At 71.3% G+C, this 179,841-nt stretch carries 170 protein-coding genes, 4 tRNA genes and 1 pseudogene (1 of these 175 only partly in view); 94 read left to right on the top strand and 81 right to left on the bottom strand.

Annotated features, from left to right (window positions below; translation table 11 throughout):
* Nucleotides 1-375: 375 nt before the first annotated feature.
* The 6 genes from ACYQ77_RS23870 to ACYQ77_RS23845 all read right to left on the bottom strand — a co-directional run bounded on the left by ACYQ77_RS23870 (nucleotide 376) and on the right by ACYQ77_RS23845 (nucleotide 7,586).
* Complete coding sequence (locus ACYQ77_RS23870) at nucleotides 376-1,380, bottom strand: LacI family DNA-binding transcriptional regulator (RefSeq protein WP_459714906.1); 1,005 nt, start codon at nucleotides 1,378-1,380, stop codon at nucleotides 376-378.
* Nucleotides 1,377-2,771 (bottom strand): GH1 family beta-glucosidase, encoded by a 1,395-nt coding sequence (locus ACYQ77_RS23865; protein WP_459714904.1) that lies wholly within the window; start codon nucleotides 2,769-2,771, stop codon nucleotides 1,377-1,379. The genes ACYQ77_RS23870 and ACYQ77_RS23865 overlap by 4 nt, the downstream gene beginning before the upstream one ends.
* Entirely contained in the window at nucleotides 2,768-3,604 is an 837-nt protein-coding gene (locus ACYQ77_RS23860) for a carbohydrate ABC transporter permease (protein WP_459714903.1), read from the bottom strand. Before ACYQ77_RS23860 ends, ACYQ77_RS23865 begins: the two co-directional genes overlap by 4 nt.
* Nucleotides 3,604-4,599 carry a carbohydrate ABC transporter permease gene (locus ACYQ77_RS23855; RefSeq protein WP_459714901.1) on the bottom strand — a complete coding sequence of 332 codons (996 nt, stop codon included), beginning with the start codon at nucleotides 4,597-4,599 and terminating at the stop codon, nucleotides 3,604-3,606. Before ACYQ77_RS23855 ends, ACYQ77_RS23860 begins: the two co-directional genes overlap by 1 nt.
* Entirely contained in the window at nucleotides 4,596-5,867 is a 1,272-nt protein-coding gene (locus tag ACYQ77_RS23850; RefSeq protein ID WP_459714899.1) for an ABC transporter substrate-binding protein, read from the bottom strand. Before ACYQ77_RS23850 ends, ACYQ77_RS23855 begins: the two co-directional genes overlap by 4 nt.
* A gap of 342 nt (nucleotides 5,868-6,209) precedes the next feature.
* Nucleotides 6,210-7,586 (bottom strand): carbohydrate-binding protein, encoded by a 1,377-nt coding sequence (locus tag ACYQ77_RS23845; RefSeq protein ID WP_459714897.1) that lies wholly within the window; start codon nucleotides 7,584-7,586, stop codon nucleotides 6,210-6,212.
* Nucleotides 7,587-7,958: 372 nt separating this feature from the next.
* Between ACYQ77_RS23845 and gltB the strand changes: the two genes are divergently transcribed.
* Together gltB and ACYQ77_RS23835 are read left to right on the top strand one after the other, a co-directional pair.
* Nucleotides 7,959-12,527, top strand: a complete 4,569-nt coding sequence (gene gltB, locus ACYQ77_RS23840; RefSeq protein ID WP_459714895.1) for a glutamate synthase large subunit — start codon at nucleotides 7,959-7,961, stop codon at nucleotides 12,525-12,527.
* Nucleotides 12,520-14,040, top strand: a complete 1,521-nt coding sequence (locus tag ACYQ77_RS23835) for a glutamate synthase subunit beta (RefSeq protein WP_459714893.1) — start codon at nucleotides 12,520-12,522, stop codon at nucleotides 14,038-14,040. The genes gltB and ACYQ77_RS23835 overlap by 8 nt, the downstream gene beginning before the upstream one ends.
* Nucleotides 14,041-14,106: 66 nt before the next feature.
* Here ACYQ77_RS23835 and ACYQ77_RS23830 read toward each other — a convergent pair whose 3' ends face one another.
* The gene (locus tag ACYQ77_RS23830; protein WP_459714892.1) at nucleotides 14,107-15,003 is read right to left on the bottom strand and encodes an LLM class flavin-dependent oxidoreductase; all 897 of its coding nucleotides are present in this window, start codon (nucleotides 15,001-15,003) and stop codon (nucleotides 14,107-14,109) included.
* A 72-nt stretch (nucleotides 15,004-15,075) separates the two neighbouring features.
* Between ACYQ77_RS23830 and ACYQ77_RS23825 the strand changes: the two genes are divergently transcribed.
* Nucleotides 15,076-15,498 carry a MarR family winged helix-turn-helix transcriptional regulator gene (locus tag ACYQ77_RS23825; protein ID WP_459714889.1) on the top strand — a complete coding sequence of 141 codons (423 nt, stop codon included), beginning with the start codon at nucleotides 15,076-15,078 and terminating at the stop codon, nucleotides 15,496-15,498.
* Between the two features lie 1,195 nt (nucleotides 15,499-16,693).
* On the opposite strand, the gene ACYQ77_RS23820 is transcribed toward ACYQ77_RS23825, so the two are convergent.
* From ACYQ77_RS23820 to ACYQ77_RS23810, 3 genes are read right to left on the bottom strand one after another with little or no spacing between them, the layout of a single operon-like run.
* A complete protein-coding gene (locus tag ACYQ77_RS23820) occupies nucleotides 16,694-17,089 on the bottom strand; it encodes a VOC family protein (protein ID WP_459714887.1) in 396 nt (131 codons plus the stop codon).
* A 48-nt stretch (nucleotides 17,090-17,137) separates the two neighbouring features.
* Entirely contained in the window at nucleotides 17,138-17,524 is a 387-nt protein-coding gene (locus tag ACYQ77_RS23815; protein ID WP_459714885.1) for a hypothetical protein, read from the bottom strand.
* Nucleotides 17,525-17,542: 18 nt separating this feature from the next.
* Nucleotides 17,543-18,979, bottom strand: coding sequence for an aromatic amino acid ammonia-lyase (locus tag ACYQ77_RS23810; protein WP_459714884.1), 1,437 nt, complete (start codon nucleotides 18,977-18,979; stop codon nucleotides 17,543-17,545).
* A 137-nt stretch (nucleotides 18,980-19,116) separates the two neighbouring features.
* Between ACYQ77_RS23810 and ACYQ77_RS23805 the strand changes: the two genes are divergently transcribed.
* The 6 genes from ACYQ77_RS23805 to dacB all read left to right on the top strand — a co-directional run bounded on the left by ACYQ77_RS23805 (nucleotide 19,117) and on the right by dacB (nucleotide 26,306).
* Nucleotides 19,117-20,097, top strand: a complete 981-nt coding sequence (locus tag ACYQ77_RS23805; RefSeq protein WP_459714882.1) for a trypsin-like serine peptidase — start codon at nucleotides 19,117-19,119, stop codon at nucleotides 20,095-20,097.
* A 56-nt stretch (nucleotides 20,098-20,153) separates the two neighbouring features.
* Complete coding sequence (locus tag ACYQ77_RS23800) at nucleotides 20,154-20,819, top strand: DUF2461 domain-containing protein (RefSeq protein ID WP_459714880.1); 666 nt, start codon at nucleotides 20,154-20,156, stop codon at nucleotides 20,817-20,819.
* Nucleotides 20,820-21,321: 502 nt separating this feature from the next.
* Nucleotides 21,322-22,746: a pyruvate kinase gene (gene pyk / locus ACYQ77_RS23795; RefSeq protein WP_459714877.1), complete on the top strand. Its 1,425-nt coding sequence runs from the start codon at nucleotides 21,322-21,324 to the stop codon at nucleotides 22,744-22,746.
* A gap of 24 nt (nucleotides 22,747-22,770) precedes the next feature.
* Complete coding sequence (gene tesB / locus ACYQ77_RS23790) at nucleotides 22,771-23,694, top strand: acyl-CoA thioesterase II (protein ID WP_459714875.1); 924 nt, start codon at nucleotides 22,771-22,773, stop codon at nucleotides 23,692-23,694.
* Entirely contained in the window at nucleotides 23,691-24,677 is a 987-nt protein-coding gene (locus ACYQ77_RS23785; protein ID WP_459714874.1) for a cytochrome D1 domain-containing protein, read from the top strand. Before tesB ends, ACYQ77_RS23785 begins: the two co-directional genes overlap by 4 nt.
* A gap of 84 nt (nucleotides 24,678-24,761) precedes the next feature.
* The gene (dacB, locus tag ACYQ77_RS23780; protein WP_459714871.1) at nucleotides 24,762-26,306 is read left to right on the top strand and encodes a D-alanyl-D-alanine carboxypeptidase/D-alanyl-D-alanine endopeptidase; all 1,545 of its coding nucleotides are present in this window, start codon (nucleotides 24,762-24,764) and stop codon (nucleotides 26,304-26,306) included.
* A 336-nt stretch (nucleotides 26,307-26,642) separates the two neighbouring features.
* Here the strand turns inward: dacB and ACYQ77_RS23775 are convergent, their stop codons facing one another.
* Nucleotides 26,643-26,975 carry a hypothetical protein gene (locus ACYQ77_RS23775; protein WP_459714869.1) on the bottom strand — a complete coding sequence of 111 codons (333 nt, stop codon included), beginning with the start codon at nucleotides 26,973-26,975 and terminating at the stop codon, nucleotides 26,643-26,645.
* Between the two features lie 325 nt (nucleotides 26,976-27,300).
* Between ACYQ77_RS23775 and ACYQ77_RS23770 the strand changes: the two genes are divergently transcribed.
* The 3 genes from ACYQ77_RS23770 to ACYQ77_RS23760 all read left to right on the top strand — a co-directional run bounded on the left by ACYQ77_RS23770 (nucleotide 27,301) and on the right by ACYQ77_RS23760 (nucleotide 31,648).
* Entirely contained in the window at nucleotides 27,301-28,152 is an 852-nt protein-coding gene (locus ACYQ77_RS23770) for a helix-turn-helix domain-containing protein (RefSeq protein WP_459714867.1), read from the top strand.
* Nucleotides 28,153-28,175: 23 nt separating this feature from the next.
* Complete coding sequence (locus tag ACYQ77_RS23765) at nucleotides 28,176-28,382, top strand: DUF397 domain-containing protein (RefSeq protein ID WP_396108564.1); 207 nt, start codon at nucleotides 28,176-28,178, stop codon at nucleotides 28,380-28,382.
* Nucleotides 28,383-28,618: 236 nt separating this feature from the next.
* Nucleotides 28,619-31,648, top strand: coding sequence for a helix-turn-helix transcriptional regulator (locus ACYQ77_RS23760; RefSeq protein WP_459714864.1), 3,030 nt, complete (start codon nucleotides 28,619-28,621; stop codon nucleotides 31,646-31,648).
* A 594-nt stretch (nucleotides 31,649-32,242) separates the two neighbouring features.
* Here ACYQ77_RS23760 and ACYQ77_RS23755 read toward each other — a convergent pair.
* The 4 genes from ACYQ77_RS23755 to ACYQ77_RS23740 form a co-directional block, all read right to left on the bottom strand.
* On the bottom strand, nucleotides 32,243-32,776 hold the full coding sequence (locus ACYQ77_RS23755) for a hypothetical protein (RefSeq protein WP_459714861.1): 534 nt from the start codon (nucleotides 32,774-32,776) through the stop codon (nucleotides 32,243-32,245).
* Nucleotides 32,773-33,369, bottom strand: a complete 597-nt coding sequence (locus ACYQ77_RS23750; RefSeq protein WP_459714859.1) for a peptidoglycan-binding domain-containing protein — start codon at nucleotides 33,367-33,369, stop codon at nucleotides 32,773-32,775. Before ACYQ77_RS23750 ends, ACYQ77_RS23755 begins: the two co-directional genes overlap by 4 nt.
* A 93-nt stretch (nucleotides 33,370-33,462) precedes the next feature.
* Nucleotides 33,463-33,855, bottom strand: coding sequence for a PAAR domain-containing protein (locus ACYQ77_RS23745; RefSeq protein ID WP_459714857.1), 393 nt, complete (start codon nucleotides 33,853-33,855; stop codon nucleotides 33,463-33,465).
* The gene (locus ACYQ77_RS23740; RefSeq protein ID WP_459714854.1) at nucleotides 33,852-34,457 is read right to left on the bottom strand and encodes a Pvc16 family protein; all 606 of its coding nucleotides are present in this window, start codon (nucleotides 34,455-34,457) and stop codon (nucleotides 33,852-33,854) included. Before ACYQ77_RS23740 ends, ACYQ77_RS23745 begins: the two co-directional genes overlap by 4 nt.
* Nucleotides 34,458-34,776: 319 nt before the next feature.
* On the opposite strand from ACYQ77_RS23740, the gene ACYQ77_RS23735 reads away from it, so the two are divergent.
* The 14 genes from ACYQ77_RS23735 (at nucleotide 34,777) to ACYQ77_RS23670 (ending at nucleotide 49,141) form a co-directional block, all read left to right on the top strand.
* Nucleotides 34,777-36,309, top strand: coding sequence for a phage tail sheath family protein (locus tag ACYQ77_RS23735; protein ID WP_459714852.1), 1,533 nt, complete (start codon nucleotides 34,777-34,779; stop codon nucleotides 36,307-36,309).
* Nucleotides 36,310-36,347: 38 nt separating this feature from the next.
* Nucleotides 36,348-36,788, top strand: a complete 441-nt coding sequence (locus tag ACYQ77_RS23730; protein WP_184814290.1) for a phage tail protein — start codon at nucleotides 36,348-36,350, stop codon at nucleotides 36,786-36,788.
* Nucleotides 36,785-37,189, top strand: a complete 405-nt coding sequence (locus ACYQ77_RS23725; RefSeq protein WP_459714849.1) for a phage tail assembly protein — start codon at nucleotides 36,785-36,787, stop codon at nucleotides 37,187-37,189. The genes ACYQ77_RS23730 and ACYQ77_RS23725 overlap by 4 nt, the downstream gene beginning before the upstream one ends.
* Nucleotides 37,186-37,344 carry a DUF6760 family protein gene (locus ACYQ77_RS23720; protein ID WP_396112497.1) on the top strand — a complete coding sequence of 53 codons (159 nt, stop codon included), beginning with the start codon at nucleotides 37,186-37,188 and terminating at the stop codon, nucleotides 37,342-37,344. Before ACYQ77_RS23725 ends, ACYQ77_RS23720 begins: the two co-directional genes overlap by 4 nt.
* Before the next feature lie 29 nt (nucleotides 37,345-37,373).
* On the top strand, nucleotides 37,374-39,773 hold the full coding sequence (locus tag ACYQ77_RS23715) for an eCIS core domain-containing protein (RefSeq protein ID WP_459714847.1): 2,400 nt from the start codon (nucleotides 37,374-37,376) through the stop codon (nucleotides 39,771-39,773).
* Between the two features lie 12 nt (nucleotides 39,774-39,785).
* A complete protein-coding gene (locus ACYQ77_RS23710; RefSeq protein WP_459714845.1) occupies nucleotides 39,786-40,244 on the top strand; it encodes a phage tail protein in 459 nt (152 codons plus the stop codon).
* An 18-nt stretch (nucleotides 40,245-40,262) separates the two neighbouring features.
* Entirely contained in the window at nucleotides 40,263-40,715 is a 453-nt protein-coding gene (locus ACYQ77_RS23705; RefSeq protein ID WP_459714844.1) for a phage tail protein, read from the top strand.
* A gap of 72 nt (nucleotides 40,716-40,787) precedes the next feature.
* The gene (locus ACYQ77_RS23700) at nucleotides 40,788-41,561 is read left to right on the top strand and encodes a CIS tube protein (RefSeq protein ID WP_459714842.1); all 774 of its coding nucleotides are present in this window, start codon (nucleotides 40,788-40,790) and stop codon (nucleotides 41,559-41,561) included.
* Complete coding sequence (locus ACYQ77_RS23695; RefSeq protein ID WP_459714840.1) at nucleotides 41,558-43,513, top strand: phage baseplate assembly protein V; 1,956 nt, start codon at nucleotides 41,558-41,560, stop codon at nucleotides 43,511-43,513. Before ACYQ77_RS23700 ends, ACYQ77_RS23695 begins: the two co-directional genes overlap by 4 nt.
* A gap of 8 nt (nucleotides 43,514-43,521) precedes the next feature.
* The gene (locus tag ACYQ77_RS23690; RefSeq protein ID WP_459714837.1) at nucleotides 43,522-43,935 is read left to right on the top strand and encodes a GPW/gp25 family protein; all 414 of its coding nucleotides are present in this window, start codon (nucleotides 43,522-43,524) and stop codon (nucleotides 43,933-43,935) included.
* Nucleotides 43,935-45,887 (top strand): putative baseplate assembly protein, encoded by a 1,953-nt coding sequence (locus ACYQ77_RS23685; protein WP_459714835.1) that lies wholly within the window; start codon nucleotides 43,935-43,937, stop codon nucleotides 45,885-45,887. The genes ACYQ77_RS23690 and ACYQ77_RS23685 overlap by 1 nt, the downstream gene beginning before the upstream one ends.
* Nucleotides 45,887-46,426, top strand: a complete 540-nt coding sequence (locus tag ACYQ77_RS23680) for a phage tail protein (RefSeq protein WP_459714832.1) — start codon at nucleotides 45,887-45,889, stop codon at nucleotides 46,424-46,426. Before ACYQ77_RS23685 ends, ACYQ77_RS23680 begins: the two co-directional genes overlap by 1 nt.
* Before the next feature lie 998 nt (nucleotides 46,427-47,424).
* A complete protein-coding gene (locus ACYQ77_RS23675) occupies nucleotides 47,425-48,513 on the top strand; it encodes a zinc ribbon domain-containing protein (protein ID WP_459714830.1) in 1,089 nt (362 codons plus the stop codon).
* A gap of 16 nt (nucleotides 48,514-48,529) precedes the next feature.
* Complete coding sequence (locus ACYQ77_RS23670) at nucleotides 48,530-49,141, top strand: alpha/beta fold hydrolase (RefSeq protein ID WP_459714829.1); 612 nt, start codon at nucleotides 48,530-48,532, stop codon at nucleotides 49,139-49,141.
* A gap of 264 nt (nucleotides 49,142-49,405) precedes the next feature.
* Here ACYQ77_RS23670 and ACYQ77_RS23665 read toward each other — a convergent pair whose 3' ends face one another.
* Nucleotides 49,406-52,192 carry a choice-of-anchor D domain-containing protein gene (locus tag ACYQ77_RS23665; RefSeq protein ID WP_459714827.1) on the bottom strand — a complete coding sequence of 929 codons (2,787 nt, stop codon included), beginning with the start codon at nucleotides 52,190-52,192 and terminating at the stop codon, nucleotides 49,406-49,408.
* A gap of 176 nt (nucleotides 52,193-52,368) precedes the next feature.
* Here ACYQ77_RS23665 and ACYQ77_RS23660 point away from each other — a divergent pair, with 176 nt between their 5' ends.
* Both ACYQ77_RS23660 and ACYQ77_RS23655 read left to right on the top strand, forming a co-directional pair.
* On the top strand, nucleotides 52,369-53,715 hold the full coding sequence (locus ACYQ77_RS23660; protein WP_459714825.1) for a hypothetical protein: 1,347 nt from the start codon (nucleotides 52,369-52,371) through the stop codon (nucleotides 53,713-53,715).
* 196 nt (nucleotides 53,716-53,911) lie between these two features.
* Nucleotides 53,912-54,544 (top strand): response regulator transcription factor, encoded by a 633-nt coding sequence (locus ACYQ77_RS23655; protein ID WP_459714823.1) that lies wholly within the window; start codon nucleotides 53,912-53,914, stop codon nucleotides 54,542-54,544.
* Between the two features lie 177 nt (nucleotides 54,545-54,721).
* On the opposite strand, the gene ACYQ77_RS23650 is transcribed toward ACYQ77_RS23655, so the two are convergent.
* The 3 genes from ACYQ77_RS23650 to ACYQ77_RS23640 form a co-directional block, all read right to left on the bottom strand.
* Complete coding sequence (locus ACYQ77_RS23650; RefSeq protein WP_459714821.1) at nucleotides 54,722-55,399, bottom strand: response regulator; 678 nt, start codon at nucleotides 55,397-55,399, stop codon at nucleotides 54,722-54,724.
* Complete coding sequence (locus ACYQ77_RS23645) at nucleotides 55,399-57,681, bottom strand: sensor histidine kinase (RefSeq protein WP_459714819.1); 2,283 nt, start codon at nucleotides 57,679-57,681, stop codon at nucleotides 55,399-55,401. Before ACYQ77_RS23645 ends, ACYQ77_RS23650 begins: the two co-directional genes overlap by 1 nt.
* A 78-nt stretch (nucleotides 57,682-57,759) precedes the next feature.
* Nucleotides 57,760-58,938: a DUF308 domain-containing protein gene (locus ACYQ77_RS23640; protein ID WP_459714817.1), complete on the bottom strand. Its 1,179-nt coding sequence runs from the start codon at nucleotides 58,936-58,938 to the stop codon at nucleotides 57,760-57,762.
* A 99-nt stretch (nucleotides 58,939-59,037) separates the two neighbouring features.
* Between ACYQ77_RS23640 and ACYQ77_RS23635 the strand changes: the two genes are divergently transcribed.
* Nucleotides 59,038-59,502 (top strand): NUDIX hydrolase, encoded by a 465-nt coding sequence (locus tag ACYQ77_RS23635; protein WP_459714816.1) that lies wholly within the window; start codon nucleotides 59,038-59,040, stop codon nucleotides 59,500-59,502.
* 93 nt (nucleotides 59,503-59,595) lie between these two features.
* Here ACYQ77_RS23635 and ACYQ77_RS23630 read toward each other — a convergent pair whose 3' ends face one another.
* Nucleotides 59,596-60,672 (bottom strand): hypothetical protein, encoded by a 1,077-nt coding sequence (locus tag ACYQ77_RS23630; protein WP_459714814.1) that lies wholly within the window; start codon nucleotides 60,670-60,672, stop codon nucleotides 59,596-59,598.
* A gap of 49 nt (nucleotides 60,673-60,721) precedes the next feature.
* The gene (locus tag ACYQ77_RS23625; protein WP_459714812.1) at nucleotides 60,722-61,336 is read right to left on the bottom strand and encodes a TetR/AcrR family transcriptional regulator; all 615 of its coding nucleotides are present in this window, start codon (nucleotides 61,334-61,336) and stop codon (nucleotides 60,722-60,724) included.
* Nucleotides 61,337-61,423: 87 nt separating this feature from the next.
* On the opposite strand from ACYQ77_RS23625, the gene ACYQ77_RS23620 reads away from it, so the two are divergent.
* The 3 genes from ACYQ77_RS23620 to ACYQ77_RS23610 are packed head-to-tail and all read left to right on the top strand — an operon-like array spanning nucleotide 61,424 to nucleotide 64,079.
* The gene (locus tag ACYQ77_RS23620; protein ID WP_459714810.1) at nucleotides 61,424-62,575 is read left to right on the top strand and encodes an acyl-CoA dehydrogenase family protein; all 1,152 of its coding nucleotides are present in this window, start codon (nucleotides 61,424-61,426) and stop codon (nucleotides 62,573-62,575) included.
* 9 nt (nucleotides 62,576-62,584) lie between these two features.
* Complete coding sequence (locus tag ACYQ77_RS23615; RefSeq protein ID WP_459714808.1) at nucleotides 62,585-63,721, top strand: CaiB/BaiF CoA transferase family protein; 1,137 nt, start codon at nucleotides 62,585-62,587, stop codon at nucleotides 63,719-63,721.
* Between the two features lie 55 nt (nucleotides 63,722-63,776).
* Complete coding sequence (locus tag ACYQ77_RS23610; protein ID WP_459714806.1) at nucleotides 63,777-64,079, top strand: STAS domain-containing protein; 303 nt, start codon at nucleotides 63,777-63,779, stop codon at nucleotides 64,077-64,079.
* A 604-nt stretch (nucleotides 64,080-64,683) separates the two neighbouring features.
* Here the strand turns inward: ACYQ77_RS23610 and ACYQ77_RS23605 are convergent.
* The gene (locus ACYQ77_RS23605) at nucleotides 64,684-65,445 is read right to left on the bottom strand and encodes a crotonase/enoyl-CoA hydratase family protein (protein ID WP_459714804.1); all 762 of its coding nucleotides are present in this window, start codon (nucleotides 65,443-65,445) and stop codon (nucleotides 64,684-64,686) included.
* A 155-nt stretch (nucleotides 65,446-65,600) separates the two neighbouring features.
* Between ACYQ77_RS23605 and ACYQ77_RS23600 the strand changes: the two genes are divergently transcribed.
* The 5 genes from ACYQ77_RS23600 (at nucleotide 65,601) to ACYQ77_RS23580 (ending at nucleotide 68,457) form a co-directional block, all read left to right on the top strand.
* Nucleotides 65,601-65,762 carry a hypothetical protein gene (locus tag ACYQ77_RS23600; protein WP_459714802.1) on the top strand — a complete coding sequence of 54 codons (162 nt, stop codon included), beginning with the start codon at nucleotides 65,601-65,603 and terminating at the stop codon, nucleotides 65,760-65,762.
* 290 nt (nucleotides 65,763-66,052) lie between these two features.
* Nucleotides 66,053-66,541 (top strand): helix-turn-helix transcriptional regulator, encoded by a 489-nt coding sequence (locus ACYQ77_RS23595; RefSeq protein ID WP_459714800.1) that lies wholly within the window; start codon nucleotides 66,053-66,055, stop codon nucleotides 66,539-66,541.
* A 71-nt stretch (nucleotides 66,542-66,612) separates the two neighbouring features.
* Nucleotides 66,613-67,359: a lytic transglycosylase domain-containing protein gene (locus ACYQ77_RS23590; RefSeq protein ID WP_459714798.1), complete on the top strand. Its 747-nt coding sequence runs from the start codon at nucleotides 66,613-66,615 to the stop codon at nucleotides 67,357-67,359.
* 70 nt (nucleotides 67,360-67,429) lie between these two features.
* The gene (locus ACYQ77_RS23585) at nucleotides 67,430-68,245 is read left to right on the top strand and encodes a helix-turn-helix domain-containing protein (RefSeq protein WP_459714796.1); all 816 of its coding nucleotides are present in this window, start codon (nucleotides 67,430-67,432) and stop codon (nucleotides 68,243-68,245) included.
* Between the two features lie 26 nt (nucleotides 68,246-68,271).
* Nucleotides 68,272-68,457 carry a DUF397 domain-containing protein gene (locus ACYQ77_RS23580; protein ID WP_459714794.1) on the top strand — a complete coding sequence of 62 codons (186 nt, stop codon included), beginning with the start codon at nucleotides 68,272-68,274 and terminating at the stop codon, nucleotides 68,455-68,457.
* On the opposite strand, the gene ACYQ77_RS23575 is transcribed toward ACYQ77_RS23580, so the two are convergent.
* The 3 genes from ACYQ77_RS23575 to ACYQ77_RS23565 are packed head-to-tail and all read right to left on the bottom strand — an operon-like array spanning nucleotide 68,438 to nucleotide 71,664.
* The gene (locus ACYQ77_RS23575) at nucleotides 68,438-70,786 is read right to left on the bottom strand and encodes an ATP-binding protein (protein WP_459714792.1); all 2,349 of its coding nucleotides are present in this window, start codon (nucleotides 70,784-70,786) and stop codon (nucleotides 68,438-68,440) included. The genes ACYQ77_RS23580 and ACYQ77_RS23575 overlap by 20 nt on opposite strands.
* A gap of 7 nt (nucleotides 70,787-70,793) precedes the next feature.
* A complete protein-coding gene (locus ACYQ77_RS23570) occupies nucleotides 70,794-71,402 on the bottom strand; it encodes a DUF6879 family protein (RefSeq protein ID WP_459714790.1) in 609 nt (202 codons plus the stop codon).
* On the bottom strand, nucleotides 71,395-71,664 hold the full coding sequence (locus ACYQ77_RS23565; protein WP_459714788.1) for a hypothetical protein: 270 nt from the start codon (nucleotides 71,662-71,664) through the stop codon (nucleotides 71,395-71,397). The genes ACYQ77_RS23570 and ACYQ77_RS23565 overlap by 8 nt, the downstream gene beginning before the upstream one ends.
* Before the next feature lie 202 nt (nucleotides 71,665-71,866).
* Between ACYQ77_RS23565 and ACYQ77_RS23560 the strand changes: the two genes are divergently transcribed.
* The 4 genes from ACYQ77_RS23560 to ACYQ77_RS23545 all read left to right on the top strand — a co-directional run bounded on the left by ACYQ77_RS23560 (nucleotide 71,867) and on the right by ACYQ77_RS23545 (nucleotide 74,723).
* A complete protein-coding gene (locus ACYQ77_RS23560) occupies nucleotides 71,867-72,244 on the top strand; it encodes a hypothetical protein (protein ID WP_459714787.1) in 378 nt (125 codons plus the stop codon).
* Complete coding sequence (locus ACYQ77_RS23555; protein ID WP_459714784.1) at nucleotides 72,241-72,606, top strand: DUF3817 domain-containing protein; 366 nt, start codon at nucleotides 72,241-72,243, stop codon at nucleotides 72,604-72,606. The genes ACYQ77_RS23560 and ACYQ77_RS23555 overlap by 4 nt, the downstream gene beginning before the upstream one ends.
* A 138-nt stretch (nucleotides 72,607-72,744) precedes the next feature.
* Nucleotides 72,745-73,674 carry an endonuclease/exonuclease/phosphatase family protein gene (locus ACYQ77_RS23550; protein WP_459714782.1) on the top strand — a complete coding sequence of 310 codons (930 nt, stop codon included), beginning with the start codon at nucleotides 72,745-72,747 and terminating at the stop codon, nucleotides 73,672-73,674.
* Nucleotides 73,675-73,685: 11 nt separating this feature from the next.
* Nucleotides 73,686-74,723 (top strand): family 43 glycosylhydrolase, encoded by a 1,038-nt coding sequence (locus ACYQ77_RS23545; protein ID WP_459714780.1) that lies wholly within the window; start codon nucleotides 73,686-73,688, stop codon nucleotides 74,721-74,723.
* Here ACYQ77_RS23545 and ACYQ77_RS23540 read toward each other — a convergent pair.
* The 4 genes from ACYQ77_RS23540 to ACYQ77_RS23525 are packed head-to-tail and all read right to left on the bottom strand — an operon-like array spanning nucleotide 74,720 to nucleotide 77,651.
* Entirely contained in the window at nucleotides 74,720-75,427 is a 708-nt protein-coding gene (locus ACYQ77_RS23540; protein WP_459714777.1) for a hypothetical protein, read from the bottom strand. The genes ACYQ77_RS23545 and ACYQ77_RS23540 overlap by 4 nt on opposite strands.
* Before the next feature lie 10 nt (nucleotides 75,428-75,437).
* Nucleotides 75,438-75,596, bottom strand: coding sequence for a hypothetical protein (locus tag ACYQ77_RS23535; RefSeq protein ID WP_459714775.1), 159 nt, complete (start codon nucleotides 75,594-75,596; stop codon nucleotides 75,438-75,440).
* A 55-nt stretch (nucleotides 75,597-75,651) separates the two neighbouring features.
* On the bottom strand, nucleotides 75,652-77,238 hold the full coding sequence (locus ACYQ77_RS23530) for a solute symporter family protein (RefSeq protein WP_459714772.1): 1,587 nt from the start codon (nucleotides 77,236-77,238) through the stop codon (nucleotides 75,652-75,654).
* Nucleotides 77,235-77,651 (bottom strand): DUF485 domain-containing protein, encoded by a 417-nt coding sequence (locus ACYQ77_RS23525; protein ID WP_459714770.1) that lies wholly within the window; start codon nucleotides 77,649-77,651, stop codon nucleotides 77,235-77,237. The genes ACYQ77_RS23530 and ACYQ77_RS23525 overlap by 4 nt, the downstream gene beginning before the upstream one ends.
* Nucleotides 77,652-78,426: 775 nt before the next feature.
* Between ACYQ77_RS23525 and ACYQ77_RS23520 the strand changes: the two genes are divergently transcribed.
* Genes ACYQ77_RS23520 through ACYQ77_RS23505 form a run of 4 tightly spaced genes read left to right on the top strand, consistent with a single transcriptional unit; the run spans nucleotide 78,427 to nucleotide 83,255 of the window.
* Nucleotides 78,427-81,672, top strand: coding sequence for a nitrate- and nitrite sensing domain-containing protein (locus tag ACYQ77_RS23520; protein ID WP_459714768.1), 3,246 nt, complete (start codon nucleotides 78,427-78,429; stop codon nucleotides 81,670-81,672).
* Nucleotides 81,669-82,109, top strand: coding sequence for a roadblock/LC7 domain-containing protein (locus ACYQ77_RS23515; protein ID WP_459714766.1), 441 nt, complete (start codon nucleotides 81,669-81,671; stop codon nucleotides 82,107-82,109). Before ACYQ77_RS23520 ends, ACYQ77_RS23515 begins: the two co-directional genes overlap by 4 nt.
* Entirely contained in the window at nucleotides 82,106-82,681 is a 576-nt protein-coding gene (locus tag ACYQ77_RS23510; RefSeq protein ID WP_459714764.1) for a DUF742 domain-containing protein, read from the top strand. Before ACYQ77_RS23515 ends, ACYQ77_RS23510 begins: the two co-directional genes overlap by 4 nt.
* Nucleotides 82,662-83,255 (top strand): GTP-binding protein, encoded by a 594-nt coding sequence (locus tag ACYQ77_RS23505; RefSeq protein ID WP_459714763.1) that lies wholly within the window; start codon nucleotides 82,662-82,664, stop codon nucleotides 83,253-83,255. Before ACYQ77_RS23510 ends, ACYQ77_RS23505 begins: the two co-directional genes overlap by 20 nt.
* A gap of 113 nt (nucleotides 83,256-83,368) precedes the next feature.
* Here ACYQ77_RS23505 and ACYQ77_RS23500 read toward each other — a convergent pair whose 3' ends face one another.
* Nucleotides 83,369-83,770, bottom strand: a complete 402-nt coding sequence (locus ACYQ77_RS23500) for an AMIN-like domain-containing (lipo)protein (RefSeq protein ID WP_459714761.1) — start codon at nucleotides 83,768-83,770, stop codon at nucleotides 83,369-83,371.
* A gap of 317 nt (nucleotides 83,771-84,087) precedes the next feature.
* Here ACYQ77_RS23500 and ACYQ77_RS23495 point away from each other — a divergent pair, with 317 nt between their 5' ends.
* Nucleotides 84,088-85,239 carry an acyl-CoA dehydrogenase family protein gene (locus ACYQ77_RS23495; RefSeq protein ID WP_459714759.1) on the top strand — a complete coding sequence of 384 codons (1,152 nt, stop codon included), beginning with the start codon at nucleotides 84,088-84,090 and terminating at the stop codon, nucleotides 85,237-85,239.
* 362 nt (nucleotides 85,240-85,601) lie between these two features.
* On the opposite strand, the gene ACYQ77_RS23490 is transcribed toward ACYQ77_RS23495, so the two are convergent.
* Together ACYQ77_RS23490 and ACYQ77_RS23485 are read right to left on the bottom strand one after the other, a co-directional pair.
* Nucleotides 85,602-86,297 (bottom strand): Crp/Fnr family transcriptional regulator, encoded by a 696-nt coding sequence (locus tag ACYQ77_RS23490; protein WP_459714757.1) that lies wholly within the window; start codon nucleotides 86,295-86,297, stop codon nucleotides 85,602-85,604.
* Nucleotides 86,294-87,235 (bottom strand): hypothetical protein, encoded by a 942-nt coding sequence (locus ACYQ77_RS23485; RefSeq protein ID WP_459714755.1) that lies wholly within the window; start codon nucleotides 87,233-87,235, stop codon nucleotides 86,294-86,296. The genes ACYQ77_RS23490 and ACYQ77_RS23485 overlap by 4 nt, the downstream gene beginning before the upstream one ends.
* A 130-nt stretch (nucleotides 87,236-87,365) precedes the next feature.
* On the opposite strand from ACYQ77_RS23485, the gene ACYQ77_RS23480 reads away from it, so the two are divergent.
* Nucleotides 87,366-87,992: a hypothetical protein gene (locus tag ACYQ77_RS23480; protein WP_459714753.1), complete on the top strand. Its 627-nt coding sequence runs from the start codon at nucleotides 87,366-87,368 to the stop codon at nucleotides 87,990-87,992.
* Here the strand turns inward: ACYQ77_RS23480 and ACYQ77_RS23475 are convergent.
* Entirely contained in the window at nucleotides 87,980-88,375 is a 396-nt protein-coding gene (locus tag ACYQ77_RS23475) for a VOC family protein (protein WP_459714750.1), read from the bottom strand. The genes ACYQ77_RS23480 and ACYQ77_RS23475 overlap by 13 nt on opposite strands.
* A 10-nt stretch (nucleotides 88,376-88,385) precedes the next feature.
* Nucleotides 88,386-89,123 (bottom strand): AraC family transcriptional regulator, encoded by a 738-nt coding sequence (locus tag ACYQ77_RS23470; protein WP_459714748.1) that lies wholly within the window; start codon nucleotides 89,121-89,123, stop codon nucleotides 88,386-88,388.
* A 73-nt stretch (nucleotides 89,124-89,196) separates the two neighbouring features.
* Here ACYQ77_RS23470 and ACYQ77_RS23465 point away from each other — a divergent pair, with 73 nt between their 5' ends.
* From ACYQ77_RS23465 to ACYQ77_RS23440, 6 genes are all read left to right on the top strand, one after another.
* Entirely contained in the window at nucleotides 89,197-89,892 is a 696-nt protein-coding gene (locus tag ACYQ77_RS23465; protein WP_459714746.1) for an energy-coupling factor ABC transporter permease, read from the top strand.
* Nucleotides 89,889-90,260 (top strand): PDGLE domain-containing protein, encoded by a 372-nt coding sequence (locus ACYQ77_RS23460; protein WP_459714744.1) that lies wholly within the window; start codon nucleotides 89,889-89,891, stop codon nucleotides 90,258-90,260. Before ACYQ77_RS23465 ends, ACYQ77_RS23460 begins: the two co-directional genes overlap by 4 nt.
* Nucleotides 90,257-90,988, top strand: a complete 732-nt coding sequence (cbiQ, locus tag ACYQ77_RS23455; RefSeq protein ID WP_459714742.1) for a cobalt ECF transporter T component CbiQ — start codon at nucleotides 90,257-90,259, stop codon at nucleotides 90,986-90,988. The genes ACYQ77_RS23460 and cbiQ overlap by 4 nt, the downstream gene beginning before the upstream one ends.
* Entirely contained in the window at nucleotides 90,976-91,716 is a 741-nt protein-coding gene (locus ACYQ77_RS23450; protein ID WP_459714740.1) for an energy-coupling factor ABC transporter ATP-binding protein, read from the top strand. The genes cbiQ and ACYQ77_RS23450 overlap by 13 nt, the downstream gene beginning before the upstream one ends.
* Before the next feature lie 66 nt (nucleotides 91,717-91,782).
* On the top strand, nucleotides 91,783-92,271 hold the full coding sequence (locus ACYQ77_RS23445; RefSeq protein ID WP_459714737.1) for a SigE family RNA polymerase sigma factor: 489 nt from the start codon (nucleotides 91,783-91,785) through the stop codon (nucleotides 92,269-92,271).
* Nucleotides 92,272-92,285: 14 nt separating this feature from the next.
* Nucleotides 92,286-93,206, top strand: coding sequence for a hypothetical protein (locus ACYQ77_RS23440; RefSeq protein ID WP_459714734.1), 921 nt, complete (start codon nucleotides 92,286-92,288; stop codon nucleotides 93,204-93,206).
* Here the strand turns inward: ACYQ77_RS23440 and ACYQ77_RS23435 are convergent, their stop codons facing one another.
* Entirely contained in the window at nucleotides 93,207-93,377 is a 171-nt protein-coding gene (locus tag ACYQ77_RS23435; protein ID WP_459714731.1) for a DUF6186 family protein, read from the bottom strand. It lies immediately after the preceding gene.
* Entirely contained in the window at nucleotides 93,374-93,769 is a 396-nt protein-coding gene (locus ACYQ77_RS23430; protein WP_459714729.1) for a hypothetical protein, read from the bottom strand. Before ACYQ77_RS23430 ends, ACYQ77_RS23435 begins: the two co-directional genes overlap by 4 nt.
* Between ACYQ77_RS23430 and gcvT the strand changes: the two genes are divergently transcribed.
* Nucleotides 93,768-94,865, top strand: a complete 1,098-nt coding sequence (gene gcvT / locus ACYQ77_RS23425; RefSeq protein WP_459714726.1) for a glycine cleavage system aminomethyltransferase GcvT — start codon at nucleotides 93,768-93,770, stop codon at nucleotides 94,863-94,865. The genes ACYQ77_RS23430 and gcvT overlap by 2 nt on opposite strands.
* A 241-nt stretch (nucleotides 94,866-95,106) precedes the next feature.
* Here gcvT and ACYQ77_RS23420 read toward each other — a convergent pair whose 3' ends face one another.
* Together ACYQ77_RS23420 and ku are read right to left on the bottom strand one after the other, a co-directional pair.
* On the bottom strand, nucleotides 95,107-95,298 hold the full coding sequence (locus ACYQ77_RS23420) for a hypothetical protein (protein ID WP_459714724.1): 192 nt from the start codon (nucleotides 95,296-95,298) through the stop codon (nucleotides 95,107-95,109).
* Nucleotides 95,299-95,347: 49 nt separating this feature from the next.
* Nucleotides 95,348-96,295 (bottom strand): non-homologous end joining protein Ku, encoded by a 948-nt coding sequence (gene ku / locus ACYQ77_RS23415; RefSeq protein WP_459714721.1) that lies wholly within the window; start codon nucleotides 96,293-96,295, stop codon nucleotides 95,348-95,350.
* 160 nt (nucleotides 96,296-96,455) lie between these two features.
* Here ku and ACYQ77_RS23410 point away from each other — a divergent pair, with 160 nt between their 5' ends.
* Nucleotides 96,456-96,758 carry a WhiB family transcriptional regulator gene (locus tag ACYQ77_RS23410; protein ID WP_459714718.1) on the top strand — a complete coding sequence of 101 codons (303 nt, stop codon included), beginning with the start codon at nucleotides 96,456-96,458 and terminating at the stop codon, nucleotides 96,756-96,758.
* On the opposite strand, the gene ACYQ77_RS23405 is transcribed toward ACYQ77_RS23410, so the two are convergent.
* Nucleotides 96,742-97,560, bottom strand: coding sequence for an alpha/beta hydrolase (locus tag ACYQ77_RS23405; RefSeq protein WP_459714716.1), 819 nt, complete (start codon nucleotides 97,558-97,560; stop codon nucleotides 96,742-96,744). The two genes, ACYQ77_RS23410 and ACYQ77_RS23405, sit on opposite strands and share 17 nt — an antisense overlap.
* A 51-nt stretch (nucleotides 97,561-97,611) precedes the next feature.
* On the opposite strand from ACYQ77_RS23405, the gene ACYQ77_RS23400 reads away from it, so the two are divergent.
* Nucleotides 97,612-100,596, top strand: coding sequence for a glycine--tRNA ligase (locus tag ACYQ77_RS23400; RefSeq protein ID WP_459714914.1), 2,985 nt, complete (start codon nucleotides 97,612-97,614; stop codon nucleotides 100,594-100,596).
* A 374-nt stretch (nucleotides 100,597-100,970) separates the two neighbouring features.
* Here the strand turns inward: ACYQ77_RS23400 and ACYQ77_RS23395 are convergent, their stop codons facing one another.
* On the bottom strand, nucleotides 100,971-101,231 hold the full coding sequence (locus ACYQ77_RS23395) for a ribbon-helix-helix domain-containing protein (protein ID WP_459714713.1): 261 nt from the start codon (nucleotides 101,229-101,231) through the stop codon (nucleotides 100,971-100,973).
* Nucleotides 101,232-101,421: 190 nt separating this feature from the next.
* On the opposite strand from ACYQ77_RS23395, the gene ACYQ77_RS23390 reads away from it, so the two are divergent.
* Nucleotides 101,422-101,610 (top strand): hypothetical protein, encoded by a 189-nt coding sequence (locus tag ACYQ77_RS23390; protein ID WP_459714711.1) that lies wholly within the window; start codon nucleotides 101,422-101,424, stop codon nucleotides 101,608-101,610.
* Here ACYQ77_RS23390 and ACYQ77_RS23385 read toward each other — a convergent pair.
* Nucleotides 101,579-101,962, bottom strand: coding sequence for a hypothetical protein (locus ACYQ77_RS23385; RefSeq protein ID WP_459714709.1), 384 nt, complete (start codon nucleotides 101,960-101,962; stop codon nucleotides 101,579-101,581). The genes ACYQ77_RS23390 and ACYQ77_RS23385 overlap by 32 nt on opposite strands.
* Nucleotides 101,959-102,126 (bottom strand): hypothetical protein, encoded by a 168-nt coding sequence (locus tag ACYQ77_RS23380; protein WP_459714707.1) that lies wholly within the window; start codon nucleotides 102,124-102,126, stop codon nucleotides 101,959-101,961. Before ACYQ77_RS23380 ends, ACYQ77_RS23385 begins: the two co-directional genes overlap by 4 nt.
* A 181-nt stretch (nucleotides 102,127-102,307) precedes the next feature.
* On the opposite strand from ACYQ77_RS23380, the gene ACYQ77_RS23375 reads away from it, so the two are divergent.
* Entirely contained in the window at nucleotides 102,308-102,565 is a 258-nt protein-coding gene (locus ACYQ77_RS23375; RefSeq protein WP_459714705.1) for a hypothetical protein, read from the top strand.
* Here ACYQ77_RS23375 and ACYQ77_RS23370 read toward each other — a convergent pair.
* The 4 genes from ACYQ77_RS23370 to ACYQ77_RS23355 are packed head-to-tail and all read right to left on the bottom strand — an operon-like array spanning nucleotide 102,562 to nucleotide 106,843.
* Complete coding sequence (locus ACYQ77_RS23370; RefSeq protein ID WP_459714703.1) at nucleotides 102,562-104,907, bottom strand: glycoside hydrolase family 65 protein; 2,346 nt, start codon at nucleotides 104,905-104,907, stop codon at nucleotides 102,562-102,564. The genes ACYQ77_RS23375 and ACYQ77_RS23370 overlap by 4 nt on opposite strands.
* A gap of 4 nt (nucleotides 104,908-104,911) precedes the next feature.
* Nucleotides 104,912-105,631, bottom strand: a complete 720-nt coding sequence (locus ACYQ77_RS23365; protein ID WP_459714701.1) for an HAD family hydrolase — start codon at nucleotides 105,629-105,631, stop codon at nucleotides 104,912-104,914.
* 26 nt (nucleotides 105,632-105,657) lie between these two features.
* A complete protein-coding gene (locus tag ACYQ77_RS23360; RefSeq protein WP_459714699.1) occupies nucleotides 105,658-106,116 on the bottom strand; it encodes a GNAT family N-acetyltransferase in 459 nt (152 codons plus the stop codon).
* A gap of 13 nt (nucleotides 106,117-106,129) precedes the next feature.
* Nucleotides 106,130-106,843 carry a PaaX family transcriptional regulator C-terminal domain-containing protein gene (locus ACYQ77_RS23355; protein WP_459714697.1) on the bottom strand — a complete coding sequence of 238 codons (714 nt, stop codon included), beginning with the start codon at nucleotides 106,841-106,843 and terminating at the stop codon, nucleotides 106,130-106,132.
* Between the two features lie 43 nt (nucleotides 106,844-106,886).
* On the opposite strand from ACYQ77_RS23355, the gene ACYQ77_RS23350 reads away from it, so the two are divergent.
* Nucleotides 106,887-108,494, top strand: a complete 1,608-nt coding sequence (locus ACYQ77_RS23350) for an acyl-CoA dehydrogenase family protein (protein WP_459714696.1) — start codon at nucleotides 106,887-106,889, stop codon at nucleotides 108,492-108,494.
* Here ACYQ77_RS23350 and ACYQ77_RS23345 read toward each other — a convergent pair.
* Nucleotides 108,487-108,870 carry a VOC family protein gene (locus tag ACYQ77_RS23345; protein ID WP_459714694.1) on the bottom strand — a complete coding sequence of 128 codons (384 nt, stop codon included), beginning with the start codon at nucleotides 108,868-108,870 and terminating at the stop codon, nucleotides 108,487-108,489. The two genes, ACYQ77_RS23350 and ACYQ77_RS23345, sit on opposite strands and share 8 nt — an antisense overlap.
* Before the next feature lie 110 nt (nucleotides 108,871-108,980).
* Between ACYQ77_RS23345 and ACYQ77_RS23340 the strand changes: the two genes are divergently transcribed.
* Both ACYQ77_RS23340 and ACYQ77_RS23335 read left to right on the top strand, forming a co-directional pair.
* Entirely contained in the window at nucleotides 108,981-109,304 is a 324-nt protein-coding gene (locus tag ACYQ77_RS23340) for a YciI family protein (protein WP_459714692.1), read from the top strand.
* Nucleotides 109,301-110,533: an RNA polymerase sigma factor gene (locus tag ACYQ77_RS23335; RefSeq protein WP_459714690.1), complete on the top strand. Its 1,233-nt coding sequence runs from the start codon at nucleotides 109,301-109,303 to the stop codon at nucleotides 110,531-110,533. Before ACYQ77_RS23340 ends, ACYQ77_RS23335 begins: the two co-directional genes overlap by 4 nt.
* Nucleotides 110,534-110,863: 330 nt before the next feature.
* Here the strand turns inward: ACYQ77_RS23335 and ACYQ77_RS23330 are convergent, their stop codons facing one another.
* Entirely contained in the window at nucleotides 110,864-111,274 is a 411-nt protein-coding gene (locus ACYQ77_RS23330; RefSeq protein WP_459714688.1) for a heavy metal-responsive transcriptional regulator, read from the bottom strand.
* A 128-nt stretch (nucleotides 111,275-111,402) separates the two neighbouring features.
* Here ACYQ77_RS23330 and ACYQ77_RS23325 point away from each other — a divergent pair, with 128 nt between their 5' ends.
* Nucleotides 111,403-112,782, top strand: a complete 1,380-nt coding sequence (locus ACYQ77_RS23325) for a dihydrolipoyl dehydrogenase family protein (protein ID WP_459714686.1) — start codon at nucleotides 111,403-111,405, stop codon at nucleotides 112,780-112,782.
* A gap of 138 nt (nucleotides 112,783-112,920) precedes the next feature.
* On the opposite strand, the gene ACYQ77_RS23320 is transcribed toward ACYQ77_RS23325, so the two are convergent.
* Genes ACYQ77_RS23320 through ACYQ77_RS23310 form a run of 3 tightly spaced genes read right to left on the bottom strand, consistent with a single transcriptional unit; the run spans nucleotide 112,921 to nucleotide 115,398 of the window.
* On the bottom strand, nucleotides 112,921-113,976 hold the full coding sequence (locus tag ACYQ77_RS23320; RefSeq protein WP_459714684.1) for a Gfo/Idh/MocA family protein: 1,056 nt from the start codon (nucleotides 113,974-113,976) through the stop codon (nucleotides 112,921-112,923).
* Nucleotides 113,961-114,605 carry a ThuA domain-containing protein gene (locus ACYQ77_RS23315; protein ID WP_459714681.1) on the bottom strand — a complete coding sequence of 215 codons (645 nt, stop codon included), beginning with the start codon at nucleotides 114,603-114,605 and terminating at the stop codon, nucleotides 113,961-113,963. Before ACYQ77_RS23315 ends, ACYQ77_RS23320 begins: the two co-directional genes overlap by 16 nt.
* 10 nt (nucleotides 114,606-114,615) lie before the next feature.
* Nucleotides 114,616-115,398 (bottom strand): metal-dependent hydrolase, encoded by a 783-nt coding sequence (locus ACYQ77_RS23310; RefSeq protein WP_459714678.1) that lies wholly within the window; start codon nucleotides 115,396-115,398, stop codon nucleotides 114,616-114,618.
* A 98-nt stretch (nucleotides 115,399-115,496) separates the two neighbouring features.
* On the opposite strand from ACYQ77_RS23310, the gene ACYQ77_RS23305 reads away from it, so the two are divergent.
* Nucleotides 115,497-116,732: a pyroglutamyl-peptidase I gene (locus ACYQ77_RS23305; RefSeq protein WP_459714677.1), complete on the top strand. Its 1,236-nt coding sequence runs from the start codon at nucleotides 115,497-115,499 to the stop codon at nucleotides 116,730-116,732.
* Here ACYQ77_RS23305 and ACYQ77_RS23300 read toward each other — a convergent pair.
* The 6 genes from ACYQ77_RS23300 to ACYQ77_RS23275 form a co-directional block, all read right to left on the bottom strand.
* Entirely contained in the window at nucleotides 116,721-117,212 is a 492-nt protein-coding gene (locus tag ACYQ77_RS23300) for a hypothetical protein (RefSeq protein WP_459714675.1), read from the bottom strand. The two genes, ACYQ77_RS23305 and ACYQ77_RS23300, sit on opposite strands and share 12 nt — an antisense overlap.
* Entirely contained in the window at nucleotides 117,209-117,895 is a 687-nt protein-coding gene (locus tag ACYQ77_RS23295; protein WP_459714673.1) for a haloacid dehalogenase type II, read from the bottom strand. Before ACYQ77_RS23295 ends, ACYQ77_RS23300 begins: the two co-directional genes overlap by 4 nt.
* A gap of 80 nt (nucleotides 117,896-117,975) precedes the next feature.
* Nucleotides 117,976-118,881, bottom strand: a complete 906-nt coding sequence (locus ACYQ77_RS23290; protein ID WP_459714671.1) for an LLM class F420-dependent oxidoreductase — start codon at nucleotides 118,879-118,881, stop codon at nucleotides 117,976-117,978.
* Nucleotides 118,882-118,899: 18 nt separating this feature from the next.
* Nucleotides 118,900-119,160 (bottom strand): DUF3040 domain-containing protein, encoded by a 261-nt coding sequence (locus tag ACYQ77_RS23285; protein ID WP_459714668.1) that lies wholly within the window; start codon nucleotides 119,158-119,160, stop codon nucleotides 118,900-118,902.
* A gap of 89 nt (nucleotides 119,161-119,249) precedes the next feature.
* The gene (locus ACYQ77_RS23280) at nucleotides 119,250-119,588 is read right to left on the bottom strand and encodes an STAS domain-containing protein (protein WP_459714666.1); all 339 of its coding nucleotides are present in this window, start codon (nucleotides 119,586-119,588) and stop codon (nucleotides 119,250-119,252) included.
* Nucleotides 119,589-119,608: 20 nt separating this feature from the next.
* Nucleotides 119,609-121,594, bottom strand: a complete 1,986-nt coding sequence (locus ACYQ77_RS23275; protein ID WP_459714665.1) for a SpoIIE family protein phosphatase — start codon at nucleotides 121,592-121,594, stop codon at nucleotides 119,609-119,611.
* Between the two features lie 120 nt (nucleotides 121,595-121,714).
* Here ACYQ77_RS23275 and ACYQ77_RS23270 point away from each other — a divergent pair, with 120 nt between their 5' ends.
* The 4 genes and pseudogenes from ACYQ77_RS23270 to ACYQ77_RS23255 all read left to right on the top strand — a co-directional run bounded on the left by ACYQ77_RS23270 (nucleotide 121,715) and on the right by ACYQ77_RS23255 (nucleotide 127,337).
* Complete coding sequence (locus tag ACYQ77_RS23270) at nucleotides 121,715-126,004, top strand: HAMP domain-containing protein (protein WP_459714664.1); 4,290 nt, start codon at nucleotides 121,715-121,717, stop codon at nucleotides 126,002-126,004.
* A 115-nt stretch (nucleotides 126,005-126,119) separates the two neighbouring features.
* On the top strand, nucleotides 126,120-126,653 hold the full coding sequence (locus ACYQ77_RS23265; protein WP_459714662.1) for a response regulator: 534 nt from the start codon (nucleotides 126,120-126,122) through the stop codon (nucleotides 126,651-126,653).
* Nucleotides 126,654-126,693: 40 nt separating this feature from the next.
* Nucleotides 126,694-126,825 (top strand): annotated as a pseudogene (locus tag ACYQ77_RS23260) (DUF1707 domain-containing protein); the annotation flags it as partial.
* A 143-nt stretch (nucleotides 126,826-126,968) separates the two neighbouring features.
* Nucleotides 126,969-127,337, top strand: a complete 369-nt coding sequence (locus tag ACYQ77_RS23255; protein ID WP_459714659.1) for an STAS domain-containing protein — start codon at nucleotides 126,969-126,971, stop codon at nucleotides 127,335-127,337.
* Here the strand turns inward: ACYQ77_RS23255 and ACYQ77_RS23250 are convergent.
* Complete coding sequence (locus ACYQ77_RS23250; protein ID WP_459714656.1) at nucleotides 127,301-127,753, bottom strand: ATP-binding protein; 453 nt, start codon at nucleotides 127,751-127,753, stop codon at nucleotides 127,301-127,303. The two genes, ACYQ77_RS23255 and ACYQ77_RS23250, sit on opposite strands and share 37 nt — an antisense overlap.
* Before the next feature lie 41 nt (nucleotides 127,754-127,794).
* Between ACYQ77_RS23250 and ACYQ77_RS23245 the strand changes: the two genes are divergently transcribed.
* The 7 genes from ACYQ77_RS23245 to ACYQ77_RS23215 are packed head-to-tail and all read left to right on the top strand — an operon-like array spanning nucleotide 127,795 to nucleotide 134,541.
* The gene (locus ACYQ77_RS23245) at nucleotides 127,795-128,448 is read left to right on the top strand and encodes an HAD family hydrolase (protein WP_459714653.1); all 654 of its coding nucleotides are present in this window, start codon (nucleotides 127,795-127,797) and stop codon (nucleotides 128,446-128,448) included.
* A 26-nt stretch (nucleotides 128,449-128,474) separates the two neighbouring features.
* On the top strand, nucleotides 128,475-129,125 hold the full coding sequence (locus ACYQ77_RS23240; protein ID WP_459714651.1) for a Pr6Pr family membrane protein: 651 nt from the start codon (nucleotides 128,475-128,477) through the stop codon (nucleotides 129,123-129,125).
* Between the two features lie 47 nt (nucleotides 129,126-129,172).
* Nucleotides 129,173-129,745 carry a PadR family transcriptional regulator gene (locus ACYQ77_RS23235; protein ID WP_459714648.1) on the top strand — a complete coding sequence of 191 codons (573 nt, stop codon included), beginning with the start codon at nucleotides 129,173-129,175 and terminating at the stop codon, nucleotides 129,743-129,745.
* Nucleotides 129,742-130,458: an ABC transporter ATP-binding protein gene (locus ACYQ77_RS23230; RefSeq protein ID WP_459714645.1), complete on the top strand. Its 717-nt coding sequence runs from the start codon at nucleotides 129,742-129,744 to the stop codon at nucleotides 130,456-130,458. Before ACYQ77_RS23235 ends, ACYQ77_RS23230 begins: the two co-directional genes overlap by 4 nt.
* Nucleotides 130,455-132,950 (top strand): FtsX-like permease family protein, encoded by a 2,496-nt coding sequence (locus tag ACYQ77_RS23225; protein ID WP_459714642.1) that lies wholly within the window; start codon nucleotides 130,455-130,457, stop codon nucleotides 132,948-132,950. Before ACYQ77_RS23230 ends, ACYQ77_RS23225 begins: the two co-directional genes overlap by 4 nt.
* Nucleotides 132,947-134,083, top strand: a complete 1,137-nt coding sequence (locus ACYQ77_RS23220; RefSeq protein ID WP_459714639.1) for a glycosyltransferase 87 family protein — start codon at nucleotides 132,947-132,949, stop codon at nucleotides 134,081-134,083. Before ACYQ77_RS23225 ends, ACYQ77_RS23220 begins: the two co-directional genes overlap by 4 nt.
* Nucleotides 134,080-134,541 (top strand): DUF6194 family protein, encoded by a 462-nt coding sequence (locus ACYQ77_RS23215; protein WP_459714636.1) that lies wholly within the window; start codon nucleotides 134,080-134,082, stop codon nucleotides 134,539-134,541. Before ACYQ77_RS23220 ends, ACYQ77_RS23215 begins: the two co-directional genes overlap by 4 nt.
* Before the next feature lie 134 nt (nucleotides 134,542-134,675).
* Here the strand turns inward: ACYQ77_RS23215 and ligD are convergent, their stop codons facing one another.
* Both ligD and ACYQ77_RS23205 read right to left on the bottom strand, forming a co-directional pair.
* Complete coding sequence (gene ligD / locus ACYQ77_RS23210; protein ID WP_459714633.1) at nucleotides 134,676-135,641, bottom strand: non-homologous end-joining DNA ligase; 966 nt, start codon at nucleotides 135,639-135,641, stop codon at nucleotides 134,676-134,678.
* A gap of 20 nt (nucleotides 135,642-135,661) precedes the next feature.
* Nucleotides 135,662-136,360, bottom strand: coding sequence for an endonuclease/exonuclease/phosphatase family protein (locus tag ACYQ77_RS23205; protein ID WP_459714631.1), 699 nt, complete (start codon nucleotides 136,358-136,360; stop codon nucleotides 135,662-135,664).
* Between the two features lie 85 nt (nucleotides 136,361-136,445).
* Between ACYQ77_RS23205 and ACYQ77_RS23200 the strand changes: the two genes are divergently transcribed.
* Nucleotides 136,446-136,709, top strand: coding sequence for a GlsB/YeaQ/YmgE family stress response membrane protein (locus ACYQ77_RS23200; RefSeq protein WP_459714628.1), 264 nt, complete (start codon nucleotides 136,446-136,448; stop codon nucleotides 136,707-136,709).
* Between the two features lie 3 nt (nucleotides 136,710-136,712).
* Here the strand turns inward: ACYQ77_RS23200 and ACYQ77_RS23195 are convergent, their stop codons facing one another.
* From ACYQ77_RS23195 to ACYQ77_RS23170, 6 genes are all read right to left on the bottom strand, one after another.
* Complete coding sequence (locus ACYQ77_RS23195) at nucleotides 136,713-137,669, bottom strand: zinc-binding dehydrogenase (RefSeq protein ID WP_459714626.1); 957 nt, start codon at nucleotides 137,667-137,669, stop codon at nucleotides 136,713-136,715.
* Entirely contained in the window at nucleotides 137,666-138,028 is a 363-nt protein-coding gene (locus ACYQ77_RS23190) for a hypothetical protein (protein ID WP_459714624.1), read from the bottom strand. The genes ACYQ77_RS23195 and ACYQ77_RS23190 overlap by 4 nt, the downstream gene beginning before the upstream one ends.
* Before the next feature lie 73 nt (nucleotides 138,029-138,101).
* Nucleotides 138,102-138,965, bottom strand: coding sequence for a DODA-type extradiol aromatic ring-opening family dioxygenase (locus ACYQ77_RS23185; RefSeq protein ID WP_459714623.1), 864 nt, complete (start codon nucleotides 138,963-138,965; stop codon nucleotides 138,102-138,104).
* Entirely contained in the window at nucleotides 138,958-139,746 is a 789-nt protein-coding gene (locus ACYQ77_RS23180) for a citryl-CoA lyase (RefSeq protein ID WP_459714620.1), read from the bottom strand. The genes ACYQ77_RS23185 and ACYQ77_RS23180 overlap by 8 nt, the downstream gene beginning before the upstream one ends.
* A complete protein-coding gene (locus tag ACYQ77_RS23175) occupies nucleotides 139,739-140,884 on the bottom strand; it encodes a CaiB/BaiF CoA transferase family protein (protein ID WP_459714618.1) in 1,146 nt (381 codons plus the stop codon). The genes ACYQ77_RS23180 and ACYQ77_RS23175 overlap by 8 nt, the downstream gene beginning before the upstream one ends.
* A 704-nt stretch (nucleotides 140,885-141,588) precedes the next feature.
* Nucleotides 141,589-142,398 carry an IclR family transcriptional regulator domain-containing protein gene (locus ACYQ77_RS23170; RefSeq protein ID WP_459714615.1) on the bottom strand — a complete coding sequence of 270 codons (810 nt, stop codon included), beginning with the start codon at nucleotides 142,396-142,398 and terminating at the stop codon, nucleotides 141,589-141,591.
* Nucleotides 142,399-142,511: 113 nt separating this feature from the next.
* On the opposite strand from ACYQ77_RS23170, the gene ACYQ77_RS23165 reads away from it, so the two are divergent.
* Nucleotides 142,512-143,939, top strand: coding sequence for an amidohydrolase family protein (locus ACYQ77_RS23165; protein WP_459714613.1), 1,428 nt, complete (start codon nucleotides 142,512-142,514; stop codon nucleotides 143,937-143,939).
* On the opposite strand, the gene ACYQ77_RS23160 is transcribed toward ACYQ77_RS23165, so the two are convergent.
* A complete protein-coding gene (locus tag ACYQ77_RS23160; RefSeq protein WP_459714611.1) occupies nucleotides 143,936-144,862 on the bottom strand; it encodes an SDR family NAD(P)-dependent oxidoreductase in 927 nt (308 codons plus the stop codon). The genes ACYQ77_RS23165 and ACYQ77_RS23160 overlap by 4 nt on opposite strands.
* 1,086 nt (nucleotides 144,863-145,948) lie before the next feature.
* Here ACYQ77_RS23160 and ACYQ77_RS23155 point away from each other — a divergent pair.
* The 4 genes from ACYQ77_RS23155 to ACYQ77_RS23140 all read left to right on the top strand — a co-directional run bounded on the left by ACYQ77_RS23155 (nucleotide 145,949) and on the right by ACYQ77_RS23140 (nucleotide 153,496).
* Nucleotides 145,949-147,595: a glycoside hydrolase family 6 protein gene (locus ACYQ77_RS23155; protein WP_459714609.1), complete on the top strand. Its 1,647-nt coding sequence runs from the start codon at nucleotides 145,949-145,951 to the stop codon at nucleotides 147,593-147,595.
* Nucleotides 147,596-147,668: 73 nt separating this feature from the next.
* Complete coding sequence (locus ACYQ77_RS23150; RefSeq protein WP_459714607.1) at nucleotides 147,669-149,180, top strand: cellulase family glycosylhydrolase; 1,512 nt, start codon at nucleotides 147,669-147,671, stop codon at nucleotides 149,178-149,180.
* Between the two features lie 13 nt (nucleotides 149,181-149,193).
* Nucleotides 149,194-151,842 (top strand): cellulose binding domain-containing protein, encoded by a 2,649-nt coding sequence (locus ACYQ77_RS23145; RefSeq protein WP_459714606.1) that lies wholly within the window; start codon nucleotides 149,194-149,196, stop codon nucleotides 151,840-151,842.
* A 1-nt stretch (nucleotide 151,843) separates the two neighbouring features.
* A complete protein-coding gene (locus tag ACYQ77_RS23140; protein ID WP_459714604.1) occupies nucleotides 151,844-153,496 on the top strand; it encodes an endo-1,4-beta-xylanase in 1,653 nt (550 codons plus the stop codon).
* Between the two features lie 467 nt (nucleotides 153,497-153,963).
* Here ACYQ77_RS23140 and ACYQ77_RS23135 read toward each other — a convergent pair whose 3' ends face one another.
* The 4 genes from ACYQ77_RS23135 to ACYQ77_RS23120 all read right to left on the bottom strand — a co-directional run bounded on the left by ACYQ77_RS23135 (nucleotide 153,964) and on the right by ACYQ77_RS23120 (nucleotide 157,785).
* Nucleotides 153,964-155,265, bottom strand: coding sequence for a S8 family peptidase (locus ACYQ77_RS23135; protein ID WP_459714602.1), 1,302 nt, complete (start codon nucleotides 155,263-155,265; stop codon nucleotides 153,964-153,966).
* Nucleotides 155,258-155,827 (bottom strand): hypothetical protein, encoded by a 570-nt coding sequence (locus ACYQ77_RS23130; protein ID WP_459714600.1) that lies wholly within the window; start codon nucleotides 155,825-155,827, stop codon nucleotides 155,258-155,260. The genes ACYQ77_RS23135 and ACYQ77_RS23130 overlap by 8 nt, the downstream gene beginning before the upstream one ends.
* A gap of 222 nt (nucleotides 155,828-156,049) precedes the next feature.
* Nucleotides 156,050-156,628 carry a hypothetical protein gene (locus tag ACYQ77_RS23125; protein WP_459714598.1) on the bottom strand — a complete coding sequence of 193 codons (579 nt, stop codon included), beginning with the start codon at nucleotides 156,626-156,628 and terminating at the stop codon, nucleotides 156,050-156,052.
* On the bottom strand, nucleotides 156,625-157,785 hold the full coding sequence (locus tag ACYQ77_RS23120; RefSeq protein ID WP_459714595.1) for an L-histidine N(alpha)-methyltransferase: 1,161 nt from the start codon (nucleotides 157,783-157,785) through the stop codon (nucleotides 156,625-156,627). Before ACYQ77_RS23120 ends, ACYQ77_RS23125 begins: the two co-directional genes overlap by 4 nt.
* 158 nt (nucleotides 157,786-157,943) lie before the next feature.
* On the opposite strand from ACYQ77_RS23120, the gene ACYQ77_RS23115 reads away from it, so the two are divergent.
* Nucleotides 157,944-158,813 carry a universal stress protein gene (locus tag ACYQ77_RS23115; protein ID WP_459714593.1) on the top strand — a complete coding sequence of 290 codons (870 nt, stop codon included), beginning with the start codon at nucleotides 157,944-157,946 and terminating at the stop codon, nucleotides 158,811-158,813.
* A 1-nt stretch (nucleotide 158,814) separates the two neighbouring features.
* On the opposite strand, the gene ACYQ77_RS23110 is transcribed toward ACYQ77_RS23115, so the two are convergent.
* On the bottom strand, nucleotides 158,815-159,894 hold the full coding sequence (locus tag ACYQ77_RS23110; protein WP_459714591.1) for a carboxylate-amine ligase: 1,080 nt from the start codon (nucleotides 159,892-159,894) through the stop codon (nucleotides 158,815-158,817).
* Between the two features lie 391 nt (nucleotides 159,895-160,285).
* Between ACYQ77_RS23110 and ACYQ77_RS23105 the strand changes: the two genes are divergently transcribed.
* The 5 genes from ACYQ77_RS23105 to ACYQ77_RS23085 all read left to right on the top strand — a co-directional run bounded on the left by ACYQ77_RS23105 (nucleotide 160,286) and on the right by ACYQ77_RS23085 (nucleotide 162,969).
* Nucleotides 160,286-160,367, top strand: a tRNA-Tyr gene (locus ACYQ77_RS23105).
* A gap of 1 nt (nucleotide 160,368) precedes the next feature.
* Nucleotides 160,369-160,441: transfer RNA gene (locus ACYQ77_RS23100), tRNA-Arg, on the top strand.
* Between the two features lie 14 nt (nucleotides 160,442-160,455).
* A tRNA-OTHER gene (locus ACYQ77_RS23095) sits at nucleotides 160,456-160,585 on the top strand.
* 5 nt (nucleotides 160,586-160,590) lie between these two features.
* Nucleotides 160,591-160,680 (top strand) — tRNA-Ser (locus tag ACYQ77_RS23090).
* A 135-nt stretch (nucleotides 160,681-160,815) separates the two neighbouring features.
* Complete coding sequence (locus tag ACYQ77_RS23085) at nucleotides 160,816-162,969, top strand: TerD family protein (RefSeq protein WP_459714589.1); 2,154 nt, start codon at nucleotides 160,816-160,818, stop codon at nucleotides 162,967-162,969.
* A gap of 105 nt (nucleotides 162,970-163,074) precedes the next feature.
* Here the strand turns inward: ACYQ77_RS23085 and ACYQ77_RS23080 are convergent, their stop codons facing one another.
* Nucleotides 163,075-164,259 carry an MFS transporter gene (locus ACYQ77_RS23080; protein WP_459714587.1) on the bottom strand — a complete coding sequence of 395 codons (1,185 nt, stop codon included), beginning with the start codon at nucleotides 164,257-164,259 and terminating at the stop codon, nucleotides 163,075-163,077.
* A gap of 49 nt (nucleotides 164,260-164,308) precedes the next feature.
* On the opposite strand from ACYQ77_RS23080, the gene ACYQ77_RS23075 reads away from it, so the two are divergent.
* A complete protein-coding gene (locus ACYQ77_RS23075; RefSeq protein ID WP_459714585.1) occupies nucleotides 164,309-164,983 on the top strand; it encodes a FadR/GntR family transcriptional regulator in 675 nt (224 codons plus the stop codon).
* Nucleotides 164,984-165,027: 44 nt separating this feature from the next.
* Here the strand turns inward: ACYQ77_RS23075 and ACYQ77_RS23070 are convergent, their stop codons facing one another.
* Nucleotides 165,028-166,218, bottom strand: coding sequence for a glycoside hydrolase family 3 N-terminal domain-containing protein (locus tag ACYQ77_RS23070; RefSeq protein WP_459714583.1), 1,191 nt, complete (start codon nucleotides 166,216-166,218; stop codon nucleotides 165,028-165,030).
* 690 nt (nucleotides 166,219-166,908) lie between these two features.
* Here ACYQ77_RS23070 and ACYQ77_RS23065 point away from each other — a divergent pair.
* Nucleotides 166,909-167,364, top strand: coding sequence for a helix-turn-helix domain-containing protein (locus tag ACYQ77_RS23065; protein WP_459714582.1), 456 nt, complete (start codon nucleotides 166,909-166,911; stop codon nucleotides 167,362-167,364).
* Between the two features lie 161 nt (nucleotides 167,365-167,525).
* Complete coding sequence (locus tag ACYQ77_RS23060) at nucleotides 167,526-168,533, top strand: ArsR/SmtB family transcription factor (RefSeq protein ID WP_459714579.1); 1,008 nt, start codon at nucleotides 167,526-167,528, stop codon at nucleotides 168,531-168,533.
* Nucleotides 168,534-168,576: 43 nt separating this feature from the next.
* Here ACYQ77_RS23060 and ACYQ77_RS23055 read toward each other — a convergent pair whose 3' ends face one another.
* Together ACYQ77_RS23055 and ACYQ77_RS23050 are read right to left on the bottom strand one after the other, a co-directional pair.
* Nucleotides 168,577-169,143 carry a hypothetical protein gene (locus ACYQ77_RS23055; RefSeq protein ID WP_459714577.1) on the bottom strand — a complete coding sequence of 189 codons (567 nt, stop codon included), beginning with the start codon at nucleotides 169,141-169,143 and terminating at the stop codon, nucleotides 168,577-168,579.
* Between the two features lie 387 nt (nucleotides 169,144-169,530).
* Complete coding sequence (locus tag ACYQ77_RS23050; protein ID WP_459714575.1) at nucleotides 169,531-169,680, bottom strand: hypothetical protein; 150 nt, start codon at nucleotides 169,678-169,680, stop codon at nucleotides 169,531-169,533.
* Nucleotides 169,681-169,880: 200 nt separating this feature from the next.
* Here ACYQ77_RS23050 and ACYQ77_RS23045 point away from each other — a divergent pair, with 200 nt between their 5' ends.
* Nucleotides 169,881-170,351, top strand: coding sequence for a hypothetical protein (locus tag ACYQ77_RS23045; protein WP_459714573.1), 471 nt, complete (start codon nucleotides 169,881-169,883; stop codon nucleotides 170,349-170,351).
* Between the two features lie 169 nt (nucleotides 170,352-170,520).
* Here ACYQ77_RS23045 and ACYQ77_RS23040 read toward each other — a convergent pair whose 3' ends face one another.
* Complete coding sequence (locus tag ACYQ77_RS23040) at nucleotides 170,521-171,105, bottom strand: Swt1 family HEPN domain-containing protein (RefSeq protein WP_459714571.1); 585 nt, start codon at nucleotides 171,103-171,105, stop codon at nucleotides 170,521-170,523.
* Between the two features lie 14 nt (nucleotides 171,106-171,119).
* Nucleotides 171,120-171,758, bottom strand: coding sequence for a DUF5343 domain-containing protein (locus ACYQ77_RS23035; RefSeq protein ID WP_459714569.1), 639 nt, complete (start codon nucleotides 171,756-171,758; stop codon nucleotides 171,120-171,122).
* Nucleotides 171,759-172,596: 838 nt separating this feature from the next.
* Here ACYQ77_RS23035 and ACYQ77_RS23030 point away from each other — a divergent pair.
* Nucleotides 172,597-173,367 (top strand): hypothetical protein, encoded by a 771-nt coding sequence (locus ACYQ77_RS23030; protein WP_459714566.1) that lies wholly within the window; start codon nucleotides 172,597-172,599, stop codon nucleotides 173,365-173,367.
* 16 nt (nucleotides 173,368-173,383) lie between these two features.
* On the opposite strand, the gene ACYQ77_RS23025 is transcribed toward ACYQ77_RS23030, so the two are convergent.
* Together ACYQ77_RS23025 and ACYQ77_RS23020 are read right to left on the bottom strand one after the other, a co-directional pair.
* Nucleotides 173,384-175,123 (bottom strand): UvrD-helicase domain-containing protein, encoded by a 1,740-nt coding sequence (locus ACYQ77_RS23025; RefSeq protein ID WP_459714564.1) that lies wholly within the window; start codon nucleotides 175,121-175,123, stop codon nucleotides 173,384-173,386.
* Nucleotides 175,120-176,988, bottom strand: a complete 1,869-nt coding sequence (locus tag ACYQ77_RS23020) for an ATP-dependent nuclease (RefSeq protein ID WP_459714562.1) — start codon at nucleotides 176,986-176,988, stop codon at nucleotides 175,120-175,122. The genes ACYQ77_RS23025 and ACYQ77_RS23020 overlap by 4 nt, the downstream gene beginning before the upstream one ends.
* A gap of 758 nt (nucleotides 176,989-177,746) precedes the next feature.
* Between ACYQ77_RS23020 and ACYQ77_RS23015 the strand changes: the two genes are divergently transcribed.
* Both ACYQ77_RS23015 and ACYQ77_RS23010 read left to right on the top strand, forming a co-directional pair.
* Entirely contained in the window at nucleotides 177,747-178,154 is a 408-nt protein-coding gene (locus ACYQ77_RS23015) for a hypothetical protein (protein ID WP_459714560.1), read from the top strand.
* A gap of 28 nt (nucleotides 178,155-178,182) precedes the next feature.
* Entirely contained in the window at nucleotides 178,183-178,515 is a 333-nt protein-coding gene (locus tag ACYQ77_RS23010) for a hypothetical protein (protein ID WP_459714558.1), read from the top strand.
* 189 nt (nucleotides 178,516-178,704) lie between these two features.
* Here ACYQ77_RS23010 and ACYQ77_RS23005 read toward each other — a convergent pair whose 3' ends face one another.
* On the bottom strand, nucleotides 178,705-178,932 hold the full coding sequence (locus ACYQ77_RS23005) for a hypothetical protein (RefSeq protein ID WP_459714556.1): 228 nt from the start codon (nucleotides 178,930-178,932) through the stop codon (nucleotides 178,705-178,707).
* Nucleotides 178,933-178,978: 46 nt separating this feature from the next.
* Between ACYQ77_RS23005 and ACYQ77_RS23000 the strand changes: the two genes are divergently transcribed.
* On the top strand, nucleotides 178,979-179,841 hold the 5' portion of the coding sequence (locus ACYQ77_RS23000) for an abortive infection family protein (RefSeq protein WP_459714554.1). Its footprint extends 34 nt past the window's final position; 863 of the gene's 897 nt are visible here — the first part of the coding sequence; it begins with the start codon at nucleotides 178,979-178,981; its stop codon lies beyond the right edge, outside the window.

Here is a 179,841-nt window from a genome sequence, read left to right as displayed (position 1 = left end):
CGCTATCCGCGCCCTCAAACGCCACCTCTCCGACGTCATCTACCGGGCATTGAAAGCCGACCACCAGCACCAACACCACCATGCTGCCGCGGCTTGACATAGAAGCTTCTTCGGCGTCCGGCTCCGCCGGATTGCTGCGCAACCCTTGACCCGCGAGCCTCCGCCACCCTAAGACAGGCCCTGACGGGCAGGCTGGCGCCTGCCCGCCCCATTGCCCGCCACCACCACCGAACCATTTCCGGGGTAGCCCGCAGGTTCGGCTTCTCGACGGAGGTGGACCTGGCGCCTGTGGCGCGGGGTGCTTCCGCATGTGCGGAAGGGCCCTTCACCACCGCCACCGTGAGGATGGGGTCCTTTCATCGCGGTGCCGGTGGGTCAGGCCGACTCGCGTTCCACCAGTTCTGTGGGCAGGACCACGGGGTCGGCGACCGGGTCGCCGCCGATCTGGGTCAGCAGCAGTTCCGTCATGGTGCGGGCCTGGTCGACGATGGGCTGGTGGATGGTCGTCAGCGGGGGCTCGGTGTGGCGGGCCATCTCGATGTCGTCGTAGCCGACCACCGCCACGTCGTCGGGGACGCGGCGGCCCGCGTCCCGCAGGGCGCGGAGGGCGCCGATGGCCATCAGGTCGTTCGCGGCGAAGACGCCGTCCAGGTCCGGGTGGCGGTCGAGCAGTTCGGCCATGGCCTGCTGGCCCGACTCGCGGGTGAAGTCGCCGTACGCGACGCGGTCGGCCTTGCGGCCGGCGGCGGACAGGGCCTGGCGATAACCCGACAGGCGGTCGATGCCCGCCGTCATGTCCTGGGGGCCCGCGATGGTGGCGACGCGGCGCCGGCCCGACGACAGCAGGCGCTCGGCCGCCAGCTGGGCGCCGCCCACGTTGTCGACGTCTACATAGGACAGGCCGGGTACCGGGTGGGCGGGGCGGCCGTGGACCACCGTGGGGATGCCCGCCTCGACCAGCAGCCGGGGGAGGGGGTCGTCGTCGTGCATCGAGGCCAGCAGGACGCCGTCGACGTGTCCACTTCGGACGTAGTCCGCCAGCTGGGCGTGCTCGGCGGTGTTCTGGGCGTTGACCAGCACCAGCTGGACGCCGGTGCCGATCAGGGTCTGGCTCGTCGCGATGATGATGTTGCCGAGGTAGGGGTCGTTCAGCACCGTCGCGTCCGGCTCGCGCATCACCAGCGCGATGGAGTCCGTCCTGCGCATCGCCAGGCTGCGGGCCGCGCGGTTGGGCACGTAGCCGAGCGCGGCGATGGCGGACTCGACCGCCACCTTCACCTCGGGGGACACCCTCGGCGACCCGTTGATCACCCTGGACACGGTCGCCCGCGACACCCCCGCCTCGGCGGCGACGGTGTCGAGCGTGGGCTTCGAATTCATTCCTCGTCTATGCCGTTCGTCCGAATCACCTGCCGGTACCAGTGTGCACTGTCCTTCCACACCCGCGCCTGCGTCTCGTAGTCCACGTGCACGATGCCGAACCGCTTCGCGTAGCCGTAGGCCCACTCGAAGTTGTCCAGCAACGACCACACGAAGTATCCCCGAAGGTCCACCCCGTGCGTGATCGCCTCGTGCACGACCTCCAGATGGTCCCGCAGGTAGGCGATCCGGTCGTCGTCCCGCACCCCGTCGACGCCCGGCTCGTCGTCGAACGCGGCGCCGTTCTCCGTGATCATCAACGGTATCGGGCGGTACTGGTCGTGCAGCCGGTGCACCACGTTGCGCAGGCCCTGCGCGTCGATCGCCCAGCCCATGGCCGTCTGCGGGCCGGGTGGCTGGACGAACCGGACGTCGCGGCAGCCCGGCCACGGCGACGGCCCGTCGTGCGGCATGCCCACGTCCACCAGCGTCGGCGTGTAGTAGTTGATGCCCAGCAGGTCGATCGGCGCCGCGATCACCGCCAGGTCGGCGGGCAGCACGAACGACCAGTCGGTGAGCCGGGCCGTGTCGCGCAGGACGTCGACGGGGTAGTGGCCGCGGAACAGCGGGTCCAGGAACAGGCGGTTCGCCAGCCCGTCGATCCGGCGCACGGCGTTCGTCGCGGCCGTCGACGTCTGCACGGGCAGCACCGACGACAGGTTCAGCGCGATCGACACCCGCGCGGACTCCGGCAGCACCCCGCGCAGCGCCTGCGTGCCCAGCCCGTGCGCCAGCAGCAGGTGGTGGGCGGCCCGCAGCGCGAGCGCCGGGTCGGTCCGCCCCGGCGCGTGCTCACCGGAGGCGTACCCGAGGAAGGCGGAACACCACGGCTCGTTCAGCGTGGTCCAGACGGGGACCCGGTCGCCGAGCCGTGCCCCTACGAGCTCGGCGTACTCCGCGAACCGGGCCGCGGTGTCCCGCGCCCCCCAGCCGCCGGAGTCCTCCAGCTCCTGCGGCAGGTCCCAGTGGTAGAGCGTCAGCATCGGCTCGATGCCGTGCGCGACCAGCTCGTCCACCAGGCGCTCGTAGTGGTCCAGCCCCGGCGCGTTCGCCGGGCCCTTGCCCGTCGGCTGGATCCTCGGCCACGACACCGAGAACCGGTACGCGGCCAGGCCCAGCTCGGCCATCAGCCGCACGTCGTCGCGGAACCGCCGGTAGTGGTCGGCCGCCACGTCCCCGGTGTCGCCGTTCGCGACCCGGCCCGGCGTGTGGCTGAACGTGTCCCAGATGGAGGGGCCACGCCCGTCCACGGCCGCCGCGCCCTCGATCTGGTACGCCGCCGTCGCCGCGCCCCACACGAACCCCTCGGGAAACCTCAGTGGCTGGTGGTTCACTCCGCGAGCTCCGTTCATCCCTTCACCGCCCCCTGCATGATCCCTCCGATGATCTGCCTGCCGAGCAACAAGAACACGATCAGCATCGGGAACGTCGCGATGACCGTCCCCGCGAGCACGAGCGAGTAGTCCACCTCGATGCCGCTGCGCGTGTTGGCGATCGCCACCTGCACGGTCGGGTTCTGCGTGTTCAGCAGGATCAGCGGCCAGAACAGGTCGTTCCAGTAGGTGATGAACGTGAGCAGCCCCAGCACCGCCGCGCCCGGCCGCGCGATGGGCAGCACCACGTTCCAGTAGATCCGCAGCGTCGACGCGCCGTCCACGCGCCCCGCCTCCAGCAGCTCGGTCGGCATCGCCGAGTACAGGTACTGGCGCATGAAGAACACGCCGAACGCGCTCACCAGCGCGGGCACGATCACGCCACGCAGGTCGTTGGCCCAGCCGAACCACTTGGTGACCATGATGTACAGCGGGATGATCGCGAGCTGGGTCGGCACCAGCATCGTGGCGACCACCGCGGTGAACAGCCCGCCGCGGCCGCGGAAGGTCAGCTTGGCGAACGCGAAACCGGCGAGCGTGGACGTGAACACGACCGCGACCGTGATGGTGCCGGCGACGATCACCGAGTTCGTCAGCGCCAGCCCGAAGTTGCCCTGCTCGAACGCCGTGGCCAGGTTGTCCCACAGCGAGCCGCCCGGCACGAGCGGCGGGGGATAGCGGCCGATCGCCGACTGGTCGCGGGAGGACACCACGATCGACCAGTACAGCGGGAAGATCGAGACGATGATGATCGCGAACAGGATCGCGTACGTGCCCCAGCGGGCCTGGTCCGGTGACCGTCGTCGTGCCATCAGTCGTCCGCCGATCGGATCCGGCGCACCAGCAGGAAGTTGACCAGTGCGATCACGACGGTGACGAGGAACAGGGTCCACGCGATCGCGGCCGCGTACCCGTACCGCCCGTTCGTCCAGAACTGCTGGTACAGGTAGAGGACCACGGTCTGGAACTCGCGTTCCGGGCCGCCGTTGTTGTTGCGGGTGGTGTCGAACAGGAACGGTTCGGCGAACAGCTGCAGCGCGCCGATGGTCGACACGATCACCGTGAAGATGATGGTCGGCCGCAGGCTGGGGATCGTGATGTGCCAGAACTGCTGCCGGCGGCTCGCCCCGTCGATCGACGCCGACTCGTACAGCTCGTACGGGATGGTCTGCATCGCCGCCAGGTAGATCAGCGCGTTGTAGCCGGTCCAGTGCCAGATCACCATCGACGACACCGCGAGCCACGACGACCACTTCTCGGCACGCCAGTCGACCGGGTTCTCCATGAACGGCTGCAGGAACCAGTTCAGCAACCCGAAGTCGCGGGCGAAGATCTGGTTGAAGATCAGTGCGACCGCCGCCACCGACGTGATGTAGGGGACCAGCACGCCCATGCGCAGGAACAGCCGCCCGCGCAGCCGGTAGTTCAGCAGGTGCGCGATGCCCAGCGCCAGCAACAGCTGCGGCACCGTCGACACGATGCCGATGCCGAACGTGTTGAGCAGCGCGTTGTGGAAGTTCTCGTCGGCGAACAGCCTGGTGTAGTTGTCCAGGCCGACCGAGACGTCCTCGCTGCCGGGCTTGCGCGGGCTCCACGCGGTGGTCGAGATGACCGCCGTGTAGATCAGCGGGAACAGCCCGAAGACCGCGAACAGCCCGAAGAACGGGAGGATGTAGAGGTACGGCGAGCCCTTGACGTCGAGGCGGTACCAGAAGCGGTACCACCAGGTCCGCCTGCGCGAGTACGACCCCGAGGGGCGCCCCGGTGACTTCGGTGGCGCCCCACGGTCCGTGAGCTGAGTGCTCATCCCTCGCCCGCGGCGGCTTCGATGTCGGACATCGCCGACTGCCACGCCTTCTCGGGATCGGTGCCCTGTTCGACGCTGTTCAGCGCACCGGCGAAGGTGTTGCCGATGACGCCGCTCTGCGGGCCGACCACCTGCACCGGCGCGTTCTCCAGCGACTCGGGGTAGATCTTCCCGGCGGGCGCGTTCGAGAAGAACTCGGACGTGAAGTCCGCGACCTCCGGCTGCGACCAGGTCGACTCCTGGCTCGGGAAGTTGCCGATCGTCTTGAACAGCTTGATGTTCTGCTCCGGCGCGGTCAGCCACTTCGCCAGCTCGACGGCCTTGTCGACGTTCTTGCCCTGCGCGGGCACCGTCACGTACGAGCCGCCCCAGTTGCCGGAGCCGCCGGGGATCTTCGCGATGTCCCACTTGCCCTTGGTGTCCGGCGCGTTGCCCTGGATGTAGCCCATCATCCACGCGGGGCAGGTGATCGTGGCGAACTGGCCCTGCTGGAAACCGGTGTTCCACTCGGGCGAGAACTCCGGCAGCGCGGCCGACTGGCCTGCCTTGATCGCGTCGACCGTGAGGTCCCACGCGTCCTTCACGGCCGGGTTCTTCTCGACGATCAGCTCACCGTCGGCGTTGTAGAACGTCTCCTCCTCGTTGCCGAGGATGCCGGTGAACACGTGCCCGCCCGCGTCGAACCACTTGGTCTTCGGCATCTTCTGCTGGAACCGCTTGCCGACGTCGACGTAGTCCTCCCACGTCTCCCACAACGCGGAGACCTGGTCGCGGTCGGTCGGCAGGCCCGCCTGGGAGAACAGGTCCGTCCGGTAGCACATGGCGAGGCCGCCGATGTCGGTCGGCAGGCCGATCAACGCGCCACCGTCCGGGTTGGTCGCGCGCTGGATCGTCGACTCGGTCCACTGGCTCGTGTCGACGCCCTTGTCCTTGAAGTCGACGAACAGGTCCGACTGCCCGATGAAGCCGGACACCTGGCCGACCTCGATCACCTCGAGGTCCGCCGTGCCCGAGCCCGCGGTCAGCCGGGCCTGCAGGTTCTGGTGGTGCGTGCCGAAGTCGCTGCGGTTCTCGACGATCTTGACGCCGTGCGCCTTCTCGTACTCCTCGTACAGCTCGCGGTTGTCCGGCAGCGAGAAGCTGTCGCCGAAGACGTTGATCGTGATCGTGTCGCTGCCGCCGCTCTCGCCGGAGTCACCGCCCGAACCACAGGCCGTGAGGACGAGGGCGGTCGCGGCAACGCACGCGACGATCCCTGAGTTACGCATGGTTGGCCTCCTGAGGCCACGACAGTGTGGTCATTGGTCGCTTCGCTCCTCCGCTCAACCGCCGTCTTCCCTCGTCGCGTGCTCGGCGCTGGCGCGCCTGCGCGCGCTCCTCGGTCCAGACGGCGACCGCTCCGTCTCTCAGCTCCCGCGTGGAGCGTGAGAGCGCTCTCATGGGTGCACGAAGGATCTCGGGCGACCGCGCTCAAGTCAAGACCCCGTAACCGGGACGTTGCGGACAAAAGTGCCGGTCCCCGCACCTGGGACGGGGTACGGGGACCGGCGAGAAGCGATCCGAGCCTCCGCATGGCCTGTTCGGGTCGCGCGGATCGCCGTCTACCGGGCTCAGCGAGCGAAGGTGAACCAGTCCACGTTCACGTAGTCCGCGGGCTGGCCGCTGGTGAACGTCAGGTACACGTCGTGCACGCCCGTGACCCCGGAGATGTTGGCCGGGATGTTCCGCCAGCTCTCCCAGCCGCCCGTGTTGGCGACCGCGAAACTGCCGATCGGCGGGTTCGACCTGGCGTCGAGGCGCACCTCGACCAGCCCGCTCACGCCGCCGGCGGCACCGGACGCCACCCTGGCCGTGAACTGCCGCGCCGCGGTGGAACCGAAGTCGACACCCCGGTACAGCGCCCAGTCGCCGTTCGCGATCCAGCCCATGTACTGGCCGCCGCCGGTGTTCGCCGCGCCCGCGACCTGCACGCCCGCCTGCTGCTGGAAGCTCTCCGCCTCGATCTGCCGGTAGGCGGTGCTGGGCGGCGGGTCGGTCGGGTTGCCGCCACCGCCGCCGCGCGACCACACGGCGACGTAGTCCACCAGCATCGGACGGCCGGGCACGGTCTCGGCCGTCGGGGTCCGGAAGCCGGCCACGCCGTCCGGGAAGGCTCCGCCGATCGCGAGGTTCAGCAGGATGAAGTACCCCGCGTGGGAGGTCATCTGGTTCCACGTGTCGGTGCCGATCTGGCTCTGCGACACCGAGTGGAACTGCTGGCCGTCGACGTACCAGCGGAGCTGCTTCGCGCCGTCGTCCCACTCGAACCGGTAGGTGTGGAAGGCCGACTGGCAGGAACTGCCGGGGCACGCCCGGTTCGCGCCGATGCCCTGGGTCTCGTTGCACGGCCCGCCCGGGTTCACGCCACAGTGGAGCACGCCCCACACGGCGTTGATCCCGTTGACGTTCTCCATGATGTCGAACTCGCCGATGCCCGGCCAGTTCCAGTAGTTGCCCCGGTAGGGCGAACCGAGCGCCCAGAACGCGGGCCAGTAGCCGAGTGCCGCGTTGCCGGTGACGTTCGGCATCTGGATGCGGCCCTCGATGCGCAGCGTGCCGCCCGACGGGGGCTTGAAGTCGCCCCGCTGGGTCTCGATGCGGGCCGAGGTCCAGTTGCCCGCGCTGTCCCGCAGGGGAGTGATGCGCAGGTTGCCGCCGCCGTCGAGGCTGACGTTCGCGGGGTTGTTGGTGTGGTAGGCGATCTCGCCGGTGCCCCAGTTGCCTGGGCCGCCGGGATAGCCGTGCCCGATGTCGAAGATCCAGTTCGACGACGACGGCAGCGTGCCGGCCGAGCCGTTGAAGTCGTCCGCCCAGACCTGCGTCCAGCCGGAGTCGGGCGGCGGCACGGAGGCCTCCGCCGTGTAGGTGAGTGGTGCGATCACGAGTGCCGCTGCGGCGGCCGCGCCGAGTGCGAACCTTCTCCGCGATGGCGCGCGTGTACTGGGCATGGGCGGTGACCTCCTCGTCACGCTCGGGCAGGGGTTCCGAGTGCCCGCAAATGGGCCGCAGATGTTGCCGCTGCCCATGGAAGCGCTCTCACGACTCCTTGTCAACAGGCAGGCACGGTTCGCTGTTCTTCCATTCCAGGCGTCGTCGGTTACGCTCACGTAGGCGAGGCAGCCGGCTCCCGAGGAGCCCCACCAGGGCGAAGGGCGCTTTATCGCGGGGATCACCCAGATCGTTACATCCGACGGCGAAAATCCGCTGTCGACTCATGGCTCCTGGGTTTCGGGACTGTTAAGCTCACGTCAACACGCGGGCCACCGCCGTCCCGCGCCCAGCTAACAGTTGAGCGCGAGGACGACGAGGGAGGTCGACGCGTGATCTATTCCGCCGTACCCACCGCACGAGGTCTTTACGACCCCACCACCGAACGTGACGCGTGTGGCGTGGCGATGGTCGCCGACATCCAGGGGCGCAGGTCACACGGCATCGTGACCGACGCCCTCGTGGCGCTGGCCAACCTGGAGCACCGCGGTGCCGCGGGCGCCGAGCCCACCAGCGGCGACGGCGCGGGCATCCTGCTCCAGCTCCCCGACGGCCTGCTGCGCGCGGTCGTCGACTTCGAACTCCCCGCCCCGGCGCGGGACGGTGCCGCCACCTACGCGGCGGGCATCGCCTTCCTGCCCCAGGACCTCGACCAGCGGGCCAGAGCCGTCTCGCTGGTCGAGCGCATCGCCAAGGAAGAGGGCCTCGAGGTCCTCGGCTGGCGGGACGTGCCGATCGCGCCGGACGCCGCCGACGTCGGCCCGACCGCGCGTTCGGTCATGCCGCACTTCGCGATGCCCTTCGTGGCCGCGCCCACCGACGGCGCCGGCAACCGGATCGGCGGTCTCGAGCTGGACCGGCTGGCGTTCTGCCTGCGCAAGCGCGCCGAGCACGAGAGCGTGGCGGCCGGCTGCGGCGTCTACTTCCCGTCGCTGTCCGCGCGCACGGTCGTCTACAAGGGAATGCTGACGACCGCGCAGCTGCCGGTGTTCTTCACCGACCTCACCGACCCGCGGCTCGAGAGCGCGATCGCGCTGGTGCACAGCCGGTTCTCCACCAACACGTTCCCGTCGTGGCCGCTCGCGCACCCGTTCCGGTTCGTCGCGCACAACGGTGAGATCAACACGATCCGCGGCAACCGCAACCGCATGCGGGCCCGCGAGGCGCTGCTGGCGAGCGACCTCATCCCCGGCGACCTCACGCGGCTGTACCCCATCTGCGACCCCGAGGGCTCGGACTCCGCGTCCTTCGACGAGGTCCTCGAACTGCTGCACCTCGGCGGGCGCAGCCTGCCGCACGCGGTGCTGATGATGATCCCGGAGGCGTGGGAGAACAACGCCACCATGGATCCGAAGCGGCGCGCGTTCTACAAGTTCCACGCGAGCCTGATGGAGCCGTGGGACGGCCCGGCGTCGGTCACCTTCTCCGACGGCACGCTCGTCGGCGCGGTGCTCGACCGCAACGGCCTGCGTCCGGCGCGGTGGTGGCGCACCACCGACGACCGCGTCATCTTCGCGAGCGAGACCGGTGTGCTCGACGTCCCACCGGACCAGGTCGTCGCGAAGGGACGGTTGCAGCCCGGCCGCATGTTCCTCGTGGACACCGAGGCAGGCACGATCGTCGACGACGACCAGATCAAGTCGGAGCTCGCCGCGGAGCGCCCGTACGAGGAGTGGCTGCACGCCGGACTGCTCAAGCTCGCGAACCTGCCCGACCGCGAGCACGTCGTGCAGACCAACGAGTCCGTGCTGCGCCGCCAGCTCTCCTTCGGCTACACCGAGGAGGAGCTGAAGATCCTGCTCGCGCCGATGTCGGTCACCGGCGCGGAGCCGATCGGGTCGATGGGCACCGACACACCGCCCGCGGCGCTGTCGAAGCGGTCCCGGCTGCTCTACGACTACTTCAAGCAGAACTTCGCCCAGGTGACGAACCCGCCGCTGGACGCGATCCGCGAGGAGATCGTCACCTCGGTGCAGCGCATCATGGGCCCCGAGCAGAACCTGCTCGAGCCCGGTCCCGCGTCGTGCCGCCACATCCAGCTGCCGTACCCGGTGATCGACAACGACGAGCTGGCGAAGCTGATCCACGTCAACGACGACGGCGACATGCCCGGCTACGCCTGCACGGTCATCGCCGGGCTGTACGAAGTGGACGGTGGGGGCGACGCGCTCGCCGCCGCCATCGAGCGGGTGCGCCGCGAGGCGTCGGAGGCCATCGCCGCCGGTGCCCGCACGCTCGTGCTGTCCGACCGGGACGCCGACCACCGCATGGCGCCGATCCCGTCGCTGCTGCTGGTGTCCGCGGTGCACCACCACCTGGTGCGCACCAAGGAACGCCTCCGCGTCGCGCTGGTCGTCGAGACCGGGGACGCGCGTGAGGTCCACCACGTGGCGCTGCTGCTGGGTTACGGCGCCGCGGCGGTCAACCCGTACCTGGCGTTCGAGACCATCGAGAACATGGTGCGCCGCGGCGCCATCACCGGCATCGAGCCGCAGCGGGCCGTGCGCAACTACGTGGGCGCGCTGGTCAAGGGCGTGCTCAAGATCATGTCGAAGATGGGCATCTCGACCGTCGGCGCCTACACCGCGGCGCAGGTGTTCGAGGCGTTCGGGCTCGCGAACGAGGTGCTGGACGAGTACTTCACCGGCACCAGTTCGAAGCTGGGCGGCGTCGGCCTCGACGTGATCGCCGCCGAGGTCGCCGTGCGGCACCACCAGGCGTACCCGGAGAACCCGACCGACCGCGTCCACCGGCGCCTCGAGGTCGGCGGCGAGTACGCCTACCGCCGCGAGGGCGAGCTGCACCTGTTCACGCCGGAGACCGTCTTCCTGTTGCAGCACGCGACGAGGACGCGGCGCGAGGAGGTGTACCGCAAGTACACCGAAGAGGTGGAGCGGCTCAACCGCGAGGGCGGCGCGCTGCGCGGGCTGTTCAGGTTCCGGACCGAGGGCCGCGCGCCGATCCCGCTCGACGAGGTCGAGCCGGTCGAGAACATCCTCAAGCGCTTCAACACCGGCGCCATGTCCTACGGCTCGATCAGCCGTGAGGCACACGAAACCCTTGCCATCGCGATGAACCGCATCGGCGGGCGCTCGAACTCCGGTGAGGGCGGCGAGGACACCGACCGGCTCTACGACCCGGAGCGGCGGTCGGCGGTCAAGCAGATCGCGTCCGGCCGGTTCGGTGTGACGAGCGAGTACCTGGTCAACGCGACCGACCTGCAGATCAAGATGGCGCAGGGCGCGAAGCCGGGCGAGGGCGGTCAGCTGCCGCCCAACAAGGTGTGGCCGTGGATCGCACGCACGCGGCACTCGACCGCGGGGGTCGGCCTCATCTCCCCGCCGCCGCACCACGACATCTACTCGATCGAGGACCTGGCGCAGCTCATCCACGACCTCAAGAACGCGAACGAGCACGCCCGCGTGCACGTGAAGCTGGTCAGCGAGCTGGGTGTGGGCACGGTCGCGGCCGGGGTGTCGAAGGCGCACGCGGACGTGGTGCTCATCTCGGGCCACGACGGCGGCACCGGCGCCTCCCCGCTGAACTCGCTGAAGCACGCGGGCACGCCGTGGGAGGTCGGGCTCGCCGAGACGCAGCAGACGCTGATGCTCAACGGTCTGCGCGACCGGATCACCGTGCAGGTGGACGGCGCGATGAAGACCGGCCGCGACGTCGTGGTCGCGGCGCTGCTCGGCGCCGAGGAGTACGGCTTCGCGACCGCGCCGCTGATCGTGGCGGGCTGCGTCATGATGCGCGTCTGCCACCTGGACACCTGCCCGGTCGGCGTCGCGACGCAGAACCCGGTGCTGCGCGAGCGGTACACGGGCCAGGCCGAGCACGTGGTCAACTTCTTCCACTTCGTCGCGAACGAGGTGCGGGAGTACCTGGCGGAACTCGGTTTCCGCACCCTCGACGAGGCGATCGGGCACGCGGAGCTGCTGGACGTCGACGACGCCGTCGACCACTGGAAGGCCAAGGGCCTCGACCTGTCGCCGGTGTTCGAGGTGCCGGAGACCACCTACTCGAGCGCCCGCCGCCGGATCCGTGGCCAGGACCACGGCCTCGACCAGGCGCTCGACCGCACGCTCATCCAGCTCGCCGAGGCGGCGCTGGAGGACGCACACCCGTTGAAGCTGGAGCTGCCGGTGCGCAACGTGAACCGCACCGTCGGCACCCTGCTGGGCGCCGAGGTCACCCGCCGCTACGGCGGGGAGGGCCTGCCCGACGGGACCATCCAGATCGAACTGACGGGCTCCGCGGGCCAGTCGCTCGGCGCGTTCCTCCCGGCGGGCATCACGCTCGATCTGGTCGGCGACGCCAACGACTACGTCGGCAAGGGCCTGTCCGGCGGGCGGATCATCGTGCGCCCGCACCCCGACTCGGCGTTCGCCGCCGAGCAGCAGGTGATCGGCGGCAACGTGATCGCCTACGGCGCGACCAGCGGGGAGATCTTCCTGCGCGGCCGCGTCGGGGAACGGTTCTGCGTCCGCAACTCCGGCGCCACCGCGGTCGCCGAAGGGGTGGGCGACCACGCGTTCGAGTACATGACCGGCGGCCGGGCAGTGGTGCTCGGGCCGACCGGGCGCAACCTGGCGGCCGGCATGTCCGGCGGCATCGCGTTCGTGCTCGACCTGGACGAGAAGATGGTCAACACGGCGATGGTCGACCTGCAGCGACCGTCCACCGAGGACCTGAGGTGGCTGCGCGACGTCGTCGCCGCGCACCACAAGCACACCGGATCGGCGGTAGCAGCGTCGCTGCTGGGCGACTGGACACGCCGCGCGGCGTCCTTCACGAAGGTCATGCCGCGCGACTACCAGCGCGTGCTCGAGGCGATGCGGCTCGCCGCGGCCGAGGGGCGCGACATCGACGAGGCGGTCATGGAGGCTTCGCGTGGCTGACCCCAGCGGTTTTCTCAAGCACGAGCGGAAAGACGCACCGAAGCGGCCCAAGCCGGACCGGCTGGCCGACTGGCGCGAGGTGTACCTCGACCAGGAGCCCGAGGAGCGGAACAAGCAGGTCCGCGCGCAGGCGACGCGGTGCATGGACTGCGGCATCCCGTTCTGCCACTCGGGTTCGGCGGGCTGCCCGCTCGGCAACCTGATCCCGGAGTGGAACGACCTCGTGCGGGTCGGTGACTGGCCCGCGGCCAGCAACCGCCTGCACGCCACCAACAACTTCCCCGAGTTCACCGGGAAGCTGTGCCCGGCGCCGTGCGAGGCGGCGTGCGTGCTGGCGATCAACCCGCTGTCCGGCGGCGCGGTCGCGATCAAGCGCGTCGAGGAGACCATCGCCGAGGTCTCGTGGGAGAAGGACCTGATCCGCCCGCGCCAGGCGATCGTGTCGTCGGGCAAGAAGGTCGCGGTCGTGGGTTCCGGCCCCGCCGGCCTCGCGGCGGCGCAGCAGCTGACCCGCGCCGGGCACGAGGTCACCGTGTACGAGCGGGACGACCGGCTCGGCGGGCTGCTGCGGTACGGCATCCCCGAGTTCAAGATGGAGAAGAAGGTCCTCGACCGGCGCCTCGCGCAGTTGCGTGAGGAGGGCACCCGGTTCGTGACGGGCTGCGAGGTCGGCGGCAGCAAGCCGGGCGACCTGTCGGTGGAGACGTTGAAGTCCCAGTACGACGCGGTGGTCCTGGCAGTCGGCGCGCTGCGCGGCCGCGACGCACCGGACATCCCCGGCCGGCACCTGAACGGCGTGCACCTCGCGATGGAGCACCTGGTGCCCGCCAACAAGGAGTGCGAGGGCGACGGCCCGACCACGATCTCCGCGCAGGGCAAGCACGTGATCGTGATCGGCGGCGGTGACACCGGCGCCGACTGCTACGGCACCGCGACCCGCCAGGGCGCCACGTCGGTGACGCAGCTCGACCAGTACCCGCAGCCGCCGACGGTCCGCGACGACGAGCGGTCGCCGTGGCCGGTGTGGCCGTGGATCCTGCGTACCTACCCCGCGCACGAGGAGGCGGGGGAGCGGCGGTTCGCGGTCGCGGTCGAGTCCTTCGTGGACGACGGCGACGGCAACGTCCGCGCGGTCCGGCTGCGTGAGGTGAGGGTCCGCCGCGACCCGGTGACGGGCGTCCGCGAGGTCACCCCGGTGAACGACCACGTCGAGGAGCTGCCTGCCGACCTGGTGCTGCTGGCGATCGGCTTCGAGGGCGTGGAGCGCATGCCGCTGCTCGACGGCCTCGGCCTGTCGCTCACCGCCCGCGGCACCCTGTCGTGCGGTTCGGACTGGCAGACCCGGTCCGAGGGCGTCTTCGTCTGCGGCGACGCCCACCGCGGCGCGTCCCTCGTCGTGTGGGCGATCGCGGAGGGCCGGTCGGTGGCCAACGCCGTGGACGCGTTCCTCACCGGCCACTCCGACCTGCCCGCCCCGGTGATCCCGACGGCACTGCCACTGGCCGTCGTCTGAGAACTTGGGCCCGCACAACGTCGTGCGGGCCACGTGACGCCTGACCCCGCACGACGATGTGCGGGGTCAGGCCGCTTTCGTGGACACCGCCTCGCGCACGGCCGGTGCGATCTCCTCCGCCCAGCGCCCGAGCAGGACGTCGACCGGGGTGCCGTCCTGGACCGGGAAGTAGCTGAACCCGGCGGCGCCGTGCTCGAGCACCGCGCCGGTCAGCTCGTCGATCCACTGGTCGACCGAGCCGCCGAGCCAGCGCCCGTCCCGCCGCGTGTTCGGCAACGGCCGGTCGGTGATCCGCCCGGGCAGGTTGTAGATCGTGGCCACATCGGACGGTGCCCGCCCGGCGTCGGTGGCCGCCTCGTCGATGATCGGCCGCGACCAGCGGTACCGGTCACTCAGCCAGTCGGCCGCGTGCCCGGGAATCCACCCGTCGGCGAGTTTCCCCGTCACCGCAAGCGATTTCGGCCCGTTGGACCCGGTCCAGATCCGCGGCGCCGGCGCGGCCGACGGCGGGATGTCCACGAGCCGGTGGAACTCCCCGTCGAACGTCACCGGGTCACCGCCCCCGGAGAGCAGCCGCACGACGGTCATCGACTCCTCGAACGCCCGCACGGCCGCGGCGGGTTCGCGGCGCGGCATGCCCATCCGCTCGATGTCCTCCCACGAGCCACCGGCGCCCATGCCGAGCACGACCCGCCCGCCGGTCAGCTCGGACAGGCTCGTCACGGTCCGCGCGAGCATCGCCGTGGGGCGCAACGGGTTCGTGACGTTGACGAACCCGGAGATGTTCGTCGTGCGCCCGAGCAGCACGGAGATCGCGGCGTAGGCGTCGAGCCGGTCGCCGAAGTACGGGTGGTCGGACACGCTGACCACGTCGAGCCCCTGCCGGTCGGCCTGCTCCGCGTGCCGCAGCAACGTCGCCGCCGACGCCGAGGCGGAGTCGAGCCCGAAACCGAAGACGGTCATGACCATTCCCTCCCTGTTGATTCACGTCGTAAACCATTTATAGCATGAACCAATCGGGTAGGCTGGAACGCGATGACCACAGACGATCGCGAACTCGCCACGGCACTGGTCGGGCTCTCGCACCACGTGCTGCACCTGTTCGCCGACGTGGGTCGCTCGCACGGCCTGTCGCAGCAGCAGACGGAGCTGATCTGCGCGGTCGTGGTGCCGGGCCGCATCCGCATGGCCGACCTGGGTCGGCAGCTGCACATGGAGAAGTCGGCGCTGTCCAACCTCGTCGACCGTGCCGAGCAACGCGGCCTGCTGACCCGCGCCCGCGACGAGAACGACCGCCGCGTGACGTGGGTGACACTGACCGAGGCGGGGCACGAACTGGCGGTGCGCACCCACTGCGAGGTCACGGCCCGCACGTCGGAGCTGGTCAGCAAGCTCTCGCTCACCGACCAGCGCCACCTGACGGACGTGGTCCGCCGCCTCCTGGAGGAAGCGGACTGAGTTGTCCACAGCCGGGCACGTTGTCCACAGCCAAGATCGACAACCCCGGAACTGTCGGCACCCCCCGATAGACTGGCGTCGGGGTGGCCCCCCGGGTTCGGGTGGGGGCTGCCTAGGTGAGGTACTGGGCGGCAGCAGCGAAATCGTTTGCGCCGCGCGACCGGCGACCGCCGCCGAGGACCGGCGACCCGCCGCCGCGCGGGATCGGCGAACCGCCGCTTGGGATCGGCGAGCCGCTGCTTGGGGTTGGCGAGCCGCCGTTCGGGGTTGGCGACCCGTTCGGGATTGGCGAGCCGCTTGGGGTTGGCGAACCGCCGCTTGGGGTTGGCGAGTCGCTGCTTGGGGTTGGCGAGCCGCTGCTTGGGGTGGGCGAGCCGCCGTTTGGGGTTGGCGAGCCGCTGCTTGGGGTTGGCGAGCCGCCGTTTGGGGTTGGCGAGCCGCTGCTTGGGGTTGGCGAGCCGCTGCTTGGGGTGGGCGAGCCGCTGCTTGGGGTGGGCGAGCCGCCGTTCGGGGGGGGCGACCCGTTCGGGGTTGGCGACCCGCTGCTCGGGGCTGGCGAGCCGCCGTTCGGGGTTGGTGACCCGTTCGGGATTGGCGAGCCGCCGCTCGGGATTGGCGAGCCGCCGCTTGGGGTTGGCGAGCCGCTTGGGATTGACGAACCGCCGCTTGGCGTTGGCGAGCCGCTTGGGATCGGCGAACCGCTGCTCGGGGTTGGCGAGCCGCCGTTCGGGATTGGTGACCCGCCGCTCGCGATCGGCGACGGCAAGGTCGAAGGGCGCAAGCCCATCACCACAAAGGACTGCTGCCTGCCATCCCGTCGACCTGGCGAAGCCCGATCACGCCGGGTCAAGGGGGCCCGAAGCACGACGCGCCCACATGCCCAAAGCCGTCGGGCCCCCTTGACGCGGTGTGATAGCCCTCCGGGAGGTCGACGGGATGGCAGGCAGACCCTGGACACCAGTCCTTGCCAAACCAGCCCCGTGCAAGACCCCCGCCATCCCGGAGACCAGCCCCTCCGGCGAGGAGGCCCGTCCGGCAGGACGCCCTCCGGCGAGGACGCCCGTCCGGCGAGGACACCACCCAGGACGGGGACAACCCAGGACGGCGAAACCCCGCACAAGGCAAACCACCAAGCCAGACCGCCAAGCCAGACCGCCAGTCCAGACCGCCAAGCCAGACCGGACCAAACCCCCGCTCAGGTCAGGTTCAACTGCCAGGACACGCCGAACCGGTCGTTGCACCAGCCGAACTTCTTGCTGAACCCGTGGTTCCCGAGCGGCATGAGCACCCCGCCGTCGGCCGACAACGCCGCGAACAGCCGGTCGATCTCCGCCTCGTCGGCGCAGTCGACGTACAGCGAGACGGCGGGCGTGAACCCGAACCCGTGCTTGACGGCGCTGTCGATGCACATGAACTCCTGCCCGGCGAGCGTGAAGGTCGCGTGCATCACCGAGCCCTCCGCGCCGGGGCCCTCCGGGCCGTACCGGGTCAGCGACAGCACCTCCGCGTCGGCGAACAGCGACCGGTAGAAGGTCATCGCCTCCTCGGCCTTGCCCTCGAACATGAGGAAGGTCGTGATCTTCTGGGTCATCGCACACTCCTACAGTCGTCGCTTATATAAGCGGTGACTGTAGCAGGGTCAGAAGAGCTTGCCCGCCAGCAGGCTGTTCGCCACCACCCACAGCGCGGCGATGATCGCCAGGCAGACGAGGGGCACCCACGCGCGCGGCCGGTAGGGCGGCGCGAACCGCAGCCACGTCAACAGCAGGCCACCGGGCAGGACGAGCAACACGGGCACCGTCAGCAGCTTGACCACCGTCTGCGAGTGCCGGCACCAGTCCGGCTCGCCGGGCTGGTAGTCGCTCTCCGGGCCGCAGCCGTCGGTGATCAGCGGCGACAGCAGGCCGACGACGAACGTGAGCACGCCGAGTCCCACGAGCAGCACCGAGCCGACGGCCGCGAAGGCCAGTCCGGCGGTGGGTTCCTCGTCGCTCTCCTGACTGCCCGTTTTGTCCTCGTCGGTCACGGTCGTGATGATTCCAGGTCAGATCTCGGACAACGGCTCCAGGAGGGCCGCCGCCTTCGTGAGGTCGTCGGAGAACGGGCGGTCGGCGGTGCTCTCGTCCAGTGAGGCGTCCGCCAGGTCGAACGCGTCACGGACCGGCAGGTCCATCAGGTCCGCCGGGCGCATGCGCAGCGCCCGCACCGCGGCGACCAGCTCGCACGCCAGCACCTGCCGGTACGCGTCCACCGCCGCTCTGGCCTGGCGCGCCGCCTGGGTGGAGAAGCTCGCGTGGTCCTCCACGCCGCGGGACACCACCGCGGTGCCGAGCGTCACCGGCAGCGCTGCCTGCCGCAGCATCGCGAGCGCGTCGTGTGCCACGTACTCCAGGATCATCACGCCCGAGCTGCCGGGCGGGCCGTCGGCGAGGAACGCGGGCAGGTCGGTGAACGACGGCTCCACCAGGTCGCCCAGCCGGGCCGCGGACAGCTCCGCGACGTGGTGCACGGTCGCCCGCGCCTGGTCCAGCGCGGTCGCGAGGTAGGCGGTGTGGAAGTGCGCGTGGTGGAACACGTCCCCGGCGGCGAGCGACACCATCGGGTTCTCCGTGCTGGCGTTGATCTCGATGGTCAGCACGTTCCGCAGGTACGCGACCGCGTCCAGCGCCGGGCCCTGGACCTGCGGGAACGCGCGCAGACCGTACGGGTCCTGGATGCGCCTGCCCGGCTTCGGCGCGCCGGTCATGCCCAGCAGCCGCCGCATCTCGCCCGCGCACTGCACCTGCCCGGGGTGCGGCCGCGCGGCGTGCACGGCGGTCGCGTACGCCTCCGGTGAGCCGCCGAGCACGACGTACGACAGCGCCGCGACCACGTGGCTCGCCCGCAGCAGCCGCTCCAGCGACAGGCACGCGAGCGTCGCCTCTGCCAGGGTCGCGGCGTTGCTGCTCATGAACGCGAGCGCGTCGGAGGTGTCGAACGGCACCGGCGGCAGGTGCCCGATCGCCCACGGCCGCTCGCCTGCCAGCGTCAGCGCCGTCTCCGCCAGCACGGTCAGGTCGCCGGTGCCGATGGCGCCGGTCGCGTGGACGCGGGGGAGCGCGCCGCTGGTCAGCGCCTCGGCGAGCGCGGTGAGCAGGCGCGGGTGCACGCCGGAGCCACCCGCGGCGAGCTGGTTGAGGCGGATCAGCAGCATGGCGCGCACGTGGTCGTCCGGCAGCGGGTCACCGGCGCCGCCCGCGTGGCTGCGCAGCAGGCGCATGCCGTGCTCGGGGCCGGAGTCGTCGTCGACGGTGAGGTCGCGGTTGGCGCCGACACCGGTGGTGCGGCCGTAGATCTCGCGGCGTGCCGACAGCTCGGTGACCAGCCGCCACGCGTCCTCGGCCCGGCGCACGGCCGCCTCGTCGACCGTCACCGCGTCCCGCTCCAGCGCCACCTGCCGCACGTCCTCGCAGCGCAGCGTTCGACCGTCCACTGTGAACATGTCGCCAGAGTAGAACCACCGGGAATGTCATCCCTCGAATGGCGGGTCCGATGGCCCGAAACCCCCGGGTAACGTCCGACGATGACCTATCCCCTGCACGGCTCACTCGATCGGGGTAAGCCGAAAGGTAGGTGCGTATGAGCAAGAAGTTGTGGCGGTCAGCAGTGGCGCTGGCGGCCGCGTGCCTCGCCGTCCCGGCGTTCACGGCCACCGCGCAGGCCGCGCCGGCCGCGCCGGCCGCGCACGCCACCGTGCACCTCGCCGCCGACACCGCGGCCGAGGCACGTGCGGTCGCCGCGAAGTGGACACCGGAGGCGATGCGCAACGCGATCCCGCTGGACCGGCTGTTGCCGAGCGTGGACGCGTCGAAGCTGACCCAGGACGTCGCCAAGGGCGCCGCTCAGGTCGTGGCGCCGTCGGACGGCGCGTCGACGATGGCGTTCCCGTCGGGCGGCGCGGCGTGGACCGGCGGCGGCAAGGTGGTCACGACCGCGGGCCGCGTGTTCTTCACGTACCAGGGCCGGCAGGCCTCGTGCTCCGGCAACGCCGTGACCAGCGCGAACAAGAGCACGGTGATCACCGCCGGGCACTGCGTGAAGCTCGACGGCGCGTTCCACACGAACTGGGTGTTCGTGCCGGCGTACAACAACGGCAACGCCCCGTACGGCACGTGGACCGCGCGGGCGACCATGGCGACGCCGCAGTGGGTCGCGTCGGAGGACATCAACTACGACGTCGGCGCCGCGGTCGTGAACCAGCTGAACGGTCAGAGCCTCACCGACGTCGTCGGCGGCCAGGGTGTCGCGTTCAACCAGGCGCGCGGGCAGAACATGTACGCGTTCGGCTGGCCCGCGGCCTCGCCGTACGACGGCACGAAGATGATCTACTGCAGCGGCACGGTGTTCAACGCCTTCCTGTCCAACGGCATCGGCATGACGTGCAACATGACCGGCGGCGCCAGCGGCGGGCCGTGGTTCCTGCAGTTCAGCGAGGCGAGCGGCACCGGCCTCGTGAACTCGGTGAACAGCTACAAGATCAACTTCATCCCGACCTGGATGTTCGGCCCGTACTTCGGCGCCGACGCCCAGAACCTCTACAACCAGGCACAGGCGGCCTGATTCCGGGGTGCGAGGGGGCGGCCGTCGCGGTCGCCCCCTCGTTGCATACTGCGGCCATGGCGTTCACGGGGTTCGGCGAGCACGCGATCGACTTCTACGACGGCCTGGAGGCCGACAACTCGAAGTCGTACTGGGAGGACAACAAGCACGTCTACGCCGCCGACGTCCGCGCGCCCATGGAGGAACTGCTCGCGGAGCTGTCGCCGGAGTTCGCGACCGAGTCCAGCCGCGTGACGGTGTTCCGGCCGTACCGCGACGTCCGGTTCGCCCGCGACAAGACCCCGTACAAGACGCACTGCGGCGGTGTCATCGAGCCGGGCCGCGGGGCGGGGGCGTTCTACGTGGAGGTCGGGCCTGCCGGGTTGCGGGTCGGCGGCGGGTGCTTCCACCTGGAGCCGGACCAGCTGGCCCGGTTCCGCACGGCGGTCGCCGAGGACGTGCACGGGAAGGCGCTGGCGGACATCGTCGGCAAGCTGCGCCGCGGCGGCTGGGAGATCCGCGGCGAGCAGCTGAAGACCAAGCCGCGCGGCTTCGACGCCGACCACCCGAGGATCGACCTGCTGCGGCACCGGTCGCTGTACGCGATCAAGGTCTGGGAACCGGACGACGCGCTGCACGAGCGGGAGACGTTCAACCGGGTGCGCACGGCGTTCCGCGCGCTGCGGCCGATCAACGAGTGGGCCGCTGATCACGTGGGCATCTCGGAGGTGCCGCGCCGCTGAGGCCTCCGGCCCCCGGTTGCCAGCGTACCGGCGGGCACCGACATCGGCGGGCGCCGGAACGGGCCGCTGTGGACAACCGGCTCGGCTGTGGACAACCCGGCGGTCGCGCCGGTTCGCCGCGGCTCGCTGTCGGTGCCCGCCGCTAGGCTGGAAATCGGGGGCCGGCGGCCGCGCTCAGCCCGGAGCAGCGCCTGATCCAGGCCTCCGAGGTCCGAAAGGTGGGAACGCCCCGACCGCGTGCCGCTCCGTCGCACGTGGACCCGCCTGCCACCGCGCCGCGGGCACCACGATCAGGTCCGGACGCGTCAAAGAGCAGGTCATCGCAGGTGCAGCCGCACATCCGGCAGGACCGTTTGAAGCACCCGGGCCCGGGGAACGCGGAGTGCGGAACAGCCGCCGGACGTCCGGTGGACCAACACCTCGATAACTTTCTGGATCGATCCGCTGATTACTGCTCAGTATTTCGGGATCGTTCCAGCGCAGGGGGCTAAGCTACGTGTCCGTGAGTCGACGAGCGAAGATTGTATGCACTCTGGGGCCGGCGACGGCGACACCGGAGAAGGTGCGCGCCCTGGTCGCGGCCGGCATGGACGTCGCCAGGATGAACTTCAGCCACGGCAGCCAGAGCGACCATAAGCAGGTCTACGACCTGGTCCGCTCGGCGAGTGACGAGTCGGGGCGGGCCGTCGGCATCATGGCCGACCTGCAGGGCCCGAAGATCCGCCTCGGCACGTTCGCCGGCGGCAAGGCCGAGTGGCGGGTCGGCGACGTCGTGCGGATCACCGTCGAGGACGTCGAGGGCACCCACGACCGCGTGTCCACCACCTACAAGGGCCTCGCCAAGGACGCGAAGGCCGGGGACCGGCTGCTGGTCGACGACGGCAACGTCGGCCTCACCGTCCTCGAGGTGGCCGGGCCGGACGTGGTCTGCGAGGTCACCGAGGGCGGCAAGGTCAGCAACAACAAGGGCATCTCGCTGCCCGGCATGGACGTCTCCGTCCCGGCCATGTCCGAGAAGGACATCGAGGACCTGGAGTTCGCGCTCCAGCTGGGCGTCGACTTCGTCGCCCTGTCCTTCGTGCGCTCCCCGGCCGACATCGACCTGGTCCACCAGGTGATGGACCGGGTCGGCAAGGGCAGGCTGCCGGTCATCGCCAAGCTGGAGAAGCCCGAGGCCGTCTCGAACCTCGAGGCGATCGTGCTCGCCTTCGACGGGGTCATGGTCGCCCGCGGCGACCTGGGTGTCGAGCTGCCGCTCGAGCAGGTGCCGCTGGTGCAGAAGCGCACGATCCAGATCGCGCGCGAGAACGCCAAGCCGGTGATCGTCGCGACGCAGATGCTCGAGTCGATGATCAACAACTCCCGGCCGACGCGCGCGGAGGCCTCCGACGTCGCCAACGCGGTGCTCGACGGCGCCGACGCGGTCATGCTGTCCGGCGAGACCAGCGTCGGGCGGTACCCGATCGAGACCGTGCAGACGATGTCGCGCATCGTCGAGGCGGTCGAGAGCGAGTCCGTGGTCGTGCCGCCGCTGACGCACGTCCCGCGCACCAAGCGCGGCGTGATCTCCTACGCGGCCCGCGACATCGGCGAGCGGCTCAACGCCAAGGCCCTCGTCGCGTTCACCCAGTCCGGTGACACGGTCCGCCGCCTCGCGCGCCTGCACACCCACCTGCCGCTGCTGGCCTTCACGCCGGAACCCGCCGTGCGCAGCCAGCTCGCGCTGACCTGGGGTGTCGAGACCTTCATGGTGCCGGAGGTCAGCTCGACCGACCTCATGGTCCGCCAGGTCGACAACGCCATGCTGTCCATCGGCCGGTACCAGCCAGGCGACCTCGTGGTGGTCGTGGCGGGGTCCCCGCCCGGCACGGTCGGCTCGACTAACCTCATCCGAGTCCACCGGCTCGGGGAGGAAGACCACGCCTGAGCCCCGCGCGCGGAGGGTGCTCACATGACCGAAGCGGCACGTCAGGCCGCTGCCGACCTCGCGAAGAACCGGGTCCTGCGCGGCCAGCCGGTACTGGACGGGCTGGTCGCGCTCCTGGACCTGGAGCGCATCGAGGAGAACATCTTCCGCGGGGTCAGCCCGTCGGACTCACCCGTCCGGGTGTTCGGCGGGCAGGTCGCCGGGCAGGCGCTCGTCGCCGCCGGGCGGACCGTGCCCGCCGAACGGAAGGTGCACTCGCTGCACGCGTACTTCATACGGCCGGGCGATCCGAGCATCCCGATCGTGTACGAGGTGGATCGCATCCGTGACGGTCGGTCGTTCACGACGCGGCGGGTCATCGCGGTGCAGCGCGGCAAGGCGATCTTCGCGTTGTCCGCGTCGTTCCACACCCCGGAACCCGGCGTCGACCACGCGGAACCCATGCCGGACGTGCCGCCGCCGGACGCGCTGCCCTCCCGCATGGAGAGCATGAAGGCGTACGCCGAGAAACTCGGCCCGATCGCGACCATGCCGCGGCCGATCGACATCCGCTACGTCACCGATCCGCCGTGGGAGGTGCGCGGCCGCCGCGACAACAAGGCGCGCAACCAGGTCTGGATGCGTGCCGACGGCACGCTGCCGGACGACGAGCTGCTGCACGTCTGCGTGCTCACCTACGCCTCCGACATGACGCTGCTCGACTCCGTGCTCGTGCGGCACGGCGTGTACTGGGGCTTCGACCAGGTCCTCGGCGCGAGCCTGGACCACGCGCTGTGGTTCCACCGCCCGTTCCGCGCGGACGAGTGGTTCCTCTACGACGCGGAGTCCCCGAGCGCCTCCGGCGCGCGCGGGCTCGCGACCGGCCGGTTCTTCGCCGCGGACGGCACCCTGATCGCGACCGTGGTCCAGGAGGGACTGCTGCGCATCACCAGGAACGAGGACGGGTGAGCGCCAGGGAGATCCCGGTCGCCGCGACGGTCACCGTCGGGCACCGGGCGTACTTCGTGCGCCCGCGCGGCGACGGGTACGCCGCGATCTCGGCCGAGGGCGAGGTGACCCTCCTCGACAGCGGCTTGGGCGTGACCGGGCGGCTCGACCTGGGTGGCCCGGTCGACGACGTCGCCGTCGCGCCGGACGGGACGTGGGCCTGGGTGTCGGGCGGGCGGCTGTGGATCGGCGAGCCGGGCCGTGCCGAGGACGCGCCGCTGCCCGGTGAGGCCGCGTGCCGCTGGCAGCCGTCCGGCCGGGCGCTGTGGGTCGCCGAGGGCACCGGTGACCAGGTGCGCGTCGAGGTCCGCGACCGCGGCCACCGGGTCGCGCGGCAGGTGACGGTGCCGGACCCGTTCGGGACGTCCATGGTCGCCGTGTGCGAGCACCCGCGCGACGACGCCGTGGTCCTGTGGGTCGCCGCCGGTCAGGACGGTCAGCAGTCCTGGCTGGTCACCGACGACGGCACGGACCTGGCCGCCGCGCTGCTGCCCGCCGACGACTGCCTGCCCGCCCTGTTCGGGCCGGACGGTGACTGGTTCCTCGCCGCGGGCTCTGCCCGGCTGGCGCGTTTCTCCTGGCCGGAGCCCGCCGAGCTCGGCGGGCTGACCTGGGAGGAGATCGACCCGGAGGCCGCTGAGGACGGGCACGACGGGCCCGGCGCCGACCTGGTGCTGCTGCCGGGCGGTCACGCGAGCTGGAGCACCGGCAACGGCCGGGTGCGGGTGATCGACGTGACCACGATGTCGGTGGTCGACGAGATCACGTTCGCGGGCCATCCGCTGCGCACGGTCGCCGACCTGTACCCGCGCCTGGCCGGCGAGGAGAACCTGTGCACCGACTTCGCGTTCTCCGCGCTCGGCCACGGAGGCGCGGTGGTGTCGGTCCACGGGCAGGGCACGCTCGTGCTCTCCGCGCTCCGGGACTGGGCGCCCGCTCGCTGAATGCCGCCAGGTTGGCGATTGTCATGACGCACAGGGGATAGGAAGATTTCCCACCAACATCCCCTGTGACCCTGGGAGGCGCTCATGCGTTCCCGCTTGGTTGGTTTGTCCGCCCTGGCGGTCGGTGGCCTGCTGGTGTTCGGCGGCGGGTTCACCCCGCCGGTCGTCGCGCAGGACCGCGGCGCGCTCGCCGTCGACCTCGACGCGATCCTCGCCACGCCCGCCCTGGCGGGCGCGGACGTCGGGCTCGTCGTGACGACGCTGGACGGCGACATCGTGTACGCCCGCGACGCGGCGGGCAGGCAGCAGCCCGCGTCCAACGCGAAGCTCGTGACCTCGGTCGCCGCCTTCGACGTGCTCGGGCCGGACTACCGCTTCGACACCACCGTGCACGCGGCGGGCAGGCGCGCCGGGCCCGTGCTGGACGGCGACCTGTACCTCAAGGGCACCGGCGACCCGACGATGCTCGCCGCCGACTACGACGCGCTGGCCGCGCAGGTCGCGGCCGGCGGCGTGAAGTTCGTGCGCGGCAAGCTGTTCGCCGACGACACGTGGTTCGACGACGTGCGCCTCGGCACCAGCTGGGCCTGGGACGACGAGCCGTACTACTACTCGGCGCAGGTCTCCGCGCTGACCGCGGCGCCCGACACCGACTACGACGCCGGGTCGATCATCGTCCGCGTCGCGCCCGGCGCGGACGGCAAGGCCGTCGTGACCACGGAGCCGCCGACCGACTACGTCAAGGTCGTGAACACCGCGGTCACCGGCGCGGCGGGCACGCCGAACACGATCAATGTCGACCGCGTGCACGGTGCGAACACGATCACGGTCAGCGGATCCATCCCTTCGGGTGGCGCGACCACGAGTGAGTGGATGGCGGTGTGGGAGCCGACGGGGTACGCCGCCGCGCTGTTCCGTGCCGCGCTCGGCAAGCACGGCGTGCGGGTGCTCGGCCCGACGGCCCGCGGCGCGACGCCCGCGGCGGCCCCGGTGGTCGCGTCGCGGCAGTCCATGCCGCTCGCGGAGCTGGCGGTGCCGTTCATGAAGCTGTCGAACAACCTGCACGCGGAGATCCTCGTGAAGGCCATGGGCCGGGAGGTCTCCGGGAAGGGCACGTGGAGCGCGGGTCTCGCGGCGGTCGCCGGCGTGCTGCCGTCCTACGGCGTCGACCCGGCCCGGCTGTCCCTGCGGGACGGCTCCGGACTGTCCAGGATGGACCAGATCGCACCCGCCCAGCTCGCGGCGCTGCTCGGCGCGGCGCGGTCGCGGCCGTGGTTCGACACGTGGTACCGGGCGCTGCCGATCGCGGGCAAGGCGGAACGGCTGGTCGGCGGCACGTTGCGCAGCCGCATGCGCGGCACCGCGGCCGAGGGCAACGTGCACGCGAAGACCGGGTCGCTGACCGGCGTGAGCAGCCTGTCGGGCTACGTCACGACCGCGGGCGGTGAGCAGTGGGTGTTCTCGATGGTCACGAACAACTCGATCGGGGTGAACGTGAAGGGCCTCGAGGACGCGGTCGCGGTGCGGCTCGCCGAGGAGGGCGGTGCCGTGACCGCGCGGTCCGTCCCCGCACCGCGGGTGCCGTCGGAAACGCCCGAACTGGAATGCAGTTGGGTGAAGGCGTGCTGACATTGGGGCGGCCGAACGGGTTCACTCATACGGGTTAACTTGAACGGGTAGATCGCGATTCGCCGTTCCTGGGCGGCTGCGTGATTCGGTCAACTCTCCGTATATGTGCTGATGTTTCGAGATCCCATTGCGGGCATCTTGGAAAAGTGAAGAACACTCTGAGTTGTCTGCGTGGACGACAAAAAGCCACGGGTCCAGGGCCTGTCGGGGGGAGGTCCTGGACCCGTGGCATGTCGGGCGGCTCGGGGGAGATGGGGGAGACGAGCCGCTCGACCGGGACGAGCCGCGGGTTTCAGGGGAGCACCCGGGGCTCGCGTCTCGGCGGACGGGCGGGGGTCAGCTGCCGAAGGCCACCTGCCTGCGCATCGGCGCGGTGGTCTCCTCCGGGGTTTCGTCTTCGGTCACCACCAGGCAGAGGTGGGCCGTCAGATAGGCCCGGCACGGCGCGGGCGCGCGACCGAAACGCCTGGTCCGGCAGCTCGGGCAGCGCCCGTTGGCGTCCGGTGTGTGCTCGTCGAGCACGGCTTTCAGCGCCTCGACCACCCTCGGCAGCTCGAGGCGGGCGACGAGTGCCGCGGCCTGCTCGTCGCCGAACTGGGCGCGGTAGGTGACGTTGGTCAGATAGTCGGCCAGCGACGTTTCCAGCTGACCGAAGATCGGACTGCTCACGGTGTGACTCCCCGGGTCCTGGAGGAGGTGGTTAACCTGGGTGCACGTCTCGAGTTGCGCGAACTTGACCCACGCGTCAAATTGCTCCCGGACGTCACTCCTGGTCTGCCAAGCCCCGGCCGGCGCCAGAGGCTCGATTAGCAGCTTGCGGTGGGGAACAAGCATATTGCAAGTTGCAGTACACGATCGGGTGAAGCGCTTTCGGGTTGGGTGCAATTGCATACGCTGTGCATGCACCCTGATCACGGTTTCCGAGGTTCTCGTGACAACTCGTGTCCAAGTGAGAACATCGATCCGGCAACACCCGTCCAGAGTGAGGTGATCCATGTCGCGAGGTCCCAGCCCGACGGTCCGCCGTCGACGGCTCGCGGCCCGCCTGCGTGAGCTGCGCGAGAACGCCAACCTGACCATCGACGAGGTCGGCGACAAGCTGGAGTGTTCGGCATCGAAGATCAGTCGCATCGAGACCGGCCACGTCGGCGTGACCCCGCGGGACGTGCGGGACATGCTCGAGGTGTACGGCGTCGACGACGACGAGCGCGAGGCGCTCGTGCAACTGGCGAGGGAGGCGCGCAAGAAGGGCTGGTGGCACGCCTACAACGAGGTGTTCACCGGGTCGTTCGTCGGCCTGGAGTCCGACGCCTCGTTCCTGCACACGCACCAGGCGCTGCTCGTGCCGGGGCTGTTGCAGACCGAGCCGTACATGCGCGCGGTGATCCGCGCGATCCGGCCGGACGCCACCGAGGCCGATGTGGAGCTTCGCGTCCGCGCCCGTGTCAACCGGCAGAAGCTCATCACCGAGGAGCCGAACCCGCCGGAGTACTGGGCGGTGCTCGACGAGGCGGTGCTGAGCAGGGTGGTCGGTGGCCCGGAGGCGATGCGCGACCAGTTGAAGAAGCTGGTCGAGCTGGCCTCGTTGCCGCACGTGACCCTGCAGGTCGTGCCGTTCTCCGCGGGCGCGCACGCGGGCATGGAGGCGCCGTTCCTGATCCTGGGCTTCCCCGAGCAGGCCGATCCCGATGTCGTGTATGTCGAGAACACCACTTCCGGTGTCTACTTGGAACAACCGGAGGACGTTCATCGGTATACGTTGATGTTTGACCATTTGCGTGCGGCTGCGTTGAAACCAGACGACACCGTCGAATTGGTCGATCGGGCAGCCGACCGGCTGTCCTAGTGCAACACCGAGAGGAGCAGAGCGTGACCGTTTCTGACCTGACCGGGGCGCGGTGGCGCAAGAGCAGCCGCAGCGGCGCGGGCAACGACTGTGTCGAACTCGTCGTGGCCAGAATCGGCGCAGCGGTGCGTGACTCCAAGAACCCGGACGCGGGCCACGTCTCGTTCGAGACGACCGGCTGGGACGCGTTCATGGGAGTCGTCAAGGAGGGACGCCTCGACAGCGTGTGAGGCTTCCCAGGCTGCGCCGGACACCCGTCCAGCCCCTGCATGACCGCAGCCAGGTGCTCTCCTGACCCCGGAGCACCGCCCACGGCCCACCGGGCCCACCCCTTACCCCTCACCTCCGTGTTCCCGCCGGATCTGCGTGAACACCCGATGTCCTGCCACCGCCCTCAGCGGCAGGGTGGCCCCCGTGTTCCTGGCCACGAAAATGACGCGCGCCCGCCACGGTGGGGCGTGACAGTATGCAGGGCGTGGCGCGTCTCGGATCAGGAATTCCTCTGGTGGCACGTGACCGGGAGCTCGACCGGTTGCGTGGCGCCTTCGAACAGGCCGCGAGTGGTACCGCCACCGCGATGCTCATCTCCGGCGACGCCGGTGTCGGCAAGACCAGGCTGACCGATGAACTCGCGGCGCTCGCACGCGACAAGGGCGCGCTCGTGCTCACCGGCCGCTGCCTCGACGCGGGCGAGACCGGCCTGCCCTACCTGCCGTTCGCCGAGGCCCTGTCGCAGGTGCCCGACCGCGAGCAGACCGTGCTGGCCCACCCCGCGCTCGCGCGGCTGTTCCCCGACGTGACGCTGCCCGTCGGCGCCGACCGCCGCGAGACCAGCATGTCGGCGATCACCGCGGTCGTCCCCGGCGTCGGCGGCCGCGTCGGCAACCGGCCGGAACAGGACATCGGCCAGCTCCAGCTGTTCGACGCGGTGCACGCGTCGCTCACCGACCTCGCCGCCACCGCCCCCGTCGTGCTGATCCTCGAGGACCTGCACTGGGCGGACGGCTCCACCCGGCGGCTCCTGTCGTTCCTGGTCGCGCGGCTGCGTGACCAGCGCGTCCTCATCGTCGGCACCTACCGCAGCGACGACCTGCACCGCCGCCACCCGCTGCGGCCGCTGCTCGCCGAGCTGCTCCGCCAGCCCGCCATGGAGCGGATGGAGCTGACGCCGTTCAACAACGCCGACTCGCGCCTGTTCGTGAGCTCGCTCGCCGAGGAGGGCCTGCCGGACGACCTGGTCCGCGAGGTGGCGGGCCGCTCGGAGGGCAACGCGTTCTTCGCCGAGGAGCTGCTCGCCGCGTACACCGAGGACGGCGACGAGCTGCCCGCCACGCTGGTCGACGTGCTGCTCGCCAGGGTGGAGCGGTTGAGCGAGGCCGCGCAGCGGGTCGTCCGGGTCGCGTCCGTCGCCGGGCGCCGCGCACCGCACGCCCGGCTGCTCGCGGTGTCCGAGCTGTCGGAGCCCGAGCTGGAGGAGGCGCTGCGCGAGGCCGTGCAGCACCACGTGCTGGTGGCCAAGCGGGACCAGTGGATGGACGTGTACGCGTTCCGCCACGCGCTGCTGTCCGAGGCCGTCTACAGCGACCTGCTGCCCGGCGAGCGGGTGCGGCTGCACGCCGCGTACGCGCGTGAGCTGGCCGGTGAGCAGGGCCACCGCGGTGCGGCGGCCGCGCTCGCGCACCACAGCATGGAGAGCCACCAGCTGCCGCAGGCGCTGGCCGCGTCGGTGGTCGCCGCCCGCGAGGCCGCCGACAGCGGCGCGCCGGCCGAGGCGCTCGGGCACCTGGAGCGTGCGCTGAAGCTGTGGGACGGCGTGGCGCCCGCCGACCGGCCCGAGGGCATGGACGAGGTGACGCTGCTGCGCACGGCGTCGTTCATGGCGGGCAGCTCCGGCGACCCGGAGCGGGCGGTGTCGTTCGCGCGGTCCGCGGTGAAGCTCGCCGACGCCTCCGGTGACCGCGAGGTCGCGGCCATGATGCGCAGGCGTCTCGCGTCGGCGCTGTTCGTCGTGGAGGGCCGCGAGGACGAGGCGCGGCAGGTCATCGAACGGGCGTGGGAGATCGCCGAGGACCTGCCGCCGAGCTGCGAGAAGGCGTGGATCCTCGCCGTGTACGCGCTGATCCTGCGCAGCATGCGGGAGCCGGTCGAGTCGCGGAAGTTCGCCGAGCTCGCGGTCCAGGAGGCGCGGGCGTGCGACGAGGTCGGCGTGGTCGCCGACGCGTTGATCACCCTCGGCGCGCTCGACGAGTCGGAGGGCCGCGTCGAGGCGGGCCGGGAGCGGCTGCGGGAGGCCATCCGCCTCGCCCGCGACGACGACGCGTTGAGCGTGGAGCTGCGGGCCCGCTACTACCTCGCGATCAACACGTACGAGGCGGGCGAGCTGGACGACGCCGTGCGGATCATCGAGGAGGGCGTCGAACGGGCCCGCGACACGGGCCTCACGTGGAGCACCTACGGCTTCGAGCTGCGTGCCATCAAGGTGATCGCCCGGTACGCGCGCGGCGACTGGGACGAGAGCGAGGCGGCTGCGGAGCCACCGGGCATGCGCGTGTCGAGCACCGTGTCCGCGCGGCTCGCGGCGGTCGGCAGCTACGTGATGGTGTCACGCGGCCGGCTCGCCGAGGCGGCGCGGCTGGCGGCGGAGCTGCGGTCGGAGTGGCACCGGGACTTCCAGATCTTCGCGTCCATGAGCGCCGCGGGCGCCGAGCTGGCGCTGTGGCAGGGGCGTCCCGAGGAGGGCGCGAAGCTGGTGAGCGAGGCCCTGGAGTGGGCGGAGCGGGTCGGCGGCCAGTGGGTGCTCGTGAACATCAAGCTGGGGGCGCTCGGCGCCACCCTGTACGCCGACTGCGCCGAGCGGGCCGCGCGCCGCAAGGACGCGGCGGAGCACCGGTCGTTCGTCGAGGAGGGTGTGCGGCTGGTCGAGCTGGCGCGCAAGACCGCGAAGTTCGGCCGTCCGCGGACCGGGACGCTCGGTCCGGAGGGGCGGGCGTGGCTCGCGCGTGCCGAGGCCGAGGAGAGCAGGCTGAAGGGGGCCAGCGACCCGGCGCTGTGGTCGAAGGCCGCCGAGGCGTTCGCCTACGGCGCGGTGTACGAGCAGGCGATCTGCCAGTGGCGGCTGGGGGAGGCGCTGCTCGGGTCCGAGCGGCGGGACGAGGCCGCGTCGGTGCTGAAGGCCGCCGACGAGGTCGCTGTCCGGTTGGGGGCCCGGCCGTTGCGGGACGCGCTGCGCAAACTGGCGCGGCGGGGACGGATCGTGCTGTCCGACGGGCAGGCGCCCCGGGAGACGTTGGACCCGTTCACGCCGCGGGAGCGGTCGGTGCTGCGGCTGGTCGCCCTGGGGCGGACCAACCGGCAGGTCGGGGAGGAGCTGTTCATCTCGGAGAAGACGGTGAGCGTGCACCTTTCGCGGATCATGGCCAAGCTGGGGGCCAATCGACGGGCCGAGGCGGTGGCGATCGCTTACGACCGGGGGTTGCTGGAGGAGGAGAGCGTTTAGCGCTCGGTTGTCCACAGGTGGGCCGGTTGTCCACAGGTGGGCCTTGCTCCCCGGGTTTTGTCGGTGGGTGCCGGTAGACTGGACAGCGGGGTGCCCCCGGGAGTGGTGGGGGCTGCCCGTATGTACTGGGTGGGGCGTTTTCGCAGGTCAGCGCGGTTGTGGCGGTTCGTGTTCCCGGGTTTGGTGGTGTGCCTTGCGCGGGGTTTTCCCTCCGGGGGGTCCTCGCCGGACGGGCTGGTCTCCGGGATGGCAGCGGGTCTTGCACGGGGTGGGGTTGGCAAGGACTGCTGTTGAGTGGTCTGCCTGCCATCCCGTCGACCTCCCACGGGCTATCACACCGCGTCAAGGGGGCCCGGCGGCTTGGGCATGTGGGCGCTTTGGGTTTCGGGCCCCCTTGACCCGGTGTGATAGCCCGTGGGAGGTCGACGGGATGGCAGGCAGGCTGTGCGTGGTGGGCTGGCGCCTGGCTTGCGTGTGGTCGTTGGGGTTCGGTTGGTTCGGGGGGGGCCCGCTTCGCGTCCGGCTTTCAGGACAAGGGCGGGCCCGGGGTCGGCGGCGTGATCGGGTTCGCTGGGGGTCTCGTGCCGGGGACGGTCACCGGGGGGTGAGTCTGCCCGGGGTGATCGGGGCCGCCACCAGCAGGACCATGCCGATCGACGCCAGTTCCTTCTCGTGGTGGAGGAACCAGCCGCTTGCCGTGTCGTCGTTGATCGGGGGGCGGTCGGCGGTGGGGAGGGCGGTGACGGCCAGTGCGTAGGTCGCCGTGCCGTGGACGGCCACCGCGTCGTGGGTGAAATCGACCGCGCAGTCGCCGGTGAAGGTGATCGTGTTCGGGGCCTTGAAGTCGTGGTGGCTCTGGGTGAAGCGGTGCCCCGCCGACGCCGAGACACTGGGGGTCGGGGAGCCCAGCCCGCGGATCATCAGTCCCTTCGCGACGGTGCGCAGCGCGGTCAGCGCCCTGGTGCGGTCGTCGGGACCGGCGATCGCCAGTACGTCCAGGTCGCCCGTCATGCGCAGCTCGACCGTCACCGCGACGTGGCCGATCTCCATCGTCGCGCCTGCCAGTGGGGTCGGGGGCAGCGCGTAGCGGAACGCCACGTGGTCGTCGGTCTCGGCGGCGACCATCACGCCACCTCCTCGAGGCCCGCGGTGACGGGCAGCGCCACCGCACCGACGTCCGTGAGGCAGGCCAGCCACTCGGCCACCGACGTGGCCTCGGGCGCTGGGTCGACGGTCACCGCCAGGACGTAGCCCGTCGCGTCCGCCGCGCCCGGGAGGGCGCACGTGCCGCTGAACTCGACCGTCGTCCCGCCCACCAGCTCCGCGGTGCCGGGGAGGAAGGTCGCGCCGGGGGAGACGAGGACCGGTTCGGTGGCCAGGCCCTCGACGGTCAGGTCGGCGAGCGCGTCCACGGCCTCACCCGTCAGGGTCAGCGCCAGGTGGACGACAAACTCCGCGGTGCGCACCTCGGCGGTGGCGACCGGGCCGTCCGGCCAGCGGTAGCGGGTGCCGGTGAGCGCCTGCCACGTCACCGCGTCCACGACGCCGTCGGCATCGATGCCCTGCTGCGCCTGGAAGTGCCGCACGACGCCGTCCAGCGCGGCGTCGAACTCGCCCGACTCCGCGATCACCTGTTGCTGGTAGTGGTGGTTGAGCGACTGCTGGAGGTAGAGCACCCATTCACCGCCGTCGCCTGCCCGCAGCTCCGGCTCACCCGCCATGGCACTCCTCCAACAACGAGCACGACCCCACGCCGAACCGTACGTCCCGTTGATCACTCGGCCGATGGCCGATGGGGCAGAACTTGGGGCGACTCAGCCACCGATCATCACCGTGCTGACGGCGACGATCGAGCCGGTCGGGGCCGGGGACGGGTCGTTGCACGTCATGACCGTGTCGCCGGTGCGGGCCGCCGGTTTGCCGTTGATCAGCACCGTGCCGCTGCCCTTCGTGACCGTGCCCTGGTTCGTCGGCGGGACCTGGAACGGGCCGCCCTGCGGGACGTGCGGCGGCGCGTTCGTCGCCGTGCTGCCCACCACCGCGGCCGGCTGGCCGCCGATCATCACGTCCGTGCTGCACCCGCCGGTGATGGTGCCCGCGAACGGGTGGGGGAGCGGCGTCGGCACCGGCCCGCCCGGCGACGGGATCATGATGATGTGGATGTCGGTGCCGACCACCTTGTCGCCCATCTTCGCCGCCGGGCTCACGGGGTACGCACCCAGCGGCGCGGCTGCGCGGGCGCCAGGGACCCGCGCGCGGGGACGTTCTGGCCGCTGTTGAGGCGGATCTTCTCGGCGGGCGGCGCGAGGTCCGTCTCGGGGTCGGGCAGGAACGGTGCGCTCACGGCGATCGCGAACGACGCCCGCGCCGGCATGCCGAGGTTGCTCCACAGCGCGCCGGGGTCGGAGTCCGCGATCGTGATCAGCACCGGGGCGGCGGCCGCCGCCAGCGCGGCGGGCATGCAGTCCTCGGGCAGCGAGTCGGTGAACAGCATCGTGCGCAGCGCCGCCGCGAGCAGCTGGTGTTCCTCGTTGACCTTCTCCGCGCGTGCCGTGACCAGGTAGGACAGCACACAGCGCCGGTTCGGTTCGCGTCTGGCGCGGACCGCGCCGCGGTCGTCGCGCTCGTCGGCCCACCCCGACTCGCGGCCGCCGCGGTCGTCGCGCAGCCCGAACAGGAACAGGTCGATCGCCTTCGACGGTTTCTCCGTCTCCCACGTCGGCTTCGGCGGGTCGAGCCGGACCATCGTGCCCTCCGGCAGCGACCGGCCGAGCAGCACGCACAACGCCTCGTCCACCTCGGTGATCACGAGCACCAGTCTCGCGACGGGACACCGCGGGCGCAGCCGCCCGCCGCCCGTCCTTTCAGCGCGCGCGGGCCGCCCGAAAGGGCACCGCGCGCCGCCCGGCGCCCCTCCCCGCGACGCCTGCCACGGCGGCCGGACCGCCAGGAGGCTCGGAGATCGGGATCAGACAGGGGGACAGGGGCTAGCGGTCGCCCGAAAGGGCGGGCCTGCCCGCCCTCCCCACCGCCCCGCGACGACTGAGTCGTCCGGTGCGGAATGAACACACTCAGACGGGGCCGGTCACGCCGGTCACGCGTACGACGCAACGAGGGAGACACCCGAGATGGCCAGCAGTTACCTCGCGCCCGGTGTGTACATGGAGGAGGTTTCCTCAGGTTCGCGGCCCATCGAGGCCGTGGGAACCGCGGTGGCCGCCTTCGTGGGCTTCGCCGAGCGCGGTCCCCTGCACGAGCCCGTGATGGTCACCAACTGGACGCAGTTCAAGCAGAACTTCGGCGACTTCGTCGAGGGTTACTACCTCGCGCACGCCGTGTACGGCTACTTCCAGAACGGTGGCGGCACGGCCTACGTCGTGCGTGTCGGTGGCGAAGGGCAGAACGGCTCCAGCAACGGCCAGGTGGCGCTGCCCGCCGCCGAGCTGCCCGCCGCGACCGCGGACCGCCCCGGCCTCACGATCTCCGCCCGCACCGCCGAGACCGCCGACCTGACCGTCGAGGTCGCGCCGGCGTCCGAGGAGGGCGAGGACAACTTCAAGCTCGTCGTCAAGCAGCAGGGCCAGCCGGTCGAGACGTTCGACAACGTCACCACCAAGCGCGGCCCCAACAACGTGGCGACCGTGGTCCGCCAGCAGTCGAAGCTGATCGTCGTCGAGGAGACCAAGGGCAAGGCGCTCGCGCTGCCGAAGGCGGGCGAGGTCGCGCTCGGCAACCCGGCGCCCGCGCCGGTCAAGGTCGAGGCGAACGCCTACGTCGGCAACTCCGCCGACCGCACCGGCTTCGGCGGCCTCGAGGCCATCGACGAGGTCACGATGCTGTGCGTGCCGGACCTGATGGCCGCCTACCAGCGCGGCGCGCTGTCCGTCGAGGACGTCAAGGCCGTGCAGCTGGCGATGATCGCGCACTGCGAGCTGATGGCCGACCGCGTCGCCATCCTCGACACCCCGCCCGGGCTCAACGCCCAGGAGGTCAAGGAGTGGCGCCAGGACGTCACCGGCTACGACTCGAAGTACGCCGCCATGTACTGGCCGTGGATCAAGGTCGCGGACCCGGTGGCCGGCAAGCAGGTCTTCGTGCCGCCGTCGGGCCACATGGCGGGCATCTGGGCGCGCAACGACTCGACCCGCGGTGTGCACAAGGCGCCCGCGAACGAGGTCGTGCGCGGCGCGGTGACGCTCGAGCTGAACATCACCAAGGGCGAGCACGACGCGCTCAACCCGGTCGCCGTCAACTGCATCCGCAGCTTCCGCGGCCAGGGCATCCGGGTGTGGGGCGCGCGGACGCTGTCCAGCGACCCCGAGTGGCGTTACCTGAACGTGCGGCGGCTGTTCAACTACGTCGAGAAGTCGATCCTGCAGGGCACCAACTGGGTCGTGTTCGAGCCGAACGACCCGAAGCTGTGGGACTCGGTCAAGCGCACGGTCACCATGTTCCTGCGCCGCGTGTGGCGGGACGGCGCGCTGTTCGGGCAGCTGCCCGCGCAGGCGTTCTTCGTCAAGTGCGACGAGGAGAACAACCCGCCGGAGAACCGCGACGCCGGGATCCTGACCGTCGAGATCGGCATCGCGCCGGTGAAGCCGGCCGAGTTCGTGGTCTTCCGGATCTCGCAGTTCGCCGAGGGCGCCGGCCTCGAAGAGTGACAAGCCCCCTTTCTCTTCTCGCGTAAGGAGTTTCCAACATGGCTGCTGGCGACCCGATCACAGCTGCACGGTTCTCGATCACCATCGACGGCTACGAGATCGCCGCGTTCTCCGAGCTGCAGGGCATCACCACCGAGGTGAAGCCGGTGGAGCACCTGGAGTCGTCCGACAAAGAGGTCATCCTCAAGAAGCTGCCGGGCAAGACCGAGCCGGCGACCGTCGTGCTCAAGCGCGGCAAGTCCGACCACATGGCGCTGTGGGCGTGGCACGAGTCCGTGCTCAACGGCGACATCATCAACGCGCGCAAGTCGTGCTCGCTGGTGATGTACGGGCCGGACGGCAAGCCGGTCGCGCGGTACCACCTCGAGCACGCCTGGCCGTCGAAGCTGGAGATCGGCGCGCTGAAGGCGGGTTCGTCCGAGGTGCTGATGGAGACGGTCACGATCGTGTCCGAGCGCATCCAGCGCGTGTCCGCGTGACGGCGCCTGCCCAGGCGCCCGCCGAGACGGGGCTGCGCACCGAGTACCCGTTCACGTTGCCGCGCGGCTACGTGGACGAGGCGGGGCGCGTGCACCGCGAGGGCGTGATGCGGCTCGCGACCGCGCGGGACGAGATCACCACGCAGTCCGACCAGCGCGCCAAGCAGAACCCGGCGTACCTGACGGTCCTGCTGCTGGAGCGGACGGTCACCGCGCTCGGCGACGTGCCGGTGGTGGACACGTTCGTGATCGAGAGCCTGTTCGCCTCGGACCTCGCCTTCCTGCAGGACCTGTACCGGCGGATCAACGCCGACGGCCACACCGAGGTCGCGGTGAGCTGCCCGCACTGCGGTGGCGACTTCGCGGTGGACGTCGCCGGTGATGCGCCGGGGGGATCGTGACGTACGCGGTTGACCGCGTCTGGGAGGAAATCGCGTACGTCGCGTACTACCTGCACTGGGATCTGGACAAGATCCTCGACCTCGAACACCCGGTCCGGAACCGCGTGATCGGTGAGATCGGCAAGATCCACACGCGGTTCACGGACGAGTCCTGAGTGGACTCATGAACAGGAGGGGAGCACCGATGCGCTGGCCATTCCGGCGGCGGCGGGAGACCGCGGCGCACACCGCGGCACCCGAGGCGGCCGCGACGCCTGCCGCCGCGGCGACGACGCCCACGCCCGCGCCGGCGTCCGGTGGACGGCAGTGGGCCGCGCTGCCCGTCATCCCCGTCACGATCAGCCGGGCCGCGCCACTGGTCGCGGGCCCGGCGCCGGTGCTGCCGCCGCTGCGGCCCGCCACCCGCGGTGCGTCCGCACCCGAGGTGGCGCCCGCCACCGGCTCCGTCACCGGGATCGCCCAGCCGGTCCCGGTGACGGCCGCCGAGCCGGTGGCCGACGTGCCGCTCCCGCAGCCGCTGCCGCCCGCGCCGGTGGTGCGCAGGGCGGTCCGGTCCACCCCCGCCGAGGCACCCGTGCTGACCGACGCGGTCGACGAGTACCTCGGCGAACCCAGGGAGGCGCTGGAGCCGTACCGGGCGCCGAGCTGGCTGCGGTACGCCACCAACCCCGGCCTCCCGGTGTTCCCCGGTCTCCCCGGGCCGGAACCCGAGACCGCGATCGCCGAACCGCCGTCGTTCCTGCCGCCCGAGCTGCGGGCCAAGCCGGAACCGGCGCCGGAACCACCGCCCTCACCCGTGCAGGCGAACGAGCCACCGCCGCGCATGGTGGAGGGCGTGGAAAGGGCCGAGGCCCCGGTGCGGCGCCCGATGCGCCCGCGCCGTCCCAACCTCGGCCAGTCACGCAGGCTCGGCCTCGGCGCCCCCATCCCGGCGCCGGCGAAGGAAGACCTCGTCCACCCCGAGGCACCGCCACGGGTCGTGGACGGGGTCGTCGAGCCGGCCACACCACAGGAGCCGCCGCCCCCACCGGCGGCCCCTGTGCGTGTGGTGGCCGAACCCGAGCCGCGGCCGGCGCCCGCACCCGAACCGGAGCCCGCACCTGAACCGGCGCCCGAGCAGGCGCCCGCTCCCCGGCCCGGACCGCCCTCGGCGCAGGGCACACCCCCGGTCGTCCGGCCGAAGCCGCCCGCCGAGGGCCCGGCGCCGGAGAAGCGTGCCGTGGCCACCTCCTTCCGGGCCACGGCCGACCTGCTGCCGCCGCGCACCCCGCGGCCGAAGCCGCGCGCGACGGTCGTCGACGCCGTGCCGCCCGACCTGGCCAACTCGATCCGCGCCCGCCAGCACGCCGACGTGTCGGACGTGCCGGTGTACCGCGGACCGGCGGTCGACGCGGCCGCGAAGGCACGCGGTGCCAAGGCGTTCGCGTCCGGTGGCGCGGTCTTCCTGCCCGACGAGGCGGGCCCGACCGACTCGCCGAAGGCCCGCGGCGTGCTCGCCCACGAGCTGGTGCACGCGGTCCAGCAGCGCACGCTCGGCCCGGTGCTCCCGGCGGTCGACTCGCCGCTCGGGCAGCAGCTGGAGGCGGAAGCACAGGCCGCGGAACGGTTCTACGGCGGGGAGGCCGGCGCCGAGGAGCCGCAGCCGCTGATCCACGCCCCGCAACCCGCGGTCGCCGCACCGGAAGCGGCGCCCGACATGACCGCCCCCGCGCAGCTGCTGACCAGCCCGGCGCAGGCGCCGGCCCCGCAGCCGCCCGCGCCCGTCCAGAGCCCGTTCGACGCCGCCGCGCGGGCGGAGGTCGGCCGCATCGCCGAGGAGTCCGCGCGGCACGTGGTGACCGAGTGGACGAACCCGAGGCTGGCACCCGGGCAGGCCGGCACGTCCGGCACGTCCGGCTCGTCCGCCACGACCCAGGCCAGGCCCTCGTTCGACCGCACCGCGCGCCGCGAGGAGATGGCCCGCCAGACGCTCGAGATCATCAACCAGGAGCGGTTCGAGCAGGGCAAGGAGCCGCTGACCGACCTCGACGCCGCGCACTACGAGCGGATCGACCGCCAGCTCGACGACATGCAGAACGGCACCACGTCGTCGCCGTCGACGCCGCATCGCCCGAGCTACCGGGCGAACTCGAAGGAGGCGTGGCTGCACGGCCTGACCGGCATGGACCCGAACTCCGGGCTCGGGCTCACCGGGCTGTTCGCGGAGCCGGGCTCCGAGCAGAGCTGGTTCCAGGGCCCCAAGGACGAGCGGCCGCTGGCACAACGGCTGATGACCGGCCTCGGTCTCGCGACCGAGGAGTCGGCGAGGCAGTTCGACACGGACAGCTGGTTCGCCGACGAGCCGGAGCAGCGGTCCGGCACGCCGGGACGGCAGGGCACGGCGGCGCAGCGGCAGAACGCGGACTCCGCGGCCGCCCACGGCGCGGCGGGCGCGCACGCCGACGACGACGAGGAGCCCATCCCGGCCAGCAGGCTCGACCTCGACGAGCTGTCCGACCGCCTGTACGACCGCCTGCGCAGCAGGCTGCGCACCGAACTGCTCGTCGACCGTGAGCGCGCGGGACTGCTCAGCGATTTCCGTTAGGAGAGGAACACCATGGGACTGACCGACACGTCATCGATCGGCCTCGCGAACCGCTTCGTGGTGAGCATGTCCGGCAAGTCGGAGTACGACCTCGGCAGCTGGACCAAGGCCGAGGGGCTCGACGTCGCCTGGGACATCGCCGAGTACCGCATGGGCGACGGCGGCAACGACCGCCTCTACTTCCCCGGCAACACCAAGTACACCAACGTGAAGCTCATCCGCGGTGTGTCCGAGGAGACCGAGAAGGTCAAGCAGTGGCTGAACAAGAACTCCTGGGAGATGGAGGTCTTCACCGGCTCCATCCAGCTGTTCACCACCGCGGCCAAGAAGGTCACCGAGTGGACGCTGCGGGACGTGATGCCCGCCAAGTGGTCGATCACGTCGTTCGACGCGGGCGCGAGCCAGGTCGCCATGGAGACCCTCGAGCTCGTCCACCGCGGCTTCCTCGAGGACGAGCGCAAGCTCGCCTGACCCGCCGGAGGACTCACGATGCCGATCAGTCTCGACACCATGCTCGCCCTGACGACGCGGTTCCACGTGTCGGTCGACGGGGTGGACCTCGGTGGCTGGGCGCGCTGCAACGGCCTCGAGGTGAAGTTCAACCCCGAGACGCAGCCCGACGGGGGTAACTACCAGTACGAGACGGTCCTGCCGGGACACATCACGTACCCGCACGTCACGCTGGAACGCGCGATCAGCGCCGCGGACTCCGCGAAGGTGCAGGCGTGGCTGCGCGACCGCGCGTCGACCTGGATCGACGCCAACGCCAGCGGCGGGGGCGGCACCGCGCAGATCACGCTGTACGACGCGCACGCGCAGAAGGTCGCGACGTGGACGCTGCGGAACGTGTACCCGGACAGCTGGAAGGGCCCGGACCTCAACGCCGGGACGCTCGGCATCGCCACGGAGACGCTCGTGCTCGTGCACGAGGGGTTCCTCTGAGCGGAGCTTGCGGAGCGAACGGACAGCGCCGCGCGACGCGGCACAGACGACACCGATCGAAAGGACGACACGATGACCGCCGCCATGATGGCCGGTGCGGGCGCGAACCTCGCCGCGGGCGCGGCCATCGGTGCCGCCTCGCTCGCCGGGGCGCGGGTGCCCGCGTCGCTGCGCTGCACCACCCTGCCGCACATCGGGTTCGTCTACTTCGACTTCAACCCGAAAGAGATCACGATCCAGCGCACCTCGCGGATCAAGTCGGTCGCCTCGCCGGGCAACGGCGGTTCCCAGCAGTCCGCGCAGAAGTCGGACCCCGCGAAGATCACGATGAACGACGTGCTGATGGAGGGCATGGACACGAAGCTGCGGTGCGACACGCTGCTCACGTGGACGTCCCCGGACGCCGGGTTCCTCGGCCAGCTGATGTCGGTGGTCACCGGGCAGAACCTCAAGACGCAGCCGCCGCCGCTGACGTTCCAGTGGGGACCGCCGATGGTCGGGTTCATGTACACGGTGCTGATGCAGTCGGTCAGCGTGAAGTACACCCGCTTCACCTCCGCGGGCATTCCCGTGCGCGCCAAGGTGAACCTCGGTTTTTACGAGATCCCGTCCCTGCTGGGGACGCTGCCGCAGAACCCGACGTCCGGTGGTCTGGTCGGCAGGCGCGCGCACACCGTGGGGCACGGTGAGTCGCTGCAGTCGATCGCGACCGCCAACTACGGCAACCCGGGCGCGTGGCGGCGGATCGCCGAGGTGAACGGCATCCAGGACCCGAACCGGGTGCGGCCCGGCGACACGATCTACCTGCCGAACCCGCAGGAGCTGGCCGACGGGGGCACGCGATGACGCTCGGCGGTCTCCTCGGCGGCAGCAAGTCCGCCATCGTCTGGCCCACCATCAAGATCGGCAAGCCCATCGGGATGCCGCTCTCGCCGCTGGTGCTGCCGAGCCTGATGCGCGCGGTCGTCGACACGCACCTGCACCTGCCGGACATGTTCGAGCTGACCTTCCACGACCTGGAGGGCACCGTCGTCAAGGACGCGGGCCTCAAGATCGGGTCGGTGGTGGAGATCGCGGCCGGTCCCGCCGACAGCGACAGCACGACCTCGCTCATCAAGGGCGAGGTGACGTCGATCGAGGCGATCTGCCAGGAGGGCCTCATCTACTCGGTGGTGCGCGGCTACGAGAAGGCGCACCGGCTGCAGCGCGCCAAGCGCACCCGCACGTACCTGAACATGAAGGACTCCGAGATCGCCAGGGAGGTCGCGTCGAACGCGGGCCTGGAGATCGGCACGGTCGAGGAGACCGCGGTCGCGCACGACCACGTCGCGCAGGTCGCCCAGTCCGACTGGGACTTCCTGCAGGAGCGCGCCAGGGAGATCGGCTACGAGACCGGTGTGGTCGGCGGGAAGTTCTTCTTCCGCAAGGCGTCCGGCCGCAAGGACGGCGGCGGGCTCGGCGGCGCGCTGTCGGCGGCGGTCGACGCGGTCGCGAGCATGGTAGGGCTCGGCAACGGCAAGCTGACGTTCAAGGACAACCTGCACACGTTCCTGCCGAGGATCTCGGCCGCGAACATCACCCCGGACGTCGAGGTGCGGGTGTGGGACCCCAAGGACGCGCGCGTGGCGGTCGCCAAGGTCGACGCGGCCACCGGCACCGCGAACATCAAGGACCAGGACCCCGCCGACCTCGCGAAGTCGTTCACCGACGGGCTGATCTCACTGCCGTCGATGCCGTCGCTGCCGTCCATCCCCGGGCTGCCCAAGCTCGACTTCGGCCTGCCCGCGAGCAACACCGCCTACCTGGTGGTGGACCGGCCGCTGGGCGTCGGGCCCGCGGCGGACACGGCGGCCGAGGCCGCGGCGAAGGGCGTCGCCGACCACATCGCCAGCACGTTCGCCGAGGCGGAGGGCGACGCGAACGGCGACCCGGCGATCCAGGCAGGCGCCGAGGTGGAGATCGCCGGGGTGCCGGAACAGTTCTGCGGCAAGTGGTTCGTCACCAACGCCCGGCACGTGTTCAACCCGGAGGAGTTCGGCTACCGCACCCGGTTCTGGGTGTCCGGCAGGCAGAACCGGTCGCTGCTCGGCCTCACGTCCGGTGGCGGGGCGCCGAAGAAGACCGACTTCGGCGGGCTGGTGTGCGGGGTCGTCACCAACGTCGCCGACCCGGACAAGCTCGGCCGGGTGAAGGTCGCGCTGCCGTGGCTCGCGCCGAACTTCGAGTCGGACTGGGCGCGGGTCGTGCAGTTCGGCGCCGGCGCGAAGACCGGTGCGCTGTTCCTGCCGTCGGTGGGCGACGAGGTGCTGCTGGGCTTCGAGTTCGGCGACTCCCGCCGGCCGTACGTCCTCGGTGGACTGATCAACAGCAAGTCGGACTTCGGTGAGCTGAAGAACGCCGTGGCCGGGTCGGGCATCGTCACCAAGCGCGGGATCGCCACCCCGGCGGCGAACCAGCTGACGTTCACCGACGAGCTGCCGCCCGGACCGCCCGGCAGCCTGCCGCCGATCCAGTCGAAGATCCAGCTCGGCACCAAGGGCGACAAGCTCGGCCTCGTCATCGACCAGGTGGCGGGCACGGTGACGCTGGCGTGCAACCCGAAACCGCCGGAGTCCAAGTCGCCCAACGGGTCGCTGACCATCGAGTGCGGTGACCTCGGTGGCATCACGATCAAGGGCGGCATGGGCGGCATCAAGGTCGAGACCGACGGGCAGCTCTCGCTCTCCGGGAAGATGGGCGTGAAGATCGAGAGCAGCGCCATCGTCGAGGTCTCCGGCAAGCTCATCAAGCTGAACTAGGGGATTCCGTGACTACCCAACAAGATTTCATCGGCGCTGGGTGGGCCTTCCCGCTCGGTGTCGCCCCGCAGGGCGGGATCGCGCTCGTGCGCAGGGAGGTGGAGCTGGAGCAGGCCATGCGGCTGATCCTCGCCACCTACCCCGGTGAGCGGCCCATGCGCCCGCAGTTCGGCAGCCGGATCCGCGACTTCGTGTTCCGGCCGATCAACGTGGAGACGATCGGCGAGCTGGCCCAGGTGGTGCGGGAGGCGCTGCTGCGCTGGGAACCGCGTGTGGACGTCGAGGGCGTGCTGGTCACGCCGCACCCGGAGGAGGACGGCGTGCTGTACATCGACATCCAGTACCGCCCGAAGGACACCAACGACCGGCGCAACCTGGTCTTCCCCTTCTACACCATCCCAGAGGACGGGAGTGACTACTGATGGCGCTGCCTGCCCCGAACCTCGACGACCGGCGGTTCCAGGACCTGGTCGACGACGCGAAGCGCATGGTCATGCGCCGCTGTCCGGAGTGGACGGACCACAACGTGTCCGACCCGGGCGTCACGCTGATCGAGACGTTCGCGTTCATGACCGACCAGCTGCTGTTCCGCCTCAACCAGGTGCCGGACCGGCTGTACGTGAAGTTCCTGGAGCTGATCGGGCTGCGGCTGATCCCCGCGACCCCCGCCCAGGCGGACGTCACGTTCTGGCTCTCCGCGCCCGCGATCACGCCGGTCGGCGTGCCGATGGGCACCGACGTGGCCACGCTGCGCACCGAGACCGAGGAGTCGGTGGTGTTCTCCACCGGCGCGGACCTGCGGATCCTGCCGTGCGCGCTGAACTACGTGGCCACGCAGGCCGCGGACGCCGACGCGCAGGTGGACCGGACCGACGAGCTCAAGATGGGCCAGTCGTTCCAGGCGTTCTCCGCCGTGCCGCGGCCCGGTGACGCGGTGCTCGTCGGCCTGTCCGACCCGGTGCCGAACTGCGTGGTGCGCCTGGACTTCGACTGCACCGTCGAGGGCGTCGGCGTGCACCCCGACCACCCGCCGCTCGTGTGGGAGGCGTGGAACGGCAAGGAGTGGCGCAAGTGTCTCGTCAGCTCCGACGGCACGGGCGCGCTGAACACGACCGGTGAGGTGCACGTCCACGTGCCGTCCGACCACGAGTCCGCCGTGCTCGGCGGCACCGCGGCGGGCTGGCTGCGGGCCAGGGTGATCGAGGTGGACGCGGACTGGCCGACCTACCAGGCGTCGCCGCTGGTGACGGCCCTGTCGGCGAGCACGATCGGCGGCACCGTCCAGGCGAACCACTGCGAGATCGTCGAGGACGAGGTGCTCGGCGACTCGGAGGGCGTGCCGGGGCAGGAGTTCCACACCGCGCGCCGCCCGGTCGTCATCGGCGCGGGCGAGGCCGTGCTGGAGACCATGTCCGACGACGGCTGGCAGGAGTGGACACCGGTCCACAACTTCGCCGGCAGCGGCCCCGGCGACCGGCACTACATCCTCGACGGCACGTCCGGCACCGTCCAGTTCGGACCCGCGATCCGCGAGCCGGACGGCGGGCTGCGGCAGTACGGCGCGGTGCCGCCGTACGGGGCGACGATCCGGATGCGCCGCTACGCCACCGGCGGCGGCCGCGTCGGCAACGTCGGCAAGGGCGCGATCCGGACGCTGAAGTCGTCGATCCCGTTCGTGTCCCGGGTGGAGAACATCGAGGCGGCGTGGGGTGGCGTCGACGGCGAGAGCGTCGACGACGCCAAGTCCCGCGGGCCGATCCTGCTGCGCACCCGCAGCCGCGCGGTCACCGCGGAGGACTACGAGGCGATCACGCAGGAGGCGGCGCCGGACGTGGCCCGCGTGCGCTGCGTGACCGCGGGCGACGAGGACACCGACGCCGGTTCCGTGCGGGTGCTGATCGTGCCCGCGGCGGCGGAGGTGGACGGCCGCATCGACTTCGCGGAGCTGGTGCCGGAGGAGGAGACGCTGCAGCGGATCACCGAGCGGCTCGACGAGGTGCGGCTGATCGGCACGCGCGTGCTGGTGTCGCCGCCGCGGTACCGGGGCGTGACGGTCGTGGCGCGCATCGTGGCCCGGCCCCGGCTGGACAAGGCCCGCGTGCGTGCCGACGCGCTGGCCGCGCTGTACGGGTACCTGAACCCGATCAGCGGCGGCCGCGACGGCCGCGGCTGGGAGTTCGGCAGGCCGGTGCAGGCCGGGGACGTGTACGCGCTGCTGCAGCGGGTGCGCGGGGTCGACCTCGTGGAGGACGTGCGGCTGTTCGGCGCCAACCCGGTCACCGGCGAGCGCGGCGAGGAGTGCCAGCGGCTCGACGTGGACCGGCACAGCCTCATCTTCTCGTTCGAGCACCACGTGAAGGTGGAGGACAACTGATGCGTGGTCTGGTTGCCGGGATGCCGAGCGCGGCGCCGTTCATCCGGATGCTGCCCGCGGTCTACCAGGAGGACGAGTTCACCGACCGCTTCGTCGGCGGCTTCGACGACGTGCTCGCCCCCGTGCTGTCCACTCTGGACTGCCTGGTGGACTACTTCGACCCGTACCTCGCGCCGGAGGACTTCCTCGAGTGGATCGCCGGCTGGGTCGGGATCGAACTGGAGGAGGGCTGGCCGATCGAGCGCCGCCGCGCGGTGGTCGCCACGGCCGTCGAGATGTACCGCATGCGCGGGACCGTGGCCGGTCTGCGCGCGAACCTGCAGGTGCTGACGGGCGGCCGCGTCGAGATCGCCGACAGCGGCGGGGTCGGCTGGTCGAAGAACCCGGGCGCCGACATGCCGGGCGAGGCGTCGCCGCGGCTCGCCGTCCGGATACGGGTGCACGACCCGTCAAGCGTGCCGATGGACCTCGTCGACTCCGCGGTCGCGGCCGCCAAGCCGGCGCACGTGGTGCACAGAGTGGAGGTGGACCGACCGTGATCGTGTGCAAGACGTGCGGTTTCCACAACAAGGAGACGGACGCGTTCTGCGGTTCGTGCGGTGCGTTCCTGGAGTGGACGGGCGAGAAGGTCGCCGTCGCCCCGAAGCCGGTCGCCGCCGAGCCGGAGGAAGAGGAGAAGCCGAAACGCGGGTGGCTGTCGCGGATCCAGTCGGCGCTGTACCTGGACGTGGGCGACCGCGAACCGGTGCAGACCCCGGCGAAGCCCGGGCTGCCCGGACGGCCTGGTGCCGGTCCGCCGGGACCGCCCGGCGCCAAGCCGGGTCCGCCCGGCCCGCCCAAGCCGCCGGGTGCTCCCGGTGGGCCGCCGAAGCCGCCCGGTCCGCCCGGCGGGCCGCCCAAGCCACCGCCTCCGCCCGGCGCGGGCGGGCCACCGAAGCCGCCACCGCCGCCGGGGGCCGGGGGACCGCCGAAGCCGCCGCCACCACCTGGTGCGCCGCCGCCTCCGCCGGGAGCGCCGCCGAAGCCGCCGCCCCCTCCTGGTGCGTCGGGTGCCGCGTCTGCGGCACCGCCGAAGCCGCCGCCTCCGCCTGGTGCGCCGCCTGCGCCGCCGGGTGCGTCGGGTGCCGCGTCTGCGGCACCGCCGAAGCCACCCCCTCCACCAGGGGCATCGGCTGCTGCGCCGCCGCCTCCTCCGGGGGCCGGTGGGCCGCCGAAGCCGCCGCCTCCCCCTGGTGCGTCGGCCGCCGCGCCTTCGGCACCGCCGAAGCCACCGCCTCCGCCTGGTGCGCCACCTGCGCCGCCGGGTGCGTCGGCTGCCGCGCCTGCGGCGCCGCCCAAGCTGCCGCCTCCGCCAGGGGCATCGGCTGCTGCGCCGCCGTCTCCTCCGGGGGCCGGTGGGCCGCCGAAGCCGCCGCCTCCGCCGGGTGCGCCGTCGGCGGTCGCCTCGGCTCCGCCCGCGCTCCCCGCGGCGCCGCCGAAGCTGCCGCCCGCTCCCGGCGCGGCTCCCGCACCGCCTGCCGGTGCGCTGCCGCTGCCGGTGGGGACGGCGTCGTCGGTGCCGCCGAAGCTGCCGCCGCCGGGGGTGTCCCCGGCCGGTGGCGCGCCGTCGTCCGACGCGCTGCCGCTGAAGCCGCCGCCGCCCAAGCTGCCACCGGACCCGCCGGCCCCGACGGCGTCCGGCGGCCCGGCGCTGCCACCGCCCAAGCCCAAGGCCAGCGACGCCGAGGCAGGCGAGCTGGTGGCCCCCGTCACGGGCAAGGCGACCACGCAACCCGACGCCGTCGTCCCGCAGGAGGCGCTGAAGAAGCCGCCGCAGGTCCGCAAGCAGCCGCCGACGAAGAAGCTCCAGCCGGGCGAGCTCGTCTGCGGCGAGTGCGGTGAGGGCAACCCGCCCACCCGCAAGTTCTGCAGCCGCTGTGGCACGTCGCTCGCCGAGGCGGCGGTCGTCAAGACGCCGTGGTGGCGCAAGCTGCTCCCGCGGCGTGGCGCGAAGGTGCGCAAGGCGGGCGAACGGCCCAAGCGCCGCGGCCGGGCCGGCAAGAGCAAGCTCGGCGTCGCGTTCAGCGCCACCTTCAAGGTCGTGCGCAGGGTGGTCGCGATCGCGCTCGTGCTCGGTGGCATCGCGTACGGGTTGTTCGCGCCGTTCCGCGGCTGGGTGAACGAGCAGGCGGCGGAGGCGAAGGGGACGTTCGAGCGGCTCGTGTTCCCGCAGTACGTGCCCGTGTCCGCGGCGGAGGCCCCGACGGCGTCGGCCGCGTTGCCGAAGCACCCCGCGAACCTCGCGGTCGACGGCGCGTCCGACAGCTTCTGGGCGGCGCCGGTCGGCCCGAAGGAGCCGAACATGGTCGTCAAGTTCGACCGGACGGTGGACCTCGCGCGGATCATCGTCCACAACGGCGACGGCGGGGACTTCAAGGGCACGTTCCGCGCCCAGAAGCTGCACCTCGTGTTCTCCACCGGCAAGACGACCGACATCGACCTGCAGGACCTGCCCGACCCGCAGACACTGGAGATCGAGAACGGCGAGGGTGTGAACAGCGTGGAGATCCACGTCGTCGGCACCTTCAAGGCGGTCAAGGGCAACACCTTGGCCATCAGCGAAATCGAGTTCTTCGAGGAGATCTAGCGGCTACCGTCGCCGCATGACCCCCGTCGTGCTCCTGCACGCGCTGGGCAGCTCGGCCCGCACCTGGGACAGGTTCGCGGCCGGGCTGCCCCGCACGTCCATCGCGCTCGACCTGCCCGGCCACGGCACGGCCCCGCGCACCGGCGACTACTCGATCAGCGCCATGGCCGACCACGTCCTGCGCGCCATCGCCGCCCACGACACCGTCGACCTGGTCGGCCACTCGATGGGCGGCGCCGTCGCCATGCACGTCGCGATGCGCGCCCCCGGGCTGGTCCGCCGCATGGTGATCGAGGACGCCCCACCGCCACCGCACGAACCCGTGCCACTGCTCGAACCGCCCGCCCGGCCACCCGAGCCGGTGGACTTCGACTGGGCGGTCGTCGAGCCCGTCTTCCGCACGGTCCGCACCCCCGACCCGGCGTGGTGGGCGGGCCTCGCGGCTGTCCCGGCCGACACGCTGTGGCTGGCAGGCGGCCCGGCGAGCCACGTCGACCAGGACCGCATCCACGAGGCCGCGGCACGCATGCCGTCCGCGCGCGTGGTCGAGATCCCGGCCGGTCACCGCATCCACAGCGAGGCGGCGGAGGAGTTCGCCGCCGTCGTCGTACCGTTCCTGGCCGAGTAGCGGCGGTTTCGCCGGGCATGCTGGGCGCAGTCACTCGCGGAGCGCGGGATGGGTGGTGTCCTGACAGGCGCGTTCAGCTCAGGTGGGGTGTTCTGAAAGGCGCGTTCAGGTCACTGGGCGACATGAACGCGCCTTTCAGGACACCCGAGGCGGCCGCGGGGGCTGGGGTCCACAGTCGGGTCTTCCCTGGATGGGGTTTCCCGCTTGGGGCTTGCCCCCGCTTCGCGGGGGCCGGGCGCGCAGCGCCCGGCCCCCAGCTGAGGATCAGTTGCGGATCACGAAGTCGGCCGGGGTGACCGACGGGGCGACGATCAGGACCGGCTTGGCGGCTTCGATCGGCGGGTCCGTCTCGTCGATGGTCGCGGTCACCGGGTACGTGCCGATCGCCGTCTTGGGCAGGACCAGCAGCATCGCGGTGAAGCGGCCGTCGGCGCCCGGGGTCGCGGTCGCCTGCTGGGCGAAGACACCCATCTTGACGGTCACCGGCTTGCCCGGGGCGAACCCGCTGCCCGACACCGCGAGCACGCGGCCCGGTGGGCTCACGCCCGGGGAGACCTCGATGGCCGGGACGCCGGCGGCGCCGGTCAGCCCGATCAGGTGCGGCGTGCCGCCCGGCACGTCGTCGGTGAACCGGAGCACCGCGGCCCGCGGCCCCGACGCCCGCGGCGAGAACGCCACCGCCACCTGGCACGTCTCGCCCGGCTTCACCGGGGTGCCGGTGCACGTGTCCGACTCGATCGTGTAGTCGCCCGGTGCGAGCGGCGACACGATGCTGACCGCGGTCACCGTCAGGTCCTGCCCGCCCGTGTTCGTCACCGTCACGGCCTTCGCGGGCGCCTTCGACAGCAGCAGCCGGTCACCGAACGCCAGCGGGTCCGGGGCCGCGGCGAACCGCGCGTCCGGTGGCACCGGCGGGTCCTCCTTCTCGACCCCGGTGCCGCGCAACGGCACGGTGAACTCGCGGCCGTCCCGCAGCCGCACGACCAGCGTGCCGGTCCGCTCACCCGCGTTCTCCGGGGTGAACAGGACGGACACCTCGCAGCTGCCGGTCTGTTGCAGCACAACGGTTTCCGGACCGGTGCAGGTCTGCGCGCCGAGCGTGAACTCCGGTGAGCCGACGGTCAGTTCGGACACGACGAGCGGGCCGAAGCCGGTGTGGTCGAGCCGCACCACGCGGTCGAGCGCCTCGCCGAGCGTCACCTCGCCGAACTCCAGCGGGTTCGGGTCGGCACGCAGTTCGGGGCGGAACGTCCGCACATACACGTCGGTGTCCGGGTTGTCGTCCGCGGGCTCGGTGAGGTCCGACGCCCACGAGTCGTACGCGACCGTGGAACCGTTGCCCGACAGGGTCGGCCCGCCCGAGTCGTACGGCGGTGAGTCGTCGTTGCCACCGCACGTGGCGTCCGCGGGCAGGTCCTCCACGCAGTCCCGGCTGGTGCCCGGCGACGCGAGCGTGCCGGGCAGCCGGGGCTCCTCGTCGCGGAGCCGCTGCCGGTCGACGACCAGGTCCCGCACCACGACCTGGCACACGACGCGCCGGTCGCGGTCGTCGGTGGTGGGCGGCAGGTCCGCGCGCTTCAGGCCCTCCGGCTCGTAGGTGCGGCAGCTGTCCGAGTCGCCGAGCGGGATGTCGACGCCGTCGTGCGCGTTCGCGTTGTCCGTGGCGAACGCGAGGAAGCGGCCGTCGGCGGACAGCGCGGGCCCGAAACCGTTGATGATCTCGTTGTCGTTGTCCCGGGACACGATCGCCGAGTCGACGGGCGTGCCGTCCTCCTGGACGCGCACCACGTACACCGTCGGCTGGTCGGCGACCGAGTACCAGCACTGCTCGGAGGAGCACCTGTTCTCGTACGCCTCGGCCTCGAACGCGATCGTGCCGCCGTCACCGGAGATCGCCGGCGAGGCCAGGAACACCGACTCGTCGACCGACAGCGGTTCCCGCTCGTCGGGCGTGGTGTTCACGTCCCAGTCGGCGCGGACCACGGCGCCCGTCGCCATGTCCTGGCGGATGATCGCGTGGAACGGGATGTAGATGGGGAACTCGCCGCCGCCCTCCTGGCGCTCGTAGTCGGCGACCAGCACCACGAACCGGCCGTCCGACGACACGTCGGGCTTCCGCTGCGCGGTCGGCCTGCGGCCGTCGAGGGCCGGGCGGAGCACCTCGACCTGGCCGGGGCCGGCCGGGGTGACGCTCGTGGTGAACACCGCGTCGTAGGGGTAGCCACCGTCGTCGGAGCGGCGGTCCTGCCACACGAGCCGGGTCGCGTCGTCGGACAGCTTCGGCACCCGCGGCCGGTCGATGCGGTACACGTAACCGTCGCCCTGGTCCGTCTGCGGCTCGCTCACCCGGAAGTAGTTGTAGACGAGGCTGCCGTCGTCGCGGCGTTCGTCGAACTCGCCGTCGCCGTCCGGGTCGCGGTCGCACAGCACCAGGTCGCGGTCCTCGTCGTCGTCCTCGACGACGATGTTGTCGGCCCGGGTCACGAACGCGACGAACCGGCCGTCACCGGAGATCGTCGGCTCCGTGCTGCCCCAGCTCGGCGGCACCTCGCCGAACACCGGCCCCTCCTGCTGCCGCCGCCTGCCGTTCAACGACAGCAACGGGTCCCCGGCCAGCTTCGGCTGCGTGAACGTCGGGGGCGGCGTCGTGGTGGTCGTGGTCGTCGTGGTCGTGGTCGTCGTCGTGGTCGGCGGGGCGGGGCGCACGAACTGGCCCCGGCTGATCATGACGGTGCGACCCGACCGCAGGTCGCGCACGTACACGGCCTCGTTGCCGTTGTTGGACAGGCTGTCGAGCCGCGCGTAGCTGGAGAACACGACGGTCGTGCCGTTCGCGGACAGCTCCTGGTTCTCACCGCCGCTCTCGGGGCCGCCGTCGCCTTCCGGCGCGGACGCGTCGGCGACGGACGCGCGTACGGTGGAACCGGGCGCGGTGGCGGCCCGCGCGGACGTGGTCTGGCCGGACAGGGCCACGACGGCGGAAACGCCGACGACCGTCGCGACGACGGCCATCACGACGGCACGTTTGCTGCGGAGCAGGGACTCGGGCACGGGGGACCTCCAGATCTACCGCGCCCGACCGTATGGGGGATCGGGACGCGCCGGTCCCGGCTCGCGGGTGGCGTAGCGGACGCCTGGGTGCGCCCTATCGGGCAGTTCCGGCCGCCCCGCCATGCTCCCTCGCGCAAGCTGTCCGCCACCCGGCACCTCACCGACACTGCTTCCTCATGGGAGCTACCACGTCGCTGGCGAACAGGCAGCTGTCCGTGACTCCGGGTCAGGCGGTCGAGGCGACGGTCCTGGTGCGGAACAACGGCACGCTGGTCGACCAGTTCACCTTGGACATAGTCGGTGATTCTCGGGAGTGGACCGAGGTCACGCCGCGCGTCATGAACCTGATGCCGGGGCAGGACGGCGAGGCCACCGTGCGGTTCGCGCCGCCGAGGGACTCGTCGGTGCCCGCCGGGCAGGTGCCGTTCGGCGTGCGCGTGCTGTCCCGCGAGGACCCGCCGAACTCGTCGGTCGCCGAGGGGTCGGTCGACGTCGAGCCGTTCATGGACCTGCAGCTGGAGCTGACGCCGAAGACGTCGCGGTGCCGCACCAAGGCCGTGCACGAGGTCGTCGTCGAGAACTCCGGCAACTACCCGATCCCGGTCGAGGTCGTCACCAACGACCCCGAGGAGCAGCTGAAGCTGTCCCTGGACCACAGCACGCTCACCGTGCAGCCGGGCACGTCCGCGTTCCTGAAGCTGCGGGCCAAGCCGTACGACCGGTTCCTGCGCGGCGCCGACAAGCGGCTGCCGTTCGGGGTCACCGCGATCGCGCCGGACCAGCCGCCGGTCAACATGGACGGCACCGTCGTGCAGCAGCAGATGCTGCCGAAGTGGCTGCTGCCCGTCGCCGCGGCCGTGCTGGCCGCGGCCGTCGTGCTGGCGGTGCTGTGGTTCACGCTCGTCAAGCCGACCGTGCAGACCGCGGCCCGCGAGGCGGGCAAGACGGCGGCCGAGGAGGCGCAGGCCGAGCTGAAGGACAAGGCGGACCTCGCCGAGCGGCGTGCCGTCGCGGCCGAGGAGAAGGCCAACGCGGCGCAGAAGAAGGTCGACGACATGGCGGCCAAGGGCGGCGCGGGCGGCGGCGGTGCCGGTGCCGGCGGCCGGGGTGCGACGACCGACGAGAAGGGCGTCGACATCTCGACCGGCTCCGCGGTGGACTTCCGGATCACGACCAGCGCGGACGCGCAGGCCGACCCGGCGAAGTTCGACAAGTTCAAGGTGCCCGCCGGCTCGATCCCGCCGAACAAGACGCTGGTGCTGACCGACATCATCCTGCAGAACCCGCGCGGCGACAGCGGCACGCTCGCCATCAAGCGCGGCGACGAGGTGCTGTACGCGACCGGGCTGCAGAACTTCCGGGACATGGACTTCCACTTCCTGGAGCCGTGGACGTTCAGCCCGGACCAGCCCCTGACCGTCGAGGTGAGCTGCCAGCTGCCCGGCGCGCCGGAACCGGCGACCGGCAAGTGCACGCCCGCCGTCTCCTTCTCGGGCAGGCTCGCGGGCCCGACGCCCAGCTGACTGGTCCTTTCGGGGCCCCCGACGCGGTCGGGGGCCCCGCTGCGTGCCCGCCCGGGCACGGTCCGTGGTCCGGCCGTGCAAAACCGGGACACCGGTCCCATGTGCCTGGGACGCACCTTGGGGCAACCTTCTCTCTGCGCGGGTTCGACGTGCTGGGCGTCGAGTCGGGGGCGTGCTAGAGAAGCGGAAGATTTCGATGTTGGAGCAAAGCCGTATCCCGGTCGTCGTGCGTGCGACCGATCCGATCCTGCAGAGCGGCGTCCAGATGGCGCTGCGCACGCGGCAGGAGGTGTGGCTGGTCGACGAGGACACCGCGTCCACGGAGGCCGTCGCGCTGGTGGTGACCGACCGGTTCGACGACCGGGGGGCACAGCTGCTGCGCACCCTGCAGGTGCGCGGGTTCACGAGGGTGGTCCTCATCGCGGGGGAGCTGGAGGACACGGAGATCCTGACCGCCGTCGAGGGCGGGGTGTGCGCGGTGGCCCGCCGCGCCGACACGACACCGGACGTCCTGGTCCGTCTGATCAAGGCCGCCGCGGCCGGTGAGGGCGCGCTGCCGCCGGACCTGCTCGGCAGGCTGCTGAACCGGGTGTCCCGGCTGCAGCGGCACGTGCTCGAGCCGAGGGGCCTGCACCTGGCGGGCATCACGAACCGGGAGACCGAGGTGCTGCGCCTGGTCGCGTCCGGACTGTCCACGAAGGAGATCGCGGACAAGCTCTGCTACTCGCAGCGCACCGTCAAGAGCATCCTCCACGACGTGACGAACCGTTTCCAACTGCGAAACCGCTCCCACGCCGTGGCCTACGCCCTCCGCGAAGGCCTGATCTAACCCCGCGAGTCCCGCTCCAGAACATCGCGAGTCGCGCTCTCCAACACACCGAGTTGTCAGTTTCGTGCAGATCTTGGGGACCAAGATCTGCACGAAAACGGAACTCGGTATGCGTGAGAGCGCGACTCGCGGTGTTTGAGAGCGTGACTCGCCGGGGTTTGAGGGCGGGGGTGGGGGTTAGTTTGGGGTGTTGTTGTCGCCCAGGCCTGCTTTGCGGGCGCGGACTATGGCCTGGGCTCGGTCTGCCACGTGGAGTTTGGTGAAGATGCTCGACACGTGGTTGCGGACCGTTTTGGGGGACAGGGACAGGCGGCGGGCGATGGTCGAGTTGCTCTCGCCGTCGGCGATCAGGGCGAGCACCTCCCGCTCGCGGGACGTCAGCTCCGGGAACACGGTGTCCGCCGGCGCGACCGGGCCACTGTTGAAGAACCCCAGGACGCGGGTCGCGATGTCCGGGCCGAAGATCGCCTCGCCGCGGCCGACCGCGTGCACCGCGCGCACGATCTCCTCCTGACCGGACCCCTTCAGCAGGTACCCGCGCGCCCCCGCGCGCATGGCCGCGAACACCGACTCCGTGTCGTTGAACATGGTCAGCACCATCACGCCGGTGCCCGGCCGCTCGCCGACGATCTGCCGGGTCGCCTCGATGCCGTCGATGTCCGGCAGGTGCAGGTCCATCACCACCACGTCGGGGGTGAACGTCCGCGCCGCCGACACGGCGTCCCGCCCGTTCGCGGCCTCGCCGACCACGTCCAGCGACGGCTCCGCCGCCAGCACCGTGCACAGCCCGAACCGGAACAGGGGATGGTCGTCGACCACCAGCACCCGCAGCCTCGGTTCCGGTGTCGGCTCCATCAACCGCCCTCCTTCGGCAGGGGAAGCGTCGCGAAGACCCGTGTCCCGCCGTCGGATTCCGCTTCCACCAGACACTCACCACCCAGCTCCGTCGCCCGTTCCCGCATCGACGACAGGCCGACGCCGCCGTTCGTCACCGCGGGCAGCCCGACCCCGTCGTCGACGACCTCGATGTGCAGGTCGTCGTCCACCCACAGCCGCACCGCGCACGAGCTGGCCGCCGCGTGCCGGGTCACGTTCGTCAGCGCCTCACAGATGATCCGGTACGCCGCGACGTCGACGGGAGCCGGGAGCTTCGGCATGGCCGACGGCACCTCGAGCACGATCGTCACCCCGTCCACCGACGAGTCGCCGCCGGCGCTGCGGCTCGCGAGCGCGCCCGCGTACTCGCGGATCGCCGGGATCAGCCCGATCCGGTCCAGCACCGGCGGCCGCAGTCCGTGCGCGAGCCTGCGGATCTCCACGATCGCGGCCTGCAGCTCGTCCCGCAACCGGCCGAGCAGCTCACCGGTCGGCGTCGTGTCCCCGACGGTCCGCCTGCTCACGTCCAGCCCCAGCGCGACCGCCGCCAGCGTCGGCCCGACCCCGTCGTGCAGCTCGTGCAGGATCCGCCGCCGCTCCATCTCCCGCGCCCGCACGAGCCGGTCACGGGACCGGCGCAGGTCGCGGGTGAGGCGGGCGGTGTACACGGCAGCGCCCGCGTGCCGCGCGACCTCCGCGAGCGCGATCCGGTCCGGCCGCGTCAGCTCCCGCTGCGACGACCGCCTGCCCACGACCAGGTTGCCGACCCGTTCGCCGTGGAACGTCAGCGGCATCCGGTACAGCTCCCCGGTCGGCGTGCCGACGCTCGCCGCGGTCTCGCTGCGGCCACGCGCCTGGATCTCGATCGCCATGTACGGCAGCCGCAGCGCCGCCGACACCGTCTCGACGATCTCCGGCAGCATCGTCGCCGCGGTCGGCGTGTTCTCCAGCCGTGACGCGAGCGCCGACACCACGCGGTACGGGTCGTCCCGCTCGCCGTAGAGCCGCCGGTTGATCAGCCCCTGCAGCCGCCTGCGCAACGGCTGGGACAGCACGGCGATCGCGGCCACCACGACGGCCTGCCACCACACGTTGGTGACCGGCCCGAACACCGCGCTCCACGCGGAGATCACCCCGACGTACACGCCGACGGCGCCGATCGTCAGGGCGCCGTAGACGACCATGCGGCTGACCGCGACCTCGATGTTCAGCGCCCGGTACCGCAGCACGGCCGCCGCCATCGCGATCGGGACGGCCATGAACGGCAGCGCCTGCATCTCGTACGGCACCACCGGCCTGCCCGTCGCGAGCACCGGCACCACCCAGATCGCGAAGTACGCGATCACGCTGCCCGCCAGCGCCACCAGCAGCCACAGGATCGGCCTGCGTGTCGGTTCGCCGCGCTTGCCCGCGTACTTGCGGACCAGCACGGTCACGATCAGCGGCGGGTAGGTGAACAGGGCGGGCAGCACCGGCACCACGAGCACGTGGATCCGTTCGAGCGGCGACCCGAGCACCACCAGCGCCAGCAGCCACACGAACGCGAACAGCACCAGCGGCCCGGCGTACCCGGCCGCGATCAGCCACCGCTGCCCGCGGCTGACCGTCGAGGTGGGGAAGGCGATCGCGAAGTGCAGCGTCGCGCCCCACAGCAGCGCGAACGCCACCTGCCCGGTGAAGTGGCGCCAGAACTGGTCCCCGGCGACGAGGTCGACCGCCATCAACGGGAAGAACCCGGCCCCGATGATCGCGACGATCCCGATCGCCGAGGTCAGCAGCGTGGCGTGCGCGGCCGGGTCCCTCGGCCGGGCCCAGAACACGGTCACGCTCGTGGCGACCAGCAGCGCGGCGACCAGCAGCATGGGCCACCAGTCGCTGATGGCGCGCAGGATGGGGAAGTGGTGCAGCGTGACGTGCACCGGCAACGTCTCCCCGGCGCGGTCCACCAGGTAGGTCAGCGTGTCCCCGGCGTGCACGGGCGGCCCGCCGGGCAGGTGGGCGGTGCGCTCGGCGAGCCGCCGCCCGTCGATCGCGAGGATCTCGTCGCCCCGCCGCAGCCCGCTCCCCGGCTCCACATCGGACACGATGATGTGCCCGATGTGGACAGCACTGACCGAGGGGCTGACGGTGGCGCCGTCCGTTGGCGAGGTGGCCCTCGACCAGACGCACCAGCCGGCCACCCCGAACAGGACGAGGGTGAGCAGTAGGAGCGAGGCGGGTACACGCCGCGCGCCCGCCGGGCTGATCACGCCCAGGATCATCCCCCACCGTCCGTGCTCAGGACAGGGCATTTGGGCACCGCTGCCCGATCGTGCGCGATACCGTGACCGGCTGGTTCGTTACTTTCCGGTCTTGTCGTCGTCCGGGGCCGGGGGAGCCGCCGGGAAGTCGGGCAGCGCGCTCCGCTCGCCGGGCGCCGCCGAGCCGGGCGGGGCAGGCGGCGCGGGGGTGGCCGACGGCGTGGCGGGCGGCGTGGCCGCCGGTTCGGCGGCGGGCGCGGGCGGGGTGGTGGGCGCGGGCGCGGCGGGTGGTGTGGCGGCCGGGGGCTCGGCCTCGGCCGCCGGGGGAGCGGGTTCGGCCGGGGACTCCGCGCCGGCGGGCTTCGCGGCGGCGGGTTCGCTCGCGGGCTGCGCGGCCGGGGGTTCCGCGACCGTGGGCTTCTCCTGCTCGACCGGCTGCGGGCCCGTGGCGGGGACCGACGTCGTCGCCGGGGTGAGCGGGGCGGGGGCGGCGACCGGGGCCTGGCCGGGCGGCGTGACCGGGGCGAACGTGCCGCTGGCCGTCGCGCCGCTGACCCGCTGCGTGGTCGTGGCGTCGTCGCCCTCGGGCTGTACGTCCGTTGGCCGCTCCGCGACCGGCATGTGCTGCGGCCGGTACCCGTACGGCGCGGGGAACCCCATCCGCGGGGTGTTCGGCTCCACGCGGGCCCGCTGCCCGACGTGCGCCAGCACGACCGCGACCAACCCGAGGACGAGACCGCCGAGCGGCAGCCACAACCCGAGGTCGGCGGAGTACTCGAGTGACTCGCCCGCGTCCAGCTCCTGGTCGTTGTACACCGACATGCTCGTCAGCACGTTCGCCAGCTGGAACAGGATCACACCGGCGAGCACACCGACACCCGCCGAGATCAGCGACCGCGTGCCGGACACCGCGCCGGCACGCCTGCTGCGCGACGCCACGAACGCGAACACCGCACCGATCACGAGCAGCGCCGCGGCCAGCACCAGCGTGACGCCGCCGAACAGGTCCTGCTCGGTCACCGACGTGGTGCGTGTGGTGTGTCCCCACCACGAGGCCTCCTGGGAGAAGGTGACCCCCTCACCGCCGCCCGCGTCGCGTTCGTTGCGGTAGGACCAGATGACACCGAACGAACCGCCGACCGCCAGGCCGGCCACGACCAGCGCCAGCAGGCCGGCCACCAGTGTCGTGACACCGCCTCTCGACGGCTTCGGCGGCACGGGGGCGCCCATCATGGGCCTCATGGGCTGCTGGTACGGCGGGTATGCGGGCTGAGTCACACGCGAATGATGCCAGTGCCCCAATGTGACGCGTTCGTCGCCCGAACGGTCTCCCGCGGCCCACTGCCCGGCCGCCCCGCGACCTGAACTACTTGGCCCATGACCGAGACCACCATCGTGCTCGGCGCCGCCATCGTCCGTGACTTCCGGCTGTTCGTGGCGCGCAGGTCGCAGCCGCCGTCGATGTCCGGGTTCTGGGAGCTGCCCGGCGACGAGCTGGCCGGCGACGAGCGCGGCACGCTGCAGGACCTGTTCACCACCGAGTTCGGCGTCTCGCTGAGCCCCGTCGACCAGATCCTGGGCGACCGGGTGCTGATGAGCTGGCGGGACGCGCAGAGCAACAGCGTCGACGCGGCGCTGCGGGTGTGGCGCTGCCAGTTCCCCGCCGAGGTCACCTTCGACGAGGGCGAGCCCCGCCCGAACATGTACCGCTACGACGAGACCTGCTGGGTACCGGTCGACGAGCTGGACTCGGTCGGGCCGTGGCGGGACGAGGCACGCATCGCGGCCGGGGAGGTCGTGGACTGGTTCCTCAGCGACGTGCCGTGGCAGAACGCGGACTGAGCGCAAACAGTTGCGGGTGCAAACGTCACGTTTCGCGTTCGTTGCCCTCTTCTCTGTCAGCGAGGTGAGCGGCCCGAGCGAGGGCCGGGCCGCTCACCCGCCTTCCACCGGCCGCCACGCGGGCTGTGCCAGCAGCGGCCAGTGCTGCCAGTGCCGGTACGCCTCGTAGCTCGCGTACCCGGCGGCGACGACCACGATCGCCCACCCGAGCACGCCGTCGGGCAGCGCGGCGCCGCCGTCCGGCGCGGCGAGGTAGCCGATCACGAAGTTGCCCGCGAGGTAGATGAACCCCAGCCACGGCTGACTGCCGCGGTTCTGGATGTTCATGCAGGTGATCGACCCGAGCAGCACCCCGGCGACCGCGAGGATCCCGCCCGCGGCCGTGTCGCCGGCGAGCATGCCCACCACCACGAGCCCGATGGCGACGAGCGACGACGGCTGCCGCAGCGCGTCGAAGGCCGCGCGCCGGGTCGGCCACGAGAACAGCATCACCAGCAGCAGGACGAAGCTGACGATGCCGGGCCCGCCGACGACGCTGAGCACGCCGAGCACCAGCTCGTCCTCGGCCGGCTCGGCGCCGGCCGCCAACGTCGGCAGCAGCCCGCTCAGGAACAGCAGTCCGTCGATCGCGGCGCCCTTCAGCCACATCACGGCGGCTTCCTTCGGCTTGAGCCGCTCCACCGCCGGCTGTGCCACCGCGATCCCGCGGGCCTGCAGCCACGGCACCTCGTACCGGCGCCGGAACACCCGCGAGCTGTACCCGGCCCCGGCGAGCACCATGAGCCCGGCGAACAGGACCAGCACCGGCACGGGGTAGTCGGCGAGCCCGTCGCGGTAGGAGCCCTCCTCGACGGGCTGGTGCGCGAAGTACGTGCCCATCACCAGCCCGCCCGCGACGACGAGCAGCAGCCACGCGACCAGCGTGTACGCGTACGTGGCCGAGCCGGTGAACCTGCCGGTGCGCTCGGCCCTGGCGAGGTAGCGCCGGGACGCCCGCCGCCGCAGCGCGTGGCAGAGCGCGTAACCGACGACGGCGATCGCGGCCACGACCAGCGCCGGTGTCCAGGACGGCGGCGTGCCCCGGCCGAGCAGCACGGTGGCGGGCGCACCGGCCAGCAGGATCGCCACGAAGCAGAACGACGCCACGGTCAGGTTCTTGCGCAGCCCCATGACCATGTGTCTACCGCACGTCACGCTCCGCACGTGCCGGGATGTGCGGTCAGTGTGCGGCGAACTGCGCCAGCACCAGCGCTTTCCACTCGGTGAGCAGCGCTGTCCGCCGGGCCGGGTCGCCGCCGATCATGGCGTCCAGCGCCAGGCCGCGGATCAGGTTCACGGTCAGCAGGAGCAGCGTCTCGGCCCGCTGCTCGTCGACGTCCGGGCCGACGATCTGCCGGTAGAACCGCAGCGTCGCGTGCCCGAGCGCGCGGTCCACCGGCAGCAGGCTCTTGCGCAGCTCGGGATCGGTGCGGGCGGCGACCCACAGCTCGACGGCCGCGGTCGACAGCGTCCCGGAGTAGGCGGCCCACAGCTGGTCGATGCCGACCTCGATGCGTTCCGGCCCGGGCGGGAGCTCGGCGGTGGCGTTCAGTATCTGTGCCGACAGGCGCGCGAACAGGTGCTCCAGCGCGCTCGTCATCAGCTCGGCCTTGGTCGTGAAGTGGTGCTGCTGGGCGCCGCGCGACAGGCCGGCCCGCTGGCAGATCTCCTGCACGGTGGTGTGCGCGTACCCCAGCTCGACCAGGCACTCGACGGTCGCGTCGAGCAGCAGCTCACGCGTGCGCTCGCTGCGTTCGGCCTGCGTCCGGTGCTTGCGGGCGGTCGGGGTGGCCATGGTGCTCCTCCGCTTTACGTGCATGTCTGCACGCAGGTACATTCGAGCCAGACTTTACATGCCATCCGGATTGTTTTTGGAGTCCTCATGCCGCTCACCCAGCGTTCCTCCTGGTTGGACCCCGATCTCGACGCGTTCCGCGAGCTCGCGCAGTCGTTCTGCCAGAAGGAGCTGGCCCCCAACATCGAGCGCTGGGGTGAGCAGAAGCAGGTCGACCGCGAGCTGTGGAACAAGGCGGGGGAGGTGGGCCTGCTGTGCCTGTCGATCCCGGAGGAGTACGGCGGCGGTGGCGGCACGTTCGCCCACGAGGCGATCCTGCTCGAGGAGCAGGCCAAGGCCGGTGACGACTCCTGGGGCAACTCGGTGCACTCCGGGATCGTCGCCCACTACATCAACTCGTGCGGCACCGAGGACCAGAAGAAGCGGTGGCTGCCGAAGCTGGCGTCCGGCGAGCTGGTCTCCGCGATCGCGATGACCGAGCCCGGCACCGGCTCCGACCTGCAGAACGTCAAGACGAAGGCGATCCGCGACGGCGACCACTACGTGCTCAACGGCGCCAAGACGTTCATCACCAACGGCGCACAGGCCGGGCTGATCGTCGTGGTCGCGAAGACCGACCCGAACGAGGCCGCCAAGGGCGTGTCCCTGCTGGTGCTGGAGACCGAGGGCGCCGAGGGCTTCCGGCGCGGCCGGGTGCTCGACAAGGTCGGCATGCACGGCCAGGACACCTCCGAGCTGTTCTTCGACGACGTGCGCGTGCCCGTGGAGAACCTGCTCGGCGGCCAGGAAGGGCTCGGTTTCATCCACCTCATGCAGCAGCTGCCGCAGGAACGCCTGATCATCGCGGTGGGCGCGGTGGCGGCCATGGAGAGCGCGGTCGAGCAGACCATCCGGTACACCAAGGAGCGCACCGCGTTCGGCCGCGAGATCTTCAAGTTCCAGAACACCCGGTTCAAGCTGGCCGAGGCGGCGACCGAGGTGGCCGTGGCGAAGGCGTACCTCGACCAGTGCATCGAGCGGCACCTGAAGGGCGAGCTCGACGTCACCGGCGCGGCGATGGTCAAGTGGTGGACCACCGACCGGCTGTCCCGGGTCGCCGACGAGTGCCTGCAGCTGTTCGGCGGCTACGGCTACATGACCGAGTACCCGATCTCGCGGGCCTGGACGTCCGCGCGCGTGCAGCGGATCTTCGGCGGCACCAACGAGATCATGAAGGAAATCATCTCCCGCTCGCTGTAAGGGGCTGCCGTGGGACCGCTCAACGGACTGAAGGTCGTCGAACTGGCCGGTCTCGCACCGGCCCCGTTCGCGACGACGGTGCTGGCCGACCTGGGCGCGGACGTCGTCCGGGTCGACCGCGCCAAGCCGGGCTTCGACGTGCTGACCTTCCCGCACGACCCGCTGTCGCGCTCGCGGCGCTGGATCGGCGTCGACACGAAGAACCCGGAGGGCCGCGACATCGTGCTGCGGCTGATCGAGGACGCGGACGTGCTGATCGAGGGCTTCCGGCCGGGTGTGACGGAACGGCTGGGCCTGGGCCCGGACGATTGTCTGGCCCGCAACCCGAGGCTGGTCTACGGCCGGATCACCGGCTGGGGCCAGGACGGCCCGCTGGCGCAGGCGGCCGGGCACGACATCAACTACATCGGCCTGGCGGGCGCCCTGGAACCGATCGGCCGCGAAGGTGAGCGTCCGGTCCCCCCGCTCAACTTGCTGGCCGACTTCGGCGGCGGCGGCATGCTGCTGGCGATGGGCGTGCTCGCCGCCCTGGTGGAACGTTCCGTGTCGGGCCGCGGCCAGGTGGTGGACGCCGCGATGGTCGAGGGTTCCGCGCTGCTCACCGCGGGGCTGCACGGCCTGCGGAACATCGGCATGTGGAGCCGGGGCCGCGGCAGGAACATGCTCGACGGCGGCGCCCCGTTCTACGACACGTACGAGACGTCGGACGGCAAGTACGTGGCGGTGGGCGCCATCGAGGAGCGGTTCTGGGGTGACCTGCTGAAGGTCCTGGAGATCGACCCGGAGTCGGTGGCGGACCGCCTGAACCCCGACCGGTGGGCGGCCGTCCGGGAGGTGCTGGCCGCACGCATCAGGACGAAGACCCGTGACGAGTGGACCGCGCTGGCTGACGGTACGGACGCCTGCCTGACCCCGGTCCTCGACACCACCGAGGCGGCGGCGCACCCCCACAACGTGGCGCGTGAGACTTTCGTCTCGCTGGAGGGCCACACGCAGCCCGCCCCGGCGCCGAAGTTCTCCCGCACCGCGCCGGAGACGCCAAAAGCCCCGGTAGAGCCCAGGTCATCGACCACGGACGTGCTCACCGAACTGGGGTACGCATCCGCCGAGATTGACCGATTGCGCACAAATGGAGTGGTTGCGTAAATCTCAGGGTCCACCCGGATGTGTGAACGGGGTGTGTCGACATAGTCTCCGCGTCATGACCTACACAGGGCCCCGGCCGGTGACCATCTCCGTCGACTGCAGGACAGGGATCTGCGTCACCGGCACCCTCGACACGACGACGTTGCCCGAGCTGACCCGCTCGGTGACCGAGTTCTTCGAGGAGGCGGACCTGGCGGAGCTGGACGTGCTGACCCTCGACCTCAGCACGGTGTCGTTCTGCGACCAGGCGGTGTCCGCCGCCGTCCGGCACGCGCAGTCGGTGTGCGCCGAACGGGCGGTGGCGTTACGCGTCGTACCCAGCGAAGCCGTGCGACAGGTGATGACCGCTCGGCGCTGAGTCCTGTGGTTGGGGGTTGGCGGGTTGGGTGGTGCTTGGGGGTTGTCCTGAAGGCGTGGTCATGTCGCCCAGTGACATGAACGGGCCTTTCTGGGCAGTGCGGGTGTCCTGAACGCGCCTTTCATGGGGGGAGAGGTGGGCTGCGGGCGGTGCCTGCCGGGCTCGCGTTGCCGGGCCCGCGGAGCGCGCGGTGCCTGGTTGGCCCGCGTTGCGGGCGGTGCCTGGTTGGCCCGCGTTGCGGGCGGTTGCGTTGCGGGCGGTGCCTGCTTGGCCTGCGGAGCGGGCGGTTGCGTTGCGGGCGGTGCCTGCCGGGCTCGCGTTGCCGGGCCCGTGGAGCGCGCGGTGCCTGTTTGGCCCGCGTTGCGGGCGGTGCCTGTTTGGCCCGCGTTGCGGGCGGTGCCCGCTTGGCCCGCGTTGCGGGCGGTGCCCGCTTGGCCCGCGTTGCGGGCGGTGCCCGCTTGGCCCGCGTTGCGGGCGGTGCCCGCTTGGCCCGCGTTGCGGGCAGTGCCCGCCGGGCCCCGCGCAGCGGGGTGCACCACCGGCAGCACCGGCCGCGACCGGCGCGTGGCACCACCGACCACGCGACAGTCACGAGCGACGACAGTCAGAACGCCCCATGCCGTCCAGCGCCGGCCGCGAACCGGGCCGCCCCTTCCAGCCCCTCCGCGAGCGCGCGTTCGCCGTACGAGAACTCCGTCGCCAGTGGCGACGGGGACTCCCACTGCGCCAGGACTGACGCCCGGTCGGATCGCATGCACACCTGCGGGAACTCCGCCAACCGGGCCGCCAGGTCCTGCGCCTCGGCCAGGGCCGTCCCCGCCGCCACGACCCGGTTCGCCAGTCCCATGGCCAGGGCCTCGTCCGCGGGCACGGGCCGGCCAGTCAGGATCATGTCCATGGCCCGGCTCTGGCCGATCAACCTGGGCAGCCGCACGGTGCCGCCGTCGATCAGGGGCACGCCCCACCGCCTGCAGAACACCCCGAACACGGCCGTCGTGTCGGCCACGCGCAGGTCGCACCACAGGGCCAGCTCCAGCCCGCCCGCGACGGCGTGGCCCTGCACCGCCGCGATGACGGGCTTCGACAGGACCATCCTGGTGGGGCCCATGGGGCCGTCACCGTCAGCCACAGGGGTGAGCTGATTCCCCCGGTCGGTACCCACCGACTTGAGGTCGGCGCCCGCGCAGAACGCCTCGCCGACGCCGCCCAGCACGGCCACCGACGCGTCCGGGTCCGCGTCGAACGACCGGAACGCCTCCGCCAACGCCGCTGCTGTCGGGCCGTCCACCGCGTTGCGCGCGGACGGGCGGTTGATGAGGACCGTCGTGACCGGGCCTGCCTTCTCGACCCGTACCGACTCCACCATGGGTATGCCTCCTCGCTGGGTTGGATGAAGACGCTGTGCGCGACGGTGTACGCACCGTAAGCTGGTGCTCAGCCATCTGCATGAACGCGGGTCCAACCGCGTGGGATGGTTGAACCACGGGCGACCGACGGGGTAGTAGGCGGACGGAGAGTCTGATGAACGCGAAGAAGGCCATGATGCTCGTGGCCGTGGCGCTGATCCTGTTCTACGTGATCACCCAGCCCTCGCAGGCGGCGGAGGCCGTCCAGGGCATCCTCGGCTGGCTCCGCGACGGCGCCGAGGCCATCATCACGTTCATGAAGAACCTGTTCGCCTGACCTGTAGCACCACGGAGCGCCGCCCGGCAAGGCCGTCGGCGGCGCTTCGCCGCGTCTCGGGTCCGGCTGGATCACGGAACGTGATTGTCTTCCCTCGAACTACGCGCCACATTGGACCGTACGGGTGGATTCGGGGTCCGAACGCCCTGTTGGCGGGCTTTCGTCGAGATCAGGTCTGGCGAATTGTCGGTGGTGGCCTTTACGGTTCCCGCATCGACTTCGCGAAAGCACGCGAAGCGATCCCCCAAACGCAGTCCGCGGGGCAGTCCGCAGTTCTCGAAGGAGGCAGGATGCTCGACGATCCCGGTGTGGATGACCTGGTGCGGCAGTGGACTGAGGACCACTCGAAGGCCGCCGAGTCGGACGAGATCAACCGCATCGCGTCGGAGTGGCTCGCGGAAGTGCCGGTCCAGCCGCAGGGGATCCCCGGCCAGCGCGCACGCGGTGGCAGCAACCCCTGGGCCGCCGTCGAGGCGACGGACCCGAGGTTCTTCGCCGCCATGCGCGAGCGGCTGCCGGACGTGCCCGCCGAGCTGATCTCCGCCGCCGCGGGCTGGTGGCAGATGGTCGGTGGCCTCGCCGAGGCCAAGGAGTGGTGGGACGCCGGCATCAGCCCGCTCGACCAGCGCGCGCTCGACTACCGCGCCGCCGGTCTCGCCCCCTCCGACCTCAAGCGCAGGCTCGGTCCCCTCACCGTCCTCGACCACCTCCGCCGCGGCAGCGCCCCGGCCTGGTGCGTGAACCGGCTGCAGCGCGCCAACGAGCGCCGGTCGGCCTGATCTTCGTAACGTTGTGGCACGGCCGTCGTTGACCTGGTGTGACCGACGGCCAGCTACCTGACATCCGAGGCGTGCTCCTCCGCGCCGGCCTGGTCCTGCTGGTCATCGCGGTTGCCGGTGGCGGCGTGTGGCTGTACAAGGCGGCGACGGAACCGGAGCAGAGCCCCATCGAGGTCCCGGCCGCGTCCGTTCCCGTCGCCGATGTGCGACCCGGTGCGGTGGCCCCACCGCAGCCCCAGGCGGGCGCGGTAGGCGAGGACCCCCTCAAGACCTGGGCAGGCCGCGTGGCCGGGGCCATCGACGTGCCGGCCAGGGCGCTCATGGCGTACGGTAACGCCGAACTCGTCCTCAGGTCCGAACTCCCTGGTTGTCACCTCTCCTGGGCGACGCTCGCGGGCATCGGCCGCGTCGAGTCGAACCACGGCCGCTACGGCGGCGCGCGGTTGAACGACGACGGCCGCCCCTCTAAAGCCATCATCGGCGTCCCCCTCGACGGGTCGGCCGGCGTGCAGGCCATCGCCGACACCGACGGCGGCCGCTACGACGGCGACCCCACCCACGACCGCGCGGTCGGCCCGATGCAGTTCATCCCGTCGACGTGGCAGCGCTGGACGGCCGACGCCAACCTCGACGGCATCGGCGATCCGCAGCAGATCGACGACGCCGCCCTCGCCGCGGGCCGGTACCTGTGCGCGGGCGGCCGCGACCTCGCCACCCCGAAGGACTGGTGGGCCGCGGTCTTCTCGTACAACAACTCCGTGCCCTACGGGCAGAAAGTCTTCGGCCTCGCCGACAGCTACGCACGGACGGCCTCCTGACTGGGATTCCCACCTGAGCACTCCCGGCTGCGATCATGCTGTGATCGTTCGAGCACGGGAGGTAACCGGGGTGACGCCCACGTTCCGGCGGCGACGCCTGGCGCGGCGGCTGCGGCAGATGCGGGAGCAGGCGGGCCTGACCCTGGAGGAAGCCGCGCGGCTGCTGGACAAGACCCGCAGCTCGCTGGGTCGCATCGAGACGGGCCAGTCACGGGCGGACGTCCACCTGGCCCGCTCGATGATGGACTTCTACGACATCTACGACCCCGAGCTGCTCGACCTCGTCCGCGAGGCCAACCGCCCGGGCTGGTGGACCAAGTACGGGACCGACGAGCGTGGCTACATCAGCATGGAGACCGACGCCTCGACCCTGCGCGAACTCGCCATCATCAACATCCCCGGCTTGTTGCAGACCGAGCCCTACATGCGAGCGCAGTTCGCCGCCCACCGGCTTCCGGCGGATCGGGTCGAAGCTGAGGTGAAGATCCGCCTGTTCCGCCAGCGGCGCCTCCTCGACGAGGAGTTCCCTCTGGAGCTGGTGGCGATCATCGACGAGGCGGCTCTGCGCAAGAGGGTCGGAGGAGTCGACGTCATGCGCGGTCAGCTCCGCCGCCTGGCCGAGAGCGCGGAGCTGCCGACGGTCAGCATCCAGGTCCTGCCCGACGCGGCAGGAAGCCACCCCGGAGCGGATGGTGCCTACACGATCCTCAGTTTCCCGGAGGGCGACCCGAGTCTCCTCTACGTGGCCTATGTGCTGGGGGCGATTCACATCGAGAAACCCGACGAGGTGTCGCAGGCTAGACTCAAGTTCGACCAGCTGCGGTCTGAAGCGCTGAGTCCGATGGAATCCGTGGCGCTCATCGAGCGGCTGGCTGGCGAACTGTAGTCCGGAGGGGCGATTTGGTGTCCACGGTGGAGTCTGGTGCGGTCTGGCGCAAGAGCAGTCGGAGCGGTGGCGGCGGTGGCGGCGACAACTGTGTCGAGGTGGCGTTCGTCGACGCCGCTGTCGGGGTGCGGGACTCCAAGAACGTGGCGGCGGGCCACCTGGTGTTCGGGCGCGCGGCGTGGGCCGCGTTCGCTAGTCGAGCCTCGTCCTGATCTCCCGCAGCAGCCGGACCGCGTGCGGGTCCGGGAAGGCGGTGAGCAGGGCGGCTGACTCCCGCCAATGCCGTTCCGCCTCTGCCGGGGCGGCCCGCGCGAGGTGGTCGAGCGCGAGGGCGAGCGGCCAGCGTTCCCCGGTGTCGCGGAAGACCGTCACGGCGAGGCGGTGGAAGTCGGCGGCGTCGTCCGGGCGGTCCATGAGCCGGTAGACGGTGCCCGTCCCGTCGTGCGCCCACGCCTCCCGGCTGCGATCGCCCAGCCGCCGGTGCAGCACGGCCGCGTGCTGGAGGGACACCAGGGCACCCGGCAGGTCGTTCAGCTCGATCAGCACGCGGCCGTGTTCGACCAGCCAGTGCGCCTCCCACGCCACGTTCGAATGGCCGCGCGCCAGGTCCAGCGCCTCCTCGATGCGTGCCCGCGCCGCCGCCGGCCTGCCGAGACCGCGGTGGGCGTGGCTGAGGCCGCGCAGCGCGTCACCCTCGAAGCCGGTCTGCCCCAGCCGCCGGTAGATGTCGAGCGCGGCCACGAGCAGTCCGTGGGCCTCGTCGAACCTCTCCAGCTCCAGGTGGACGTTCGCGGTGTTGTTCATCGCCACGGCGCGCCAGTGGTGGCTGTCGAGCTCCTCGGCCAGCCGGGCGGTCTCGCCGAACCTGGTCAGCGCGTCCCGCAGGTCGTGCGCACGCAGGTGGACCAGGCCGATGGCGTTCGTCGAGGTGATCCGGCCGACGAGGTCGCCGGTCCGGGTGTGGACCTCCAGCGCGCCCGTCTGGTACCGGATGGCCTCGTCCAGGTGCACGGCCTGGGCATGCGCCTTGCCGAGGCTCTCCAGCAGCACCGCCTCGGCCCGTTCGTCGCCCAGCTGCCGGGCGGCGGTCAGGCCCACCTCGCTCGTCGCCAGCCAGTGGTCCACCTGGTTCCGGTTCGCGTACACCGGGTAGAGCGACGCGGCCAGCAGCCAGGTGAGGTCGTGGATCCCCAGGTCACCGGCGAAGCCCACCGCCGTCCGGAGGTTCCGCTGCTCGCGGGAGAACCAGGCGTGCGCGGCAGGGTAGTCCTCGTGCCGCACCCCGTCGGCGGGGCCGGGAACGTCGAGGTCCGCGGCCTCCGGGGCGAGGAAGGCCAGCGCGTGGCGCAGCGAGTGGAGGTACCAGAGCACGACCCGCCGCACCGCGTCCAGGTAGCTCGCGGACGGCTCCTCCGCGCGTGCCTGGTCGAGCGCGTACAACCGCAGCAGGTCGTGGAACTGGAACCGGTCGGGGTCGAGCTGCTCGAGCAGGTGCGCGCCGACGAGCGTGTCCAGCAGGCGGCGCGTGGTCGCCGTGGGCAGGGCGCCGATCGCGGCGGCGGCCGCCGTGCAGAAGTCCGGGCCCGGGTGCAGACCGAGGAAGCGGAACAACCGGCCCGCCTCGGGTGGCAGCGCGCGGTAGGACCACGCGAACACCGTGCGGACCGCGTCGGACTCGTCGTCGTCCTCCGCGGTCAGCGCGTCCCAGAGACCGGACTCGTCCCGCAGGTCCGCGACGAGCTCACCCATGGACGTCCATGGCCTGCTGATGGCCCGTTCGGCCGCGATGCGCAGCGCGAGTGGCAGCCGGGCGCACAGTTTCGCAAGCTCACGCAGGTCGCGGAGGTCGTCGCCGGTGCGGTGGCGGGACGTGATGGTGCTCAGCAGCTCGACGGCGTCGTCCTCGGACAGCAGCGTCAGCGGCAAGGGGTCGGCCCCGTCGCGTGCCACCAGTCCGGACAGCCTGCCGCGGGTGGTCACCAGCACGAGACACCCCGGGACACCGGGCATCAGCTGCCGAACCTGGCTGGTCGTCGCGGCGTTGTCCAGGACGACCAGCACCCTGCGGCCCGCGAGGCGCGACCGGTACAGGGCCGCCCGCGACTCGACGTCCCGCGGGATCTCCTCCGCCCGCGCGCCCAGCGCGCGGAGGAACCGTTCCAGCGCCTCGGCCGCGGTCACCGGCGGGCCCGGGTCGTAGCCGCGCAGGTTGACGTACAACTGCCCGTCCGGGAACGCGCCCGCCACCCGGTGCGCCCAGTGGACCGCCAGCGAGGTCTTCCCGACCCCCGCCGTGCCCGCGATCACGCACACCGCGGTGGCGTTCGCGTGCTCCTCGGACAGGAGCAGGTCGAGCCGCTCCAGGTCGGGGGCCCGGTTGACGAACCCCCGCACGTCCGCCGGGAGCTGGCGGGGCGGACCGGTGGCGGTGTCGGCGGGACCGTGGAAATGCACGCCGCCACTGACCTGTCCGGCCTGGACCACCTCGCGGGCCGCGCCGGACAGGTCGTTGTGGAGAGTGTGCTCCGGACGGTCGGTCATGTCCGCGTCACGCGTGTGCGGGGCGCAGACCGGCGATCTCGCGCGCGAAGAACTCCGCCAGGTTCTCCCCTCGGCCGAAGAGCCCCCGGACGAACTCGGCCCACGAGCGGACCGTGTCCGGCCGGGTGGCGCGCACCGCCCCGGTCGCGGTGCCGCTGTCGTCGTAGAGGACCTCGTAGACGACCTCCCTGCCGAGCACGAGAATCTCCGGGAGCACCCCGCCGCTTTCCAGGGCGGACAGCTCCGCCGCGGGCAGCACCCGGATTCGTTCGCCGTACTCGTGTCGAATGAGGATCGAGTTCAGCTCCCAGATGAGATAGGGGCTGTAGGGCTTTTCGACGATCCGAAGTCGACGGAACTCGAAACCGTGATCGAGTATTTTCCGTTGATATTCCCGCACGTTGTCCCGCGCCTGGTGGAGCAGTTCGATCGCATGGTCCCAGTCGCCGCGGGCCGACGCCGCCCAGCTCGCGTTGCCCGGTTCGCGGAACGTCTGCCTGCGCTCCAGCTTCCAGCACCCGCTCGGCCCGGTGCGCCAGAAGCGCGCGTGGTAGTCCGCCAGGTACTCGTCGAGCGACAACCGGTCACCCGCGAATCGCCGTGGTGCCTCAGGCATCGGGAATGTCCGTCTTCGCGGCCCGGAGCATGACGCCCGGAATCACCACCAGGCGCTCGTCGTGCCCGACGGTCACGTCGCGGGGCATCCGGCCCGAGTACGCGGACGTGAGGTCCCGGCCGATGACGGCGACGTCACCGTTGTCCAGTTCCCAGATGTCCGGGCAGGTCGGGTTGTCGCTGGTGCTGCCGAGTTCGAGCGCCGACTTGCCGATGCGTCTTTTGAACGATGCGTGCGGGTCTGCTTCCCATGGTCGTGCCATGACCCGGTTCCTCCTCACCCCAGACGGAACAACGACTTTACGCATTGATATTCAGTGGGTATACCGCCGCCGGTGTCAAATGGGGAAACAAACTCGTGGTATGGCCAGGAATTGTCATCTTTCGGTGAGCGCGTGCACGAACGATCGATGCTCCCGGGCGGCCCGGCCGGGTGAGTACTGGCGCAGTGTTACCGTCGTTGGTGTGAATGGCGGAACGCTGGCGCGCCGCGCAGGGATCGTTCTCCTCTGCGTGGTGGCCTTCGTCGGGTGCCTCGGGCTGGCCTGGTGGCAGTGGAGCCGCTTCCTCGAGGCGGGTGGCGACTGGCAGAACTTCGGCTACGCCCTGCTCTGGCCGCTGTTCGGGGTGTTCCCCGCGTTCATGTTCTGGCGGATGCGCACGCTGAAGGCGCGGGCCTCGTCGGAGGAGCAAGCCCCGTCACAACCCGCACCCCCTCCTGAACCGGACAAAACGCCGGTCCGGCAGACTGCGGTGCGGGACGCCGAGGACGATCCCGAGCTGGCCGCGTACAACGCCTACCTCGCCCAGCTCAACGCGCGACACGAGCAGGAGACGCGATGACCGCCGAGTCCCCCGTCACCGACGAGGAGAACCCCGCCCAGGCCGTCGGCGACGCTGGCGTCAAGGGAGCGCTCGCCCGGTTCCGCGTGTTCGCCTACATCGTGGGTGTCGGCCTGCTCGCGCTCTGCTTCGCGATGATCATGCGCTACGTGTTCAAGGAGCCGGTGTACTCGGCGATCATCGGGCCGGCGCACGGCTTCCTCTACATCGTCTACCTGGTGACGATCGTCGACCTCGCGCTCAAGGCCCGCTGGTCGCTCAAGGGCACGATCCTCGTGATGCTGTCCGGCGTCGTGCCGATCGGCTCGTTCTTCGCCGAGCGCACGGTGACGCGGAAGGTCCGCGCGGGCGAAGCCATCTAGGTGATCACGCCGCGTCAGGCGGCGTCACCGGATAGGCCGTACGGCCGCATTTGGCCGGTTGTGTCATCTCGACCAGCCTTGTCACATATTTTCTGACCGACTCTCGGATGCGTGTTCGCGTAACCGTCAGGAGGTCGGATGACCAACCGGATCAACCGCAGGACCTTCCTCGGCGCGGTGGGGGTGACCGCCGCGGCCCTCGGCGGTCAGGCCCTCGTCGCGCCGGAGGCCGCGGCTCAGCTCGACCTGCCGCTGATCGGCCCGATCGGCGACGGCGACCACATGAACGTCATGACCTACAACCTGCGGGTGCCGGTCGACCAGGACTGGCGCGCGTGGAGCCACCGGATCGACCACGTCGACTGGCTCTTCCACAAGGAACAACCGACGATCATGGGCACGCAGGAGGCCCACGTCTGGCAGATCGTCCAGCTGATGGACAAGATCCGGGCCCGGTTCGGCGACCGGTACCGCGCGGTCCGCCGCGGCGTCTACGCCGACGACACCGGACCGAGCAACGGCGTCGTCTACGACAGCGACCGGCTCCGGCTGGACGACCACGGCCACTGGTGGTTCTCCGACACCCCCAACGTCGCCGGCTCGAAGGGCTGGGGCAACGAGCAGCCCAGGATGATGGTCTGGCTGCGTTTCCACGACCGGCGCACCGGCCGGGACTTCGTGCACGTCAACACGCACCTGGACCACCAGTCGTCGGAGTCGCGGAACAAGAGCGCCGCGTTCATCAAGGACAAGATCCCCGGGTTCGGCGTCCCCGTCGTGGTCACCGGCGACTTCAACGCCGAACCGGGCTCCCCGGTGCACGCCAAGATGGTCGACGGCGGCACCCACGACTCGTGGATCACCGCCGCGCAGCGGCTCACCCAGCAGTGGAACACGACGAACGGCTGGAGCACCGCGCTGCACGACACCGGCCGCCGGATCGACTGGATCATCGGCACCGCCGCCGTCGACGTCCGGCAGGCGGGCATCAACCACTGGTACCCGCACGACCACCTGCACGTCGCGTCCGACCACTGGGCCTACCAGGCGAAGCTGCGGCTGAGCTGAAGGGAACCGCCATGATCAAACACCTCGCGCGCCTGCTCGCGGTCGCCGTCGTCGCCACGTGCGCGACGGCGGGCGTCGCGCACGCCGCCAACGAGTCGCCGTTCCCGCTGGCCGACCCGGACACCGTGCTCGCCAAGGACGGCCGGTACGTCACCTACGGCACGACCGTCGGCGCGGGCACCGGCAAGCGCTGCGGCGCGACGGGCAAGTTGTTCGTGCCGGTGCTGGTGCACGGCTCGGGCAGCACCGTCGGCATCACCGACTGCGCCTCGGGCGACGCGATGCCGAACGGGCCGGGCGCGTGGGCCGAGGGCAACATCTGGGCGCCGGGCGTGGTGCGCTTCGGTGACCGGTTCTTCCTGTACTACACGGCGTCCAAGCGCGGCACCGGGCAGAAGTGCATCGGGCGGGCGGTGTCCGGCAGCGCCCGCGGCCCGTTCACGGGCGCGGCGGAGTGGGCGTGCCCGGCCGGTGGCCGCTGGGCGATCGACGCGAACCCGTTCGTCGCGGGCAGCAGCATGTACGTGGCCTACCGGGACGACGCGATCACGTCCGGCGCCGAGACCGGGATTTCCGTGGTGCGGACCGACGGCAACGGCTGGGCGGTCTGGTCGACGCGGCGGGACGCGCTGAAGAGCACCGACATCACGTGGGACACGAAGAAGACCAGCGGCGGCACCCACGTGGTCGAGAACCCGTCGATGTTCAAGGCGGCCGACGGCTACTGGTATCTCGCGTACTCGGGCAACAACTGGGACAGCGCGCGGTACTCGACCGGCATCGCCAGGTGCGGCACCGCCCCGATCCCCGGCGCGCGGTGCACGCCGCTCCAGAACGGTGTCGAGCGGCCGTACTTCGGGTTCACCGGCGACGCGGGGCTCAACCCGTACCGCGGGATGCCCGGCAACCACCGGGGCCCGGGCGGCATGGACGTCTTCCGCGCGGCCAACGGCAGCTACCGCGTGGTGTACCACTGGTGGGACGGCACCCGCAGGTTCCCGGTCACGGCAGCGTTCGGCCGCAACTCGGGTGGTTTCTACGTGAGCTAGAGCCCGACCCGGCGCAGCGCCAGCGTGACGAAGCCCCGCATCGAGCGGTCCCAGCCAGGGGGCGCCGGTGGCGGGGCTTCGTCGACGAGCAGGTCCAGCGCGTGCTCCGGCAGGTCGGGCCCCATGCGGAACGCGAGCGCGATGGCGGCGGTCATGCGCACGTCCCGTGCCGTGGACTCCAGGGCCGCGGTCAGGTGGGCGTCGATCTCCGGGAACCCGGTGACGTACCCCAGGGTGAGGTTGGCGCTGGCGGGCGCCGCGGACGCCAGCAGCGCGTCGACGACGTCCTGCGTGACGGGGAAGTACGCGAGCAGCTCCGCCGCCTGGGCCGCGACCAGCGGATCGGCCAGCCAGGCGACGTAGGAGTCGACGTGCTTGCTCGCCGCGGTGAACGCGTCCCCGGGCTCGAAGTCGTCGGGCAGCGGCAGGTCGATGTCCTGCAGCGCGATGTCGTGCAACAGGCTGACCAGCGACTCCCGGTCCGGCGTCGACGCGTCGTCGATCAGCGCGACGAGGAACTCCACCACCGCGGCGCCCGCCGTCGAGCCGGGCACCTTGGTGAGCCAGGCCAGCGCACCGGAACGGGTGGCGAGGTGTTCGGAGCGCAGCATCCGCAGCCGGTCGGGCACGTCCACCGCGTCGCCGTCGGCATGGTTCAGCTGCCGCCACGGCACGTCGGCCAGGCCCGCGAGTGGGTCACGCACACTGACGTTTCTACCCCACGCGCGGGCGTTCGTCAGTGAACGATTCGCCACTCCCACCGGAAGTGCGGCGGCCGAGCGCCCGCAACGCCGCCGGCTCGCGGGCCGTCTCGTCGGCGTTCGAACCTTCGACCACGCGGACGAACCAGGACGCGATCAGCCCGGTGACCATCCCGAACAGCGGAATGCCCTGGCAGCGGGGCGCGGGCCGCTGCCAGGGCACTCACTCACGGGCGGATGCCGGTCAGCGAGCGGACCGCCATCTCCTTCTGCAGTGCCGGGTCGGCCTGCTCCTTCGACAGGATCGTGCCGAGGTAGCCCGCCAGGAAGGAGATCGGGATCGACACGATGCCCGGGTTGGTCAGCGGGAACAGGTGGAAGTCCACGCCGGAGAAGATGGACGTCTCGGCACCGGACACGACCGGCGAGAAGAACACCAGGAGCAGGCACGAACCCAGCCCGCTGTACATGCCCCACAGCGTCCCGGTGGTGTTGAACCGCTTCCAGAACAGGGAGTACAGCAGCGTCGACAGGTTCGCCGACGCGGCGAAGGCGAACGCCAGCGCCACCAGGAACGCCACGTTCTGGCCGTTCGCGAGGATGCCGCCGATCATGGCGAGCACGCCGACCACGACCGCGGTCAGGCGGGCCACCTTGACCTCCGACCTCGGCTCCGCCTTGCCGCCGCGGAAGATGTTCGCGTACACGTCGTGGGCGAAGGACGCCGACGCGGTCAGGGTGAGGCCCGCGACCACGGCGAGGATGGTCGCGAACGCGACCGCCGCGACGATGCCCAGCAGCAGGGTGCCGCCGACCTCGAACGCCAGCAGCGGTGCCGCCGAGTTCTCCTTGCCCGTCGACGCGAGGATGCGGTCGGAGCCGACGAGCGCGGACGCGCCGTAGCCGATCACGAGGGTGGCCAGGTAGAACACGGCCATGCAGCCGATGGCCCACACCACGGACCGCCGCGCCTGCTTCGCGTTCGGCACCGTGTAGAACCGCATCAGCACGTGGGGGAGGGCCGCCGCGCCCAGGATCAGCGACAGCGACAGCGACACGAAGTCCAGCTGGGTGATCGCCGTCTTGCCGTACTGGGCGCCCGGCTCGAGCACACCCTGGCCGTTGGCGTTGTGGTCCGCGGCGTCCTCGAGCAGCGCCGAGATGCTGAACCCGAACTTGCCGAGCAGGAACACGGTCATCAGCACGACGCACAGCACGAGCAGCGTCGCCTTGATGATCTGCACCCACGTGGTGCCCTTCATGCCGCCGACGAGCACGTAGAAGATCATGACCAGGCCCACGACGCAGATCACGAGCGCCTGGCCGCCCTTGCCGTGCACGTCGAGCAGCAGCGCGACGAGACCGCCCGCGCCCGCCATCTGCGCGAGCATGTAGAAGAACGAGATCACGAGCGTCGACGTCGCGGCCGCGGCGCGGACCGGGCGCTGGCGCATCCGGTACGCCAGCACGTCACCCATCGTGAACCGGCCCGTGTTGCGGACCAGCTCCGCGACCAGCAGCAACGCCACCAGCCACGCGACGAGGAAGCCGATCGAGTACAGGAAGCCGTCGTAGCCGTGCACGGCGATCGCGCCCGCGATGCCGAGGAACGACGCCGCCGACAGGTAGTCGCCGGTGATGGCGACGCCGTTCTGCGAACCGGTGAACGCGCTGCCCGCCGCGTAGTAGTCCGCTGTGGACGTGTTGCGGTGGCTCGCGCGGTACACGACGTACAGCGTGATCGCGACGAAGCCTGCGAACACGGCCAGGTTCAGCAGCGGGCTGCCGACCTGGCCGGACTGTGCGGAGATCATCGGTCGGCAACCCCCACGTCGGCACGCAACCGGTCGATCGCGGGGTCGAGGTTCCGCCGCGCGAACCGCACGTAGGCGGTGGTGATGGCGATCGTCGACGCGAACTGCAGCAGGCCGAGCACCAGGCCGACCGTCACCAGCCCGAACAGGCGGTGGCTCATGAACCCGTGCGCGTACGCGGCCAGCAGCACGTAGGTGAGGTACCAGCAGAAGAACAGGGCCGCCATGGGGAACACGAAGCGCCGGAAGCGGCGGCGCAGCGCCGCGAACTGCGGGCTGTCGTGGATCGCGGCGAAGTCCGGGGCACCGGTGGGGACCGGGGGAGTACTGGGGTGTCCGGTGATTCCGCCGAAGCTCACGCCGGTTTGTTCCGGGGCGCGCGCCGTTATCGGGGTGTGCACCACCTGGGTCATGTGTTCCTCCGTTGAAGTGGTCGCGGGCAATTGTGCGCGACCTGATTTCAATGTGGAGACGAAGCCGTTGGAGAACCGGCGGGCGCCATAGTAACCACGACGCGGATGAACTCCTAATCGCTCCCGAACGGGGGCGTTCTCGATAAACGCATCACCTCTCGCGTGACCGAAGTAGACACTACCGGGCGAGCTGTGTCCAGGCGTTCACACCTCTCGGTGAATCTGCGCGTGACGTTGCGTTGCGAAAGTTGCACACCGCAGGATCGAGGTGACGGATCGTGATCGCGCACGCCGGTTGTGCCCGGTGCACAGCACCGCAGGATGACCCTCTCACCAGCGCATCACGCGTCCGGGTGAAGCGCGGCCACGGCCTGTTTGTGCTGCTGGCAGCGTTGCTCAGGGTCACTGCACGTGCATCTGCACCCCTTTCGAGGGTGCCGCCATGATCGTCGCCGACGGCGCCGCCCGCCGGCTCCGGGGCAACGTAACCCGATCGGGGTATTAAGTCAGTCCTGTTCAGACACACAGTAGAAGCGGCATGATCCGAAACCGTCCGCGCGAGGTCAGCGGACCCTTATTTGATCGCTTTGCGACCGGTTTTCGCAGGTCATGAGCCGTCTTTTCGAGGGCTTTCGAGATCGGGTGGCTGAGGTACGATCGATGCTCAGTTCTCGCCGCGGCGGCACCCCGACTCGAGCCGCGCGGTGCGCTCGACTGGAATTGTCGTCTCCTCATTCTGAAATGAGGCGCTGTCTTGAAAGCTGCGTCACAAAGCGTGGAGCCCACGTCCCGGTGGTCGGCGCTGGTGAGCGTGCTCGCGAACTGGCGGGACTGGAACATCCCCGTCAAGCTCGCGGCCGTCACGCTCGTACCGGTCGTCTTCGCGATCGTGCTCGGCACGATGCAGATCTCCGACCAGGTGGACAAGGCGAGCTCCTACCGCCGCGTCGACCGCATGGTCGTGGTCAACGAAGAGCTGCGCGGACTGGTCGGGGCACTGCAGGGCGAACGCGGGGCGGCGAGCGTGCTGCTCGCCGCGCGCGCCAAGGACATCGTGGCCCGGATGGCAGGCGAGCGGCGGGCCACCGACACCGCGCAGGCCGCGTTCCTGCGCGCCGCGGGCCGCGTCACGCTCGACCACGAGGCCGCCGCCGCCCGCTACGCCGACGTCGAGCGCTGGCTCGGCGAACTGGGGAACATCCGCGCGCAGGTCGCGAAGCCCGGCTTCGACGCGGCCAACGCGGTCACCCGCTACTCCGCCGTCGTCGACGCGCTGCTGCGCTTCGACCGGACGATGGCGTCGGAGGCCATCGACCCGACGCTGGCCTCGACCGCCTCCGCCCTCTACGACCTCGAGGAGATCAAGGAGGAGGTCGCCTACCAGCAGGCCGTGATCGCGGTCGGCATCGCGCGGGGCAGCCTCACCAGCCCCGAGATCGAGGCGCTCACCGCGTCCGTCGGCAGGCAGGCCGACCGGCTCGCCGACTTCTACTCGCTCGCCGGCGAGGACCGCGCCGAGCTGTACGACACCACCGTCGCCGGCACCGGCATCGCGGGCCGCAACAACGTGGTCGCCGCCGTGACCGGCAACCGGCCCGGCGCGCCGATCCCGACCACCGCCGCCGCCTGGCACGAGGGCTCGACGCTCACCGCCAAGCGGATCGGCGACGTCGCCGCCGTGCTCGCCGCGGACCTCAGCGACCGGTCCGCCGCGCTGCAGGACGAGGCGAGCGACGGCGCCGGCCTCGCCGCGGTCATCCTGCTCGTGGCGCTGGTCGTCGCGATCGGCGTGATGGTCGTGGTCGGCCGCCACCTGCTCGGCTCGCTCAACGCGCTGCGCAACGGCGCGCTCGACGTGGCGGAGCGCGCGCTGCCCGCCGCGGTCGTCCGCATCCGCGACCGCGGCGAGCACGCGGGCGACATCGAGCTGCCGCCCGTGCCGGTGACGTCGATGGACGAGGTCGGGCAGGTGGCCCGCGCGTTCGACGCCGTGCAGCGCCAGGCGGTCAAGCTCGCCACCGAGCAGGCCGGCCTGCGCGCCACCTACTCGTCGGTGTTCGTGAACCTGTCGCGCCGCAGCCAGGGGCTGGTGCAGCGCCAGCTGCAGCTGCTGGAGCGGCTGGAGCGCGACGAGGAGGACGCCGACCAGCTCGCCACGCTGTTCCAGCTCGACCACCTCGCCACCCGCATGCGCCGCAACAACGAGAACCTCATGGTGCTGTCGGGCAGCGAGGGCGGCAGGCGCGCGCAGCGGCCGACGAACCTGGCCGACCTGCTGCGCGCGTCGGTCTCGGAGATCGAGCAGTACCAGCGGGTCGTGCTGCTGCCGCCGCCGTCGGTGCAGGTGGTCGGGTACGCCGTGGGCGACCTGGTGCGCCTGGTGGCGGAGCTGCTCGACAACGCGACCGCGTTCTCCGCGCCGGACACGCAGGTGACCATCGCGAGCCACTCCTTCGAGGACGGCTCGGTCTGCATCGCGGTGCTCGACGAGGGCATCGGCATGAGCCAGGCCGAACTGGACGAGGCGAACGCGAAGCTCGCCGACTCCGGCCTGATCGACGTGGCCACCTCGCGGCGCATGGGCCTGTTCGTCATCGGCCGCCTCGCCGGGCGGCACGGCATCGAGGTCCGGCTGAACGGCGGCGCCGACGTCAAGGGCGTGCGGGCCACCGTCACCGTGCCCGCGGACGTGATCGTGCCCGCCGAGACCCCCGCGGAGCCGCGGCGCGAGAAGTCCCCGGCGAACGGCACCAGCCTGCTCGCGCCGTTCTCGCTGGCGGGGGAGCGCTCGCACGGCAACGGCTCCAACGGCACGCACGTCAACGGTGTCAATGGTGTCAACGGTGTCAACGGGACCAACGGGAGCCACGTCAACGGGACCAACGGCCACGCGAACGGGCACACCAACGGCGTCAACCGGCTCAAGCCCGCGCCGCTGCCCAAGCCCGCTCCCCAGGAGGAGCCCGACCCGGCGGCCGACGAGCAGCCCGCGGCGTCCACACCGGACGAGCAGGCCGACGGTCACACGCCGCTGCCGCGCCGCTCGCCGGGCGGGAAGGTGCCCGGCCCGCGCGGGAACGCACCGGGCCAGAAGGACATCGCCCGCCCGCGCGGCCCGTTCGAGCCCCCCGCCCGCCAGGCCGACGGCGCCGGGCTGTTCTCCGCGCCCGGCAAGGAGCAGAAGAACGGCGCCGGGTGGTGGACCGCGGGCACCCCGGCCGACCGGTCGGCGATCGAGGAGACCACCCCGATCTTCGACGAGATGGTGTCGGCCTGGTTCCGCGCGGTGTCCGACCCGGCGGTGGACGACGCCACCGCCGCCGCCATGAGGCCTCAGCCACCGAGCAAGGACGATCAGCAGAGCGGTGCGTGGAACTTCGCCGCCGACTCCGGCCACGACGCCGCCCGTGCCGCGTCGAAGGCCGTGCCGTCCGACTTCACCTCGGGTGGGCTGCCGCGCCGCAGTCCGAGGCAGAACCTGGTCCCCGGCAGCGCCGCTCCCGGCGCGGCGGGCGGACCGCCTCGGCACGGGCGCGACGCGGACGACGTTCGCAGCCGGTTGAGCGACTACCGGCAGGGCGTCCGCAGGGCGCGGGATCACCGGGGCGGCGACGAACCCCCCTCCCCGAACGCCGCCCCGGTGATCCCGCCCCGTCCGCAACGACCGGCCGGCCCGCCGGTGTCCGGCACGGACACCGCACGGCTCGACCTGTCCGGCGCCGGCTGGCGGTTCGCCGCCGACATCGGCTGGCAGGCCGCGAACCAGGTGTCCACGGCCACCCCGGTGGACTTCACGTCCGGCGGCCTGCCCCGGCGCAGCCCCCGGCAGAACCTCGTGCCGGGCAGCGTCGGCCACAACGGCAACGGCAACGGGGGCGGACCGCCCCGCGCCGGCCGTGCCGAGGAGACACGGGGGCGGCTCGCCGGCCTCCAGAAGGGACTGACCCGCGGCCGCAGGAGCCTCGCCGACCGCGGTTCCGCGACCGGTTTCGACCACAAGCAGCAACAGGAGAGTGAATGACTTCGCCGCAGACCCAGCCGAGTCAGTTCGGATGGTTGGTCAACGACTTCGCCGAGCGGGTCCCGGGTGTCGCGCACGCCGTCGTGGTGTCCGCGGACGGGATGCTGCTCACCTCTTCCGCCCGGCTGCCGATCGACCGCGCGGACCAGCTGGCCGCCGTCGCGTCCGGCCTCGTGTCCCTCACCCAGGGCGCGGCCCGCTGCTTCGAGGCGGGTGGCGTCAAGGAGACCATCGTCGAGATGGACGGCGGGATCATGTTGCTGATGGCGATCAGCGACGGGTCGTCCCTGGCCGTGCTCGCGTCGCCGCTGTGCGACATCGGGCAGGTCGCGTACGAGATGACGCTGCTCGTCGACCGGGTCGGCCAGATTCTGACGCCTGAGCTCCGGGCGCAGCTCCAGGGGGCCGCCGGGAGGATGGTTGGGCTGCCGGCGTGAGCACCGACGGCACCGACGACGGCTTCGCCGACGTCCTCAACGGGCTGACGCTCGGGGGCGGGAAGCGCAAGCGGAAGAAGAGGGGCGTCGAGCAGGTGGCCCAGCCACCGCCGCCGGGCGACCCGTCCGGGCAGGAGATCGTGGACCGCGCCGCGTGGTCGTGGACCATCCCGTCCTCCGCGCCGGTGGTGACCCCGGCGATCTACCCGGTCACCGACGAGGACCTCGTCGCGGACGCGCAGATGGTGCGGCCCTACGCGTGGACCAGAGGCCGCACCAAGTCCACAGTGGATCTCCGCATCGAGACGATGGTGTCCACGAGCGAACACGGCGAGAACATCGAGGCCCTGACGCAGACCGAGCACCGGAGTGTCGCGGAGCTGTGCGCGGAGCCGAGGTCGGTCGCCGAGGTCGCCACGCTGCTGGCCGTGCCACTCGGCGTGGCGAAGGTGCTGCTCGGCGACATGGCCGGGCTCGGACTCGTGATCGTGCACAAGACCGCCACCGGTGGCGCGAACAAAGCACATCTCATGTTGATGGAAAGGGTTTTGAGTGGACTCCGTCGGCTTTGACGCCCCGTCGCTCACATCGGTGAAGATCGTCGTCGGTGGCGGCTTCGGCGCGGGCAAGACCACGTTCGTCGGCTCGGTGTCGGAGATCATGCCGCTGACCACCGAGGCGGTCATGACCGAGGCGAGCGTCGGCGTCGACAACCTCGATGCCGTGCCGCGCAAGCAGACCACCACGGTCGCCATGGACTTCGGCCGCGTGTCGCTGGACAAGGACCTCGTCCTGTACCTGTTCGGCACCCCCGGCCAGGAACGGTTCTGGTTCATGTGGGACGACCTGGTGCGCGGCGCCATCGGGGCCGTCGTGCTCACCGACACCCGCCGCCTCGCGGACTCGTTCTCCCCGATCGACTTCTTCGAGGACCGCGGGCTGCCGTACGTGGTGGGCCTCAACTGCTTCGACGGCAAACAGACCCACGGCATCGACGAGGTCCGCGACGCCCTCGCCATCCCCGACACGGTCCCCATCGTCCGCTGCGACGCCCGCGACCGCGACTCGGTGAAGAACACCCTGATCACGATGGTCGAGTACTCGATGGAACGCTGGGTCGCCGCGCACGGCGCCGGGGTGAGCTGAACGGCGCGTGTCCTGAAAGGCGCGTCGAGGACATCCGGCGTGTCCTGAACGCGCCTTTCGCGGCGCCGGGGTGAGTGGCCCGCGTGCCGGGGCGCGCGGGCCGGGTCGAGAACTCACCACAGGTGGGCCACGTCGACGACCACCTTGCCCGGCAACGTGAACACGCGGAACGGCAGCCGTGCCCGCACGCCGAGGCCGACCGTGGTCAGCCCCTCGAACGAGCCCGCGAACGCGACCTGCCGGAACGTGCGGTACCCGCTCACGTTCACCAGCTCGTTGCGGTTCGCGTACCGGTAGGTCGGCCGGCCCGCGAGGTCGTACGCCGGGCCGTGGACCGTCACCGACAGCTTCGCGCCGCCGCGCAACGGGATCACGCGGCCGGTGGGGTCCTCGTACATCGTGTTCACATAGGACACGTGGTAGCCGCGGACGTCACCGGTCACGTCGAAAACGAGGCGGTCGTAGCAGTCGTGGCGGCCTGCTCTGATGTTCGTCAGGGTGCCGGTTCCCGTCATCGGGGCCGACTTCGTGAGTGATCCCCACGTGATACCGCAATACGGGGCCGCCGTGGCGGTCGTCGCGGGCAGCAGGGTGATCAACAATGCCAGCAGGGAAACCAGTGATCCGGTTCTTCGCAACATTTTCGGGCTCCCTCCCAATGGGGCTTTCGTGGGAGGACGTGTGATGTTCGCGCGCGTTGCGTCGGACACGGAGGTGGGCGCGGCCGGGCGCGCTGCGTGACAGTGCGCGCCGCACAGGGGGGTTGGGCGGTGCAAACGGTCTTTCCGGGCAGGGCAGCCGACGCGGCCCCGATGACCGTAAGGTGCAGGTCATGGACTTGTCGCTCACCGAAGAGCAGGCCGCGCTGCGGGAGCTCGCGCGGGACTTCGTCGACCGCGAGGTCGTGCCCCACGTCCGCGACTGGGACCGGGCCGAGCAGGTCGACCGGGCGATCGTCGGCAAGCTCGCCGGCGTCGGCTTCCTGGGGCTGACCATCCCCGAGGAGTACGGCGGCTCCGGCGGGAACCACCTGTCGTACTGCCTGATGATGGAGGAACTCGGCCGCGGCGACTCGGCCATCCGCGGCATCGTGTCCGTCTCGCTCGGGCTGGTCGGCAAGACGATCAGCACCTACGGCACCGACGAGCAGAAGAAGCGGTGGCTCACCCGCCTGTGCGCGGGCGAGTCGCTCGCCTGCTTCGGGCTGACCGAACCCGACACCGGCTCGGACGCGGGCAACCTCGCCACCAAGGCCGTCCGCGACGGCGACGGGTGGGTGCTGTCCGGCTCGAAGATGTTCATCACCAACGGCACCTGGGCCGACGTGGCGCTGATCTTCGCCCGCACCGGGGAGCCCGGGCCGCGCGGCGTGACCGCGTTCCTGGTGCCCACCGCCGCCGACGGGTTCACGCACCGCGAGATCAAGGGCAAGCTCGGCCTGCGCGGCCAGTCGACCGGCGAGCTCGTCCTCGACGGCGTCCGGGTCGGCGACGACGCCGTGCTCGGCGAACCCGGCCAGGGCTTCAAGATCGCGATGGCGGCCCTGGACAAGGGGCGCATGTCGGTCGCCGCCGGGTGCGTCGGTCTCGCGCGGGCGGCACTCGAGGCCTCGGTGCGGTACGCGGGGGAGCGGCACCAGTTCGGCAAGCCGATCGCCTCGTTCCAGCTGGTCCAGCAGATGCTCGCGGACATGGCCGTCGGCACCGACGCGGCGCGCCTGCTGGTGTGGCGGGTGGCCGACCTCGTCGACCGAGGACTCCCGTTCAACACCGAGGCCTCCATGGCGAAGCTGTACGCGAGCGAGAACGCCGTCTCGGCCGCGAACCTCGCGATCCAGGTGTACGGCGGCTACGGCTACCTCGACGAGTACCCGGTCGCCAAGATCCTCCGCGACGCCCGCGTGATGACCCTCTACGAAGGCACGAGCCAGGTGCAGAAGCTCCTGATCGGCCGCAAGCTCACCGGCATCAACGCGTTCGTGTGACGACGTGACGCCCCGGAAGACGCTTTCGGGCGTCCGGAAAGCGTCTTCCAGGGCATCGGCCTCAGCGGGCCGCCGGCGACCCCCAGTCGTCGGCAGCCCGCACCACCGGCCCCCTCACAGCAGGATCAGCAGGAAATGGCTTTCCATCGCAGGCCTCCTTTTTCCTCGCGTCAGGCGTGGAGGCCGATGAAGAGTCCGCACACGACCCCGGCCAGGAACATCCAGAATCCCAACCGCAATGCCGCGGAAACCGTGCAGATGTATCTCATGTCAGCCTCCCCGCCCCGGCATTTCCTTTTCCGCCGGGCAAGGAGTAGCGTGCGCTCTGCGTGAAACTTCTTCGACGACCGATGGCACCTTCGCTATGTGCCATTTGGCATGTTGCCGGTGAACGACCGCAACACGCCGGGGTCGGTCAGCACGAACGCGCGCCGGCCGGTGATCAGGATCCCGCGCTCCCGGAACGTCGCCACGGCACGGGCGACGGCCCGCAGCGAACCACCGACGCGGTTCGCGATGTCCTGCTGTGTCAACGGCATCCGCACCTCGACGCCGCGGTCGGTCATGGTGCCGTGCATGTCCGCGAGGTACACCAGGTACGCCGCGACCCGCTGCGCGACGTCCATCGCCGCGAAGTCGTACCGCGCCGCGTCGGAGTCGCGCAGCCGCACCGCCATCTGCTTCACCAGCGCGAGACCCAGCGCCGGCCGCTCGTGCACGCACGCGAGGAACTCGTCGTTGCGGTACTGCACGAACGCGGTGTCCTGCATGGAATCCACGGTCGCGGTGCGCGGGAAGTCCAGCAGCGCCGCGATGTCCCCGATCACGTCGCCCGGCCCGCGCAACGCGAGCAGCACGACCTGACCGTCCGGTGTGGTCCGGTACACCCGCACCCAGCCCGACAGCAGCACCAGCACGTGGTTGGTGGGGTCGCCCTCGTGCATCAGCACGGTGTCGGCGGGCCGCCTGCGTGTCTCGCCCCTGCCGAGCAGGTAGGCGTGGTCGTCGGGGCTGAGGTAGCTCAGGAACGTCTCGGGAACCAGCTCACCCGGCGTCACAGCGCCGCCCACCGCACGCCGTAGCTCAGCCCCTGGTGCAGTCGCGAGAACTCGAGCGCCACCTCACCGAACCGGTCGGCGGCCACCAGCGCGTCGTCGGGCGCGAAGTCGTCGATGGTGCGCGGCGGGATGCCGTCGACCCGCCAGATCTGCTTGGGCACGTCGGCGCCGAACCGGACACGGAGGCTGAACTTCGCACACGGCTGCAGCGGCGTCAGCACGTAGAAGGGCGGCATGACCGCGCGCGGCCGTGCGTTGAACCGGACGCCGTACTCGTGCTGCTCGCCCGCCCGCAGCGGGACGGGCAGCCGCAGCGCGAACGTGCGGTGGCTCGGCACGACGCTGTCGGTGCGGGTGATCTCCCCGCCGTACATGACGCTGGCCGTGATCGGGGTGGCGTGGTCCTGGTCGGCCTTGCCGTGGGCCGAGAACCGCAGCTCGACCTCCTCCAGCCCGTCGGCGGTCGCCACGATGGTCCGCTCCTCGAGCACCTGCGGCGGGTCGACGTCCATTCGGAGCAACGCGCGCAGCGAGCCGGTGTGCCAGCCCTGGTTGATGCTCGGGTCGTCGACGAGGTCGTCGAGCTGCTCGGCGATGATCCCGAACCCGACCTTCATCCGCCGCACGGCCGCCCTCGGGTGGTCGCGGTTGATCTGCCGGGCGGCCCACCCCATCCGGTCCTGCATGAACTGGTGGTCGGCCTCCGGGTGCAGCGCGAGCGCCGCCAGAACGGATATCCGCAGGTCAGTGGGCAGTCTGCCGCACAGTTCGGTCAGCCGGTCGCCGACCTTGCGCCGGACGACCGCGGGCGAGTCGTCCGGGGTCACGCCGCACGCGACCCGCAACCCCGGCCCGATCCGCTCCGCGACGTCGTTCGCCAGCATCCCGCGGCCGCGCGGTATTTCCAGCAGTTCGTCGTACGTGCTCTCCGCCCTCACCTGAACATGGTTACAGCACGTGGATTGTCAAGTCCACCGGCGAAGTGTCCACAAATTGTCGCCGGACATATCTTTGACAAAACCGGACCGTTTCCCTGCCGCGAAATCAATCCCCGCTACGGTCGAAAACATGCCGAGGGAACCCGTTGAGCCCACGGCGTCGCCGTACCCGCCGGCGAGGGGGCGGCGGGTCCGGACCGACCGGCTCGGGTTCGCGGTGGACGTCGTCAGCTACGGACAGCGCACCGAACAGGCACAGCAGCGCCTGCGGGATCGCCTGCGGGCGCTGCTGACGCAGGTGGTCACGGACCTGGGCGACGCCGTGGACGAGGTCGACCACGACAGCGGGGCAGGCGACGGCACGGTCGTCTGCCTGCCCGCCCGCGGCGACCCCACGATGCTCCTGCCCACGGTGTTGCGGTCCGCGGCCGACCGGCTCGCCGCCGACAACGCCGTGCACGGGGACCGGATCCGGTTGCGCATGGTCGTCGGGTCCGGTCCCGCGGGCGGCAACAGCCAGGCCGGGCCGCTCGTGATCAACATCAGCAGGCTCGTGGACAGCGAGCCGCTGCGCCGCGTCGCCGCCACCAACCTCGACGCCGACCTGGTCGTGCTGGTCCTGGGCATGGCGGACGGCCGGTTCCTGGCACCGGGCTACCTGCCGGTCACCGCGGACCGGGTGCGGCTGGTGGACCTCGCGATGAAGGAGTCGGTGCAGCGGGCGTGGCTGTGGGTCAGCGCGCCTCATGGCCGGTAGGTGCCGAACGACCACAGGTTCCCGGCGAGGTCGCGGGCGGAGTACTCGTGCGAGCCGTAGTCCATGTGCTCCGGTTCGCGCACGATCTCCGCGCCCGCGGCGGCCGCCCGGTCGCGGTGCGCCACCGGGTCGTCGACGACGGCGTACAGGCTGATGGGGGAGGCCAGCGGCGCCGCGGCCGTGCTCCCGAGCCAGCCGGGCTCGCGGGGCCCGCTGACCATGACCTTCCCAGCGTCCTTCCCGGACCCCAGCGACAGCACGGCGTGCTGGACGACGCCCGCGTCGTCGTGGAAGACCTCCTCGGCGGTGAACCCGAACGCCGTGCACAGCCAGTCGACGGCGGCGTTGGGGTCGGGGTAGTTGACGGCGGCGTGGATGCTCATGCCCGCGACGCTAGGTCGCGCGCACCCACGGGTATTGGACGGAAGGGAACCGGGCGAGCCAGGCGCCGGGTGTCGTGCCCGCGAACTCGCGGAAGTCGCGGTTCATGTGCGCCTGGTCGTAGTACCCGCACGCGGCGGCGGCCTCGGCGAGTCCGGTGCCGGGCAGGCGGCGCAGCAGCTCCTCGAACCGCAGGACCCGCGCGAGGGTCTTCGGCGCCAGCCCGGTCTGCGCGCGGAACCGGTCGACCAGGTGCCGCCTGCTCCAGCCCACCTCGGTGGCGAGCGCCGAGATCGGCAGGTTCCCGTGCGCGGCGTGCAGCCGCCGCCACACCCACGCGACCTCGCCCGCAGGCGCCGGGCCCGCGTCGGCGAGCCGCAGGAGGTCCTCGTCCAGCCGGCCGGCACGCAGGTCGGCCAGCTCGGCGAGGTCGACGACCGCGTTGGTCAGCTCGGACACCGGCACCCCGAACAGGCGGTACGCGCCGAGCGGCGTGAGCTTCAGCTCGACGCAGTCGATCTCGCCGGTCATCGACACCACGTCGCAGGCGTCGGAGGGCCCCGCGACGAACGCCCGGGGGAGGCCGCCGAACGCATCACCCATGTTGATGATCACAGTCACCGCGGTCGACGGCGGCGCCAGCCAGTCCGCGCCGGCCTCGGCGTGCTGGCGGAAGCGCACGTAGTACCTGGTCAGCAGGGGTCGCAGCCGAGCATCGGGCGGGACGGCGACCGACCGGGGCGAGGACATGGCACCAGCCTAGGCCCGCACGCTTGTTGCAAAAACCTGGTGATTACCGCTGAGTGGTAACTACGCTGAGGTCGTGTCCGCAACCGTAGCCATGCACATGAGCGACGGCCTGATCAACGCCCCGACCTCGCTGATCTTCGGCGGCGTGGCGGTGGCCGGCATGGCCGTCGCCATGGTCGGCGCTCGCCGTGACCTCGACGACCGCACCGCGCCGATGGCCGGCCTCGTCGCCGCCTTCGTGTTCGCCACCCAGATGCTCAACTTCCCGGTTCTGCCGGGGGTGAGCGGCCACCTGCTCGGTGGCGCGCTCGCGGCCATCCTCGCCGGGCCGTACGTGGGCGCGCTGTGCGTCGGCATCGTGCTGGTCGTGCAGGCGCTCGTGTTCGCCGACGGCGGGCTGACCGCGCTGGGCGCGAACATCACGAACATGGCGGTCATCGGCACCGCGGCGGGCTACCTGGTCGCGGTCGCGCTGCGGCGGTTCGCCACCCGCGGCAAGACGGGCCTGGCCGCGGTCGCGTTCCTCGCCGCGTTCGTCAACACGGTGGTCGCCTCGCTCGGGTTCGTGCTCGAGTTCGCCATCGGCGGCGACGCCGCGTTCTCGCTCGGCGGGGTCACCGCCACGATGGTCGGGCTGCACGCGCTGATCGGCGTCGGCGAGGGCGTCATCACCGCACTGACCGTCACCGCCGTCGCCGCCACCCGGCCCGACCTGGTGCACCTGCTGCGCGGCACGGCCAAGCCACTCGAGATCAGGAGCGCGGCATGACCGGGGCGACCACGAAGAGGACGTGGGTGTTCTTCGCGGCGTTCGCGCTCGTGGCACTCGTGTTCGCCGGGGTGTTCTCCTACTTCGCCGACGCCGACCCCGACGGGCTGGACTCGGCGACGCTCAAGGGCTGCGAGGTCGTCGAGACCGACGCGGGCGAGGAGCTGACCGGCGACTGCATCGCCAAGAACGCGAAGGACCACGACCTGGCAGGCAGCCCGCTGGCCGACTACGCGGTCGGCGGTGACGACCGGTTCACCGGCGTGGCCGGCGTCCTGGGCGTGGCGGGCACCCTGGTCGTCGCCGGGGGCCTGTTCTGGGTGCTGCGCCGCCGCCCGGCGAAGCAGGACGACAGCCGGGACGCATGAGCGGCGGTCACGCGGGCACGCACGTCCTGCACCACCCCGGTGACTCGCCCGTCCACCGGCTCCCGGCGCAGGTCAAGATCGTGGCCGCCCTGCTCACGGTCATCGGGGTCGTCGCGACACCCCGCGAGCAGTACTGGGCGTTCGGGCTGTACCTCGCGCTGATCGTCACCGTGTGGGTGATCGCGCGGGTGCCCGTGTCGCACTTCGTGAAACGGGCTGTGATCGAGGTGCCGTTCGTGGTGATCGCGCTGCTCATGCCCGTGTTCGGCGGCGCGGCCGGCGCGCTCGCCGGGTGGAACATCCTCGCCAAGGGCACGCTCGGCGTCCTCACCTCGCTGACGCTCGCCGCGACGACCACACCCCGCGAGCTGATCGTCGGCCTGCAGCGGCTGCGCACCCCGGCCGTCCTGACCACGATCGCCACGCTGATGCTGCGCTACCTGGAGGTCATCGCCGCCGAGGCGCGGCGGATGCGGCTCGCCAGGATCTCCCGCGGCCACGACCCGCGCTTCCTGTGGCAGGTCGGCGCCACCGCACGCGGCATCGGCGCGCTGTTCATCCGCAGCTACGAACGCGGCGAACGGGTGCACCTCGCGATGGTGTCCCGCGGCTGGACCGGCGCCATGCCCGACCGTGGCAGGCCCGCCCGCCCCGCGACCTGGCTCGCGGGCCTCACCCCGGTGCTGGTCACGGCCGCGGTGCTGGGCACGGCAGTATGGCTGCCGTGACACCCGCGCTGCTGGTCAAGGGCCTCGCGTTCGCCTACCCCGACGGGCACCAGGCCCTCTACGGCATCGACCTGCGCGTCGAGCCGGGGGAGCGGGTGGCCGTGCTCGGCCCCAACGGCGCCGGCAAGACCACGCTGGTGCTGCACCTCAACGGCGTGCTGACCGCGGGCGCGGGGACCATCGAGGTCGCCGGGCTGCCCGTGGCGAAGGCCAACCTGCACGAGATCCGGCGCCGCGTCGGCATCGTGTTCCAGGACCCCGACGACCAGCTGTTCATGCAGACCGTCGGCGAGGACGTCGCGTTCGGGCCCGCCAACTTCGGGCTGACCGGCGCCGAGCTGGACGCGCGCGTGCACCAGGCGCTGGACGCGGTCGGCATGACCGCGCACATCGACCGGTCGCCGCTGCACCTGTCGGGCGGGCAGCGCCGCCGCGTCGCGCTCGCGACCGTGCTGGCGTGCGACCCGGAGATCCTCGTGCTCGACGAGCCGTCGGCGAACCTCGAGCCGGTGGCGCGCCGCGAGCTGGCCGAGGTGCTGCTGTCGCTCGGCCGCACCATGCTGATGGTCACCCACGACCTGCCCTACGCGCTGCAGCTGTGCCCGCGCAGCGTCCTCGTCGACGACGGCGTCGTGGTCGCCGACGGCCCCACTCGCGACCTGCTCGCCGACGCCGACCTGCTGGCCGCGCACCGGTTGGAACTCCCCTTCGGATTTCGTCTCGACTGAGGCAACCTCGCCCGGCACGGGGTGCGTTCCTGATGTTGTAGAGGCACAACACAGGAGGTCACCGGGGTGAAACGCGCCGAGGAGAACGCGTACCGCGAGTACGTGGTAGCTCGGATGGAGACCATGCGGCGCACCGCGTACCTCCTCTGCCGGGACTGGCACACCGCGGACGACCTCGTGTCGATCACCATCAGCAAGCTGTACCGGCACTGGCCGAGGGTCGGCGGGACCCCCGGCATCGACGCGTACGTCCGCAAGGCGCTGCTGCGCACCTGGCTGGACGAGAAGCGCAGGCCGTGGCGCCGCGAGCAGTCCGTGGCGGAGCTGCCCGAGCTGCCGGCGCCCGCGGAGTTCGCGGTGGTCAGCCGGGCCCAGCTGCTCGACCTGCTCGACGGGCTGCCGCCCAGGCGCAGAGCCGCGGTGGTGTTGCGCCTCTACTGCGATCTCTCGGTGGAGGAGACCGCCGAGATCCTCGGGTGCTCGGTGGGCACCGTGAAGAGCCAGACCGCGCGGGGGCTCGACACGTTGCGCACCAAGACAGCGCAGGCCGACTAGCGGAGAGGTGCGGAATGGACAAGCGAGTCTTCGACGACGCGATCGGGGAGGTGCCGCCGTCCACGGTCGACGTGGACGCGGCCATCGCCCGCGGCCGCCGCGCGGCCAGGCTTCGCCGGGTGGCGAACCCGGCGGTCGCGGCCGGGGTGGCGGTGGTGCTGCTGACCGGCGCGGTCGCGTACACGATGACCCGGGACGGCGACGGCGGCGCGACGGTCGGCACGGCGCCGCCGACGACCACGACCTCGTCGGCGCCACCCTCGTCGAGGACGGCGCCGCCGCCCCCGACGGGGACGTCCGGGGCGTCCACCGACCTCGTGGAGATCCCCGCAGGGGGCGACGAGGTGCCGCCGCCGCGGTGCGCGGACGACGACCTGGAGACGGCGGCCGAGGCGGCGGACCGGCTCCGCCAGGCGGCGACGGACGCGGTCCTGGCGCAGCGCCCGGACCTCCAGCTCGCGCCCAACGTCGAGTACCCGCAGGGCACGCCACGCGGGCCGCTGGAGTTCTACCAGACCGTCACCGCGGGGGAGGGCGACGTGCCCATCTGCGACAGGGAGGGCGAGTTCGAGTCCACCGCCACCACGACGGCGCCGGACGGCGACGGCAACCTCCTGATGCTCGTCGGCGCCGACCTCCATCCCGACCAGGAGATGTCCTGCGCGCTGAACGGGCTGCCCGGCCAGACGTTCTGCGCGGGGGAGACCGGCCCGGGCGGCGCGGAGATCGTCAAGCAGACGGTGGGGTTCGAGGGCGGTGTCGTCATGCACCGGGTCGAGGTCGTCCGCCCGGACGGCACCGTGATCCTGGTCCAGGCGGAGAACGTCGCCACGTCGAGCAAGTTCAGCACGCCAGCGACGGCGACCGCGCCGCCGCTCAGCCTCGACCAGCTGGTCGCCATCGCCACCGACCCGGACATGACGCTGTTCCCGTAGTCAGCGCGCGAGGAAGTGCCACCCGAGCCAGCCCCAGACGAGCACCGTCAGGACCCGGCCGGCCCGGGTGGCCACCAGCATCGAGCACAGTTCGGCCGCCAGTCCCGGCTTTGTCAGTTGCACAATGAGACCGGCGAGGCCGAGCAGGACGAACCCGATCCCGAAGATCATCGCCGCACCAGGAGCCAGCCGCCCCACAGCCAGAGCGCCCAGCCCGCGACCCGCAGCGGGTAGATCGCCAGCACCGGGTCCATCATCAGGCTGATCGTCAGGTCGCCCGCGAACAGGGCGGCCAGCTCCCAGACGCCGAACGCCACCACCCACACCAGCCACGGCACGTGGTCGCGCCGTGGTCTCGCCGCCGGATCCCTCGGACGGTTCAGCACCAGCACGGCGACCAGGACAGCCGTTGCCGGGACCAGCACGGCGACGAGCGCACCCGTGCTGTGGCTCGCGAAACCAGCGCCGAACGCGGCGTAGGCGAGACCGGCGGCGAGCGGTGCGGCACGCCGGACACCCCCGTTGTTCCGGGCGGGCGTCCCAGCAGGCAGGATCGGGGTCATGAGCACACTGTCGCCGCTGCACGAGGTGCATTCCAAGCTCGGTGCGTCGTTCACCGACTTCGCTGGCTGGTCGATGCCGCTCCGGTACGGCAGCGAGCTGGCCGAGCACAAGGCCGTGCGGGAGGCCGCGGGCCTGTTCGACCTGTCGCACATGGGGGAGATCGAGCTGACCGGCCCGGAAGCGGCGCGGGCGCTCGACTACGCGCTGGTCGGCAAGCTCTCCGCGGTCAAGCCGGGCCGCGCGAGGTACACGATGATCTGCGACGGCGAGGGCGGCGTGCTCGACGACCTCGTCGTGTACCGCATCGGCGAGGACCACTACATGGTGGTGGCGAACGCGTCGAACGCCGCGGTGGTGTTCGCCGAGCTGCGGTCGCGCGCCGAGGGCTTCACGGTCGAGGTGACCGACCGGTCCACCGACTGCGCGCTGATCGCGGTCCAGGGCCCGAACGCGGTGTCGATCATCGGCGCGGTGTGCGACGCGGACCTCGACGCCCTGCCCTACTACGGCTCGGCGCCGACCCGGATCGGCGGCCACGACGTCCTGCTGGCCCGCACCGGCTACACGGGGGAGGACGGCTTCGAGGTGTACGCGGAGGCCGCGCACGCGGCGGACGTGTGGGAGACGCTGTCGGCGGCGGGGGAGGGCCACGGTCTCCTCCCGGCGGGCCTCGCGTGCCGCGACACGCTGCGGCTGGAGGCGGGCATGCCGCTGTACGGCAACGAGCTGACCGCGGACATGACCCCGTTCGACGCCGGCCTCGGCAGGGTGGTGAAGTTCGACAAGCCCGCGGACTTCGTCGGCCGCGCCGCCCTGGAACGCCGCCGCGACGCCGGTGACGCGGTGGAGCAGGTGCTGGTGGGCCTGGTCGGCGAGGGCCGCCGCGCCGCCCGCCACGGCTACCCGGTGATGAACGGCGACGACCAGGTGGGCACGGTGACCAGCGGTGCCCTGTCCCCGACACTGGGCCACCCGATCGCGATGGCGTACGTGCCGCCGTCCCTGACCGAACCGGGCACCGAGCTGACCGTCGACATCCGCGGCAAGGCAATGCCGGTCTCCGTGGTCAAACTCCCGTTCTACAAGCGCCCCTGACCCGCGAGCCCCCCTCCCAAACCCCGCGAGTCCCCCTCCCGGAACCCGCGAGTCTCCCGTTGGGAACGCGCGAGTCTCCCGTTCGGGACCGCCGAGTCGGCGGTTCAGGTCGACCACCGATGGTCGCGAACCGCCGACTCGCGCATCCCGAACGGGAGACTCGCGCGTCCTGAACGGGAGACTCGCGAGGCCTGGGCGGGAGACTCGCGAGGCTTGGGCGGGGGACTCGCGGGGGGTGGGGTCAGGCGGCTTGGCGGGTGGTGGTCGGCCTGCACCACGCGCAGGACAGTTCCACGCAGTCGACGACCAGTGTGTGGCAGGCCAGTTCAGGCACCGTGCAGTCGGGCTCGGTGCACTCCGCGACGTCCCTGGTGTGCCGGACGAGGGTGCCGTGGCAGTGCTCGACCCGGTCTCCGCAGTCGAAACAAGTCACCTCTCCGAGGCTAGCCACGCGCGGGCACGAGCCAAGGACCGACACACCTTCACGACGCGGCGGCGGCCGTCTTCTGCGCTTCCGCGACCGCCTTGGCCAGTTCGTCCCGGTTCATCTTGGAACGGCCCTTGATGTCCAGTTCCTTCGCGAGCTTGTCCAGGTCGGCCTTGCTCATGTCGTCGAGGTCGGACGCCTTGGGCGCGGACGCCGAACGGCCCTTCTTGCGGCTCTCGACGCTCCGCGACAGCGCCTCGAACAGGTCGACGACCTTCGTCGGCTCCGACGGCTCCTCCGCGGCGACGATCTCCTGGCCCTCGCGCTTGGACTCGATGAGCTTCTCGACCTGTTCGGTGTACGTGTCGTGGTACTCCTCGGGCCGCCACTCGTCCGACATGGACTCGATCAGGCTCACCGCCATGTCGAGTTCCTTGCCGCGCGCCGACGTGATCTCCGGCAGGCTCTTCAGCTCCTTCGCCGGGTCGCGGATGTCCTCCGGGAACAGCAGGGTGTTGAGCACGAGCAGCCCGTCCCCGGCCCGCACGGCCGTCAGGTACTCCTTGCCGCGCATGACGAACGACGCGATCCCCGCCCGGTTCGTCTTCTCCATGGCCTGCAGCAGCAGCGAGTACGACCTGCCGTACTCCTCCTTGGCCGGCGCGAGCCAGTAGGTCTTCTGGAAGTGGATCGGGTCGATCTCCTCCAGGTCCACGAACGAGTTGATGTCGATCGTGCGGGAGCGGCCGGGCGCGATCTGGTCCAGCTCCTCCGGCTCGATGATCACGTACTCGCCGCCGCCGACGTCGGCGCCCTTGACGATGTCGGAGAACGCGACCTCCTTGCCGGTGCGCTCGTTGACGCGCTTGTACCGGATCCGGTCCGACGTCCCCCGCTCGAACTGGCGGAAGCTGATGGTGTGGTCTTCCGTCGCGCTGTACAGCTCGACGGGAATGGTCACCAACCCGAAGTTGATGGCACCGCTCCAGATCGGTCGCGCCACTGCTACTGCCCTCCCCTTGGCCGTTGCGTCATGGTCATGATGGCCCTTTCCTGGGACGACGCACCAGTCCGCGACTTTCGCGACACGAAGTTTGCTTCGTGAACCACCCGGGTACCACCCCCGCGAACAGGTCAAGCGCGAAGGTATGGAGGAGCCAGCCATGGTGGACGTCTCCCGGCTGCCCGGTCCGATCTCCGAAACGTGGGACTGGCAGCGCCTTGCCGCGTGCCGCGGCCGCAACAGCGACATGTTCTTCCACCCCAGGGCGGAACGCGGCCAGGCGCGGGAGGAACGGGTGGCACGGGCCAAGGAGATCTGCCGGACCTGCCCGGTGATCGTCGAGTGCCGCCACCACGCGCTGACCGTGTACGAGCCCTACGGCATCTGGGGCGGCCTCGACGAGTCCGAGCGCCGCGCCGCCTACGCCCACCGGAAGAAACTGCAGGTCAGCGACGCGAGCTGACCAGCGCGACCATCGCGCCGACCACATCCGACCCGGCCAGCAGGACCGGGTCGTTGTGGTCGGCGCCCGGTATCTCCACCAGGTCCCCGTCGCGGGCGGCCGACGCGACCGCCCGGCTCTGGTCCGGCGGCACCACCTCGTCGGCGGGCGAGTACACCACCGTGACCGGCACGTCGAGCCTCCGCACCAGCTCGACCACGGGGAACCGGTCCCGCAACAGCATGCGCACGGGCAGGAACGGGTAGTGCTCGGCCGCGGTGTCGGCCAGCTCCGTGAACGGTGACCGCAGCAGCAGCCCGGCGGGCGGGTGCTCGACCGCCAGCTCGGTGACCACGGCCCCGCCGAGGCTGTCGCCGAAGTAGACCAGCCGGTCCTGCGGCACGCCCCGGTCCACCAGGTACGCGCGCGCCGCACGTACGTCCAGCGCGAGCCCCTCCTGCGACGGGTCGCCGGGGTTGCCGCCGTAGCCGCGGTAGTCGAACAGCAGTACGGAGAAGCCCTCGGCGCGCAGTGCCGCGGCCAGCTCGGTCCGATGTGACCGGTCGCCGCCGTTGCCGTTCGCCACCAGCACGGTGAACCCCAGGTCAGGGTCGGCCGGCGGGACGTGCCACGCACCGAGCGTGAGCCCGTCGGCGGTGGTCAGCCGCACGTCGCGGGCACCGGGCAGCACCTGGGCGGCGGGTGGCACCGGGCCGCTCGACGGCAGGTAGATCAGGCTGCGCTGGAAGACGTACGCGAGCGCGAGCACGACGACCACCACGACGACGACCGCCGTCGCGCCCACCACCAGCCATCGAGGCACCCGCCCAGTCTTCCCGAAGCGCCGGTCATTAGGGTTTTGTGGGTGCTGACCATGCAGGACGCGTTGCTCGCCTTGACCAAGTACTGGACCGACCGGGGTTGCATGATCGTGCAACCGTTCAACACCGAGGTCGGTGCAGGCACGCTCAACCCGGCGACCATCCTGCGCGTGCTCGGTCCGGAGCCGTGGCGGGTGGCATACGTCGAGCCCAGCGTGCGGCCCGACGACTCCCGGTACGGCGAGAACCCCAACCGGCTGCAGACGCACACCCAGTTCCAGGTCATCCTCAAGCCCGACCCGGGCGACCCGCAGGAGCAGTACCTGCAGAGCCTCACGGCGCTGGGCATCGACATCGAGGCCCACGACATCCGCTTCGTCGAGGACAACTGGGCCAATCCGGCGACCGGCTCCTGGGGCCTCGGCTGGGAGGTCTGGCTCGACGGGCTGGAGATCACCCAGTTCACGTACTTCCAGCAGGCCGGCGGCATGAGCCTCGACCCGGTGTCGGTGGAGATCACCTACGGCGTCGAGCGCATCATCATGGCGCTGCAGGGCGTGAGCCACTTCAAGGACATCCAGTACGCCCCCGGCATCACCTACGGCGAGGCGTTCGGCCAGGCCGAGTACGAGATGAGCCGCTTCTACCTCGACGACGCCGACGTCGAGACGCAGAAGCGGCTGTTCGAGGACTACGCCGACGAGGCGCGCCGCATGCTGGACGCGCGCCTGCCCGTGCCCGCCCACCTGCACGTGCTCAAGTGCTCGCACACGTTCAACGTGCTCGACTCGCGCGGCGCGGTGTCCACCACCGAGCGCGCGAAGGCGTTCGCGCGGATGCGTGGCCTCGCCCGCGAGGTGTCGGCGCTGTGGGCGGAGCGCCGCGAGGAGCTGGGGCACCCGCTCGGCCTGTCCGTGCTGCCGGACGCGGCACCGGCGCCCGCGGAGTTCGCCGAGGTCACGGCCCCGGCGCCGCTGCTGTTCGAGATCGGCACCGAGGAACTGCCGCCGCACGAGGTGACCCGCAGCGCCGAGGCGGTCCGCGCGGCGGTGGCGTCGAAGCTGGCCGGCACCCGCCTCGACCACGGTGACGTGGTGGCCCACGCGACCCCGCGCCGCATCGTGGTGCTGGTCGACGCCGTGGCGCCGCGCGAGCCGGACGCGGAGCGGTTCGTCCGCGGCCCGCGCGCGTCGGCGGCGTTCGACGCGAACGGCGAGCCGACGAAGGCGGCGCAGGGCTTCGCCCGCGGTCAGAAGATCGACCCGTCGGCACTGGAGCGGGTCGAGCAGGACGGCGTCGAGTACGTCGGCGTCACGAAGACCGACCTCGGCCGCGGCGCGCTCGAGGTGCTGAGCGGCGTGCTCGGCGAGGTCGTCGCCGAGCTGCGGGCTGACAAGAACATGCGCTGGAACGACCGGAAGCTGTCGTTCACGCGACCGGTCCGCTGGCTGACCGCGCTGCTGGGCGAGGAGGAGGTCCCGGTGACGGCGTCGTCGCTCGCCGCCGGGCGCACCACCCGCGTCCACCGCACGGCCGCCGAGCCGGTCGTCACCGTCCCGTCGGCCGCCGGCTACCTGGACTTCCTGGCCGGGCACGGCATCACGGCATCGACGTCCGCGCGCCGCGAGCTGATCCTGACGGCCGCCCGCGAGCTGGCGGCCACGGTCGGCGGCACGATCGACGAGCAGGCCGAGGCCGGGCTCATCGACGAGATCACGAACCTGGTCGAGGAACCGAACGCCATCCTGGGCAGCTTCTCCGAGACGTACCTGGAGCTGCCGCAGGAGATCCTGACGACGGTCATGCGCAAGCACCAGCGCTACCTGCCGGTCCGCACGGCTTCCGGTGAGCTGCTGCCGCACTTCGTGGCGGTCGCGAACGGGGCGTGCGACCAGGACGCCGTCCGCGCGGGCAACGAGGCGGTGCTGCGGGCCCGCTACGAGGACGCGAGCTTCTTCTGGCGCGCGGACCTGAAGGTGGCGCCGGAGACCATGAAGGCGGGCCTCGGCCGCCTGGCGTTCGAGGAGAAGCTCGGGTCGATGGCCGACCGGGCGGCGCGGATCGCCGCCGTGGCGGGGGATCTGGGCACCGGGCTGTCCGATGCGGACCGGTCCACGTTGGACCGGGCGGCCGCGCTGGCGAAGTTCGACCTGGCGTCCCAGATGGTCATCGAGCTGACGAGCCTGGCGGGGGTGATGGCCCGCGAGTACGCGGCCCGCTCCGGCGAGCCGCAGGCCGTGGCCGAGGCGCTGTTCGACATGGAGCGCCCTCGGTCGTCGGCCGACCGGCCGCCGGCCACGGTCCCCGGCGCGGTGCTGGCGCTGGCCGACCGCTTCGACATGCTGGTGGGCCTGTTCGCCGTGGGCGCGGCCCCGACCGGCAGCTCGGACCCGTTCGGCCTGCGCCGCGCGGCGGCGGGCGTGATCGCGATCCTGCGGGCGCACCCGGCGCTGTCGGACATCACGCTGTCCCGCGGCCTGGCGACGGCGGCGGAGCACGTGCGGGCGCAGGGCATCGAGGTGCGGGAGGAGACCCTCGCGGAGGTGGCGGAGTTCGTGGTGCGCCGCTACGAGCAGCAGCTGCTCGACGCGGGCCACGACCACCGGCACGTCGCGGCGGTCCTGCCGCTGGCGGACGCCCCGGCGGCGGCGGAGGCCACGCTGCGCGAGATCGAGCAGCGGGTCGGCGACGCGGAGTTCGCGGGTCTGGTGGCGGCACTGCAGCGCGTCCGCCGCATCGTGCCCGCCGACACGGCGGCGGCGTACGACCCGGCGAAGCTGACCGAGCCCGCGGAGGCGGCACTGCACCGGGACCTGGTGACGGCGAAGGACGCGATGGCCACCCCGGCACTGGCGGACTTCGTGCTGGCGGCGACCCCGCTGACCGAGCCCATCAACACGTTCTTCGACGACATCCTGGTGATGGCCGAGGACGCCGACGTGCGAGCGGCCCGACTGGGCCTGCTGGCCACGATCCGCGACCTGGCCGCACCGGTGCTCGACTGGCAGGCCCTGGGCACGAGCTTCGCGACCGAGTAGCGGCTGTTCTGGAAGGCGCGTTGGGTGCCTGGAAGCGCCGTTCGGGGCTGTTCCCGTTGGAAGGGCGCTTTCAGGACAGGGGCTGTGTGCCGTTCGGGGCACCGTTCCCGCGTGGTGGCGTCCTGAACGGACCGTTCAGGACGTGGGGGCTGTGCTGGCGGTGGTCGGGGGTTTGACGGTCGGTGCTTTGTCTGGCGGATTTTGGGTGCGAGCTTCGCGACCGAGTAGTCCAAACGCGACGAAGGGCCCCTTCCGCACACCGGGCGTGTGCGGAAGGGGTCCTTCATCGCTCTGCCGAGTGTCGGCGGATAGTCAGCGCACAGAAGAAAAGCGGGTCCACCTCAGCGGAACCCGCTTGCCACGCCTCGCCACCGTCAGAGGAGTACGACCTCCCGGGAACCCTCGTCGCCCTTGACGATCAGTTGTTCGCGGTTCTCCCGGACCGCGCGGTACACGAAGTCCCCGTACCCGATCAGCCTGCGGAGCGCCTCGGTCAGCGTGACGCCCTCCCGCTCGATGACGTTCTCCAGGGCACGCACAGTATCCGGCGACACCGCGACATTGATCCGCTTCGGCTCGGCTTTGGCGGTGGTCTGCTGTCCTGCGGGTCCGGTCGGCGCGCCCTTGGCTGTCATGGTCACATCCTGTTTGCATGGGTTGGGGCAATCGGGTTAAGTGTATGTGCGTTGCTGGCGCGGATGCAACACGCCGACTACACGTAATCGACACTTACAGAGTGTTGTCATACTGTCTCCGCAGGGTTACGCTCAAGGTGGGCCGGCCGTGCTGACCTGCACCGACGGTCCGCCGGGAGGCGCGAAACACATGCCTGACACCAGCTCCGCCGCGTACCGACGGCACGCGGAGCGACCGCCGTGGCGCGTCAGCGGTCTCGAACCCCTGGACGGCACGTGGTTCGAGACCGGGTACGAGCCGCCCGCCGACACGCCGCTCATCCTGCTCGTCCCCGTCCGCCCCGGCGTCACTGGTCCCGGTCGAACCGGTTCGGATTGATGTTCGCGCCGGCGCCGAAGAAGGCGCCGACGATCGTGGCGGCCGCGCCGAGCAGGATGGGCAGCATGGTGCGGGCCAGCTCCGTGGCGAGCGACGGCGACAGCGCGCCGACCCACAAGCCCACCACCAGCGTGAGGATCGTGAGCAGTATCAGCGCGCCGACGCCGATCAGCACCCACTTCTGCATGCGCAGGTAGTGGCGCCGCGCGGCCTTCTTCGCCTCCATCTCGGCCTGGCGCTCGCGCAGCTCCAGCTCGCGGCCGCGCGCGATCAGCTCCCGGTTGCCCGGCGGCGACCGGTCCACCCACGTGCCGTCGGCGGTGACCTCGCCCGGCCGGTTCCTGCGGATCATGACAGGTCCGGGAGCGGGATCAACGCGATCAGTGGCTCGTCGGCGGGCGGATCGCCACCTTCCTCGTACCACGTGACCGCCGCGCAGGTGTCACCGTCGGCGACGCGGCCGGGCACCGGCTCGTCGTCGCGCGGCGTCCTGGCCGCGGGGCTCGTGTCCTGCATGACGCCGTTCCTTCGTGGGGCCGGAGTGGGGCGTTCGCTGTGCGAACATGCACTCTACAGAGCAGAGTAACTCCTGATTGCCACATAAACAACGGTGATCGTGTGGGTAGACCCTGTTGCTTATGTGTATGCACCGTGCCAAACTTGTCGAACCGGGGCCGACAGAGGAAGTGATGTGGTCATGCTGGGTAACCGCCCGGACGTCGAGGAAGCTCCCCACGGCCGCCTCACCACCGAGCCGAAGCGGATCAACGTGGCGATCTCACCGGAGATGGTCCGCGCGCTCGAGTACGTCATCGAGCGCGAGGGCGTGACCCTCACCGAGGCACTGCGCCGGCTGGTCGGCTACGGCGACTTCGTCTACCGCGCGGTACGCGAACGTGGCGAGCAGCTCCTGTTGGCAGGTCCCGACGGCACGAAGGAAGTGGTGCTCCTCTAGAACTTCGGCGTGCGCCGCCGCGGCGCACGGCCACGCGGCTGGCCCGGCGCTTCCTTGCTCGTGAGCGCCGGGATGGGCCGCCGCTCGACGGCGCCGAGCGCCAGCGGTACCCCCTCGCCGTGGTGCCGGACCGTCAGCGACGGCCCTTCCAGCAGCGTGTACGCCGCGCTGTCCTGGCCGATCTCCACCGAGAACCTGCTGTCCCGGTACGTGAGGCGGAACGCGAGCCTGGTCAGCGCCCGCGGCAGCCGCGGCGCGAAGCTGAGCGACCGGTCGTGGTCGCGCATGCCGCCGAACCCCGCGACCGCCACCGTCCACGCACCGGCGAGCGACGCGATGTGCAGGCCGTTGCGCACGTTGTTGTGCAGGTCGTGCAGGTCGGTCAGCGCCGCCTCGGCGAAGTAGTCGTACGCGAGGTCGAGGTAGCCGACCTCGGCCGCCATCACCGCCTGCACGCACGCCGACAGCGACGAGTCCCGCACGGTCAGCGGCTCGTAGTAGTCGACGTTGCGGACCTTCTGCTCGAACGTGAAGTGGTCGCCCCGCGTGTACATGGCCATCACGAGGTCCGCCTGCTTCACGACCTGCTTGCGGTACAGGTCGAAGTACGGGTAGTGCAGCAGCAGCGGGTAGTGCTCCTGCGGCGTGTTCTCGAAGTCCCACCGCGCGTGCTCGGTGAACCGCTCCGACTGCGGGTGCACGCCGAGCATCTCGTCGTAGGGGATCACCATCTTCTCCGCGGCCTCGCGCCACGCCGTCACCTGCTCCGGCGTGACCCCGAGCCGCTCCGCCACCGCCGGCTGCCGCTCGCACACCGCGGCCGCCTCGCGCAGGTTCCGCTGCGCCATCAGGTTCGTGTAGACGTTGTTGTCCACGACCGCGGAGTACTCGTCCGGTCCGGTCACGCCGTCGATGCGGAACCCGCCGTGCAGGTCGTGGTGCCCGAGCGAGCACCACAGCCGCGCCGTCTCCACCAGGATCTCCGCGCCGTGGTCGCGTTCGAAGTCCGCGTCGTCGGTGGCGGCGAGGTAGCGGACGACCGCGTCGGCGACGTCCGCCGACACGTGGAACGCGGCCGTGCCCGCCGGCCAGTACGCCGAGCACTCGGCGCCGTTGATCGACCGCCACGGGAACGCGGCGCCGCCCAGCCCCAGCGCCTGCGCGCGCTCGCGGGCCTTGTCGAGCGTGGAGTGCCGCCAGCGCAACGCGTCGCGGGCGGACTCCGGCACGGTGTAGGTGAGCACCGGCAGCACGAAGGTCTCGCTGTCCCAGAAGGAATGCCCGTCGTAGCCGGGACCGGTGAGGCCCTTGGCGGGGATAGCGCGGGACTCGCCGCGGGCGCCTGCCTGCAGGACGTGGAACAACGCGAACCGCACCGCCTGCTGCAGCTCCGGGTCGCCCTCGATCTCGACGTCCGCGGTGGCCCAGAAGTCGTCGAGGTACGCGCGCTGCTCGGCGAGCAGGCCCTCCCAGCCGGTCTGGCGGGCGCCGGACAGCGCGGCGTCGACCTGCGCGCGCAGCGCGGGCGCGGACCGGCGCGCCGACCAGCCGTAGGCGACGTACTTGGTGACCCGCAGGCACGACCCGACGGGCACGTCGACCGCCGCGGTCAGCCGGGCCAGGTCCTCGGCGGCCTGGATGTCGCAGCGCAGCCCGTCGTCGGTCGCCAGCTCGTGGTCCATGGCGGCCGCCACCCGCAGCCCCGACTTCCGGGTGTGGTGCACCAGTACGGCGTGGTAGTCCTGCGCGTACGCGTCCTCCGCGACGAGCGGCGCGTTGAGGGTGGCGGCGACCCGCGGGTCCTTCGACGCGGACTCGATCGGCTCGTTCGCGAGCAGGTCGGACTGCACGACGAGCTGCACGTCGCCGTCGAGCGGCTCGACCTCGTAGTGGATCGCGGCGACCGCGCGCTGGGTGAACGACACCAGCCGCTCGGTGCGCACGCGGACGCGCCTGCCGGTCGGCGACTCCCACACGGTGTCGCGGCGCAGCGTGCCGGACCGGAAGTCGAGGACGCGGTGGTGCTCGACCGCGCGGCCGTACCGCATGTCGAGCGGCTCGTCCTGCACCAGCAACCGGATGATCTTGCCGTCGGTGACGTTGACGACCGTCTGGCCGTCCTCCGGGTAGCCGTAGCCCGCTTCGGCGTAGGGGAGCGGGTGCTGTTCGTAGAAGCCGTTCAGGTAGGTGCCGGGCAGCCCGGTCGGCTCACCCTCCTCGAACGACCCGCGCATGCCGATGTGCCCGTTGGACAACGCGAAGACCGACTCGGTCCGCTCCAGCGCGCGCAGGTCGAGGGTGTTCCAGCGCAGCTGCCACGGGTCGACCTGGAAGCCGTGCATCCGTTCAGTCCTCCAGCAGCTGGGCGAGGTCGGTGACGACGACGTCCGCGCCGTGGGCACGCAGCTCCTCGGTCTGCCCGACCCGGTCGACGCCGACGACGAACCCGAAGTGGCCCGCCTTGCCCGCCTGCACCCCGGACAGGGCGTCCTCGAAGACGGCCGCGTTGGCGGGGGCCGTGCCGAGCGCCTCCGCGCCGGCGACGAACGAGTCCGGCGCCGGCTTGCCGCGCAGCTTCCGCTCGGCGATCACCACGCCGTCGACCCTCGCCTCGACGTACTTGGACAGGTCGGCGGCGTCGAGCACCGCCTTGCCGTTGGCCGAGGAGGTCACGACCCCGATCCGCAGCCCGGCCGACTTGGCCGCCTCCAGGTACCGCACCGAACCGGGGTAGGGGTTGACCCCGCGCTCGGCGATGATCTCCTGCACCCGCACGTTCTTGCGGTTGCCGACGCCCTGGACCGTGTCGTCCGACGGCGGCGCGTCCGGCGGGCCGTCCGGCAGCTCGATGCCGCGGGAGGCGAGGAACGCCCGCACGCCGTCGAAGCGCGGCCGCCCGTCGACGTAGTTGTTGTAGTCGGCCTCGGTGAACTCGGCGAGCCCGCGCTGTGCCAGCAACGGGTCGAACGTCTCCTTCCACGCCGCGCGGTGCAGCGCGGCGGTGCCGGTGAGGACACCGTCGAGGTCGAACAGGCACGCGGTGACGTGGTCTGGCAAGCCGATCACGATGTGCACGCTACCTGCCTGCGCGGTCACCCGCCGGACGTCGCGAACGTGAGTCGCGGCAGCACCCGCCCTGGGATCGACCCGGACGGCACGGCGCCGGTGCGCGTCGCGCCCATGGCGAGGTAGAACGCCTCGGCGTACGGGTCGGCGTCGATGGTGAGCGTGCGGATGCCCTCGGCGCGGGCCCGGCCGACGGCGTGCGTCCACAGCGCACGCCCGACCCCGCGCCCGATGTGCGCGGGCTCGACGAACATCTGCCCCAGCTCGGCGACGGGCGGCCCGCCGTCGATCGTGTAGTGGCCGACGACCACGCCGTCGAGTTCGGCGACCGTGGTGCGCCGGGCCTCGACCTCGCCGGGCGGGATGGTCAGCTCGTCGCGGCAGGCGGCGAGGAACTCCTCGTCGTAGCCCCAATGTCCCTTGGACCGCAGGGCGAGTGCGCTGAGCACGGCCGCCTCGTCCGGTCTGGCGGGTCGCAACTCCATGTCCGCCATTCCATCAGTCCACGCCGATGTGCTTGCGCAGTGTGGTCACGAAGTGCCTGTCGAAGTCCTCGTAGCGGGCGCGGAGGCGGGCGCCGGGCCAGCCGGCGGGGAGCAGTTCCGCGGGCAGGAGCGGGTCGGCGAGGAAGTGCCGCAGCACCGCGGCCGCCAGGATGAACGTCGACGCCAGGTCGGTGGCCTCCGCCATCGCCGACTCCAGTTCGCGGGCGTGCGCTGCCCAGCCGTCGAGGTCCCACAGCGTCGCGGCGAGGCCGGGGGAGTCCGGGCGGCCGGTGAGGAACGTGCACTGCTCCACCACCGGCGCGGGCCGCTCGCGCACGAGGTTCGCCGGGCGCAGCCACGTGCCCTCGCGCAGCTCGGCCAGGCGCAGCTCGGTCATCGCGGTGCGGAAGGCGGTGCGTTCCGGCGCGGAACGGCGGGCCGCGGTCACCACCGCGATCTCCCACTCGCCGGACCACGGGATCGTCGACGGGGAGCGGCTCTGGTCCTGCCTGGCCTGGCGGTCGCGCAGCCTGCGGGTCAGCTGGTAGTCGCCGTTGACCTGCACGAGGTCGCCCGCCGCCACCATCCGGGACAGCGCGACCCGGATCGTGCCCTCCGCGATGCCGAACAGCTCGCCGACCCGCACGAGGCTCCGCGCGGGCAGCCGCGGCGGGTGTGCGCCCAGCAGGGTGCTCAGCACCGCGGACCGCGCCGTCAACGGTCGCATTACACCCTGGTATCGCATGTCGAAGAAATGTAACATCTCTGCCATGCCGGCAACACACGTGGTCACGAACCAGGTCCCGCCGCTCGTCGGGCACGACGTCGCCGCCGACGCGGCGCTCATCGACGGGCTGCACCGCCACGGCGCGGGCTGGGCCGAGGACGAACTGCACGAGCTGGGCAGGCTCGCGGGCAGCGAACAGGCCCAGGAATGGGGACGGCTCGCCAACGCCTACCCGCCGGTCCTGCGCACGCACGACCGCTACGGCAACCGGATCGACGAGGTCGAGTACCACCCCGTCTACCACGAGCTGATGACCGTCGCGGTCGAGCGGGGCATGCACGCCGCGCCGTGGCGGGACGAGCGGCCCGGCGCGCACACCGCGCGCGCGGCGAAGTTCTACACGTGGGCGCAGGTCGAGGCGGGTCACGGCTGCCCGATCTCCATGACGTACGCGGTGGTCCCGGCGCTGCGGCACAACCCGGCGCTCGCCGCGAAGTACGAGCCGCTGCTCGCGGCGACCGCCTACGACCCCGGCCTGCGCGTGCCGGACACCAAGCGCGGCCTCACCGCGGGCATGTCGATGACCGAGAAGCAGGGCGGGTCCGACGTCCGCGCCAACACCACCCGGACGGTGCCGCGGTCCGACGGCAGCTACCTGCTGACCGGGCACAAGTGGTTCACCTCGGCGCCCATGTGCGACGTGTTCCTCGTGCTCGCGCAGGCGCCCGGCGGGCTGTCGTGCTTCCTGCTGCCGCGCGTGCTGCCCGACGGCACCCGCAACCGCATGCACCTGCAGCGGCTCAAGGACAAGATGGGCAACAGGTCCAACGCGTCGTCCGAGGTCGAGTACGACGAGGCGGTCGCGTGGCTGGTCGGCGACGAGGGCCAGGGCGTCCGCACGATCATCCAGATGGTCAACATGACCCGGCTCGACTGCTGCGTCGGCGCCGCCGCCGGCATGCGGTACGGCGTCGTGCAGGCGACCCACCACGCGACGCACCGGTCCGCGTTCGGCGCGCGTCTGGTCGACCAGCCGCTGATGGCGAACGTGCTCGCCGACCTGGCCGTCGAGTCCGAGGCCGCGACGACGCTCGCGATGCGCCTCGCGGGCGCGACCGACCGCGCCATGGCGGGCGACGAGTCCGAGGCCGCGTTCCGCAGGCTCGGGCTCGCGGTCAGCAAGTACTGGCTGACCAAGCGGGCGTCCGCGCACGCGTCGGAGGCGCTGGAGTGCCTGGGCGGCAACGGTTACGTCGAGGAGTCCGGCATGCCGAGGCTGTACCGGGACGCGCCGCTGAACTCCATCTGGGAGGGCTCCGGCAACGTCGCGGCGCTGGACGTGCTGCGTGCCATGGGCACCGCCGAGGCGTTCCTCGCCGAGGTGGACGCGGCCGCGGGCGCCGACGCGCGGCTCGACTCGGCCATCGCCGACGTGCGCAAGCGCCTGGCGGCCGGCCCGGACCAGGCGTCCGCGCGCAGGCTGGTGGAACGGATGGCGCTGACGCTGCAGGGCGCCCTCCTGGTCCGGTTCGGGCACCCGGCGGTGGCCGACGCGTTCTGCGCGTCCCGCCTCGACGGCGACTGGGGCGTCGCGTTCGGCACCCTGCCGTCCGGAGTGGACACGAAGGCGATCGTCGCCCGCGTCATGTGAGCCGCAGCAGGTCCCACCGGTTGCCGTAGAGGTCGCGGAACACCGCGACCGTGCCGTAGACCTCGTGCCGGGGCTCCTCCTCGAAGTGGACCCCGGCCGAGGTCATGCGCGCGTGCGCGGTGGCGAAGTCGTCGACGTTGAGGAAGAACCCGACCCGGCCGCCGTGCTGGTCGCCGACCCGCGCCTCCTGCTCGGGACCCACGGCCTTCGCCAGCAGCAGCCCGGTCTGCCCGCCCGGCGGGTCGACGACGACCCAGCGCTTGCCATCGCCCTGCGGCAGGTCCTCCCGGAGGGTGAACCCGAGCGCGCCGGTGAAGAAGCCGATCGCCTCGTCGTAGTCACGCACGAGCAGCGCGACGAGTCCCAGGTGTGCCATGCGGCCAAGGTAGGAAATTCTCCGCCGGCGGTGTCGGATCGGGGCGGCGGCGTTCGTGGCAGGGGTGAGGTGTGCGGCACCCCCTTCGACCGACAGGAGATGATCCTCGGATGCGTTACATGGTTTCCGTCATCGACGACAAGGACAACCCGGGCCGGACGGACCGGGAGCCCGAGATCAGCGCGTTCAACGAACGGCTGATGGAGCAGGGCTACTGGGTCTTCGCGGGCGGCCTCGCGGACACGGCCGCCGCCACGGTCGTCGACAACCGGGGCGAGCAGGCGGTGTTCACCGACGGGCCGTTCGTGGAGTCGAAGGAGTACCTCGCCGGCGTCTGGGTGTGGGACGTCCCCGACCTGGACGTCGCGCTCGAACTCGCCAGGGAGGCGTCGAAGGTCTGCGACCGGAAGCTCGAGGTGCGGCCGTTCCTGTGAACGACGTCGACGAGGCGGTCACCCGGGCCCACCACGAGGAGTGGGCGCGGGTGGTGGCCGCCCTGACCAGGCGCTTCGGTGACCTCGACATCGCGGAGGAGGCGGCCGCCGAGGCGTTCGCGATCGCCGTCGAGCGGTGGCCCGCGGACGGCGTGCCCCCCAACCCGGGCGGCTGGCTGACCACCACCGCGAACCGCAAGGCCATCGACCGGCTCCGGCGCGAGAACAAGCGCGACGACAAGCACAAGGAGGCTCGGACGGTGTACGACGACGACCCACCCGAGCCGCCGGGCGCCATCGACGACGACCGGCTCCGGCTGATCTTCACGTGCTGCCACCCGGCGCTGGCGGTGGAGGCCCGCCTCGCGTTGACGCTGCGCATGGTCGGCGGCCTGACCGTACCCGAGATCGCCCGCGCGTTCCTGGTGGCCGAGACCGCGGTCGGCCAGCGGATCACCCGCGCGAAGGCCAAGATCAAGGCGGCGCGCATCCCCTACCGGGTGCCGTCCGCCGAGGACCTCCCGGCCCGCGTCTCGGGCGTGCTCGGCGTGCTCTACCTCGTGTTCAACGAGGGCTACCTCGCCACCGGGCCGGACACCGACCCCATCCGCCAGGACCTGACCGCCGAGGCCATCCGGCTCACCCGCCTGATCCGCGCCCTCCTGCCGGACGACGGTGAGGTGGCCGGGCTGCTGGCGCTGATGCTGCTCATCGAGGCGCGCCGCCCCGCCCGGGTCGCGGGCGGCGAACTGGTCGCGCTCGACGAGCAGGACCGCGGCGCCTGGGACGCGGGCCTGATCGCCGAGGGCCACCGGCTGGTGCGGGAACGCCTCGCCGCCGCGGCCGCGGGCGTGCCCCCGGGCCGGTACCAGATCCTCGCCGCGATCAACGCCGTGCACACGTCGGCCCGCGACAGCCGCGACACCGACTGGTCGCAGATCCTCGCCCTGTACGACCAGCTCGTCCACGTCGACCCGTCGCCGATCGTCGCCCTCAACCGGGCGGTCGCCCTCGCCGAGCTCGACGGCCCGGAGGTGGCGCTGGCGGCCGTCGACCGCCTGGCGGAGCGGCTGGCCGGCTACCACCCGTTCCACGCGACCCGCGCCGACCTGCTGCGCAGGCTGGGCCGGAGCGACCAGTCGCGCGCGGCGTACGACAGGGCGATCGAGCTGGCGGGCAACACCGCCGAGACCGCCTACCTGACCCGCCGCCGCGACCAGCTGGGATAGCCGGGGAAGGTTCCCGGCGACGGGGTGTCGGTTCGGGCCGGGGGCGTTCGTGGCAGGGGTGAGAGGCCGCCCGGGAGGGGCCCGCCGCGCTCGGCATGGTGCCGGTCACCGCGGGGATCGTCCTCGCCTCGTTCGCGGTCATGGTTGGCCTGGTCGCCAAGCTCGGCCGCGGTCAGCCTTCCGCTGGTCGCCCTGACGCCGCGCAGGGCAGCGGCCGGACCGGGGCCGTGAGTGTCCACAGGGGACGTCACCGGCGGGCGCCTCGCCGGTGACCGTCATGCGCTCAGCAGCAGCCTGCCGAGCAGCAGTCCGTGTCGCAGCAGTCGTCGATCAACATCCGGTCACCTCCTTCTCCGGTGCGCACCAGGTGCCCGGCTCCGGATCGAGGCACGGGCCGTCGTCGGGCAGCGAGCCGACCATGCGGACCAGGTCCGCGCGCAACGCGGCGAGCCGGGCGGTCTCCTCGTCGATCTCGGCGATGCGCCTGCGCAGCAGTGCCCCGGCCGGTTCGCAGGGGCACTCGCCGGTGTCCCGGAGCGACAGCAGCTCGCCGATCTCCCTCAACCGCAGCCCGAGCCGCTGGCACCCCTGGATGAACCGCAACCGCTCGACGGCCGACTCCGGGAACGCCCGGTAGCCGCCGGGGGTGCGGGGCGGGGGTGCCAGCAGGCCGGTCCGTTCGTAGTACCGCACGGTGTCCGGCGGCACACCCGCCGCCGCGGCCAGTTCCGCCACTCGCATGGGACCGACGGTAAACCTTGGACTCCACTCCCATGTCAAGTCGGGACCCGACTAGCCGGACCGGGCCCGGATGCGGCATCGTCAACGCCGCGCGAGGAGCCGAAGCCGATCCGTGGGAGTGATGGTTCATGCCGGAAGTCGATGTGGTCGTGGTCGGGATGGGACCCGGCGGGGAGGACGTCGGCGCGCGGCTCGCGCGGGCCGGGCTCGACGTCGTCGCGGTCGACGGGCGGCTGGTCGGGGGCGAGTGCCCGTACTACGCGTGCATCCCGACCAAGATGATGATCCGGGCCACCGACGCGCTCGGCGAGGCGCGCCGCGTGCCCGTGCTGGCCGGCGCCGCCGACGTCACGCAGGACTGGGCTCCCGTCGCGCGCCGCATCCGCGAGGAGGCCACCGACAACTGGGACGACCGCGTCGCCGTCGAGCGGTTCGAGGCCGCGGGCGGCACCTTCGTGCGCGGCTGGGGCAGGCTCACCGCGCCCCGCGAGGTCACCGTCGCCACTCCCGACGGGACCGAGCAGGTGTTCACCGCCCGCCGCGGTGTCGTGCTCAACACCGGCACCGACCCGGCCGTGCCCCCGGTCGACGGGCTCGCCGAGACGCCGTACTGGACCAACCGCGACGCCGTCACCGTCGAGGAGGTGCCCGGGTCGCTGGTGGTGCTCGGCGGCGGCCCGGTCGGCTGCGAGCTCGCGCAGGTGTTCTCCCGGTTCGGCGCCAAGGTCACCATCGTCCAGCACGCCGACCGGCTGGTCCCCGCCGACGAGCCGGAGTCCAGCGAGGTGCTCGAGAAGGCGTTCGCCGACGAGGGCATCACCGTCCGCACCGGGCTCGCCGCCGCGCGCGTGAGCTACGAGTCCGGCCAGTTCCACGTCAAGCTCGACAACGGTGAGGTCGTCGCCGCCGACCGCATGCTCGTGGCCGCCGGCCGCAAGACCGACATGAAGGCGCTCGGCGTCGGCGCCGTCGGTCTCGACGAGAGCGCCCGCGGCGTCACCGTCGACGAGCGGATGCGCGCGGCCGACGGCCTGTGGGCGATCGGCGACATCACCGGCCACGGCGCGTTCACGCACATGTCCATGTACCAGGCGAGGATCGCCGCGGCCGACATCCTCGGCACCGACGGCGAGGAGGCCGAGGTCGCGGACTACCGCGCCACCCCGCACGTCACGTTCACCGACCCGGAGATCGGCTCGGTCGGCCTGACGGAGGCCGCCGCGCGCGAGAAGGGCCTGAACGTGCGCGTCGGCGTGTCCGAACTGCGGAACTCGTCGCGCGGGTTCATCCACAAGGTCGGCAACAACGGGTTCATCAAGGTCGTGGAGGACGCCGACCGCGGCGTGCTCGTCGGCGCGTCCGCCGTCGGCCCGAACGGCGGCGAGGTGCTGGGCGCCCTGGTGGTCGCCGTGCACGCCGAGGTGCCGGTGAAGCTGCTGCGCCAGATGATCTACGCCTACCCGACCTTCCACCGCGCCATCGAGGACGCACTGAACAACCTGGCCTGAGCCCCGCGAGTCACGCCCTTAGGCATACCGAGTTGTACGTTTCGTGTAGGTGCGCGGGCTCGTCCGTGTGCACGAAACCGCCAACTCGGTGTGCGCGAGAGCGTGACTCGCGATGTCCCGGGGGCAGGACTCGCGGGGTTAGGGGACCGGGGTCGGGCGGGGGCAGGTGCTGGTGACGTTCTGGGCCTGGCCCAGTTCCGCCGCTCGCAGCAGGGACTCCATGACGTCCAGGACGTGGTAGGCCACGGCGCCGTTCGCGCGGTGTTCGGTGCCCGCCGCCAGCGCGGCCGCGAGGTCGGCCAGGCCGGTGCCCCGGCCCGCGTCGCGGTAGCCCGCGTTCGCGGGGACCTCGCGCCACTCCTTGTCCGGCTCGTACAGCCGCACCTCGCCGTCGAAGCCGTTCGGGTCCGGGACCGACAGGGAGCCGTGCGTGCCGTACACCTCGATGCGCGGCAGGGCCGCCGCCCACACGTCGAAGCTCATCATCAGCGTGGTGACCGCGCCGCCCTCGTGCTCCAGCACGCCGGCGACGTGCGTCGCCACCTCGACCGGGAACTCCGTGCCCGCGCGCGGGCCGCTCCCGATCACCCGGGACGCGCGTGGCGCCGACGCCAGCCCCGTCACCCTGCGCACCGGGCCGAGCAGCGTGACCAGCGCGGTCAGGTAGTACGGGCCCATGTCGAACAGCGGCCCGCCGCCCGGCCGGTAGTAGAACTCCGGGTCCGGGTGCCAGCGCTCGTGGCCCGGCGTGACCATGAACGCCGTCGCCGCCACCGGGGTGCCGATCGCGCCGTCGTCGAGGCAGCGCCGCGCGGTCTGCGTGCCGGTGCCCAGGACGGTGTCCGGTGCGCAGCCCACCCGCACCCCGGCCGCGTCCGCCGCCGCCAGCACCTCCCGGCCCTCCACTGTGGACAGTGCGAGCGGCTTCTCGCCGTACACGTGCTTGCCCGCCCCGATCGCCGACAGCGCGACGGCCGCGTGCGCCTGCGGGATCGTCAGGTTCAGCACCACGTCCACGTCGTCGGCCGCGTACAGCTCGTCGGGCCGCAGCATCCGCACGCCGGGCACCGTGCGTGCCGGGTCGAGGTCCGCGGCCGCCACCAGCGACACCCCGGGCAGGCGCGGCAGCGTGTCGAGGTACTGGCGGCTGATGTTGCCGATGCCGACGAGCCCGACCCTCAGCGTGTCGCCCACAGCAGGCCCCTCGTCAGCGTCTCGTGCACGGCGGGCAGCTCCAGGTCCGCCATCCGATGACCGATCGTCGTCACGAACACCCTGCCGGCGCCGTGCTCGCGCACCCACATGACCGGCATCGTCGGCGTGCCGATCTCCGGGCGGTCCGGGTCCGGCAGGTACTCCGTGGTCGCCAGCACCTCGTTGCCCGGGTCGGTGTGGACGTAGTACTGCTCGCTGTGCACCTCGAACGGCTCGACGTCGGCCACCACCGGGTGCCCGCCGACCGGGTGCACCACGTACGAGACGAACTCCTTGTGGTGGTGGATGAACTGGCCGCCGGTCAGCAGGTGGTAGCCGGGCTGGTCGCGGAACGCGTCCACGAACCCGCCGTGCCACCCGGCGAACCCGGTGCCGGCGCGCACCGCGGCCAGCAGGCCGGCCAGCTGGTCGCCGGTGATCGTGCCCATGGTCCAGCACTGGACGATCAGGTCGATACCGGACAGGTCGTCGAGGTAGGCGTCCAATGTGGACGACGTGGTCACCGCGTAGTCCCGCTCGGAAAGGAACTTCGCGTACCGGTCGGTCGTCGCTACCGGGTCGTGGCCTTCCCAGCCGCCACGCACCACGAGCGCTCGCTTCGCAGGCATGGCACCCACACTACGGTGCGGCCTCCGCGGGCGGGGTGAACATGCGCTCCACGAAGTCGACGCCGAACTGCCACGCGCCCGGGATCAGCAGCAGTCCCACCACCACGAACGCGGGGAACACCAGCATGCGCTCCACGCGCTTGCCGGTGCGCAGCCGCAGCGCCTTCGGCGGGCGCAGCTCGTACCAGGTCTCGCCCTTGATGGGGACCGGGAACAGGAACGGACACCCGGACTCGGTGATCGCGTCGCCGAGGCAGTGGGTGAAACAGCCGACGGCGACGGCGATGCCCATCAGGCCGGACAACTCGCCCAGGTCGGCGAGCGGGTCGGGGCCCGCCTGGTTGAGCCACCACACCACGGCCGCCGCGGAGACGATGATCATCCAGTCGCCGAGGGCGTCCTGTGCCAGCAGCAACCCGAGCACCGCGACGCCCGCGACCGCGTACGGGCCGCCCGCCTCGGTGCCGACGCTCGCCGCGAAACCGAGGCCCACCGCGAACAGCACGGTGTGCGACAGGTGCCGGTGCGTGCCGCGTTTCCGTTCGTCGCGCGGGCCCTTCGTCACGGCGTAGATCGCGGCCGACGCGTGCCGCAGCAGCCACGACACCATCCGGGAGATCGGGCCGAGCAGCTTCGACGCGCGGGCGTGCGGGTGGTCGAGGTCCGGCAGCAGCGCGAACCCGGACGTGGTGACGGCGAACAGCACGGCCTGCTCGATGGACGTCGCGCCGACGAACTGCGCCACACCGAGCCCCGCGCACCAGCCGGTCAGCGCGTGCGTTCGGCCCATCATCGGCGGTGCCCCCTCGGATCGATCAGCGAAGATCAATTATGCCGTGTGTTCGATACCGGTCCTTCGCGGCGCGCCGAACGTGCGCGAGGATGGCGCGCATGAGAGTTCGCACCCTGCTCACGGCCGCCGTTCTCGGGCTGGCCGGAACACTCGTCCCGACCGTCACCGCCGCCGCCGCGCCGACGTGCGCCGACCCGGCCGCGCCGCTCACCGTCTCCGAACAGCGCCTCGCACTGCCCGCACCAGCGGAAATCCTGCGGCGCAGCGGTTTCGACCGCTTCGAGCGCGTGTTCACGCCGTCGCTGTGCCTGCTGCCGGACCACCGCACCGCCGCCATCGCGATCGGTGTGCAGGGCCGCGCGCTGTGGGCCGCCGCGGTCGCCCGCGCACAGGGCAAGCTGCCGCCCGGCACGCTGCCGGTGACCGACGACCGCCCGCTGTACTGGGCGCGGCTGCAGTTCACGAAGGCGCTGCGGCAGTGGACGCCGTCGTTCGCGCTGTCCCCCGCCGACCGCGCCGCGCTGATCGACGTGCTGGAGAGGACCTCCCGCGGCCAGGACACGATCGCCTACCCGCGCCACACGCGGAAGGTCCTCGTCACCGGCTTCGACCCGTTCCAGCTCGACCAGGACATCCGGCGCAGCAACCCGTCCGGCGTCAACGCGCTCGCCCTCGACGGCACCGTGATCGAGACGGCCGACGGCCCGGCACGGGTCGAGACCGCGATGTTCCCGGTGCTGTGGGACCCGTTCGCGGCCGGCGTGGTGGAGCGGACCATCCAGCCGTGGCTGCCGAAGGTCGACCTGTTCACCACGATCAGCCAGGGCCGCGTCGGCCGGTTCGACGTCGAGCGGTGGAACGGCCGCTGGCGCGGCGGGTTCCCGGACAACGACAACATCTCGCGCACCGAGGTGATCCCGATCCCGGCGGGCGTGCCGACGGTGCTGCCCGCGCCGGAGTTCGTGCCGACGACCCTGCCGTACGCGGCCATCGTCGCCGCGCCGACCGGCCGGTTCCCGGTGTTCGACAACACGTCGGTGACCGAGATCCCGGCGGGCCAGACCACGCCGGTGGTGTCGCCGACCGGTCCGACGCCGGGTTCGGTGGCCCGCGCCGGTGGCGGCGGCAACTACCTGTCGAACGAGATCGCCTACCGCGCGACGCTGCTGCGGGACGCGCTCGGCCTGACCACGCCGGGCGGGCACCTGCACACGCCGGTGCTGCAGTTCGCGCCGGACAACACGACGGAGCTGACCGACCCGGTCTTCGAGCAGAACCAGCGCGACATCGTCGACCAGATCCGCGCCGTGCTCGCCGTCGCGCTAGACGCGTGACCGCAGGTAGGGGATGAGGTAGCGCAGGGCCTGGGTGGCGCGCACGGTGTCACCGCGCACGACCGCCCAGGCCCGGCCCCCGGCGAACGGGGGCGGGCCCGGCGTCCCGCGGGTGACGTGGAACGACGGCGCGCCACCGAACCCGGGCAGCGAAGCGGGTTCGCCCGCCGCCGTGAAGAACGCGCCGACCGCGTCGCGCACCGGTCCGCGCGGCGCGTGCGTGATGGTGACGTCCCCGCCACCGCCGACGAGCACGACGACCGCCGGCGCGTACCGCCGGACCAGCACGTCGAACGACGCGAGCCCGTCCGGCGCGACCACCAGGTACGCCACGCCGGAGGGCACCGCCATCCGCCCCGGGTGGAACCGGCGCCCGCGCCCGATCCCGAGGACCGCCAGCACGGCGCCGGTCTCCTCGGCCCGTGCCGCGACGACCCCGACGTGCCACCCGTCCCCGAGCGCGGCCGCCGCGCGCGTCATGGACAGCCGAGCTGGGTCGCGAGGTCGTGGAAGTCGGTCGCGTACAGGTCGCACGTGACGTCCTCGGGGCGGTCGGCCGCCTCGCGCGGTCCCTTCTCCCCCGGGCGGTGGACGAACGCGGTGCGCAGGCCGGCCGCGCGGGCGCCGTCCAGGTCCCACCGGTGCGCGGCCACCATCAGGACCTGCGCCGGTGCGACGTCCAGCAGGCGCGCCGCCGTGTGGTACACGACGGCGTCCGGCTTGTAGGCGCGGGCCAGCTCCGCGGACAGGACGCAGTCGAACGGCAGGTCCGCCTGCTTCACGAGGTTCGTGAGCAGCGCGAACCCGCCGTTGGACAGTGTCGCGGTCGTGTACCGCGTGCCGATGCGGGCCAGGCCCGCCGCCGCGTCGTCCCACGCGGGCAGCGTGTGCCACGCCCGCACCAGCCGCGCCCTGGTCCGCTCGTCGACCGGCCGGTCGCCGAGCAGCTCGTCCAGCGACTCACGATGCAGGGTGTCCAGGTAGGCCCACGCGCGTTCGCCGGTGCGGACGCGGTCCATCGACGGGGCGTACCGCGACCGCCAGCGGGCCGCGAAGTCGCCCGCGTCGACCTCCGGCAGGAGTTCGGCCACCTGGTCCGCGACCCCGGTGTACCAGTCGACGGTCGTCCCGAAGATGTCGCACGCCACGACGCGGATGTCCATGTCCCCAGGCAACCACACCCGGGTTCAGGCGGGCGACGCCTTCCTGGCGCTGGTGCGGGAAGTGCGGGCAGGGCGCCCGCTCATCCCAGCAGCGGGCGGACTTCGGACGCGATCAGGCCGAGGTGGTCGAGGTCGGTCATGTCCAGGATCTGCAGGTACAGCCGCGAAGCGCCGGCTTCCGCGTACGCGCGGAGCGTCGCCGCCGCCTCCTCGGGCGTGCCGGCGGCCCCGTTGGCCTTCAGCTCGTCGAGGTCGTGGCCGATCGCCGCCGCGCGGCGGGCCGCCTCGGCGTCGTTCCTGCCGACGCAGGTGGTGATCGCGGCCGAGTACACCAGCTCCCGGTCGCCCGCCGCCGCGCGGACGCGGGCGAACTGGGCGGCGGTGTCCTCGACCGACGAGAACGGGACGTTGAACTCGTGGGCGTACTTCGCCGCCAGGGCGGGCGTGCGGGACGGGCCCTTGCCGCCGACGATCACCGGGACGGGGGACTGGACCGGCTTCGGCAGCGCGGGGGAGTCCGCCAGCCGGTAGTACTTCCCGTCGAACGAGTACCGCGAACCGACCGGGGTGGACCACAGGCCGGTGACGATCTCCAGCTGTTCCTCGAGGCGGCCGAACCGCGCGGACGGGAAGGGGATGCCGTACGCGGTGTGCTCCGCCTCGAACCAGCCCGCGCCGAGCCCCAGTTCCACGCGGCCGCCGGACATCCGGTCGACCTGGGCGACCTGGATCGCGAGCACGCCGGGCAGCCGGAACGTCCCCGCGGTCAGCATGGTGCCGAGCCGGATGGTCGACGTCTCACGGGCCAGGCCCGCCAGCGTCACCCACGCGTCGGTGGGGCCGGGCATGCCGTCGCCGGACATGTGGAGGTAGTGGTCGGAACGGAACCAGGCCGAGAAGCCGAGTTCCTCCGCCGCCCTCGCCATCGTGAGCTGGGTGTCGTAGGAGGCGCCCTGTTGCGGTTCGGTCATGATGCGGAGATCCATGCGGGACATTCTCCGCTGTCACGCACGTCCCGCCAGGTGCAGGCACGCGCCGATGCCCAGGGTCAGGATGCCGAACACCATGAGGATCGCGCTCGCGACGACCGCGCCCGCGAGGAACAGCAGGGCACCGGTCACGTCGACCGCGATCCTCGTCGCGGACCGCCAACGCCTGCGCTGCGGTGGCTCGAGGTCGCGCAACATCTTCGTGAACGCCGGATCGGACTCCTCGAACCAGCGCTCGATCGCCCGCAGATGCCGGTCTTCGTCGTGGCTGAGCATCGCGACTCCCACGCCTCGTGGCCGGGCCCCGTCCCCGCCCGCTCTTGTGTTGGCGCCGCCGGGTACCCCGTTCCCGGCCGGGCCAACCCTCATCCGCGGCGCGCGTCCGCCACCGAGTCGTACACGGTGAACAACTCCGCGGTCCGCGTCAGCTCCATCGTCCTCGTCACCAGCGGCCCGGGGACGAGCGCGAGTCGAACACCGCTGGACTCGGCGAGCGCGGTCATGCGGACGAGGGTCGCGAGGCCGAGCGACCCGAAGAACGTCACGTCGGTCAGATCGACGACGACGCACGGGGTGCCGTCGAGGTACTCCTCGAACGCCGCCGCCAGCTCCGGTGCGCTCACCAGGTCGATCTCGCCGTTCACCGTCAGGACCACGCAGTCCTGCTCCGGTCTCGCGACGCGCAACCGCACGTGCTCGGGCATCTGGACGTTCCTTCCTCGGGTCACCGGCCCTGTGCGGGCACCTGCACGGCCACGATCGCGATGTCGTCGCGGTGCGGCTCGGGGGAGAAGTCGTCGACGGCCTGCCGGACACCCGCGATCACGCCGTCCGCGGTGCGGGGCGTCGCGCGGCGCAGCGCCTCGGCGAGGCGTTCCGGCCCGAACAGCTCGGTGCCGCGGCGGTGCTCGGTCACGCCGTCGGTGTAGAACACGAGCGTGTCGCCGGACAGCAGCACGTGCCGGGTCGGGTGCACCGCGAACCGGCGCACCAGCCCGACCGCGCTGCCGTGCGTGCCGAGGTAGGTCACGGTGCCGTCCTCGTGCACGAGTGCGGGCTGCTCGTGCCCGGCGAGCACCAGCTCCACCCCGAGCGACGTCGGTTCCGTGTCCTGGCGGGTGATCACGGCGAGCGCGACCGTCGCGAACTGCGACGGGTCACCCGCCTCCAGCATCATCTCGTTGAGCAGCTCGAACGTCCGGTCGAGCGGTTGACCGTCGCGCAGCAGGACGCGCAGCACGTCGCGGACGAGGCCGGTGCGGGCGGCGGCGCGCGGGCCCTTGCCGCACACGTCGCCGACGACCGCGAGCCAGCGGTCCTCGCCGAGCGCGAGCACGTCGTAGAAGTCGCCGCCGACGTCCGCGCCCGCGCTCACCGGCAGGTACGCGGCCGCGAACCGCACGCCGTCGGCGACCGGCAGGGCGCGGGGGAGCAGCGCCTGCTGCAGTGCCTGCGAGGTCGCGGCGTGCGCGCTGTCGCGTTGCGCGTTGTCCAGCGACTGCGCCGCGCGGCGGGCGAGCTCGGTGAGGATCAGCAGCTCCTCGGGCCGGTGCACGCGCTCGGCGGGCCTGCCGACGCTGACCGTGCCGATGGCGCGGCCACCGACCCGCAACGGCACGGCGACCCCGTCGAAGGGCGCGTTGAGCCCGGCGGCCTGCGTGCGCTCGGCGAGCAACCTGGTCAGCGCGCCGTCCGGTTCGGTGAGCGGCGCGAGCCCGTCGCGCAGCGCCGGGATCTCGTCCTCGCGCACGTGGGTGAGCGCCTCGAGCCGCAGCCTGCCCCGGTCGTCGAGCAGGTGCAGCGCGCACCAGCGGCCGAGCCGGGGCACCAGCACCTGCGGCACGATCGCCGCGGTCAGCCGCACGTCGAGGGAGTTGCCGAACATCTCGGTCGCCTCGGCCAGGTACGACATCCACAGCCACTGCTCGCGGTCGGCGCTGTGCTGCTTGTCCGCCTCGATCGCGAGCGTGACGCGCTGCGCGGTCAGCTGGGCGAGCTCGGCGGCGCGGCCGGCGTCCGAGTACACGGTCAGGTGCCCGGACCTCGGCGCTTCGAGCGGCAGCGGCACGGTCACCACGTCCTCGCCCGGCTTCTCGCCGTAGGCGGCCAGCAGCTCGTCGCCGTTGTCGTCGGCGAGCACGACCGCGCCGCCCCGCGCGCCGAGCACGTCGCACAGGCGGCGCAGCAGTTCCGTCACGAGCACCGGCAGGGGCGAGAGCGGGGCGGGCAGGTGCAGCAGCCAGCGCGCGGTGTCCGGGTCGGGCCACGACGACGGCGGGTTCGCGACGGGCGGGGCCGGCGTGGGCGGCGAGGTGGTGGCCCGCAGCGTGAACCACACGCGGTGGCCGCCGCGGTCGTGCCTGCTGCCCCACGCGGTGGCCAGGGCGTCGATCAGCACCAGGCCGCGGCCGTGGCTGGCGCGCCTGCTGCCGGGCGCGGGCGGCACGGTCCTGCGCAGCTCCATCGGCGTCGAGCCCTGGTCGGTGACCGCGACGGTCAGCTCGACGCCGTCGGCGGACACGTCGATGGTGAACCCCGTGCCGGCGTGCAGGACCGCGTTCTCGCAGAGCTCGCTGGTCAGCAGCACCGCGTCGCTCGCCAGCTCGTCGAGCCCGGCGTCGGCGACGGCCGCGCGGACGAACCGGCGCGCCGCGCTCGGTGCGCCGGCCTCGCCCGGGAACCGGGCGCGTCGCTCGAACGGGGGCCGCATGGCGAGCAGTCTGCCGGGTGCTTACCGGAAGCGGTGACGGGGTCGTGCCGGGAACGGCACCGGGACGGAATGACGACGCTCGTAAACTCCTGTGCAAGGGCGAACACCTGGAGGCGACTCATGGCCGCACCGGACGTCACGGCTCCCGGCGCCGACCTCGACGGTCTGCTCACCGAGCTCGTGGCGGCGACGACCGCTGTCCGGAAGGGCCAGTTCGACGTGCGCCTGACACGTCGCAGCGGGCTCGCCGGACAGGTCGTGGACGGGTTCAACGCAGTGGTGGAGCTGCAGGAACGCCGCAACCGCGACCTCTTGCGGATCAGCAGGGTCGTCGGCCGCGAGGGCAGGATGCTCGAGCGGATGGACTCCGACCAGCTCGACGGCTCATGGGCGTCGGGCGCGGTCGCGGTGAACTCGCTGATCGACGACCTGGCGCGGCCGACGTCGGAGATCGCGCGCGTGATCGCGGCCGTCGCCGAGGGCGACCTCTCCCAGCACATGGCGCTGGAGATCGAGGGCCGTCCGCTGCGCGGTGAGTTCAACCGCATCGGCCGGACCGTGAACACGATGGTGGACCAGCTGTCGTCGTTCGCCGACGAGGTCACGCGTGTCGCCCGCGAGGTGGGCACCGAGGGCAAACTCGGTGGTCAGGCCGACGTGCACGGCGTGTCCGGCACCTGGCGGGCGCTCACCGACTCGGTGAACACGATGGCGTCCAACCTGACCAACCAGGTGCGGTCGATCTCGACGGCGGCGACCGCGATCGCGCAGGGCGACCTGTCCCGCAAGATCACCGTGAGCGCGCGGGGTGAGATCGCGGAGCTGGCGGAGACGATCAACTCGCTGACCGACACGCTGCGGGTGTTCGCGCACGAGGTCACCCGCGTGGCGCGCGAGGTGGGCACGGAGGGCCGCCTCGGCGGTCAGGCGACCGTGCCGAACGTGGCGGGCACGTGGAAGGACCTGACGGACGCGGTGAACCAGCTCGCCGCGAACCTCACCGACCAGGTCCGCAACATCGCGCAGGTGACGACGGCGGTGGCGAAGGGCGACCTGTCGCAGAAGATCACCGTCGAGGCGCGCGGCGAGATGGTGGCGCTCAAGGACACCGTGAACACGATGGTGGACCAGCTGTCGTCGTTCGCCGACGAGGTCACGCGTGTCGCCCGCGAGGTGGGCACCGAGGGCAAACTGGGTGGTCAGGCGCAGGTCGAGGGCGTGTCCGGGACCTGGCGGAACCTGACGGAGAGCGTGAACCAGCTCGCGGGGAACCTGACCGGCCAGGTCCGCAACATCGCGCAGGTGACCACGGCGGTCGCGAAGGGCGATCTCTCCCAGAAGATCACCGTCGACGCGCAGGGCGAGATCGCCGCCCTCAAGAACACGGTCAACACGATGGTGGACCAGCTGTCCTCCTTCGCCGACGAGGTCACGCGCGTGGCGCGCGAGGTGGGGACGCAGGGCAAGCTGGGTGGTCAGGCGCAGGTCACGGGGGTCGCGGGCACGTGGCGGGACCTCACCGACAACGTGAACTACATGGCGTCGAACCTGACGAGCCAGGTCCGCAACATCGCGCAGGTCGCGACGGCGGTGGCCGAGGGCGACCTGTCGCAGAAGATCACCGTCGACGCGCAGGGCGAGATCCTGGCGCTGAAGTCGACGGTCAACACGATGGTGGACCAGCTGTCGTCGTTCGCGGACGAGGTCACCCGGGTGGCCCGTGAGGTGGGTACCGAGGGCAAGCTGGGTGGTCAGGCGCAGGTGAAGGGCGTGGCCGGGACGTGGCGCGGCCTCACCGACACCGTGAACTACATGGCGTCCAACCTGACGAGCCAGGTCCGCAACATCGCCCAGGTGACCACGGCGGTGGCGAAGGGCGACCTGTCGCAGAAGATCACCGTCGACGCGCAGGGCGAGATCCTGGAGCTCAAGTCGACCGTGAACACGATGGTGGACCAGCTGTCGTCGTTCGCGGACGAGGTCACGCGTGTCGCCCGTGAGGTGGGCACGGAGGGCAAGCTGGGTGGTCAGGCGCAGGTGAAGGGCGTCGCGGGCACGTGGCGCGACCTCACCGACAACGTCAACTACATGGCGTCGAACCTGACCAGCCAGGTCCGCAACATCGCGCAGGTCTCGACCGCGGTCGCGCAGGGTGACCTCAAGCAGAAGATCACCGTCGACGCGCAGGGCGAGATCCTGGCGCTGAAGAAGACCATGAACACGATGGTGGACCAGCTGTCCTCGTTCGCCGACGAGGTCACCCGCGTGGCCCGTGAGGTGGGCACGGAGGGCAAGCTGGGTGGTCAGGCGCAGGTGAAGGGTGTCGCGGGCACGTGGCGCGACCTCACCGAGAACGTGAACCAGCTCGCCACCACGCTCACCATCCAGCTGCGTGCCATCGCGGGCGTGTCCACGGCCGTGACCCGCGGTGACCTCACCCAGCAGATCGGCGTGCAGGCCAGCGGCGAGGTCGCCGAGCTGAAGGACAACATCAACCAGATGATCGTGACGCTCCGCGAGACCACCGCGGAGAACGCGAACCAGAACTGGCTCGACTCCAACCTCGCCCGCATCGGTGGCCTGCTGCAGGGGCAGCGCGACCTCACCGCCGTGTGCCAGATGATCATGAACGAGGTCGTGCCGCTGGTGAACGGCCAGGCGGGCGCGTTCTACCTCGGCGCCGACGGCGGTGTGCCGGAGTGGCGGCTCGCCGCGTCCTACGGCCTCGGCACCGACGACGTCCAGGTCGGCTTCGGCCACGGCGAGGGCCTCGTCGGACAGGCCGCCGTGACCAAGCAGCCGATCGTCGTGCGCGACTCGCGGGCCGGCTTCACCCCGATCCGGTCCGGCATCGGCGCGTTCACGCCCGCCGCGCTGGCCGAGGTGCCGGTGCTGGTCGAGGGCGAACCGGTGGGCGTGCTGGAGATCGCGTCCGTCGGCGACTACTCCGAGCTGCACCTCGCGTTCCTGGAACGGCTCGTGCAGACGGTCGGCGTCGCGATCAACACGATCCGGGCGAACCTGCGCACCGAGGAGCTGCTCGGCCAGTCGCAGCGGCTCGCGGCCGAGCTGCAGAACCAGTCCGCGGAACTCCAGCGCACCAACGCGGAACTCCAGGACAAGGCGGCCCTGCTGTCCGAGCAGAACCGCAACATCGAGATCAAGAACCTGGAGATCGAGGCGGCGCGGCGGCGCGTGGAGGAGAACGCGCAGCAGCTCGCGCTCGCGAGCCAGTACAAGTCCGAGTTCTTCGCGAACATGAGCCACGAGCTGCGCACCCCGCTGAACTCGTTGCTGCTGCTGGCCCGGCTGCTCGCCGACAACCCCGAGAAGAACCTGACACCCAAGCAGATCGAGTTCGCCACCACGATCCACAACGCGGGCACCGACCTGCTCGCCCTGATCGACGACATCCTCGACCTGTCCAAGATCGAGGCGGGCCGGGTGACGATCGAGCCCGGCACCGTCGACCTCGCGGAGGTCGTGGCCGACGCGCGGCGCGCGTTCGCGGCACAGGCCGACGAGAAGGGCCTCACGCTGGAGGTGCGGATCGCCGACGGCACGCCGCCGTCCGTGGTCACCGACGCGCAGCGGCTCGGCCAGATCCTGCGGAACCTGCTGTCCAACGCGGTGAAGTTCACCGAGCGCGGCACCGTCACGCTGACCGTGTCGCCGAAGGGGAACGACACGGTCGCGTTCTCCGTGCGGGACACCGGGATCGGCATCTCCGACGAGAAGTTCGAGATGATCTTCGAGGCGTTCCAGCAGGCCGACGGCACCACCAGCAGGCGGTACGGCGGCACCGGGCTCGGGCTGTCGATCTCGAAGGAGCTGGCCAGGCTGCTGGGCGGGTCCATCTCCGTCGAGTCCACGCTCGGCGCCGGGTCGACGTTCACCCTGTTCGTGCCGGTGGTGCTGCCGGGCGCCGGGCCGAAGCGGTTCACCCCGCTCGCCACCACCGAGGACGGGCTGCCCGCGATCGGCACCCCGATCCTGCGGCCCGCCGTCGGCGTCCCGGCGGTGGCGCGCGAGCTGACCGGCGTGACCGTGCTGCTCGTCGACGACGACGTGCGCAACGCGTTCGCGTTGACCAGCGCGCTGGAACTGCACGGGATGACCGTGCTGTACGCGGACAACGGCGCGGACGGCGTCCGGATGCTGAGCGAGCACCCGGAGGTCGACATCGTGTTGATGGACGCGATGATGCCGAACATGGACGGGAACGAGACGACGCGGCGGATCCGGCAGCTGCCGTCGGGCGCGCAGACACCGGTGGTGTTCCTGACGGCCAAGGCGATGCCGGAGGACCGCGAGGCGAGCCTCGCCGCCGGCGCGGACGACTACGTCACCAAACCGGTGGACCTGGACCAGCTGCTCGACGTGGTGTCGTCGTGGGCGGTGGCCGGGTGAGCGGAGCTTGCGGAGCGAACCATCGAAACAGACGGCGGCATCTCGACCGTGGCGGGCGCCGGTGGAGCGGAGCTTGCGGAGCGTGCCGGTGCCACGGAGCGGGCGAGGTGACGCCGTGACCATCTCTGCCAAGGCCCTGCTGGTCGACGACCGGCGGGAGAACCTCGTCGCCCTGGAAGCGATCCTGCAGGGCCTCGCCGTGGAGACGGTCGCCGTCACCAGCGGCGAGGAAGCCCTCAAGCGGTTGCTGACCGACGACTTCGCGGTGATCCTGCTGGACGCGTCGATGCCCGGCATGGACGGCTTCGAGACCGCGACGCACATCAAGCAGCGCGAACGCACGCGGCACATCCCGATCATCTTCCTGACCGCGCTGAACTACGACGCCCGGCTCGCGTTCCGCGGCTACCAGATCGGCGCGGTGGACTTCATCACCAAGCCGTTCGACCCGTGGGTGCTGCGGTCCAAGGTGGCCGTGTTCATCGAGCTGTGGCTCAAGAGCGCGGAACTGACCACGCAGGCGCTGGAACGGATGGCGCTGCACGAGGCCCTGTCGAAGGCGCTGTCCCTGATGGGCGGCGGCGACACCGACGGCGCCATGGGCGTGCTGCGGGAGGCGCAGGCCAGGTACGCCCGAGTCCGCGTATGACACCCGCCGCACCCCCGCACCGCGCGTCCATGGACGAGGGGTGACCGCGGCACGCGCCGCCGCCGTCACCGCGCTGGGTGAGCACCTGACCGCCGGGCGGCTGCGCCCGGCCGAGCACGAGGAGCGCTGCGCGCGGGCGTCGGTCGCGCGGACGCGGGGTGACCTGGCGGCGTCGTTCGCCGACCGTGCCGCACCCGGACCTGCCCGCCGCCGCACTGTCGGCATCCCGGCCGCGATCCGGTGGCGGCGAAGTAGCCACCCGGGTAGCCCAACCTCGGTCGCGGAACCCGCGGGGGTGCGGGCAAGATACGTGCCATGCCCAACGCTCCGCTTCCCCCGGGCGACCACTTCGGTGCCACCGTCGACGTCGAGCGGCACGGCGATGCCGTGGTGCTGCGCGTGGCGGGTGAGCTGGACCTGGTCACCACGCCGATCCTCACCGAGGCGAGCACCGAGGCGTTGCGGTCCCGGCCGCCGGTGCTGGTGATCGACCTGACCGGGGTGACGTTCCTCGCCTCCGTCGGGATGTCGGCCATCGTCGCGGCGCACGAGGAGGGCGGGGACCACACGAAGGTGCGGGTCGTCGGCGGTGGCCGGGACACCCTCCGGCCCATCCACGTGACCGGTCTGGACAACCTGCTGGCGGTCTACCCCGACCTACCGTCCGCGCTCGCGGGCTCCTGACTCTCCGGCACCCGCGCGCCGCGCAGCACGACCGTGGTCCCGTCGGCGGAACCGGCGACGGAGACCTCCGCCACGCAGGCGCGCATGAGGCGGATGCCCTGGCCGCGCGTGCTCTTCGGGTCGTCGACCGGCGGCCGCCACACCCCGCGGTCCCGCACGGTGAACGTGACGTGGTGGTCGGTGACCTCACCGCGCAGCTCGACCGTGCCGGTCCCGGCCGGGTCGCCGGGGCCGACGCCGTAGCCGTGCTCGATGCTGTTGCTCACGGCCTCGTTGATCGCGAGGACCATGTCGTCCAGGTGCGGCGACGACCAGCCGACGGCTCTCAGCCACGTGCGCACCTTGTCCCGGGCAACGGACGGGGACACCCAGTCGGCGGCGAGCACCAGGTCCAGCGGCGGCGGCACGATCGCCATTCTCCCAGTTTCGGCGGGTTCTGCCCGGCATACTGCCGAACATGGGGCTCGACGCGCTCATCTTCGACTTCGACGGCCTGCTCATGGACACCGAAACCGCCTCGTTGCGGGTGTGGCAGCACCTGTGGCGCAGGCACGGGCTGGAGCTGGACACCTCGACGTTCTTCGCGCCGCACGGCGGGGACGTGATCGCCGAGCGGTACGCGGCGCTGGCCGCCGCCGTCGGCCCCTCGTTCGACCGGGAGGCGAGCCACGCCGCCCGCATCGCCTACCGCGACGAGGTGCACGCGGCGCTCGAGCTGGCCGACGGGATCGCCCCGTGGCTCGACGAGGCCGACGCCCTCGGCCTGCGGCTGGCCGTGGCGAGCAGCTCGCACCGCGACTGGGTGGCCGGGCACCTGGCGCGCATCGGGTTCCTCGACCGCTTCGAGCTGCTGGCCTGCGGCGACGACGTGGACACGGTGAAGCCCGACCCGGCCGTGTACCTGCTGGCGCTGGAGCGGCTCGGCGTGCCGGCCGACCGCGCGATGGCGTTCGAGGACACCGTGCACGGCGTGGCCGCCGCGAAGGCCGCGGGGCTGGCGTGCGTCGCGATCCCGCACCCGCACGCCGACCCCGCCGCGTTCACCGCCGCCGACCGGGTGCTGACCAGCGCCGCGGAGGTCACGCTGGCGGAGCTGACCGGGCGCGGTTAGGCCGTTCGGGCTAGTGTTCCCGGTTCGTGGCACGTGACTCCTTCTCCCGCTGGTGGCACGGCGTGCTGGCGCTCGTGGTGCTCGCCTCGCTCGTCCTGCAGCTCGTGTTGCTGTTCACCACCGGCGCCGACGCCAGCGCCGGCCGGACCGGCGGCCCGGCCGACGAGCGGCTGCGGCGGTTCTTCAGCTACTTCACGATCGAGAGCAACCTGTTCGTGCTCGCCGCCGCGACCGTGCTGGCGCTGCGGCCGCGCCAGGACGGCCCGGTGTGGCGGGTCGTGCGCCTCGACGCGCTGCTCGGCATCGTCATCACCGGCCTGGTCTACGCGCTCGTGCTGGCGCCGCGGCTCGACCTGACCGGCGGCGCGCTCGTCGCCACCATCGGGCTGCACTACGTGTCGCCGGTGATGGCACTGCTCGGCTGGCTGGTGTTCGGTCCCCGGCCGCGGATCACGTGGCGGACCGTGGTGGTCGCGTTCGTGTGGCCGGTGCTGTGGCTGGTCTACACGTTCACCCAGGGCGCGGTCACCGACTGGTACCCGTACCCGTTCCTGGACGTGACCGAGCTCGGCTTCGGCACGGCCGTGCGCAACGCGCTGGTGGTCGTCGTGCTCGGGGTGGCCATCGCGGCCTGCTTCCGGTTCCTGGACCGCAGGCTGGTGCCCGCGCCGCGCTGACCTGCGCTGCTTGTCAGACACATACCGGGTATGCATACTCAGTATCCATGTCCGTCAGGTACGGCCTGCTCGCGCTCCTGGGACGGGAGCCGATGTACGGCTATCAACTGCGCACCGAGTTCGAACGGTCCACCGGGCTCACGTGGCCGCTCAACATCGGGCAGGTCTACACGACCCTCTCCCGCCTCCAGCGCGACGGCCTCGTCGCGGAAGCGGACGGGGCCGACGAGCCCGGCAAGGTCGTCTACCGGCTCACCGACGCCGGCCGCACCGAGCTGACCACGTGGTTCGCCACCCCGGTCGCGCCCGCCGAGCACCCCCGCGACGAGCTGGCGATCAAGATCGCGCTCGCCCTGCACACCCCGGGGGTCGACGTGACCGCCGTGCTGCAGACCCAGCGCACCGCCACGCTCACGAAGCTGCGCGAGCTGACCAGGCTCAAGGCGGAGGCCGACGAGTCCGCCGACGACGCGTGGCTGCTCGTCCTCGACCTGATGATCTTCCGGACGGAGTCGGAGTCCCGCTGGCTCGACCACTCCGAGACCCGGCTGGCCCGCACCCGGCGCACGGCGCCCCGGCCGGCGGCCGCCGCCGCGGAGCCGAAGGCGGTGCGGCGGTGAACGCACTCGAACTGCACGCCGTCACCCGCGTGCACGGCGCCGGCCCGGCGGCCGTGCGGGCGCTGACCGGGGTGCACCTCGCGGTCCGCCCCGGCGAGCTGGTCGGCGTGATGGGACCGTCCGGCTCGGGGAAGTCGACGCTGCTGCAGCTCGCGGGCGGCCTCGACGAGCCGACCAGCGGGCGGGTCGTCGTCGGCGGCACCGACCTCGGCGCGCTGGGCCGCGCGGGCCGGGCGGCGCTGCGCCGCCGCGCGATCGGCTACGTGTTCCAGGACTTCAACCTCATCCCCGCGCTCACCGCGGCCGAGAACGTCGCCATGCCGCTGGAGCTGGACGGCGTCCGGGCGCGGCGGGCCAGGGCCGACGCCATCGCGGCGCTCGCCGACGTCGAGGTCGGCGACCTCGCCGACCGGTTCCCCGACGAGCTGTCCGGCGGGCAGCGGCAGCGGGTCGCGATCGCCCGCGCGCTGGTCGGGCCGCGCAACCTGCTGCTGGCCGACGAGCCGACCGGCGCGCTCGACTCGCACGCGGGCGAGGCCGTGCTCCGGCTGATCAGGGCCCGCTGCGACGCGGGCGCCGCCGGTGTCCTCGTCACCCACGAGGCCCGGCACGCGGCGTGGGCCGACCGGATCGTGTTCCTGCGCGACGGCAAGCTCGTCGCCGACACCGGCGCTCCCTCCACTGTGGACAGCCTGCTCGAGGGCGCGTCGTGAGCGGCTGGCGCGCGGCGCTGCGCATCGCGCGGCGCTCGGTCCGGCGGTCGATCGGGCGCTCGGTGCTGACCGCCGCCATGATCGCGGTGCCCGTCGCCGGGGTCACCGTCGCCGACGGGGTCGTGCGCACCATCACCGACCGCGACGTCGACCTCGCCCGCACCCTGGGCACCGCCGACCTGCGCGTGGACGTCCACCACCGCGAGGAACTCGACGTCCGCCCGCTGCTGCCGGCGGGCGCCCGCGTCGTCCCGTTCAGCAGCCGGTACTACGAGAACAGCGTGCGGCTCGTGCAGGGCGAGCGGATCGTCCGCACCCGGCTCGACGTGGTCGTGCTCGGCGACCCGATGACCGCGCACCTGGCCCGCGTCGAGTCCGGCAGGCTGCCGGAGCGCGACGACGAGGTGCTGCTCACCCGGCCGCTCGCGCAGCGGCTCGGCGTGCTCGACGGCGGCACCGTGCGCCCCGGCACGACCCTGACCACGGACAAGGGGCCGTCCGCCACGGTGACCGGACTGGCCGTCGAGCCGTACTGCCTGGTGTGCGAGGGCATCGTCGTCTCGCCCGGCTCCGTGCTCGAGGACGCCATGCACGACGGGTCGCTCGTGCCCCTCGGCTACCTGGTCGACCTGCCGGACGGCGCCGACGCCGCCGCGGTCGCCCGTGACTGGCCCGCCGGCGGGTCGACGGTCACGACCCGGGAGTCCTTCGTGGACCAGACGCCGTTCGCCGGGTACGTCGGGGACGCGGCGGCGGGCCCGCTCGCGGTCCTCGCCGGGCTGGCCCTGGTGGTCGTCGTCGCCTGCGCGGCGGCCGCGTTCACGGTCGGCGCCCGGCGGCAGGTCCGCGAGCTGGGGCAGGTCGTCGCCGAGGGCGGCGACGGCAGGCACGTCCGGCGGATCGTGCTGGCCCAGGGCCTCGTCCTCGGCGTGCTCGGCGCCGCCGGCGGGCTCGTGCTCGGCGCGGCCGTCACCGTGCTCGGCGTCCCCCTCTGGCAGCGGATGACCGGGCAGCTGGTCGAGGACCTGCGGTTCGGCTGGCCGGAGCTCACCGCGCTCGCGGTGGTGGGGGTCATCGCGAGCGCGGCGGCCGCGGCGGTGCCCGCGTTCGGCGTCGCGCGGATGACGCCCGCCGACGCGCTCGCCGGCCACGTCCGGACCGCGGCGCCGCACACCGGGTTCCCGGTGGCGGGGACGCTGCTGGCGACCGGCGGGGTGGCGTGCGTGGTGGCCGCCGGGCTGCTGGGCCGTGACCCGTCCGTCGGCCGGGCGCTGCCGCTCACGGGCATGGTGGCGGGTGGGCTGGTCGCACTGGCAGGCCTGGCCCTCGTGCTGCCCGCGCTGCTGGCCGCCGCCGGCCGGTTCGGCACCCGGCTGCCGCTGTCCGGCCGGCTCGCGGTCCGCGACGCCGTGCGGCACCGGCACCGGACCGTCGCCGCCGTCCTCGCCGTCATGGTCACCGCGGGCGCCGTGGTCATGACCGCGTTCGTGCTGGGGCCCCGGACCGCACCGGTGCCTGCCATGCCGGAGCACACGATGTTCGCGATGCTCGACCCGGTGAGCAAGTACGGGGACGTCGACGGGGAGGAGCAGCTCGCGAAGGCCGTGGCGACCATGTCGTCGGCCGTGCCCGGCACGGTGGCGCGCGAGATCCCGCTCGCGACGGCGTACGACGAGGGCGCCGGTTCCCCGCCGATCTTCGCGGACGACTGCGGCGGGGCCCTGGCGGGGATCGGCACGGACCTCATGCCGCTGCACACCCGCCGGGCACCGGACGCCGGGATCCGCGCCGCGCTGGCCGAGGGCAAGGTCGTGGTGTTCACCCCGTGCGTCGTCAGCTCGCGGGGCACGGTGACGTTCTCGGCGAACCTCCCCGCCCCCGTCGAGCTGCCCGCCTACCTGGTGGACAGGGCGGCGACGTACCGCGACGACTACGGGCTGCTGCCGTCCGCGTTCGTCGCCGAGGAGACGGCCGCCCGGCTGGGGTGGTCGTCGTACGCCGACACGGCCCTCGTGACCTACCCGGCCACGGCCACGGAGGCCGACATCGAGGCCATCCGGACGGCCGCCGAGGACGCGGGTGTCGACACCGTGGTCGACGTCGGCGCCGACGGCGACGCGAACCTGCCGTTCCTGCTGGCGCTGATCGCGGGGCTGGCCGGGCTGCTCGGGTCCGGGGTGGTCGTCGCGCTGTCCGCCGCCGACGGCCGGGCCGACCTGGCGACGCTGGCCGCGCTCGGCGCGCAGCCGTGGCGGCGCCGGGTGATCGCGGGCGCGCAGGCGCTCGTGGTGTCCGGGCTCGGCGCGGTCACCGGCGTCGTGCTGGGCGGTGTCGCCGGGTTCGCGGCGGTGCCGGTGCTCGGCGGCGGCGAGTTCGCGGTGCCGTGGGAGCAGGTGCTGTTCACCGGCGTGGCGGTGCCACTGCTCGCCGCGGTGGTGGCGATGGCGGTCACCCCGGGGCGGCTGCCGATGATCCAGCGGCGGCAGTCGTGACGACGTTCCGGTGGTGGGCCGCCGGGGTCGCGGCCGTGACGCTGACCGTGCTGCTGATCGACGCGACCGTGCCCGGTTCGCTCATCGACCTCGACGTGTACCGGGCGGGCGGCGCGGCGTGGCTGCACGGCGTCCCGCTCTACACCGACGCCTTCCCGTCGTGGCTGCCGTTCACGTACCCGCCCGTCGCGGCGGTGCTGTTCAGCGTGCCCGCGATGCTGCCGCTGCCGGTCGCGGCGGCGGTGCTGACCGTCGCCGGGCTCGCCGCGCTGACGGTCACGGTCCTGCTCGCGGCGCCCCTGCGGATCCGCGGGCCGCTCGCCGCGATGGCCGTCGTCGGCGTGTGCGTGTTCGAGCCGGTGCGCACCACGCTGCTGTTCGGCCAGGTCAACCTGGTGCTGATGGGTCTCGTCGCGGTCGACTGCCTGATGCCGAGGACGCGTCACCCGCGCGGCCTGCTCGTCGGCGTCGCGGCGGCGGTCAAGCTGACCCCGGCGATCTTCGTGCTGTTCTTCCTGGCCCGCCGCCAGTACGCGGCGGCGGTCACCACGGTGGTCACGTTCGCCGCGGTGACGGGCGCGGGCATGCTGCTGGCCCCGGCCGACAGCGTCACCTACTGGCACACGACGATCTTCGACCCGGACCGCATCGGCGGGGCCATGTTCGTGACGAACCAGTCGCTGCGCGGCGCGCTGAGCAGGCTCGGGCTGCCCGACGGCCTGTGGTTCGCGCTGGTCGCGGCGGTGCTGGCGGCCGCGTGGCGCGGCGCCCGGCGGGCGACCGAGCCGGTGGTGGCGTTGCTGCTGGTCGCGGCGGCCGGGCTGCTGGCGTCCCCGGTGTCCTGGTCGCACCACTGGGTGTGGGTCGTCCCGGCGCTGGCCGTGCTGGCCGGGCGCGCGGCGGTGCCCACGGCGGCGGTGTTCACCGTGGGCCACCGGTTCCTGCCGCACGCGCGCGGCCGCGAGGCGGAGTGGACGTGGTGGCAGCACGTCGTGGGCAACACCTACCTGCTGGCCGCCGTCGCCTTCCTGGCGTGCTGCCTGCACTCCGATTTGAGACTTCGCCGCGTCCGTACTGGCGGTTCCGCGGAGAAAGTCCACCACAGGAGTTCAATGACACGCTTGAAGGTATGACCATCGACGAACTGAAGCAGTACCTCCGCGACACGTTCGCGGGCATCCGCATGGACGAGGCCCAGGGCGACACGTTCGTCACCTACGACCCCGACGGCGACCTCCCGGCCGACCGCTGGCACCCGTTCACGACGATCGTCACCGGCGACCACCACGAGACGGTGTCCGACCTGGACCACCCGGGCACGTACCGCCTCAACATCGGCCTGACCACCGCGACGTACACGTCCCTGTTCGGCCCGGCCCCGACGACCAGGGACGCGAACGGCATCCTCACCACCGGCCACGACCACGCGGCCCGCGACCGCCTCATCCCCCACCCGGTCTACGCCAACCACCACTGGGTATGCGTCATCAACCCGACGCCCCCGACCTTCACCACCCTGAAACCCCTCCTGGCAGAGGCCTACGACTTCGCCACCCGCAAACACAAAAACACCCACCGCCGCCACCCCTAACCCCGCGAGTCCCCGCCCTCAAACACCGCGAGTCACGCTCTCAGGCAGTACGAGTTGTCGGTTTCGTGCACATGAGGCCTGCACGAAACTGACAACTCGGTATGTCCGAGAGCGAGACTCGCGAGGTCCCGGGGTCAGTGGGGGAGGGTTACCTGGGTGGGGAGGACGTCGTGGCGTAGGCCGCGCCACGCGGTGTGGCGGAGGCGGCCGTCCGAGGTGAACTGGCGGTAGACGACCTGGCCGACGAGGGTGGGTGCCACCCAGCGGGCGTCGCGGGAGCGGTCGGGTGGGACCTCGTTCTCGAACGGGCACGTCGGCCGGGCGAGCGGGGTCAGCAGGTCGAGCAGCTCGTCCAGTGCGCGCTCGGTGAACCCCGTGCCCACGTCACCCATGTAGTGCAGGCGCCCCGCCGCGTCGTGCCCGCCGAGCAGCAGCGCGCCCACGCGGCCACCGCGGTTGCCCTTGCCCGGCCGCCACCCGCCGACCACCACCTCCTGCGTCTTGATCAGCGGCCGCTTGATCCAGTCACGGCTGCGGGCGCCCGGGTGGTACCGCGACATCAGCCGCTTCGCCACCAGCCCCTCCAGCCCCTGCTCCTCGACGACCTGGAGCAGCTCGTGCGGGTCGATGTCCTCCTCGGTGAAGTGGCGCGGGACCGCGACCCGCTCGCTCGTCACCGGCAGCCCGGCGAGCAGCTCACGACGGCGCTCGTACGGCGCCGCCAGCAGCGACTCCGCACCGAGCAGCAGCAGGTCGAACACGATGAAGGTGACCGGCGCGATCCGCAGCAGCTCGGCGGTCGGGCCGCGCTGGTGGCGGGACTGCATGAGCTGGAAGTCGGGCCTGCCGTCCGCCGCGAGCACCACCAGCTCGCCGTCGAACACCGCGGACCGCCCGCCCGCCGCGTCCGCCAGCACGCCACGCAGGTCGGGGTACACGCCGGTGATCTCGTTGCCGAGCCTGCTCGTCAGCTTCGCGGCGCCGTCCGGGCCGACGCGCATGCAGCAGCGGAACCCGTCCCACTTGGTCTCGTACGCCCACCCACCGCCGACCGGCAGCGGTCCCTCGACCGCCAGCATCGGCGCGACCGGCGCGGGCACACCATCCACAGTGGACGAGCCTAACCCGGTAAGGCCAGGTCGGCGACCACACCGGCGTGGTCGGACAACCACAGCCCGTCGACCTGGCGGTCGCCGACCAGCCGCGCCGACACCACGCGCAGCCCCGGCCCGGCGAACACGTAGTCGATCCGGCCGGGTTCCCCGTCCTCGCCGAGCGGCCACGTGACCCCCGGTCCGTCGCCGACGGCGGCCCACGTGTCCCGCAGGTGCGTCGCGAGGTGCCGCACCCCCGCCTCGTCCGGCCGCGCGTTGAGGTCACCGGCCACGATCAGCGGCAGCATGCCCGCGTACCGCAGCGTGACCTCCTTGGCCTGCAGCTCCCGCGCGTGCGCCGCGTCCGGTTCCCACGGCGTGGAGAGCGTGACGAACAGCAGGTCACGGACCCGCACCGCGAGCGTCCAGTAGTGGAACCCGTCGATCCGGCGCTCCACGTGGTCCACGACCCGGTGCGGCGCCCGGGTCGCGATGGCCACGCCGCCGAACCGGTCCGCCTCCGGCGGCTGGTCACGCAACACGTCGGCCTGGTGCGTCACGTGGCGCAACCGGGTGCGCGCAAGCAGTCGATCCGTCTGCTCCGGGTGGCGCACCTCCTGCAGGGCGAGCAGGTCCGGCCGCACCGCCCGCAGCTCGCGGTTCAGCAGGTCAACACGCCTCGGTTCGCCCACGTCGTGCCGCACGTTCCGCGTCATCACCCGCATGGGGCCTCCCCGCGTCTTGTTTGTGCGGCCGGCGTGCCGGGTACTTCCGTGTTCGAGTTGTTGACGAAACCTTGGAGGTTTCCTGATGATCGGCTTCATCGTCGCCGGCCTCATCATCGGCGCGCTGGCGCGCCTGATCAAGCCCGGCAAGCAGAACCTCGGCATCATCGCCACGCTGCTGCTCGGCATCGTCGGCTCGATCATCGGTGGCACGGTCGCCAACCTGCTCGGCACCGGTGACATCTGGGAGCTGAACGTGGTCGGCTTCATCGTGGCCGTGATCGCGTCGGTGCTGCTGATCGGCGTCGCGGAGGCCGTCACCGGCTCGCGGCACCGGGTGACTCGCTAAGACCTACGGCACGACCACCGTCCGCAGGTCTGTCACGCCCGCGGCGCACCGGGCCCACGCTCCCGGTGCGTCCGCGGGCGTCACCATGTCGTGGGCGATCGTGAGGGTGCCGTCCGCGACCCGCGCCGCGACCATCCCGATCGCCTCCGCCCGTTGGGCCGCGGTCAGCTCGTTGTTCGAATACCCCATGATCCGCAACGACTTCGCGCGCAGCATCGACGACGTGATCGGGCTCGTCTCCCCGGCGAGGCCGCCGAGGTTCACCAGCCGGCCGCCGGTGCCGAGCGTCCGCGCCGCCGCGGCCGCAGGCACCCCGTACACCGGGTCCAGCACCAGGTCCACCGGACCGTCCACAGCGGACGCGAACCGGGCCGCCAGTTCGTCGACGTCGTCGGTGTCGAGCGCGACCACCGCGTCCGCGCCCGCCGCCTCGGCCCGTGCCCGGCCCGTCGCCGACCGCGCGGCCGCCACGACGCGGCGCGCACCCGCTGCCCGCGCCAGCCGGACGCCCACCTGACCGACCACGCCACCGGCGCCGAGCACGACCACCTGCTCGCCCTCGGCCAGCCCGCCGCGCCACGTCAACGCCATGTGCGCGGCCACCGCAGACAACCCGAGCGCCGCCACCAGCACCGGGTCCGCGCCGTCCGGCAGGGCGACCACGTCCGCCGCCGGCACCGCGACCACCGACGCCATCGACCCGTCGCCCGGCTTCATGCCCGCCGTGGTGGGGAACCACACCGGGCGCCCGCCGACCGTGCCGACGCCCTGCACCCCGGGCACGTACGGGGTGGCGGGCACGCCGAAGTACGAGGTGCCCGACGCGCACAGCAGGTCGAGCGGGGTGATCGGCGCGGCCGTCACCTCCACCAGCACCTCGCCGGGCCCGGACACGGGCGGTGTCCACTCGACCAGTTCCGGCGGCGCGCCGGGGGAGCGCAGCGAGAGCGCCCAGCTCATGTCGTGATGTCCGGGTACGGCAACGACATGTGCGCGAGCCTGCGCCCGTACTCCTTCTGGAACTCCAGCGGTTCGATGTTGTCCCGCTCGAACATCGCGATGTACAGCGTGAGCGTGAGGAACGGGTGCGCGCCCAGTTCGAAGAGCTTCGGGTAGTCGTGTGTGGACAGTGCGGTGCGCTCGTCGTCCTCGAACGCGAGCCACGTCGACGCCTCGCCCCTGTGGCAGGACAGGATCCGGTTGGCCTCGTTGGCCTCCCACCACTCGACCGTCCCCTGTGGATCGTCCCGGTACCGCTCGACCAGCTCCGGGTCGCGGTCCACGGTGAACAGGAACTTGTTCAGCAGGTACTTACTCACGACCGCTCCTCGCAGGCTCCGAGCGGCCGCTCGCGGTCGCCCTGTGTTGTCTGGTTCGCTCCGCAAGCTCCGCTCACGCGGGCGCTCCGTTCGGGTACCAGGTGAAGTAGGCCTCCATCGTGTGGAACAGGTCGTAGGTGTCCACGTAGTCGGCCTTCTGGCCCTCGCCCGCGACCCCCATCATCAGCATGAAGTCCATGAACCCGTGCGTGGCGTTGCCCGGCAGGTGCAGCGAGTCGAGGGTGACGTTCCCGCAGCAGCCATCGATGTCACCGGTCGAGATCCACTCGACGGCCTTGCGGTCGAACTCGGGGTCCGGCCCGTGCGGCCCGAACTGCCGTGGCCCGCCCAGCTCCAGCGACAGGTGGCCGGTGCCGATCACCGCGACCCGCTGGTCCGACGGCCAGGACTCGACGAGCTGCCGGATCGTCCGTCCCAGTTGGACGAACCGCTTCGGCTGCGGCAGCGGCGGCGCGAAGATGTTGGTGTAGATCGGCACGATCGGCAGGTCGTTCTGCGGGCGCAGCGTGATGATCGGGCACGTGATCGAGTGGTCGATCCGCAGTTCGTTGGAGAACGCGAGGTCGAAGCCCGCGTCGAGACCCTCGCGCAGCACGTACGACGACAGGTCCTCCTGCCCCTTCATCACCATGCGGGGCAGGCCGAACTCGCGTTCCTCGTTGTACCAGTTGGCGTCGTAGAACGGGGCCTTGCCGACGAGGAACTGCGGCATGTTGTCCAGCCACAGCTGGTGGAAGTGGTCCGAGCCGACCATCACGAGCACGTCCGGCCGCGCCTTGGTGAGCGTTTCCCGGAACGCCTCGACCTTGCGCACCCACTCGTCGGCGAACGGCGGGCGGTCCTCGCCGGTCGCCGTGCTGGCGCGGTAGTAGAACGGGTGGTGCGTGGACGCGATCACCGCGACCAGCTCAGCCATGGGTTCCTCCTGGCGGTACCGGCACGTTGTTGAGGTCGACGGACAGGAAGATGTCGTTGGCGACGGGGTTGCGGATCTCCTCGGCGAGCTGGCCGATCAGCCCGGCGGTCCTGGCGAGCAACGCGAAGCCCCGCAACAGTTCCATGGGCAGTCCGAGGTCGGCCAGCGCGGCGCCGCACACCCCGGCCCCGTTGAGCGGCAGGGTTTTCCCGAGCACCGTCGGGTGCACCCGACCGATGGCGGCGAACAGCTTCAGGTGCGGGCCTTCCAGGTCCTCCTCGCGGGCGATCTGGAACAGCCGGGGCGTGCGCGGGTCGCCGTCCTTGTGCACGTGGTGCCCGAGCCCGGGGACGAACCGCTTCGCTTCCCGCTGCGTGGTGAGGACGTCGAGCGCGACCGCGTTCCAGCCGTCGTCGTCGACGGGGAGCTGACGGCCCTCCATCTGCGCATGCAGGAACCGCCCGCAGTCCTCGGTCACGCCGAGGAACCGCGACCCGCCGCCGAGCAGCCCCGCGGCGAGCGCGCCCTGCACGGAGTCCGGCGCGGACAGGTACGTCAGCCGGGCGGTGATCGCGGTGGGCGTGAACCCGTGGTCGGCGAGCGCGGCGAGCACCGCCTCGAACACCCGCGTCTCGCCCTTCGACGGGCGGCGCTGGGTGGCGAGCCAGAAGGCCAGCTCGCCGAAACCGACCTCGCCCATGATGTCGCGGGCGAGGTCGTGACCGAGGAGCGTGATGGTGTCCCGTGTGGACGCCCCGAGCGCGGTCGGGTACTCAGTCATGCGGTTCTCCCAGCCACTTCCGGATCTCGGTGCCGTGCTCGTCCAACTCCGGCGGTGGCAGCGCGTAGCCGACGGGCGTGGCCGAGAACCGGATCGGGTGACGCGTGGTCGGCACCGCACGCTCGCCCTCGCCGACCGTGACGACCGGCGCCAGCCCGAACCGCTCGGCCATCGCGAACCCGCCGTCGATCGTGTTGATCGGTCCGCACGGCACCCCGGCGTCGACGAGCAGGTCGAACCACTCGACCGCGCCCTTCGTGACGAGCCGCTCGACCAGCAGCGGCCGCAGCGCCTCCCGGTTGGCGGTGCGGTCGGCGTTGCGGGCGAAGCGCGGGTCGTCGGCGACCTGGGGGATGCCGAGGACCTCGCACAGCTTGCGGAACTGCCCGTCGTTGGCGGCGGAGACGATGAGGTCGTTGTCGGCGGTGGGCAGCGGTTCGTAGGGGAAGACACTGGGGTGCGCGTTGCCCATCCGGTAGGGCACGACGTCGCCCGCGACGTAGGCGGAGCTGTGGTTGACCAGGCCGGTGAGCGCGGAGGAGAGGAGGTTGACCTCGACCTTCTGGCCCTCGCCGGTGGCGTCCCGGTGGCGGAGCGCGGCGAGGATGCCGATGACGGCGTGGTTGCCGGCCATCACGTCGAAGACGGAGATGCCTGCGCGGTAGGGCTGGCCCTCGGGGTCGCCGGTGAGGCTCATGAGGCCGGAGATGGCCTGGACCATGAGGTCGTAGCCGGGGACGTGTGCGCCCTCGCCGGCGCCGAACCCGGTGATCGAGGCGTAGACGATGCCTGGGTTGTGCGCGCGGACGTCGTCGTAACCCAGGCCGAAGCGGTCCATGCCCCCGGGCTTGAAGTTCTCGATCAGCACGTCGGCCCGGCGGGCGAGTTCGCGTGCCGCCTCGGCGTCACCCTCGTTCCGCAGGTCGAGCGCGATCGACCGCTTCCCCCGGTTGATGCCGAGGTAGTAGGTCGACACGCCGTCGCGCACGGGTGGCATCCAGGTGCGGGTGTCGTCGCCCTTCGGTCCCTCGACCTTGATCACCTCGGCGCCCATGTCCGCCATCAGCATGGTGGCGTAGGGACCGGCGAGAATCCGGGAGAAGTCGGCAACCAGCACCCCGTCAAGGGGGCCTTTCATAAGCCTCCGTCCGTATCGCGGACAACTGTCCGCAGTCTTGGCCGGACTGTGCCGCCTGTCAAGTCCGTTCGGGGCTTGAGGGGTGGGTTGTCCACAGGTGCCTTGGTTGTCCACAGCCAAGATCGACATCCGTCCCCCTGTCGGTGGTCACCGGTAGACTGGACAGCGGGGTGCCCCCGGGAGTGGTGGGGGCTGTCCGTACGTACTGGTGGGCGTGTTTTCGCAGGTCAGCGGCCTTTCTTTCGGTGTGGTTGCTTGTTGCCCGGTTCGGCTTGTGGTTTTCCTGTTGGTGGGTTTTCCCTCCGGGGGGTCCTCGCCGGACGGGCTGGTCTCCGGGATGGCAGGGGGTCTTGCACGGGGCTGGGTTGGCAAGGACTGGTGTCCGTTGTCTGCCTGCCATCCCGTCGACCTCCCGGAGGGCTATCACACCGCGTCAAGGCGGCCCGGGGGCTCGGGCAGGGGGTTGGTTCGTGCTTCGGGCCCCCTTGACCCGGTGTGATCGGGCTTCGCCAGGTCGACGGGATGGCAGGCAGACAGTCCTTGTGGTGAGCTGCGCTCGGCTTGGGGTGAGCCAAGCCCGCTTGCGGGACGGGCGCTTCGCGCCCGGCTTCCCGGGCGGTGGTTGTGCCGTGAAAGGCACGTTCGTGGCGTTGAGTGCCGGTAACGCGCCTTTCGCGGCGCTGGCTGGGGGATGGCGTCGCCCGTCAGGAGGCCGCTGGGCGAGTCACGTGCGGGACCGTCGCCAGGCGGGCGAAGTCCGCGCTGATCTCGCCCGCCGCCGTCAGCAGCAGCGGCAGGTGGTGCCCCAGCAGGTGCTCCAACGACGTCTCCGCGGCGTGCGTGTTCACGTTCAGCGCCCCGACGACCCGCCCGCTCCCGTCCCGCAGCGGCGCCGCCACCGACCGGATGCCCAGCGCCAGCTGCTGGTCGGTCAGCGCCCACCCGCGCGCCCGCACCTCCCGCAGCACCGCGTCCCGCTCCGCCGCCGACGGCTGCCAGCGCGGCGTCAGCCCCGACCGCGTCGGCTCGGCCAGCACCGACTCGACCTCCGCCGGGTCGAGCGCCGCCAGCAGCACCTTCCCCAGCGACGTCTGCAGCGCCGGGAACCGCGTGCCGATCTGCACCGCCAGCGCCACGATCTTCGGCACCGCCACCCGTGCCACGTACACGATGTCCGACCCGTCGAGCTGCGCCACCGAGCACGACTCGCCCGTCGCCGCCGACAGCGCCTCCATGTGCGGTCGCGCGATGTCCCACAGCCCCTGCGACCGCACGTACGCGACGCCGAGCTCGAGCACCCTCGGCGTCAGCGCGTAACCCGCGCCCTCCGCCCGCACGTACCCCAGCTCACCCAGCGTCAGCAGGATCCGCCGCGCCGTCGGTCGCGCGAGGCCCGTCGCCGTCGCGACCTCGGCCAACGTCATCACCGGCCGGCCCGGCTCGAAGGCGGCGATGACCTCCAGCCCGCGGGCCAGCGCCTCGATGAAGTCCGGTCCGGTGCCTTCGCGCGGCATGACGGCTCCTCACGGTTCCCCATGGTGACGGGCATTGACTTCCCTGCGGTGCGGGATCAGAGTAACCCCCACAACCGGCCGCCATACGGATAAGTGTCCGGCAAGGAGTCCCGATGAACGAGTACAGCGCCGTGCTCCTGCGCGGCGGCACCGTGCTGCCAATGGACGAGTCCCGCTCGGTGCTGGCGGACACCGACGTGCTGGTGGTCGGCGACCGGGTGGCGGCGGTCGGCCGCGGCCTGGTGGCCCCGGACGGCGCACTCGAGATCGACGCGACCGACGGCATCGTGATGCCGGGCATGATCGACACCCACCGGCACATGTGGCAGACCGCGATGCGCGGCTACGGCGCCGACTGGACGCTCACCCAGTACTTCGTCTGGTACTACCTCGACCACGGCAAGCTCTTCCGCCCCGAGGACATCCACGCGGGCAACACCCTCGCCGCCATCGAGGCGATCGACGCGGGCGTGACCACGGTCGTCGACTGGTCGCACGGCCTGCAGACCGTCGACCACGCCGACGCCGCGGTCGACGCGCTCGAGGCGATCCCCGGCAGGCACGTGCTCGCGTACGGCAACATCCAGCAGCCGCCCGCGCAGTGGTCCGGCGCGCCGGAGTTCCGCGACTTCGTCAACCGCCGCATCACCGGCGACGACATGCTGGGCTTCCAGCTGGCGTTCGACGTCACCGGCGACCCGGCGTTCCCGGAGAAGCCCGCCTTCGAGGTGGCCCGCGACCTCGGCGTCGCGGTCACGACACACGCCGGCGTGTGGGGCGCGACGAGCGACGACGGCATCCGCCTCATGCACGACCACGGTTTCATGGACGAGCGGACCGTCTACGTGCACGCCGCGTCGCTGACCGCCGACTCCTACCACCGCATCGCGGCCACCGGCGGCTCGATCTCCGTGTCGACCGAGAGCGAGCAGAGCGCCGGCCAGGGTTACCCGCCCACGTGGGCGATCCGCGCGCACGGCATCCCGGTGTCCCTGTCGATGGACACCAGCGTGTGGTGGAGCGGCGACCTGTTCTCGGCGATGCGCAGCACGCTCGGCGCCGACCGCTCCCGCGAGCACATGGCCGCGCACGACCGGAACGAGACCGTCACCCACTGCGCGCTCCGCGCCGACCAGGTCGTGGCGTGGGCCACGCGGGGTGGTGCCCACGCGCTCGGCCGGACCGACCTCGGCAGCCTGGCGGCCGGGCAGAAGGCGGACGTGGTCCTGATCAAGAACGACGACTCGCCGGTGTCGTTCCCGGTGCTGAACCCGTACGGGCACGTCGCGTTCCAGGCGCAGCGCGGCGACGTCCACACCGTGCTCGTCGACGGCCGCGTGGTGAAGCGCGACCACAAGCTCGTCGGCATCGACCTCGGCGTCGCACGCCGCGCCGTGGGGTCCACAGTGGACTACCTGCGCGGCGCGATGGGCGAGGAGGCCTGGCAGCAGGGGATGAACCCGGACATCCCGGAGACCAAGGTGATGGACAACCCGTACACGTACACCGACTACCGCAGCGCCGCGACGCACAGCAGCTAGGCCTGGATCCCCGCGGCCTCCGCGCACCAGGCGAACATCTTCTCGGCGGCGGCCTGGTCGTGCCGGGTCCACGGCACGAGGTGCGGGTCGCGCGGGCGCCGGTCGTGCCAGAACAACCCGGACTCCGGCGCGGGCTCGACCGCGCCGAGCCACACCGTGGTGTCGGCGCCGTCGTCGATGTCGCGCAGCAACGGCTTGGTCAACCGGTGGAACCCGGGCAGCGACCCGGCGACGCCGGGGGTGTCGGCCCACCCGGGATGGCAGGCGGCGACGGTGGTGCCGGGCCAGCGCCGGGCGAGGAGCGGGACGAGCGCGACCTGGATGCGTTTCGTGCGCGCGTAGGCGGCGGCGCCCCGGTAGTCGCCGCGGGTGTACTCGGGGTCGTCGAGCGGCAGTTTTCGCGCGTACATCCCGCCGGACGACACGAAGATCACGCGCCCGCCGGACCGCCGGAGGCGTTCGGTCATGAGCAGCGGGCCGAGCACGTGGGTGGCGAGCGTGAGCTCGTGGCCCTGCGGGGAGGTCCGGCGCTCGCCGGGCAGCACACCGGCGTTGTGCACCAGCAAGTCCACGGCGTCGACCGTGTCGGTGAACCGCCGGACATCGTCCACATCGGACACATCGCACCGGGACACCCGCACGTCACCGCCGATGGCGGCGGCGACCCGCGCGCCCTTGCCGGTGTCACGGACGACGAGGTGCACGGCCGCGCCGAGCCGGGCGTAGGCGGCCGCGGTGGCGACCCCGAGCCCGGACCCGGCGCCGGTCACGATCGCCGTGCGCCCGGCGAGTGCGTCCGGAGCCGGGTCGGCGGGCCAGCCGGGCAGCCGCCGCCGCACGGCGAGCCCGAACCGCGTGTAACCCCCGACCACGGACCGATCGAGGGCGGCGTCCAGCCAGCGGGCAAGCACTTCTCGGGTCACCGTCACGAGCGTGGTTCGACGCCGGGGTGGTGGCGGATGGGTGCGGTCTCGGCCTCCGGCCCCCGGAATCCAGCGTACCGGGCACCACCGACAGAACTGCCCGACAACGCCCGGGTTGTCCACAGGCTCGACGAACCGTGCGGGGCGCGACTGAGCCGCGGGTGGTTGCCTTGTCACCGCCAGGCGAAGCCGTCCGATTCGTTCGGGTTCCCGCCCGCCCCGGGCTCAGCCTCCTCACCTCGGTCGACTCGGGGTCAGCGTCCCTGCTTCCGGTTCCGGCGTGGTCCGTGGGCCGGTCATCTTGACCTGGTGCCACTCCGGGGAGTCGACTCGGTTCGATCCGGGCTCAGCCCTCTCACCTGCGTCGACTCGGGGTCGGCGTTCCTGCTTCCGGTCCTGGTGTGGTCCCTGGGCCGGTCATCTCGACCTGGCGCTACTCCGGCGAAGCCGACTCGGTCCGATCGGTGGGGTCGCCCCGGTCCGGCCGCCCCGATGGCTTCGGCCGGGTGGTTCGGCCTGTGATCCCGGCCTGGGTGATCTCGGTCCGGCGGGGTTCGCGAACGGTCGGTTCGCAGGTTCCGAACGGGAGACTCGCGGGTCCTGAGAGGGGGACTCGCGGGTTCCGGGCGGGGGACTCGCGGGCAGGCAGGTTCCCCGGCCCAGGTCGACCCCGACTCAAGATCAACGGCGGCCTCCGGCCCCCCGGAATCCAGCCTAGCGGGGACCACCGACAACCGGCGGCGATCCATCCACAGGGCATCGCGATCTTGGGAGCGCTCCCAACTCAACGGCCATACTCGCCGGTCGCTCCGCCGGCCGGGTGCTCGGTGCCGGACGCGGTAACCGCCGGTCAGTGCGGCAAACCCGCTGCCAGGGCTGAACATCGAACTTAACTGTTCATCAAGAGTGAGCCTCTGTACACGCCCCGTTAACACAGCTACACTCCGAAAAACTGGGAGCGCTCCCAGAAAATCGCTCGGCGTTGAGCGGAGGATCCGGATGAGATTCAGACCCACTAGCGGGACGCGGAGGCGTGCGGCCGCCTATCTGGCGGCTGTGGCGGCGCTGTTGACGTCCCTCATCACCTTGAGTGCCCCGTCCGCCACCGCGGCGGCCGGCTGTCGTGTCGACTACACCGTGAACGACTGGGGCGGGGGCTTCACCGCCACGGTCCGCATCAACAACCTCGGTGACCCGGTCAACGGGTGGACGCTGCGGTTCGCCTACGCGGGCAACCAGCGTGTCACCGCCCCGGGCTGGAGTGCCAACTGGTCGCAGTCCGGCCAGCAGGTCACCGCTACCAACCTGCAGTGGAACGCCAACCTCGCGACCGGCGGGTCGACCGAGATCGGGTTCAACGGCACCTACTCGGGCAGCAACCCCGCCCCGACGACGTTCTCGCTGAACGGCACCACCTGCACCGGCACGACGGACCCCGACCCCGACCCCGATCCGGATCCCGATCCGGACCCGGGCAACCGCGTCGACAACCCGTACGTCGGCGCGAAGGTGTACGTGAACCCGGACTGGTCGGCCAGGGCCGCCGCCGAACCCGGTGGCAGCCGGATCGCGAACCAGCCGACCGGCGTGTGGCTGGACCGCATCGCGGCCATCAACGGCACGTCCAGCGGCCGGGGACTGGTCGCGCACCTGGACGAGGCCGTGCGGCAGGCCGCGGGGCAACCCCTGGTGATCCAGCTGGTGATCTACAACCTGCCCGGCCGCGACTGCTCGGCGCTGGCCTCCAACGGTGAGCTGGGCCCGACCGACCTGCCCCGCTACAAGAGCGAGTACATCGACCCGATCGCGTCGATCCTCGCCCGGCCCGCGTACGCGAACCTGCGGATCGTGACGGTCATCGAGATCGACTCGCTGCCGAACCTGATCACCAACGTGACGCCGCGGCCGACCGCCGTGCCGATGTGCGACACGATGAAGGCCAACGGCAACTACGTGAACGGTGTCGGCTACGCGCTGGCCAAGCTCGGCGCGGTGCCGAACGTCTACAACTACATCGACGCCGGCCACCACGGCTGGCTCGGGTGGGACGACAACTTCAACGCCACGGTACAGATCATGTGCCAGGCCGCGAACGCGTCCGGCGCGACGCCGTCGAACGTGCACGGGTTCATCGCCAACACCGCCAACTACTCCGCGCTCAAGGAGCCGTTCTTCACCGCCAACACGGTGGTGGGCGGCCGGCCACTGCGCGAGGTGGCAGGCGGCTGGGTCGACTGGAACCGGTACGTCGACGAACTGGGCTACGCCCAGGCGTTCCGCCAGCAGGCCGACTCCCAGTGCTTCGACTCCGGGGTGGGCATGCTGATCGACACCTCGCGCAACGGCTGGGGCGGCACGGCCCGGCCGACGCGGGCGAGCACGTCGACCGACCCGGTCACGTTCATGAACGAGTCGCGCATCGACCGCCGCATCCACCTCGGCAACTGGTGCAACCAGTCCGGTGCGGGCCTGGGTGAGCGGCCGAAGGCGGCGCCCGAGCCGGGCATCGACGCCTACGTCTGGATCAAGCCGCCGGGTGAGTCCGACGGCGCCAGCTCGGCGATCGACAACGACGAGGGCAAGGGCTTCGACCGGATGTGCGACCCGACGTACACCGGCAACCCGCGCAACAACAACAACATGTCCGGCGCGCTCGGCGGCGCGCCGCTGTCCGGGCACTGGTTCTCCGCCCAGTTCCAGGAACTGATGCGGAACGCCTACCCGCCGCTGTGACACACCCCGGGTGCCGCCTCCCGCCCAGCGGGAGGCGGCACCCGGACCCCTGCGCACCCGAGGACACCCTGCGATGAAACGACGCAACGTTGCGTTCACCCTGATCCCCGCACTGTTACTGGCCTTGCTCGTGCCGCTGGTCCACACCGCGCCGGCGGCCGCGGCGGGCGCAGGCTACTGGCACACCAACGGCAGGCAGCTGCTCGACGCGAACAACCAGCCCGTGCGCATGACCGGGATCAACTGGTTCGGCCTGGAGACGGCGAACTACGCGCCGCACGGCCTGTGGTCCCGCGGCTACAAGGACATGCTCGACCAGATGAAGAGCCTGAAGTACAACACGCTCCGGCTCCCCTTCTCCAGCCAGCTGTTCGACGCGGGCTCCACGCCGAACAGCATCCGCTACGACCTCAACCCCGACCTGCAGGGGCTGAACGGCCTGCAGATCATGGACAAGATCATCGACTACGCCGGGCAGATCGGCATGAAGGTGCTGCTGGACCGGCACCGGCCGGACTCGGGCGCGCAGTCCGCGCTCTGGTACACGAGCGCCTACCCGGAGAGCCGGTGGATCAGCGACTGGCGCATGCTCGCGCAGCGCTACCTCGGCAACACCACGGTGATCGGCGCCGACCTGCACAACGAACCGCACGGCATCCAGGGCGGTGGCGGCGCGAACTGGGGGAGCGGCGACACGGCCACCGACTGGCGCCTGGCCGCCGAGCGGGCGGGCAACGCGATCCTCGCGGTCAACCCGAACTGGCTGATCGTCGTCGAGGGCGTCAGCGACTACAACGGCAGCGGCTACTGGTGGGGCGGCAACCTCCAGGGCGCGGCGAGCGCGCCCGTGCGGCTGAACGTCGCGAACCGGCTCGTCTACTCCGCGCACGACTACGCGACGTCGGTGTTCCCGCAGCCCTGGTTCTCCGATCCGGCCTTCCCGAACAACCTGGCCGCGATCTGGGACAAGAACTGGGGCTACCTGTTCAAGAACAACGTGGCGCCCGTGCTGCTCGGCGAGTTCGGCACCACCCTCGCCGACCCGCGTGACCAGACCTGGCTGCGGACGCTGATGGCCTACCTCGGCACCGGCACCGACGCGATCAGCTTCACGTACTGGTCGTGGAACCCGAACTCCGGCGACACCGGCGGGATCCTCAACGACGACTGGACCACGGTCAACACCACCAAACAGGCCTACCTGAACCCGTACCTCATCGCACCGGACGGCGGCAGCGGCCCCGGCCCGGGCCCGGATCCGGTCGCGTCCTGCCGGGTCACCTACGGCGTCAACGACTGGGGCACCGGCTTCACCGCGTCGCTGTCGATCGCGAACACCGGCACGTCGGCGATCAACGGCTGGACCCTGTCGTTCACGTTCGCGGGCAACCAGCGCGTGACCAACGGCTGGAGCGCCACCTGGACCCAGTCCGGCGCGACCGTCACGGCCACCAACGCCGACCACAACCGGCAGATCGCGGCCGGGCAGTCGGTCACCGGGATCGGGTTCAACGCGAGCTACAGCGGCAGCAACGCCCGGCCGACGGCCTTCTCGGTCAACGGCCAGGCGTGCACGGTCGCGTGAGGACTGACGGACAATGCGGGTGAGACTGGCACATCTACTCGCCGGTGCGCTGGTGGCCGCCTCCGTGGCGGTCACCAGCGCGGCCGCCGGACCGACCGCGGCGGCCGCACCCGCCGAGGCCTACAACTGGCGCAACGTGGAGATCGCGGGCGGCGGGTTCGTGCCCTCGATCGTCTTCAACCAGACCGAACGCAACCTGATCTACGCACGCACCGACATCGGCGGCGCGTACCGGTGGAACGAGGCGACCGGCCGCTGGATCCCGCTGCTGGACTGGGTCGGGTGGGACAAGTGGGGCTGGAACGGCGTGCACAGCCTCGCCACCGACCCCGTCCAGACCAACCGCGTGTACGCGGCGGTCGGCATGTACACCAACAGCTGGGACCCGAACAACGGCGCGATCCTGCGGTCCACGGACAAGGGCGCGACCTGGCAGGCGACGCCGTTGCCGTTCAAGCTCGGCGGCAACATGCCGGGCCGCGGCATGGGGGAGCGGCTCGCGGTCGACCCCAACCGCAACAGCACCGTCTACTTCGGCGCCCCGGACGGCAACGGCCTGTGGCGCAGCACCGACCACGGCGCCACGTGGGCGAAGGTCGCGAACTTCCCCAACGCCGGCAACTACGCGCAGGATCCCGGTGACCCCAACGGTTACCTGTCGCACCGGCCGGGTGTCGTGTGGGTGACGTTCGACAAGTCGACCGGCACCTCGGGCAACGCCACGCAGGGCATCTACGTCGGCGTGGCGGACAAGGACAACACCGTCTACCGGTCGGTGAACGGCGGCGCCAGCTGGGAGCGGATCGCGGGACAGCCCACGGGATACCTCGCGCACAAGGGTGTCGTGGACCCGGTGAACCACGTGCTGTACATCGCGACCAGCGACACCGGCGGCCCGTACGACGGCGCCAAGGGCGACGTGTGGAAGTACGGCACCACCACGGGGGCGTGGACGCGGATCAGCCCGATCCCGTCCACCAGCGGCGACGACTACTTCGGCTACTCCGGCCTGACGATCGACCGGCAGCGCCCCGGCACGATCATGGTGGCCACACAGGTCTCGTGGTGGCCGGACGTCATCTTCTTCCGCAGCACCGACGGCGGCGCCACCTGGACCAGGATCTGGGACTGGACGTCGTACCCGAACCGCAGCTTCCGGTACACGATGGACATCTCCTCGTCGCCGTGGCTGACGTTCGGCACGAATCCGCAACCACCCGAGGTGACGCCGAAACTGGGCTGGATGACCGAGTCGCTGGAGATCGACCCGTTCAACTCCAACCGGATGATGTACGGCACCGGCGCCACCATCTACGGCACCACCAACCTGACCAACTGGGACAACGGCACCCAGTTCACGATCAAGCCGATGGCGGCGGGGCTCGAGGAGACCGCGGTGCTCGACCTGATCAGCCCGCCGACCGGCGCCCCGCTGATCTCGGGACTCGGGGACATCGGCGGTTTCCGGCACGACAACCTCGCCGCCGTGCCGTCGACGATGTTCACCCAGCCGGTGTTCACGACGACCACCAGCCTCGACTACGCCGAGCGCAACCCGAGCGTCATGGTGCGGGCCGGCAGCTTCACCGACGCGGACCGCCCGAACGACAGCCACGTCGCGTTCTCCACCGACGGCGGCGCGAACTGGTTCCAGGGCACCGAACCCGGCGGCGTCAACGAGGGCGGCACCGTCGCGGCGGCCGCCGACGGCAGCCGGTTCGTGTGGGCGCCGAAGGGTCAGCCGGTGCACTACTCGGTCGGCTTCGGGAACTCGTGGACGCAAGTACAGGGATTGCCCGCGGAGTCCGTCGTGGAGTCCGACCGGGTCAACGCGAGCACGTTCTACGGGTTCGCGGGCGGCCGGTTCTACGTCAGCACCAACGGCGGCGCCACGTTCACGCAGACCGCGGCGACCGGCCTGCCGAGCACCGCGAAGTTCAAGGCGTTGCCGGGCAAGGAAGGTGACATCTGGCTGGCGGGCGACACCGGCCTGTACCACTCGACCGACTCTGGCGCGAGCTTCACCAAGCTGTCCACTGTGTCCAAGGCGGTCGGCGTCGGCTTCGGCAAGGCGGCGCCGGGCCGGACGAACCCGGCCCTGTTCACCATGGCGACGATCGACGGCGTCACCGGCGTGTACCGGTCCGACGACAACGGCGCCGCGTGGGTCAGGATCAACGACGACCAGCACCAGTACGGCAACGCGGGTGACGCCATCACCGGCGACCCCCGCGTGTACGGCCGCGTCTACCTGGGCACCAACGGCCGCGGCGTCCTCTACGCCGACCGCGTGGGCACGACCGACCCCGACCCGGATCCCGACCCCGATCCGGAACCCACGGGCAGTTGTGCGGTCACGTACGGGGTCGACCAGTGGCCGGGCGGTTTCACCGGATCGGTGACGATCGCCAACACGAGCACGACTCCGCTGAGCAGCTGGCGGCTGGCGTTCTCGTTCCCCGCCGGACAGCGCGTCACCAGCGGGTGGGGTGCGACGTGGGCGCAGACCGGCGCCGACGTCACGGCGGCCAACCTCGGATACAACGGCACGATCGCACCGGGCGGGTCGGTGCGGATCGGGTTCAACGGGTCGTGGAGCGGGAGCAACCCGCCCCCGGCCGGCTTCACCGTGAACAACAACCCCTGCACCACCGGGAGCTGACGTGAGGAAGACACTCGCGGCCGCGACCAGCCTGCTCGCCGCCGTGGCGGGCACGCTGGTCGCGGTCACACCCGCACAGGCGTCGAGCCCGCTGAAGGAACACGCCGCCGCGCACGGCAAGTACTTCGGCGACGCCGTCGACAACAACGAGATCACCGACGCCGCCTACCGCCCGCACATCGCCGCCGAGTTCAGCCAGCTGACCCCGGGCAACGCGATGAAGTGGGACGCGACGGAACCCAACCCCGGCCAGTTCAGCTACGCCCGCGGCGACGCGATCGTGGACCTGGCGGAGCAGAACGGGCAGACCGTCCGCGGCCACACGCTGGTGTGGCACAACCAGACCCCGAACTGGGTGCAGAACCTGGACGCCACCGCGCTGCGCACCGCGATGCGGAACCACATCACCAACGTCGTCACGCACTACCGCGGGCAGCTGTACGCGTGGGACGTGGTGAACGAGGCGCTGAACGAGGACGGTTCGCTGCGGAACTCGTTCTGGCTGCAGAAACTCGGGGCCGGCTACATCGCCGACGCGTTCCGCGCGGCCCGCGCCGCCGACCCGGACGTGAAGCTGTACATCAACGACTACAACACCGACGGCATCGGCGCGAAGAGCGACGGCATGTACCGGCTCGTGCAGTCGCTGCTGGCCGACGGCGTCCCGATCGACGGCGTCGGTTTCCAGGCGCACCTGGCGATCCAGTACGGGTTCCCCAGCCAGATGCAGCAGAACCTGCAGCGGTTCGCGGACCTCGGCCTCGACGTCGCGATCACGGAGCTGGACGTCCGCATGCCACTGCCCGCGGACGCGACGAAGCTCGCCACCCAGGCGACGTACTACCGCAACGTCACCAACGCGTGCCTCGCGGTCGCCCGGTGCGCAGGCATCACGACGTGGGGCTACACCGACAAGTACTCGTGGATCCCGAGCACGTTCCCCGGCGAGGGCGCTGCACTGCTCGTGGACGAGAACTTCCAGGTCAAACCCGCGTACACGGCCGTCCACGACGCGCTCGCCGGCGGCTCCACCGTGGACACCACCCCGCCGACGACCCCGGGCACCCCGAGCGCGTCGAGCGTGACGGCGACGGGTGCCACCCTGTCGTGGCCGGCGTCCACCGACGCCGGCGGCAGCGGCCTCGCCGGCTACACCGTGTACCGCGCGGACGGCACGGCCCTCACGCGGACGACCACGAACTCGGCGTCGTTGACCGGGCTGACCCCGAGCACGCAGTACCAGGTGTACGTGCGGGCGCGGGACGGCGCGGGCAACCTGTCACCCGCGTCGGCGACGGCCACCTTCACGACCACCGCGGGCCAGTCCGGCGGCTGCGTGGTCGGCTACACCGCCTCGAACTGGGGCGGCGGCGGCGGTTTCACGGCAACGGTCACCATCACGAACACCGGCACGACCGCCATCAACGGGTGGACGCTGGGCTTCGCGTTCCCGTCCGGCCAGCGCCTCACGCCACCCGGCTGGAGCGCCACCTGGGCACAGACCGGCCAACAGGTCACCGCGACGAACCTGTCGTGGAACCAGACCATCGCCCCGAACGGCTCCATCGGGATCGGCTTCAACGGCACCTACACGGGCACCAACACGGCGCCCACGGCATTCACCGTGAACGGCACCGCGTGCGCCACAGCGTGACGCGGTGACGCCTGCCCCGGAACCGCGCCCGGGACAGGACTTTCGGTGCGGCGCCCAGGGCCATGGGCGCCGCACCGAGAACCCCTTGCTGCCAGGGGTGTGATGCGCGGACTCCGCATCGCCCAACAACGTTCTGGTCCAGGTGATCACGGTGTGGAGGACGCCCGCCGATCGACGGACGATGGTGAGCTTGTCGTGACGAGTTGCCAGGCCGCGCCCCTGCTTGAGCAGGTTGGTCGGCGGGTTGCGGATGACCGCAACGATGCCGCGAGCCCGCAGATGTCCCGTGGATCGCCCTCGATGAACAGGCCTTGTCACCGCGGACGCGATCGGGCCGGGTCCGGGCTCGACCGCGTCCGAGCCGAGCGGTCCGCAGATGCCGCAACAGATGCGGAAAATCGGCACCGCCCCGGCCTGCCCTGCTTACCACCGGCCAGCCGCGTTCCCAACCTCTCCGGCCAGTACGTCTAGGTGATCCGGATGACGCCGTTGCCGTGGTACTTCGGGTCGAAACCGGCCACGCCGGTGTCGGCGTCCTGCTTCAGGATCACCAGGGCGGCGGCGGCCGTGACGTTGTTGCGCACCATGATGCCCGCCAGGGCGCCACTGGTGTAGGCCGCGGCGAACGACGTGCCGCGGTAGGACCAGTCGTCGGACTCGGCGACCGCCTCGTCGACGCTGTCGGTGAGGTCGCCGCCGGGCGCGGCGAACAGCAGCGGGTGGAGTGCGTCGCCGTCGTAGTTCGTCATGTGGCTGGGGGCACCGGCACCGTTGACCGCGCTCACCGCGACGGAGGCGGCGAACCGGGACGGGAACGCCAGCCTGCCGAAGCGCTCGTTCCCGGCCGCCACCACCACGACCACCCGGTCCGGCGACCCGGCCGCGTACTTGACGAGCAACTCGAACGCGGGCGACCGCGCCGCCCTCGGCAGGTCACCGCAGGTCGCGCACTCCTGGGTGTTGATGCCGAAGTTCATGCTGAGGTTGATGATGTCCACGTCGCGGTCGAGCGCCTCCTTCACCGCCTCGAACAGCGTCCACTCGGTGGCGACCGTGCCGTCGGTGCCGTCGCCGCTCATGATCCGCAGCGCGAGCAGGTCCGCCCCCGGGCAGGTGGCGTCGATCAGCGTGGCCACCAGGGTGCCGTGCGCGGCGGCCGGATCGGCCTCGTGCCCGACGAAGTCGACCTTCTCCGGCAACGAGGCGGAGAACGTGCCGTCGGGGCAGAACCGGGCGTCGAACCCGCCGTCGATGACGGCGACCTTCGGGACCTTCCCGGTCCCGTCCGCGCTGTCGCCGCCGATCCAGTCGAGGTACTCCTGGTGCTTGCCGGTCAGCCGGAACGGCTCGGCCGAACCGAAACCGCCATCGTCGTGGCACGGCCGCAGCCGGTGCACGGGCTGCGCGAAGACCTGCTGCCGGGGGCTGAGCACCTCGGCGACGGACTCGCCGTGCGCCACGGCCTCGACCGAGAACTCGAGGGTCAGCCGGTTGAAGTCGGCCACCGCGGCCTGCTCGCCGCCGCGCGTGGTCGGCAGCCGGTGGAACAGCATCGGCGGCCCGTCGGGCATCGGGAAGACCAACGGCTTCCCGTGGCGCAGCAGTTCCTCCGACCCGTCCTCCTGCCACACCGGTCGCTGACGGCGGCCGGGGACGAAGTTCGCGGTGTCGCGCCAGAACAGGTCGCCGATGATCCGCTCGAAGATCACCGCGCCGGGACCCGCCGCGGGATGGGCGAGCATCACCTCGCCAGGGACGAAGTCACACATCGCGGTCGTCCCGCACGGGCAGCGCGACGTCCTCGAACGCGTCGTCCGGCACCGGAGCGGCACCGGACAGCCCGACGCGCACCTTTCCCCAGAACGACCTGCTCACCCGCAACGTGCGGTAGAGCGGTGTGCCCCGCTCCGCGATGGCCGCCATCCCGATCGACGCCTTGGCCAGCACGTTCAGGCCCAGCTCCGCGTTCGCGAGGTCGGCCACGCCGAAGGTCCCGGGTTCCGCGCGCACGTCGAACACGATCGAGGCGTCGCGCGCGCTGGACACCAGCACGGTCACACCCCGTGCCTCGACCGTCTCCACCACGACGATCCAGTCCCGCTCCCAGAGCTCCTCGCGCGCCAGGGCGAGGATCTGCTTCTTGAGCATCGGGATGTCGTCGACCTGGTGGTACCGCGGGCGGTGCAGCGAGATGAGCGTCCCGGCTTCCTTGCTGAAGCTGACGGTGGCCGTGGCCCCGCCGCCGGCGGTGCCCGCGCCCGCGGCCAGCTCCGCGTGGAAGTCGACGTGCCGCGAGTACGTGGCGGTTTCGTCGCGCAGACTGGAGATCACGCGCGGCGCGGGTATTTCGGGAATGTTGGCCACATCGGTTTCCCGCATGAACGCGCCATCCCGCACCACCCCGATCCAACCGACCGAGAGCGGCTGGCTGACCGGCCACGATCCCCAGTACGACGTCAGGTCTCTGGCTGTGCCCGGATAGTCACGCACATGCATGGCGCACCCCTTTCGCGCGGGATACCCATGCTCATCGCGAATGCGCGAGCCCCTGTTTCACCGGGCCTTCCACTCCTTGTCCAGGTAGGACTGCAGCTCCCCGAGCAGCGCACGCGCCCCGGTGAGGTACCCGTCCGACCGCTGCAGGGCCCGGTTGAACGCCTCCACCTCGTCCATCGACGCGGTGGCGAACGTCAGCGACTCCGTCAGGTCGAGCCGCCGGTTGACGGTGTTCACGGTGTCCCGCCACGCGTGCAGCATCCGGATCAGCTCCCCGTCCCGCCGCCGCGACAGGGCGCCGGACGCGAACGCGGAGTCCACGGCGGACACGACGAGCCTCGGGTACACCCGGCGCCGCCGGTACGCGTCCGGGTCGCGGCGGAACGCGTCGTCGTCGAGGACCTCGACGTCGTGGGCCAGCTCGGCCCGGATCGACTCGACGGCCTGCAAGCGGCGCTCCCGCTCGGCCGCCCACCGCTCGGCGAAGATGCCCGTGATGCCCGCCAGCAGGGCGAGGGTGTTGACCGCGGGCTCCCAGCGCTGGTCGGCGGGTGACACGACGAGCCACGCGATGCCCAGCCCCGCCGCGACGGCCAGCGCCCCGAACGTGAGGGCCGTGATCACGAGCCTGGTCATCGGTTGAAGCTGGACCAGATCTCGTCGGCGCGGCTGGACCGCTGTGCCGGCAGCGCCCGGCCCGCCGACAGCAGCATCAGGTCGATGCCGAACCCGCCGGGGGAGCGGTGCGACGCGAACCCGGAGTGGGTGCCGAGCACCTTGGTCATCCCGACCGTCGCCAGCATGTCGTCGACGGCCGCGTTCGCGTACTTCCGCGTGAGGTACAGCCGGATGGTGTCGCCGTCGTCGAAGCGGACGATGTTGCGGTCCGGCAGCATGATCCGCTGCACGGCGCCGGTCGCGTTCTGGTAGATCACCTTCACCTGCAGCGCGCGGTCGGCCTCGACCGAGCCGCGGAAGTGCACGCTGTCCATGTCGATGGTCAGGTCGGTGTAGTGCTGCAGCGCGCTGGTCACGAACTCCTTGTACGCGCGGCTGCTGCGGTACTCCTCGGCGGCGTGGTCGGCGAGGTCCTCGTCCAGCGCCGCGGTGGTCGCCACCTCCAGCAGGAACCGGTCCTGCGGGCGCAGCAGCCACGTCAGCTTGCCGAGCAGGTCGATGTCCTCGTCGAAGTTGGCCATCGTGTTGCCGAGCAGCGAGTACAGGATCGGCTCGTCGCCGACCAGCCGGTGCAGCAGCCGCCGGTACTCGACGAGGTTCGCGTCGACCGCGAAGTCCAGCTGCACGGGCACGACCTGGCGGCGCGACACGTCGACGCCCTTGAGCGACTCGCGCATGCCGAACCGCAGCATCTCCGCCGACAGGTCGACCGGCGAGTACAGCAGCCCCGGGTTCGGGCCGAGCAGGTCCTGCAGGATCGAGCGGTCCTTGTGCCCGGTGCCGACGCCGAGGCTCACGTAGTGGAACGGGGTGTCCGCGAGCTGCGCCCGCACCTGCGCCCACCTCAGCGCGAACGACTCGATGCTCTGCTGCATCACCGGGTAGAACGGGTCGGTGCACGCGTGCGCCCACGCGATCGTCGGCGCGATGCCCCAGTAGGCGAACCCCGACGTGATCTGCTTGCCCTCACCGGTGCTCGACCTGCGCCGCCCCAGGTCACCGGCGAGCACGGCCAGCTTGTGCGACTGGTCCTCGCCGATCAGGCACAACGTCCACGCGAAGTCCGAGTCGTCGATGGCGTCGTGCAGCCGCCCCAGATGGTCACCTGTCGGCACGGTTCGGCTACCCCCATGTGGTCGGACGGCTCCCCGCCCACCCTAACCGGTCGGCCGGTGCCGGTGGGGCGGGTCTTCCGACTCCGCCCACAGGTGGCGACCGGTGGTGGGCGGTGGCATCGTGGCCGGAGGTCATCGACACCCCAGGAGGACGACCCATGCCCGTGCCACCTGTCGTGGTCGGCGTCGACGGTTCCGAGTCCGCGCTCGAGGCGGTGCGCTGGGCGGCGGACGAGGCCCGGCACCGGGAGACCCACCTGCGCATCGTGCACGCCTACCAGATCCCGGTCGGCTACCCGGAGGGCTTCGTCGACGTCAGGATGTTGCACGACGCCCTTGTCGCGCAAGGGAAGGAGTGGCTGCACCGGGCCCGGGAGGCGGCCGGGGCCGCCGTGCCGGGCCTCGACGTCGAGGTCGTGGACGTCCAGGCGCCCGCCGTGCCCGCGCTGGAGCGGGCGGCGGCGGACGCTGCCGTGCTCGTGCTCGGCAGCCGGGGCCTCGGCGGGTTCACCGGGCTGGTCATCGGGTCGACCGCCGTCTCGCTGGTCACCAGGGCGACGTGCCCGGTCGTCGTCGTCCGCGAGCCGGGGCGGGACGGGCCGGTCGTCGTCGGCGTGGACGGGACGCCCGCGAGCGAGGCGGCGATCGCGTTCGCCTTCGCCGAGGCGTCCGCCCGCGACGCCGAGCTGGTCGCCGTGCACACCTGGACCGACCTGCTGCTGGAGATCGCGTTCGCCGGCGAGCCCGCGGCGCTCGACATCACCCGCGTCGCGGAGGAGGCGCACGAGGTGCTCGGCGAGCGGCTGGCGGGCTGGCAGGAGCAGTACCCCGACGTCCGGGTCACCCGCGAGGTGGTGCGGGACCGCGCGAGCCGCGCCCTGCTGCGGCACGCGGAGGGCGCACGGCTGGTCGTCGTCGGCAGCCGCGGGCGCGGCGGGTTCCGCGGGCTGCTGCTCGGCTCGACCAGCCAGCACCTGCTGTACCACGCGGCCTGCCCGGTCGCGGTGGTGCCGACCGGGCAGCCATGACTCAACCGCCGGTGGTCGCGGCCGCGAGCGCCGTGACCACCGCGCGGAAGTCCCCGTGCGCGCGCAGCACCGCCCGCTGCCTGCCTGCGCCGCAGCCGTGCGCACGCACCCACCCGAGGCACTGCGTGACCGCGTCCAGGTCGCCGAGCGCGTCGAGCGCCGGGCGCACGTGTGCGAACAACGCGTCCACCAGCGCCCAGCCCGCGACCGCGCGGCCGGTCATCGGGTCGAGGCAGCGGCGGTCCGGCCCGGCGAGCGCGGCGCGGGCGCACGCGGCGCGCAGCACCTCGTCCGGCACCCTGGGCACCGGTCGCCGCGCCTCGAGGGCCGTCGTCACGAGCGCGCGGGTCAGCGCGGCCTGCAGCACGGTCTCGCCGACCGTCATCGGCACGTCCGCGACCCGGACCTCCACCGTCGGCACGTGCCGGGACGGCCGGACGTACCAGTAGACCATCCCGGCGTCGAGGAGCACCTCGGCCGCGACGAGCCGCGCGACCAGCGCCTCGTACTCGTCGGCGGACCGGAAGTGCGGCGGCACACCGGCGACCGGCCAGCGGCCCCACACGGTCGTGCGCCAACTGGCGTGCCCGGTGTCGCGGCCGTCGAGGAACGGCGAGTTCGCGCCGAGGAGCAGCAGCGCGGGCAGCCACGGCCGCAGGTGGTTGCTCGCCAGCACCGCGTGCTCGAGGTCCGGCACGCCGACGTGCACGTGGCAGCCGCACATGCCCTGGTCGTCGGTGAGCGCGCCGTACGCGTCGACCAGCCGCCGGTACCTCGGTTCGCCCGTGACCGGCGGTGGGCCGGGCCGACCGAGCGGCGGGCTGCCGGTCGCGACGAGCAGCGCGCGGTGCCCGCGTGCCGCCGCGGCCAGCGCCCGCCGCCCGCGCAGCAGTTCGCGCCGCACGTCGTCGAGGCCCGCGCACACCGGCGAGACGAACTCGGCCTGGGCGGGGGAGAACTCGCGCTGGAAGTCCACATCGGACAGCTCGGCGACCGCGGCGCCGCCGGCGGGCACCGGCCGGTGCGTGTCCTCGTCGACGACGATGTACTCCTCCTCAACACCGACGGTCGGGGAGCCCATGCCTGCCATTGTCGCCGAACCGCCGCGCGCCCGGCACCGGCGAACGAGCGAATCCGTGCTCGTGTTTTTTCGCCGAAAATGGTTGACGGTGCCGGGCGGGACGGGACATGATTGCCGGGCCGGATCGAACAGGAGTGAATGATGACCGACCGAATGCACGAGAAGCCGACGGGGCACCTGAACGGTGTCGCGTCCGCCGTCGAGTGCCGGTCATATCGGCACTCGTACGAGCCAGGCTCCCCACCGTGACGTGGTGATGTCACGCCAGGGAGCCGTCCGTCGGGAATCCGACCGGGCGGCTTTCTTTATTTCGCCGTGCGCGAAAAACAATTGTTGGCCGACAACTGAACAGTGGCGCAGACATTTTCGCCCCGGCACAACGCGGGCGAATGGTGGAGCTGGGCTGTGGAGCCCGACCCGGCTGTAAACCGGGTGTCGCACGACAAGAGGTGGTTCGACTCCACCCTCCACCACACCCCGGTAGCTCAGCGGAGAGAGCGGCGGCTTCCGAGGCCGACGGGCGCCGGTTCGAATCCGGCTGGGGGTACGCATGTCTGTCTCGGGGTCGCTAGCTCAACTGGCAGAGCAGTCGACTGTGCAGCACGTCCGCTCTCCGCGCACGCGGGCATGGACGCGCTTCCTTCCACCTGTTGGATCGACTGGTTCGGGGTTCGAGCCCCCGGCGACCCCACCCCTGGAGGATTGGCCGAGCCCGGTAATGGCACCCGTCTCGAAATCGGTGGTCGGCGCGCGAGCGTCGCGCAGGTTCGAATCCTGCATCCTCCGCTGTGGCCGAGGCCCAAACGCGCGTGGCGAGGCGGCCACCCGGGATTCATAGCCCCGGGGACCCTGGATCGACACCAGGACGCGCGACCACATTTGCTCCACTGTGGACACCCGAACGACACGAAGGGAGGCCCCGTGTTCGAGGAGCTGATCATCCAGAAGACCCTGCGCGTGCCGGCGAGCACGGGGGCGGCCGGCGACGGCACGGCCGTGGCGCGGCAGCTGGACGCCGCGCTGCTCGACGTCGGGTTCACCGCGTCGCGGGCACTGCTCGCGCACGTCGGCGGGCTCGCCACCGGTCCCGCGCTGGACCTCGCGACCACGACCGTGGCCGCGGTGCGTGCGCTGGTCGGCGACCACGTGCGCCACAACGCCTACTTCATCGGGTTCCCGGACGACGTGCCGGACACCGTGGAGTTCTGGGTCGAGCGGCTGCGGGCCGCCGTCTTCGCCGACGGCGTCGCGGCGTCCGACGCGGAGCTGCGTGCCGTGGTGCCCGCGGTCGACCTGCTCAGCCTGCCCGGCTACGGCACCTACCAGCACACCTACGCCGAGCTGCTCGCCGCGCACGACGAGTTCGTCGCCGCGGCGGGGGACCGGCTGACCGTGCTGCACCTCGGGGACACCGCCGAGGTGGAGGCGACCCGGCTGTACCTGTCGCTGGCGGGCGGGTCGACGCCGCTCGGCGAGGCCGACCTCGCGGTGCTGTCCGACCTCGCGCTCGTGTGCGCCGAGGGCGAGCAGCCCGCCGCGATCCCGGTGCGGGAGAACCGGGCCGTGGTCAACGAGGTCCGGCTCGTCCTCGGCATGCCGCTGGTCGCGGTCGACACCACGACCGACGTGCTGCGCCTGGCGTGCCAGGCCTCCGGTGGCGACGTCTCCCTCGCGACGCCGACGCGGTTCCGCGCGTTCGGGCGCGCGGAGCGGCGGACCATGCTGGCCGCGCTGAACGACGTGGTCGCGGCGAACCCGGGCAAGCTCGGTGACGTCGCCCGGCACGCCGAGCCGTGGAAGCGGCTCGGCGAGCGGCTGCACCCGCACGAGTACGGCCGGTGGCCGCACGCGCAGGACGTGTTCGCGGTGGCGCGCGGGGAGCGCAGGGTGCGCAACCTCGCGGGCCACGCCGAGGCGGCGATCCGGGCCGGGGCGATCGGGACGGCCGCCTCCGTGCTGTCGTCCGCGCCAGGCCTGCTGCTGCGGTCGGCCGACCGGCTGCTGCGGCTCGCGTCGGCGGCGGAGCGGGACACGGTGGTCGAGGCGGTCGCCGGTGCGCTCGGCTCGGCGTCGGGCCGGGTGCTGTGCTCGCTGCGTGAGCACGTCGCCAACCGGACCGCGCCCGCGCCGTGCCGGATGTACGTGGGCCGTTCGCGGCACGCGCACGTCGGGCCGGACACGCGGCCGCCGCTGCCCGCCGACCTGGTGGCGGAGCTGACGGCGTGGCTCGACGCGGAGATCGCGGCGCGGCTGCCCGTGTTCGAGCGGCCGGTGCTGGTGGACCCGGACGTGCTCGACGTCGCCCTGCCCCTGTCGGGGAAGGCGGCCGAGGGCGGGTTCGCGGTGCTGCCGAGGGGTTCGCGTGCCCGGGTCACCGGTGAGCTGCTGCGGTTCTTCACCTACTGGCGGCAGACCGCGCGGCGCACCGACTACGACCTGTCCGTGCTGCTGCTCGACGAGCGGTTCCACACGGCCGGTCAGGTGTCGTGGACGAACTACCACCACGACGGCGCCGTGCACTCCGGTGACATCACCGACGCGCCCGACGGTGCGACCGAGTTCATCGACGTGCCCCTGTCGGTCGGCGGGCGGTACGTGGTGCCGCAGGTCAACATCTACTCGGGCGAGTCGTTCGACGAGGTGGCCGAGTCGATGTTCGGGTTCCAGGGCCGTGCGCGCGGCCAGCGGGGCGCGCCGTTCGACCCGAGGACCGTGCGGTCGCGTTCGCAGATGCGCGGCCGGGGCCGGGTGGCGCTGCCGGTGGTGTTCGCGAAGCGGAAGCGCGGCTGGGAGGCCGTGTGGCTGCACCTGTACATGTCGGGGCGCCCGGCGTTCAACCGGGTGGAGGAGAACAGGTTCACCACCGCGGACCGGGTGCGGGCACTGGTCGAGCGGCGGTACCTGACCATGTCCTACCTCGTGGGCCTCTGGGGCGCGCGGAACGACGTGGCGGTGTGGGACGGGCGGGTGCCGGACGAGCCGGTGACGTTCGTCGGCATCGAGGCACCCGACGGCCTGCCGGACGGCTCGGCGGTGTACACGCTGGACCGGCTCAGCGCGCTGATGCCGGTGTGACAACCGAGGCCATGCGGACGCTTCCTCCTATCCCTTTCCCGGAACCCAGCGTCCGCGCTCTCCTCGGGCCCGTGGCCGGCGGGAACTCCCCGCCGGCCACGGTGGTCACACGAACCGGTCCCGCCCGGCGAGGCCGCCGACGACCGCCTGCGCGACCAGCACGACCGTGACCATGAGCAACGGCACGGTCCAGCCCGCGGTCACGTCGTGCAGCAGGCCGAACACCAGCGGACCGGGTGCGGCGATGAGGTAGCCGTAGCCCTGGGCCATGGCCGACAACGACGCGGTGTCCGGACCACTGCGGGCACGCAGCGCGATCGTCGTCAGCGCCAGCGAGAACACGGCCATCCCGACGCCGACGAGGACCGACCACAGCACCGGCGCGGCCGACGGCGCGACGACCAGGCCGACGATGCCCGCCACCCCGATCACGCTGTGGCCGACGATCCACCACGTCTGGCCGCCCTGCCGCGCGGCGATCGCGGGCACGACCAGGCTGATCGGCACGGCCAGCAGCGAGATCATGCCCTGCAGCAGGCCCGCGGTGCCCCTGCTGACGCCGGCGTCCATCAGCACCAGCGGGAACCAGCCCATGACGATGTAGGCGAAGAACGCCTGCAGCCCGAAGAAGACCGTCACCGTCCACGCCAGCCGGTTGCGCAGGAGCGAACGGCCCCGTGCCCGGCCAGGGCCGCGGCCCGCAACCCGGCCGCGGATGGCGACGAGCCACACCACCAGCGCGACGGCGGCGAGCACCGCCCAGCCCGCCCACGCCGCGCGCCAGCCGCCGAGCAGGTCGTCCATCGGCGGCGCGGCGGCCGAGCCGAGCGCGCCGCCGCCCTGCAGCGCCGCGGTGTAGACGCCGGTCATCATGCCGACCCTGGCGGGGAAGGAGTCCTTCACCACCACGGGGATCAGCACGTTGGCGAGCGCGATGCCCGCGCTGGCGACGAGCGTGCCGCCGAGGACGACCAGCGGGCCGTCGAGCACCCGGAGCACGAGCCCGAGCCCCAGGACACCCAGCGCGTACGCCACGGCCGCGCCGATGCCGACGCGGCGGGCCAGCGCGGGCGCGGCGAGCCCGGCGACGGCGAAACACACGCCGGGCAGCGTCGTCAGCAGGCCTGCCCAGGTCGCGGTGGCGCCGAGGTCGGCCTGCGCCTTGTCCAGCAGCGGCCCGACGCTGGTCACGGCGGGCCGGAGGTTCATGGCGGCGAGCACGACGGCGACCGCGAGCAGCACGCCACCGCCGACACGCGTCGCGACCCTGGGCTCTGTTCTCACGGACACGACGAGTAGTGTAGGCAGACATAGGATGATTGGGTGAAAGGACGTATCCGTGCCGTTGGCCACAACGCGCCGCGCCGGCCTGGTCGACCAGGTCATCGACCAGCTGCGGGAGGCCGTCCGGCAGGGCGAGTGGCCCGTCGGCAGCCGCATCCCGACCGAACCGGAACTGGCGTCGACCCTCGGCGTCGGGCGCAACACGATTCGTGAGGCGGTGCGGGCGCTGTCCCACAGCGGCCTGCTGGAAGTCCGCCAGGGCGACGGGACGTACGTCCGCGCCACCAGCGAGGTGTCCGGTGCCATCCGCCGGTTGTGCGGTGCGGAACTGCGCGAGGTGCTGCAGGTCCGGCGCATGCTGGAGGTGGAGGCGGCCCGCCTGGCGGCGACCGGCCGCACCGAGGACGAGCTGGCCCGGCTGCGCGACCTCCACGACCAGCGGGACGCCGCCCAGCGCGACGCCCGCTTCGCCGACTTCGTCCACGCCGACGCGGAGTTCCACCTCGCGGTGGTGGCGTGCGCGCACAACGCACTCCTGACCGAGCTGTACCGGGGCCTGACGGAGACCGTCACGGCATCGGTCGCGGCCACCACCCACCGGGAACTCGGCCCGGCCGAGCACATCCAGCACCGCGGCATCATCGACGCGATCGCCGACCGCGACCCGGTCCGCGCGGCCGAGGAAGCGGCCCACTTCCTCGACGAACTGCTGGCCGGCCTGGACCGCTGACGAACTCACGCCACGCTCCGGCGCACGGCCGCCCCGGCACCTCGCTAGACGCAGCCGGTCTTGAGCCGGAGCACGTGCGTCACCGCGTCCCGTACCCGGCTCGCGGGCAGCTCACCGGTGCGGACGGCGCCTTCGAGCCGGTCCAGCACCGGCGCGGCGGGCGCGGGCGCCGACCACAGCGCGATGTCGGCACCGGCCGCGATGGCCGTGGCCACGGCGTCGGGCAGCGAGTACGAGTCGGTGACGGCCCGCATCGCGCCGAGGTCGTCGGTCATCGCCACGCCCGTGAACCGGTAGTCCTCCCGCAGCAGCCGGTACGCGGCGGGGCTCAGTGACGCGGGCACGCCGTCGGTGAGGCCCGGCACGTCGAGGTGCCCGAGCATCACCACCGGCTGGCCCTGGGGGATGAGCGTGGCGTAGGGCAGCAGGTCGTCGGCCCGCAGCGCGGCCAGCGGCGGCGTGCGCACCAGCCCGAGGTGCGAGTCGCCGCTGCCCCTGCCGTGCCCGGGGAAGTGCTTGAGCACCGGGATGACACCGGCGCGGCGCAGCCCGTCGGCGTACGCGCCCGCGTACGTGCCGACCGTCGCCGGGTCCGGGCTGAACGACCGGTCGCCGATGACCGTGTTCGCCGGGGCGTCGCTGACGTCGACGACCGGCGCCAGATCCATCACGACGCTGCGGGCCCGCAGCTGCTCGCCCCGGCGGTGCGCGAGGGCGGTGACCTGCGCGGGGCTCATGGTGGCGGCGAGACGGCGGGCGCTGGGCGCCGGCCCGTCGAGCGCGTCGATGCGCTGAACCCGCCCGCCTTCCTCGTCCACGGCGGTCAGCAGCGGGACGGGTGCCTTGGCACGCAGCGCGGCGAGCCTGCCGCCGGTGAGCAGGCGGGTCGCGGTGCCGCCGATGAAGACCGCGCCGACCCGGTCGACGGTGACGACGTGGGCGGCGGCGACCTCGTCGGCGGGGTCGAGACCGGCCATCACCAGCTGGCCGAGCCGGTCACGCAGGGTCAGCTTCGCCGCCAGCGTGCCGCAGGCGTTCGCGGGCGGCGGCGGTTTCGTGGTCGTCGTGGTGGCCCTCGTCGTGGTCGGCAGCTCCGAGGTCGGCGCGGGGTCGACGGCGAGCCGCGGCGCGGACGGGGGTTCCGGCGCCGCGGGCCGCACCCCGAACCAGCAGGCCGCGGCGCCGACCGCGCACGCCAGGAGCAGTGCGCGGGTCCGTGCCTGTGGTCGTCGCAATCCTCGTCACTTCCGGAACAGCGTGTCGCCGGTGACCTGCCGTGCGTTCTCCACCCGGGAGTCGTTCCTGCTCTCGCGACGTTACCGAATCGTCCCGGCGAACGAAAATCGAGACGCGGGGGAAAGTGGACACATACATGGTGATTCCCGCACCGCGGGGCCGCTCGTGTGTCCACTGAGGATCGCCCCGGTAGTCGTCCGCCGACGAGGGCCGCCACCGGAGGTCCTCGTCGCCGAACAGCACCAGCAGCAGCTTGCCGACGGTGGCGTGCCCGACCCCGAGCCGGTCGAGCACGGCGCCGACCGCCCGCACCCGGGCAGGTCGACCCGGACGACGTGGTGGGCACGGGTCAGGAACGGGGACCAGCGGGTCCCACGTCCGGAGCGACGCGGCGGTCCCGTGGATGAGCAGCAGCGCAGGTCCGTCCTGCTGTGTGTGGATCGCGGTCATGAGGAGCACCTTCGCCGCCGGTGCGCGGCGCGGGATTGGAGAAAAGTTCCGCAGCATCCTCGTGTTCGACGGGACCATTGCCGTGGCAGGCACGGCAGGCAGCTTCGTGATGGGACTGGGCTTCGGCGACACCCTCCACGCCCTGCGCGCGGAGTCCTTCCGGTGCCCGCGGGTACGCCTGTCACCGGTGGTGGCACACGCGGTCCTCGGCCCGGCGGTGACGGAGCCGGCGGGGGACCGTGAGCCTCGACGAGCTGGCGCCGCTCGCGGAGCGGCTGGGCGAGCTCGGCTCGTGGCAGGAGCGCTTCGCGTGGACGGACAGGTGGCCGGCCGGGCGGTGGGGCGCGCAGGTGGACCGCGAGGTGACGTGGGCGTGGCACCGGATCAGCGCGAGCCGCGGCACGGTCCGCGTCGAGGACCTGGCGGCCGAGCTGGGGTGGAGCCGCACACGCCGGTGGACGCGGTTCCGGTCCCGGATCGGCCTGCCGCCCAAGCGAGCCGCGAAGCTGGTCCGCTTCGACCACGCCGTCCACGGCCTGGTCGCGGGTCAGGCGGCGGCAGGCGTGGCGGCGGACACCGGCTACGCCGGCCAGTCCCACCTGCACCGCGACGTCACGGAGTACACGGGCGTGACCCCGGCAACCGTCGTCGACGAACCGTTCCTCGCCGTGGACGACGTCGCACGGGGATGGTGAAGCCGCCGCGAGGCGTCACGTAAGGGAGCGTTCCCTTACGATGGTGAGGCAGGCATACCGGAACCGCCGATTCCTCGCGCGGCCGATCGGTGTCTGTGCTTTCGGAGGACGTCAAGGGGCTTCGTCCGGCTGCTGGGAGCCGGCAGAGGAGACACCGGGGGGTGAGGCGGTTGCTGCGCGTCCATTTCACGCTCGACGATCTGCTCCGGGTACGGGTTCTCGACGAGCCGCACCCGTTGTGGGAGACGCTGCTGAGCATGCACATGGTGCAGACGCAGCAGGGCGCCGTGGTGTTCGGTGAGTGGCGGCGGCTCGCGCGGGCGGCGCTGCGGCCGTCCACGCGGGCGTTGATGGCGCTGGCCCGCCCCCAGGGGTACTCGCCGGACTTCCTCACCCCTGCGGTCGAGAGCGCCGACCTCGACACCGCGCTGGAGGCGTTGCTCAGTACCGAACGGCGGGTCCTGCGCGCCGACATCGGTGTGCTCGCGGCGGAGCGTGCGGTGCCCGCGTGGATGCGCGACGTGGCGGACGGCGATGTCCCGACGCTCAGCCGTCTGGCCGACGGCATCAGGCACTACCACCGGACAGTGCTGGCGCCGCACTGGTCGACGATCCGCGCCCACGTCCGCGAGAACCGGGCGCGGCGCGCGGAGCTGGTGGTGAGCAGAGGTCTCGAGCACGTGTTGCACACGCTGCACGCCGGAGCCCGCTGGGACGGTCAGGTCCTCGCGCTGCCGTACCCCGTCGACCAGGATCTGCACCTGCGCGGGCGCGGCCTGACGCTCGTCCCGTCGTTCTTCTGCTGGCAGAACCCGATCACGCTCGCCGACCAGGACCGGCAGCCCGTGCTGGTCTACCCGGTCGAACGCGGCCTCGACTGGGTGACCACCACCGATGCCGGACAGCCGCGGCGTTCGCGTTCACTGGTCGCGTTGCTGGGCCGCACGCGGGCGGCCGTGCTCCTCACGATCGCCGAGCGACCGCACGTGAACACGACCGAACTCGCGGCGGCGCTGGGCACGTCCCCGGCGAGCGCGTCCCAGCACGCGACAGTGCTCCGCGACGCGGGGTTGGTGATCACGCGTCGCCACCACGGTTCGGCGAGGCACACGTTGTCCGATCGCGGCGCTCTCCTGCTCGAGGTGCCCTACGCGGACCGTGCCGGGTGACGGCGACGGGCCGCACTCACGGGATGCGGCCCGTCGCCGGCGGTCAGCAGTTCCTGACCGTGTGGATCCGGTACCAGGGCACCCACTCACTCTCGTCGTGGCGGGCCGGCGGCAGGTTCTCGCTGGTGCCGCCGTCGAAATACACCGTCGGGACAGTGCCGGCGGTCTGGTTGTTCTGGTAGGAGCCGATGGTGACCCACGGAATGGGGTAGTAACCGCAACTCCACATGCCGATGTTGTCGCCGGTGTAATGCTCGTACTGGTACGCGCAGAACCATTCGTAGTTGGCGGACGCCCCGGCACACTGGGGAACTCCCGCGGCCCCGAACTGCCGCGGCGTGGCCTCACCCGGTACGGCGACGGTCAGCACCGCCCCGCCCAGGTCGATCTGGTTCGGCGACACCTGCGTGCCGCGCCCCTCGAGCGCGACGAGATAGCGGTCCACCTTGGCCTGCAGGGCGTCGGCCTTGCCGGTCGCGAGCCCCGCGGCTCGCGCCTGCCCGACGAAATCGATGCGATCCGCCGTCGCACCGGCCACCCCCATGCCGGAAATCGTCATGAGCAACGCCACGACCACGCCGCCCAGCAACACACCAATTCTGGATTTCACCGGTTGTTTCCCCCGTATCAGGTGATTCGGTTCTGACAAAAACCCAACCAGAAGGTCGCGTCCCGTTCAACGGTTTCGGATATGGCTGAAACCGCCAGGAGCCGAGGCCTGGCCGGCGGCCCGGCCGTGACGGGTCCGGGGCGGCGGAGTCGGTGACGCCGGCGTCGGCGAGGTCCCGGGTGTCGAGGAAGCCGATCCGGCTGTCGCCGGTGCCCGCGCACACGTCGTTGTCCTCGCGCAGCCTCCTGACGAAGACCTGCTCGTCGTCGAAGTTCTGCAGAACCAGTTCTGCCACAGAATGATCCACCGCTTGCCGGAGTTCTCCACAGCCAGTTCAGGGCGCGCGACGCGGCGCCTCCGGGGCGTGGTCGACGCCCATGGCAGCCATCAGCACCACGTGCCGCACGGAGGAGCCGAAGCAACCAACCGGGCGATGATCTCCGCGGCGTTGTTGTCACCCTCGAGCTCCTTGACGAACAGCGAGTCGGCGTCGCCGAGCGGCGGCGACCAGTTCGTCTCGTCGTACCAGACGGTCACGCCGGTGATGTTCACGACGGACAAGGGGGGCCTGACGACCGGACGATCAGGTGGGCGCTGACCGGTTGGACCTTCAACACGAAGCGGCGGGAGATGTGCAAGCCGCCTGAGATCGCGCGGGCGCTGGCTTGGGTCGCGGCGCACACGCTGCCCGTGTCTCGGAAGGAGGATTTCGCGATGCTGCGGCAGGCTCACACGCCTTGTCGTTGAAGCTCGACGGCAAGCAGGCGGCCGCGAAGACGTTCACGCGGAAGCGGGCGGTGCTTTACAACGCTCTCGACTACGCGGTCGAGTTGCAGGCGCTCGGTGCGAACAACCTCGGAGCCGTGAAGTGGACCGCGCCCAAGACGGTCCGGGCCGTCGACAAGCGGGTCGTGATCAACGTCCGGCAGGGGGAGCGGCTGCTCGACGCCGTGGCCGCACAGGTCGTGGAGGGGCAGCCTCGGCGGTCGTCCGGGCCGATGCTGCGGGCGTTCTTCGCGGTCATGTACTACGCGGCGTCGCGGCCCGAGGAGGCCGCGATGCTCTGCCCGGGTGTGGGACGACGCGCGGAAGGCGGCGTTCTCGGAGCAGGAGTACGTCTCGCTCTTGGCGCGTCGGCCGTACGACCTCCGGCATGCCTGCGTGTCGACGTGCCTCGCGGCCGGGGTGCCCTCGACTCAGTGCGCTGAGCGGGCCGGTCACAGCGTGGCTGTGCTGCACCAGATCTACGCGAAGGTGATTGGTGGTCTCGAGGCAGCGGCGCACGAGCGGAGCGAAAAGGCACTCGGTTGGTATGAAGGAGCGAAGTAGAGTAGTGACGTGGCCTGCTGTCGTGCCGCAGGCCGCGTCGCGCTCTTCTCAGTCCATAAGTCGGAACCAGTCGCGCACAGACAGTCGAAGTCTGACAATCTCGTCTTCGGCGAGTGCACTGCAGTGCGCGATTGGCCCGCGCAGTGAGTTGAGGTTGGACATTACGCGTTCCACTGCTTTTCTGCTCGATAGCATTCCTCCGAAAACCGACCAGTTCGTCTTTATTATCTCGGCCAGTTCGCCGAATGTTGTAAAGTCCAGCGCGTCATCTGAGCGTGGCGTCATGCCTGTGTCAATCTCGCGTTGTCGTCGGTTTTCGACGTCGGTCCTTATCTTCTCTGGAACGCTCACCTGCCACCAGTCTGTGGAGTCCAGAGATTTTAGTGCGTCGGTTATAAAGGCCCTGATTGTTTTCTCTAGTGAGTAGAAGATCTCGTAGTGCGGTGCCATGCGTGCAGCTTCGGAGCGAAACTCCTTCTCGATCTGAGGATAGTATGAGGTGTCTCGCTCGGGTTGGTCGCGCTCGCGATGGACTACATTGATGCCGAGGTGACCTTCGACTTGACTCAGATTATGTTCGAGTAGAAGATTTGTCATCATGAACTGCTTGACTCTACCTAGCTCGTCGGACATGCGTGGCCCCCATGTCAGCTCATAAGATGTTGATGCAAGCTCGTGAAGATCGCATCAAAGACGGCGACATCGGACGTGGCGGGGAGGTTGAGATTTATGGTGTAACCCAGGTTTATGCGTCCGGTGGGCGTGTGAACAGCGTTCGAAGATGATGAGCTTGGTTGGATGGTGGTTCGCGGATTGGTCTCAGGCTCATCATCTTCATCGGCGGTCAAATTGGGTTGATCAAAGTTCGCGTACGCCCGCAGTGTCTTGAATGAGCCGACCATCGCTTGGAGGGTGGAGCTGCTCCCTTCGACGCCCGACGCTTGAATGATGAGGCCCTTTAGTTTATCGTCAGAAAGCTCGTGGACGCGCTCGTCCATCTCATAGAGGCGATTAAAGCCAGTTCGTAGTGCGGTAGCGGCGGCTGAGCCAGCTTGTGCTTCGTTGCGGAACTGCTTGTATAGTTCAGTCGGGGTCCCATCCGATGAGAGGAAACCAGTCTTTTTCAAGAATGGGATTACGGCTTTGGCTGTCCCGCCTTTGATGTTCAGGCGTGTAGCTAGAAAATCTTGCGTGAATCGATCTGGAGTTTGCGCGCGTTGGACTGCATCAAGGGTTTTTGTGATGTATCCGTACGCCATGACGTAGGGGATGCCATCGTTGGCCATGTGAACCTCGCTCGCGTGAATGCCAGAATTTGAGAGCGAGCCGCGCATACGTGTCCTTCACGTATCGGGCTACATGGAACTTTCTGTGGCTCACGATCGCTAGAGCGCAAGGTTTGAACGTTAGCTATTGAGGCGAAGCGAAGCAAGTCTTAACACCCAATAGAGTGGCTGCTGGTCGACTGGATGTTGCTCGTGCGCTGCGAGTCTTCAGCGGGCGCGGCAGTGGATGAGTTGATACGGCGCCGTGCCAGGTCGCTGACACGCCCTGTGCCGAGGTCGCCCTCTCGCGCTCGCGGCAGCTTTCGAACCGGCTGACTGGGATGGGGTGAGGTTGTCTCACACATGTGCGAGACCGACAAACGCGAGTGGTCGTCTGTGCGCGAGGGTCCCCCCTGCGGGGGAGCGACGGGGGAGTGATCACCCGGCTTCAGCCGGATCTGACGGACAGAACCGGTTACCCCATGATCAGCTGCGGGGCCATCGTCGCAGGTCAAAGCGCCTGGTCAGCGGCGGTGTGCGGGGGTGCCCCCGGGGCGGCTCGCGCAGGATGCACACGGATTGCGAATCCGTCCAGCACGCTCGAACGGCTGACTCGGGCAGGCATCGCTTGGCGGGGAAACCGCTGGTCGTTGAGGCGCGGGTGCCGTTGGTCATGGAGCGTCGGAAGCAGGTGGCGCAGTGATCACCTCGAGGCCGATGCACGAAGCAGTACCCGGTCGCCGGTGTGACCCCTCGGCGGGCCACTACACAGAAGAATGTCGCTCTGACCAGGGCATTCGTCCTGATTTCCTGGTGATCGAGGGCAGCGTTCGCCTGGACGAACCGGGCGGTGACCGTGATGACCACTGAGACCCCAAGGTCTGGCCCGTCTCCCGAGTCAGCCGTCGTCGTGCGGGTGGTGACTGTGATCATCGGGGTGGTCGTGGGGCTCACGTTCATGTTCGGTTTCGGGAACGTGCTGAACCTGGCACTCCGCCTGGGCGTGCCTGTGTGGGTCGCGCCGCTGGTCGCGCCTGCTGTCGACCTGTCGGTGATCGGGCTCTTGTTGGGAACGCGACACCTCGCGCTTGCCGGTGCTCCTGCGGCGCAGTTGCGGCCAGCGCGGCGGCTGTTGATCTTTGCGAGTGTGGTCACCTTGGCGTTGAACGTCGCGGACCCGCTCGTGACCGGGGAGTACGGGAAGGCGGCGTTTGACGCGGTCGGTCCGCTCCTCCTGATCGGCTGGGCAGAAGTCGGCCCTGGCTTCTTGCAGGCGATCGGTGAATCAGGGGCGCCGGAGGTCACGCACGGCGTCCTCGCCGCCGGGCCGGTGAACGTGCGCGAGCTCGCTGTCCTCGATGCTGGGGAAACCGCGGTTGAGCAGGGCGAGGTCGATCAGGTTGAGTTCGATCGGCCGCGGCAGAGTCGCTCCCTCGATGAGCTCTTGGAGCAAGCTCGGAGGGAGGACACCGCGCACCGCAAGGCGCACCAGAAGCCGATTTCTGCGGATACGCTTCGTGTCGCGCTCGGGATAGGCGCGACTCGGGCTCGACGGCTTGTCAAGATCGTTCGTTCCGAGCATCAGGCGCAGCATGAATTGGATCAGTGTTCGGACGTGATTCCGGTGTAGCCGACACAGTGTGACGTTAACCGAGTAGCAGTGGGACATGCCTCTCGTGCAGGTGCTCGGTGAGCTGATCGATGTCGTCTGGTGGGATGGCGATGGCGAGCAGCCGTCGTGCGCGGGTGACGGCCACGTACCAGTTGCGGAGAAGTTCGTCGGCAGAGGGATTGCCGCTGGCCCAGTGTGATGCGGCGTCGTCGTCTGGCACAAGAAGGAGCACGCCTTCGTGTTCGTCGCCCTTGACCTGGTGAATGTTGTCAGACCGGTAGGGGGCAGCGGTCGTGCGTGAGAGCTTCGTGCCTTCGGGCTTGCCACGTAATTGCCCGATCGTTCCTCTGGGAGCCGCGTTCGGTGGACAGGGCCAGGTTTTCAGCTGTGCGTTGACGTCTTTGTGCCATTCAGCGTGGGGTTCGGGCAGGGCATGCAGGAAGGCGTAGGCATGCCGGATGATGTGGCTGAATTCGACGTCGGCTGTGGTGCATCGCGCCTCGATGCTGCCTGAGGCTGCTACGTCGGGGTACCAGTAGCGGATGAGCAGCCGGGAGCTGATCCGTAGGGCGTCATCGACCTGGTCGGGATCGGCTGTCCCCGAATGCACAACTCGCCAGGCGTGGGCGAGCAAGGTGGCTGCGTTACCGGCTGGGCGTCGGCCCTTGGCGGGCAGGTGGGTGCGGCGGTAGGCGGTGACCAGGCAATCCGCTGCGCCGACCGCGTACGTCTCGGCATGCTCGAGGAACACGTCGACTACAGGCCGCTGGCTGGGCGCATGCTGTGCCGCGCTGCCTTTCGGGAACCTGGTGGGCAGCAGGATCACCGGCGGTTCCGGGGTTGATGACCGGACAGCTAGGTCGGGCGGTCTGGACCCGGCCCGGAGGGTGGCGGCAAGCCGGCATACCGTGGCGGAGCTGCGCCAGTTTCCCGTGAGTTCGATGGTCTGGCCGAGCTGGCCTTCGAGGCTGCTGAGTCGTGCCAGGTCGGCATCACGCCACCCGTAGATCATCTGGTCGGGGTCCGCGACGACGACAAGCGGGATGCCGATGTGGTGCAGCCGGTCCAGGAGCTCCAGGTCGGTCACTGAGCAGTCTTGAGCTTCGTCGACGACGATCTCCGCGAACCGTGAACGAAGAGGACCGGTGAAGTTCTCGCCACTCTCCAGGTACTTCAACGCCAGGAGACGGCTCTCATGGCCGGTCACGTAGCCGGCTTTCATCTGGTCGTCCCGCACAGCGAACGCCTTCTTCGACCAGATCTCCCAGCCGAACTTGCTCGTGCTGATGAGGCGTGTGTGCTCGTGCGACAGCAGGTCTTCTCTGATCGATTCTTTTCCGCTGATTGGGTCGCGTTGGAAAGTGAAGGCGCTCAGCGGAACCTGACGATCGAGCTGGACTTCAGCCTGCACACGATCCCAGGAGTCGACGAGTTGCAGCGTCTGACCGGCGGGGAGGTTGGGCACGACCAGGACTTCCCAGATGCACGCGTCCAGGGTGCCAATGTAGTGCGGGAAGAGGGCAGCGTCGGGCCTGCTCTCGCGGTGGCAGCGGCTTCGCATCTGCGCCGCCGCGGCCCGGGTGAAGGAGAGCAAAGCACGTCCTTGGCGCAACGCTGCTGCGGGGCCGCGTAGGTGCCTGGAGACGATGACGTGGGTTTTGCCAGCGCCGGGACAGGCTCGGACGAACAGCGGGGCGGTCGCTGCGATGGCCAGTTCTTGTGCCGCGATTGCTTCTTCTTGTGCCGAGATGACGTGTTCGACCGCGCTGGTCATGAGCGTGCCGGTTCCGTGGTCGGCGCGTCGGCGATATAGCGGATCGCATGGACGAGGTTCTCGGGCACGACGAAACCGCAGTCGGGGACCAGCAAGTCGGCGAGGGCGTGCGCGAACTCCGCCTTGTAGATCGGTCTGCCGGTGGCCTCGGGCTCTTTGCTCTTCTCCACGAACAGCAGCCGGAACAGCTCGGGCCGCTGCTCGACGGGCGCGTCGGCTACTCGCTTCCACCGGTGTTGCGAGCGCGGCGCGCACTCTTCGAAAGCCTGTTTCAACAACGCCTCGTTTTCTGGGCACATCAGGGTCGGTTCGAACGTGCGCGGAGCCAGGAACAGATCCATGACCGTGGTGTCAGCGCCGAGTTGTTGGGCGAGAGCGCGGGCTTTTATGACCCGGGACGGTACGTCGCCGTCCTCGGAGGAGTCCGTGTCGGTGATGACGGCAACTCGCTGGCCGATGCGGACGTTACCGACCGGGGTCAGCAGCACCTTCAGGTAGGGCTCGAAATCCACCCCGTCGACCAGGATCACCGTCGAGCCGTGGAAGCGGTCCATCGCCTCCTGCGCTTCTCGGCGCGCCGTCGGCTCGGCGTCTGGTGGTGCGGCGAGAACCAGGTCGGCCATCGCCGGCAGCAGCAGCGCCTCGGACAGCCCTTCGACCAGCACGGTCCGCGCCCCGTAGAGCATCGCGCTCTTGGTGACGTCGATATAACGGTCGAGCTGCTTGACCTGCTTGCTAGCCAGTTCCAGATCGGCGACCGGTACGGCCTGGGCGTGCCATCCTGCGGCTCCCAGACGCGGACCGCGGGCCATCACCACCAGGTCCTCCACGCTCACCGCAGCCGACAACACCGGCGAGTGCGTGGTCAGCACCACCTGGATGTGCCCTGCCGGCTCCGCGGGACTGGGATTGGGGCGTTGACGAGACTGCGCTGCGCGCCTCTTGAGATACCGGAGCAACAGGGTCTGCAGCTGTGGGTGCAGATGTGCCTCGGGCTCCTCGATCAGCAACAGCGTGAGATCGGCCTCGCGTGCGGTCTCGAGCTCAGCCAGCACCGTGGCGATGTAGAGCGCGTTCGCATACCCCAGACCTGAGGTATCGATCGACGCGGTCAACGGCAACTCCGCGTCACCGAGCAGCATCCGCAACGCCCGCGAGATCGCGGCCAGATTGGCGTCCGTCACCGTCAGACCGGCCTGTTGCCGATGCGCGCCCGAAGTGATGGCCCCCAGCGGCACGCTGACAGCCGTGCCGACTGCCTGCACCGCCTCGTCCTCGACGAGTCCCTTGAGATGGACACCGGCACGTTCGACGAACGCGTCGACCGCTTCCTGGCCACCCAGCAGCGCCTCCATCATGACCCGGATACGGACGCCACCAGCACCGCCGAGATCACGGACCGCGTCACGGAGCGCAGGCAGGTGCACATGACGAATCGCGGTGCGCAGGGCCGGCTCGCCGGGCACGTCCCGGCCCTCGCCGACCTGCCACGTCGTTGTTCCCCGCCTGCGACCCAGAGGAGGGCGGGTGTAGGACAGCGACCAGCGTGCCGATCGTTTGCCGTCGGGCGTGGCACCGGGCAGGAACGCTTCCCGGTAGGTCCCGGCGTGGTCGGGGTCGATGTCGGCCAAGATCGTGTCCAACTTGACCTGATCCTCTGGTCCACATGCGTCGAACACATCCTGTTCGGTGATCACCAGACCGCGTCGACCATCCAGAGGCTCGGTGACCTGCCGCAACCCGTCGATCACGCTGGTCTTACCAGCGTTGTTCTCACCAGCGAGAACGGTCACGTCAGGACGCAAGCGGACCCGGACTTGCTGGCAGGACCGAAAGTTCTTGATCTTAATCTCGGAGACGAACATGAAACTCCATAAGCGACGACGCGTTCCTGATTACAGCGCCGCGATCCCATCGATGCCTGAGTGCGTCCTGCGAACCCGAATCGAGGCTAGTCGAACACGCTGAGCTGACCGGTGGCACTTCTCGGCATTCCAAACTCAACTGTGGCGCGGTACGGCTCCTCGATACGAAGCCCTCGGCGAGGGGACCTTCGCTCATATGCGGATGCGGGCATGTCTCTCCGGTCGTGTGTCGGCGGCTGTCGAACGGCTATGTTGGTCTGTGCCAAACCTGATCACGCCGTTGTGTGTGGACCCGTCGCGATCGGACGGCGAGGTGTTACATCCAGTCGGGACCGCACCGCAAATCTGCTCGCTCAACTCCGACCGGTACCGCGGCGGTCACCGCGACTGTGGGTAATCGACCGAAGGCGGGGCGGCTGTGTCACGGGTTGTGAGCGTGACGCCAGGCCGTGGTCGGCTCAGAGAAACATGGCGCATACGCGACGCGATGACGCACGTAGGCGCGGTGTCGCTGAGGAGGGCACATGGATTCGACATATGAAGCGGCATGGCTGCCTTTTGCGGATCAGGCAAAGGGTGTTGATCCGACGATCTTGGCAGTGTCATATATGGAAGGACTGTGTGAGGCTCGCCGGATTCGGGGAGTGTTGGTGACTCACCAACGCAACGACGTTGCCACCCCGAGTCTCGAGCGGTTCGCTGCGAGAAACCAGAGTGTCACGCTCCGCTCCACCGGCGCAGTTCGGGAGGGTGGTCCCGTGCTGGTCGACGTGCCGAACGCGCGATTGCTCGAGCTCGCACATCGCATCGCGGACGGGGGATCGCTGTGCGCGGTCGAAGGAGCGTTTCGGCTCGCTGGCTGGGCCACCGCGACCAACGCGATCAATCTCGTGACCGGGCGGCGACCCGAACCACTACCCGAACCTGCCGTGGAGGAACTGGCCGCGCTCCTTCGGGCGGGTAACAACGGATGGCACGACCAGCCGGGCAAACGGGACGCGAAGCGCATCCTCCGTGAGCTCGTAGCGATCATGCCGGAGGTCGACGCCGACTTCGTCGTCGGTTACATGGTCGCCAACGGAGCCTTCGGCGACGACGTTGAGGGACTACGGAAGCTCATGCCGGTACAACACGTCACTGTCAGCGTCCCTGTCGAAGACCTCTGATCGCGGCTCAGCAGACTGTTCGCGGTGCGTGGGTGCTATCAACGGCATCCGCGTGCTCGAGATCGAGGCGACCGCACGCGCAGAGGACAACTCCCCGGCGCGGATCGTGCGGATCGCCGAGGCAAGCCCGCAAGGGCGCGGCCAGCGGCCGACGGGCCGGATCCTAAGGCCTCTGGTGCCTGGCGCGACGATCGCCGCCGTCTTGATCGCGGGTATCGGGAGTCTGCTCTGTGACCGCTCTTCTGTATCGAGCGTGCCCTCGTCGTGCTCGTCGCCGCGTCCCCATGTCCCCTGGCGATCTTCCGTGCCGGTCGTGGCCGCGAGCAAACTCGGTGTTCTGGTCAACGCTGAGCGGCGCTGAAAGCACCTCGGTGCGGTTGTCGGTGTGGCGCTCAACAAGACCGTCGTCCGTCACGGCCAACCGATTCCCCTCGTTGGCGTCACCGCTGCCCACGGCGTCACCCGCCAGCACTTGCTCGACATTGCCGCAGCACTGGAAGCCCGCAGCGGGCACCTTCTTGCCTCGAGACCCTCGCCGCCGTTGACGAGGTCAACCCGGCCGCCGGTGGCAGGCACCGGGCTCACCGGTCATCGCAAAGGGACGAGTGCTCCGGCGCGTCCCTAGCTGGATGCGGGTGTACTCGCCGTCGACGTTGATCGCATGCAGCACTCCGGAGGTACCTCCTCCATCCTCGTCGAGGATGACGGCCGCGTGATCGGCACTGTCGCGGTCCGCGACGAGCTCCGCGCCGAGGAGGCCGAGGTAGCGGCTCGGCACCGATTACCTCGTCGTCGGATCGGCTGCACCCGGGTAGCATTTCGTCGTGATCACGGATGTCACCAGGCGGGCCATCTTCGACGAGCTTCATCTCGGCTCGTTTCGGTGGGCGGGGCGTCTCGAGGAAACGGAATTCCTGAGCCGCGTGTATCAGCTCGACGAGCTGCCATCGAACGATCCTCGGTTCGAGGATGCGTTCGGCGACATCTGGCAGCACCGCGTCAACAACCTGGACTGGGGTCGCGACTGGGTCTTCTACGACGATCGGTTCGGTCTTCTTCAGGACGAAGAGAAGTTCCTCCAGTTCATCGCCGCCACTGTGCACCCCGTGGTCCGTCCCGACCAGGACGAGCTGGAGAAGATGCTGTTCATATACAACCGGCATCTAAACCCGGACGGGTGGGAGATGGTCGAGGTCACCCGGATCTCGGGTCGGCCGGTGTTCGCCGCGCGGAGCATGCTCACCGTGCCCAGTTCAATTCGCCATGTCGAAAAGTCGATTGTTGCGGGAGACACGGTTTATCTCACGAGACAGATCACGCGAATGGAGGCGGCCATCGAGACCGACCCCGAGCTTGCCATCGGCACTGCCAAGGAACTCGTCGAAGCCGCTTCTGTCACCGTTCTCGAGGCAATGGGGGTGACTGTCGACAAGAGCTGGGACCTGACTCGTGTCGTCAAGGAGGTAGGAAAGCGGCTCAAGATATCACCCGACGAGGTCAAGCCCGGTGCTGTGGGCGAAGCGTCGATCCGTAAGGTGCTTGGCAGCCTCGCGGGGGCCGTGGCAGGAACGGCGGAGCTGCGGAACCTGTACGGCACCGGTCACGGCAAGGCCACGAGTGTGAGCGGGCTTGGTCCCCGTCACGCGCGACTTGCCGCCGGAGCCGCGTCCACGCTCGCTGTGTTCAT

The organism is Actinophytocola sp. KF-1 (assembly GCF_054661535.1).
Note: the sequence above shows the minus strand (reverse complement) of the source record. Positions and strands in the feature narration are given on the sequence as shown.

Coding starts and splice junctions, on each gene's coding strand:
- ACYQ77_RS23870 (WP_459714906.1), bottom strand. CDS start 1,380: ATGAATTCGAAGCCCACGCTCGACACCGTCGCCGCCGAGGCGGGGGTG.
- ACYQ77_RS23865 (WP_459714904.1), bottom strand. CDS start 2,771: ATGAACGGAGCTCGCGGAGTGAACCACCAGCCACTGAGGTTTCCCGAG.
- ACYQ77_RS23860 (WP_459714903.1), bottom strand. CDS start 3,604: ATGGCACGACGACGGTCACCGGACCAGGCCCGCTGGGGCACGTACGCG.
- ACYQ77_RS23855 (WP_459714901.1), bottom strand. CDS start 4,599: ATGAGCACTCAGCTCACGGACCGTGGGGCGCCACCGAAGTCACCGGGG.
- ACYQ77_RS23850 (WP_459714899.1), bottom strand. CDS start 5,867: ATGCGTAACTCAGGGATCGTCGCGTGCGTTGCCGCGACCGCCCTCGTC.
- ACYQ77_RS23845 (WP_459714897.1), bottom strand. CDS start 7,586: ATGCCCAGTACACGCGCGCCATCGCGGAGAAGGTTCGCACTCGGCGCG.
- ACYQ77_RS23830 (WP_459714892.1), bottom strand. CDS start 15,003: ATGACCGTCTTCGGTTTCGGGCTCGACTCCGCCTCGGCGTCGGCGGCG.
- ACYQ77_RS23825 (WP_459714889.1), top strand. CDS start 15,076: ATGACCACAGACGATCGCGAACTCGCCACGGCACTGGTCGGGCTCTCG.
- ACYQ77_RS23820 (WP_459714887.1), bottom strand. CDS start 17,089: ATGACCCAGAAGATCACGACCTTCCTCATGTTCGAGGGCAAGGCCGAG.
- ACYQ77_RS23810 (WP_459714884.1), bottom strand. CDS start 18,979: ATGTTCACAGTGGACGGTCGAACGCTGCGCTGCGAGGACGTGCGGCAG.
- ACYQ77_RS23805 (WP_459714882.1), top strand. CDS start 19,117: ATGAGCAAGAAGTTGTGGCGGTCAGCAGTGGCGCTGGCGGCCGCGTGC.
- ACYQ77_RS23800 (WP_459714880.1), top strand. CDS start 20,154: ATGGCGTTCACGGGGTTCGGCGAGCACGCGATCGACTTCTACGACGGC.
- tesB (WP_459714875.1), top strand. CDS start 22,771: ATGACCGAAGCGGCACGTCAGGCCGCTGCCGACCTCGCGAAGAACCGG.
- dacB (WP_459714871.1), top strand. CDS start 24,762: ATGCGTTCCCGCTTGGTTGGTTTGTCCGCCCTGGCGGTCGGTGGCCTG.
- ACYQ77_RS23770 (WP_459714867.1), top strand. CDS start 27,301: ATGTCGCGAGGTCCCAGCCCGACGGTCCGCCGTCGACGGCTCGCGGCC.
- ACYQ77_RS23760 (WP_459714864.1), top strand. CDS start 28,619: ATGCAGGGCGTGGCGCGTCTCGGATCAGGAATTCCTCTGGTGGCACGT.
- ACYQ77_RS23750 (WP_459714859.1), bottom strand. CDS start 33,369: ATGGCGGGTGAGCCGGAGCTGCGGGCAGGCGACGGCGGTGAATGGGTG.
- ACYQ77_RS23735 (WP_459714852.1), top strand. CDS start 34,777: ATGGCCAGCAGTTACCTCGCGCCCGGTGTGTACATGGAGGAGGTTTCC.
- ACYQ77_RS23730 (WP_184814290.1), top strand. CDS start 36,348: ATGGCTGCTGGCGACCCGATCACAGCTGCACGGTTCTCGATCACCATC.
- ACYQ77_RS23715 (WP_459714847.1), top strand. CDS start 37,374: ATGCGCTGGCCATTCCGGCGGCGGCGGGAGACCGCGGCGCACACCGCG.
- ACYQ77_RS23710 (WP_459714845.1), top strand. CDS start 39,786: ATGGGACTGACCGACACGTCATCGATCGGCCTCGCGAACCGCTTCGTG.
- ACYQ77_RS23705 (WP_459714844.1), top strand. CDS start 40,263: ATGCCGATCAGTCTCGACACCATGCTCGCCCTGACGACGCGGTTCCAC.
- ACYQ77_RS23700 (WP_459714842.1), top strand. CDS start 40,788: ATGACCGCCGCCATGATGGCCGGTGCGGGCGCGAACCTCGCCGCGGGC.
- ACYQ77_RS23695 (WP_459714840.1), top strand. CDS start 41,558: ATGACGCTCGGCGGTCTCCTCGGCGGCAGCAAGTCCGCCATCGTCTGG.
- ACYQ77_RS23685 (WP_459714835.1), top strand. CDS start 43,935: ATGGCGCTGCCTGCCCCGAACCTCGACGACCGGCGGTTCCAGGACCTG.
- ACYQ77_RS23680 (WP_459714832.1), top strand. CDS start 45,887: ATGCGTGGTCTGGTTGCCGGGATGCCGAGCGCGGCGCCGTTCATCCGG.
- ACYQ77_RS23670 (WP_459714829.1), top strand. CDS start 48,530: ATGACCCCCGTCGTGCTCCTGCACGCGCTGGGCAGCTCGGCCCGCACC.
- ACYQ77_RS23660 (WP_459714825.1), top strand. CDS start 52,369: ATGGGAGCTACCACGTCGCTGGCGAACAGGCAGCTGTCCGTGACTCCG.
- ACYQ77_RS23655 (WP_459714823.1), top strand. CDS start 53,912: ATGTTGGAGCAAAGCCGTATCCCGGTCGTCGTGCGTGCGACCGATCCG.
- ACYQ77_RS23650 (WP_459714821.1), bottom strand. CDS start 55,399: ATGGAGCCGACACCGGAACCGAGGCTGCGGGTGCTGGTGGTCGACGAC.
- ACYQ77_RS23645 (WP_459714819.1), bottom strand. CDS start 57,681: ATGATCCTGGGCGTGATCAGCCCGGCGGGCGCGCGGCGTGTACCCGCC.
- ACYQ77_RS23635 (WP_459714816.1), top strand. CDS start 59,038: ATGACCGAGACCACCATCGTGCTCGGCGCCGCCATCGTCCGTGACTTC.
- ACYQ77_RS23630 (WP_459714814.1), bottom strand. CDS start 60,672: ATGGGGCTGCGCAAGAACCTGACCGTGGCGTCGTTCTGCTTCGTGGCG.
- ACYQ77_RS23625 (WP_459714812.1), bottom strand. CDS start 61,336: ATGGCCACCCCGACCGCCCGCAAGCACCGGACGCAGGCCGAACGCAGC.
- ACYQ77_RS23620 (WP_459714810.1), top strand. CDS start 61,424: ATGCCGCTCACCCAGCGTTCCTCCTGGTTGGACCCCGATCTCGACGCG.
- ACYQ77_RS23610 (WP_459714806.1), top strand. CDS start 63,777: ATGACCTACACAGGGCCCCGGCCGGTGACCATCTCCGTCGACTGCAGG.
- ACYQ77_RS23605 (WP_459714804.1), bottom strand. CDS start 65,445: ATGGTGGAGTCGGTACGGGTCGAGAAGGCAGGCCCGGTCACGACGGTC.
- ACYQ77_RS23600 (WP_459714802.1), top strand. CDS start 65,601: ATGAACGCGAAGAAGGCCATGATGCTCGTGGCCGTGGCGCTGATCCTG.
- ACYQ77_RS23595 (WP_459714800.1), top strand. CDS start 66,053: ATGCTCGACGATCCCGGTGTGGATGACCTGGTGCGGCAGTGGACTGAG.
- ACYQ77_RS23575 (WP_459714792.1), bottom strand. CDS start 70,786: ATGACCGACCGTCCGGAGCACACTCTCCACAACGACCTGTCCGGCGCG.
- ACYQ77_RS23570 (WP_459714790.1), bottom strand. CDS start 71,402: ATGCCTGAGGCACCACGGCGATTCGCGGGTGACCGGTTGTCGCTCGAC.
- ACYQ77_RS23565 (WP_459714788.1), bottom strand. CDS start 71,664: ATGGCACGACCATGGGAAGCAGACCCGCACGCATCGTTCAAAAGACGC.
- ACYQ77_RS23555 (WP_459714784.1), top strand. CDS start 72,241: ATGACCGCCGAGTCCCCCGTCACCGACGAGGAGAACCCCGCCCAGGCC.
- ACYQ77_RS23550 (WP_459714782.1), top strand. CDS start 72,745: ATGACCAACCGGATCAACCGCAGGACCTTCCTCGGCGCGGTGGGGGTG.
- ACYQ77_RS23545 (WP_459714780.1), top strand. CDS start 73,686: ATGATCAAACACCTCGCGCGCCTGCTCGCGGTCGCCGTCGTCGCCACG.
- ACYQ77_RS23535 (WP_459714775.1), bottom strand. CDS start 75,596: ATGGTCACCGGGCTGATCGCGTCCTGGTTCGTCCGCGTGGTCGAAGGT.
- ACYQ77_RS23530 (WP_459714772.1), bottom strand. CDS start 77,238: ATGATCTCCGCACAGTCCGGCCAGGTCGGCAGCCCGCTGCTGAACCTG.
- ACYQ77_RS23525 (WP_459714770.1), bottom strand. CDS start 77,651: ATGACCCAGGTGGTGCACACCCCGATAACGGCGCGCGCCCCGGAACAA.
- ACYQ77_RS23515 (WP_459714766.1), top strand. CDS start 81,669: ATGACTTCGCCGCAGACCCAGCCGAGTCAGTTCGGATGGTTGGTCAAC.
- ACYQ77_RS23500 (WP_459714761.1), bottom strand. CDS start 83,770: ATGACGGGAACCGGCACCCTGACGAACATCAGAGCAGGCCGCCACGAC.
- ACYQ77_RS23495 (WP_459714759.1), top strand. CDS start 84,088: ATGGACTTGTCGCTCACCGAAGAGCAGGCCGCGCTGCGGGAGCTCGCG.
- ACYQ77_RS23480 (WP_459714753.1), top strand. CDS start 87,366: ATGCCGAGGGAACCCGTTGAGCCCACGGCGTCGCCGTACCCGCCGGCG.
- ACYQ77_RS23475 (WP_459714750.1), bottom strand. CDS start 88,375: ATGAGCATCCACGCCGCCGTCAACTACCCCGACCCCAACGCCGCCGTC.
- ACYQ77_RS23470 (WP_459714748.1), bottom strand. CDS start 89,123: ATGTCCTCGCCCCGGTCGGTCGCCGTCCCGCCCGATGCTCGGCTGCGA.
- ACYQ77_RS23460 (WP_459714744.1), top strand. CDS start 89,889: ATGACCGGGGCGACCACGAAGAGGACGTGGGTGTTCTTCGCGGCGTTC.
- cbiQ (WP_459714742.1), top strand. CDS start 90,257: ATGAGCGGCGGTCACGCGGGCACGCACGTCCTGCACCACCCCGGTGAC.
- ACYQ77_RS23450 (WP_459714740.1), top strand. CDS start 90,976: ATGGCTGCCGTGACACCCGCGCTGCTGGTCAAGGGCCTCGCGTTCGCC.
- ACYQ77_RS23440 (WP_459714734.1), top strand. CDS start 92,286: ATGGACAAGCGAGTCTTCGACGACGCGATCGGGGAGGTGCCGCCGTCC.
- ACYQ77_RS23435 (WP_459714731.1), bottom strand. CDS start 93,377: ATGATCTTCGGGATCGGGTTCGTCCTGCTCGGCCTCGCCGGTCTCATT.
- gcvT (WP_459714726.1), top strand. CDS start 93,768: ATGAGCACACTGTCGCCGCTGCACGAGGTGCATTCCAAGCTCGGTGCG.
- ACYQ77_RS23430 (WP_459714729.1), bottom strand. CDS start 93,769: ATGACCCCGATCCTGCCTGCTGGGACGCCCGCCCGGAACAACGGGGGT.
- ACYQ77_RS23410 (WP_459714718.1), top strand. CDS start 96,456: ATGGTGGACGTCTCCCGGCTGCCCGGTCCGATCTCCGAAACGTGGGAC.
- ACYQ77_RS23400 (WP_459714914.1), top strand. CDS start 97,612: ATGCAGGACGCGTTGCTCGCCTTGACCAAGTACTGGACCGACCGGGGT.
- ACYQ77_RS23395 (WP_459714713.1), bottom strand. CDS start 101,231: ATGACAGCCAAGGGCGCGCCGACCGGACCCGCAGGACAGCAGACCACC.
- ACYQ77_RS23390 (WP_459714711.1), top strand. CDS start 101,422: ATGCCTGACACCAGCTCCGCCGCGTACCGACGGCACGCGGAGCGACCG.
- ACYQ77_RS23385 (WP_459714709.1), bottom strand. CDS start 101,962: ATGATCCGCAGGAACCGGCCGGGCGAGGTCACCGCCGACGGCACGTGG.
- ACYQ77_RS23380 (WP_459714707.1), bottom strand. CDS start 102,126: ATGCAGGACACGAGCCCCGCGGCCAGGACGCCGCGCGACGACGAGCCG.
- ACYQ77_RS23375 (WP_459714705.1), top strand. CDS start 102,308: ATGCTGGGTAACCGCCCGGACGTCGAGGAAGCTCCCCACGGCCGCCTC.
- ACYQ77_RS23370 (WP_459714703.1), bottom strand. CDS start 104,907: ATGCACGGCTTCCAGGTCGACCCGTGGCAGCTGCGCTGGAACACCCTC.
- ACYQ77_RS23360 (WP_459714699.1), bottom strand. CDS start 106,116: ATGGAGTTGCGACCCGCCAGACCGGACGAGGCGGCCGTGCTCAGCGCA.
- ACYQ77_RS23355 (WP_459714697.1), bottom strand. CDS start 106,843: ATGCGACCGTTGACGGCGCGGTCCGCGGTGCTGAGCACCCTGCTGGGC.
- ACYQ77_RS23350 (WP_459714696.1), top strand. CDS start 106,887: ATGCCGGCAACACACGTGGTCACGAACCAGGTCCCGCCGCTCGTCGGG.
- ACYQ77_RS23345 (WP_459714694.1), bottom strand. CDS start 108,870: ATGGCACACCTGGGACTCGTCGCGCTGCTCGTGCGTGACTACGACGAG.
- ACYQ77_RS23340 (WP_459714692.1), top strand. CDS start 108,981: ATGCGTTACATGGTTTCCGTCATCGACGACAAGGACAACCCGGGCCGG.
- ACYQ77_RS23330 (WP_459714688.1), bottom strand. CDS start 111,274: ATGCGAGTGGCGGAACTGGCCGCGGCGGCGGGTGTGCCGCCGGACACC.
- ACYQ77_RS23325 (WP_459714686.1), top strand. CDS start 111,403: ATGCCGGAAGTCGATGTGGTCGTGGTCGGGATGGGACCCGGCGGGGAG.
- ACYQ77_RS23315 (WP_459714681.1), bottom strand. CDS start 114,605: ATGCCTGCGAAGCGAGCGCTCGTGGTGCGTGGCGGCTGGGAAGGCCAC.
- ACYQ77_RS23310 (WP_459714678.1), bottom strand. CDS start 115,398: ATGATGGGCCGAACGCACGCGCTGACCGGCTGGTGCGCGGGGCTCGGT.
- ACYQ77_RS23305 (WP_459714677.1), top strand. CDS start 115,497: ATGAGAGTTCGCACCCTGCTCACGGCCGCCGTTCTCGGGCTGGCCGGA.
- ACYQ77_RS23300 (WP_459714675.1), bottom strand. CDS start 117,212: ATGACGCGCGCGGCGGCCGCGCTCGGGGACGGGTGGCACGTCGGGGTC.
- ACYQ77_RS23295 (WP_459714673.1), bottom strand. CDS start 117,895: ATGGACATCCGCGTCGTGGCGTGCGACATCTTCGGGACGACCGTCGAC.
- ACYQ77_RS23290 (WP_459714671.1), bottom strand. CDS start 118,881: ATGGATCTCCGCATCATGACCGAACCGCAACAGGGCGCCTCCTACGAC.
- ACYQ77_RS23285 (WP_459714668.1), bottom strand. CDS start 119,160: ATGCTCAGCCACGACGAAGACCGGCATCTGCGGGCGATCGAGCGCTGG.
- ACYQ77_RS23280 (WP_459714666.1), bottom strand. CDS start 119,588: ATGCCCGAGCACGTGCGGTTGCGCGTCGCGAGACCGGAGCAGGACTGC.
- ACYQ77_RS23275 (WP_459714665.1), bottom strand. CDS start 121,594: ATGCGGCCCCCGTTCGAGCGACGCGCCCGGTTCCCGGGCGAGGCCGGC.
- ACYQ77_RS23270 (WP_459714664.1), top strand. CDS start 121,715: ATGGCCGCACCGGACGTCACGGCTCCCGGCGCCGACCTCGACGGTCTG.
- ACYQ77_RS23255 (WP_459714659.1), top strand. CDS start 126,969: ATGCCCAACGCTCCGCTTCCCCCGGGCGACCACTTCGGTGCCACCGTC.
- ACYQ77_RS23250 (WP_459714656.1), bottom strand. CDS start 127,753: ATGGCGATCGTGCCGCCGCCGCTGGACCTGGTGCTCGCCGCCGACTGG.
- ACYQ77_RS23245 (WP_459714653.1), top strand. CDS start 127,795: ATGGGGCTCGACGCGCTCATCTTCGACTTCGACGGCCTGCTCATGGAC.
- ACYQ77_RS23235 (WP_459714648.1), top strand. CDS start 129,173: ATGTCCGTCAGGTACGGCCTGCTCGCGCTCCTGGGACGGGAGCCGATG.
- ACYQ77_RS23215 (WP_459714636.1), top strand. CDS start 134,080: ATGACCATCGACGAACTGAAGCAGTACCTCCGCGACACGTTCGCGGGC.
- ACYQ77_RS23205 (WP_459714631.1), bottom strand. CDS start 136,360: ATGCGGGTGATGACGCGGAACGTGCGGCACGACGTGGGCGAACCGAGG.
- ACYQ77_RS23200 (WP_459714628.1), top strand. CDS start 136,446: ATGATCGGCTTCATCGTCGCCGGCCTCATCATCGGCGCGCTGGCGCGC.
- ACYQ77_RS23195 (WP_459714626.1), bottom strand. CDS start 137,669: ATGAGCTGGGCGCTCTCGCTGCGCTCCCCCGGCGCGCCGCCGGAACTG.
- ACYQ77_RS23185 (WP_459714623.1), bottom strand. CDS start 138,965: ATGGCTGAGCTGGTCGCGGTGATCGCGTCCACGCACCACCCGTTCTAC.
- ACYQ77_RS23180 (WP_459714620.1), bottom strand. CDS start 139,746: ATGACTGAGTACCCGACCGCGCTCGGGGCGTCCACACGGGACACCATC.
- ACYQ77_RS23175 (WP_459714618.1), bottom strand. CDS start 140,884: ATGAAAGGCCCCCTTGACGGGGTGCTGGTTGCCGACTTCTCCCGGATT.
- ACYQ77_RS23170 (WP_459714615.1), bottom strand. CDS start 142,398: ATGCCGCGCGAAGGCACCGGACCGGACTTCATCGAGGCGCTGGCCCGC.
- ACYQ77_RS23165 (WP_459714613.1), top strand. CDS start 142,512: ATGAACGAGTACAGCGCCGTGCTCCTGCGCGGCGGCACCGTGCTGCCA.
- ACYQ77_RS23150 (WP_459714607.1), top strand. CDS start 147,669: ATGAAACGACGCAACGTTGCGTTCACCCTGATCCCCGCACTGTTACTG.
- ACYQ77_RS23145 (WP_459714606.1), top strand. CDS start 149,194: ATGCGGGTGAGACTGGCACATCTACTCGCCGGTGCGCTGGTGGCCGCC.
- ACYQ77_RS23135 (WP_459714602.1), bottom strand. CDS start 155,265: ATGTGTGACTTCGTCCCTGGCGAGGTGATGCTCGCCCATCCCGCGGCG.
- ACYQ77_RS23125 (WP_459714598.1), bottom strand. CDS start 156,628: ATGACCAGGCTCGTGATCACGGCCCTCACGTTCGGGGCGCTGGCCGTC.
- ACYQ77_RS23115 (WP_459714593.1), top strand. CDS start 157,944: ATGCCCGTGCCACCTGTCGTGGTCGGCGTCGACGGTTCCGAGTCCGCG.
- ACYQ77_RS23110 (WP_459714591.1), bottom strand. CDS start 159,894: ATGGGCTCCCCGACCGTCGGTGTTGAGGAGGAGTACATCGTCGTCGAC.
- ACYQ77_RS23040 (WP_459714571.1), bottom strand. CDS start 171,105: ATGTCCGACGAGCTAGGTAGAGTCAAGCAGTTCATGATGACAAATCTT.
- ACYQ77_RS23035 (WP_459714569.1), bottom strand. CDS start 171,758: ATGGCCAACGATGGCATCCCCTACGTCATGGCGTACGGATACATCACA.
- ACYQ77_RS23030 (WP_459714566.1), top strand. CDS start 172,597: ATGACCACTGAGACCCCAAGGTCTGGCCCGTCTCCCGAGTCAGCCGTC.
- ACYQ77_RS23025 (WP_459714564.1), bottom strand. CDS start 175,123: ATGACCAGCGCGGTCGAACACGTCATCTCGGCACAAGAAGAAGCAATC.
- ACYQ77_RS23020 (WP_459714562.1), bottom strand. CDS start 176,988: ATGTTCGTCTCCGAGATTAAGATCAAGAACTTTCGGTCCTGCCAGCAA.